At 41.4% G+C, this 230,686-nt stretch carries 240 protein-coding genes, 1 pseudogene and 1 riboswitch (2 of these 242 cut by a window edge); of the genes and pseudogenes, 26 read left to right on the top strand and 215 right to left on the bottom strand.

Annotated features, from left to right (window positions below):
• From NST15_RS08015 to NST15_RS07715, 61 genes and pseudogenes are all read right to left on the bottom strand, one after another.
• Nucleotides 1-1,812, bottom strand: partial view of a chemotaxis protein CheA gene (locus NST15_RS08015; protein WP_007499569.1) — the 5' portion only. 216 nt of this gene lie to the left of the window's left edge; only the first 1,812 of its 2,028 coding nucleotides appear in the window; the start codon lies at nucleotides 1,810-1,812; its stop codon lies off the left edge, out of view.
• A 5-nt stretch (nucleotides 1,813-1,817) separates the two neighbouring features.
• Nucleotides 1,818-2,900 (bottom strand): chemotaxis response regulator protein-glutamate methylesterase, encoded by a 1,083-nt coding sequence (locus NST15_RS08010; protein ID WP_008344775.1) that lies wholly within the window; start codon nucleotides 2,898-2,900, stop codon nucleotides 1,818-1,820.
• Nucleotides 2,897-3,802, bottom strand: coding sequence for a MinD/ParA family protein (locus tag NST15_RS08005; protein WP_035392057.1), 906 nt, complete (start codon nucleotides 3,800-3,802; stop codon nucleotides 2,897-2,899). Before NST15_RS08005 ends, NST15_RS08010 begins: the two co-directional genes overlap by 4 nt.
• Nucleotides 3,799-4,917, bottom strand: a complete 1,119-nt coding sequence (gene flhF, locus NST15_RS08000; protein ID WP_056704725.1) for a flagellar biosynthesis protein FlhF — start codon at nucleotides 4,915-4,917, stop codon at nucleotides 3,799-3,801. Before flhF ends, NST15_RS08005 begins: the two co-directional genes overlap by 4 nt.
• Nucleotides 4,917-6,950: a flagellar biosynthesis protein FlhA gene (gene flhA, locus NST15_RS07995; RefSeq protein ID WP_008344782.1), complete on the bottom strand. Its 2,034-nt coding sequence runs from the start codon at nucleotides 6,948-6,950 to the stop codon at nucleotides 4,917-4,919. Before flhA ends, flhF begins: the two co-directional genes overlap by 1 nt.
• Nucleotides 6,951-6,979: 29 nt before the next feature.
• Nucleotides 6,980-8,068, bottom strand: a complete 1,089-nt coding sequence (gene flhB, locus NST15_RS07990) for a flagellar biosynthesis protein FlhB (protein ID WP_008344784.1) — start codon at nucleotides 8,066-8,068, stop codon at nucleotides 6,980-6,982.
• Nucleotides 8,065-8,844 (bottom strand): flagellar biosynthetic protein FliR, encoded by a 780-nt coding sequence (gene fliR / locus NST15_RS07985; RefSeq protein ID WP_007499578.1) that lies wholly within the window; start codon nucleotides 8,842-8,844, stop codon nucleotides 8,065-8,067. The genes flhB and fliR overlap by 4 nt, the downstream gene beginning before the upstream one ends.
• A gap of 6 nt (nucleotides 8,845-8,850) precedes the next feature.
• On the bottom strand, nucleotides 8,851-9,120 hold the full coding sequence (fliQ, locus tag NST15_RS07980; protein ID WP_003211206.1) for a flagellar biosynthesis protein FliQ: 270 nt from the start codon (nucleotides 9,118-9,120) through the stop codon (nucleotides 8,851-8,853).
• A 16-nt stretch (nucleotides 9,121-9,136) separates the two neighbouring features.
• Nucleotides 9,137-9,802 (bottom strand): flagellar type III secretion system pore protein FliP, encoded by a 666-nt coding sequence (fliP, locus tag NST15_RS07975; RefSeq protein WP_007499580.1) that lies wholly within the window; start codon nucleotides 9,800-9,802, stop codon nucleotides 9,137-9,139.
• Nucleotides 9,795-10,454 (bottom strand): flagella biosynthesis regulatory protein FliZ, encoded by a 660-nt coding sequence (gene fliZ / locus NST15_RS07970; protein WP_024720357.1) that lies wholly within the window; start codon nucleotides 10,452-10,454, stop codon nucleotides 9,795-9,797. The genes fliP and fliZ overlap by 8 nt, the downstream gene beginning before the upstream one ends.
• 18 nt (nucleotides 10,455-10,472) lie before the next feature.
• Nucleotides 10,473-10,835, bottom strand: a complete 363-nt coding sequence (locus tag NST15_RS07965; protein WP_007499584.1) for a response regulator — start codon at nucleotides 10,833-10,835, stop codon at nucleotides 10,473-10,475.
• Between the two features lie 27 nt (nucleotides 10,836-10,862).
• The gene (gene fliY, locus NST15_RS07960) at nucleotides 10,863-11,984 is read right to left on the bottom strand and encodes a flagellar motor switch phosphatase FliY (protein ID WP_007499588.1); all 1,122 of its coding nucleotides are present in this window, start codon (nucleotides 11,982-11,984) and stop codon (nucleotides 10,863-10,865) included.
• Entirely contained in the window at nucleotides 11,974-12,972 is a 999-nt protein-coding gene (gene fliM / locus NST15_RS07955) for a flagellar motor switch protein FliM (RefSeq protein ID WP_008354483.1), read from the bottom strand. Before fliM ends, fliY begins: the two co-directional genes overlap by 11 nt.
• Nucleotides 12,973-13,004: 32 nt before the next feature.
• Complete coding sequence (gene fliL, locus NST15_RS07950) at nucleotides 13,005-13,433, bottom strand: flagellar basal body-associated protein FliL (protein ID WP_178930134.1); 429 nt, start codon at nucleotides 13,431-13,433, stop codon at nucleotides 13,005-13,007.
• Nucleotides 13,430-13,645 (bottom strand): flagellar FlbD family protein, encoded by a 216-nt coding sequence (locus NST15_RS07945; protein ID WP_008344794.1) that lies wholly within the window; start codon nucleotides 13,643-13,645, stop codon nucleotides 13,430-13,432. The genes fliL and NST15_RS07945 overlap by 4 nt, the downstream gene beginning before the upstream one ends.
• Nucleotides 13,646-13,682: 37 nt before the next feature.
• Nucleotides 13,683-14,474: a flagellar basal body rod protein FlgG gene (gene flgG, locus NST15_RS07940; RefSeq protein WP_017359086.1), complete on the bottom strand. Its 792-nt coding sequence runs from the start codon at nucleotides 14,472-14,474 to the stop codon at nucleotides 13,683-13,685.
• A 21-nt stretch (nucleotides 14,475-14,495) separates the two neighbouring features.
• Nucleotides 14,496-14,939 (bottom strand): flagellar hook assembly protein FlgD, encoded by a 444-nt coding sequence (gene flgD, locus NST15_RS07935; protein ID WP_017359087.1) that lies wholly within the window; start codon nucleotides 14,937-14,939, stop codon nucleotides 14,496-14,498.
• Nucleotides 14,939-16,261: a flagellar hook-length control protein FliK gene (locus NST15_RS07930; protein ID WP_041090518.1), complete on the bottom strand. Its 1,323-nt coding sequence runs from the start codon at nucleotides 16,259-16,261 to the stop codon at nucleotides 14,939-14,941. Before NST15_RS07930 ends, flgD begins: the two co-directional genes overlap by 1 nt.
• Nucleotides 16,262-16,948, bottom strand: a complete 687-nt coding sequence (locus NST15_RS07925) for a MotE family protein (protein WP_017359089.1) — start codon at nucleotides 16,946-16,948, stop codon at nucleotides 16,262-16,264. It lies immediately after the preceding gene.
• 12 nt (nucleotides 16,949-16,960) lie between these two features.
• A complete protein-coding gene (fliJ, locus tag NST15_RS07920; RefSeq protein ID WP_024720352.1) occupies nucleotides 16,961-17,404 on the bottom strand; it encodes a flagellar export protein FliJ in 444 nt (147 codons plus the stop codon).
• 8 nt (nucleotides 17,405-17,412) lie between these two features.
• Entirely contained in the window at nucleotides 17,413-18,729 is a 1,317-nt protein-coding gene (fliI, locus tag NST15_RS07915; protein WP_008344803.1) for a flagellar protein export ATPase FliI, read from the bottom strand.
• Nucleotides 18,726-19,490 (bottom strand): flagellar assembly protein FliH, encoded by a 765-nt coding sequence (gene fliH / locus NST15_RS07910; RefSeq protein ID WP_008344806.1) that lies wholly within the window; start codon nucleotides 19,488-19,490, stop codon nucleotides 18,726-18,728. Before fliH ends, fliI begins: the two co-directional genes overlap by 4 nt.
• Nucleotides 19,483-20,499: a flagellar motor switch protein FliG gene (gene fliG, locus NST15_RS07905; protein WP_008344808.1), complete on the bottom strand. Its 1,017-nt coding sequence runs from the start codon at nucleotides 20,497-20,499 to the stop codon at nucleotides 19,483-19,485. Before fliG ends, fliH begins: the two co-directional genes overlap by 8 nt.
• Nucleotides 20,500-20,510: 11 nt before the next feature.
• Nucleotides 20,511-22,103: a flagellar basal-body MS-ring/collar protein FliF gene (gene fliF / locus NST15_RS07900; protein ID WP_024720350.1), complete on the bottom strand. Its 1,593-nt coding sequence runs from the start codon at nucleotides 22,101-22,103 to the stop codon at nucleotides 20,511-20,513.
• 50 nt (nucleotides 22,104-22,153) lie between these two features.
• On the bottom strand, nucleotides 22,154-22,471 hold the full coding sequence (gene fliE / locus NST15_RS07895; protein ID WP_007499609.1) for a flagellar hook-basal body complex protein FliE: 318 nt from the start codon (nucleotides 22,469-22,471) through the stop codon (nucleotides 22,154-22,156).
• A gap of 11 nt (nucleotides 22,472-22,482) precedes the next feature.
• Nucleotides 22,483-22,935, bottom strand: coding sequence for a flagellar basal body rod protein FlgC (flgC, locus tag NST15_RS07890; RefSeq protein WP_007499610.1), 453 nt, complete (start codon nucleotides 22,933-22,935; stop codon nucleotides 22,483-22,485).
• Nucleotides 22,935-23,323, bottom strand: a pseudogene (gene flgB, locus NST15_RS07885) (flagellar basal body rod protein FlgB). The gene flgC and the pseudogene flgB overlap by 1 nt, the downstream one beginning before the upstream one ends.
• Nucleotides 23,324-23,611: 288 nt before the next feature.
• Nucleotides 23,612-24,391, bottom strand: a complete 780-nt coding sequence (codY, locus tag NST15_RS07880) for a GTP-sensing pleiotropic transcriptional regulator CodY (protein ID WP_007499612.1) — start codon at nucleotides 24,389-24,391, stop codon at nucleotides 23,612-23,614.
• Nucleotides 24,392-24,425: 34 nt separating this feature from the next.
• Nucleotides 24,426-25,826 carry an HslU--HslV peptidase ATPase subunit gene (gene hslU, locus NST15_RS07875; protein WP_039166692.1) on the bottom strand — a complete coding sequence of 467 codons (1,401 nt, stop codon included), beginning with the start codon at nucleotides 25,824-25,826 and terminating at the stop codon, nucleotides 24,426-24,428.
• Between the two features lie 16 nt (nucleotides 25,827-25,842).
• A complete protein-coding gene (gene hslV, locus NST15_RS07870) occupies nucleotides 25,843-26,388 on the bottom strand; it encodes an ATP-dependent protease subunit HslV (RefSeq protein WP_007499614.1) in 546 nt (181 codons plus the stop codon).
• Nucleotides 26,389-26,402: 14 nt separating this feature from the next.
• A complete protein-coding gene (gene xerC, locus NST15_RS07865) occupies nucleotides 26,403-27,320 on the bottom strand; it encodes a tyrosine recombinase XerC (RefSeq protein WP_007499616.1) in 918 nt (305 codons plus the stop codon).
• Between the two features lie 62 nt (nucleotides 27,321-27,382).
• Complete coding sequence (gene trmFO, locus NST15_RS07860) at nucleotides 27,383-28,687, bottom strand: FADH(2)-oxidizing methylenetetrahydrofolate--tRNA-(uracil(54)-C(5))-methyltransferase TrmFO (protein WP_007499618.1); 1,305 nt, start codon at nucleotides 28,685-28,687, stop codon at nucleotides 27,383-27,385.
• 70 nt (nucleotides 28,688-28,757) lie between these two features.
• Nucleotides 28,758-30,833 (bottom strand): type I DNA topoisomerase, encoded by a 2,076-nt coding sequence (topA, locus tag NST15_RS07855; protein WP_046526653.1) that lies wholly within the window; start codon nucleotides 30,831-30,833, stop codon nucleotides 28,758-28,760.
• A 194-nt stretch (nucleotides 30,834-31,027) separates the two neighbouring features.
• Complete coding sequence (gene dprA, locus NST15_RS07850; RefSeq protein ID WP_017367240.1) at nucleotides 31,028-31,930, bottom strand: DNA-processing protein DprA; 903 nt, start codon at nucleotides 31,928-31,930, stop codon at nucleotides 31,028-31,030.
• 63 nt (nucleotides 31,931-31,993) lie between these two features.
• Nucleotides 31,994-32,896, bottom strand: a complete 903-nt coding sequence (gene sucD, locus NST15_RS07845; protein WP_007499624.1) for a succinate--CoA ligase subunit alpha — start codon at nucleotides 32,894-32,896, stop codon at nucleotides 31,994-31,996.
• A 22-nt stretch (nucleotides 32,897-32,918) separates the two neighbouring features.
• Nucleotides 32,919-34,079 (bottom strand): ADP-forming succinate--CoA ligase subunit beta, encoded by a 1,161-nt coding sequence (sucC, locus tag NST15_RS07840; RefSeq protein ID WP_008344824.1) that lies wholly within the window; start codon nucleotides 34,077-34,079, stop codon nucleotides 32,919-32,921.
• A 176-nt stretch (nucleotides 34,080-34,255) separates the two neighbouring features.
• Nucleotides 34,256-34,531 (bottom strand): FlhB-like flagellar biosynthesis protein, encoded by a 276-nt coding sequence (locus tag NST15_RS07835; protein ID WP_008344827.1) that lies wholly within the window; start codon nucleotides 34,529-34,531, stop codon nucleotides 34,256-34,258.
• Nucleotides 34,528-36,261: a glycosyltransferase gene (locus tag NST15_RS07830; protein ID WP_216942307.1), complete on the bottom strand. Its 1,734-nt coding sequence runs from the start codon at nucleotides 36,259-36,261 to the stop codon at nucleotides 34,528-34,530. Before NST15_RS07830 ends, NST15_RS07835 begins: the two co-directional genes overlap by 4 nt.
• Before the next feature lie 28 nt (nucleotides 36,262-36,289).
• On the bottom strand, nucleotides 36,290-37,054 hold the full coding sequence (locus NST15_RS07825) for a ribonuclease HII (protein WP_342498990.1): 765 nt from the start codon (nucleotides 37,052-37,054) through the stop codon (nucleotides 36,290-36,292).
• A 76-nt stretch (nucleotides 37,055-37,130) separates the two neighbouring features.
• Nucleotides 37,131-37,979 carry a ribosome biogenesis GTPase YlqF gene (ylqF, locus tag NST15_RS07820; protein WP_007499632.1) on the bottom strand — a complete coding sequence of 283 codons (849 nt, stop codon included), beginning with the start codon at nucleotides 37,977-37,979 and terminating at the stop codon, nucleotides 37,131-37,133.
• 90 nt (nucleotides 37,980-38,069) lie between these two features.
• Nucleotides 38,070-38,417: a 50S ribosomal protein L19 gene (rplS, locus tag NST15_RS07815; protein ID WP_008344834.1), complete on the bottom strand. Its 348-nt coding sequence runs from the start codon at nucleotides 38,415-38,417 to the stop codon at nucleotides 38,070-38,072.
• Nucleotides 38,418-38,554: 137 nt separating this feature from the next.
• Complete coding sequence (gene trmD / locus NST15_RS07810) at nucleotides 38,555-39,289, bottom strand: tRNA (guanosine(37)-N1)-methyltransferase TrmD (RefSeq protein ID WP_007499635.1); 735 nt, start codon at nucleotides 39,287-39,289, stop codon at nucleotides 38,555-38,557.
• Nucleotides 39,286-39,810, bottom strand: coding sequence for a ribosome maturation factor RimM (rimM, locus tag NST15_RS07805; protein ID WP_007499637.1), 525 nt, complete (start codon nucleotides 39,808-39,810; stop codon nucleotides 39,286-39,288). Before rimM ends, trmD begins: the two co-directional genes overlap by 4 nt.
• A gap of 8 nt (nucleotides 39,811-39,818) precedes the next feature.
• The gene (locus tag NST15_RS07800; protein ID WP_008344839.1) at nucleotides 39,819-40,205 is read right to left on the bottom strand and encodes a YlqD family protein; all 387 of its coding nucleotides are present in this window, start codon (nucleotides 40,203-40,205) and stop codon (nucleotides 39,819-39,821) included.
• A gap of 103 nt (nucleotides 40,206-40,308) precedes the next feature.
• Nucleotides 40,309-40,554: a KH domain-containing protein gene (locus NST15_RS07795; protein ID WP_012009937.1), complete on the bottom strand. Its 246-nt coding sequence runs from the start codon at nucleotides 40,552-40,554 to the stop codon at nucleotides 40,309-40,311.
• Entirely contained in the window at nucleotides 40,554-40,826 is a 273-nt protein-coding gene (rpsP, locus tag NST15_RS07790) for a 30S ribosomal protein S16 (RefSeq protein WP_008344841.1), read from the bottom strand. Before rpsP ends, NST15_RS07795 begins: the two co-directional genes overlap by 1 nt.
• 105 nt (nucleotides 40,827-40,931) lie before the next feature.
• Nucleotides 40,932-42,275, bottom strand: a complete 1,344-nt coding sequence (gene ffh / locus NST15_RS07785; protein ID WP_008344842.1) for a signal recognition particle protein — start codon at nucleotides 42,273-42,275, stop codon at nucleotides 40,932-40,934.
• Between the two features lie 13 nt (nucleotides 42,276-42,288).
• Nucleotides 42,289-42,621 (bottom strand): putative DNA-binding protein, encoded by a 333-nt coding sequence (locus NST15_RS07780; protein WP_017367235.1) that lies wholly within the window; start codon nucleotides 42,619-42,621, stop codon nucleotides 42,289-42,291.
• A 342-nt stretch (nucleotides 42,622-42,963) separates the two neighbouring features.
• Nucleotides 42,964-43,950 carry a signal recognition particle-docking protein FtsY gene (ftsY, locus tag NST15_RS07775; protein ID WP_017359097.1) on the bottom strand — a complete coding sequence of 329 codons (987 nt, stop codon included), beginning with the start codon at nucleotides 43,948-43,950 and terminating at the stop codon, nucleotides 42,964-42,966.
• 21 nt (nucleotides 43,951-43,971) lie between these two features.
• Nucleotides 43,972-47,532, bottom strand: coding sequence for a chromosome segregation protein SMC (smc, locus tag NST15_RS07770; RefSeq protein ID WP_342498989.1), 3,561 nt, complete (start codon nucleotides 47,530-47,532; stop codon nucleotides 43,972-43,974).
• A gap of 105 nt (nucleotides 47,533-47,637) precedes the next feature.
• A complete protein-coding gene (gene rnc / locus NST15_RS07765) occupies nucleotides 47,638-48,381 on the bottom strand; it encodes a ribonuclease III (protein WP_017367233.1) in 744 nt (247 codons plus the stop codon).
• A gap of 184 nt (nucleotides 48,382-48,565) precedes the next feature.
• The gene (gene acpP, locus NST15_RS07760; RefSeq protein ID WP_003212028.1) at nucleotides 48,566-48,799 is read right to left on the bottom strand and encodes an acyl carrier protein; all 234 of its coding nucleotides are present in this window, start codon (nucleotides 48,797-48,799) and stop codon (nucleotides 48,566-48,568) included.
• 81 nt (nucleotides 48,800-48,880) lie between these two features.
• The gene (gene fabG, locus NST15_RS07755) at nucleotides 48,881-49,624 is read right to left on the bottom strand and encodes a 3-oxoacyl-[acyl-carrier-protein] reductase (RefSeq protein ID WP_039166716.1); all 744 of its coding nucleotides are present in this window, start codon (nucleotides 49,622-49,624) and stop codon (nucleotides 48,881-48,883) included.
• A complete protein-coding gene (gene fabD, locus NST15_RS07750; RefSeq protein WP_050827258.1) occupies nucleotides 49,624-50,568 on the bottom strand; it encodes an ACP S-malonyltransferase in 945 nt (314 codons plus the stop codon). Before fabD ends, fabG begins: the two co-directional genes overlap by 1 nt.
• Nucleotides 50,569-50,583: 15 nt before the next feature.
• Nucleotides 50,584-51,582, bottom strand: coding sequence for a phosphate acyltransferase PlsX (gene plsX / locus NST15_RS07745; protein ID WP_159159617.1), 999 nt, complete (start codon nucleotides 51,580-51,582; stop codon nucleotides 50,584-50,586).
• A 15-nt stretch (nucleotides 51,583-51,597) separates the two neighbouring features.
• The gene (gene fapR / locus NST15_RS07740) at nucleotides 51,598-52,164 is read right to left on the bottom strand and encodes a transcription factor FapR (protein ID WP_017359102.1); all 567 of its coding nucleotides are present in this window, start codon (nucleotides 52,162-52,164) and stop codon (nucleotides 51,598-51,600) included.
• Between the two features lie 112 nt (nucleotides 52,165-52,276).
• The gene (recG, locus tag NST15_RS07735; RefSeq protein WP_041507316.1) at nucleotides 52,277-54,325 is read right to left on the bottom strand and encodes an ATP-dependent DNA helicase RecG; all 2,049 of its coding nucleotides are present in this window, start codon (nucleotides 54,323-54,325) and stop codon (nucleotides 52,277-52,279) included.
• Nucleotides 54,303-55,205, bottom strand: coding sequence for an L-serine ammonia-lyase, iron-sulfur-dependent, subunit alpha (gene sdaAA / locus NST15_RS07730; protein ID WP_026050092.1), 903 nt, complete (start codon nucleotides 55,203-55,205; stop codon nucleotides 54,303-54,305). Before sdaAA ends, recG begins: the two co-directional genes overlap by 23 nt.
• 20 nt (nucleotides 55,206-55,225) lie before the next feature.
• On the bottom strand, nucleotides 55,226-55,888 hold the full coding sequence (gene sdaAB / locus NST15_RS07725; protein ID WP_008344864.1) for an L-serine ammonia-lyase, iron-sulfur-dependent subunit beta: 663 nt from the start codon (nucleotides 55,886-55,888) through the stop codon (nucleotides 55,226-55,228).
• A 149-nt stretch (nucleotides 55,889-56,037) separates the two neighbouring features.
• Complete coding sequence (locus tag NST15_RS07720) at nucleotides 56,038-57,711, bottom strand: DAK2 domain-containing protein (protein WP_191218862.1); 1,674 nt, start codon at nucleotides 57,709-57,711, stop codon at nucleotides 56,038-56,040.
• Nucleotides 57,712-57,726: 15 nt separating this feature from the next.
• Entirely contained in the window at nucleotides 57,727-58,089 is a 363-nt protein-coding gene (locus NST15_RS07715) for an Asp23/Gls24 family envelope stress response protein (protein WP_008344871.1), read from the bottom strand.
• 271 nt (nucleotides 58,090-58,360) lie between these two features.
• Here NST15_RS07715 and rpmB point away from each other — a divergent pair, with 271 nt between their 5' ends.
• The gene (gene rpmB, locus NST15_RS07710; RefSeq protein WP_003212514.1) at nucleotides 58,361-58,549 is read left to right on the top strand and encodes a 50S ribosomal protein L28; all 189 of its coding nucleotides are present in this window, start codon (nucleotides 58,361-58,363) and stop codon (nucleotides 58,547-58,549) included.
• Nucleotides 58,550-58,618: 69 nt separating this feature from the next.
• Here the strand turns inward: rpmB and spoVM are convergent, their stop codons facing one another.
• The 17 genes from spoVM to NST15_RS07625 all read right to left on the bottom strand — a co-directional run bounded on the left by spoVM (nucleotide 58,619) and on the right by NST15_RS07625 (nucleotide 76,189).
• Nucleotides 58,619-58,699, bottom strand: coding sequence for a stage V sporulation protein SpoVM (gene spoVM, locus NST15_RS07705; RefSeq protein WP_008354550.1), 81 nt, complete (start codon nucleotides 58,697-58,699; stop codon nucleotides 58,619-58,621).
• A gap of 71 nt (nucleotides 58,700-58,770) precedes the next feature.
• Nucleotides 58,771-59,415 carry a thiamine diphosphokinase gene (locus tag NST15_RS07700; RefSeq protein ID WP_342498988.1) on the bottom strand — a complete coding sequence of 215 codons (645 nt, stop codon included), beginning with the start codon at nucleotides 59,413-59,415 and terminating at the stop codon, nucleotides 58,771-58,773.
• A gap of 59 nt (nucleotides 59,416-59,474) precedes the next feature.
• Nucleotides 59,475-60,125 (bottom strand): ribulose-phosphate 3-epimerase, encoded by a 651-nt coding sequence (gene rpe, locus NST15_RS07695; protein WP_050827255.1) that lies wholly within the window; start codon nucleotides 60,123-60,125, stop codon nucleotides 59,475-59,477.
• Between the two features lie 3 nt (nucleotides 60,126-60,128).
• Nucleotides 60,129-61,025 carry a ribosome small subunit-dependent GTPase A gene (rsgA, locus tag NST15_RS07690; RefSeq protein ID WP_136944389.1) on the bottom strand — a complete coding sequence of 299 codons (897 nt, stop codon included), beginning with the start codon at nucleotides 61,023-61,025 and terminating at the stop codon, nucleotides 60,129-60,131.
• Between the two features lie 12 nt (nucleotides 61,026-61,037).
• On the bottom strand, nucleotides 61,038-62,993 hold the full coding sequence (pknB, locus tag NST15_RS07685; protein ID WP_025207318.1) for a Stk1 family PASTA domain-containing Ser/Thr kinase: 1,956 nt from the start codon (nucleotides 62,991-62,993) through the stop codon (nucleotides 61,038-61,040).
• Nucleotides 62,987-63,757, bottom strand: a complete 771-nt coding sequence (locus tag NST15_RS07680; RefSeq protein WP_034647887.1) for a Stp1/IreP family PP2C-type Ser/Thr phosphatase — start codon at nucleotides 63,755-63,757, stop codon at nucleotides 62,987-62,989. The genes pknB and NST15_RS07680 overlap by 7 nt, the downstream gene beginning before the upstream one ends.
• Before the next feature lie 3 nt (nucleotides 63,758-63,760).
• On the bottom strand, nucleotides 63,761-64,849 hold the full coding sequence (gene rlmN / locus NST15_RS07675) for a 23S rRNA (adenine(2503)-C(2))-methyltransferase RlmN (RefSeq protein WP_007499669.1): 1,089 nt from the start codon (nucleotides 64,847-64,849) through the stop codon (nucleotides 63,761-63,763).
• A gap of 3 nt (nucleotides 64,850-64,852) precedes the next feature.
• Nucleotides 64,853-66,196 carry a 16S rRNA (cytosine(967)-C(5))-methyltransferase RsmB gene (gene rsmB / locus NST15_RS07670; protein ID WP_048002837.1) on the bottom strand — a complete coding sequence of 448 codons (1,344 nt, stop codon included), beginning with the start codon at nucleotides 66,194-66,196 and terminating at the stop codon, nucleotides 64,853-64,855.
• On the bottom strand, nucleotides 66,183-67,136 hold the full coding sequence (gene fmt, locus NST15_RS07665) for a methionyl-tRNA formyltransferase (RefSeq protein ID WP_342498987.1): 954 nt from the start codon (nucleotides 67,134-67,136) through the stop codon (nucleotides 66,183-66,185). Before fmt ends, rsmB begins: the two co-directional genes overlap by 14 nt.
• 5 nt (nucleotides 67,137-67,141) lie before the next feature.
• Nucleotides 67,142-67,624: a peptide deformylase gene (gene def / locus NST15_RS07660; protein ID WP_017359337.1), complete on the bottom strand. Its 483-nt coding sequence runs from the start codon at nucleotides 67,622-67,624 to the stop codon at nucleotides 67,142-67,144.
• A 15-nt stretch (nucleotides 67,625-67,639) separates the two neighbouring features.
• Entirely contained in the window at nucleotides 67,640-70,048 is a 2,409-nt protein-coding gene (gene priA / locus NST15_RS07655) for a primosomal protein N' (protein WP_007499677.1), read from the bottom strand.
• Entirely contained in the window at nucleotides 70,045-71,262 is a 1,218-nt protein-coding gene (gene coaBC / locus NST15_RS07650) for a bifunctional phosphopantothenoylcysteine decarboxylase/phosphopantothenate--cysteine ligase CoaBC (RefSeq protein ID WP_008344895.1), read from the bottom strand. Before coaBC ends, priA begins: the two co-directional genes overlap by 4 nt.
• Nucleotides 71,263-71,377: 115 nt before the next feature.
• A complete protein-coding gene (rpoZ, locus tag NST15_RS07645; RefSeq protein ID WP_008344896.1) occupies nucleotides 71,378-71,581 on the bottom strand; it encodes a DNA-directed RNA polymerase subunit omega in 204 nt (67 codons plus the stop codon).
• A 3-nt stretch (nucleotides 71,582-71,584) separates the two neighbouring features.
• Nucleotides 71,585-72,199, bottom strand: a complete 615-nt coding sequence (gene gmk / locus NST15_RS07640) for a guanylate kinase (protein WP_007499680.1) — start codon at nucleotides 72,197-72,199, stop codon at nucleotides 71,585-71,587.
• Between the two features lie 9 nt (nucleotides 72,200-72,208).
• Nucleotides 72,209-72,478, bottom strand: a complete 270-nt coding sequence (remA, locus tag NST15_RS07635) for an extracellular matrix/biofilm regulator RemA (protein ID WP_008344898.1) — start codon at nucleotides 72,476-72,478, stop codon at nucleotides 72,209-72,211.
• 76 nt (nucleotides 72,479-72,554) lie between these two features.
• Nucleotides 72,555-73,430, bottom strand: a complete 876-nt coding sequence (locus NST15_RS07630; RefSeq protein ID WP_007499682.1) for a YicC/YloC family endoribonuclease — start codon at nucleotides 73,428-73,430, stop codon at nucleotides 72,555-72,557.
• Between the two features lie 83 nt (nucleotides 73,431-73,513).
• The gene (locus NST15_RS07625; RefSeq protein WP_342498986.1) at nucleotides 73,514-76,189 is read right to left on the bottom strand and encodes a calcium-translocating P-type ATPase, SERCA-type; all 2,676 of its coding nucleotides are present in this window, start codon (nucleotides 76,187-76,189) and stop codon (nucleotides 73,514-73,516) included.
• 165 nt (nucleotides 76,190-76,354) lie between these two features.
• Here NST15_RS07625 and NST15_RS07620 point away from each other — a divergent pair, with 165 nt between their 5' ends.
• Nucleotides 76,355-78,064 carry an NFACT RNA binding domain-containing protein gene (locus NST15_RS07620; RefSeq protein ID WP_342498985.1) on the top strand — a complete coding sequence of 570 codons (1,710 nt, stop codon included), beginning with the start codon at nucleotides 76,355-76,357 and terminating at the stop codon, nucleotides 78,062-78,064.
• A 31-nt stretch (nucleotides 78,065-78,095) separates the two neighbouring features.
• Here NST15_RS07620 and NST15_RS07615 read toward each other — a convergent pair whose 3' ends face one another.
• The 59 genes from NST15_RS07615 to NST15_RS07325 form a co-directional block, all read right to left on the bottom strand.
• Entirely contained in the window at nucleotides 78,096-78,599 is a 504-nt protein-coding gene (locus NST15_RS07615; RefSeq protein ID WP_025207311.1) for an NAD(P)-dependent oxidoreductase, read from the bottom strand.
• Nucleotides 78,580-79,365, bottom strand: a complete 786-nt coding sequence (locus NST15_RS07610) for a sirohydrochlorin chelatase (RefSeq protein WP_342498984.1) — start codon at nucleotides 79,363-79,365, stop codon at nucleotides 78,580-78,582. The genes NST15_RS07615 and NST15_RS07610 overlap by 20 nt, the downstream gene beginning before the upstream one ends.
• A gap of 83 nt (nucleotides 79,366-79,448) precedes the next feature.
• Complete coding sequence (gene cobA, locus NST15_RS07605; protein ID WP_008344909.1) at nucleotides 79,449-80,204, bottom strand: uroporphyrinogen-III C-methyltransferase; 756 nt, start codon at nucleotides 80,202-80,204, stop codon at nucleotides 79,449-79,451.
• 28 nt (nucleotides 80,205-80,232) lie between these two features.
• Entirely contained in the window at nucleotides 80,233-80,826 is a 594-nt protein-coding gene (gene cysC / locus NST15_RS07600; protein WP_342498983.1) for an adenylyl-sulfate kinase, read from the bottom strand.
• A gap of 13 nt (nucleotides 80,827-80,839) precedes the next feature.
• A complete protein-coding gene (sat, locus tag NST15_RS07595; RefSeq protein ID WP_008344912.1) occupies nucleotides 80,840-81,976 on the bottom strand; it encodes a sulfate adenylyltransferase in 1,137 nt (378 codons plus the stop codon).
• A gap of 57 nt (nucleotides 81,977-82,033) precedes the next feature.
• Nucleotides 82,034-83,098, bottom strand: a complete 1,065-nt coding sequence (locus NST15_RS07590) for an inorganic phosphate transporter (protein WP_008344915.1) — start codon at nucleotides 83,096-83,098, stop codon at nucleotides 82,034-82,036.
• Between the two features lie 13 nt (nucleotides 83,099-83,111).
• On the bottom strand, nucleotides 83,112-83,813 hold the full coding sequence (locus NST15_RS07585; RefSeq protein WP_007499702.1) for a phosphoadenylyl-sulfate reductase: 702 nt from the start codon (nucleotides 83,811-83,813) through the stop codon (nucleotides 83,112-83,114).
• A 45-nt stretch (nucleotides 83,814-83,858) separates the two neighbouring features.
• Nucleotides 83,859-84,005, bottom strand: a complete 147-nt coding sequence (locus NST15_RS07580; protein WP_008344920.1) for a YezD family protein — start codon at nucleotides 84,003-84,005, stop codon at nucleotides 83,859-83,861.
• A 74-nt stretch (nucleotides 84,006-84,079) separates the two neighbouring features.
• Nucleotides 84,080-84,182: riboswitch (SAM riboswitch) on the bottom strand.
• 159 nt (nucleotides 84,183-84,341) lie between these two features.
• Nucleotides 84,342-84,980 carry an orotate phosphoribosyltransferase gene (gene pyrE, locus NST15_RS07575; protein WP_144684321.1) on the bottom strand — a complete coding sequence of 213 codons (639 nt, stop codon included), beginning with the start codon at nucleotides 84,978-84,980 and terminating at the stop codon, nucleotides 84,342-84,344.
• Nucleotides 84,981-84,987: 7 nt separating this feature from the next.
• The gene (pyrF, locus tag NST15_RS07570) at nucleotides 84,988-85,692 is read right to left on the bottom strand and encodes an orotidine-5'-phosphate decarboxylase (protein WP_342498982.1); all 705 of its coding nucleotides are present in this window, start codon (nucleotides 85,690-85,692) and stop codon (nucleotides 84,988-84,990) included.
• On the bottom strand, nucleotides 85,664-86,596 hold the full coding sequence (locus tag NST15_RS07565; RefSeq protein WP_342498981.1) for a dihydroorotate dehydrogenase: 933 nt from the start codon (nucleotides 86,594-86,596) through the stop codon (nucleotides 85,664-85,666). Before NST15_RS07565 ends, pyrF begins: the two co-directional genes overlap by 29 nt.
• On the bottom strand, nucleotides 86,590-87,366 hold the full coding sequence (locus NST15_RS07560; protein WP_007499709.1) for a dihydroorotate dehydrogenase electron transfer subunit: 777 nt from the start codon (nucleotides 87,364-87,366) through the stop codon (nucleotides 86,590-86,592). Before NST15_RS07560 ends, NST15_RS07565 begins: the two co-directional genes overlap by 7 nt.
• Nucleotides 87,363-90,578 (bottom strand): carbamoyl-phosphate synthase (glutamine-hydrolyzing) large subunit, encoded by a 3,216-nt coding sequence (gene carB, locus NST15_RS07555; protein ID WP_116306837.1) that lies wholly within the window; start codon nucleotides 90,576-90,578, stop codon nucleotides 87,363-87,365. The genes NST15_RS07560 and carB overlap by 4 nt, the downstream gene beginning before the upstream one ends.
• A complete protein-coding gene (locus NST15_RS07550; protein ID WP_019743288.1) occupies nucleotides 90,563-91,657 on the bottom strand; it encodes a carbamoyl phosphate synthase small subunit in 1,095 nt (364 codons plus the stop codon). The genes carB and NST15_RS07550 overlap by 16 nt, the downstream gene beginning before the upstream one ends.
• Nucleotides 91,654-92,940, bottom strand: a complete 1,287-nt coding sequence (locus NST15_RS07545) for a dihydroorotase (protein WP_008344934.1) — start codon at nucleotides 92,938-92,940, stop codon at nucleotides 91,654-91,656. Before NST15_RS07545 ends, NST15_RS07550 begins: the two co-directional genes overlap by 4 nt.
• The gene (locus NST15_RS07540) at nucleotides 92,924-93,847 is read right to left on the bottom strand and encodes an aspartate carbamoyltransferase catalytic subunit (protein WP_017367206.1); all 924 of its coding nucleotides are present in this window, start codon (nucleotides 93,845-93,847) and stop codon (nucleotides 92,924-92,926) included. Before NST15_RS07540 ends, NST15_RS07545 begins: the two co-directional genes overlap by 17 nt.
• Before the next feature lie 130 nt (nucleotides 93,848-93,977).
• Nucleotides 93,978-95,306, bottom strand: a complete 1,329-nt coding sequence (locus NST15_RS07535; protein WP_057079574.1) for a solute carrier family 23 protein — start codon at nucleotides 95,304-95,306, stop codon at nucleotides 93,978-93,980.
• A 155-nt stretch (nucleotides 95,307-95,461) separates the two neighbouring features.
• Nucleotides 95,462-96,004, bottom strand: a complete 543-nt coding sequence (gene pyrR, locus NST15_RS07530) for a bifunctional pyr operon transcriptional regulator/uracil phosphoribosyltransferase PyrR (protein WP_007499718.1) — start codon at nucleotides 96,002-96,004, stop codon at nucleotides 95,462-95,464.
• A 170-nt stretch (nucleotides 96,005-96,174) separates the two neighbouring features.
• Nucleotides 96,175-97,089, bottom strand: coding sequence for an RluA family pseudouridine synthase (locus NST15_RS07525; RefSeq protein WP_007499719.1), 915 nt, complete (start codon nucleotides 97,087-97,089; stop codon nucleotides 96,175-96,177).
• On the bottom strand, nucleotides 97,086-97,553 hold the full coding sequence (gene lspA, locus NST15_RS07520; RefSeq protein WP_008344942.1) for a signal peptidase II: 468 nt from the start codon (nucleotides 97,551-97,553) through the stop codon (nucleotides 97,086-97,088). The genes NST15_RS07525 and lspA overlap by 4 nt, the downstream gene beginning before the upstream one ends.
• Nucleotides 97,554-97,647: 94 nt before the next feature.
• Nucleotides 97,648-98,022: a hypothetical protein gene (locus NST15_RS07515; RefSeq protein WP_008344944.1), complete on the bottom strand. Its 375-nt coding sequence runs from the start codon at nucleotides 98,020-98,022 to the stop codon at nucleotides 97,648-97,650.
• 160 nt (nucleotides 98,023-98,182) lie between these two features.
• Nucleotides 98,183-100,948: an isoleucine--tRNA ligase gene (gene ileS / locus NST15_RS07510; protein ID WP_008344945.1), complete on the bottom strand. Its 2,766-nt coding sequence runs from the start codon at nucleotides 100,946-100,948 to the stop codon at nucleotides 98,183-98,185.
• Nucleotides 100,949-101,304: 356 nt separating this feature from the next.
• A complete protein-coding gene (locus tag NST15_RS07505; RefSeq protein WP_008344947.1) occupies nucleotides 101,305-101,799 on the bottom strand; it encodes a DivIVA domain-containing protein in 495 nt (164 codons plus the stop codon).
• 26 nt (nucleotides 101,800-101,825) lie between these two features.
• Nucleotides 101,826-102,602, bottom strand: coding sequence for an RNA-binding protein (locus NST15_RS07500; RefSeq protein WP_008344948.1), 777 nt, complete (start codon nucleotides 102,600-102,602; stop codon nucleotides 101,826-101,828).
• Nucleotides 102,603-102,656: 54 nt separating this feature from the next.
• Nucleotides 102,657-102,941: a YggT family protein gene (locus tag NST15_RS07495; RefSeq protein ID WP_034657633.1), complete on the bottom strand. Its 285-nt coding sequence runs from the start codon at nucleotides 102,939-102,941 to the stop codon at nucleotides 102,657-102,659.
• Between the two features lie 3 nt (nucleotides 102,942-102,944).
• Nucleotides 102,945-103,403 carry a cell division protein SepF gene (gene sepF / locus NST15_RS07490; protein ID WP_008344951.1) on the bottom strand — a complete coding sequence of 153 codons (459 nt, stop codon included), beginning with the start codon at nucleotides 103,401-103,403 and terminating at the stop codon, nucleotides 102,945-102,947.
• 1 nt (nucleotide 103,404) lies between these two features.
• A complete protein-coding gene (locus NST15_RS07485; RefSeq protein ID WP_025207302.1) occupies nucleotides 103,405-104,094 on the bottom strand; it encodes a YggS family pyridoxal phosphate-dependent enzyme in 690 nt (229 codons plus the stop codon).
• A gap of 6 nt (nucleotides 104,095-104,100) precedes the next feature.
• Nucleotides 104,101-104,964: a peptidoglycan editing factor PgeF gene (gene pgeF / locus NST15_RS07480; RefSeq protein ID WP_342498980.1), complete on the bottom strand. Its 864-nt coding sequence runs from the start codon at nucleotides 104,962-104,964 to the stop codon at nucleotides 104,101-104,103.
• Nucleotides 104,965-105,176: 212 nt separating this feature from the next.
• Complete coding sequence (locus tag NST15_RS07475) at nucleotides 105,177-105,413, bottom strand: YlmC/YmxH family sporulation protein (RefSeq protein WP_008344958.1); 237 nt, start codon at nucleotides 105,411-105,413, stop codon at nucleotides 105,177-105,179.
• Between the two features lie 79 nt (nucleotides 105,414-105,492).
• On the bottom strand, nucleotides 105,493-106,269 hold the full coding sequence (locus NST15_RS07470; RefSeq protein ID WP_017367201.1) for an ABC transporter ATP-binding protein: 777 nt from the start codon (nucleotides 106,267-106,269) through the stop codon (nucleotides 105,493-105,495).
• A gap of 128 nt (nucleotides 106,270-106,397) precedes the next feature.
• Nucleotides 106,398-106,754 carry a PTS glucitol/sorbitol transporter subunit IIA gene (locus NST15_RS07465; protein WP_007499733.1) on the bottom strand — a complete coding sequence of 119 codons (357 nt, stop codon included), beginning with the start codon at nucleotides 106,752-106,754 and terminating at the stop codon, nucleotides 106,398-106,400.
• Nucleotides 106,755-106,780: 26 nt separating this feature from the next.
• Nucleotides 106,781-107,791, bottom strand: coding sequence for a PTS glucitol/sorbitol transporter subunit IIB (locus NST15_RS07460; RefSeq protein WP_024720315.1), 1,011 nt, complete (start codon nucleotides 107,789-107,791; stop codon nucleotides 106,781-106,783).
• A gap of 13 nt (nucleotides 107,792-107,804) precedes the next feature.
• Nucleotides 107,805-108,335 (bottom strand): PTS glucitol/sorbitol transporter subunit IIC, encoded by a 531-nt coding sequence (locus NST15_RS07455; RefSeq protein WP_003210918.1) that lies wholly within the window; start codon nucleotides 108,333-108,335, stop codon nucleotides 107,805-107,807.
• Between the two features lie 17 nt (nucleotides 108,336-108,352).
• The gene (locus tag NST15_RS07450) at nucleotides 108,353-108,784 is read right to left on the bottom strand and encodes a transcriptional regulator GutM (protein WP_008354650.1); all 432 of its coding nucleotides are present in this window, start codon (nucleotides 108,782-108,784) and stop codon (nucleotides 108,353-108,355) included.
• Between the two features lie 12 nt (nucleotides 108,785-108,796).
• The gene (locus NST15_RS07445) at nucleotides 108,797-110,041 is read right to left on the bottom strand and encodes an SAF domain-containing protein (protein ID WP_342498979.1); all 1,245 of its coding nucleotides are present in this window, start codon (nucleotides 110,039-110,041) and stop codon (nucleotides 108,797-108,799) included.
• A 243-nt stretch (nucleotides 110,042-110,284) separates the two neighbouring features.
• On the bottom strand, nucleotides 110,285-111,223 hold the full coding sequence (locus NST15_RS07440) for a sugar-binding transcriptional regulator (protein WP_007499742.1): 939 nt from the start codon (nucleotides 111,221-111,223) through the stop codon (nucleotides 110,285-110,287).
• A 150-nt stretch (nucleotides 111,224-111,373) separates the two neighbouring features.
• A complete protein-coding gene (sigG, locus tag NST15_RS07435) occupies nucleotides 111,374-112,153 on the bottom strand; it encodes an RNA polymerase sporulation sigma factor SigG (RefSeq protein WP_003211879.1) in 780 nt (259 codons plus the stop codon).
• 143 nt (nucleotides 112,154-112,296) lie between these two features.
• Nucleotides 112,297-113,016, bottom strand: coding sequence for an RNA polymerase sporulation sigma factor SigE (gene sigE / locus NST15_RS07430; RefSeq protein WP_007499746.1), 720 nt, complete (start codon nucleotides 113,014-113,016; stop codon nucleotides 112,297-112,299).
• Nucleotides 113,017-113,075: 59 nt separating this feature from the next.
• A complete protein-coding gene (spoIIGA, locus tag NST15_RS07425) occupies nucleotides 113,076-114,005 on the bottom strand; it encodes a sigma-E processing peptidase SpoIIGA (RefSeq protein WP_017367198.1) in 930 nt (309 codons plus the stop codon).
• Nucleotides 114,006-114,254: 249 nt separating this feature from the next.
• A complete protein-coding gene (locus tag NST15_RS07420) occupies nucleotides 114,255-118,574 on the bottom strand; it encodes a S8 family serine peptidase (protein ID WP_342498978.1) in 4,320 nt (1,439 codons plus the stop codon).
• 300 nt (nucleotides 118,575-118,874) lie between these two features.
• On the bottom strand, nucleotides 118,875-120,020 hold the full coding sequence (gene ftsZ, locus NST15_RS07415; RefSeq protein WP_007499752.1) for a cell division protein FtsZ: 1,146 nt from the start codon (nucleotides 120,018-120,020) through the stop codon (nucleotides 118,875-118,877).
• 33 nt (nucleotides 120,021-120,053) lie between these two features.
• Nucleotides 120,054-121,376 carry a cell division protein FtsA gene (gene ftsA, locus NST15_RS07410; protein WP_007499754.1) on the bottom strand — a complete coding sequence of 441 codons (1,323 nt, stop codon included), beginning with the start codon at nucleotides 121,374-121,376 and terminating at the stop codon, nucleotides 120,054-120,056.
• A gap of 159 nt (nucleotides 121,377-121,535) precedes the next feature.
• Nucleotides 121,536-121,904: a small basic family protein gene (locus tag NST15_RS07405; protein ID WP_003210988.1), complete on the bottom strand. Its 369-nt coding sequence runs from the start codon at nucleotides 121,902-121,904 to the stop codon at nucleotides 121,536-121,538.
• Nucleotides 121,904-122,629 (bottom strand): DUF881 domain-containing protein, encoded by a 726-nt coding sequence (locus NST15_RS07400; RefSeq protein ID WP_342498977.1) that lies wholly within the window; start codon nucleotides 122,627-122,629, stop codon nucleotides 121,904-121,906. The genes NST15_RS07405 and NST15_RS07400 overlap by 1 nt, the downstream gene beginning before the upstream one ends.
• Before the next feature lie 20 nt (nucleotides 122,630-122,649).
• Entirely contained in the window at nucleotides 122,650-123,339 is a 690-nt protein-coding gene (locus NST15_RS07395; protein WP_046527247.1) for a DUF881 domain-containing protein, read from the bottom strand.
• Nucleotides 123,336-124,115, bottom strand: a complete 780-nt coding sequence (locus NST15_RS07390) for a cell division protein FtsQ/DivIB (RefSeq protein WP_017359362.1) — start codon at nucleotides 124,113-124,115, stop codon at nucleotides 123,336-123,338. Before NST15_RS07390 ends, NST15_RS07395 begins: the two co-directional genes overlap by 4 nt.
• Before the next feature lie 136 nt (nucleotides 124,116-124,251).
• A complete protein-coding gene (gene murB / locus NST15_RS07385; RefSeq protein ID WP_007499764.1) occupies nucleotides 124,252-125,163 on the bottom strand; it encodes a UDP-N-acetylmuramate dehydrogenase in 912 nt (303 codons plus the stop codon).
• Between the two features lie 30 nt (nucleotides 125,164-125,193).
• A complete protein-coding gene (gene murG, locus NST15_RS07380; RefSeq protein WP_024720309.1) occupies nucleotides 125,194-126,288 on the bottom strand; it encodes an undecaprenyldiphospho-muramoylpentapeptide beta-N-acetylglucosaminyltransferase in 1,095 nt (364 codons plus the stop codon).
• 198 nt (nucleotides 126,289-126,486) lie between these two features.
• Nucleotides 126,487-127,587, bottom strand: coding sequence for a stage V sporulation protein E (spoVE, locus tag NST15_RS07375; protein WP_007499768.1), 1,101 nt, complete (start codon nucleotides 127,585-127,587; stop codon nucleotides 126,487-126,489).
• Nucleotides 127,588-127,646: 59 nt separating this feature from the next.
• Complete coding sequence (murD, locus tag NST15_RS07370) at nucleotides 127,647-129,002, bottom strand: UDP-N-acetylmuramoyl-L-alanine--D-glutamate ligase (protein ID WP_048002853.1); 1,356 nt, start codon at nucleotides 129,000-129,002, stop codon at nucleotides 127,647-127,649.
• Nucleotides 129,003-129,977: a phospho-N-acetylmuramoyl-pentapeptide-transferase gene (gene mraY / locus NST15_RS07365; protein ID WP_007499771.1), complete on the bottom strand. Its 975-nt coding sequence runs from the start codon at nucleotides 129,975-129,977 to the stop codon at nucleotides 129,003-129,005. It abuts the gene before it with no gap.
• Between the two features lie 136 nt (nucleotides 129,978-130,113).
• Nucleotides 130,114-131,589: a UDP-N-acetylmuramoyl-L-alanyl-D-glutamate--2,6-diaminopimelate ligase gene (locus tag NST15_RS07360; protein WP_025207293.1), complete on the bottom strand. Its 1,476-nt coding sequence runs from the start codon at nucleotides 131,587-131,589 to the stop codon at nucleotides 130,114-130,116.
• 211 nt (nucleotides 131,590-131,800) lie between these two features.
• Nucleotides 131,801-133,720, bottom strand: coding sequence for a stage V sporulation protein D (locus tag NST15_RS07355; protein ID WP_342498976.1), 1,920 nt, complete (start codon nucleotides 133,718-133,720; stop codon nucleotides 131,801-131,803).
• 125 nt (nucleotides 133,721-133,845) lie between these two features.
• Nucleotides 133,846-135,996, bottom strand: a complete 2,151-nt coding sequence (locus NST15_RS07350; RefSeq protein WP_024720306.1) for a penicillin-binding protein — start codon at nucleotides 135,994-135,996, stop codon at nucleotides 133,846-133,848.
• 7 nt (nucleotides 135,997-136,003) lie between these two features.
• Complete coding sequence (ftsL, locus tag NST15_RS07345; RefSeq protein ID WP_025207292.1) at nucleotides 136,004-136,351, bottom strand: cell division protein FtsL; 348 nt, start codon at nucleotides 136,349-136,351, stop codon at nucleotides 136,004-136,006.
• Between the two features lie 36 nt (nucleotides 136,352-136,387).
• Complete coding sequence (gene rsmH / locus NST15_RS07340; protein ID WP_007499781.1) at nucleotides 136,388-137,320, bottom strand: 16S rRNA (cytosine(1402)-N(4))-methyltransferase RsmH; 933 nt, start codon at nucleotides 137,318-137,320, stop codon at nucleotides 136,388-136,390.
• Nucleotides 137,321-137,386: 66 nt separating this feature from the next.
• A complete protein-coding gene (gene mraZ, locus NST15_RS07335; RefSeq protein WP_035701066.1) occupies nucleotides 137,387-137,818 on the bottom strand; it encodes a division/cell wall cluster transcriptional repressor MraZ in 432 nt (143 codons plus the stop codon).
• Between the two features lie 127 nt (nucleotides 137,819-137,945).
• Nucleotides 137,946-139,565 carry a bacillithiol biosynthesis cysteine-adding enzyme BshC gene (gene bshC, locus NST15_RS07330; RefSeq protein ID WP_342498975.1) on the bottom strand — a complete coding sequence of 540 codons (1,620 nt, stop codon included), beginning with the start codon at nucleotides 139,563-139,565 and terminating at the stop codon, nucleotides 137,946-137,948.
• A gap of 65 nt (nucleotides 139,566-139,630) precedes the next feature.
• Nucleotides 139,631-140,524, bottom strand: a complete 894-nt coding sequence (locus NST15_RS07325) for a 2-dehydropantoate 2-reductase (protein ID WP_048002856.1) — start codon at nucleotides 140,522-140,524, stop codon at nucleotides 139,631-139,633.
• Nucleotides 140,525-140,734: 210 nt separating this feature from the next.
• Between NST15_RS07325 and NST15_RS07320 the strand changes: the two genes are divergently transcribed.
• On the top strand, nucleotides 140,735-141,214 hold the full coding sequence (locus NST15_RS07320; RefSeq protein ID WP_007499784.1) for an N-acetyltransferase: 480 nt from the start codon (nucleotides 140,735-140,737) through the stop codon (nucleotides 141,212-141,214).
• Between the two features lie 53 nt (nucleotides 141,215-141,267).
• Here the strand turns inward: NST15_RS07320 and gerR are convergent, their stop codons facing one another.
• The 3 genes from gerR to NST15_RS07305 form a co-directional block, all read right to left on the bottom strand.
• Nucleotides 141,268-141,807 carry a sporulation-specific transcriptional regulator GerR gene (gene gerR / locus NST15_RS07315; RefSeq protein WP_017359370.1) on the bottom strand — a complete coding sequence of 180 codons (540 nt, stop codon included), beginning with the start codon at nucleotides 141,805-141,807 and terminating at the stop codon, nucleotides 141,268-141,270.
• Between the two features lie 138 nt (nucleotides 141,808-141,945).
• Complete coding sequence (gene rpmF / locus NST15_RS07310) at nucleotides 141,946-142,119, bottom strand: 50S ribosomal protein L32 (RefSeq protein ID WP_008354700.1); 174 nt, start codon at nucleotides 142,117-142,119, stop codon at nucleotides 141,946-141,948.
• A gap of 21 nt (nucleotides 142,120-142,140) precedes the next feature.
• Nucleotides 142,141-142,659, bottom strand: coding sequence for a DUF177 domain-containing protein (locus NST15_RS07305; RefSeq protein ID WP_008345010.1), 519 nt, complete (start codon nucleotides 142,657-142,659; stop codon nucleotides 142,141-142,143).
• Nucleotides 142,660-142,685: 26 nt separating this feature from the next.
• On the opposite strand from NST15_RS07305, the gene NST15_RS07300 reads away from it, so the two are divergent.
• Nucleotides 142,686-144,110 carry a nucleotidyltransferase gene (locus tag NST15_RS07300; protein ID WP_342498974.1) on the top strand — a complete coding sequence of 475 codons (1,425 nt, stop codon included), beginning with the start codon at nucleotides 142,686-142,688 and terminating at the stop codon, nucleotides 144,108-144,110.
• Between the two features lie 36 nt (nucleotides 144,111-144,146).
• On the opposite strand, the gene NST15_RS07295 is transcribed toward NST15_RS07300, so the two are convergent.
• Nucleotides 144,147-145,175 (bottom strand): SepM family pheromone-processing serine protease, encoded by a 1,029-nt coding sequence (locus tag NST15_RS07295; RefSeq protein ID WP_017359372.1) that lies wholly within the window; start codon nucleotides 145,173-145,175, stop codon nucleotides 144,147-144,149.
• A 4-nt stretch (nucleotides 145,176-145,179) separates the two neighbouring features.
• A complete protein-coding gene (locus NST15_RS07290; protein ID WP_017367186.1) occupies nucleotides 145,180-145,959 on the bottom strand; it encodes a patatin-like phospholipase family protein in 780 nt (259 codons plus the stop codon).
• A gap of 156 nt (nucleotides 145,960-146,115) precedes the next feature.
• Between NST15_RS07290 and ylbJ the strand changes: the two genes are divergently transcribed.
• Nucleotides 146,116-147,324: a sporulation integral membrane protein YlbJ gene (gene ylbJ / locus NST15_RS07285; protein WP_342498973.1), complete on the top strand. Its 1,209-nt coding sequence runs from the start codon at nucleotides 146,116-146,118 to the stop codon at nucleotides 147,322-147,324.
• A 13-nt stretch (nucleotides 147,325-147,337) separates the two neighbouring features.
• Here ylbJ and coaD read toward each other — a convergent pair whose 3' ends face one another.
• The 9 genes from coaD to NST15_RS07240 form a co-directional block, all read right to left on the bottom strand.
• Nucleotides 147,338-147,820: a pantetheine-phosphate adenylyltransferase gene (coaD, locus tag NST15_RS07280; protein WP_007499803.1), complete on the bottom strand. Its 483-nt coding sequence runs from the start codon at nucleotides 147,818-147,820 to the stop codon at nucleotides 147,338-147,340.
• 3 nt (nucleotides 147,821-147,823) lie between these two features.
• A complete protein-coding gene (rsmD, locus tag NST15_RS07275; RefSeq protein ID WP_007499805.1) occupies nucleotides 147,824-148,381 on the bottom strand; it encodes a 16S rRNA (guanine(966)-N(2))-methyltransferase RsmD in 558 nt (185 codons plus the stop codon).
• 312 nt (nucleotides 148,382-148,693) lie between these two features.
• Nucleotides 148,694-148,966: a YlbG family protein gene (locus NST15_RS07270; protein WP_008345023.1), complete on the bottom strand. Its 273-nt coding sequence runs from the start codon at nucleotides 148,964-148,966 to the stop codon at nucleotides 148,694-148,696.
• 65 nt (nucleotides 148,967-149,031) lie between these two features.
• On the bottom strand, nucleotides 149,032-149,481 hold the full coding sequence (locus tag NST15_RS07265; protein ID WP_007499807.1) for a YlbF family regulator: 450 nt from the start codon (nucleotides 149,479-149,481) through the stop codon (nucleotides 149,032-149,034).
• Between the two features lie 57 nt (nucleotides 149,482-149,538).
• Complete coding sequence (locus tag NST15_RS07260) at nucleotides 149,539-149,946, bottom strand: hypothetical protein (protein ID WP_342498972.1); 408 nt, start codon at nucleotides 149,944-149,946, stop codon at nucleotides 149,539-149,541.
• A 73-nt stretch (nucleotides 149,947-150,019) separates the two neighbouring features.
• Nucleotides 150,020-150,268 carry a YlbE-like family protein gene (locus NST15_RS07255; RefSeq protein ID WP_017359376.1) on the bottom strand — a complete coding sequence of 83 codons (249 nt, stop codon included), beginning with the start codon at nucleotides 150,266-150,268 and terminating at the stop codon, nucleotides 150,020-150,022.
• A gap of 19 nt (nucleotides 150,269-150,287) precedes the next feature.
• On the bottom strand, nucleotides 150,288-150,701 hold the full coding sequence (locus NST15_RS07250; protein ID WP_017367184.1) for a YlbD family protein: 414 nt from the start codon (nucleotides 150,699-150,701) through the stop codon (nucleotides 150,288-150,290).
• Between the two features lie 109 nt (nucleotides 150,702-150,810).
• On the bottom strand, nucleotides 150,811-151,854 hold the full coding sequence (locus NST15_RS07245) for a CAP-associated domain-containing protein (RefSeq protein WP_342498971.1): 1,044 nt from the start codon (nucleotides 151,852-151,854) through the stop codon (nucleotides 150,811-150,813).
• 122 nt (nucleotides 151,855-151,976) lie between these two features.
• Nucleotides 151,977-152,399 carry a CBS domain-containing protein gene (locus tag NST15_RS07240; RefSeq protein WP_034646433.1) on the bottom strand — a complete coding sequence of 141 codons (423 nt, stop codon included), beginning with the start codon at nucleotides 152,397-152,399 and terminating at the stop codon, nucleotides 151,977-151,979.
• A 161-nt stretch (nucleotides 152,400-152,560) separates the two neighbouring features.
• On the opposite strand from NST15_RS07240, the gene NST15_RS07235 reads away from it, so the two are divergent.
• The gene (locus tag NST15_RS07235) at nucleotides 152,561-152,926 is read left to right on the top strand and encodes a YugN family protein (RefSeq protein WP_342498970.1); all 366 of its coding nucleotides are present in this window, start codon (nucleotides 152,561-152,563) and stop codon (nucleotides 152,924-152,926) included.
• Nucleotides 152,927-153,161: 235 nt separating this feature from the next.
• Here the strand turns inward: NST15_RS07235 and ctaG are convergent, their stop codons facing one another.
• From ctaG to cyoE, 6 genes are all read right to left on the bottom strand, one after another.
• A complete protein-coding gene (gene ctaG / locus NST15_RS07230) occupies nucleotides 153,162-154,040 on the bottom strand; it encodes a cytochrome c oxidase assembly factor CtaG (RefSeq protein ID WP_017359380.1) in 879 nt (292 codons plus the stop codon).
• A gap of 30 nt (nucleotides 154,041-154,070) precedes the next feature.
• A complete protein-coding gene (ctaF, locus tag NST15_RS07225; RefSeq protein ID WP_003211520.1) occupies nucleotides 154,071-154,400 on the bottom strand; it encodes a cytochrome c oxidase subunit IVB in 330 nt (109 codons plus the stop codon).
• Nucleotides 154,401-154,402: 2 nt separating this feature from the next.
• Entirely contained in the window at nucleotides 154,403-155,026 is a 624-nt protein-coding gene (gene ctaE, locus NST15_RS07220) for a cytochrome c oxidase subunit III (protein WP_089374148.1), read from the bottom strand.
• A complete protein-coding gene (gene ctaD, locus NST15_RS07215) occupies nucleotides 155,023-156,894 on the bottom strand; it encodes a cytochrome c oxidase subunit I (protein ID WP_007499823.1) in 1,872 nt (623 codons plus the stop codon). Before ctaD ends, ctaE begins: the two co-directional genes overlap by 4 nt.
• 188 nt (nucleotides 156,895-157,082) lie before the next feature.
• Complete coding sequence (coxB, locus tag NST15_RS07210) at nucleotides 157,083-158,150, bottom strand: cytochrome c oxidase subunit II (RefSeq protein WP_079920206.1); 1,068 nt, start codon at nucleotides 158,148-158,150, stop codon at nucleotides 157,083-157,085.
• Nucleotides 158,151-158,429: 279 nt separating this feature from the next.
• Nucleotides 158,430-159,347 carry a heme o synthase gene (gene cyoE, locus NST15_RS07205; protein WP_007499825.1) on the bottom strand — a complete coding sequence of 306 codons (918 nt, stop codon included), beginning with the start codon at nucleotides 159,345-159,347 and terminating at the stop codon, nucleotides 158,430-158,432.
• A 389-nt stretch (nucleotides 159,348-159,736) separates the two neighbouring features.
• Here cyoE and NST15_RS07200 point away from each other — a divergent pair, with 389 nt between their 5' ends.
• On the top strand, nucleotides 159,737-160,660 hold the full coding sequence (locus NST15_RS07200) for a heme A synthase (RefSeq protein ID WP_008345045.1): 924 nt from the start codon (nucleotides 159,737-159,739) through the stop codon (nucleotides 160,658-160,660).
• A gap of 39 nt (nucleotides 160,661-160,699) precedes the next feature.
• Here the strand turns inward: NST15_RS07200 and NST15_RS07195 are convergent, their stop codons facing one another.
• The 5 genes from NST15_RS07195 to glsA all read right to left on the bottom strand — a co-directional run bounded on the left by NST15_RS07195 (nucleotide 160,700) and on the right by glsA (nucleotide 168,712).
• On the bottom strand, nucleotides 160,700-162,133 hold the full coding sequence (locus tag NST15_RS07195; protein WP_342498969.1) for a deoxyribodipyrimidine photo-lyase: 1,434 nt from the start codon (nucleotides 162,131-162,133) through the stop codon (nucleotides 160,700-160,702).
• Nucleotides 162,134-162,435: 302 nt separating this feature from the next.
• The gene (pyc, locus tag NST15_RS07190; protein ID WP_342498968.1) at nucleotides 162,436-165,882 is read right to left on the bottom strand and encodes a pyruvate carboxylase; all 3,447 of its coding nucleotides are present in this window, start codon (nucleotides 165,880-165,882) and stop codon (nucleotides 162,436-162,438) included.
• A gap of 79 nt (nucleotides 165,883-165,961) precedes the next feature.
• Nucleotides 165,962-167,173: a putative lipid II flippase FtsW gene (gene ftsW / locus NST15_RS07185; protein WP_342498967.1), complete on the bottom strand. Its 1,212-nt coding sequence runs from the start codon at nucleotides 167,171-167,173 to the stop codon at nucleotides 165,962-165,964.
• 205 nt (nucleotides 167,174-167,378) lie between these two features.
• Nucleotides 167,379-167,660: a YlaN family protein gene (locus NST15_RS07180; protein WP_003212509.1), complete on the bottom strand. Its 282-nt coding sequence runs from the start codon at nucleotides 167,658-167,660 to the stop codon at nucleotides 167,379-167,381.
• A gap of 122 nt (nucleotides 167,661-167,782) precedes the next feature.
• Complete coding sequence (gene glsA / locus NST15_RS07175; protein WP_035392166.1) at nucleotides 167,783-168,712, bottom strand: glutaminase A; 930 nt, start codon at nucleotides 168,710-168,712, stop codon at nucleotides 167,783-167,785.
• Between the two features lie 120 nt (nucleotides 168,713-168,832).
• Here glsA and NST15_RS07170 point away from each other — a divergent pair, with 120 nt between their 5' ends.
• Nucleotides 168,833-169,315 carry a hypothetical protein gene (locus tag NST15_RS07170; protein WP_008345056.1) on the top strand — a complete coding sequence of 161 codons (483 nt, stop codon included), beginning with the start codon at nucleotides 168,833-168,835 and terminating at the stop codon, nucleotides 169,313-169,315.
• Between the two features lie 15 nt (nucleotides 169,316-169,330).
• Here the strand turns inward: NST15_RS07170 and NST15_RS07165 are convergent, their stop codons facing one another.
• Nucleotides 169,331-170,653, bottom strand: a complete 1,323-nt coding sequence (locus NST15_RS07165; RefSeq protein WP_025207279.1) for a PhoH family protein — start codon at nucleotides 170,651-170,653, stop codon at nucleotides 169,331-169,333.
• 140 nt (nucleotides 170,654-170,793) lie between these two features.
• On the opposite strand from NST15_RS07165, the gene NST15_RS07160 reads away from it, so the two are divergent.
• Both NST15_RS07160 and NST15_RS07155 read left to right on the top strand, forming a co-directional pair.
• On the top strand, nucleotides 170,794-171,411 hold the full coding sequence (locus NST15_RS07160) for a YhcN/YlaJ family sporulation lipoprotein (protein ID WP_019743435.1): 618 nt from the start codon (nucleotides 170,794-170,796) through the stop codon (nucleotides 171,409-171,411).
• Nucleotides 171,412-171,720: 309 nt separating this feature from the next.
• Nucleotides 171,721-171,951 carry a YlaI family protein gene (locus NST15_RS07155; RefSeq protein WP_008345063.1) on the top strand — a complete coding sequence of 77 codons (231 nt, stop codon included), beginning with the start codon at nucleotides 171,721-171,723 and terminating at the stop codon, nucleotides 171,949-171,951.
• A 29-nt stretch (nucleotides 171,952-171,980) separates the two neighbouring features.
• On the opposite strand, the gene NST15_RS07150 is transcribed toward NST15_RS07155, so the two are convergent.
• Nucleotides 171,981-172,304 (bottom strand): YlaH-like family protein, encoded by a 324-nt coding sequence (locus NST15_RS07150; RefSeq protein WP_007499841.1) that lies wholly within the window; start codon nucleotides 172,302-172,304, stop codon nucleotides 171,981-171,983.
• Nucleotides 172,305-172,358: 54 nt separating this feature from the next.
• Complete coding sequence (gene typA, locus NST15_RS07145; protein ID WP_008345068.1) at nucleotides 172,359-174,197, bottom strand: translational GTPase TypA; 1,839 nt, start codon at nucleotides 174,195-174,197, stop codon at nucleotides 172,359-172,361.
• A gap of 113 nt (nucleotides 174,198-174,310) precedes the next feature.
• Between typA and NST15_RS07140 the strand changes: the two genes are divergently transcribed.
• Nucleotides 174,311-174,490, top strand: coding sequence for a DUF5325 family protein (locus NST15_RS07140; protein WP_008345070.1), 180 nt, complete (start codon nucleotides 174,311-174,313; stop codon nucleotides 174,488-174,490).
• Between the two features lie 273 nt (nucleotides 174,491-174,763).
• A complete protein-coding gene (locus NST15_RS07135; protein ID WP_035700632.1) occupies nucleotides 174,764-175,399 on the top strand; it encodes a hypothetical protein in 636 nt (211 codons plus the stop codon).
• Between the two features lie 44 nt (nucleotides 175,400-175,443).
• Here the strand turns inward: NST15_RS07135 and NST15_RS07130 are convergent, their stop codons facing one another.
• The 6 genes from NST15_RS07130 to NST15_RS07105 form a co-directional block, all read right to left on the bottom strand.
• Entirely contained in the window at nucleotides 175,444-175,737 is a 294-nt protein-coding gene (locus NST15_RS07130; RefSeq protein WP_017359388.1) for a zf-HC2 domain-containing protein, read from the bottom strand.
• The gene (locus NST15_RS07125) at nucleotides 175,734-176,252 is read right to left on the bottom strand and encodes a sigma-70 family RNA polymerase sigma factor (protein ID WP_035701060.1); all 519 of its coding nucleotides are present in this window, start codon (nucleotides 176,250-176,252) and stop codon (nucleotides 175,734-175,736) included. The genes NST15_RS07130 and NST15_RS07125 overlap by 4 nt, the downstream gene beginning before the upstream one ends.
• The gene (locus NST15_RS07120) at nucleotides 176,252-176,515 is read right to left on the bottom strand and encodes a hypothetical protein (RefSeq protein ID WP_017359390.1); all 264 of its coding nucleotides are present in this window, start codon (nucleotides 176,513-176,515) and stop codon (nucleotides 176,252-176,254) included. Before NST15_RS07120 ends, NST15_RS07125 begins: the two co-directional genes overlap by 1 nt.
• Nucleotides 176,505-178,358, bottom strand: a complete 1,854-nt coding sequence (locus NST15_RS07115; RefSeq protein ID WP_342498966.1) for a hypothetical protein — start codon at nucleotides 178,356-178,358, stop codon at nucleotides 176,505-176,507. The genes NST15_RS07120 and NST15_RS07115 overlap by 11 nt, the downstream gene beginning before the upstream one ends.
• 183 nt (nucleotides 178,359-178,541) lie before the next feature.
• Nucleotides 178,542-179,348, bottom strand: a complete 807-nt coding sequence (locus NST15_RS07110) for an inositol monophosphatase family protein (protein WP_046343457.1) — start codon at nucleotides 179,346-179,348, stop codon at nucleotides 178,542-178,544.
• Between the two features lie 133 nt (nucleotides 179,349-179,481).
• A complete protein-coding gene (locus tag NST15_RS07105) occupies nucleotides 179,482-179,670 on the bottom strand; it encodes a hypothetical protein (RefSeq protein WP_008345085.1) in 189 nt (62 codons plus the stop codon).
• Between the two features lie 287 nt (nucleotides 179,671-179,957).
• On the opposite strand from NST15_RS07105, the gene NST15_RS07100 reads away from it, so the two are divergent.
• Nucleotides 179,958-180,593 (top strand): DUF1054 domain-containing protein, encoded by a 636-nt coding sequence (locus tag NST15_RS07100; RefSeq protein WP_035392176.1) that lies wholly within the window; start codon nucleotides 179,958-179,960, stop codon nucleotides 180,591-180,593.
• A 226-nt stretch (nucleotides 180,594-180,819) separates the two neighbouring features.
• Here NST15_RS07100 and NST15_RS07095 read toward each other — a convergent pair whose 3' ends face one another.
• Nucleotides 180,820-181,089, bottom strand: a complete 270-nt coding sequence (locus NST15_RS07095) for a UPF0223 family protein (RefSeq protein ID WP_008345089.1) — start codon at nucleotides 181,087-181,089, stop codon at nucleotides 180,820-180,822.
• Nucleotides 181,090-181,279: 190 nt separating this feature from the next.
• On the opposite strand from NST15_RS07095, the gene NST15_RS07090 reads away from it, so the two are divergent.
• Nucleotides 181,280-182,752, top strand: a complete 1,473-nt coding sequence (locus NST15_RS07090) for an aminotransferase class I/II-fold pyridoxal phosphate-dependent enzyme (protein ID WP_090756397.1) — start codon at nucleotides 181,280-181,282, stop codon at nucleotides 182,750-182,752.
• 43 nt (nucleotides 182,753-182,795) lie between these two features.
• Here the strand turns inward: NST15_RS07090 and NST15_RS07085 are convergent, their stop codons facing one another.
• Complete coding sequence (locus tag NST15_RS07085; protein ID WP_003212464.1) at nucleotides 182,796-182,915, bottom strand: GapA-binding peptide SR1P; 120 nt, start codon at nucleotides 182,913-182,915, stop codon at nucleotides 182,796-182,798.
• Nucleotides 182,916-183,231: 316 nt separating this feature from the next.
• Between NST15_RS07085 and NST15_RS07080 the strand changes: the two genes are divergently transcribed.
• Complete coding sequence (locus tag NST15_RS07080; protein ID WP_342499051.1) at nucleotides 183,232-183,612, top strand: hypothetical protein; 381 nt, start codon at nucleotides 183,232-183,234, stop codon at nucleotides 183,610-183,612.
• 327 nt (nucleotides 183,613-183,939) lie between these two features.
• Here the strand turns inward: NST15_RS07080 and lpdA are convergent, their stop codons facing one another.
• From lpdA to NST15_RS07055, 5 genes are all read right to left on the bottom strand, one after another.
• Nucleotides 183,940-185,352 carry a dihydrolipoyl dehydrogenase gene (gene lpdA, locus NST15_RS07075; protein ID WP_003211097.1) on the bottom strand — a complete coding sequence of 471 codons (1,413 nt, stop codon included), beginning with the start codon at nucleotides 185,350-185,352 and terminating at the stop codon, nucleotides 183,940-183,942.
• Between the two features lie 4 nt (nucleotides 185,353-185,356).
• Nucleotides 185,357-186,700 (bottom strand): dihydrolipoamide acetyltransferase family protein, encoded by a 1,344-nt coding sequence (locus NST15_RS07070; RefSeq protein WP_008345100.1) that lies wholly within the window; start codon nucleotides 186,698-186,700, stop codon nucleotides 185,357-185,359.
• A gap of 108 nt (nucleotides 186,701-186,808) precedes the next feature.
• The gene (gene pdhB, locus NST15_RS07065; protein WP_007498597.1) at nucleotides 186,809-187,786 is read right to left on the bottom strand and encodes a pyruvate dehydrogenase complex E1 component subunit beta; all 978 of its coding nucleotides are present in this window, start codon (nucleotides 187,784-187,786) and stop codon (nucleotides 186,809-186,811) included.
• Between the two features lie 3 nt (nucleotides 187,787-187,789).
• On the bottom strand, nucleotides 187,790-188,905 hold the full coding sequence (pdhA, locus tag NST15_RS07060; RefSeq protein ID WP_007498599.1) for a pyruvate dehydrogenase (acetyl-transferring) E1 component subunit alpha: 1,116 nt from the start codon (nucleotides 188,903-188,905) through the stop codon (nucleotides 187,790-187,792).
• 570 nt (nucleotides 188,906-189,475) lie between these two features.
• Nucleotides 189,476-190,144, bottom strand: coding sequence for a YkyA family protein (locus NST15_RS07055; protein WP_058213804.1), 669 nt, complete (start codon nucleotides 190,142-190,144; stop codon nucleotides 189,476-189,478).
• Nucleotides 190,145-190,379: 235 nt separating this feature from the next.
• Between NST15_RS07055 and NST15_RS07050 the strand changes: the two genes are divergently transcribed.
• Nucleotides 190,380-190,559: a YjcZ family sporulation protein gene (locus tag NST15_RS07050; RefSeq protein WP_026050085.1), complete on the top strand. Its 180-nt coding sequence runs from the start codon at nucleotides 190,380-190,382 to the stop codon at nucleotides 190,557-190,559.
• A 112-nt stretch (nucleotides 190,560-190,671) separates the two neighbouring features.
• Nucleotides 190,672-191,229, top strand: coding sequence for a peptide deformylase (gene def / locus NST15_RS07045; RefSeq protein WP_008345111.1), 558 nt, complete (start codon nucleotides 190,672-190,674; stop codon nucleotides 191,227-191,229).
• A gap of 38 nt (nucleotides 191,230-191,267) precedes the next feature.
• Here the strand turns inward: def (NST15_RS07045) and NST15_RS07040 are convergent, their stop codons facing one another.
• Nucleotides 191,268-192,047, bottom strand: coding sequence for a Cof-type HAD-IIB family hydrolase (locus tag NST15_RS07040; protein ID WP_024719544.1), 780 nt, complete (start codon nucleotides 192,045-192,047; stop codon nucleotides 191,268-191,270).
• Nucleotides 192,048-192,441: 394 nt separating this feature from the next.
• On the opposite strand from NST15_RS07040, the gene NST15_RS07035 reads away from it, so the two are divergent.
• Both NST15_RS07035 and rnjA read left to right on the top strand, forming a co-directional pair.
• Nucleotides 192,442-192,651 carry a DNA-directed RNA polymerase subunit epsilon gene (locus tag NST15_RS07035; RefSeq protein WP_008345114.1) on the top strand — a complete coding sequence of 70 codons (210 nt, stop codon included), beginning with the start codon at nucleotides 192,442-192,444 and terminating at the stop codon, nucleotides 192,649-192,651.
• 5 nt (nucleotides 192,652-192,656) lie between these two features.
• Complete coding sequence (rnjA, locus tag NST15_RS07030) at nucleotides 192,657-194,324, top strand: ribonuclease J1 (protein WP_008345116.1); 1,668 nt, start codon at nucleotides 192,657-192,659, stop codon at nucleotides 194,322-194,324.
• 99 nt (nucleotides 194,325-194,423) lie between these two features.
• On the opposite strand, the gene ade is transcribed toward rnjA, so the two are convergent.
• From ade to NST15_RS07005, 5 genes are all read right to left on the bottom strand, one after another.
• Nucleotides 194,424-196,154, bottom strand: a complete 1,731-nt coding sequence (gene ade / locus NST15_RS07025; RefSeq protein ID WP_342498965.1) for an adenine deaminase — start codon at nucleotides 196,152-196,154, stop codon at nucleotides 194,424-194,426.
• Nucleotides 196,155-196,416: 262 nt separating this feature from the next.
• Nucleotides 196,417-197,085, bottom strand: coding sequence for a TrkA family potassium uptake protein (locus NST15_RS07020; protein ID WP_008345123.1), 669 nt, complete (start codon nucleotides 197,083-197,085; stop codon nucleotides 196,417-196,419).
• A gap of 37 nt (nucleotides 197,086-197,122) precedes the next feature.
• Nucleotides 197,123-197,965, bottom strand: coding sequence for a gamma-glutamylcyclotransferase (locus tag NST15_RS07015; protein ID WP_342498964.1), 843 nt, complete (start codon nucleotides 197,963-197,965; stop codon nucleotides 197,123-197,125).
• A 27-nt stretch (nucleotides 197,966-197,992) separates the two neighbouring features.
• Nucleotides 197,993-199,282, bottom strand: a complete 1,290-nt coding sequence (locus NST15_RS07010) for an ATP-binding protein (protein WP_025207269.1) — start codon at nucleotides 199,280-199,282, stop codon at nucleotides 197,993-197,995.
• Nucleotides 199,283-199,426: 144 nt separating this feature from the next.
• Entirely contained in the window at nucleotides 199,427-199,705 is a 279-nt protein-coding gene (locus tag NST15_RS07005; RefSeq protein WP_017359400.1) for an AbrB/MazE/SpoVT family DNA-binding domain-containing protein, read from the bottom strand.
• Nucleotides 199,706-199,981: 276 nt separating this feature from the next.
• Here NST15_RS07005 and mreBH point away from each other — a divergent pair, with 276 nt between their 5' ends.
• The 3 genes from mreBH to NST15_RS06990 all read left to right on the top strand — a co-directional run bounded on the left by mreBH (nucleotide 199,982) and on the right by NST15_RS06990 (nucleotide 202,534).
• Nucleotides 199,982-200,989: a rod-share determining protein MreBH gene (gene mreBH / locus NST15_RS07000; RefSeq protein WP_017359401.1), complete on the top strand. Its 1,008-nt coding sequence runs from the start codon at nucleotides 199,982-199,984 to the stop codon at nucleotides 200,987-200,989.
• Nucleotides 200,990-201,063: 74 nt separating this feature from the next.
• Entirely contained in the window at nucleotides 201,064-201,195 is a 132-nt protein-coding gene (locus tag NST15_RS06995) for a protein YkpC (RefSeq protein WP_003210922.1), read from the top strand.
• 106 nt (nucleotides 201,196-201,301) lie between these two features.
• On the top strand, nucleotides 201,302-202,534 hold the full coding sequence (locus NST15_RS06990) for an aminopeptidase (protein ID WP_035700613.1): 1,233 nt from the start codon (nucleotides 201,302-201,304) through the stop codon (nucleotides 202,532-202,534).
• A gap of 40 nt (nucleotides 202,535-202,574) precedes the next feature.
• Here NST15_RS06990 and NST15_RS06985 read toward each other — a convergent pair whose 3' ends face one another.
• Nucleotides 202,575-204,194 carry an ATP-binding cassette domain-containing protein gene (locus tag NST15_RS06985; protein WP_046343439.1) on the bottom strand — a complete coding sequence of 540 codons (1,620 nt, stop codon included), beginning with the start codon at nucleotides 204,192-204,194 and terminating at the stop codon, nucleotides 202,575-202,577.
• Nucleotides 204,195-204,338: 144 nt separating this feature from the next.
• On the opposite strand from NST15_RS06985, the gene NST15_RS06980 reads away from it, so the two are divergent.
• Entirely contained in the window at nucleotides 204,339-204,614 is a 276-nt protein-coding gene (locus tag NST15_RS06980; RefSeq protein WP_008345136.1) for a hypothetical protein, read from the top strand.
• A gap of 63 nt (nucleotides 204,615-204,677) precedes the next feature.
• Here the strand turns inward: NST15_RS06980 and lepB are convergent, their stop codons facing one another.
• From lepB to NST15_RS06940, 8 genes are all read right to left on the bottom strand, one after another.
• The gene (lepB, locus tag NST15_RS06975) at nucleotides 204,678-205,250 is read right to left on the bottom strand and encodes a signal peptidase I (protein ID WP_035392647.1); all 573 of its coding nucleotides are present in this window, start codon (nucleotides 205,248-205,250) and stop codon (nucleotides 204,678-204,680) included.
• A 210-nt stretch (nucleotides 205,251-205,460) separates the two neighbouring features.
• Complete coding sequence (locus tag NST15_RS06970) at nucleotides 205,461-207,356, bottom strand: PTS fructose transporter subunit IIABC (protein ID WP_046527028.1); 1,896 nt, start codon at nucleotides 207,354-207,356, stop codon at nucleotides 205,461-205,463.
• Nucleotides 207,357-207,369: 13 nt separating this feature from the next.
• A complete protein-coding gene (gene pfkB, locus NST15_RS06965; protein ID WP_017359406.1) occupies nucleotides 207,370-208,281 on the bottom strand; it encodes a 1-phosphofructokinase in 912 nt (303 codons plus the stop codon).
• Nucleotides 208,278-209,033 (bottom strand): DeoR/GlpR family DNA-binding transcription regulator, encoded by a 756-nt coding sequence (locus tag NST15_RS06960; RefSeq protein ID WP_065460290.1) that lies wholly within the window; start codon nucleotides 209,031-209,033, stop codon nucleotides 208,278-208,280. The genes pfkB and NST15_RS06960 overlap by 4 nt, the downstream gene beginning before the upstream one ends.
• Before the next feature lie 335 nt (nucleotides 209,034-209,368).
• Entirely contained in the window at nucleotides 209,369-210,562 is a 1,194-nt protein-coding gene (locus NST15_RS06955) for an ABC transporter permease (RefSeq protein ID WP_041092427.1), read from the bottom strand.
• Complete coding sequence (locus NST15_RS06950) at nucleotides 210,549-211,250, bottom strand: ABC transporter ATP-binding protein (RefSeq protein WP_007498627.1); 702 nt, start codon at nucleotides 211,248-211,250, stop codon at nucleotides 210,549-210,551. The genes NST15_RS06955 and NST15_RS06950 overlap by 14 nt, the downstream gene beginning before the upstream one ends.
• Complete coding sequence (locus NST15_RS06945; protein ID WP_213406595.1) at nucleotides 211,247-212,353, bottom strand: efflux RND transporter periplasmic adaptor subunit; 1,107 nt, start codon at nucleotides 212,351-212,353, stop codon at nucleotides 211,247-211,249. The genes NST15_RS06950 and NST15_RS06945 overlap by 4 nt, the downstream gene beginning before the upstream one ends.
• A gap of 20 nt (nucleotides 212,354-212,373) precedes the next feature.
• On the bottom strand, nucleotides 212,374-212,994 hold the full coding sequence (locus tag NST15_RS06940; protein ID WP_074042052.1) for a YIP1 family protein: 621 nt from the start codon (nucleotides 212,992-212,994) through the stop codon (nucleotides 212,374-212,376).
• A 518-nt stretch (nucleotides 212,995-213,512) separates the two neighbouring features.
• Between NST15_RS06940 and NST15_RS06935 the strand changes: the two genes are divergently transcribed.
• Nucleotides 213,513-213,890 carry a hypothetical protein gene (locus NST15_RS06935; RefSeq protein WP_008345156.1) on the top strand — a complete coding sequence of 126 codons (378 nt, stop codon included), beginning with the start codon at nucleotides 213,513-213,515 and terminating at the stop codon, nucleotides 213,888-213,890.
• Nucleotides 213,891-213,937: 47 nt separating this feature from the next.
• On the opposite strand, the gene moaD is transcribed toward NST15_RS06935, so the two are convergent.
• Genes moaD through NST15_RS06905 form a run of 6 tightly spaced genes read right to left on the bottom strand, consistent with a single transcriptional unit; the run spans nucleotide 213,938 to nucleotide 218,068 of the window.
• Nucleotides 213,938-214,171 carry a molybdopterin converting factor subunit 1 gene (moaD, locus tag NST15_RS06930; protein ID WP_008345159.1) on the bottom strand — a complete coding sequence of 78 codons (234 nt, stop codon included), beginning with the start codon at nucleotides 214,169-214,171 and terminating at the stop codon, nucleotides 213,938-213,940.
• Nucleotides 214,164-214,655: a molybdenum cofactor biosynthesis protein MoaE gene (locus tag NST15_RS06925; RefSeq protein ID WP_074042053.1), complete on the bottom strand. Its 492-nt coding sequence runs from the start codon at nucleotides 214,653-214,655 to the stop codon at nucleotides 214,164-214,166. The genes moaD and NST15_RS06925 overlap by 8 nt, the downstream gene beginning before the upstream one ends.
• Nucleotides 214,648-215,175 carry a molybdopterin-guanine dinucleotide biosynthesis protein B gene (mobB, locus tag NST15_RS06920; protein ID WP_342498963.1) on the bottom strand — a complete coding sequence of 176 codons (528 nt, stop codon included), beginning with the start codon at nucleotides 215,173-215,175 and terminating at the stop codon, nucleotides 214,648-214,650. Before mobB ends, NST15_RS06925 begins: the two co-directional genes overlap by 8 nt.
• Nucleotides 215,157-216,431, bottom strand: coding sequence for a gephyrin-like molybdotransferase Glp (gene glp / locus NST15_RS06915; protein WP_048001602.1), 1,275 nt, complete (start codon nucleotides 216,429-216,431; stop codon nucleotides 215,157-215,159). The genes mobB and glp overlap by 19 nt, the downstream gene beginning before the upstream one ends.
• Before the next feature lie 9 nt (nucleotides 216,432-216,440).
• Nucleotides 216,441-217,457 (bottom strand): MoeB/ThiF family adenylyltransferase, encoded by a 1,017-nt coding sequence (locus NST15_RS06910; RefSeq protein ID WP_342498962.1) that lies wholly within the window; start codon nucleotides 217,455-217,457, stop codon nucleotides 216,441-216,443.
• A gap of 29 nt (nucleotides 217,458-217,486) precedes the next feature.
• Entirely contained in the window at nucleotides 217,487-218,068 is a 582-nt protein-coding gene (locus tag NST15_RS06905; protein ID WP_019743805.1) for a molybdenum cofactor guanylyltransferase, read from the bottom strand.
• A gap of 83 nt (nucleotides 218,069-218,151) precedes the next feature.
• Here NST15_RS06905 and NST15_RS06900 point away from each other — a divergent pair, with 83 nt between their 5' ends.
• The gene (locus tag NST15_RS06900; RefSeq protein WP_008345172.1) at nucleotides 218,152-219,069 is read left to right on the top strand and encodes a hypothetical protein; all 918 of its coding nucleotides are present in this window, start codon (nucleotides 218,152-218,154) and stop codon (nucleotides 219,067-219,069) included.
• 62 nt (nucleotides 219,070-219,131) lie between these two features.
• Here NST15_RS06900 and NST15_RS06895 read toward each other — a convergent pair whose 3' ends face one another.
• The 3 genes from NST15_RS06895 to ahpA form a co-directional block, all read right to left on the bottom strand.
• Nucleotides 219,132-219,713 carry a hypothetical protein gene (locus NST15_RS06895; RefSeq protein ID WP_007498648.1) on the bottom strand — a complete coding sequence of 194 codons (582 nt, stop codon included), beginning with the start codon at nucleotides 219,711-219,713 and terminating at the stop codon, nucleotides 219,132-219,134.
• 481 nt (nucleotides 219,714-220,194) lie between these two features.
• The gene (locus NST15_RS06890) at nucleotides 220,195-220,653 is read right to left on the bottom strand and encodes a TlpA disulfide reductase family protein (RefSeq protein WP_008345174.1); all 459 of its coding nucleotides are present in this window, start codon (nucleotides 220,651-220,653) and stop codon (nucleotides 220,195-220,197) included.
• A gap of 276 nt (nucleotides 220,654-220,929) precedes the next feature.
• Nucleotides 220,930-221,472, bottom strand: a complete 543-nt coding sequence (ahpA, locus tag NST15_RS06885) for a biofilm-specific peroxidase AhpA (RefSeq protein ID WP_342498961.1) — start codon at nucleotides 221,470-221,472, stop codon at nucleotides 220,930-220,932.
• A gap of 271 nt (nucleotides 221,473-221,743) precedes the next feature.
• On the opposite strand from ahpA, the gene NST15_RS06880 reads away from it, so the two are divergent.
• Complete coding sequence (locus tag NST15_RS06880; protein WP_008347975.1) at nucleotides 221,744-222,553, top strand: mechanosensitive ion channel family protein; 810 nt, start codon at nucleotides 221,744-221,746, stop codon at nucleotides 222,551-222,553.
• A gap of 24 nt (nucleotides 222,554-222,577) precedes the next feature.
• On the opposite strand, the gene NST15_RS06875 is transcribed toward NST15_RS06880, so the two are convergent.
• The 13 genes from NST15_RS06875 to NST15_RS06815 all read right to left on the bottom strand — a co-directional run.
• Nucleotides 222,578-222,820 (bottom strand): YkuS family protein, encoded by a 243-nt coding sequence (locus NST15_RS06875; protein ID WP_003211408.1) that lies wholly within the window; start codon nucleotides 222,818-222,820, stop codon nucleotides 222,578-222,580.
• A gap of 50 nt (nucleotides 222,821-222,870) precedes the next feature.
• Complete coding sequence (locus tag NST15_RS06870; protein WP_060832294.1) at nucleotides 222,871-224,049, bottom strand: N-acetyldiaminopimelate deacetylase; 1,179 nt, start codon at nucleotides 224,047-224,049, stop codon at nucleotides 222,871-222,873.
• Nucleotides 224,050-224,083: 34 nt separating this feature from the next.
• Nucleotides 224,084-224,794 carry a 2,3,4,5-tetrahydropyridine-2,6-dicarboxylate N-acetyltransferase gene (dapD, locus tag NST15_RS06865; RefSeq protein ID WP_008347987.1) on the bottom strand — a complete coding sequence of 237 codons (711 nt, stop codon included), beginning with the start codon at nucleotides 224,792-224,794 and terminating at the stop codon, nucleotides 224,084-224,086.
• A gap of 109 nt (nucleotides 224,795-224,903) precedes the next feature.
• Nucleotides 224,904-225,362, bottom strand: coding sequence for a flavodoxin (locus tag NST15_RS06860; protein ID WP_008347989.1), 459 nt, complete (start codon nucleotides 225,360-225,362; stop codon nucleotides 224,904-224,906).
• Between the two features lie 16 nt (nucleotides 225,363-225,378).
• On the bottom strand, nucleotides 225,379-226,272 hold the full coding sequence (locus NST15_RS06855; RefSeq protein WP_008347991.1) for a hypothetical protein: 894 nt from the start codon (nucleotides 226,270-226,272) through the stop codon (nucleotides 225,379-225,381).
• The gene (locus tag NST15_RS06850; RefSeq protein WP_017367153.1) at nucleotides 226,262-226,738 is read right to left on the bottom strand and encodes a flavodoxin; all 477 of its coding nucleotides are present in this window, start codon (nucleotides 226,736-226,738) and stop codon (nucleotides 226,262-226,264) included. The genes NST15_RS06855 and NST15_RS06850 overlap by 11 nt, the downstream gene beginning before the upstream one ends.
• A 199-nt stretch (nucleotides 226,739-226,937) precedes the next feature.
• A complete protein-coding gene (locus NST15_RS06845) occupies nucleotides 226,938-227,345 on the bottom strand; it encodes a DUF4275 family protein (protein ID WP_060832293.1) in 408 nt (135 codons plus the stop codon).
• 103 nt (nucleotides 227,346-227,448) lie between these two features.
• On the bottom strand, nucleotides 227,449-228,330 hold the full coding sequence (locus NST15_RS06840; protein WP_007498669.1) for a LysR family transcriptional regulator: 882 nt from the start codon (nucleotides 228,328-228,330) through the stop codon (nucleotides 227,449-227,451).
• A 96-nt stretch (nucleotides 228,331-228,426) separates the two neighbouring features.
• Nucleotides 228,427-228,870: a cyclic-di-AMP-binding protein CbpB gene (cbpB, locus tag NST15_RS06835; protein ID WP_007498671.1), complete on the bottom strand. Its 444-nt coding sequence runs from the start codon at nucleotides 228,868-228,870 to the stop codon at nucleotides 228,427-228,429.
• Nucleotides 228,871-229,016: 146 nt separating this feature from the next.
• Complete coding sequence (gene abbA, locus NST15_RS06830; RefSeq protein ID WP_008347999.1) at nucleotides 229,017-229,208, bottom strand: antirepressor AbbA; 192 nt, start codon at nucleotides 229,206-229,208, stop codon at nucleotides 229,017-229,019.
• Between the two features lie 149 nt (nucleotides 229,209-229,357).
• Nucleotides 229,358-229,873: a ribonuclease H-like YkuK family protein gene (locus NST15_RS06825; protein ID WP_008348001.1), complete on the bottom strand. Its 516-nt coding sequence runs from the start codon at nucleotides 229,871-229,873 to the stop codon at nucleotides 229,358-229,360.
• A 139-nt stretch (nucleotides 229,874-230,012) separates the two neighbouring features.
• Nucleotides 230,013-230,255 carry a DUF1797 family protein gene (locus NST15_RS06820; RefSeq protein WP_003212254.1) on the bottom strand — a complete coding sequence of 81 codons (243 nt, stop codon included), beginning with the start codon at nucleotides 230,253-230,255 and terminating at the stop codon, nucleotides 230,013-230,015.
• A gap of 184 nt (nucleotides 230,256-230,439) precedes the next feature.
• Nucleotides 230,440-230,686: the end of a manganese catalase family protein gene (locus tag NST15_RS06815; protein WP_019743902.1), read on the bottom strand. Its footprint extends 650 nt past the window's final position; only the last 247 of its 897 coding nucleotides appear in the window; its start codon lies beyond the right edge, outside the window — the gene reads right to left on this strand; the stop codon is at nucleotides 230,440-230,442.

Genomic DNA, 230,686 nt, shown 5'->3' with positions numbered 1-230,686 from the left:
TGGTACGTTGAACTGTTTCTTCAAGTACACAACCGGTACGATAAATCCACGGAAATCAATGACTTCACGATCATGCGTTTGAAGGATGTCACTCTTCTTAATGACAGCCGTTTCTATAATAGAAGAAATCGGAATAGCAAATGTTTCTTCCTCTAGTTTCACAAGAAGTACGGAAATGATCGATAATGTGAGTGGAAGCTGAATTGAGAACAGTGAGCCTTGACCTTCTGTTGAGTTAATACTCACAGAACCACCTAATGATTCGAGCTTGTTTTTCACAACGTCAAGACCTACACCTCGGCCCGAGATATCAGAAATCGTATCAGCTGTAGAGAACCCTGCTGCAAAGATCAATGAATCAATTTGGTGATCTTCAAGCGTTTCCGCTTCTCTTTCTGTAATAACTCCGCGCTCTAATGCTTTTTCAAGGACCTTTTTACGGTTAATTCCGCCGCCATCATCTTCGACTTCAATGAAGACATGGTTTCCGCTATGATATGCTTTTAAAAGAACAGTTCCTTTTTCTGGTTTGCCTTTTTTCACACGTTCTTCTGGTGATTCAATCCCGTGATCGAGACTGTTTCTAAGTAAGTGTAAGAGCGGATCGCCAATTTCATCGATCACTGTTCGATCAAGCTCTGTCTCAGCACCTTCAATGATCAGTTCAATTTTCTTATTGAGCTCTTTCGTCAATTGACGAATCATACGTGGGAATCTGTTAAACACCGTTTCTACAGGCACCATTCTCATGTTTAAGATGATCGATTGCAGGTCTCCAGAAATACGGGACATTCTTTCCACTGTATCCGTGAGTTCGTTGTTTTCAAGTTCTTTGGCAATCTGTTCTAAACGCCCTCTATCAATGACAAGCTCTTCAAACAGGTTCATAAGTGAATCTAGACGATCGATGTTGACACGGATCGTTTTCGTTCCGCCGGCAGCTGCACCGTTATTGCCATTTGCTTTTGGCGCATCGTTTGCTGGCGCTTTAGCAGCAGGCGCTGCGGCTTCTTCATTTTTCTGCTCAGGTTTCTCTGCTTTTGTTTCAGCCGGAGCCGCTTCTTCAAAGGCAGAGACTTCAGAAATCTCCACTTGTTCAACCTCTGAGATCGCTGTCACGATTTTTTTCACTTCTTCCATCGGCTGTTTCGATAAGTAAGAAATGCTGAATTCAGATTCAAAATCTTCTGATTCTAAAAGTTCTGCATTCGGAACCGTTTTGACAACTTCTCCTGCTTCGTTCAGTCTTTCAAAAATCATATAGACACGAACGGCTTTTAATAAGCATGCGTCACTTAATGTCACGTTCAGCTCATAACATTTAAAGCCTTGTTCTCTCGCTTCATCAAGAACTGTTCGTTCAAATTCGTTATAGTCTAGGTCGCTTGCAGCTGATGATGCTTCAGCAGTCTCAACGGCAGATGCTGTTTCTGCATGGCTTCCTGTCACATCTAGTTTTTTACTAATCTCCGTGACATCACGTTTTCCATCCCCGCCCTCTGCAATCGATTGAACCATTGCTTCAAGGTGATCGAGTGCTTCAAACATCGTATCCATTGATTCAGGAGTGACAATCATTTGTTCGTTTCTGATGGCATCAAACATGTTTTCTAAATGATGTGTTAATTGAGCCATATCATCAAAGCCCATCGTTGCACTCATGCCTTTCAGTGTATGAGCGGCTCTGAATATATCATTCACTAGCTGCAAGTCTGTTGGGTTCTTTTCTAATTCAAGAAGTTTTTCATTACAAGTTTGTAAGTGTTCTCTGCTTTCATCTAAAAAGATATCTAAGTATTGGTTTACATCCAACGTGTTCACGCCCTCTCTTTTTTCATGGAGCTTATAATTGCATGTGCGATGTCATCCACATGCCTTGTTTCATGTGCAAGGCCTGCTTTAATGACTGATTTAGGCATTCCGAAAACAACACATGATTCTTCTTTTTCTGCAATGACTTTTGTATGACCGCTTGCGACCATTTTTTTGACACCTTCTGTGCCGTCACTACCCATTCCTGTCATAATGACAGCGATTTTCTCGTAACCTTTTATGTTGCTGATGGATTCAAATAAATAGTTAACAGAAGGTTTGTGACGGCTGTCAGTGTCTTCTGGGGACAGCCTGATCACTAAAGCTGCCCCTTGTTCATGAAGTGACATATTCAATCCACCAGGAGCTATGTAAGCCACTCCATTTTTAGCGATGTCTCCATCTTGAGCTTCTTTGATCGTAATTTGTGATAAATGATCTAATCTAGTAGCCAGCGATGCCGTAAATCCTGCCGGCATATGCTGCACAATCAAAATCGGCGCCTCTATGTCTTTTGGCAGCTTCGTGACGACTCGTTGAAGCGCCCTAGGCCCTCCCGTAGATGTTCCGATTGAAATAATCTTTCGGAGTGATGAGCCGCTTCTTACTTCTTGCAGGCGGGGAGCGGCCGCTGGAATTGGACTTGGCGGCTTCATGAACGGCTTAGGAGAAACTTGTTTCTCAGTACGTTTTCTGGACAGGCCTGCCGCAAGTACCCGCTCTACAATTTGACCTCTTACTTTGTGTAAATCGAGCGAAATACTTCCTGAAGGCTTTGTCACAAAGTCAAAAGCACCGAGTTCTAAGCAATGGATGGTTAATTCCTTCCCTTGCTTCGTCTGGCTTGACACCATAATCACAGCAAGGTCGTGTTCAGCCAGAATTTGTTTTAATGCTTCTGTTCCATTTAGAACAGGCATTTCCACATCAAGTGTGACAACATCCGGATTCAATTCCTTAATCCGCTTTAAGGCATCTTCTCCATTTCGCGCCGTTCCGACGACTTCAATTTCTTGCTCGGCACTTAGGAAATCACTGATGAGTTTTCTCATAAAAGCCGAGTCATCTACTACAAGCACTCTAATCATGAGTCCACCTTCCTCCTTTTAAAAAAAGAGGACAACTTATCTATAAACGTATGCTGCTCTCTCTGTGCCTCTCTTATCTGCTGATGATAAAGTGTTTCAGCCAGCATTTTAATGGTTTTACTTAGCCTTGAATGAGGCTGCTTCATATAAAATGGCATTTGTTCAGTGACCGCTTTAGGAACAGCAGGATCATCAGGTACCGCACCAGCAAATACAAGCTTTCGGTGTAGAAATGACGTCACCACTCCTGCTAATTTCCGGTACGTTTCAGATCCTTCCGAAGGGGTTTTACACCGGTTGACAATGATTTGAACAGACTGTTCAAACTGATGAATGGCTAAGTGCTTAATTGCGCTGTAGGCATCCATGATGGATGTTGGTTCTGGCGTTGTCACAACAACCACTTCTCCTGCCGATAAAACAAAAGGGAGTTGATCTTTTGACAAGCCTGCACCCATATCAAAGAATATACAATCAAAGTCATTCAATATTTTCTCCATCTCTTCTAAAAAGAACGACCATTGATCTTTGTCTAAAGAAAATAGCTGTTCAAGCCCGCTTCCGCCAGAAATGTAATACAGATTGTCCGTTCCTTTTGTCATAGCCGCTTGGAAGGATTTTTTCCTAACAAGCACGTCTAATATAGAGCTGGTCGATGTTTTCCCTAGTAAAATATCAATATTCCCCATGCCAAAGTCGAGGTCGATGATGAGCACTTGCTTGCCCGTACTTGCGATAGACAGTGCCATATTCAGCGTCAAATTCGATTTACCTACTCCGCCTTTACCGCTCATGACAGCAATGGTTTTCGCTTGTCCATTCGCACGAAGAGAGTTCGGTACAATCAGTTGGTTCTGCTGAACAAGCTTTCTTAAACCTTCGGCTTGGTCAGGCTTCATCATTGTAAGACCATCCTTGTCAAATCAAGGGGGGAACTCTCAAGAATATCCTCAGGCACATTTTGGCCATTTGTTAAAAACCCGAGCCCGATTTGAGATTCTGCAATGATTTGAAAGATCGTTCCCATCGTGTCTGTTTCATCAACTTTTGTGAAAATAAATTGATCGATTGGAACGTGTTCAAAACGTTTGACCATGGCTTTCATATCTTGATATTTCGATGTCGCACTCATGACGAGAAAACTTTGAATGCTTTCATCAAATGGAATGATATCTGTCAGCTCTTTGATGTACGCCTCTTCTTTAAAGTTACGGCCTGCTGTATCGATGAAAATATGATCATAGTCTTTAAAGGTCTGCTGTGCTTTCACAAAGTCCTCTCTTGAATAACAAACCTCAAGCGGTGCATTTAGCAGTTCAGCATATGTTTTTAGTTGTTCAATCGCGGCAATCCGGTACGTATCTGTTGTGATAAAAGCAATTTTCTTTTGCTGCTGAATAGCCGTTTTCGCAGCAAGCTTTGCAATCGTTGTCGTTTTACCAGCACCAGTTGAACCAAACAGCACAATGTATTTCGAACGAATCATCGGCTCATCAGAAGTGTGAGCCGGCAGCATCCCTGTGAGTAGTTTTTCAAGTTCTTTTTCAATCTGCTCTTCTTTCACAGCACCTTTTGTTAAAAGACCCTTTAAGCATTCATCTCGAATCTCATCATCAAGACCTTGATCTTTTAGCTTTTGATCAATCTTCATGAGAGAATCCGGCAAGATCCCGGCATGGCGTTCGTTTCTTGCATATTCTAAAGGCTGAGAATGAGAAGGCGCTGCTTTAACTGCTTGAGTGGCAGCCGGCAGCTCTTGCGTAAGATGTTGAATCTGCTCCTTTTTCGGTAACACCGGGATAGGCGCAGCTGCTGGTTGTAATCCTTTACCGGCTCTTTCTTCAAAATCTTGATCCAGCACTGCAATCACTTCGACCATTTGCTGTTTCTTTAAACCGAACAGCTTTCGTTTGACAACGGTTTTCGAATTTAATATGACGGCATCCTTCCCAAGCTGCTGCCTGATTTGGATCGTTGCCTCCTGCATAGAATTCGCTGTGATTTTTTTCATTTTCATTAGATATCCACCACTCCGATGCTCTGTACTTCCACATTTGCTTCTAGTTCGTTATAAGATAGTACCGGTAAATCTGGGAAATATCTTTCTAACAACTGTTTGACGTACATTCTTATAGGAGGTGAGCATAATAGAACCGGCGTTTCCTGACGAAGCGAAAGCTGTTCAATTTCTCTCGCCACTGATTGAATCACACTTTCAGAGGATTCTGGATCTAACGATAAGTAGTTCCCATGCTCTGTTTGCTGCACGCTGTCTGCAATCACCTTTTCGACTCGGCCTGAGCATGTCACGACTTTCAGTGATTCATTTTCTCTTGCATACTGCGCAGTAATCTGTCTTGCAAGTGCCTGTCTAACATACTCTGTTAGCAAGTCTGTATCAGTCGTTAATTTTCCGTAGTCTGCAAGGGTCTCAAAAATGGTCACAAGGTTTCGAATGGAGACCTTTTCTTTCAGAAGTTTTGCAAGTACTTTTTGGATATCCCCGACTGCTAGTGGATTCGGCGTTACCTCATCTACTAGAACTGGATAACTTTCTTTCAGATGATCGATTAATTGCTTCGTTTCTTGGCGTCCAAGCAGTTCGTGGGTATTTTGTCTAATCTTCTCTGTGATGTGGGTAGACACAACAGATGCTGGATCGACCACTGTATACCCAAGCATTTCAGCCTGATCTTTTTCTGCTTCTGATATCCATTTTGCCGGCAGACCAAAGGATGGTTCGATTGTTTCAATTCCTTCAATCGGATCATCATCAGGCGTTGGGGACATCGCTAAGTAATGATCAAGCAGCAGCTCTCCTTTTGCCACTTCGTTCCCTTTTATTTTGAGCCTGTATTCATTCGGGTTCAGCGCAATGTTGTCTCGAATACGGACAACTGGAATGACAAGACCTAGTTCAAGAGCAAGCTGCCTTCTGATCATGACAATCCGGTCTAGCAGGTCTCCGCCTTGATTGGCATCTGCAAGTGGAATCAACCCGTAGCCAAATTCAAATTCAATGGCATCCATTTGCAGGAGATGAATGACACTTTCTGGACTTTTCATCTCTTCTACCTCTGCCTGTTCTTCCAGTACTTCTTCAATCTCTTCTTGATCCTGTTTGTTTTTCGACATCATGTACGCACCGAGTGCAAGTAAACCTGCGATCGGCCCTGTCAAAAGTACGCCAATTGGCGTAAACAATCCAAGCAGGAAGATCGTACCTGCTGTGACGTAAAGCATGGCAGGGAAGGCAAAGAGCTGACCCGTAATGTCTGAACCAAGGTTTCCGTTAGAAGCCGCTCTCGTGACAACAATCCCTGTCGCTGTTGAGATGAGAAGTGCAGGGATTTGCGACACAATTCCGTCCCCTACTGTTAAAAGAGTAAAGTGGGAAGCTGATTCTTGAATCGACATTCCTTGCTGAATCATCCCAATAATGATGCCAAAAATAATATTGATAATAACGATGATAATACCTGCGATGGCATCCCCTTTAACGAACTTACTTGCACCATCCATCGCACCATAAAAGTCTGCTTCTCTTGCTACTTTTTCACGGCGGTTTCTAGCTTCACTTTCTGTCAGCATTCCTGCATTCAAATCTGCGTCAATACTCATTTGTTTACCTGGCATCGCGTCGAGTGTAAATCTGGCCGCAACCTCTGATACACGCTCCGCCCCTTTGGTGATGACAATAAACTGAATAATGATCAGAATAAGGAAGACAACCAGACCAACGAGTATATTGCCCCCAACAACAAATGATCCAAACGTTTCTACAACCTTACCAGCATCTCCAGTTGATAAAATAGAACGGGTTGTAGAGATGTTAAGCCCTAAACGAAACAGTGTTAAGAGCAAAAGCAAAGACGGAAAAATGGAAAATTGCAGTGGTTCTTGCATGTTCATTGTGGTGAGAAGCACGATAAGCGCAAGAGAAATATTAATAATGATTAAAATACTTAATAGGATGGGCGGAAACGGTATGACCAGCATCGCCACGATTAAAATAACACTGAATAAAACAGATAAATCTCTTGCTGACATGCCTGTTCTCTCCTTTTAAAACCAAAAATTCATAAAATCTTTTGTTTCGTTTTATATACGTAAGCCAAAATTTCTGCGATCGCCTTAAAATACTCTTCCGGCACCGCTTGGTCGATATCCACTTGATCATAGAGGGCGCGGGCGAGTGGCCGGTTCTCTACAGTCATAACATCATGTTCTTTCGCAATTGTTCTAATTTTCAAAGCCAAAATATCCGTTCCCTTTGCCACAACATAGGGCGCGTCCATCTTTTCTTCGTCATATTTCAAGGCAATTGCATAGTGGGTCGGGTTTGTAATGATGACGTCCGCTTTTGGGACTTCCTGCATCATCCGTCTCATGGCCATTTCCCTTTGCCGCTGTTTAATTTTTGATTTTATGAGCGGGTCACCCTCTGATTTTTTATACTCATCTTTGATGTCTTGTTTAGACATCCGTAAGTTTTTTTCATAATCAAATTTCTGATACATGTAGTCAAGCCCGGCTAAGATCAGAAGAGCACCTGCTGCATATAGACCCATAATCAAGGTCATATTTGCCACGAAATGAAGGGTTTCCTCTGCAGTGAGTAGAGGGAGCCGCAAGATTTCGTCAAAGTGCATCCATAGAGCGATAAATGTCGCAAAACCAACAAAACCAATTTTTAAAATGGATTTTAATAGCTCAACGAGTGCTCGAATACTGTATATTCGTTTAAACCCTTTGATTGGATCAAGCTTTTCTAATTTGGGCTTGATCACTTCAGTTGAAAAGAGAAACCCAACTTGTAAATAGTTACTGATGATCCCTGCCAGCATCCCAACACCAAGAATTGGCATGAGGAGGAGACCTGTCTCTTGAAGCAATTCCAAGAATAACTGGTGAATATTAGATGTGCTAACCTTCATTAGCATCGTTGTTGAATAAAAACGTTCAATGAGCGCAATAATACGCTCTTTCATAAAAGGCCCAATAAAAAAGAATGATAAAAAGATTAGTAGAAATGAGATGGCTGTATTGACGTCGGTACTTTTGGCAACCTGCCCTTTTTTACGTGAATCCCGTCTCTTTTTCGGTGTTGCTTTTTCTGTTTTTTCACCTGCGAAAAATTGCAAGTCGAGTCTAAGTCTTGTCGTCATGACGAACCACCGACCAATGCTAAGAAATTCCTCATGGTGAGCACAATCGTTTCAAATGTATTTTGGACGACCCCGAAGATAACACCCATACAAATGATGATCATAATAAAACTCACGCCCATTTTAATGGGAAGTCCAACGACAAATACGTTCATTTGCGGAACTGTACGTGCCACAATTCCTAATGCCAAATCGACTAAAAACAAACTAGCCACAACAGGTGCTGAGATTTGAAAGGCTATGATGAACATTTGGTTGAAACTCTTTGCAATAAAGTAAGCAAAGGATTCACTACCGAAGTTCAGTGCATACTGATCAACTTGAATATATTGAAAACTGTAATAGATTCCATCAAGCAGCAAATGATGTGCATTTGTTGCCAGCATCAGCAGCAAGGTCACCGTATAAAAAAACTGCCCCATCAGCGGCGTTTGCGCCCCTGTTTGTGGATCAATAATATTGGCGATCGCAAAGCCCATTTGAAAATCGATGAATGAGCCGGCAATTTGAACTGCGGACACCATGATATATGCAATCAGTCCAAGAAGAAGTCCGACCATTGCTTCTTTCACGGCAAGCATCATGTAAAGACCGTCGATATCGAGTGCTGGCGGTTCTTTAATGGTGCTAAAACTAATGACAGCCAAAAACAGTGAAAAACCAACTCTGTGAACTGCTGGTATCGTTCGATGCGCTAATAGCGGCACTGTCACAAAAAAAGCGGTGATCCGAATGAAAACGAGAAGAAAGGCAGGAAATAATTCTATGATTGACATCTCTGATTAACCTGCAAATCGATCTAAATTCGAGAACAGCTCTGTTGTAAATGACACAATTGTTGAAAGCATCCACGGACCAAACACAACAAGTCCAATGAGCACTGCAACAATTTTTGGAATGAACGCAAGCGTCTGTTCTTGGATTTGGGTTGTCGCCTGAAACACACTGACAATTAGTCCCACGATTAGTGCGAGCGCAAGAAGCGGCCCGCTGACAAGTAAAACAACATACACTGATCTTTCAGCCATCGTAATGACAAATTCTGAACTCATGTTTTAAGCACCTACTCTAAAAGCTTTGCAGCAAAGATTTAACAATCAAATACCATCCATCAACTAATACAAATAACAATATTTTGAAAGGGAGCGATATCATAACCGGCGGAAGCATCATCATCCCCATCGACATCAGGACACTTGCGACCACCATGTCAATAATTAAAAATGGAATAAAGATCATGAAACCAATTTGAAATGCCGTCTTTAATTCTGAAATTGCAAAAGCTGGTACCATCGCCGTTAAGGGAATATCTTTAATTGATTCAGGGGTATCCATTTTTGCGTAACTAAGAAATAAAGCCAAATCTTTCTGTCTCGTATGTTTACTCATAAACTCTTTAATTGGCACTTCGGCTTTTTCATAGGCCTGATTTAACGTAATATCATCATTTAACAGCGGCGTGAGTGCCTCTTTATTAATCTCTGAGAACGTGGGTGCCATAATAAAAAATGTGAGAAACAAAGCAAGTCCTACAAGCACTTGGTTTGGCGGCATTGAGTTGGTTGCAAGTGATGTTCTAACAAACGAAAGAACAATCACAATCCGTGTAAAACAGGTCATTAAAATCAGAATGCCTGGTGCAACTGAAAATACAGTTAACAATAAAAGAAGACGGACAGATGTGCTAATATTCCCTGCGCCACTGGAATTAAATAAATCGATAAACTCATTCATTTTGTTTCGGGCCTTTCTTTCTGACTTCTGATTGGGTCTTTTTCAATTCGGCTAGCTGCGCCTTTAAATTGGCTGAAAAAGAAGAAGTGGTCGGCTGATCGTGTTTCTTCACTTGCGATGTTAATTTTTGCATCATTTTCGGTAAGTCAGTCTTACTTTCCATCGCTTCTTCGTATTGTTTCACAATCGCTTCGCATTCTTGTTCATCATCGATTTCTTTTAGCAGCTGGATTGAGTCTGCTACGCCGACAACTAATACTCGTTTGCCCACTTTGATCAGCTGAACTGAACGATTTTGACCAACCGTCGTTCCGCCAATATTTTCAACATAGCGAAATGGCTTGAGTAAGCGGTTTTGCTTTCCAACAAATCTCACCAATCCGTAAATGAGCAGGATGACAAAAAGTAAGGCACCAATCATTTTGACAAAATCCATAATGGAGACAGAAGAAGAGGGAACTTCTTCTGCCGGATTCGTTTGATTGTCAGTGGTTTTCTTTTCTGTATCCTTTTTGCTTTCTTTCTCATCTTTGAGCCAGTCATTCACCGTGCCATTTTCAGGATCTTTTGTTTCAGCAAACAGTGAGGCGGGCTGCGCTGTCAAGAAAAGCATAAAACTGATCATTGCTATACATATCAAACGTTTTTTCAACAAGTCTTACACCCTTTTTTAGCCTAACGTTTTATTAATTGCTTCAAGTACACGGTCTGCCTGGAATGGCTTCACGATAAAGTCTTTTGCACCTGCTTGGATGGCATCAATAACCATTGATTGTTGTCCCATCGCTGAGCACATAATGATTTTTGCCGAAGCATCGATTTGTTTAATTTCTTTTAATGCTGTGATCCCGTCCATTTCTGGCATTGTGATATCCATTGTGACTAGATCAGGAGATGTTTCTTTATATTTTTCAACAGCTTGTGCGCCGTTTTCTGCTTCTCCTACTACATCAAATCCATTTTTTACAAGAATATCCTTAATCATCATTCTCATGAATGCTGCATCATCTACGATTAATACCTTAGTAGCCATTTACTTATTCTCTCCCTATATGTTTGTTTATTTTAAATTAGAAAGTCTTTCAGACTGACTTAAAATGTCAGTCACACGTACACCAAAGTTCTCATCAATGACAACAACTTCTCCTTTGGCGACGATTCGTTTGTTGACCAGAATGTCGACTGGCTCACCTGCAAGTTTGTCCAGTTCAATGATACTTCCAGCGGAAAGTTCAAGTACTTCTTTCACACTGCGCTGCGTTCTTCCAAGCTCCACTGTAATGGAAAGTGGAATATCCATCAGCATATCAAGATTACCGAGCTGACTTGTTGTATGCTGAGGCTCACTAAATGCCTCAAATTCAACTGGCGCCACATTGACAGGTTCTGCCGGCTTTGGCTTCGCCTGTCTTTTCGGCGGTGCCGATTGCTGCATAGGAGCAGATTGTGCTTGCGGAGCAGCCTGCTGTGGTTCAGGTGCACTCTGAGGTGCTTCTTGAACCGGCTCTTCTTCCGCTGGGTCTGTTAATTCTGCAATCAAATCTTTCGCAAACGTAATAGGGTAAAGCTGCATAATATTTGAATCTATGAGTTCACCTATCGTTAATCTAAAGGACACTTTGACAAGCATCTCTTCAGCTGGAATGCGGTCTGTGCCTTCTCCTTCTTTCACATCAAGCAGCTCAACGCGAGGCGGAGAAATATCAATCTTTTTATTAAAGACTGTTGACATGGACGTCGCTGCTGAACCCATCATTTGGTTCATCGCTTCTTGTACTGCACTTAAGTGAATTTCACTTAACGACGGGTCAGCATTTGTTCCATCTCCGCCCATCATTAAATCCGCAATGACTGCCGCATCGGTTTGCTGGATGACAAGCAGGTTACTAGCGCTGAAGCCTTCCGTATAATTCACTTCAATTGCGACATACGGATGAGGAAATTCCTCATTCAGCTTGCTTTTTTGAATCACTGTGACAGTTGGAGTTGTAATCTCCACTTTTTGACTTAATAGGGTTGAAAGTGCTGTTGCAGAGCTTCCAAATGATATATTTCCGATTTCCCCAATGGCATCTTGTTCCATTGCAGAAAGGAGTGTATCAGGCTCTATATCGTCATTGCTGCCTCCTTTAAGGAGCGCATCGATTTCATCTTGTGATAATTTACTTCCGTTATTCTCCATCTTCTTCACCTCTTATGTCGTGATCTAGAATTTGAATCGCCTGTTTCCGATTCACGCGGCCGGCCTGTCCCAAGAATTTCGGTTTATTTCCGACCATAACAGTAAGAGGCGCATTTACTGGTTTGTCCAAGGCAATACAATCACCAATTTCCAAATTCAAAAACTCTTCCACCGTCATTTCCGATTGTCCAAGCTCTGCGACTACCGGTATTTTCGCCGTCATAATCCGTTTTTCAATGGCCTTTGTTTCTTCTTGTTTCGGTTCATTTCGTTCCGATTGCATCCAGTAGTGTACAGACAGCTTCGGAATAATAGGCTCTAATACTACGTGAGGAATACAGAGATTAATAACCCCGCTTACCTCACCAATTTGTGTATTAAGAGAAATGACGACAACTGTTTCGTTTGGTGACACCATTTGAACAAACTGGGGATTTACCTCGAAATCTGCCATTTCTGGCTCGATGTCGGTTATGGACTGCCACGCTTCTCTGTAGTTTTCCAAAGCTCCCTCAAACATGTTTGAGATAATCTTTGTTTCGATTTCTGTCAGTGATTCTGTCTTATTATGACTAATGCCAATCCCGCCCATCAGCCTATCCATCATGGCATAGCCAATCGTTGGGTTCACTTCAAGCATGATTCTTCCTTCAAGCGGGCTGACGTAAAATAAGTTTAATAATGTCATATTAGGAATCGAACGAATAAATTCTTCATATGGCACTTGGTCAACCGAGCTGACAGAAATTTGAATATATGATCTTAGCTGCGCTGAAAAGTGTGTGGTAAGCAGTCTAGCGAAGTTATCATGAATTCTTGTTAAACTTCGAATCTGGTCTTTTGAAAAGCGCAGTGCACGTTTAAAGTCATACACTTTCACTTTTTTCGTCGTTTCTTCTTTTTTCAGCTCTTCTGCATCCATTTCGCCTGTTGATATGGCGGATAATAATGCATCGATCTCATTCTGGGAAAGCACTTCTCCTGACATTTCTTCACCTCCATCGTGTCAATTAATCGCCTCTATTGCAGATTAAAGGAGGTTATATAAACTTCTTTCACCTTGCCATCTTGCAAATAGTTATTCACTTTGTTTTTGACCTGTGTTTTAAAATGTTCTCTGCCTTTTTTGCCATCAAGTTCATCTGCATTCGTGTCTGATAAAATGTCGATCACAGCATCTTTCACTTGGAAGTTTCTTTTTTCAAGCTCTTCTTTGGCTTTTTCTGAATCTGTTTCAATATTTAGTACAAGTTTGACCGCATTTCCTTCAGATTTTAAATTGGTCACAATCTCAGGAATTTCAACAGAAGCTTTTACGACTTCATCTGCTGTTGGCTCTTTTTCTGCTTTTGCTTCGTCTGACCCATTCACCAGAAAGAAAATACCTGCTCCAATTCCGACGATAGCAATAATCATGATTAGCATTACTACGACTAATTTCTTCTTCATTCAAACTCCTCTATTCCTTGATTCAATGAAATGACTTGGATTTTTCTATAGAAAGAAATGATTTTCTCCTGAAGCTGCTCTTCATCTTCTTTCACAACGAATTTCTTTCCATTGGCGAGTGTAATGGTCGTGTCTGGAAAGCTTTCGATTTGCTCGATATGGAGAGCGTTGAGCATAAATCCTTTGCCATTTAATCTTGTCACTTCAATCATATTAAGCAGAGAAGCGATAAACCGCTCCTCCTACCTCCTATCGTTTCAGATTCACAAGTTCTTGCAGAATTTCATCAGATGTTGTGATCGTCTTTGCATTCGATTGGAATCCACGCTGTGCGATAATCATTTCTGTAAACTCATCTGTTAAATCAACGTTTGACATTTCAAGTTTACCTGTTTGGACGACGCCCGTTCCTTGTTCACCTGGTACGATTGGATTACTTGGAGCACCTGAGCTTAACGTTTGGCGGTAAAGGTTGTCACCAACTTTGTCTAGCCCTCCTGCGTTACGGAAAGATACGAGTGATATTTGACCAACGGTTCTTGATACATTGTTTTCAACAACCGAAATCGTTCCATCTGGACCAACACTTACACTTGAAACACCGTCTGGAATCGTTATCTTTTGTCCATTCATTCCAAGTAGATAATTTCCATCAGGGGTGACTAAACTTCCCTCTGAATCAGTGTCGAAATTTCCTGTTCTTGTATAAAGAACTTCTCCTTGAACTTCAATACGGAAAAACCCATCTCCATTGATATAGAAGTCGTAAGGTTCATTTGTATTTTGAGAAGATCCCGCTGACATGATTTTATCGATTGAAGATAAAGATGACCCTAAACCAATTTGCTTTGAGTTGATTGAACCAGAGTTGTTCGTTGGCCCACCAGAACTTCCAATGGTTTGGCTGACCATATCTTTAAACGTGATACGGCTTTTTTTGTATCCGTGTGTGTTGACGTTGGCTACGTTGTTGGCTACAACATCTAATTTTGATTGGAAGTTTTTCATTCCACTAATTCCTGAGTAAAGTGAGCGTAACATTTATTTTCCTCCTCGATTTGCTTACGATTTTTCTCCAACAGTTGTAACGTCCCAAGGGCTGATTTTCGTTCCATCTTCTAAATATAGGAAGTATTCATTGTTTATGTTTTTCACAGACTTCACAGTGCCAGATATGTCTTTATCATCTTGTTTACCCGCTACTTCTTTACCAATCCAGCCTACATATGTCGTAAATGGATCTTGGTGTGCAACAAATGTAGACATGATCTGATTCATTTTGGTGATAGATTCGTTCATATTCATTTGCTGTTCTAAAGAAGAAAATGTTGCAAGCTGTGTGACAAACTCACGGTCATCAATCGGGTTTGTCGGATCTTGGTTTTGAAGCTGCGTAAGCAAGATTTTCAAGAACTGATCTCGGCCAAGTGTATCTGTTTTCTTTGCTGCGTTTGAAGAAGTGTCCGCTTGTGCGGCTGTTCTATTCGTCGCATCAACAGTTGCCATTAGATCTCCTCCTCTTCTTCTTCTGATCCAACAAGCGCATCTAGTACATCTTGGAATTCAGCTTCCTGTTCATCAGGCTGCTGGAAACTTTGTCCTTTTGATGGCTGCTGCTTGCCTTCCTCATTAAATTGTCCAAAAGACGGCTGCTCATTTGACTGAAGCGGTATATGGAAACGGTCAACTTGAACCGACATATTCGGTAGCGCCTGCTTGAGCTGAGGCAGATGATGCTCGAGCAGCTCTTTTGCTGCTTGCGTTGAAGCTGTAATTTTACTCGCATACATCCCGTTTTGTTTCGTTAGCTGGATGGTAATAAACCCGAGATTTTCTGGATTTAATCGTACGGTAAACCGTCCGCTTGAATTGCCAAATGGTGTGAACTTCATTTGTTTCCACGTATTTAAAATCTGCTGATCAACCGTGCCTGGCTTTTCGTCAGTTGTTTGCGTCTGCTGCATAGGAGCAGCTGATTGCAGTTGGAAAAACTGTTTATGCCCTGGAAGCAGCGTATGGGTGATTGTTTTTTCAGAAGCAGGTGCCGCAGTGCCTTGACCTTTGATGACTTCTTTCTTCATAAGCCATTCAAGTGAGGCAGCACCTTTTGCTGGAGATGAGAAGGAAGATTCTTGCCTTGGAGCAACCATTTCTTTTAACTCTCCTAAGGAAATTTTCCATTCTTTATCTGACCCTTTCGCATTCGCCATCATATGATCGATTAACTGATTAAAGTGTTTCAGCTCGCTTTGCGACATATTATTCAGCTTAGGTGCCGATCCTTGCGAGAAGAACTGCTCTTTTACTTGTTGAATGAGCTTTTCATCTGCTCCGTTTTTCGTTAGAAACTTGATGAAATCTTCACCTTTTGCTTGAATATCCTGTACAAGTTTTGCATCAAAGCTCACCGGCTGCTGATTCAGTATTTGATATAAGAAAAAGTGGACTTGTATGAGCTGTTCACTATGTTCAGCAACTGGCTTCTCATCCTGATCGCCATAGATAACCGATTCCATCTTTTGAAATAGCTCTTCAAGTGACTTTAAGTCAGCCACTTCAAGCTTTTGACCTTGCAGCGCCTGAAGTGCCGCAAGAAGATCTCCATCTATTCCTTCTTCAGGTGATTGCATCCATTTTTCAATGATTTGCATCGCATCATTCATGGATAGAGTGGTTTCCGCTGGCTGAGAAATAGCTGGACCACTTTGAATACCTGCGCCATTTAACAATTGTTTAAACAGGCCGCGAGCAGATACTGCCCCCTCTCCCTTTAGTCCCGAGAGACCTTGGGAAGATTGCTGTAAGGCTCCAATGTCCAATAGCTTCACTTATTGTCCACCCCCATTTTCACTTTCTTCTTTTTTGGCAAGCTCCTTCGTGAACGTTGCTGCCTTCTGAGGTGTCAGTTTTGCTAATATGTCCGTCAACTTATTTTTACTCAGCTCTTCAAGGATCTTCAAAGCTTCTTTATCACTTAGCTCTGATAAAATTTTGGCAGATTTCCCTGCATCCATGCTTTCATAAATGCTGGCGACCTTTCCTTTTGATTGCTGATTAGAAGATGCTGACGAATCAGAGGAAGATCCTGATGCGTTATTACTTGATGATGTACTGTTTGATGAACTGTCACTTGCTGACGTGTTCTCTTTATCAGATGTTTTTTCAAGTGAATTGATTTTTTGATTCAATCGTTTAATCTCTTCATCACTTGTCTTCAAGTCTTTTTGAGCAATTTCAAGTTCATTCTCTTGTTCTTTAATCGTCTTTTTCAACGCTTTCAACTCTGTATCACGTTGATCGTTATTTGAAGATGACGTTTTTGATGTGTCATCTGATCCAACCAAGCTGCTAATCCCCGGAATGTTTTGGAGCGGTTTCTTTAGATCATAACCCGCCATATAAAGGATTGTGCCCGTCACGATCACAAGCACAACCAATGGGATAATGACAATAAACAAGATCCATTGAAATTTACCGCCGCCACTTGATTCCTTTGTTTTTTCCTTCTTAGGCATTCATCTCGACTCCTAATGTCCTTGAAACATGAATTGGCTGATAGAGATATCATCCATTTCTTTCATTTCAATTGCCTTATGTTCAAGGGAGAACTTTTCAAATTGCTTTTCTTTCATTTTTTCAAACTTTTTAAACTCAATATTTTTTTCAGTTAAATCAGATTGTTTTTCATTCATTTGATGGCGTTTCATGATCACAAGCTGCTGATAATGATGAATGGTGTTATCTAAGTTCGTCACAAATTGCTGATAATGACGCATTTCTTGAACACTCATCCCACTTCTCAGCTTTTCTTCTTTGCTCTTTTCCATTAGCTCTTTTTTACTCATATTTTCATAGAGTTTTTCAGCGGCTTGCTCAAATGCCGAAACGGATTGTTGATACGCTGCGAGTGATTTGTCTTTTTCACTTTCTTTCAATTCTAAGAGCTTTTGAAATTTGTATTGATATCTCACTGTTTTTGTCAATCCTCTCTATTCATCAAACTGAGCAATATCCTCACGCTGTCTTCAATCGATACAGCCTCTTCAACGTCCTGCTTCAAAAATGAAATCAGTTGTGGGTAAGCTTGCATAGCCTCATCAATATCTTTAGAGGAGCCTTTTTTATATGCTCCAATGTTAATGAGATCTTCAGCGTTTTGATATGTGGATAAAAGCTGGCGGAACCGGTTAGCCGCTTCCTTATGATCATGACTTGCGATATTACTCATGACACGACTGATACTTTTCAGAATATTGACAGCTGGAAACTGTCCTTTGTTGGCCAATGCACGATCAAGTACTATGTGGCCATCTAAAATCCCCCGCACTGTATCAGCGATCGGCTCATTCATATCGTCACCATCAACAAGCACTGTGTAAAACGCTGTGATGGAACCAAGTTGATTTGTACCAGTTCGTTCTAGCAATTTTGGCAGTATAGCGAACACTGAAGGCGTATATCCTTTTGTTGTTGGCGGTTCACCGGTTGCAAGTCCTATTTCCCGCTGTGCCATGGCGACCCTTGTGACAGAATCCATCATAAACATGACATTTTTTCCTCTGTCTCTGAAATATTCGGCAATAGCTGTTGCTGTATAGGCTGCTTTTAATCTTGTCAGTGCGGGCTGATCTGAAGTTGCGACAACAACAATCGAACGCTTCAGTCCTTCAGCTCCTAAATCTTTTTCGATAAACTCGCGAACTTCACGTCCACGCTCTCCAACAAGTGCAATGACATTGAGATCCGCTTCTGTCTGCTTGGCAATCATCCCCATCAAGGTACTTTTACCAACACCGCTTCCCGCGAATATGCCAATTCTTTGACCAGTGCCGACTGTGAGCAAGCTGTCGATCACTCTGACACCAACGCCCATTTTTTCACGAATAGGCGGTCTGTCCATCGGGTTTGGAGGAGATTGTTCTGTTGAGACAGGTGCAAGTCCTTTAGGAAGCATGCTGCCGTCCAGTGGATCACCGAAGGCATCAACAACCTGCCCGATTAAACCAGTTCCTACTTTGACCTTTAACGACTCACCTGTTGCTTCAACAAGACTGCCTGGTGAGATGTTAGAGGCTTCTACGTAGGGCATGAGCAAAATGTTTTCATCTTTAAAGCCAACGACTTCTGCTTTGATCGGATGATTCTTGCTCCCTTTTTTGTGAATCAGACATACATCACCGATTGAGCTTTCTGGCCCCTTGGACTCGATCATCAGTCCAACAACTCGATTGACTTTACCAAAACGTTTATAAGGATCGGCAGTTTCAATCGTTTCTTTTAGCACATCTATGTTCATTTGTGATCACCTGAATCAATGACTTCTAATAACTTTTCTTTTAACTGATTCATTTGGGTATCAACACTCGCTTCCACTTTTCCAAAGCTTGTTTCGACGTAACAAGTACCTTTTGGTGCTTTTTCATCCGAGTAAATGGCAAGATGTGTATTCTTTTGAAGGATTCTATTTAATTCATCTTTATATTCCATCACATGTTCGTAATGTGCAGGGTCGACATAGATGGAAATATCGTCATATTCTTTCACTTCTGAAATGACCTGCTTCACTAGCGTTAAAAATTGTTCTTTTGTGTCCTCAGCTGCATTCCATACTCGTTTAGCGAGCTCAAAGGCAAGTTCGACAATTTCTTCAGCAGAGCTTTCGATTTTTGCTTCATAGTCCTGCTTTGCAAGGCTGACAATGTCATTCGCTTGATCAAGAATCGATTGATACTGTAAATTCGCATCTGCTTCGCCCTTTTGAAAACCATCTTGATATCCTGTTTGTTTCGCTTCTTCAATGAGCTGTACTCTTTCTGCTTCAAAATCAGCTCGCCGCTGATTGATTTCAGCCATTGTTTGTTCCAGCTCACGATTTGCTTGTTCTAAAATGCGGCTTGCTTCATCTTGTGCATCACTTAATACAAGTTGAGATGCTTCTGTTTCGTTGACAGGCTCTTCTTCGTGATGTTCTCTTTTGAATTCCACTTGCTGCAAGGGAATGGTTTGACGGCCTTGTTCAGGAATAACAGATGTTTCATGTTTGATAATCCTAGACAATGATATCGTCTCCTCCACCTCGAGCTATGACGATTTCTCCAGCCTCTTCAAGTCGTCTTACGATGCTGACAATACGAGTCTGTGCTTCCTCGACATCTCTAAGCCGAACAGGTCCCATAAACTCCATTTCTTCTTTGAACGTTTCGACCATACGTTGCGACATGTTGCGGAAGACAATTTCTTTGACTTCTTCGCTTGCCACTTTGAGTGCAAGTAGTAAATCGTCATTTTCAACATCTCGAATCACGCGCTGAATGGCTCTGCTATCAAGAGTGACAATGTCTTCAAAGACAAACATACGTTTCTTAATTTCATCAGCAAGCTCAGGATCTTGAATTTCCAGTGTATCTAAAATGGTTTTCTCCGTTGCACGGTCTACACCATTCAGGACTTCAACTACCGCTTCGACTCCGCCCGTTTGGGTATAATCTTGCGTAAAGGTTGAAGAAAGCTTTTGTTCAAGAATACGTTCCACCTCATTGATGATCTCTGGAGATGTGCGGTCCATTAAAGCAATTCTTCTTGCAACCTCGGTTTGTACTTCCTCGCCTAACTCAGATAAAATTTGTCCAGCCTGCACTGGATCTAGGTAGGAAAGAATGAGCGCAATGGTTTGTGGATGCTCATGCTGGATAAAGTTTAAAATTTGCTCTGGGTCAGCCTTTCTAGCAAAATCAAATGGTTTCACTTGAAGTGAGGATGTTAAGCGATTTAAGATGCTGTCCGCTTTGTCCTCACCAAGCGCTTTTTCAAGCACTTGTCTTGCGTACATAAGGCCGCCTTGTGATATGTAGTCCTGCGCGATGGCAATGCTGTGAAATTCTTCGATGATCTCATCTTTTTTAGCAGTATCTACACTTCTTACATTTGAAATTTCTAATGTTAATTTTTCTATTTCGTCTTCAGACAGATGTTTGTATACAGATGCTGACACGTCTAGCCCTAAGGAAATCATTAGGATTGCTGCTTTTTGTCTGCCTGTTAGTCGATTTGGATCTTTTCTCGACATGTGTATTCCTCCTAATCCTCGGACAGCCAGCTGCGTAGCAATTTAGCAAAGTCTTCTGGTTTATCTTTTGCCATTTTTTCAAGCTGATTTTTTCTCACCATTTCTTCTGTTTCTGGCTCAGTATCGATATCAGGAACATGAATTGGTGTACGTTCATCAAACTCAAACTCTTCTTCCTCATCTTTTCTTCGCTTACGTACGAGAAGGATAATGAGAGCGATAATGGCAAGTAGTAGCACACCGCCAACAATATAAACCCAAATCGGAATATTGTTTGAAGGGTTTTCTGCTGCCGTTTGCTGTTTACCGTCTAATTTTGATACAGATAAAACGATTTTGTTATCTAAGTCAGCTTGAGTGAGTGCTTGACCGTTTGTGTATTCTTTATCAATCGATGTACTGATGATGGTTGAAAGAATTTTTTTGATATCATCCTGCCTTTCAGCAGTTAATGAGTTCGGATCGTTTGCAGTAGGCGGTTCAACTAGTGCCTGAATGCCAACGTCTCTGATTTTATAAGGACTTTCTTTGATATCTTTATGAATGCGGTTGACTTCATAATTGATACGATCTTCGCTCTTTTCGTAATCTCCGCTTCCATTCGTTCCATCGGCACCTTGATAATTTGTGACATCATCGTCACCTGTTCCAGCGGTGCCTCCAGCTGCTGCGCCATTACCTGAATAAGTTTCAGCAATCTTTTCAGCGCTGACAGCAATTCCTTGCATGTTTTCTTGATCAACTGGTTCGACAAGATCTTCTTTTCTTTTTTCTTCAGTAAAATCAATGTCTGTAGTGACCGATACGGCAACTTTCTCTTGACCCATCATCGTTCCAAGCAGCTGTTGAATTTTTCGTTGAAGATTCTTTTCAATCTCCTCTTTTTTCTGCTGCTGTGCATCCATTCCACTTGCATAGGAATCTGAGCTGCTGTTTAAGTCATAGTAGTTGGAATCTTGGTCCATAATGACAATGTTTTCTGTTTTTAAATTCGGCACACTTTTTGAAATAAGATGATAAAGGCCTTTTACTTGTTGCTGAGTAAGCGTGTAGCCTGGTTGAACTTGCAGCACAATTGATGCTGATGCATTACTTTGCTCTTCTCCAACAAAAACGGAATCTTTTGGCAGGTTAATCATAACCTTTGAATCTTTAATCCCATCAATCGTGTTGATCAGATTGGATAGTTCTGTCTGAGTTGCGTCTACTTTCAGAACATCAAATTCATTATCTGTTAAACCGAAGCCGGAATTGTTCGCAAAGAAGGAGTAGTCAATATTCCCCGTTTTAGGAAGTCCTTCTGATGCAAGTGTGACTTTTAAAGTGTCTGCTTGCTTTTCTGGAACTAAAATCGTCGTTCCGTTATTTGCAAGTTCCGATTTAACGTTTTTGCCATCCAGTTCCTGTTTGATTTGTCCTGCTTCTGCCTCAGACAAATCTCTAAACAACGGAACCATTTTTTCAGAAGAAGCAAAGATGCTAACAACCGTAATAATGATTGCTAGGGCAGCTACGCCGCCAATCATGAGTATTTTTTGTAATTTTGATCGATTTCGCCAAAACTCAACTGTTTTTGTTCTTAATTGCATTAAAGTACGATTCATCTTAACCCCCGGTCATTCCATTCAGTCTATTTTTTGTCCACCAGCACCTCCTACATCTGCATTCTCATAATCTCTTGGTACGCTTCGACTGCTTTATTCCGAAACTCGGTTGCAGCTGTGAGTGTCACACTCGCTTTTTGTGAAGCAATCATGACTTCATCGAGATTGACATCTTTCCCTTGTGCGAGAGCATTCGTATACTGGTCTGATTTCAGCTGTGATTGATTTAATGCCTCAATGGAATTCTTCAGCACATCAGAGAAATTCGTTTGACTTTTAGGTGCGGCCGCCTGCACAGACGACGCATTCGTCAATTCACTTGCTTGCTGAGCGGTTTGAAGCTGGAAAGGAGATATTGCGTTAACCAATTCTTTTCACCTTACTTTCCTATTTCTAAAGCTTTCATCAGCATGCTTTTATTCGCATTCAGCGCAGTCACGTTTGCTTCATATGACCTTGAGCTGCTGATGAGATCAACCATTTCCTTTAATGGATCAACGTTTGGTGTTTGAACATATCCATTTTCATTGGCATCGGGATTTGTAGGATCATATTGAAGGTTGAATGGAGTTTCGTCTTCAGTAATTTTTGTTACTTTGACGCCGTTTCCTAATTTGCCGCTCGAATTCATGCTTGAGTTCAATATAGATGAAAATGATTCACCTGACGGCTGTAATGTGACGAGCTTGCGTCTATAAGGCTCCCACTTGCCATCAACCTGTTTAGCTCTTGTTGTATCCATATTCGCAAGGTTCGAGGATACAACGTCCATTCTGAGCCTCTGTGCTGTTAATGCTGAGGCCGAAGCGTTAACGCCTGAAAAAATCGACATCACTTACCTCCTGTCAAAACTGTTTTAAGAGAATTGAACTTTCCGCTCATTCTTTCAACCAACGCATTATACTGAATTTGGTTTTTAGCGAGTTCACTCATCTCTTGATCAATATCGACATTATTTCCGTTTTCTTGATAAGAAGTACGGTTACTCGAAACAACTGAATAATTAGACCCTGTTTTAGAAAAATCAATGTGACCTTGGTATGTTTTTTAGCATCTAATTTGATTGACGCATCATTTAGCATGTCGTGGAATGCAACTTTTTTAGACTTGTAGTTCGGTGTGTCTATATTCGCGATATTATTGCTTATGACTTTTTGCTTAACATTCGCTCTGCCCAAGGCATTCTCAAGGTTGCTTATCGTTCCAGAAAATATATCCAAAACCATATACCTCCAATCATATGTATTTCATTCCATTTAATCATGTCGAGATTTGTAAAACCATATGTTCATTGTAAGAAATAATAGGATTAAAGTCTATGATGTAATTGTAAAAAAAACTCGTAATATATATCTATTTTACGAATAGGTATAAAGACCTAGATTCAAAGCACTACAGAATTGTAAGGGGTTTCTTGGAAAAAAGAGTGTCATTTTTCGGACAAATCCTCTTTTTTTATACAAAAAAACCCTTTTCAGCGTTTATTTCGGCCGAAAAGGGTTTTTTGATTAGTGAGATTTTAAATTTTCAAGTTCAATTAAAAATTTGTTGTTTAATACTTTGATGTATGTTCCCTTCATTCCAAGAGAACGAGATTCAATAACGCCTGCACTTTCTAATTTACGAAGTGCGTTTACGATCACTGAACGAGTGATTCCTACACGGTCAGCAATCTTGCTTGCCACAAGCAGCCCTTCGTTTCCATCAAGTTCTTCAAAGATATGCTCAATCGCTTCAAGCTCACTATATGAAAGAGAGCTGATCGCCATTTGAACAACCGCTTTACTTCTTGCTTCTTCTTCAATTTCTTCCGCTTTCTCGCGAAGAATCTCCATTCCAACAACTGTTGCGCCGTATTCAGCAAGAATTAAATCATCATCTGTGAATGTATCTTGCAAACGAGAAAGAATTAACGTCCCTAAGCGGTCTCCGCCTCCGATGATTGGTACAATCGTTGTCAAACCTGATTGGAATAAATCACGGTTCTCAATCGGGAAAGCTGTGTACTCACTGTTGATGTCAAGGTTTGAAGATGTTTCAGGGACATTGAATAAGCTTTTTGTATATTCTTCAGGGAACTGACGATCTTCCAGCATTTTTTTCATACGTGCATTTTCAATCTGCTGGTTAATGGAGTAGCCAAGAAGTTTCCCTCTTCTGCTTAATACGAAAATGTTTGAATCAATGACATCTCTCAATGTTTCTGCCATTTCTTTAAAATTAACCGGCTTCCCCGCTGCATCTTGCAGCATCGAGTTAATAATCCTTGTTTTTTGTAGTAACGCCATAATAATGATCCTCCTAGATTACTTTATTCATTTGTTAAAGTATAAATTGACTTAAGTCTTTATTATTTGCAATCTTTCCTAGCTTCTCTTCTACATACTGAGGGGTAATGGTCACTGTTTCCATTGTAATATCAGGCGCCTCAAATGAGAGCTCTTCTAGCAGCTTCTCAAGTATGGTGTGAAGCCTTCTTGCACCGATGTTATCCGTCTCCTGATTGACGTGATAAGCCACTTCGGCAATCTTATGAATAGCATCGTCAGAAAATTCAAGAGATATACCTTCTGTTTCAAGTAAAGCCTTATATTGCTTTAATAACGCGTTATCTGGTTCCGTTAAGATTTTCACAAAGTCTTCTATACTTAATTTATCTAATTCTACACGGATTGGGAAGCGCCCTTGAAGCTCTGGAATCAAATCCGAGGGTTTCGCCATATGAAAAGCGCCTGCTGCTACAAATAGAACATGATCTGTTTTCACAGCCCCATACTTCGTCATCACAGTGGAACCTTCTACAATCGGTAAAATATCACGTTGAACCCCTTCACGAGAAACATCTGCAGACGATGCACCACCGCTTTTGGCAATTTTATCAATCTCATCGATAAAGATGATTCCTTGCTGCTCTGCTTTTTGCACGGCTTCCTGACCGACTTCATCCATATCAATCAGTTTTGAAGCTTCCTCAGCAGTTAACGCTTTTCTCGCTTCTCTGACGGTCAGCTTTCTGCGTTTTTTCTTTTTAGGCATGAGATTGCTAAGCGCATCCTGCATGTTCATACCCATTTGCTCCATACCCGAGCCTTGAAGCATATCAAACATGGAAGGCTGCTGCTCTTCGACTTCAATCGTGACGTAATGGTCTTCAAGTTCACCCATCGCCAGCTGGTGCGCAATGCGTTTTCTCGTCGACTCAAGCTCTACTTCTTCACTTGAGTGATCTCGATCACTTTCATCAGCATCAGAACTACCAAACAGCATCTCAAAAGGATTTTTCACAGACTGACTTTTTTTCTTTCCAGGAACAAGTAGATGAACAAGCCGTTTGTTTGCTTGTTTTTCCGCTTCTTCTTGAACATCCTTCATTTTCTCTTCTTTGACTAGTCTGATTGCTGTTTCCACTAAATCTCTGACCATTGATTCTACGTCACGTCCGACATATCCAACTTCAGTAAACTTCGTCGCTTCCACTTTAATGAAAGGTGCACCAGAAATCCTTGCAATTCTGCGGGCAATTTCTGTTTTCCCCACACCTGTCGGACCAATCATTAAGATGTTTTTAGGAACGACTTCATCCTTTAGCTTATCATGTAAAAGACTTCTTCTGTAACGGTTTCTTAAAGCCACCGCCACTGCTTTTTTCGCATCAAGCTGACCAATAATGTACTGATCGAGCTTTTCAACTATCTCTCTTGGGGTGAACGGCTTTTTCTCCATACGTCTCATGTCCTTTCTATTCAAGCTCTTCTAAAGTGATTTGATCGTTCGTGTAGACACAGATTTCTCCGGCCGTTTCAAGAGCCGCCTTTGCAATCTCTCGAGCTGAGAGATGGTCACCTGCATGTTTTTTGAGTGCTCTCCCGGCGCTAAGCGCATAGTTACCGCCTGACCCGATAGCCAAAATGCCATCGTCTGGCTCGATGACCTCTCCTGTTCCAGATACGAGCAGGATGCTTTCTTTATTCATGACGATCAGCATGGCCTCAAGCTGTCTGAGCATCTTGTCACTTCGCCATTCTTTCGCCAGTTCTACAGCTGCTCGTTTTAGGTTACCACCGTATTCTTCAAGCTTCGTTTCAAACTTCTCAAAGAGTGTAAATGCATCTGCAACTGAACCAGCAAAACCTGCGAGTACTTTGCCTCCGAAAAGACGGCGCACTTTTTTTGCTGTGTGTTTCATGACGACAGCCTGCCCAAAAGTGACTTGACCGTCTCCAGCCATCGCACTTTTTCCTTTATGTTGAACGGCAAAGATTGTGGTTGCATGAAATGATGACATGAAAAAACCTCCTTTTAGGATCGTTTAAAAGCCCTTGGGTGATGAGACATGTACGTTTTTCTTAAAGAATCTTTTGATACATGTGTGTACACCTGTGTTGATGATAAATTTGAGTGACCGAGAAGTTCTTGAACACTTCTTAAATCCGCTCCCTCGTTTAAAAGATGCGTAGCAAAGGTGTGCCTTAACATGTGAGGATGGATATGTAATGTGCCAGACGCCTTTTTCATTAATTCAGTTAGAATGAATCGAACGCCTCTGTCTGTAAGAGGAGCTCCGCGCTGATTCAAAAACACATGTGAATCAGCACGATCCTTTCCCTTCACTTTCAGCTTCTGCCTTCCATCCTCTAAATATGTGGAGAGCGCTTCATGTGCATAAGAGCCGAAAGGTACATACCGTTGTTTGCTGCCTTTCCCATGAACAAGCACTGTATCCATCGATAAATCAAGATCAGATTCTTTTAATGAACATAACTCACTGACCCTCATACCTGTTGCATAAAGAAGTTCTAATATGGCTTGATTTCTTTGACCAAGCGGTGTATTTACATCAGAAACTGTAAATAGCTCTTTTAGTTCCTCTTCATACAAAAATGAAGGAATTCGCTTATCCTGCTTTGGTAAGCTAACGAGTAAAAAAGGATTTTCTTTCACAAGCTGTTCTCTTAATAAAAATTTATAAAAGCTGCGAAGTGCAGAGACTTTCTTACTAATCGTTCTTCTTGTAAGGCCTTTTTCATAAGCTTCTGTTAAATAAATTCTCGTATCTTGATAGGATACCTCTTCAAAACCGTCTATTCCTTGAATGTTCATAAATCTGACAAACTCTTCAATCGCCTCAGTATAACCTGAGATCGTTAAAGCTGAATAGTTCTTTTCAATCTGCAAATATTCAATGAATAAGTGGACAAGACGCTGTTTATCTGTCATTTTTACACCTCTTTAAGGCTTTTAAATGGTATCACATATCTTGCTTCCCGTGCAATGTTTTACTACAGAGATTTCGAAATAGTTTGAATAGTTTCGATTGCGCGTTTAGCGTACTCTGCATAGCGCTCTTGTTTGTTTTTAATTCGAACGCCAAGATCTTTCAGCAAGCCAAAGTTTGCATTCATCGGCTGGAAGCTTTTCTTGTTTGTTGATGTGATGTAGTAAGCCATACTGCCAATCGCTGTTTCTTCTGGAAGTGTCACAAGCTCTTCTCCTTTAACAAAACGAGCTGCATTGATTCCAGCCACTAATCCTGAAGCCGCAGACTCAACATATCCTTCAACACCAGTCATTTGTCCGGCAAAAAATAAGTCGTCTCTATTTTTAAATTGATACGTCGGTTTTAGAAGGCTTGGCGAGTTAATAAATGTATTACGGTGCATCACACCATAACGAACAATCTCTGCCTCTTCAAGACCTGGGATCAAACGGAATACTTCCTTTTGATCGCCCCATTTTAGATGTGTTTGGAAACCAACAATATTATATAAAGTACCTGCTGCATCATCCTGTCTTAATTGAACAACAGCATAAGGTCTTTTTCCTGTTTTCGGATCTTCAAGTCCAACTGGTTTCATCGGTCCAAAGAGCATGGTTTTTTTCCCTCTTTTGGCCATGACTTCAATGGGCATACAGCCTTCGAAGAAGATTTCTTTTTCAAACTCTTTTAACGGCACAGTTTCAGCCGAAATGAGCGCCTCATAAAAACGATCGAATTCTTCTTCTGTCATCGGACAGTTTAAATAAGCCGCTTCCCCTTTATCATAACGTGATTTCAAGTACACTTTATCCATATCGATGCTGTCTTTCTCGAGGATCGGCGCTGCTGCATCGTAGAAATATAAATACTCTTCACCTGTTAAAGATTTCAATTCTTTTGAAAGTGCTTCTGATGTAAGAGGACCCGTTGCGATAATCGTCGGACCTTCTGGAATGCTTTGCACTTCTTCTTGAAAGACGGTCACATTCGGGTGATTTTTCACACGGTCTGTGACGTTAGCTGCAAATTCATGACGATCTACTGCAAGCGCTCCACCAGCAGGAACCGAGCTTTCATCTGCTGCTGCGATGATTGCTGAATCTAAATGACGCATTTCTTCCTTTAAAACACCGACTGCGTTCGTTAAAGCATTCGCACGCAATGAGTTACTGCATACGAGCTCCGCAAATTTATCAGTGTGGTGAGCTGGTGTTTGTTTGACAGGTCTCATTTCATACAGATGGACTTTAATTCCGCGCTTGGCAATTTGCCATGCCGCTTCACTTCCTGCTAAACCTGCTCCGATCACATTTACAAATTGACTCATTGTACAACTCTCCTATTTCGTAAGTTCTATTTAATGACATAAAAAAGCAGGTGAACAAGGCTGCTCACCGCTATTTTTGTTGTTCCTCTTTATAATCACAGTTCACACATTGAACTTGAATGCCTTTTTTCAGCTTTTTCTCTACAAGCATATTTTCGCATTTTGGACACTTTCTTTCAATTGGTTTGTCCCAAGAGACGAATTCACACTCTGGAAAACGATCGCAACCGTAAAAAATGCGGCGCTTCTTAGATTTCCGTTCAACGATATTTCCTTCGTGACAAGTCGGGCATTTGACACCAATATCTTTGACAATTGGTTTTGTGTTACGGCAGTCAGGGAAATTAGAGCATGCCATGAACTTACCGTATCTCCCCATTTTGTACACCATTGGATGACCACACTCTTCGCAATCAACTCCGGCGTATTCAGGCTCGATCTCAACTTCCTGCATCTCTGCTTCTGCTTTTTCTACCCTTTTTGCAAAATCTTGATAGAAACTGTCGATAATGCGTACCCATTCAATCGTACCTTCTTCAACGCTATCAAGTTCTTTTTCCATTTTCGCAGTAAATTCTACGTTAATGATTTCAGGGAAGAATTCAATAATTAAGTTGAGCACAATCTCTCCAAGCTCTGTTGGAATAAACCGTTTGTTATCAAGTGCCACGTAGCCGCGCTTTTGAATGGTATCTAATGTTGGTGCATACGTCGATGGGCGGCCGATACCTAGCTCTTCAAGGGTTTTGACAAGTCTTGCCTCAGTGTAACGTGGAGGCGGCTGCGTGAAGTGCTGCTCTGGTTCAATATCTTTTGAAAGAACGGTATCCCCCTCTTTCAGATCAGGAAGCATTTTGTCCTTTTCTTCTAACTGGTCGTCCTTCCCTTCAACATATACTTTCATAAATCCAGGGAATTTCACCTTACTTCCATTTGCACGGAAAGTAAGCCCGTTATTTTCAAGATCCACACTCATTGTATCAAGAACAGCTGGTGCCATTTGGCTTGCCACAAAACGTTCCCAAATCAATTTATAAAGACGAAGCTGATCTCTACTTAGCACGTGTTTGACATCTGCTGGTTTTCTTAGCGTAGAAGTCGGACGGATGGCTTCGTGAGCATCCTGTGCATTTTCGTTCTTTTTGGCAGTACGTTTTGTTGTATTCAAGAAATTCTTGCCGTACGTTTGATCAATGAAAGCAGATACTTCTTCAATTGCCGTATTGGAAATACGTGTTGAGTCCGTTCTCATATATGTAATGAGACCTACTGTACCTTCTTTACCAAGATCAATTCCTTCATATAATTGCTGTGCAATCATCATCGTTTTCTTCGCACGGAAGTTTAGTTTTCTCGCTGCCTCTTGTTGTAAGGTAGATGTTGTAAACGGAACAGCTGGGTTGCGTTTACGTTCTTTTTTCGTCACTTTTTCAACAGAAAACTTGCTTCCTTTTAATTTCGCAAGGATTTCTTTTACATCTTCTTTTGTTTTTAGCGGATGTTTTTTGCCATTTACGCCAAAGAAACTCGCTTCAAAACTTTCTTTCCCTTTTAGGAAGGTGCCATCAATTGTCCAGTATTCTTCTGGTTTGAATTCATTAATTTCATTCTCGCGGTCAATAATCAGGCGGAGTGCAACTGATTGAACACGACCGGCGCTTAAACCCTTTTTGACTTTCTTCCATAAAATCGGGCTGATTTTATATCCAACGAGACGATCTAAAATCCGTCTTGCCTGCTGCGCATCAACCAAGTCCATATCGATCATACGTGGATGTTTAAAGGAATCTTTAATTGCATCTTTTGTAATCTCGTTAAAGACAACGCGGCAATCTGAAGAGAGGTCAAGGTCAAGGCTGTGGGCTAAATGCCAAGCAATCGCTTCTCCCTCTCTGTCGGGGTCAGCTGCGAGATATACTTTTTTTGCTTTCTTCGCTGCTGTTTTTAATTCTTTTAAGACTGGACCTTTTCCTCGAATCGTAATATATCTCGGTTCGAAGTCATGCTCAGTGTCAACACCAAGCTGACTTTTCGGTAAATCCCTTACATGCCCCATTGAAGCCTTTACTTTATACTTTTTTCCTAAATAACGCTCAATCGTTTTCGCCTTTGCTGGCGACTCAACGATGACTAAATAATCAGCCATACTCAAAATCCCCCTTAAGAGGTGTTCTCTCTTTATCCATTTCACAAATTTATATTTATGTTAATTGCACCTATCTAACAGGCAATCGTTAAAAATTCTTTATGATGAACATCATTATAAACACGAAAAACAAAGTGTAAACTTAAATCCTCACTATTATTAAATATTCCGATGTCTTTTGTCAAACGATATTTTTATGTGAGTTCAGTATATTGAACACCGCTCAAGGAGAATTCCTCTAAAATATCCTTCGTTGAATGAACAAGCTTGGCACCTTGCTGAATCAGTCTAGCTGGACCTATAGAATTAGAATCAAAGATCGATCCTGCAACAGCAAACACTTCTTTTCCTTGCTCTAATGCCTGATAGGCTGTAATAAGCGATCCGCTCTTTTCTTTGCACTGAACCACGATGGTTCCTCTTGTCAGGGCACTAATTAATCGGTTTCTCATTGGAAAATGCCATTTTTCTGGTTTGATATAAGGCGGATGCTCTGACAACAGTAAATGATGTTCTCCCATATATTGAGCCATTTGCACATGTTCTTTTGGATATACATGTTGAAAGCCGCCAGCTACAACACCAATCGTTTTTCCTTTTTTTCTTATGCACTCTTTGTGTGCAAGTCCATCAATTCCTTTTGCTAAACCACTCACAATCATCCAATCTTCCTCTACAAGTTCTCCAACAATTTTCTTCACGCACGCTTCTCCGTAAGAGGATGGCACACGTGTACCTACTACACCTAAACTTTTTTCTTCATTTAAATAGGTAACGTTTCCTTTTAGGAATAATACTGGGGGAGGATCATAAATGTGTTTTAGTGAGCTGGGATATAAAGGTGATGTGATGGGAATCATGTGAATATTTTGCTTTAAATAGGCTTGAACGATGTGTTGAAAAATGGGGAATTCATTTTCTTCAGCTTGTTGTAAGCGGGTAAAGTCGATCTTTTGTAATGATCGATCCTGTTTGAAATGATGTGTTTCTTCATTTATATATAGCTCAGGATCGACTTTCCACCATTTTGTTAACAAAGAGGGTGAGATGAGGCCTTTTAAGCGGTGAAAAATCATTCTTTCGGACACGTTGTACATACCATTCCTCCAGTTTAAGATAGAAAGAAGAAGACTTGTCAAAGAACAAGTCTTCTTGTGTCATTAATGCGTTTTACAAGCTTCGAAGAGATTCTTCTCTTTTAACACTTTAATTAAGGTTTCTCCCATGACAGATGGTGTCTCTGCCACTTCAATTCCACATTCACGCATTGTTTTTACTTTTTCATCAGCAGTTCCTTTACCACCAGAAATAATGGCACCAGCATGTCCCATACGTTTTCCTGGAGGCGCTGTTTTACCGCCAATAAAGCCAACAACCGGCTTGGTCATATTTGCTTTTACCCATTCAGCTGCTTCTTCTTCAGCAGTACCGCCGATTTCACCAATCATGATCACAGCATGCGTTTCAGGATCTTCATTGAAGGCTTTTAATACATCAATAAAGTTCGTACCATTGACAGGGTCGCCGCCAATTCCTACAGCTGTTGATTGACCAACACCAGCCTCTGAAAGCTGATGTACCGCTTCATATGTAAGCGTTCCAGAACGAGACACAACACCAACATGACCTTTTTTATGAATGTAACCAGGCATGATGCCAATTTTACATTCTTCAGGTGTAATCACGCCAGGACAGTTCGGTCCAACAAGTCTTGTCTTCTTACCTTCCATATAGCGTTTCACTTTAACCATATCCAGAACTGGAATGTGTTCTGTGATACAAATCACTAGATCCACTTCTGCATCAACAGCCTCTAAAATGGCGTCTGCTGCAAATGGTGCTGGTACATAGATAACAGAAGCATTTGCTCCAGTTGTCTGTACTGCTTCAGATACAGTATTAAATACAGGAACTCCCTCTACTTCAGTTCCACCTTTTCCAGGTGTGACACCGCCAACGATATTTGTTCCATACTCAATCATTTGTTTTGTATGGAATAATGCGGTTGAACCGGTAATCCCCTGAACAATTACTCTCGTATTTTTATTAATAAATACACTCATTTAGGTTCCCTGCCTTTCTGCTCTACTTGACTAAAGATACGATCTTTTCTGCCCCGTCAGCCATAGACTCAGCAGAAGTGATATTTAAGCCTGAATCACTCAGGATTTTCTTCCCTAATTCAACGTTTGTTCCTTCAAGACGTACAACGAGTGGTAATGTTAAGCCGACTTGTTTCGTGGCTTCAACAACACCTTCTGCGATGACATCACATTTCATGATGCCGCCAAAAATGTTCACGAAAATCCCTTTGACATTTTGATCAGATAAGATGATTTTAAATGCTTCCGTTACTTTTTCAGCAGTTGCACCACCGCCAACATCAAGGAAGTTTGCAGGGTCCCCGCCGTAATGCTTGATGATATCCATTGTAGACATCGCAAGGCCTGCTCCATTCACCATACAGCCAATATTCCCATCTAGAGAAATGTAGCTTAGGTCATATTTAGATGCTTCAATCTCTTTTGGATCTTCTTCATCAAGGTCACGGTATTCTAATATATCTTTTTGTCTATATAAGGCATTGCTATCAAAGTTTAATTTTGCATCAAGTGCCATGACTTTTCCATCACCTGTTACAACAAGAGGATTTATCTCGGCAATTGAACAATCCTTTTCAATAAACGCATTGTAAAGGCTTGTCATAAACTTAACAGCTTGACCAACTAATTTTGTTGGAATATTAATTTTAAACGCAACTTCTCTCGCCTGATAGGCTTGGAGACCAATCGCTGGGTCGATGACCACTTTCACGATTTTTTCTGGCGTTTTTTCTGCTACTTCTTCAATTTCAGTACCGCCTTCTTCAGAAGCCATCAAAACAATTCTTGATGTCGCTCTATCCAAAACGAGTCCTACATAGTACTCTTTTTGAATATCGCAGCCTTCTTCAATAAGTAAGCGTTTTATTTCGCGCCCTTCAGGCCCTGTTTGATGTGTGACAAGTGTCTTGCCGAGCAATTCCTCTGCAAACCCTTTCACTTCATCTTTTGTTTTAGCAATTTTTACCCCACCTGCTTTACCACGGCCGCCTGCATGAATCTGTGCTTTTACGACATATACAGAGCTTCCTAGCTCTTCTGATGCTTTCACTGCTTCATCAGGTGTAAATGCTACTTTACCATTTGGAACTGAAACCCCATATTTTCTTAGGATTTCTTTTCCTTGGTACTCATGGATATTCATTTCCCATCCTCCCAACATATGTAGAAACAAAAATTATAAAATAGACTGCGCTTTCATTTTAAAGAATAAAAAAGAGAATGTCTAGGGTTCTATGTAAAATCGTAAAATCCTTCTAAACATTCAAACTTTTATTTTATTAAAAATATAAATTTTTCAGTCAAAACACTTATTTTACCTTATTTTTTCATTTTTTGATCCAATCGATAGATAAATGAAAATATTTCTGCTACAGTATCGTATAACGCTTCTGGGATTTCCTCATCGAGCGTTAAGTGGCGCATCAGTTCTACTAAATTACGGTCTTCTTGAATAGGGACCCCAGCTTTTTGAGCTTCTTCAATAATATGATCAGCCACATAGCCACTGCCTGTTGCAACGACTTTTGGCGCTTTTTGTTTTTCTTCATCATAGTGTAGAGCGACCGCTCTTCTAAGCGGTTTTGAATCTTTCATACTCGTAAGTCCAGCCCTTTCTCGCTGATTTTATGAAAGTGTTCATCTAGAAAGTCAGACGGATCAATTGGCTCTTCTCTCTTTTTCGCTGTAATCCCCGTCAAACTATACCCTAGGGCATTTAAATTCTCTCGAACAGCTGGAATCATTGGATTAATGGTCCCTTGCAGTTCGTGAGCCGTCTCGACTGTAATTGACATCACTTTTTGCTGAATCGTACAGTCTATTAACGTTTCTTCTAAGTTTTCCATGTTTAAATAAAACATTAAACGGCACTGAGAAATATCGATAGAGCCATCTTTTTTCTTATGCCCTTTTAGAATAAAGGTTAAATCTTGAACACTATGTTTTGAGAAAAGCGGGTAAGAAACCATCATTTGACTAACTGTTTGGTTTTCCTGATGCACTAGTAACTGCCCATTTAATCTATGGAATAATTGATCCACTTCTTTTTTTACGGGCTCGGGAACATCAGCTTGCCTTGCATCATTTAAAACCATCTTTAATTGGTGAAGCTCTTGGCTTTTGACATCTTGGCTGCCCTTTTCCAGTAATTTCAGCATCCCAATTTCATCTCGTACACCTATCGCTTTTTTCATCGTCATCAGTAAATCGAGTACATCGGTTTTATTGCTTAATGCTGGTTCAGTCTGCTGAATGACCTTTGCCAATGCGTTCGCCTCTGTTTTTGAAAGAAACGGAAATTCCCTTTGAAGCACGGCTGCCTTTGCGTCAGCCTGTGGCCCTGCCTTCTGGACTGCTTGAACCAGTGATGTGAGTTGTTTTACATCAAGCTGCTGCTGTCCGTCTGTACCTTGCTTTGTGATGCTCGTCAGAATGCGTTCTATTTGCTGAAGCGGGAGCTGTTTTGGACTTAATAATTGCTGCACGCTGTTCTGATTCACTGTATCCGCCTGTCGCCCTTGTATAGCGGCGGGCTGGCTCTGCTTTGTTTGCTGAGCCGGATTGACATGAGGCTGCACCAGCTGCAAGCTTTCTCCTTGCTTCGTTTGACCTTCTTTTGCTCCTAGAAGCACCGATAAGAGCTTTTCTGCATGAACGGTTGTCTCAGCATTTACAACCGTACGAACGGCCTGTGTAAGAGCCTGTGTGGCTTCTGATTGCTTCGGAAGCTGTGTTAATCGATCTAGCAGTGCTGTCACATCCTGATGAAGTGCAGAGGGGGATTTCATCGCTAATATTGATTGGAGCACTCCTTGCTGAATCGGCAAATCTTTCTTTAAAGCAAAAAGAAGTGCTTGGAGACCTTTTTTCATATCCGCGCCTTGAAGTTGTTCAATCCATTTTACTGCCGTTTTTAACTCTGCTTCGTTGATGACCGGTTTTTCTTTTAAAAAGGCTGTAGCTGTTAACATTTGTTCAAGTCCATTTTTAAGCGACAGACCTTCTAGTAGTTTAGCTGCGGCATCTTTTAATGTTTTAGGATCTTGGTCAAATTGCTGAACAGGTCTTAATTTACTCAGACTGCCTCCACCTTCTTGTTCTAATTGGAACCAGTAGAATGAATCGGCTTTGAGCTGAGCCGCTAGCTGCGCTTTGATTTTGGTCGAACCTATTTGAACAAGTGCTGTATCATCCCCGAGCATTTTCAGTACTTTGCCGAGAATGAGCCGGTGAATATTTTCCTTTCCTTCCGTGTTAAGCGGAACAGATTCTGCCGTATTCAGCCGACTATTCAGTGCAGTATGTATATCTTCAACTCTTGTCATCACAGGCAGCCTCCTTGTGTCAAAATATTTATAGAATAACAGATTTCACTGGTGCAAATGATAACCGGTGGATAGGTGTGGCGCCATGTGTTTGAATGGCAGCAAGGTGCTCTTTCGTTCCATACCCTTTATGTTTTTCAAATTGATACTCAGGGTACTGGCGTCCATACTCTTCCATCATTTGGTCCCTTGTCACTTTGGCAATACATGCACCAGCTGCGATGGATGCGCTTTTAGCATCTCCTTTGATGATATTCTCCTGTTGAGTAGGAAGCGGGAGCGTCATCGCATCTATGAGTAGATAATCAGGTGTGTGAGTAAGCTGCTTTACAGCCCTCACCATCGCCAGTCTTGATGCTTCGTATATATTGATTTCGTCAATCGTTGCCGCATCAACAATGCCGATGCCGATGTCGAGCGCTTCCTTTTGAATGAGCTCATAATAGGTCATTCTTTTTTTCTCAGATAGCTGTTTTGAATCATTTAAACCGAGTAGGATGGTATCTTCTTTTAATATCACAGCTGCCGCAACAACTGGACCAGCGAGTGGTCCTCTTCCTGCTTCATCTATGCCCGCAATATAAGTGTATCCTTGCGCTCTTGCTTTGGTTTCAAATTGCAGCATTTGCTTCCATGCTGCATGCAGTTCTTGCTGTTTTTCTCTCTCTTTGTTCCATTTGTCCATCAGCTTCTGGACACTTTTTCTTGTATCGTCTTTCAATAGTTCACGAATGTATGACTCGTCGTCAGCATGTTGTTCTATTAATGCTTTTATTTGTTTGACCGTGTACATTGGCTTTTCCGCAGCCTCCTTCTTTATATCGGCAGTTTTTCGCAAAAAATAAAGACCCGCATGAGCTGCGTGTCTTTTAGCTTTCAGGCTTCTCAAAAGTGAGGGGACCAAATTTTTCCGTTCGAATATCCCGAATGATGATTTCGGTCGTTTTGTCGTAATTAATGAATCCTCCACTCATCAGACAGCCGCGTTTTGTGCCAATGGCATCAAACAGCTCAACTGTATCTTCAGGTATTTCTGCTAGATCATAGCGTTTTTTTAATCGCTCTGGATAGTGCTCTTCTAAAAAGCGCAGCGCATACACTGCGACATCCTGCAAGTTGATGATTGAGTCTTTAATCGCTCCGGTGACGGCCAGCCTAAGACCTACTTGTTCATCTTCAAATTTCGGCCAGAGAATTCCGGGGGTATCGAGCAGTTCAAGTTCTTTTCCTACCTTCACCCATTGCTGTGACGTCGTAATACCAGGTCGATCTCCTGTTTTCGCAATATTTTTCTTTGCCAACCGATTGATCAGCGTTGATTTGCCGACATTGGGAATTCCGATAATCAAAGCTCGAATGGCACGCGGCTTAACACCTTTTGCTTTCATTCGATCGAACTTTTCTTTTAAGATTTCTTTTGATGTCGTAATGATTTGATTTAACCCTTGTCCATCGACAGAATTAATGGCAAGCGACCGTACACCTTGCGCTTCAAAGTGTGCCTGCCACTCTTTTGTCATACGAGGATCTGCTTTATCTGCTTTGTTCAAAAGCATAATTTTCGGTTTGTTTTGGAGGATTTCTTCAATCATTGGGTTTCTAGAGGACATCGGAATCCTTGCATCGGTTAATTCAAATACGATGTCGATGAGCTTTAATTTTTCTGTGACTTCCCGTCTTGCTTTTGCCATATGGCCTGGAAACCATTGAATTGTCATATGTGCACCTTCTCTCTTCTAACGGTTGTCTCTATACATTGTACAAAAAAAGAGCCTGTTACAGGTAACAAGCTCTTTCCTTTGATATCATTATCGTCTGATTTCTTTGATACGAGCCGCTTTACCGCGAAGTTCACGTAGGTAGTAAAGTTTCGCACGACGTACCTTACCGTGACGTACAACTTCGATCTTAGCGATTTTTGGTGTGTGTACAGGGAATGTACGCTCAACGCCTACACCGTAAGAGATCTTACGAACTGTGAAAGTTTCGCTGATTCCACCACCACGACGCTTAATTACAACACCTTCAAAGATCTGGATACGCTCACGAGTACCCTCGACAACTTTCACGTGTACACGTAAAGTGTCACCAGGACGGAACGCAGGAAGATCAGTGCGTAATTGTTCTTTTGTGATTTCTTCAATCAATTGTTGCATCGTTTTCAACTCCTTCCAACAGATGCTCATGTCCTCTTTCTTCATTGCAGCGGAACATCGTTTTCAAACTTGAATCGGCAAGCCGTCCAAGTCACAAGTAGTATCATACCACACCTGTATACCTTGTGCAATACAATCTAGTCATTATGAAGCTGCCAAAGCCATCTTTTTTCTTCATCCGTTAATGTTTTGCAAGAATCGATCAAATCTGGCCGTCTTGTATAGGTTCGCTTCAACGATTCTTTACGCCGCCACTCTTCAATTTTGGCATGATTTCCAGAGAGAAGCACATCTGGTACTTTCAATCCTTTATAATCAGCTGGTCTTGTATAGTGCGGATGCTCAAGCAGACCTGTACTAAATGAATCTTCGATATGAGACGCTTCTTTTCCAAGCACATGAGGCAAAAGCCTGACCACACTGTCTGCAATCATCATCGCCGGCAGCTCTCCGCCTGTGAGAACGAAATCTCCGATTGAGATTTCATCTGTGACAAGATGCTCCCTGATGCGCTCATCGTAGCCTTCATAGTGGCCGCAAATGAACATAAGATGCTCTTCTTTTGCAAGCTCTTCTGCTTTCTTTTGTGTATATCTTTCTCCTTGAGGACAGACAAGAATAATGCGGGGCTTCTTGTTTGCTTTTTTCGTTAAATCTTCTACCGCATCAAATACAGGCTGTGCTTTCAGAACCATGCCAGCACCGCCGCCATACGGATAGTCATCCACTGTTTTATGTTTATGATCGGAATACTCCCTAAAATTCACGACATCAAATGAGACCGCATCTTTTTCCTGAGCTTTTTTTAAGATCGATGAGTGAAGCACTCCTTCGAACATTTCAGGAAACAGTGTTAAAAAGTCAATTTTCATTCGTCAATGAGTCCTTCCATCACTTCAATGTGTACTTTCTTGGATGAAATATCAACTGTTTTGACGACAGATGGAATATAAGGGATGAGGGCATCTTTTTTGCCTTTTCTTCCAACCACCCATACATCATTTGCCCCTGGCGTTAAAATTTCTTTGATTTGACCAATCAGTTTGTCCTCTTCATCATATACTTCACAGCCGATGATTTCGTGGAAATAGAATTCCCCTTCATCTAATGAACCAAGATGTTCTTTTTCTACTTTTAAAATCGACTCTTTTAATTGCTCAGCTTCATTTAACGAGCCGACTTCTTCAAATGTCAGTAAATCAAATTGTTTGTGCTGTCTATGTGATGCGACAGTCACTTTTAGCGGTTCTTTTTGATTTTGTTTGAAAATATAAAGGACGCTGCCTTTTTTGTAGCGTTCTTCTGGGAAATCAGTCTTTGACACAACACGTACTTCTCCGCGCACTCCATGTGTATTGACGATCTTTCCGACATTCAACCATTCTAGCTCCATGTTCTCAATCACCCCTGACGTATTTCCACAATGGTGCCGTCTTTCACGACGATGACATTGTCTTGCATTTTGTCATCCCATTTATCACCTATTTTTACTTCAATCAGCGCATCCACTTCTGTTTCTTTCATTTCACTGCCAAGAGGCAAGATATGCAGCTGCTCGACTTGAAAATCAATTTGCCTCATTTTCTCTTGTCTTTTTTCAATGGCTTTTTGAAATTGAGGGATGGCTTCTTGCTGATGTGGTTCTTTTTCATGCTTTTTTAGTTGAAAATATAGTTGATTGCATTCACGTTCTAGTCTTTCTTTTTTCTCCAAAAAAGTCGTTAACAGTTTGTCCTTACTGCTTTCAGTTAATACTTGCATGACGGTGACATGTTGAATGATCTGCATCTTCCTTTTTGTCCCCCTATCCGAAGGCATTTGTCCTCTACAGTATAACGAAAAATAGATTTAAACGTGTAAAAAAAGGGGAGGTCCTAAGCCCTCTCCCTTTTTAGTCAGCAATCTCAAGTTGAACTTTCTTAGAAGACTCTGCACTTGCTGCAAACATGACTGTTCGTATCGCTTTAGCTGTACGTCCCTGCTTTCCGATCACTTTTCCGGTATCTTCAGCATTGACAGACAGTGTGTAAATGACCTGCTCATCTTTTTCTAATGAAGATACGTGAATATCTTCAGGGAAATCAACAAGTGGCTCGACGATGGACACAATCAATTCTTCCAAGGACAGCTCATTCATTATTTGCTGTTTTTCGCATTATGAAATTTTTCAAGAATTCCTTGGCTTGAGAAAAGGTTACGAACTGTATCAGATGGTTTCGCACCATTTTGAAGCCATTTAAGCGCTAATTCTTCGTTGATTTTCACCTCAGCTGGTGATACCACTGGGTTGTAAGTTCCAACTGTTTCGATGAAACGACCGTCACGTGGTGAACGAGAATCTGCTACAACAATACGATAGAAAGGAGATTTTTTTGCTCCCATACGTTTTAAACGAATTTTTACTGCCATTTTACTAGCACCTCCGAAAATATTTCAACAAGATAGTATATTAACAATGATAAAAGGGTTTGTAAAGTGTTTTTTCTTAACAACGGTTTTATCATGTATAACCAATTACATAAATGGTAATTTAAAGCCGCCTTTTTTCTTTCCTTTGGACATGTTGGTCATTTGCTTCATCATCTTTTTCATTTCGTCAAATTGTTTTAAAAGGCGATTGACTTCCTGTACAGATGTTCCGCTTCCTTTTGCAATCCGTTTTCTGCGGCTTGCATTGATGACCTCTGGCTGTTCTTTTTCTTCGGTCGTCATTGATTTAATGATCGCTTCGATGTGATTGAGCTGCTTTTCGTCTACTTGGACGTTTTTGAGCCCTTTCATTTTACCGGCTCCCGGCATCATTTGGATCAGTTCATCAAGTGGACCCATGTTGCGAACCTGCCCAAGCTGCTCGAGGAAATCATCGAGCGTGAAGCTCATTGTCCGCATTTTTTGTTCAAGTTCTTTCGCTTTATCTTGGTCAACGTTTGCTTGTGCTTTTTCAATAAGCGTGAGCACATCTCCCATGCCAAGAATTCTCGATGCCATCCGCTCTGGATGGAATGGTTCAATTGCATCAAGCTTTTCACCTAGTGCGGCGAATTTAATCGGCGTATTTGTGACTGCACGAATTGAAAGTGCTGCCCCGCCTCGTGTATCACCGTCTAGTTTTGTCAGAACGACACCTGTTAAACCAAGCTGTTCATTAAAGCTTTTTGCGACATTGACAGCATCTTGACCAGTCATCGAGTCAACAACGAGGAAAATCTCTTCTGGATTTGCGACTTCTTTTACTTTCTGAAGTTCATCCATTAAGTCTTCATCAATATGAAGACGTCCTGCTGTATCTAAAATGACATAATCATGATGTTCTTCTTTCGCTTTTTCAATTGCCTGTTTGGCAATTTCGACGGGACTAACTTGATCACCTAATGAGAATACGGGCATATCAAGCTGTTTCCCAAGCGTTTGAAGCTGCTGGATCGCTGCTGGTCTGTAAATATCAGCGGCCACCATCATCGGCTTGCGATTATGTTTTTTGCGAAGTAAGTTGGCAAGCTTTCCAGTTGTGGTCGTTTTACCTGCCCCTTGAAGACCAACCATCATAATGACAGTTGGAGATTTTTTCGCTACAGCGATTTTACTCTCTTCCCCGCCCATTAATTCAGTGAGTTCTTCTTTTACAACTTTAATGACCTGTTGTCCTGGGGTAAGACTTTGCATGACCTCTTGTCCAACTGCCCGCTCGCTTACTTTTTTCACAAAGTCTTTGACTACTTTAAAATTGACGTCAGCTTCAAGAAGGGCAAGGCGTACCTCGCGCATCATTTCTTTTACATCTTGCTCTGACACTTTTCCTTTGCCGCGGATTTTTGAAATCGTCTGCTGCAGTCGGTCGGCTAATCCTTCAAATGCCATACTGTGCCGCCTCCTAATCTAATTTCTCAAGCGATTCAATTAAAGCTTCTGCTTCTTCCTTTTGCACGGAATCTGCTACAAGCTCTCTCATTTTTGTGAGAAGTTCTTTACGCTCTTTAAATTTCTTAAACAAGAGCAGCTTTTCTTCATATTGTTCAAGCATCGCTTCAGTCCGTTTAATATTATCATAAACAGCCTGTCTTGATACTTCATATTCATCCGCAATTTCACCGAGGGAAAAATCGTCTAGGTAGTAAAGCGACATGTAGCTCTTTTGTTTTGCGGTCAACAACGATTGATAGAAATCAAACAAGTAGTTCATTCTCGTTGTCTTTTCAAGCGTCATGGGCTCTCTCCCCTTTGTTAAGTTCATTCCCTTTACAACAACTAAGTTTACACGGTTCTGATCTACGTGTCAAGTTTTTATCTTGTCACTTCCTGCGGCGATATTTAAATAAAAAAGCCGGCAGTTTTGCCGGCATCCCCAGATTGTTGACAAAGGGCTAAAATGAACTTGATTTTAGCCCTTTGTCTTCTTTTCAGCGTGATAGAAAACCTTTGAAGTCTAGGAAGGACGAGTACTGGCGCGGAGCGAATTTGACATTCGTGAGCACCAGAGCGCAGGACTGACAAAGAATGCGAGGGTTTGTCTACACGCTGAATGCCGGCAGTTTTGTCGGCATCTTGATTAGTCTTCTTGATCAATCATGTCTGAGAATAATCCGTACACATACGATTCAGCATCGAACTCTTGCAGATCGTCTACTTTTTCACCTAGTCCGACAAGTTTTACAGGTATGTTGAGTTCATTGCGAATGGCAAGAACAATCCCGCCTTTTGCAGTACCGTCAAGCTTTGTTAAAGCGATACCTGTCACGTTTGTCGCTTTAGAAAATTCCTTCGCTTGCGCCATCGCATTTTGACCTGTTGTCGCATCAAGGGCAAGCAGTACTTCGTGCGGTGCATCGGGCACTTCGCGTTCAATGACTCTCTTGACCTTCTCTAGCTCTTTCATCAAGTTGACTTTGTTTTGCAGTCTACCTGCTGTATCACAGATCAAGACATCTGCTTTTTTGGCTTTAGCTGATTGAACGGCATCATAGATGACCGCTGCCGGGTCAGAGCCTGCTGTTTGTTTAACGACAGGAACACCAGAGCGCTCGCCCCATACTTCAAGCTGCTCAATCGCCCCCGCACGGAACGTATCACCTGCTGCTAAAATGACGGATTTCCCTTCATTTTTTAGCTTGTTTGCCAGCTTACCAATGGTGGTGGTTTTACCGACACCGTTCACGCCTACGAATAAAATAATATTTAAACGGCCGTCTTCAATGTTCAGTTCAGAGATTTGTTCCTCACCACTATTGTAAATCTCCACGAGTTTTTCAGAGATGACTGCTTGTACTTCACTTGGGTCTTGAATGTTTCTTAATTTCACTTCTTTTTTCAGCTCATCAATCAGTTCCATCACAGTCGTGAAACCGACATCCGCACCGATTAACACTTCTTCTAGTTCTTCAAAAAAGTCTTCATCCACTTTACGATAGCGAGAAATGAGTTCATTTACTTTTCCCTGAAACGAATTTCTCGTTTTTTCAAGTCCATCTTTAAACTTTTCTGATACTGAATCGGTTTGCTGCGTAAATTTTTCTTTTAATTTCTTAAAAAAGCTCATGGGTTCAAAAACCTCCTTTAATTACTGGACAAGCTCTTTCGTTTCCTCTAGTTTGACAGATACCAGTTTTGAGACACCTGACTCCTGCATCGTGACACCGTACAGAACATCTGCTTCTTCCATGGTTCCTTTTCGGTGTGTAATAACAATAAACTGTGTTTCTTGGCTATATTTCTTTAAATACTGGGCAAAGCGGAACACATTTGCTTCATCAAGCGCTGCTTCTACCTCATCTAGCACACAGAATGGAACTGGTCTCACTTTTAAGATCGAGAATAATAAAGCAATGGCTGTTAATGCTCTTTCTCCGCCTGAAAGCAGGCTTAGATTTTGCAGCTTTTTCCCCGGCGGCTGCGCCACAATATCGACACCTGAGTTTAGTAAATCGTTTGGATCTGTGAGCTTAAGGTCTGCTCTTCCTCCGCCAAATAATGCTTGGAAAACAGATTCAAAATGCCCGCGGATTTGAGAGAATGTCTCAGAGAAACGTTTCGTCATCTCCTGATCCATTTCTTCAATGACTTGGAATAACGTATTTTTCGCTTCTGTCAGATCATTGCGCTGTTCAGTTAAGAAGAGAAAACGTTCATTCACACGTTCATACTCGTCAATACTGCCTAAGTTCACTGTTCCAAGCTCTTCAATGGCTAGTTTGATCAATTTCACGCGTTTTCTTGCTTCATCCGGCGATAGCGTCAGATGATACATTTCTTTTGCTCCTTCAAACGAAAGGGCATACTCTTCGTTTAAATAGGCGATGAGGTTATCAAGTTCAACTTCCATGCGGCCAAGCTTGATTTCTTCATCTTTTAAGCTTGTCGTGAGCTGTTTATACAGGCGTTTTTGCTCTTTCAGTTCACGTTCTGCGAATTCTAATGTTTCAGAAAGAGCCAGGCGCTGTTTGCGTCGCTCTGAGATAAGCGCTGTCGTTTTGTTTTTATGTTCCAGTTTCTCTTTTGCCGCTTCTTCCAGTTGTTCTGCGCCGCTTGAGCTAGATGACATTTCACTTGTTAAGAGGGACAAATCTTCTTTTGTTTCCGTCAGCGTCTTTTCAGCCTCTTCTAATTCAGCCGTTAAGCTCGAAAGTTTTTCTTGTTCATTTGCTAAAGACTGCTCTTTTTTGGCAAGCGAGATTTTCAGCTCTGTTAATTCGGAAGAAATGGTTTCTTTCGTTGAGCTTTGGGTCTGCTTCCGTTTTGTTAACGTGTTGATCTCTTCGTCAAGAGAGGTCAGTTTCTCACCTATAGATGTTTCAAGGGCTGCCTGCTCTTTGTCCTTGCTCGCAAGTTCGCTAGAGCGCTGCTGCAACTCTTCTTTTTCTTGATCATAGAGCTCTAGATGAGCGTTAATATTTTTTTCCGCTACTTGCAGTTCATATAATGTCCCTTTTAACTCTTGCTGCTTTTCTCGAAGCATTTCGCCGCGCTGACGCAGTTCATTTAATTGGACTTCGCTTGCGGCAATCGATTGCTTCGTTTCTTTTGTTTCTTTTTCAAGGATCGTTGTTTTTTCTTCCATTTCAACGAGCTGCTTTGTTAATGTTTCAATCTCTCGGTTTCTGGAGAGGAGGGAATTGTTCTTTTTCTTTACGCCGCCCCCAGTCATTGAACCACCTGGGTTCACCACGTCCCCATCAAGGGTCACGATGCGATAACGATGTCCAAGCATTTTCGCCAGCTCATTGGCACCTTTTAAGTCTTGAACAATCAGGACCGTTCCAAGCAAATTCTGTATGACTTTTTCATACTTTTCATCAAAGGAAACGAGCTGACTCGCTACGCCAATAAACGCGTCATGCTGCTCAGCTGTTTGAATATCTCTGAACTGAATGGTTCGTTCTTTGATGACGTTCATCGGCAGGAAGGTCGCACGCCCAAAGGAATGCTGCTTTAAATATCCAATGGCCTGTCTGGCAGCCGCTTCATTTTCAGTAACGACATGCTGCGTGGCTGCGCCAAGTGCAATTTCAATCGCTGTTTCATGTTGCTGCTCTGTTTGAATTAGCTCTGCAATCGCCCCGTGAATACCACCTAACCGGTCCTTTGCCTTTAAAACCTCTTTCACTCCTTGGAAAAATCCTGAGAAGTCTTCCTGCATGGATTCAAGCATTTCTTTTTTAGATTTTGCCTGCTGTACATATTGATAGGCTTGGTAAAGAGCCGTTTCTTTTTTCTCGTATTGACGTTTCATCTGTTCTAGCTTTTGTTCCGCTTCTCTAAAGCGTTTCACCTGAGCCAAAATGTCTTCTTCTCGTTCTGAAAGTTGCTTCTCGGCTTCTGTTTTCTTTTCCTTCACAGATACCCGTTCTTCGATATGTTTCTGATTATTTTGCGTTAACCGCTCTAGCTGCAAGGCTGCTTGGCGCTGCTGTTCTTCTAGTAATTTACGTTCGTTTCGGATAGAAGCTTGCTCGTTTAATAGGTCAAAATAATCGCTTTTTAGCTGTTCAATTTGCCCTTCCACATCTTCACTATGAAGAGACAGCTGATGCTGTTTTGTTTTCACTTCATCTTTTAGCTGCTGCACTTCTGTTTGCAGGCTGTCACGTGTGACTTTCTGCTGTTCAATCTTTTCCGTTAACAACGCCTGTTTTTCGGTTAAACGCACGAGCGTGTCTTCTAGCTGCCCTTGGTTAGCGGCCGCATTTTTTTTTCGTTCTTTTAGAACTTCTTTTTTCCCTTCAAGCTTTTCTAGTTCTTCACTTGTGAAAAGGAGGACTTCTTGGAGGTCATGAATCGAATCGTCAAGCGCCTGAATACGGTCTCTCGCTTCTTCGATTTTGGCTTCCTTCGCTTGAATGTCTGTGGACTGCTTCATTTCATCTTGTTTGAACCGCTCGACAGCTTCACCAAGTGTTGTCCATTTTTTGTGTAGTGCTTCAATATCATGGACGGTGAGAGCAATTTCTACATTTTCAAGTTCTTCTTTCTTTTGCAGATAGTCTTTTGCAATAGATGCCTGCATTCTTAGTGGTTCTACTTGATCTTCTAGTTCATGCAGAATATCTTCCACCCGGTTTAAGTTGTCCTGCGTTTCAAACAGTTTATTCTCGGCTTTTTTCTTTCTTGTTTTATATTTCAGGACACCAGCTGCTTCTTCAAAGATGCTACGTCTTTCTTCAGCTTTACTCGATAGAATCTCTTCTACCTTACCTTGGCTGATGATCGAAAAAGCTTCTTTTCCAAGACCTGAATCCATGAAAAGATCAATAATATCCTTTAAGCGGACAGATTGATTGTTAATGAGAAATTCACTTTCTCCAGAACGATAGACTCTTCTTGTCACACTGACTTCGTGAAAATCGATCGGCAAAAAGTGATCTTCGTTATCGAGCGTTAATGTCACTTCTGCTAAGTTGACTCGTTTTCTTGAGTCACTTCCTGCAAAAATGATGTCTTCCATTTTTCCTCCGCGGAGGCTTTTTGCTGATTGCTCTCCAAGTACCCAGCGGATCGCATCAGTAATATTACTTTTGCCGCTTCCGTTTGGTCCAACAACAGCTGTAACCCCTTTGACAAAGTCTACAGTCACCCGCTGTGCGAAAGATTTGAATCCTATCACGTCTAAACGTTTGAGGAACATGAGAGTGATCCTCCTTATGTATTTAAAGTACTATTATCTTACCATATGAACTGAAAAAAGATGATGGAAAACAGAGTGAAATCCCCCTGAATCACGAGGGGGATTTTATTGGTTCATATGATGTTTCTGTAATTTAGCAAGTGCTTCCTGTGCAGCATGCTGTTCCGCTTCTTTTTTTGAACGACCATTTCCAATTCCGAGCACTTCTCCTCTAAGGGATACATTGGCTTCAAATTCCCGGTTATGTGCTGGACCTTTTTCATGCAGGATTCGGTATTCAAGTACACCTTTTCCATCTCGCTGAACAAATTCTTGAAGCTGGCTTTTAAAGTCCATGACATGTGAGAATGCCCCGTCATTAATTTTCGGGTATACATAGGCTTCTAGGAATCGTTCAACAGGCTCAAGTCCTTGATCTAAATAAAGCGCTCCGATAAACGCCTCAAATACGTCTGCTAAGAGTGCTGGGCGTTTTCTGCCGCCTGTCATTTCTTCCCCTTTTCCTAAAAGAACAAGGTCTCCAAAGGACAGCTCATGTGCTAATGACACAAGTGATGGCTCACATACGATCGCCGCTCTCAGTTTTGTTAAATCTCCCTCGCTCATGGCTGGGTACTTTGCAAATAAGAACTGTGAGATCGTCAACTCTAAAACAGCGTCCCCTAAAAATTCAAGTCTTTCATTATCCTCATAAGGTTTTTTACGATGCTCATTCACATAAGAGGAATGTGTAAAGGCTTGATAGAGTAGTTTTTCATTTTTAAAGTGTACAGAAATGCGCTGCTGAAATTCTCTGAATTGCTCTAGTTTTTTGCTCTGTTTCTGTTTGTCTTTATAGTGTTTTGGCATAGCAACCTCCAGGTAGGCGTTATCGCCTTTAAGGATACTGATTATATGGAGTCTCTCTTTCTACATGCAAGGAAACCGTGCTCCTTAGCATCTGAAAAAGGCTGACAATTGATCAGCTGAATATGTTGAAACTAACATAAATTTTCAAAGTCCCGCCATGAAAATAGACGGGACTTTGTTACGCTTATTGCTGGCTATTTATGTAGTTCACAGCGTCACCGACTGTTGCAATTTTTTCAGCATCTTCGTCAGAAATTTCCATATCGAACTCATCTTCAAGTTCCATAACTAGCTCAACTACATCAAGGGAATCAGCGCCTAAATCTTCTTTAAATGAAGCCTCCATTTTCACGTCAGCCTCATCAACGCCAAGGCGGTCTACAATAATTTTTGATACACGCTCTAATACGTCTGCCATTGCCTTTCACCTCCCCTCAAAGTATTATAGTTGATTCGTTTTTAAAAAACTAGAGAAAACGTAACGAAATTTTGATATTTCTTAGGACATAACCATTCCGCCATCCACTTGGATGGTTTGGCCTGTAATATAACCTGCTCCTTCTGAAGCTAAAAAGACAACAACGTTGCTTATATCTTCAGGCGCACCAAAGCGTGCGAGCGGGATTTGCTTAAGCATTTCTGTTTGAACATTCTCATCAAGCTTGTCAGTCATATCAGTAGAAATAAAGCCTGGTGCTACGGCATTGACTGTAATATGACGGCTTGCCAGCTCTTTCGCTGTTGTTTTCGTTAAACCGATCACACCAGCTTTTGCTGCAACATAGTTTGCTTGTCCAGGGTTTCCACAAACGCCGACAACAGATGCTACATTGATGATTCTTCCGCTGCGCTGTTTCATCATTTGACGTGTCACAGCTTTTGTACAGTTGAAGACACCTTTTAAGTTTATGTTAATGACATCATCCCATTCATTTTCTTTCATTCTCATGAGCAGGTTGTCCTTTGTAATTCCAGCATTATTCACAAGAATGTCGATTGAACCAAATGTATCAACGGTTTGTTTCATTAATGCCTGTACATCTTCTGCATTTGACACATCCGCTTTGACAGCAAAAGCCTGCTGGCCAAGTGCTTTGATCTCATCGACGACTTCATTTGCTTTTGCTTCGTTGCCTGAATAGTTCACCACAACATTGGCACCTTTTTTCGCCAAATCGATCGCAATCGAACGGCCAATACCGCGTGATGCACCTGTGACAACGGCTGTTTTATTTGTAAGCATCAAGAATCCCCCTTGAGTGTTTGAATGGCTGCTTCAATTGTTTCTTGATCTGATACGGAAATGGTCGTCAGGCGGCGATTGACTTTTTTCACAAGACCTGAGAGCACTTTACCAGGACCAATTTCAATAAATGTTGTCACGCCTAAGTCAATCAGGCGTTCTACACTTTCTTCAAATCGAACAGGAGAATACAATTGTTCAATCAGCTTCGTTTCAATTTCATTACGTGATGTCACGATGTCTGCTGTTACGTTTGAAATCACTGGCGTCGCGGCATCAGAAATGTCTAATTTAGATAATACATCTGTGAATTTTTCAGCTGCTGGTTTCATTAATGCAGAATGGAAAGGTCCACTCACTTCAAGTGGAATTGCACGTTTTGCGCCCTTTTCTTTCGCTTTCTCTGATGCAAGTTCCACACCTTTTGCTGTACCAGAGATGACGATTTGGCCCGGACAGTTTAAGTTCGCAAGTTCTACAAGATGACCGCTTTCTGTCACTTCTCTTGTCACTTCTACAAGCGCCGCTTGGTCTAAGCCAAGAATCGCCGCCATTGCGCCTTCTCCTGCTGGAACGGCTTCATTCATTAATTCGCCACGCTTTCTCACTGCGAAAACGGCATCTTTAAACGAAAGAGCTCCCGCTGCAACAAGGGCTGTATATTCACCCAGACTGTGCCCTGCTGCATAATCTGCTTTGATTCCGCTCTCTTCAAATTTCTTTAAGATCGCGATGCTTGTCGTTAAAAGAGCTGGCTGTGCATTATATGTCAGCGTCAGTTCTTTTGCATCTCCTTCAAAAATCATTGAAGATAAATCAAAATCAAGGGTCTGATCTGCTTCTTCAAACACAGCTTTAGATGCTGCTTCTTGGTCAAATAAATCTTTTCCCATGCCAATTTTTTGAGAGCCTTGGCCTGGGAATAAAAAAGCAATTTTACTCATGCTGCTCTACCTCCATTACGACTCATTCGTGTCTTCTTTTTGAACTTCTTGATGAATGATAGCTGAAACGTCTTTTATAACGATATCGCGCGCCTGACGAATGGCATGAAAAATCGCATTTTCATCAGAGGAACCATGCGCTTTAATAACGGGTGCTTTTAAACCAAATAATGCGGCACCACCATATTCGGAGTAATCCATTTTAGATTTCATCTGCATTAATTTTGGCTTCATCATACCTGCTGCTATTTTAGCTGTGAAGCTGGATGTTAAGGTTTCTTTCAGCATCTTAAAAACAGAAAGGGCTGTGCCTTCGATCGTTTTAAGGGCGATATTCCCCGTGAAACCATCTGTGACAACGACATCAGCTACACCTTCTAATAAGTCACGCGATTCTACATTTCCTACGAAATTCAAATCTGATGCTTTTAATAATTCAAAGGTTTTTTTCGTTAAATCGTTGCCTTTTTTATCTTCTGTCCCGACATTTAAAAGTCCAACGCGTGGATTGCTCTTCGGGAAGACATGCTCTGCGTAAATAGATCCCATCATGGCATATTGCACAAGATGCTCTGGCTTTGCATCAACGTTTGCACCGACATCCAATAATAAGAACCCGCTACCATCAAGTGTTGGCAACGTCGGAGCAAGTGCTGGTCTGTCAATGCCATCAATTCTGCCTACGATAAACAGGCCTGCTGTCATGAGTGCCCCAGTATTTCCAGCTGAAATACAGGCATCTGCTCTTCCTTCTGAAACTTCCTGCGCCATTTTCACCATAGAAGAATCCTTTTTACGTCTCACTGCACGCACTGGTTCATCCGTTGGTTCAATGACTTCTTTTGCATCTAAGATCGTGATGCGTTCATGATTTGTTATGTATGATTTGATCTTGCTTTCATCGCCGACTAGTGTAATCTCGATATCTGAAAATGCTTCTAAGCTTTTTTGCACACCGTCAATAATGGCTTTAGGGGCATGATCTCCCCCCATTGCATCGACTGCAATTCTCATGTTATGTGCCACCTTTTACTTTTGTTTTGAGCGATACATGACGAAATCGCCTGAGAAGACAACTTCCTCACCTACATAGCTGTTTACTTCAACTACGGTTCTGCCTTTTTCTTTATCATGTGAGGCAACTTTGGCTTTTGAGACAACTCTTTCGCCTTGTTTGACCTGCCTTGTAAACTTAATATTTGCTTTTGCTGTCAAAGCCAGTTCATCGTCGATGACGGCTACTGCCAGCGAATTTGCCTGGGCAAAAAGATGATGTCCCCTGGCAATTTGGTTACGACTGAATACATGCTCTTTTCTCACTTCAAAAATGGAAATCGCTTGATCATCAAGCTCTACATCAATCATTTCTCCAATGACTTCATCCAGCGGAAGAGACTTCACTTCATCCTCTAATGTCTTTTCGGCCACGTGCTTAATTCGTTCGCGTAATTCAGGGATTGACAGCTCCAAACGGTCAAGTCTAACTGTTTGAATGCTTACACCGAATTTACTTGCCAATTCTTCATCAGTAATGAACGGAGTCGAGCTGATCGTTTGCTGGAGAAGCTTTTGTCGTTCTTTTTTATTTAGTTTCATATGCAGACACCATCCGTACATTTATGACTAGGTACTAATAGTAGTATATAATCTCATAGATGATAAATCAATCCTTGTTTCAAAAAGACAAGAAAATTCCTCCAGCACTTAATCAGCTCAATTTATCTCCGCCAAGCACACCGCTGTCTACAAGTGTTTGCCTAAGTTCTTTATATTCAGGGTCTGTCCAAAAGGCTTCAGACTGCACGAGCTCTGCCGCATCTTTTCTAGCGGTTTCAAGCGCTCTATAGTCATGAACCATGTCTGCCACTTTAAATTCAGGCATACCGCTTTGTTTCTTGCCAAAGAAGTCGCCAGGGCCTCTTAGTTCTAAGTCCTTTTCAGACAGTTCAAAGCCATCCGTTGTTTCAGACATGATCCGCATGCGCTCTTTACCGGTCTCTGATTTAGGGTCCGCCATTAAAATACAAAAAGATTGATGCTCTCCGCGTCCGACCCGGCCTCTTAACTGATGAAGCTGTGACAGTCCAAAGCGGTCCGCATCATAAATGACCATGATGGTCGCATTTGGCACGTTGACTCCAACTTCAACAACTGTCGTTGACACAAGGATTTGCACTTCATTGGAAGTGAAATCTCTCATCACTTGATCTTTTTCATCACTTGCGAGTTTCCCATGCATTAAGCCGATCGACCATTTTCCGCGATACGCCTCTGTCAGCATGCTGTGAACATCAATCGCATTTTGGACATCCAGTTTGTCTGATTCTTCTATAAGTGGACAAATAATATACGCTTGTCTGCCTTTTCTCAGCTCTTTATCAACAAAAGCAAGAATCCGTTCAAGCATGTCATGCTTCACCCAATACGTTTCAATCTGCTTTCGGCCGGCTGGCAGCTCATCAATGACAGAGACGTCCATTTCTCCAAATACTGTGATGGCAAGCGTTCTTGGAATCGGCGTTGCGGTCATAAACAAAACATCTGGGTCCTGCCCTTTGCTTCGCAGTTTTTTCCGCTGTTCCACGCCGAACCTGTGCTGTTCATCTGTAATAACAAGACCAAGCTGCTGAAATTCCACTTCGTCCTGGATAAGGGCATGCGTGCCGACTAAAATATCAATATCTCCCTCTTTCAGACGTTCAAGCAGTTCTCTGCGGCGCTTTCCTTTCACTGAACTCGTCAAAAGAGCAATATTTAGCCCCCATTTTTCAAATAGCTGATACAGTGAATCGGCATGCTGTTCTGCCAAAATTTCAGTTGGCACCATCAGCGCACCTTGAAAGCCGGATAAATGAGCGGCATAAAGGGCAATTGCCGCTACAGCTGTTTTCCCCGATCCAACATCACCTTGAAGAAGCCGGTTCATCCGGTACGGGGATGCCATATCTGACATAATTTCATCCAGCACTCTTGATTGTGCTTTTGTCAGCGGGAACGGCAGGCTATGAACAAACTCAAAGACCGCCTCTTTTGAAAACGGATGCTGGATGCCTGATGTTTTTTCTCGTTCTTTTTTTCTGATCGCCTGCATCTTCAGCTGAAAGATGAGAAATTCCTCGTACACGAAGCGTCGTCTTGCTTGCTTGAGCGAGTCTCTCGTTTCAGGGAGATGAATGGTTTTTAGTGCTTCTTGATAAGACATGAGTTTATAAGCAGCTACAAGTTGCTTTGGCAGTGGATCTTCTGCATGGTCTACATAGAGTGACAACGCTTGTTTCACAAATCGTCTCATCATCTTCACGGTTACATTTTCTTTGACCGAATAAACAGGTTCTATACTGCCATCTTGTTCGTGTGTTCCTTTTTTAAATTCCTGCACCATAATGGATTGCCGGTTTTTATCCCACTTCCCTGTGACGGATACCGTATCGCCTAAAACAAGACTTCGTTTTAAATAAGGGCGATTGAAGCATATGGCTGTAATCAAAAAACGACCGACAAGCAGCCTGAATGTCAGCCTGCTTCGTTTTTTTCCATAATAGGTGAGAACGGGCTCACTGTGCACTTTTCCTTCAACTGTGACACGTTCGTCATGTCTGACTTCTTCTAAGTTGCGAAGCTCATAGTCGTCATATCGATAAGGAAAGTAGCCGAGTAAATCGGCTACTGTGTAGATTCCAAGTTCATTTAGTGTTTTTTCTGTTTCTTCTCCAATCCCTTTGAGGGCAGAGATCTTATCTTGCAGTTTCTGTATCACGAGATGAGGTCACACCTCCGAAAATCTTCTTTTCAAGCTCCCTTGCTGTCGGTGTTGCAGCAAGTCCGCCTTGTGCAGTCTCACGAAGAGCTGTTGGCATCGTTTGACCAATTTTGTACATCGCATCAATGACTTCATCACAAGGGATGCGGCTTGTAATGCCGGCAAGTGCCATATCTGCTGCAATCATCGCATTAGAAGCGCCCATTGCGTTTCGTTTCACACATGGCACTTCCACAAGTCCTGCGACTGGATCGCAAACAAGACCCAGCATATTTTTTAAGGTGATGGCCATGGCTTCAGCGGATTGCTGCGGCGTACCGCCTGCCATTTCTACAATGGCTGCTGCTGCCATACCTGATGCAGATCCTACTTCTGCCTGACAGCCGCCTGCTGCACCAGAGATACTTGCGTTATTGGCGACAACAAAACCAAATGCACCAGATGTAAATAGGAATCTGACCATTTGTTCCTTTGTTGGCTTTAATGTTTCTTTCACCGCAAAGAGCGTTCCTGGCACAACACCTGCTGAGCCAGCTGTAGGCGTTGCACAGATCGTTCCCATTGCTGCATTCACTTCATTTGTTGCCACTGCCTTACTCACGGCATCTAAAATGGTATGACCAGACAATGTTTTGCCTGATGCGATATATGCTTGAAGTTTCACCGCATCCCCGCCTGTTAAACCAGATAATGATTTCACACCTTTCAGTCCGTTTTCAACGGCCTGTTCCATCACTTCTAGGTTGCGGTACATCTGCGAGAAAATGTCTTCACGTGACTTCCCTGTCACTTCCATTTCTTGAGTAATCATAATGTCTGAAATGGAGGTATTCCGTTCTTCTGTTAGCTGCACGAGTTCTTTGACGTTTTTAAACATCATACATAACCTCCTTGTTGTTACTCTGCAATTTGTGTGACTTGAATAATGTTTGGCAGCGTCTCAAGCTCTGTTAAAACCGCTGGATCAATATTCTGATCCACTTCAATCGTCATGAGTGCTTCTTGCCCGACCTCTTTACGTGCCACTTCCATATGACCAATGTTGATGGCGAATTTCGCTAACACATTGGCAACTGCTGCAATCGTCCCGTAGCGGTCGTTATGAACCACAAGAATGGCCGGGTGATTCCCTGAGAGTCTCAGTTCAAAGCCATTTAATTCTGTGATTTCTATTTTACCTCCGCCAATGGAAATCCCGATTAATTCAAGGCTTCCATTCGCATCTGAAATTTCTACTTTTGCTGTATTTGGATGCGCTGGCACCGCATCTTCTTCTTTAAACTCAATGTCGATTTCTTTGCTTTTTGCAATATCAATCGCTGTTTTGATTCGTTCATCAAATGTATCAAAGTCAAGAACACCACCGATAATGGCTACATCTGTCCCGTGTCCTTTATACGTATCTTTAAAAGAGCCATAAAACGACACAACAATTCGTTTCGGTTCCCTTCCGAACAAGCTGCGAGCCACTCTTCCAATACGAGCCGCACCCGCCGTGTGCGAACTTGATGGACCAATCATGACGGGTCCAATAATATCAAACACACTTCTAAATTTCATAGGTCTTCCCCTCTCATCACCAATCACAGATTGGTTTGTTACTCCCTTTAGACTAATGGATTCATTCGATTCCCGCAACTCATTTCACCGATGAACACATAGTAAAAAAATGCAAAAGAAGAAGAAGGGCTTCATATGCCCTTCTTTCTTTATTCAACAGCCAAAATATATGAATAAAGCGGCTGTTTTCCATCGTGGACTTCAACTTCTACATCTTCAAATGTGTCTTCAATATATGCTTCTAAAGCTTCCATCTCATCAGATGATGCATCTTCCCCTTTGATGATTGTGACAATCTCATCATCTTCTGTCACCATTTGGGTCAAAAGCTCTTTTGCTGCATCTAATTGATTTTTAGCTGTTAAGGTGATTTTCCCATTGTATAGGCCCATATAGTCGCCTTTGGCAATGTCGATCCCATCAATTTGGGTATCTCTCACTGCAAAGGTAATTTGGCCGCTTTTCACATGATCAATCGCTTCTAACATCGCTGCTTCATTGTCTTCATTTGAAGCTGCTTCATTGAGAGAAAGAAGTGCCGACATTCCTTGAGGAACGGTCTTTGTCGGAATAACAATGACCTCACGACTTGAGACAGTTGCCGCCTGTTTAGCTGCCATGACAATATTAGAATTATTAGGTAAGATAAAGACGGTTTCGGCATGAATGCTATCAATTGCTTTGACAATGTCTTCTGTGCTCGGATTCATCGTCTGTCCGCCTTCAATGACGACGGATGCTCCGATACTTTTAAACAAGTCAGCAATCCCTTCTCCCATTGCGACACTCACTACTCCAAAACGCTGTTTTTCAGCAGCTGTTGCTTTTGGTGTAGCAGGCGAGTGATCTTTTTCTTCATTGACGATCGAGCTATGCTGCTCTCTCATGTTTTCAATTTTCATATTAATTAAGCTGCCATAGCGCTGTGCATATGATAAGACATCTCCTGGCTGCTCTGCATGAATATGAACTTTTGCAAGCGTATCATCAGATACCACAAGAAGTGAATCTCCGAATTCGCTTAATTCTTCTCTGAAGGCATTTTCGTCAAAGGACTGTTTGTCTTCTTCGAATTTCACCATAAATTCTGTACAATAGCCAAATTCAATATCTTCTGTGTTCATATGGCTTTGTGCACTTTTATGATGCTCTGCACTCACTAATTCTTTTAATGTTGGCAAAGAGGCCGTTTTAGGAGGAAGCTCTTCTCCTCTTAATGAAGCAAGGAAACCTTCATATACACAAAGAAGTCCTTTACCGCCGCTATCTACAACACCGACTTCTTTTAAAACAGGAAGGAGATCTGGCGTGCGGTCAAGTGATGCTCTTGCTTCCTCAATCGTTAATTCAAGTACACGATCGATTTGGTCTTCTGTTGTTGAAACAGCAACCGCTTTCTTTGCTGCGTCCTTTGCAACCGTTAAGATGGTTCCTTCAATCGGTTTCATGACGGCTTTATATGCTGTATCAACACCGGCCTGCAAGGCAAGCGCAAATTCTTTTGCGTCAATTGTTTCTTTTTGTTCTATATTTTTGCTGAAACCTCTGAAGAGCTGAGACAGGATCACACCTGAGTTTCCTCTTGCCCCCATTAACAGCCCTTTCGACAGAGCCACCCCGACCTTACCAATGTGATCGGTATTTGTTTCTTCAACTGCTTTTGCCCCTGAAGTCATTGACAAATTCATATTTGTCCCCGTGTCTCCGTCTGGCACTGGAAAAACATTTAACGCATCAACAATTTGTGCGTTTTGAGAAAGATGGTGAGCACCTGCAAGAATCATTTTTGCAAATGAGCGGCCACCCAGATTTCTAATAGACAATATATTTCCTCCTTACTACGGGTTCGTAACTTTTACTCCTTGTACATAAATGTTGACTGAGTCAACTGAAAGTCCAATCGTGTGATGAATCGTATATTTGACTTTCGTTTGAACATTATGTGCGACTTCTGATATTTTTGTACCGTAGCTGACGATGATGTACATATCAATATGAATGCGATCTTCTTTTTGACGCACAAGAACACCCCGGCTGAAGTTCTCTTTGCGGAGAATATCCGTCAAGCCGTCCTTTATTTGATTTTTGGACGCCATGCCAACAATACCATAGCAATCGATCGCAGCGCCTCCTGCCACCATTGCAATGACTTCATTTGATATATCAATTTGTCCGTATTTCGTTCTAAGTTCAATGGACACATTGGTTCCCCCTTTTTGAGAAATTGCCCTGAGTTATCACTATTTTACTATAAGACCCTTCTTTTTAAAAGAAATCATTCAATCCGACCCAATCCTACTTATACTATAGCCTTGATTTTTTATCAAGATGTCAAGGTATTTTTCTTGAAAGAGGAGCAAACAATCCTTGCAAACCCCTTGAAGCTGTGGTAAATTATTAAAGTATCTTGAGGCATCTCTAAGTACGTATATGAAGAATATGATGATGTTTTCGCAGTTAGGAGGGAAACAAATGGCACGTAAATGCGTTATTACAGGCAGAAAAACAAAAGCTGGGAACAACCGTTCTCACGCAATGAACTCTACAAAACGTACATGGGGCGCGAACCTTCAAAAAGTTCGTATTCTAGTGGACGGTAAGCCTAAAAGAGTATATGTATCAGCTCGAGCTTTGAAATCTGGTAAAGTTGAGCGTGTATAAGCAAGAGTAAACGCCTGCTACAGTTAAATGTAGCAGGCGTTTTTATGTGGAAATAAAGGAGATTACTCATTAATCTTTCTTAAATGAACCAAGCATCGCACGGACAATGCCGCCAAGAAATCTAGGCAGTTTGATTGTATAAAATTTCATTTTGTCCCCCTCCTAAAAGTACCGCTTGCAGCACAATTGAGCTTAATCAGCCATCCACATTGATAGGTTGGTCAATCTTTGCTTCTTACCATTATTAATATGCCTTCATGAAAAGAAAAAGTACCATTTGAGTGGATGAGTTCGTTACTAATACATAGTGTGGAACCAGGCTCAATATGACAATTTTTCAGAGGATATTTGAAACCTTTTAATGTCAGCTTTTCAACCGATGTACCGAAGGGCAAAAACGACACATATTTTTTATCCGGGTCTTGTTTGATGTCGTATGTACCAGGTCCAAACATTTGAATGATATTTTGCTTATCTACAAGGGTCATGCTCTGTTTGTGCTGAATGCCTTTATAAAGGAGATGAATATTCCCAAGAAAATGATCTGCTCTTCCGCCTGTGATGCCGTAAATTTGAATATGTGCTGGATTCTGACGCAAAGACCAGTTCAGCGCAAGTTCTAAATCCGTTTCATCTTTCTCTGCCTGAAATAGATTGAGTGCAGGCAATTTCTTTTTCAGTTCATGAAGCTCCTCTTCTGTCACACTATCAAAATCACCAAATGCTCTGTCAGGTACAATGCCATGCTCTAGTAAGAAAAGGGTTCCCCGGTCTACGCCGATCCAGAGAATGTCCTCCTCAGATGCTTCATGATCAAGCGGCGGGATGTACACAAAAGGACCGCCGGCCACGATATGTATGTGCATGATTACGCTCCTCTCCATTGAAAAAGAACCAAAGATCACAATGACTTTGGTTCTTTTTGTTATGCTTCTCGAATGGCCTGAATGGCCGCCGTGCGGTCTTCTTTCCCATATACCGCTGAGCCGGCAACAAGTAGATTAGCGCCTGCTTCTTTGCAGCTCTTTGCTGTCTCTACATTGACACCGCCATCTATTTCAATGAGTAAATCAGTTAAGCCTTTTTGTTCACTAAGTGTCTTTACTTCTTTTACCTTTGAGAGAACAGCAGGAATAAACGCCTGTCCGCCAAAACCAGGGTTCACCGTCATGAATAAGACGAGGTCAACATCCTCTAATACATGCGCGATTTGAGAAACGGGTGTGTGCGGGTTTAAAACAACCCCTGCTTTGACACCTTGTTCTTTTATATGCTGAATCGTGCGATGTAAGTGTGGACACGCCTCGACATGAACAGAAATAATATCAGCACCCGCTTTTGCAAATGCAGGGATATACTGGTCTGGCTGCTCAATCATTAAGTGAACATCGAGCGGCAGCTTTGTATGCGGCCTGATCGCCTCCACTACATTTGGTCCAAATGTCATATTCGGTACAAAATGACCGTCCATCACATCAATATGAATATAATCCGCTCCACCTTGTTCCACATCACGGATATCTTTCGCAAGATTGGCAAAATCGGCTGATAAAATGGATGGGGCAATATAAACCATGATTTAGTACCTCGGCTTTCTGTCTTTAATTTCAGTTAAAAACTCTAAATAATGCTGATAGCGATACTCTCTGATGCGATCGTGTTCTACTGCCTCTTTTACTGCACATCCAGGCTCTTTTACGTGCAAACAGCCCCTGAATTTACATTCTGCACTCTTCTCTCTGATTTCTAAGAAATAGAGCCCTAAATCTTCCGCTTCGATACCTGTAAATTCAAGCGAGCTAAATCCTGGTGTATCGGCAATGAGCCCTTCAGCCGTTCGAATGAGTTCCACATGTCTTGTTGTATGTTTCCCCCTGCCAAGATGGGAGGAAATATCATTTGTTTTCAGTGCTAAATCAGGACTCATCGCATTTAAGAGGGAAGACTTCCCTACACCCGATTGACCTGCAAAAACAGTAATCTTGTGATGGAAATACGGGGTCAGCTTTTCAATTCCATCCCCTTCGATCGTCGATGTTAAATGAACGTCGTATCCAATTTGGCGATAGTCTTCTGCATAGGCTTGAATCGTTTCTCGCTCTTGGTCTGTTTTCAGCAAGTCCATTTTTGTGATGCAGATAATCGGTTCAATCTGGCTCTCTTCAACAAGCACCAGGAATCTGTCTAACAGCGATGTACTAAAGGTCGGCTCTGCTGCTGAGAAAACGAGCACTGCTTGATCAACGTTGCTAATAGGCGGCCGAATCAGCTCATTGGTCCGCTCTTTTACTTCCAGCAAATAGCCTTCCTTATCGTTATCTGCTTGATAGACGACATAATCTCCAACAAGAGGGGTTATTTTGTTTTTACGAAAAATCCCTCTTGCTCTACACTGAATTACTTTGCCACTTTCTAAAGACTCATCCAGCACATAATAAAATCCGCTTAATGCTTTAATAATTTTGCCCTCAGGCATAAAGTCCCTCCTTTATTCATCATCAGGGTATTCAATCGTTTTGGAGCTTACTACTTTATCATCCACAGTCACCTGATAGTATCCTTTTTGACCAGGTTCTATCTTAAATTTAATCGTTCGCTCAGTGGGCGCAGTGATTTTAAAGGTTTCATATAAATCAGAAATGCTATGTTCTGCATCGTCAATGGATATTTGAACATTCATTTCTTGTCCTTCTGTTTCTGGTTCATATGGGATCGCAATCTTTTCAGTCACTGTTTTGGCTGGTTTCTCTTTTGGTCCAAGGGAGAACGTAATTTTAACCGTATCACCAGGTTTAACAGCTGTCCCCGCTCCCGGTTCCTGCTTCATGACCTCACCTTTTGGCACATCGTCAGAATATGCTTCTTTTTCATCTAGCTTTAGTCCATTATCCTCTAAATAATTTGATGCGGCCTGTTTACTATACGTCGTTAAATCCCGTAAGGTAATATCGGCAGGGCCTATACTGACGGTCAATGTGACTTCTTCATCTGCTGCGACAAGTTCTGTATTCGCGGAAGGTTTCTGTTCCATGACAATGCCTGATTCTGTGTCATTATCATTCACTTCCTCTACAACAACCTGTTTAAACCCTTTTTTCTCTAATAGTTCTTTTGCTTTCTCGACCTTTTCACCTGTTACATCAGGTAATTCGGTTTTTTCTTTACCTGTACTTTGATAAAGCTGAATTTCTGTCCCTTCTTTTACCTTAGTTCCGATTTTCGGGTCTGTTTTAACAACCAGCCCTTTTTCAATCTTCTCGTCGGCAATATCAATGGGTTCAGAAGCGACGGTAAATCCAGCTTTCTTTAAGGTGTCTTCCGCTTTTTCAACCGTCATGCCAGAAACATCGGTCACCTCTACATCCTTTGGAAAGAGTAATCCTGGGAAGACCGTGATCGCTAAAATGGTCGCAGCCGTCAAAACAAATAAGATCGACGCTACAATCCACGGCCATTTTTTCCGTTTTTTCTTCGGTTTTTGTTTCTCTTTTTTCTTTGGTTTTTGAACCGGGTGGACGGCTGTTTTTTCATTGTCTTGATCGACTTGATGATCTTTTATAATAGGAATGGCTTTTGTTGCTTCATGATCTTCTTCAATGACAAAGCGCTTTTCTTTTAGTCTTGCAGGGTCAAAAGCCGTTTTTAAGTCTTTTTGCATTTCAGATGCATCTTCGTATCGATAGAATGGATCTTTGGCCATTGCTTTTAAAATGATGTTCTCCACGCTTTGTGGTACAGAAGGATTCCACCTTCTCACAGATGGCGGCTCTGATTGCAAATGCTTCAGTGCGACACTGACAGCGGATTCTCCTTCAAATGGCATGCGTCCTGAAATCAGCTCATAAAGAACAATACCAAGTGAATAAATATCTGACTTTTTCGTTGCAAGACCGCCGCGCGCTTGCTCTGGGGACAAATAATGCACGGAGCCAAGAACAGAATTCGTATGGGTAATGGTCGCTGAGCTAAGTGCCATGGCAATGCCAAAATCAGTGACTTTGATATTCCCCAAGTTGTCTATTAATATATTGTGAGGCTTAATGTCTCGATGGACGAGCTGTTTCGCATGGGCTTCTTCCATCGCCGCAACGACTTGCTCCATAATGCGAACGGCTTCTTTTGGATGAAGTGGTCCATTGGCGTGTATGTATTCTTTCAGCGTCATCCCCTCGACATATTCCATGACAATATAATAAATGTCATCTTCTTCCCCTACATCGTAGATACTGACAATATTCGGATGATCTAAGCTGGCTGCTGATTGCGCTTCTCTCCGGAACCGTCTAATAAAATCATCATCGCTTGCAAAGTCAAACCGTAAAATTTTAATCGCCACTTCGCGATCTAAAATCATATCCTCCGCCAAATAAACGTTGGCCATTCCGCCTCCGCCTATTGCGCGAAGAATTTGATAACGGCCGCTGATCCTTTTTCCGATCAACACTTGCTGTCACCCTCCTCTGTTTGGGAGGAGATTTCTAACAGTACTGCTGTAATGTTATCTTCACCGCCGTTGTCATTCGCTGTTTGAACTAACTCTGTTACTTTTTCATCTGGTGCGGTTGTTTGCGATAAAATCTGAATCAAATGCTCTTCTTCTACTTTATTCGATAATCCGTCTGAGCAAAGCAAAATTTGATCTCCTGGGTCCACTTCAAAAGTTCGTGCATCAATTTGAACGTGTTTATCCGTTCCTAACGCTTTGGTCAGCACATTTTTTCTTGGATGATATTCTGCATCCGCTTTTGAAATCTCTCCTGTTTTCACTAACTCATTCACTAGTGAGTGATCATCTGTTAATTGGGTCAGTGCTCCTTCTCTTAGCAAATAGCAGCGGCTGTCACCAATATGGGCAATTGTGACCGTTTGCAAATGAACGAGCGCACAAACGATGGTCGTCCCCATTCCTTGGCACTCCTCATTGTTTTTCGCATGTTCGTATACTTGGTCATTAATATCGCTAATTTTTGAGATTAACCAATTTTCTTGATCGGCTGGTTTATTTGGAATTGAAGATGTTTCCTGCCAGTATTCTTTTAAAGAAGAAACTGCCATCTTGCTGGCTACATCACCAGCAAGATGACCTCCCATTCCATCTGCTACAACAGCTAGAAGTGTGTCTTCTTTTGCTTCAAAAATACCTGCATCATCTTCATTATGCTGACGGACTTTTCCTGTATCGGTTTGAAAGGCTGCCCTTATCAACATTCGTCACCTCGTCTCTTCCTGACGCTCCTTCGCTCTTAGCTGACCGCAAGCAGCATCAATATCATGGCCTTGCTCTCGTCTAATCGTTACGTTTACGCCTCGTTCTTTCAGCGTTTTTTCAAATAGGAAGATTTGTTCTCTTGGTGTTCTCACGTAATCTCTTTCTGGTACATAGTTCACCGGGATGAGGTTTACATGGCATTTGATTCCTTTTAATAAATCAGCAAGTTCTTCTGCATGATGGACTTGATCATTGACTCCGCCAAACAGACCGTATTCAAAGCTCACGCGTCTGCCTGTTTTTTGAATGTAATATTCAATAGCTTCCATTAATTTTGGCAGCTTGTATGCCTTATTGATTGGCATGAGGCGGCTTCGAATGTCAGTATTTGGTGCGTGTAGGGAGACAGCAAAGTTGATTTGCATTTGCTCATCCGCAAATTGATAAATCTTTGGAATGATCCCGCTCGTCGAAACGGTAATATGACGTGCACCAATATTTAAACCGTTGTCATGGTTAATGATTTTAAGGAATGCAAGCATTTCATCAAAGTTATCAAACGGTTCGCCAATTCCCATGATAACAACTGAGCTGACGCGTTCATCTGTTTCATCAAGCGCCTGTTGTACTTTCAATACTTGGGCCACAATTTCTCCCGCCTCAAGGTTACGTTTCAAACCGCCAAGTGTAGATGCACAGAATGTACAACCAATCCGGCAGCCAACCTGTGTTGTGACGCAGACAGAGTTGCCATATTCGTGGCGCATCAGCACGGTTTCAATGGTATAGCCATCGTGTAATTCAAATAAGAACTTGATCGTTCCATCTTGAGAAGTTTGTTTGATCACTGTTTTTAAAGTCGTGATGGCGAATTGATCTTTTAATTTTTCTCTTAATTCCTTTGAAAGGTTAGACATTTCATCAAAGGACGTGACGCGTTTTTCATAAAGCCACTCAAAAATTTGTGTTGCACGGAAAGGCTTCTCGCCTTGTTCCTTTAACCAGTCTTTGATTTCATTTAGCTCAAACGAGTAGATCGACGGCATGTCTGTTTTCAGTTCTTTTCTTACTTTTTGTTTTTGTTCTGTCATTTTTTATCCCTTCTTTCTCATGCTGCAAATAAAGAAACCATCTGTTCCGAAATAATGAGGAAGAATTTGTACACTTCCGTTTTGAACAAACGGAGCAACCTGCTCAGGCAGCCGTTCATTAAGAGATAGATCGGGTTCGAAGTCTTGGTGTTCTTGTAAAAACGCATGAATCACTTGTTGATTTTCTGTTGGATCCATTGTACATGTACTGTATACAAGGGTTCCGCCTGGCTTTAGCAGCTGGGCTGTTTCATGCAAGATCGATTGCTGAATTGTCGCAAGTCTTGCTGAGTCTTCCGAGGACTTTGTATATTTCATATCTGGTTTTCGTCTGATGACGCCAAAACCTGAACATGGTGCATCAATGAGAATACGGTCAAACGAAGCATCATCATAATGGTCGGATGCTTTTCTTGCATCAAGCGCTTTTGCCTCAATATGCGTTAAGTTTAGACGCTTTGCTGCCTGTTTGATCAGTTTTACTTTGTGCTCATGTAAATCAAGAGACACAATCTTCCCCTCATCGTTCATTCGCTCTGCGATATGTGTTGATTTACCACCAGGAGCGGCACAGGCATCAAGCACCATTTCTCCCGGCTGAGGATCCAGCGCTCTTGCGACAAGCATGGAGCTTTCATCTTGAATCGTGACAAAGCCCTCTTGAAAGAAAGGAGTAGATACGATAGAGCCTTTCATGAGTTTGAGTGCATCCTCAGATAGGTCGCCGAGCTCTGTCTCAATTCCTGCATCCATGAGTTCTTGCTGCAGTGCAGTGCGGTTTTTTTTCATTTGATTGACACGCAATGTCTGCTTTGGCGGGACTAAATGAATACGGCACATGCTTTCTGCTGCTTCAAAACCGTACGCCTCCACCCATTCTTGTACGAGCCACAATGGATGGCTTGTCTCTATTGAGAGCCTTTTTACCGGATCTTTGATCGCATCAAATGATGGCACGCCTTCTCTTTGCACAGAACGAAGAACGCCGTTGACTAGTGAAGAAATGCCTTTATGTCCGCGCTTTTTCGTTAGCTCCACTGCTTCATGGATGGCTGCACGATCTGGAATTTTTTCAAGGTAAACCATCTGATAAAGAGACATCCGCAAAAGCTGCATCACCCATGGAGCCACTTTTTGCGGTTTTTTCACAAAGGGTGTGAGCATATAATCAAGTGCCAGCTTGTTTTGCAGTGTACCGTATACAAGTTCTGTTAATAGCGGTTTGTCTTGATCGGAAAGTTCTTTCTCTTTCATCACTGACTGCAAAAGCAAGTTACTGTAGGCTTGATTTTGTTCGAGTTTGATTAAAGCGTCCAGCGCTATTTCTCTCACATTACTTTTCTTCATTGATTAACCCTAATTTCTGTCCAATTTCGATATTTGCGCCTCTTAAGAAGTCTTCACCGCTCATTTTTTTCTTTCCAGCGGGCTGTACACTCGTTAATAAAAGGCCTTGCTGATTTCCTGTTCCAACGACTGGTCCTTCTTTTTGAAGCTCAATCACTTTCCCAGGTTCTTCTGGTGCTTGAAGCGGAACTTTTTTCGCTTCCCATACTTTTAAGTTAGCACCGCTCCATTCAGTATAGGCAACTGGCCATGGATTTAAGCCGCGAACTTGGTTGTAAAGCTCTTCTCCTGGCTTGTTCCAGTCTAATCTTTCCTGCTCCCGCTTAATATTTGGTGCATACGTTGCTGCCTCTTCATTTTGCGGAATTGGCGAGATAGACCTGCTTAACACATTTGGAACTGTGTCTTTTAATAAGGCCGCACCAGCCACACTTAATTTATCATGCAGTGTTCCGACGTTGTCTAATTCATCAATTTCTACTTCTACTTTGCTAATCATGTCACCTGCATCAAGCTTTTCTACCATATACATGATCGTCACGCCTGTTTTCTTTTTGCCTTGCAGGATCGCATAATGGATCGGTGCACCGCCTCTTAATTCTGGCAGCAGTGAGGCATGAACGTTGATACAGCCAAATTCAGGTTCATCAAGTAATCTTTTTGGCAAAATTTGTCCGAACGCTGCTGTTACGATCAAATCTGGCTTTAAGGCAAGCACTTTATCAATTTCTTCATCAAGACGTACCTTTTCAGGCTGTAAAACTGGAATGCTGTGTTTTAAGGCTTCTACTTTTACAGGAGGCGGCGTCAGTACTCGTTTTCTGCCTTTCGGGCGATCTGGCTGTGTGACGACCCCGACAACTTCATATCCTTCTGTGATAAGTGTTTGCAGCACAGGTACTGAGAAATCAGGGGTTCCCATAAATACGATACGTGCCATTTTCTTCACCCTTCCATTTCCGCAAGTTCTTTTTCTGTATAGGTTTGAATGATTTTCGACGTGAATAATACACCGTCTAAGTGATCAATTTCATGCAATAAAGCTCTTGCTAAAAATCCTTCTGCTTCTATTGTAAATGGTTTGCCTTTCTTATCAAAGGCTTTCACCTTCACATAATTTGGTCTTTCAACCGTTCCGTACAAAGATGGAAAGCTCAGGCAGCCTTCAATGTCTGTCTGGCTCCCTTCCACTTCAAGAATCTCAGGATTTACCAAGTCAATCCTCCCAGAATCTTCGCCGATATCGACCACGGCGATTCTTTTTGAGATGCCGATTTGTGGTGCGGCTAGGCCGACTCCATCTAGTTCAAGCATTGTATCATACATATCATCCAGCAGTTTTTTCAGTTTTTTATCGAATGTATCAACAAGCTCTGTTTGTTGTTCAAGCACGTCTGCAGGATGTAAGACGATCGGTTTGATTGCCACGAAAAGACCTCCGTTTTACATCATCATATATGGATTCATATCGATTGATATCATCAACTGTTTTTGTTCCATTTCTTTTTGATAATGATCTTGTATTTTTCGTAATAAACTTGCCAGTTCATTTTCCCTTTTGTATTTTATCACGCATTGATATCGATATCTATCTTTGATCTTAGCGATCGGAGAAGCAGCAGGACCGAGAATCCTTGTATTCGGTGCACAATTCATTTTCAAGAACTGAACAATTTTGTCTGTGACATGCGCTGCCTTCGTCACTTCTTCATGTGATACAGTCACCATCGCCAAAAAATAAAATGGCGGATAGGACTGATGACGACGGTGCAACATCTCTTGCTCATAAAAGGCTTCATAATCATGCTGTTTGGTTAATTCAATACTATAATGCGAAGGTGTATATGATTGAATAATGACTGACCCCGCTTTTTCATGACGTCCCGCACGTCCGCTTACTTGCGTGAGAAGCTGAAACGTTTTTTCACTTGAACGAAAATCAGGGATGTGAAGAGACGTATCCGCACTAAGGACACCGACAAGTGTAACATCTGGGAAGTCTAAGCCTTTTGCAATCATTTGCGTCCCAAGCAGTATATCCGCTTCTTTGTTACCAAAGGACGTGAGAAGCTTTTCGTGCGCGCCTTTCCGAGAGGTTGTATCTACATCCATTCGGATGACCCTTGCTTCTGGCAATACCTTCGTCAGCTCTTCTTCCACACGCTGCGTGCCTGTACCAAAATAGCGAATATGCTCACTATGGCATTCTGGACATTCTGCAGGTACAGGAGCTTCGTGACCGCAGTAATGGCACTTCAGCCGTTTTTGAAAGCGGTGATAAGTGAGAGAGATCTCACAATGAGGACATTGTTCCACATATCCGCAATCACGGCACATCACAAAGGATGAATAGCCTCTTTTATTGAGAAATAAAACCGCCTGCTCTTTCCTTTCAAGTACTTCTTTTAACCTGAGCATTAATTCTTCTGAGAACATGGAGCGGTTGCCGTTTCTTAATTCTTCTCTCATATCAATTAACGAAACGTGCGGCAGCTGCTGCTGATTGACGCGCCGTTTGAGCGTCAGCAGTGTATACACACCCTTTTTCGCACGCGCATATGACTCAAGTGAAGGCGTTGCACTGCCCAATACAACCGGACATTGGTGCCGCCCTGCTCGTTCAATGGCCACATCTTTCGCATGATACCGAGGCATTTCTTCTTGTTTATATGACGATTCGTGTTCTTCATCTATAATGATCATTCCTAGATTTTCAAACGGGGCGAAAACAGCCGATCTTGCGCCAACGACAAGCTTGACTTCCTTGCGGTGGATTTTCCGCCATTCATCGTATTTTTCCCCAGTCGATAAGCCGCTATGAAGAACAGCCACATTGGACCCGAAGCGCTCTTTAAAACGCTGGACCATTTGAGGCGTTAATGAAATTTCAGGAACTAGGACGATCGCTTCTTTTCCTTTTTGGAGGACATGATCAATCGTCTGTAAATAAATTTCGGTTTTACCGCTTCCTGTGACTCCGTGCAGTAAAAACGTTTCATGTTTGTCATCGCTCACTGCTTGATGAATGGGTTTTGCCGCTTCTGCTTGCTCTTTTGTGAGATCAAGAGGAGTAGACGGTGTAAACTCCCTATCCCGATAAGGATCTCGATAAATCTCTTCATAGCTTTCTGTTAACAGACCTTCTTGAATCAAGGCTTTTATCGTTTGAGAACTAGCACCTGTTTGTTGCTGCAAATCTTTTGCTAAAAACGTCGTTTCATTCGCTTGAAATAAAAAGGTAAGCAGCGCCTTCTGTTTCACCGCATTTTTCTTTAACTGCTTCTGTTTTTCTTCAAGTTTTTCTTTCGTAACTGCTATCTGAAGTGTCCGCACCTTTTTCTTTCCGGATTTTTGTGAGACGTGATATCTGACTTCTAGATGGCCTTTTTGGACATGCTTTTGAATAGGCTTCAGCTGTTCAGGCGGAATGTCAGCGTAAAGGATGCTCTCTTGCTGACCGAAAAGCTCTTTCAATGACTGCGGAAGTTCCTCAGCTGATAACACCTGAATTTCTTTTTCATATTTGGCTTTCATCGCTGCTGGGAGCATCGATTGAAGCGCCGTAATATGATAGGACAATGTTTTTTCCGTCAGCCAGTGGGAAAGCTCCAATAGCTCATCTGTCAGAACAGGAGATAAATCAAATAAATCGACAATGTCCTTGATGTTTCCTGACTGTACGTCTGTTTCTTCTTTGATTTTTGTCACAAACCCTTGAATCTTCCTTGGGCCAAAAGGAACCACTACCCTCATACCAGCCTTGACAAGGCCTTTAAAGCGGTCTGGCACACGATAGTCAAATGGCCTGTCAATGGCTTTCGTTGTGACATCGACGATCACTTCAGCAATCATGCTCGATCACGCTCTTTTGGCAGCAGCTGCTTTGCCTCCTGTAAGATTTCAAAGGCAAGGTCTTTTTTGCTCATCATTGGCAGCTCTTTTTTTGTTCCGTCTGCTTTGATCAATGCTGCGACATTTGTATCTGTGCCAAAGCCTGCGCCCTCTGCTGCAACATTGTTCGCGACAATCATATCTAAATGCTTGGATTCGATTTTCTTTTTCGCATAATATTCTACATCCTGCGTCTCAGCTGCAAAGCCGACTAGCACCTGATGTTCTTTTCTTTTCCCAAGCTCTTTTAAAATATCTTTCGTCCGCTTAAATTCAACCGCTAGTTCACCGTCTTGTTTTTTCATTTTATGAGAATACGTCGTGACAGGCGTATAATCGGCAACGGCTGCTGATTTAATCACTATATCTGCTTTCTCGTACACCTCTAACGCTGCTTGATACATCTCCTCAGCCGATTCCACTTGCACCACATCCACATGCTCAGGCGCAGTTAACGAAACAGGTCCTGAAATGAGCGTGACATCAGCCCCCATTTGCTCGGCAGCTTCTGCAATGGCATAGCCCATTTTCCCAGAAGATCGATTTGAAAGGAAACGAACAGGGTCGATCACTTCTCGTGTAGGGCCAGCTGTGACCACGACTTTTTTACCTGAAAGCGGCAAGCTGGCTGGCTCATCAAAAAACGCACGGATGTGTTCAACAATTTTTTCAGGCTCCTCTAAGCGTCCTTTTCCAATGTAGCCACATGCTAAATAGCCTTCACTTGGCTCTATAAACCGGTAGCCGTCTTCATATAAAGTGCGGATGTTCCGTTTGACAGCTGGATGGTCATACATGTGCACATTCATAGCCGGTGCAACCCATACAGGAGCTGTTGAAGCAAGCAAGGTGGTTGTGAGCATATCATCAGCAAGTCCTGCGGCCATTTTACCAATGGTATGTGCTGTTGCAGGGGCAACAAGAATGAGATCGGCCCAGTCAGCTACATCAATATGCGCAATGACTTTTGGATTGTTTTCTTTAAATGTATCCACATACACCTCATGCCGAGATAGGGCTTGGAAGGTGAGCGGAGACACAAACTCACGGGCAGATTCTGTCATAATCACTCTTACGTTTGCGCCTGCCTGTACGAGTTTACTAGTGAGTGCAGCTGCTTTATATACGGCGATTCCTCCGCTGACGCCGAGTAAAATATTTTTCGACTGTAACATTTGTTTGTCCCCCTTAACGGCCTTTTTCACAAATTCGTCTACAATTCAAAAAAGTCAAAACCAATCATAGTTTTGACTTTTTTGAACGTATCGTATCTGCATAGCAGAAGCGATGTTATTCTTGCTCTTCTTTTTCAAATGTCAAAAGACCAGCATCGATTTCTTCAAGAGCTTTCCCTACAAATTTATAGGATTTTGTGTTTTCGATTTGTTGATCTTGATGGATTTGCATTTCACGTGCACGGCGTGCAGACACTGTGACAAGTGTATATTTTGAGTCAAGTTTGTTCATCAATGAGTCAATTGAAGGATCTAACATGGTTTATTCTACCCCCAGCATTTTTTTATATCTTGGTGCGACTCTGTCTCTTCGCAGGTGCTCTGCAAGGACGATCGCTTTAATTCTTTCACATGCAAGCTCGACATCGTCGTTTTCAACGACATAGTCATAAGCATCCATCATTTCAATTTCTTCTTTTGCAGCAGCCATTCGGTTACGGATGAGATCCTCAGATTCTGTCCCGCGTGTAATAATGCGGTTTTGAAGTTCTGAAAGACTTGGCGGTGCAAGGAAAATAAAGAGACCTTCTGGGAATGCTTCTCTTACTTGAAGTGCACCTTGCACTTCGATTTCAAGGAAAACATCTTTTCCTTCGCTCAATGTTTGTTCTACATAGTCAACAGGCGTGCCGTAGTAATTCCCAACATACTCTGCCCATTCTAACAGCTTTTTGTTTTCAATCATATGTTCAAATTCTTCCCTGGTTTTAAAGAAATAATCAACACCATTTCTCTCACCTTCACGCGGTTTGCGGGTTGTCACAGAAATAGAGTATTCAAATTTCGTATCTTCCTGGGAGAAAATGGCTTGTCTGACCGTTCCTTTTCCAACTCCCGAAGGTCCAGAGAGAACGATTAAAAGTCCTCTTTCTTTCATAATGGCGTATTACCCCTGCCCTTCATCTATGATTTCTTCTTTTACAGAAAGTCTTTGCGCGACAGTCTCAGGCTGAACGGCAGATAAGATGACATGGTCACTGTCCATAATGACAACAGCACGGGTTCTTCTTCCGTATGTCGCATCAATGAGCATGCCTCGATCTCTTGCGTCTTGTATCATTCGTTTAATCGGTGCTGATTCCGGACTGACGATTGAAATCATCCGATTCGCTGAAATGATGTTTCCAAATCCGATATTGATCAACTTTATGGTCATCTTCTTTCGTCCCCCTGTAATATAAACGTCTCTAGTCTCGCCGAAAGAGACGCACTGTAAACAGCATACACAATGACTATTCTATATTTTGCACTTGTTCTTTTATTTTTTCAATAGCGCTTTTCATTTCAACCACCAGCTTTGTTAAATGGTGATGGTTTGCTTTTGATCCAATCGTGTTCACTTCACGGTTGAGCTCCTGTACAAGAAAGTCAAGCTTTCGTCCGGCAGCGCCACCTTGCGTCAAAATTTGCTGGAACTGCTGAAAATGACTTTTCAGCCTGGTAATCTCTTCTGTAATGTCACAGCGATCAGCAAAAATGGCCGCCTCTGTGGTCAGTCTGCTCTCTTCAAGCGCCTCTCCGATCCATTCTTGCAATCTTTGATTCAATCGTTCTTTGTACTGACTCACAACCTCTGGTGCAAACACTTTGATTTCTTCTGTAAATGCCTCGAGTTCAGACAGCCTGAGTTCACAGTCTTTTTGAAGTGATGTTCCCTCCTGCTCTCTCATGAAGCAAAGCTCCTTGACAGCTTCTTCACAAGTGTCTATCAGCAAATGCTCCAGCTGCTCATTTCGGCTGACTGACTCTTCCACCTGAACAGCCTGTTCCAGCTTCAGTAAGTCATGTGCATGCTGAATACCTGAAATATGATAGCGGTCCTCAAGGTCTTTTGCGGCTTTCATATATTCATCAAGCAGCGGCCAGTCAATCTGTAAAGACCGGCTTGCAAGTTTACCGCCTTCAATCGTAACAAACAGCTCAATTCGACCGCGCTGCACGTGACGAAGAATGATTTTTTTTAATGTATCTTCGAAATATAAAAGCGGCCTCGGCAAACGGGCATGAACCTCTTTAAAACGGTGATTGACCGATTTTAGCTCAACTGACACTGTCAGTTCACCATCCGTTTTACTCGCTTGGCCGAATCCCGTCATACTGCGTATCATGTGAAAACACCCAATTCTTTCATATTAATAAAATGAAAAAGGTAATAGCAGACACTATTACCTCAAAATTATACCATAACCAATTATTTTTTTCTTGTCAAAAGTGATCCTGCCAGTAAAAAAGTTGGCAATGCAGACATACCGATGATCAGAAGCCAATCGACTGGTGCGACTGCCACCGTTTTGAAAATCGGCTGAAGCGGCGGATAATAAATGACCACAAGCATCAGCAGAAGGGAAGACACAACGGCGCCGATCAAGTACATATTCCCGAATGGATTGCGTTCAAAAATAGACCGTTCACTGCGGCAGTCAAACACATGAATGAGCTGCGCCAAAACGAGTGTGCTGAATGCAACCGTCTGCGCATATTGAAGATTGTTCGGATCACGGTGATACACAAACATAAAGGCTAACAAAGTGGCAATCCCGATCAGAAACCCTCTTGATATGACCTTCCAACCAAGTCCTCTTGCAAAAATCCCCTCTTTCATGTTTCGCGGCTTTCTCTTCATGACATCGCCTTCTGGTTTATCCATTCCAAGTGCCATAGCCGGCAAGCCGTCTGTGACAAGGTTTACCCACAAAATTTGAATTGGAACGAGAGGCAATGGAAGCGCAAGAAGCATTGCAAACAGCATAACCAAAATCTCTCCCACATTCGATGCCAGCAAATAGCGGACAAATTTGCGAATGTTTTCATAAATATTCCGGCCCTCTTTAATAGCGGATTTAATGGTCGCAAAGTTGTCATCAAGCAAAATAAGAGAAGAAGCTTCTTTGGCAACGTCTGTTCCGGTAATCCCCATGGATATGCCGATATCCGCCTGTTTAATCGCTGGCGCATCATTCACACCATCACCTGTCATCGCGACAATATGGCCATTTTTTTGATAGGCCTTCACAATTCTCAGTTTATGCTCAGGTGATACACGGGCAAAGACGTACACATCTTCTGCTGTTTGCTCCAGCTCTTTGTCGCTTAGCTGATCCAGAGCTTTTCCATCAAGCACCTTTCCTTGCTTCGGTAAGAGACTTAAATCTTTAGCGATCGCTTTAGCCGTTTCTACGTGATCGCCTGTAATCATCACTGTTTTAATGCCAGCATCCCGGCATTCTTTAATCGCTCGTCTCACTTCAGGACGAGGTGGATCAATCATGCCCTCTAGACCGATAAATGTGAGGCCAGTTTCTGCCTGCTGAACAGAGGTGATTTTTTCTGTCAGGCTTACTTTTTTATATGCAATCGCAATGGTTCTAAGCGCTTGTCTTGCTAAACCTTGAATCGCAGCTTCTGTTTCTTGCCGGTGAGCCTTTGAAAATGAGGCGGTGCGTCCGCCGTGCATCATATGACTTGAACGGTTCATCAGCACATCTGGCGCCCCTTTGGCAATGACATACCGCTCCTTCTGATTCGTTTCCACGACGACTGACATCATTTTTCTTTCAGAGTCAAAAGGGAATTCCTCCACCACACGAAATCCCGCTTCGATGAATTGCTCTGTAAAACCCGCTTTACGCGCAGCGGTTAGAAGTGCTCCTTCTGTCGGATCACCATCAAGTCTCATCTCACCGTCTTTTTCAACGATGTTCGATGTATTACAAAGTGCTCCGTATAATAGCACCTTTTGCAGGCTTGGATGTTTGTCTACATGGACAAGTTCTCCGTTTAAGGTAAAATCACCTGACGGCTCGTACCCAGTGCCAGAAATATTCCACGTTTTCCCCTCTGCCCATACATGTGTCACTGTCATTTTATTTTGTGTCATTGTGCCTGTTTTATCTGAGCAAATAATCGAGGCGCAGCCGAGTGTTTCCACAGCCGGCAGCTTTCTGACAATGGATTTTTGTTTAATCATCCGCTGCACACCTAGGGAAAGTGCGACAGTGACGATCGCCGGCAGTCCTTCTGGAATCGCAGCAACAGCGAGAGATACACCCGCTAAGAACATATGATACAAATCATGACCTTGCACCACACCAAGAACAACCACAAGCACAGTTAAAAATAATGCAGCCACAATTAAAATTTTCCCCAGCTGCTCAAGGCGTCTTTGCAGCGGTGTTTCCATATTACCTGCTGAATCCAGCATACCCGCAATTTGTCCCATCGCCGTATTCATCCCTGTACCAATGACAACCCCTACACCGCTTCCTCTTGTGACAAGCGTCCCCATAAAGGCCATGTTCGTCAAATCTCCAAGTGAGACATGATCTCGCGAGAGCGGACTCGCATGTTTGACCGCTGGGATGGACTCTCCAGTGAGGGCAGATTCTTCGATTTCCAAACTCTTTGTTTCTAGTAATCTGATATCTGCCCCAATTCGATCCCCACTTGAAAACTTCACAATATCTCCCGGCACGAGGTGCTTCGACGGGATCTTGACCCATTCATTGTTTCTCCTTGCATAGACATGAGGCGTTGATAATTCCTTTAGTGCTTGGAGGGACTTTTCCGCACGGCGTTCCTGATAAAAGCCAAGCACACCATTTATCAGCACAATCGCCACAATCGCCACAGCATCAATGTATTCACCTAAAAAGGCAGAAATAATCGTTGCCGCAAGCAGGATTAACACCATAAAGTCTTTAAATTGCGCTAAAAAAATAACGAACGCCGACGCCTTTTTCCCTTCCTGCAATTCATTTGGCCCATGCTTTTCAAGCCGCTTTTGCACATCTTTTTCTGACAGTCCGTCACCTATCGATGTATTCATTGTTTTTAATAAATCGGTTTGGTTCAGTTCATGCCAATTCATTTGACCTCGTCCACTCCTCTTTTGTTCTCTCTCTTATGCAGTGTTCTATAAGCCAGTTTATTCAGACTCGTCCTAAATCATGCTATAATAATAAGACTGCCTAAAGAACGAGAAAACGTAAGGTTCTTTCAGTAGATTTGTGTGAAAGAAGAGGGTGTATCCAACATGTCATTTGACGGCATTTTTACATACGGTATGACAAATGAATTGCAAGAAACATTAACTGGCGGAAGAATTTCGAAAATACATCAGCCATACAAGCATGAGCTGATTTTTCATATCCGGTCAAAGGGGAAGAATCATAAGCTGCTTTTATCCGCTCACCCGAGCTATGCAAGGGTACAGCTCACTGAGCACCATGATGATAATCCGAGCGAACCGCCAATGTTTTGTATGCTCCTCAGAAAACATCTTGAGGGTGGGTTCATTGAACGTTTTGAACAAATTGGGTTAGATCGGGTGATCGTGCTGCACGTGCGAAGCCGAAATGAAATTGGCGATGAACAAACCCGTAAGCTGTATATTGAAATTATGGGCAGGCACAGCAACTTAATTCTCGTGGAGGACGAAACGGAACAGATCATTGACGGACTGAAACACCTTTCTCCATCTGTGAACAGCTATCGAACGGTGCTGCCAGGACATCAATATCTTCTGCCGCCGGCACAGCAAAAGCTGAATCCTTTTGACGTGACGAAGGAAGCTATTTTAAAGCATTTACGTTTTCAAGAAGGGAAAATTGCCAATCAAATTGTCGATACATTCTCCGGGGTTTCTCCGCTGTTTGCTAAGGAAGCTGTCCACAGGGCCGGTCTTGCCAATCAGGAAACGATTCCAAGTACATTGCTCGAGATGTTCCAGCTCATTCAGGCGCATTCTTTTACCCCTCAGCTCACGAGAAAAGACGGGAAAGAGTATTTTTATTTATTAGAACTTCAGCACGTCGATGGTGACATGAAGACGTTTGATTCTCTAAGCGAGCTACTTGACCGCTTTTATTTCGGAAAAGCTGAAAGAGACAGAGTCAAACAGCAGGCGGCTGATCTTGAACGTTTTGTTGCGAATGAAAAAAAGAAAAATGAAAACAAGCTAAAAAAACTAACAAGAACGCTTGAAGAATCTCAAAATGCGCATAAGTATCAGCTTTATGGTGAATTGCTTACTGCCAATATATATGCGATTAAAAAAGGGGATAAAGAAGCGACTGTCATCAATTATTATGATGAAGAAGGCGGAGAGATCACGATCCCGCTCAAAACAAACAAAACCCCTTCTGAAAATGCACAAGCGTATTTTACAAAATACCAAAAGGCAAAAAATGCAGTAGAGGCCGTAAATGAACAAATTGAGCGAACACATGAAGAAATTGTTTATTTTGACGAGCTGATCCAGCAGCTGTCCTCTGCCTCACCAAAAGATTTAGAGGAAATAAGAGAAGAACTGGTGGAAGGAAAATATTTGCGTCCCAAACAAAAACGCAACGCCAAAAAGAAGAAACCATCGGCCATTCAACTGGAAACGTATGAATCTTCTCAAGGTGTTCCGATTCTCGTTGGAAAAAACAACAAGCAAAACGAATATTTGACCACAAAGGCGGCAGCTCGTGATGACATTTGGCTTCACACAAAGGATATTCCTGGATCACATGTTGTCATTCGTCACAAAGCGCCTGATGAACAAACCTTGCTTGAAGCGGCACAAATTGCTGCCTACTTCTCGAAGGCAAAAGAATCAAGCTCCGTCCCTGTCGATTATACGAAAATCCGGCATGTGAAAAAACCAAACGGAGCAAAACCGGGCTTTGTCACGTATGATCAGCAGCAAACATTATTTGTGACGCCTGATGAGGATGTTGTCCTAAAGCTGAGAAAATAAAAAAGAGCCGATTAAATCTTTAGATGAGATTTTATCGGCTTTTTCTTTGTCTTTTTTTTCTTTCTATATAGAGCTCATCCAGTGCATCTACATCCTCTTGTTCAAGCAAGGTCTCAATGGCCGCAGCCAGCTGTTTAGTGCGGGCTGGGCTTGCACCACTCGTAGATATGGAGATTGTTACTTTTCCTGCCCTTACAACCTTTGGCACAATCACATTGCCTAGCTCTGACTGGCTCACACAGTTGACGAGCTGATGAGGAAGCGCTGATTGCGTCATCCACTCGTTTACTGAAGCATCGTCTGTAGCAGCGACAATTAAAAATGCATCCTTTACATCTTCCGCATCAACTTTCTTTTTCTTCCAAGTCAGCTGATATGTCTCAATGAGATTCGCCATTTCATCACAAATGTCAGGGCTCACAATGGTTATGCTGCATGGCTCCATGCATAGCGCACTCGTCCTTCTAGCCGCAACCCTTCCTCCGCCGGCAATTAGCACGTGTTTATTGGTTAGATCAAGATGAACTGGAAGCATGGCTTTCTCCTTGAAAACGAAACGCATCCTCTTTGTTTAAGATCGTTTCCTGCACACGTTCAATATAAGCTGCTTTTACATGGGGATGAAACCCAATGTATCGGCAGACACGGACATCTCGCAGCCGCTCTCTCGCCTGATTCGCTTCACTCTCAATCTCTTTCATTAAAATGCCGGTAAATAAAAGATAAGGCACGAGATAGACAGGCGTATCGTCATCTACTGTTAACTGTGCTAAGACGTCACGATAATTCGGTTCACACGCTGTAATAAAACACGAAAAAACCTCTGCACAAGGCAACATGCTACGGACATCATCTGCAATGCCAAACACATCCCGCTTTACATCTGGATCAGAGCTTCCGCGGCCAATTAAGAGAATTTTTGCGTGCTCTCCCTTGTATCCTGCTTCTTCAATCCTTGCGATAACCGCTTTCGTGACTTCTTGGTTCACGCCTATAGGTCTTCCATATGTCACCTTCACTTGTGGGAAACGTTTTTGTACTTTCACAATCTCATCTGGAATATCTGATTTGGCATGCATGGCAGTTAAAAGGAGGAGCGGGACGATCGCAATGTGGGTTGCTCCTTTTTGTACACAAGTCTCAAACCCTTCTTCGATTGAAGGGTCTGTCAACTCTAAAAAACAAATTTCTTGGATATCTGCTTCCACTAACGGCATACAGCTTTTCATAAAAGAAATGGCTTTATCCTGTGCTTCTTTTACCCTGCTTCCATGCCCGACATAAAGGACTGCTTGTTTCATTTGACTTTTGACTCCTCCTTGCAACCTTAGTTTTATTCAGACGAAAAGACACGATGTCTACACGTGTCTTTTCACCTTTGTTCTCATTTCTCAATCAGTGCTGGTTCAAACCAGTTCAACTTTTGATGAAAGTGAACGACATCTCCTACCACGATTAAACTTGGGTGCTCGATCCCTTCTTTTTCAACCGTTTCAGATAGTGTCGCCACCGTGCAGCAAGTCGTCTTTTGCCTTGTGGTCGTTCCCCAGTGAATAAACGCAGCTGGGGTTTCAGGATTCCGCCCATTTTTCAAAAGCAGCCGCTGAACTCTTTCCACGTTTTTGACGCCCATGTAAATGACAAGGGTATCAATCCCCGTCGCGAGCGCTTCCCACTTTTCTTCAAAATGTTCATCCTTTTGATAATGCCCTGTTACAAACGCAACATTTGAGCTGAATTCTCGGTGCGTGACTGGAATGCCTGCATAAGCAGCGGCTGCAATGCCAGAAGTAATCCCTGGGACAACTTCATATGGAATACCATGCTCAGCTAAGCATTCGATTTCTTCACCGCCACGGCCAAATACAAAGGGATCACCGCCTTTTAGACGAACGACTATGTTCCCTTCCTTCGCATAAGCAACAAGCGCTTCATTAATCGCTTCCTGTCTCATCGTATGATGATTCGGCAGTTTGCCGCAATAGATCAACTCCGCCTCCGGTTTGGCATGGGCAAGAATCTCTTGATTGACAAGACGATCATATAAAATGACATCTGCCTGCTGTATTGCCTTATGGGCCTTTAGCGTAATTAAGTCTGGATCACCCGGTCCGGCACCAACAATGTATACTTTCCCCATCTTGCTTTCTCCCCCTGCCATCAGGCGATTATTTCGTTTTATTCTTTACATAATCAACAAGGCGCTGTTTTGACTCCTCGCGTGATAATCCACCTGTATCTAGAACAAGCTCAGGCGCAGCTGGCTCTTCGTATGGTGAATCGATTCCCGTGAAAAATGGAATTTCGCCGTTTCTTGCTTTTTTATATAATCCCTTTGGATCACGCTCTTCACACACGTTCAGATCACATTTCACAAACACTTCGTGAAATTCTCCGTCTTCGACTAACTGTCTTACGATTTGGCGGTCTTCTTGAAATGGTGAAATAAAAGCAGTAATGACAATCGTTCCTTGCTCAACAAATAATTTCGCCACTTCACCGATGCGCCGAATGTTCTCTTTTCTGTCGTCATCTGAAAAGCCTAAGTCTTTATTGAGTCCATGGCGTACGTTATCGCCGTCAAGGACTGTCACTTGGTACCCCTGTTCAAACAGCTCTCGAGCTGTTGCGTTGGCGATGGTCGATTTACCTGAACCGCTTAGACCTGTCAGCCAAATGATCCCGCTTGTATGGTTGTTTTTCTGTTGATATTCTTTTTTAGTAATAGATGAATCATGCCACACGATATGTTCGTTGCTCATGTCATATCCTCCTTTAAGATACCGTCGTTTTTAATCCTTCGATTAATGTTTCAATGACTTCTTTTCGGCTGAACGTGCTCGGTGGTAATTCACCATTTCTCAGCATCGTTCTAACCTTTGTACCTGAAAGAATGACATGTTCGCTTTTATCATGTGGGCATGTTTTTGGTGTTGCCATGGCTTCACATGTATTGCAGTAAAAGCTGTGTTCAAATTTTAATGGTGTGATCCCAATTTCTTCGCTTGTAAATTGTTCGAATAGCTCCTGCGCTTCGTATGTGCCGTAATAATCACCAACACCTGCATGATCTCTGCCGACAATAAAATGTGTACAGCCATAATTTTTACGCACAAGCGCATGAAAAATCGCTTCCTTTGGTCCAGCATAACGCATGGCAGCAGGAAAAACACCTAAAAAGACGCGGTCTTTCGGGTAATAACCGTTCAGTAACACTTGATAGCTTTTCATTCTTACATCTGCTGGAATATCATCAGATTTTGTTTCACCAACAAGTGGATTTAGAAATAGACCATCCACTGTTTCCAGTGCTGTCTTTTGAATGTATTCATGCGCACGATGGACTGGGTTTCTCGTTTGGAAACCGACAATGGTTTTCCAGCCGTTTTCTTTAAAATGTTTTCTTGTTTCTTCTGGCTCATACGTAAATTGCGGGAAAGGTTTTTCGCTACGTTTTGTCAGTGTAATTTTACCACCAATATACGTGTCACCGCGTTCAAATAATTTTTTCACGCCTGGGTGATTGCGGTCATCTGTTTTATACACATTCACTGCTTCTTTTTCCTTATCAGGTGTGTATTGATCTTCCACCTCAATGACCCCGTATACTGTTCCATTATACGATAGACGAACAATGTCACCTTGATTGATCTCCGCTGCTTTTTCCTTTGTGACAGGCAAAGTAATCGGAAGAGACCAAACGACACCACTTGCTAGTCGCATACTGCTGACAACTGCTTCATAATCAGCTTTCGTTAAAAACCCTTCAATTGGACTATACCCGCCAATTGCGATGAGTTCAAGGTCTGCAAAAGAGATGGCATCCAGCTCAATTTCTTTCGCAGCTGTGCTTAGATCAAATTCTTCATTTACTCGATTAATTAATACGCCACCATGTGGTGTTAAACTCATTTGTTCATCTTCCTCTCAATGTTCATATTTATTAGATGTTAATAGTCGGATTTATATTTAAATCCCGCCGCCCTGTTCATGAATCGAGCTGCTCTCATTTTTAACTGCCTTCATAAGACTCAGTGCACCTAGTGAAGCAAGCAGTACACTCATCATGATAAAGATAGAGTAATAGTCTCCTTTTAAGAAAAGGCTTACCAGCAAATAAGATAGACTAAGTGATAAGAAAGGTGACACAACCCATACCTTCAGCATTTTTTTCACAACATGTTTATGAAAAATGTTCGGTCCACCCTTTGCCATACCTAGCCCAATAATGGACGAGGAGGTAATTTGAGTAAGGGGAACAGGGAGTCCGAATATAGAGCTGACGATGACAAGTCCTGCACCGGTGCTCGATAATAGAATGCCTTCACCCGTTTGATAGCGTGTAATTTTCTTTCCGTTTGTTTCTAGTACCCTTCTTCCTAGAAGCAGCGCCCCAATGGCCACAAAGATTCCGCCGTAAAGGGTTCCTTGCCCGACTGATAAAACACCTGACGCGACAAGCGGGCCGACCGCATTGGCGACATTGTTCATGCCGGCTGAAAATGCTTCTAAAAACCCACTGATAATCAAAACAACAGATAAGATCAATGTACCTTTTTTGGATAATGTTCGTTTAGGGAACAATCTGATGATTTTGACAACAGCAAAGGTAAAAACAAAGGCAACAATCGGAATAATCACCCAAAAAGAGACAATGACTAAGATCGATTTCACATACAGCACTTTATATGCGGCTGCCACACCGACCACAGCTCCTACTGTGACCTCACTTGTGGATAAAGGAATGGCCAAGAGATTCGCTATGAAAAGTGATAATGCGGCCGAGCCAATGATGATACACACAATTTCAAGTGTGATGACAGATTCCGGCATAATCCCGGAGCTGATCGTTTTGACGACCTCACCGCCGCCAATCACTGAACCTGCTAATATTCCAACCGCACAAACGCTGAGCGCGTATATTGGCTTTTTGATCGCACCTGAACCATATGCGATGCCCATCGAAGCGGCTGCTCCGCTTGCGCCAATATTTAAAGCAAAGAATAAGCTAAATAAAATTGCGGCGATTTCCATACATTATGCTCCCTTACTCATGTAATCCGCACTCAGTCTTTGCTGTCCCTGACCATCTTCCAGAACGCAAATCATCAGCAGTAAATGCCGGCTGTGTACAAGGTGCACACCCGATGCTTGGATATCCTTGGTCATGCAGCGGATTATAAGTAAGATCCTCTCTAGACGCATATCTCCATATGTCCTTCCACGTCCAGTGAATGAGCGGACATACTTTGACTGATTGGAATTTTTCATCCTTATTTAAGAAGTTCGTACCTGCTCGTTTAGGCGACTGCTCTCTTCTTAAACCAGACAGCCATGCCGGATAGCCAGATAGTGCCTCTTGCAATGGAATGACCTTTCTCATATGGCAGCAGCTTTGAGGATTCGTTTCCCATAATTTATCACCATGCTGCTCATTCTGCTCTTCCACCGTCAGCTCAGGTGTTTTCAGCACGATGTCTAACCCGGGATATCTTTCCCTAACTGCATCAATGGTGTCGTATGTTTCCTTGAAATGCAGACCTGTATCTAAAAAGACAATTCTTGCATCTTTTTTTACTTTCGCAATAAGATCGATCAGGACAATGCCCTCAATGCCAAAACTGCATGCATAAACGAGCTGATCACCATAGTGGCCGTACGCCCATTTCAGCACAGATAGGGCCCCTTTATACAAATCATCCTCTTGAAATGTAATGGACGGCTCTTGCCAATTTTCATAAGTTAACATTGTTTCTCCCCTTCCGGAGTACTGCTTCTATTGCTATTCTCCGCACTACTTTAATCTGATTTTTTCATTTTTTTCCACTTGAATCACTTGACCGTCCTGAACGATCAACGTAATTGAACCGAATTTCATATCCCCAATCAGCTCTTGCATATGCTTCACTAAGTCCTCATCCTGGTTTTGTTTCAGTTCCATCTCCTCTTCCTCCTCACCGTTAAAATAAAAAAACTTTCTTTCAGTCCGAAAGAAAGATGAGGAAGCTCACGATTTCCTTATCTTTCAAAATAGAATCATTTTGCAGGAAGTAGCACCTTGCAAATCGCAGGTTGCCGGGCTTCATCGGGCCAGTCCCTCCACCTCTCTGGATAAGAGTTTTAATTTGTATTAAATATTAACACAATTCAAACAAAAGTCAACCCGACTTTATTGATAGGATTAGTTTTTATTTAAATTTGAGTCTATTTTACTATTTTTAACCAAATAAAAAACTGTGCAGCGCAGCACAGCTTTTTTTAAAACAAAACAAGCTTTTTAGACCGTTTCTTCCATCCAAGATTCAGACGAAGGATCCTGTCTCCAGCGTTTTAGTTTATTCATAGCAGAAGACTCGATTGCTTTTAGCTCAAGTGCCACTTCTGTCAGTGTGTCATAGTCTGTCAGCGTGACATAGGGAATGTTTTTCTCTTGAAAAGCTGCAGTTGCTTTTGGCAGTCCATAAGTGAAGATCGCAACAACTCCGAGTACGTCACAGCCTTCTTCTTCTAGAGCAGCCACAACTTCAAGAACGCTGCCTCCAGTTGAGATGAGGTCTTCTACGACAACCACCTTTTGTCCAGGTGATATAGCTCCTTCAATTTGATTTCCTTTTCCGTGTGCTTTTGGTTTACTTCTTACATAACACATCGGTACGTTCAGACGATCAGCTGCTAATGCCGCATGAGGAATGCCAGCTGTAGCTGTACCTGCGACAACTTCCGCTCCTTCAAAATGAGTGAGAATCAAGTCTTTTAAACCTTCCGCAATGTCCCCTCTGACCTCAGGATAAGACAAGGTGAGGCGATTGTCACAGTAAATCGGTGATTTGATACCGCTCGCCCATGTAAATGGTTCGTCTGGTTTTAAAGAGACAGCTTTGATTTGTAATAAATGCTTCGCGATTTTCGTTTTCATCCGGCAGTCACTCCCACTCTTTCAAAATTTGTTGATAAGCTTCCACTGGGTTTGTGGCTTTTGTGATCGATCTTCCCACAACAATCTGTGAAACCCCCTGCTCTTTGGCAAAAGCAGGTGTCGCCACACGCTTTTGGTCATCCGTTTGATCATTTGGTAAGCGAATTCCTGGTGTGACAGTGAGAAAGGAGGGAGAGATTTGTTCATGAAGCTGTTTTGATTCATGAACAGAGCACACCACACCATCAAGCCCACTTTCATATGCCAATTGTCCATAATGAAGCACAGCCTCTTGCAATGGGCGGTCAATTAGCAATTCTTTTTTCATCATATCTTCTGACGTGCTTGTCAGCTGGGTCACTGCAATAATGCCTGGGCGATTTTGCCCGGCAGGGGTTCCGCTTTCAAGCCCCTCTACGGCCGCCTGCATCATCCTTTTCCCGCCGGCAGCATGCACATTCACCAAATCAACACCAAGTCCAGCAAGCCGGTTCATCGCTTTTTGCACGGTTGTTGGAATGTCATGAAGCTTCAGATCAAGGAAAATACGGCAATTTTTTTCTTTCAGTGCGTCAATAATGGCAGGACCTTCTTGGTAAAACAGCTCCATGCCAACCTTTACGAATAATGGAGTGCCTTCAAAACGATCTAAAAAGGCGTGCGCCTCCTGTCCTGATGGAAAATCAAGCGCGATGATGGGCAAGTGCTTCATGTTTCCAGCTCCTTCCGATGCATTCCTCTACAGATGAATACCCATAAGCCGCTAACACATTCGGCAGTTCATCAATGATTTCCGGGCAAATAAATGGGTTCACAAAATTGGCTGTCCCAACAGCTACCGCACTTGCGCCAGCTAGTAAAAATTCAAGTACATCTTCAGCGCTTTGCACCCCGCCCATCCCAATAATCGGAATAGTAACGGCTTGACTGACCTCATGCACCATTCGGATGGCAACAGGTTTTACGGCAGGACCTGATAATCCGCCTGTTTTATTGGCAAGAATGGGTTTGCCTGTTTTTAAATCTAAACGCATCCCAATCAAAGTATTGATCATGGTGAGTCCATCCGCTCCAGCCGATTCAATCGTTTTAGCAATCTCAACGATATTGGCTACATTAGGTGACAGCTTCACATAAACAGGAACGGAAGAAACTTCCTTAACGGCTTTTGTCAATGTAGCCGCCATTTCTGGATCGGTCCCAAAGGCAATTCCGCCTGTTTTCACATTCGGACACGAGATATTCAGTTCAAGGGCGTGAACATTGCTTGCTTGACTAATTTGCTTTGCTACTTCAACATAATCATCAACTTGTGATCCAGCAACATTGGCAATAATAGGGGTATCGAACTGCTCAAGCCAAGGTAATTCATGTTCAAGCACGCCTTTTAGACCTGGATTTTGTAGACCAATCGCATTCAGCATACCGGCTCCTGTCTCAGCTACCCTAGGTGTCGGGTTGCCAAATCTCGTTTCAAGGGTCGTGGCTTTAATCATGATGCCGCCCAGCAAGGAAAGGTCATATAATGATGCGAATTCTTTTCCAAATCCAAAACAGCCTGATGCAGGAATGATTGGATTTTTTAAAGATAAGCCGGGTAATTCGATGTTTAGCATGATAGCGCCACCTCCTCCGCTTTAAAAACAGGTCCATCCAGACAAACTTTAACGTACGGTTTCTCGTGCTGATCGGTATGACAGACACAAGCAAAGCATGCACCGATTCCGCAGCCCATTCGTTCTTCCATTGAAATATAGACAGGCTTATCGGGATAAGAGTCTTTTAGTGCTTTTAACATAGGTGTCGGTCCGCAAGAAAGCAAGACATCAAAGTCCAGCTCATTCTCTTCAATGACATTTGTCACGAAACCTTTCGAGCCATATGTTCCATCAACGGTTGCGATAAATGTATCTCCGAGCGCTTGAAACTTCTCCTCATAAAATACATCCTTTTTCGATTGAAAACCGAGAACATGTTTTACGATGACGCCTTTTTTCGTTAACCGCTTAGACAGTTCATATAGCGGAGGCACACCGATTCCTCCACCGACTAATAATGCGGTCTGTCCGGCCTGAACGACTGAAGGGTCATAGCCGTTTCCAAGCGGTCCTAACACATCGACTGACTCTCCCGCCCGCTTTTGGGAAAGGAGCTTTGTGCCCTCTCCCTCTGCGCGGTAAATGATGGTTGCTTCTTGCTTTTCGGCATGAATGTTGGCAATACTGATCGGTCTTCTCAGCAGCGGTGTCATGGATTCACTGACCTTTATATGAAGAAACTGTCCAGCTGTTTGAAAGGATTCAACAAGATCACCTTTTAATGTCATTTCGTAAATATGATCAGCGATCTCTCGGTTTGAGACGACCGTCAAGTATGCTTTTTTCATATCGTTACTGTCACCTCAGCATTCGTTTTCACTTCTGGCATTTCATCTGCTCTAAATGTCATGCTCTCTAGCACTCTTAAAATCGCTTCCGCTGTATCTAGTGACGTTAAGCAAGCGACACCATTTTCAACAGATTCACGTCTAATTCTAAAGCCGTCTCTTGCCGGCTGTTTTCCTTTTGTTAAGGTGTTGATGACAAATTGGGCTTCACCATTTCGAATGACATCCAGCAGATTCTTTCCTTCTTCTCCTATTTTGCCGACAACACTTGATGGAATAGAGGCTTGTTTTAAGTAATTCGCTGTTCCTTCTGTTGCTAAAATATGATAGCCGATGGAATGGAATCTTCTTGCAATCTCAAGTCCTTCTTCTTTATCTTTATCAGCCACTGTCAGGAGCACCGTTCCGTCTTTTGGAATTTGAATGCCTGATGCAATCAACCCTTTGTAGAGGGCTTTTTCGATTGTGACATCTTTCCCCATGACTTCACCTGTTGATTTCATTTCAGGCCCTAGTGTAATATCTACTCTTCTTAGTTTTGCAAAAGAGAAGACTGGAACTTTCACATATACGCCTTCTTGCTCAACATGAAGCCCTTCTTGGTAGCCATAGTTTTTCAGTTTTTCTCCTAAAATAACCTTTGTAGCTAAGTTCGCCATTGGAATGCCTGTAATTTTACTTAAGAATGGGACAGTCCGGCTTGAGCGCGGATTCACTTCAAGTACGTACACTTCTCCTTTTGATAGAACAAATTGAATGTTCAAAAGCCCAATGATGTTAAGGCCTTTTGCCAGTTTAATCGTGTATTCTGCAATTTTCGCTTTGATGTCCTCTGACAAAGTTTGCGGCGGGTAGACCGCAATGGAGTCTCCAGAGTGAACTCCGGCTCTTTCAATGTGTTCCATAATGCCTGGTATGACAACCGTTTCTCCGTCAGACACAGCATCTACTTCAATTTCTTTTCCTGTCAAATACTTGTCAATGAGCACTGGGTGCTGCGGATTGACTTTCACCGCATTCTCCATGTAGTGAAGGAGCTCAGCTTCTTGATACACAATTTCCATTGCACGGCCGCCTAATACATAGGAAGGACGGACAAGCACGGGGTAACCGATTTGATTCGCAATCGCTACTGCCTCTGGCACAGACGTTGCTGTCTTACCTTTTGGCTGCGGCACGCCGAGAGTTTCTAATGTTTGTTCAAACTTGTCACGGTTTTCCGCGCGGTCAAGGTCTTCAAGCGATGTTCCAAGTATCTTAACCCCTCTATTTGATAATTCATCTGCTAAGTTAATCGCTGTTTGTCCGCCAAACTGAACAACGACACCTTCTGGTTGTTCAAGGTCGATGATGTGCATCACATCTTCTACAGTGAGTGGTTCAAAGTAGAGCTTATCTGAAATACTAAAGTCTGTTGAGACGGTTTCAGGGTTGTTGTTAATAATAATGGCTTCATAGCCTGCTTGTTTGATTGCCCACACTGAATGAACGGTCGCATAATCAAATTCAACCCCTTGTCCGATTCTGATTGGACCTGAGCCTAGCACGATGACACTTTTCTTATCTGTTCGTTCGGATTCATTTTCATCTTCATATGTGCTGTAGAAATACGGTGTTTCTGATTCAAATTCTGCCGCACATGTGTCCACCATCTTATACACAGGAACGATGCCTGCTTCTGTTCTTAGGTTGTAGACATCTGCCTCGTTCATATTCCATTCGCGGCTAATATAAATATCTGAGAAACCTTTTTCTTTCGCTTCTTTTAAAACGTCTACATTGCCTTTATTTTCTTTTAGTGTCTTTTCAAATGTGATGATGCCTTCCAGTTTATGAAGGAAGAAATAATCAATTTTCGAGAATTCATGAATCTGTTCGACGGTATAGCCTCTTCTTAGTGCCTCAGCGATATAAAACAGACGTTCATCTCCTGCTTTGATAATCCGCTTTTCGAGCACTTCGTTCGTAATGTCCGCTTCGTCTTTTAATTCAATGTGATGCACATCCGCTTCAAGTGAACGAACAGCCTTTAAAAGAGACTCTTCTAATGTGCGGCCGATCGCCATGACCTCACCCGTTGCTTTCATTTGTGTTCCAAGTCGTCTGTTGGCAGATTCAAATTTATCGAACGGCCAGCGCGGGATTTTGGAAACGATATAGTCGAGTGCTGGTTCGAACGCTGCATATGTTTTACCTGTGACTGGGTTCATCATTTCATCAAGCGTTAGGCCGACTGCGATTTTCGCTGCAAGTTTTGCAATTGGATATCCTGTTGCTTTAGACGCAAGAGCAGAAGAACGGCTCACGCGCGGGTTTACTTCGATAATATAGTATTGGAAGCTGTCTGGATCAATCGCCAGCTGTACGTTACATCCGCCTTCAATGCCAAGTGCACGGATCAGCTTGAGTGACACATTACGAAGCAGCTGATATTCACGATCACTTAGCGTTTGACTTGGTGCCACAACGATACTGTCACCTGTGTGGATGCCGACAGGATCAAAGTTTTCCATGTTACAAACCACAATGGCATGATCTCCGCTGTCACGCATGACCTCATATTCAATTTCTTTAAAGCCTGCGATACTTTTTTCAAGCAAACATTGTGTCACCGGACTTAACTTCAGTCCATTCTCGACGATTTCTTTTAATTCTTGCTCATTTGTACAAATTCCGCCGCCTGTTCCGCCTAGTGTATAGGCTGGTCTAACAATGACCGGGAAACCGATTTGATCTGTGAATGCCATCGCTTCTTCAAGGTTATGGATGATTTCACTTTCTGGTACAGGTTCATTTAATTCATTCATTAGATTACGGAATAAATCTCTGTCCTCTGCTTTTTGAATAGCTGACAGCTTGGTGCCTAGTACTTCAACACCGCATTCAGCGAGTACACCAAGATCTGATAACTCAACAGCAAGGTTCAATCCAGTTTGTCCGCCAAGTGTTGGCAGAATCGCATCAGGACGTTCTTTTCGAATGATTCGTGTTAAAAATTCTGGTGTCAGTGGTTCGATGTATACCTTATCGGCCATTTCTGTATCTGTCATGATCGTCGCAGGGTTAGAGTTCACAAGAACGACTTCATAGCCCTCTTCTTTTAGCGCTAAGCAAGCCTGTGTGCCTGCATAGTCAAACTCCGCTGCCTGACCGATGATGATTGGACCTGAACCGATCACTAAAATCTTTTTGATATCTACGCGTTTTGGCATACTTCTTCCCCTTCTTTCTCAGTTGTATGAATCATGTCCATGAACTCGTCGAATAAGTAGTTCGCATCTTCTGGACCCGGTGATGCTTCTGGGTGATACTGGACAGTGAATGCTGGTGCTTCTTTATGTTTTAATCCTTCAATGGTATTGTCATTTAGCGCAATATGTGTGACTTCAAGCACGTCTTCATTAATGGCGCTAACCGTGTAGCCATGGTTTTGAGACGTCAAGGTTACCTTGCCAGTTGCTAGTTCTTTGACTGGATGATTGGATCCTCTATGCCCAAATTTCATTTTTTCTGTACTTGCGCCGCACGCAAGCGCGAATAACTGGTGTCCCAGGCAGATACCAAAGAGTGGTACCTTTCCAATCAGCTGCTGAATCATTTCAACCGCTTCTGGCACATCGACTGGATCCCCAGGTCCGTTTGAAAGCATGATGCCGTCTGGTTTTAACTGTAATACTTCATCTGCCGTGATATTGTATGGCACCACAATGACATCACAATCTCGCTTATTGAGTTCGCGCAAAATGCCATGCTTCATGCCGAAATCGACAAGCACAATTCTTTTTCCTCTTCCTGGGCTTGGATACGCATTTTTCACAGATACTTGGCTTACTTGATCTGTTGGTAGCTGCATCGTTTGAAGGCGGCTTACAACGTCTTCTACTTGTTCATCCGGTCCTGCAAAAGCTCCTCTTAATGTACCTGCACTTCGGATCATGCGCGTGAGCTTGCGTGTATCAATGCCGCTAAGACCCGGGATATTTTTCATTTTTAAATACTCATCAAGTGAGTATGAAGAGCGCCAGTTTGAAGGCTTTTCACAAAGCTCTTTCACGATCAGCCCTTTCACAAACGGTGTGATCGATTCAAAATCATCACGGTTAATGCCATAGTTGCCGATCAGCGGGTAAGTGAGTGTGACAATTTGTCCGCAGTACGACGGGTCAGACAAAATCTCTTGATAGCCTGTCATCCCTGTGTTAAAGACGACTTCTCCGACTGACGGTTCTAAGCTGCCAAAGCCTGTTCCTTCGAATACTGTTCCGTTTTCTAGCACTAAGCGTCTCTTCATTTTACTAGTCTCCCCTCTTCATAAACGACTTTCCCAGATGCAAGTGTCATGACCGGCCATCCTGATACAGTCAATTTGTCAAACGGTGTATTTTGTCCTTTAGATAAGAAGCTTTTTTTGTCAATTGCCATTTCTTTGTTTAAATCAATCAGTGTGATATCAGCGATTTGACCTTCTTCCAGCTTTCCGTATGGAAGAGCAAAGGCTTCTGCTGGTTTGATGGTCATATAATCAACAAGTTCTTTTAATGTCCATTCCCCTGTTTTCACAAAACGTGTGTACAGAAGCGGGAACGCTGTTTCAAGTCCAACAATCCCAAAAGGTGCCCTCTGCATCGTTTCGTTCTTTTCTTCTTCTGTATGCGGTGCATGGTCTGTGGCGATAAAATCAATCGTGCCATCTAAAAGCCCCTCGATCAGTGCCTCGCGATCTTCTGCTCCTCTGAGCGGCGGATTCATTTTATAGTTTGTGTCAAGACCTGGAATGTCTGCATCACATAAGAGAAGGTGATGTGGCGAGACCTCAGCTGTCACACGAATGCCTGCTTTTTTTGCATCGCGTACCACTCGGACTGATTCCTTTGTGCTGATATGGCATACATGATAATGACAATTCGCTGCTTCTGCTAAGAGGACATCTCTTGCAATATGCACCGATTCACAAATTGACGGTATCCCGTTTAACCCATTTGCTTTTGAAAAGTCTCCTTCATGAACGCATCCTCCATAAATGAGTGAGTTATCTTCACAGTGCGCCACTATGGCTTGATCAAGGCTTGCTGCCTTTTTCATTGCTTCGTACATCATGCCTGCTGTTTGAATACCAACACCGTCATCCGTAAAGGCAAAAGCGCCCGCTTCTTTTAACGCTGCAAAGTCCGTCATCTCTTCGCCAATTTGTCTCGTCGTGATGGAAGCGTATGGCAGTACTCTTACAGATGAGGTCTCTTTGATTCGATTCATCAGCCATTCCATTTGTTCTTTTGTATCTGGAACTGGTCGTGTATTCGGCATCGCTGCAATGGTCGTATACCCGCCTCTTGCTGCTGCCTTAGATCCTGTTTCAATGGTTTCTTTTTTCTCGCCGCCTGGCTCTCTTAAATGCACATGCAGATCAATCAAACCTGGTGATACAAATAGCCCTGCTGCATCAATGACTTCTTCTCCGTCTTCTCTTTCTAAGTGACCCATTGCTTGAATCACTTTTCCTTCTACCCTAATATCCTGCTGCACTCTTTCCCCTGTGCTTGATAAGATAAAACCGTTTTTAATGAGATATGACATAGACAGAATCTCTCCCTTTTTGATGTAGTCTGCTATTTTGAAAAGCCCTTTTTAACACAGCCATTCGGATATACACACCATTTTCCATTTGTTTAAAAATCCTTGACTGTTTTGACTCTACTAATGAATCATCTATTTCAACACCTCTATTTACTGGTGCTGGATGCATAATAATCGCTCTTTCTTTCATTTTGCTTGCCCTGTCTACTGTTAATCCATAAGTCGATAAGTAACCCTCATTGCCCATCTTTTCTGAGTGCCTTTCATGCTGAATTCTCAGCAGCATCACCACGTCAGACCGCTTCATGGCTTCGTCCACTTCGACATACGTTCCATGAGGATTTTGTTCATCTTGGAAGGAAGCTGGTCCTGAAAAGAGCACTGTCGCTCCTAGTCTTGCGAGGACTTCAGCATTGGACCTTGCCACCCTGCTATGTTTGATATCACCATGAATCGAGATCGTTAAGCCTTCAAAGCCGCCAAACTCTTCGAAGATCGTCATCAAATCCAGCAATGATTGTGTAGGGTGCTGTCCGCAGCCATCTCCCGCATTAATGATTGGAATCCCGACCTTCCCAATCAGCTCTTTGTAATATTCGTCGGTACTGTCTCTGATGACACATGCCTTGACTCCGATGGATTCAAGTGTTTTCACTGTATCGTAAAGGGTCTCTCCCTTTTGAACAGAGGTACTTGCTGCGTCTAGGTTCAGCACATTCATTCCAAGTTTCTTCTCTGCCACCTCAAAGCTAAAACGCGTTCTTGTACTTGGTTCAAAGAAGAGGTTCGCTACAAATTCACCTGCTAAACCATGTTCCTGTTTCCCTTTTTTCAATGCACATGCTTCTTCAATCAGCTGTAAAATCTCTTCCTTTGATAAGCTGCTCATTGTCGATAAATCATTCATTTTTTCTGCCCCCTCTAGTTTTTCATCACTTTCAGGTTCAAAAAAACCCTAAGCCTCGGCAGCTTAGGGTTCTCCAAAAGAAGCAGGGGTGCTTTCGCACGTTCTGCTCCGTTTAGAACCCTTGTCAGCCTCACTGGACTTCTTTTAAAAGGTTTTCGGTATTCGATTCATTTGACTCATCATCTTCTGCCTTCTGATGCGGCAGAATCATGTTTAACAGGACGCCAGTAATTGCAGCGAGTGCCATTCCTGACAGCTTCAGATTGATTTGTTTCACCTCAATAAATGCCCCGCCAATTCCAATGACTAAGATAACTGATGCGATAATGAGATTGCGCTTTTCTTCAAAATTCACTTTATGATCAATCAGTATTCGCAGTCCGCTTGAAGCAATGATTCCAAAGAGCAGGAACGAAACGCCTCCCATAACCGCGGACGGTACTGTACTGATTAATGCTGAAATTTTCCCAACAAAGCCGAAGCAGATTGCAAACACCGCTGCTCCGCCGATGACGAAAATACTGAACACTTTTGTGATGGCAAGGACGCCAATGTTTTCTCCATAAGTCGTTGTTGGAGGTCCACCAATGAGTGACGCAAAGATCGTCGCCGCACTGTCTCCTAAAATGGAGCGGTGAAGACCTGGTTTTTTAATAAAATCCTGCCCGACCACCTTGCTTAACACAACTTGATGGCCGATGTGCTCAGACATGGTCACAAAGGCAACCGGCACCATCACTGTGAGAATGCTTAAGGTCACAGCGGGTGTATAGTCGACAAATGGTACAACAAAGTCTGGAACAGCAAACCATTTTGCAGCAATGACCGGCTGGAAGTTCACAATGCCTTGTGTTAAGGCAAAGAGGTAGCCGCTAATAATGCCGATTAAGACTGGAATCAAGCTAAGGAATCCTCTTAGGAAGATCATACTAATAATGGTGACAGCGAGCGTGAAGCCTGCAACCATTAAATGCTTCAGGCTGTAAACAAGCTCCTTTGCATTTGGATCGACGTACATCGCCATGTTAACAGCTGTTCCAGCGAGTCCGAGTCCGATAACCATAATGACGGGTCCTACAACGACAGGAGGCAGAAGCTTCATTAGCCAGCCTGTGCCGAGCCATTTGATAAATAATGCGATGAGTGCATAAGCCACACCCGCCATAAAGGCACCTACCATTGCAGCTCCAGGGCCGCCAGTGGCTTTTACATTCACTATGGGGGCGATAAAAGCAAAGGACGATCCAAGATACGCCGGAATCTGCCCTCTTGTGATGATTAAATACACAATGGTTCCAACCCCGCTTGATATGAGCGCGACGGCTGGGCTCATATCAATGATCTTTGGTACAAGAATGGTTGCACCAAACATCGCAAACAAGTGCTGCAGGCTGAGTGACAGCCATGTGAACGGTTTTGGGATATCTCGAATGCCTAAATTGGCTTTTTGCTGACTCATGATTTTCCTCCTAGATGTGTCCTTTTTCATTAAAAAGCCTCTTTGCGAGTATGCGCAAAGAGGCCTAGAAAAACCGTACACGTCACTTTAGCCGTGTGCTCGGTGTCTCTTGTTAATGCCCTCTTTGCAAACTCTCTGGAATGCATTTAAAAAGGTTATTTTTCATATATAGCGACAAGGTCGTTTTGATCTACTTCATTGAGCTGAACCATGACTGTCTCTGCTTTTGATGTCGGGATGTTTTTCCCGATATAATCCGCTCGAATCGGCAGCTCCCGGTGTCCCCGGTCGACTAGAACAGCTAGCTGAATGGAAGATGGTCTTCCTACATCCACAAGCGCATCCATAGCCGCTCTGACGGTTCTACCTGTGAACAAAACATCATCTACGACAATCAGTGTTTTGTCATTAATGTCAGCTGGGATGTCTGCACCCTTGACAAGCGGGTCTTGGTTCTCTGTCTTTTTTGTCAGGTCATCACGGTATAGCGTAATATCAAGTTCACCCACAGTCACTGGGTTTCCTTCAATTTGCTCGATGCGCTCTGCAAGGCGCTTTGCAAGATGAATGCCTCTTGTCTTGATCCCGGCTAGGATGACATCCTTCATCCCTTTGTTGCGCTCAATCATTTCATGTGCAATACGGGTAAGCGCTCGTCTTATCGCTTGTTCATCAAGAATGACTGCTTTTTGTTCCATCTTTTACACCTCTTTTTGACAAATAAAAAGCCCCTTCTGCAAAGGGCAGAGAGGGGCGCTCATTTGTGCATACTCGTGCACAAATTGATCCGTTATCCTTCTCAGCCTCTCTGGACTGTTTTAAAGAATCTCAATTTCTTCGTTTATTATTTCAAAAAAAGAACGGCCTGTCAATCGTTATTTCTTAATGAATCTATAAAGCCCCGCATATCAGCTGGAATTGGAGCTGTAAACTCCATATATTCTCCTGTTCTAGGGTGATCAAATCCTAACACGCCTGCATGCAGCAGTTGTCCATTGAAATCAACGGTTTTTCTCGGGCCATATTTTGGATCTCCTGCAAGCGGATAGCCAATGTATTTCATATGAACACGAATTTGGTGGGTTCTTCCCGTTTCAAGGCGGCATTCTACAACGGTAAAGTCTTTAAAGCGCTCCATCACATCAAAATGAGTGACTGCCTGCTTTGCATTTTCTTTTGTGACCGTCATGCTTTGGCGATCTTTTTTGTCTCGACCAATTGGTGCATCAATCGTTCCAGTATCATGCTGAATGATGCCATGAACAACGGCTGTGTATTTTCTAGTGACCGTTTTCGCCACCAGCTGATTGACGAGTGATTCATGCGCCATATCATTTTTTGCGACCATTAAAAGCCCTGACGTATCTTTATCAATCCGGTGGACAATTCCTGGTCTCATCACACCATTAATGCCTGACAAATCATTGCAATGAGCCATGAGGCCATTGACAAGAGTACCTGTCACATGTCCTGGTGCTGGATGAACGACCATTCCTCTTGGTTTATTGACCACTAGTACATCTTCATCCTCATAATAAATATCAAGATCCATTGATTCCGCTTCTACATCTAGTGCTTCTGGATCTGGAATCTCTACTTTGATTTGATCTCCAGCTTGTACTTTATAATTGGCCTTCACTTGTTTTCCATTTACTTCGATGAGCCCATCTTTCACCCACTGCTGGACTTGGGTTCTTGACCATTCTGGTTCAGTTGTGCTTAAAAATTTATCAAGCCGTTCACTCGTTTGTTCTTCTGAAACGGCAATGTTTACTTGATTCATGTAGTTGACTCCTTATTTTTCTTTCCATCTAAAAGCATTTGAATAAAGAGCAGAATGACCCCCACACATAGAGAGGAATCTGCGATATTAAAGATTGGATAATGATAATCCCCAAATACGAAATGAGCAAAATCAACCACTTCTTGACGGAAAATACGGTCAATAAAGTTTCCAATCGCTCCGCCAAGCATTAAGGCAAGCGCTACGCCAAGTAGCTTGTCCTTTTGTCCATGTTTTTGCAAATAATAAACAATTCCTGCAATAACAACGAGTGTGATCACATAGAAAAACCACATTTGTCCTTGGAGAATCCCCCATGCGGCTCCTGAATTTCGGTGGGATGTGATGTAAAAGAAGCCATCAATCACAGGAATAGAATCACCGAGCATCATATGTTTGACAATGAGCCATTTTGTTAATTGATCTAAACAAATTATCACGAATGCGATTATGTAATAGAACACACACGTTCCTCCATCTTCATACTTTGGTCTTTATGCATTTTATCAAGAAAACAGGATGGAGTAAAGAAACTTTAGTTGACAGACAAAAACCTCCCTACATGTGGAAGGCTTCAAAATGAGAATCGTTTGATTCATAAGGATAAGGGGTGAATGCTTTTTTCTCGTATTGCTTATGATATAAAAAGTCGTCAGTCGTACGAGCTGTCGGAAGAATACTCATTTGTTCAATGGGCATTGTATGCCCTGTCGCCTCACATATGCCATAAGTTCCTTGTTCAATTTTTGCAATCGCGAGCGAAACATCTTGCAATTCTTCTTTGATGTGATAAAGAAGCGTGGTCGTTTTTGCTTGATCGAAAGTGACATGTTCAGCGGGTGAACGCAATGATGCATATTCAAACAGTTTCGATTGCAGTTCTTCTCTCATTTGAAGGAGTTCCATGTAAATCGTCTCTAGATCGCCATTCATGTCGCTGTTTCAACTCCTGCCCTGTCGTGATAATCATATTGTTGCCCCGCCTGTTCACTTTAAAGCCATAAGATTTTTCCTTTCGTTCTAAACGCTGTCATTTTCTCTATATCAAAAACGCCCCGCTATATGCGGGGCGCTAGTTGGTGATATCACGCTGTTAATTCTGGTAATATTTCTCCACGATTTCAGCATTTTTGAGCGACAATGTTGGGTATTTTGGATTTGCGCCAACATCTTTTGAAATAATGCGGGAACGTTCGCACAGTTCGCCTTCTGCTTTTTGAACAACAATACGTCCTGATGTGTATTCAGGCGCTGATGCGTCTGCATGCTTCTCATCTTCTACTGTTAACTCAGAAATGATAAAGAGCTGCTTCACATCTTCTTTAATGGATGCAAGAAGGTTTTTCACTTCCTCTGTTGCATAAAGGGTCACACTCGCTTCAAGTGAACGTCCGATGACTTTCTCATTACGCGCAATTTCCAGCGCTTTTAGCACATCGTCGCGTACTTCCATAAAGCGGTCAAACTTCACTTCTGTCGCTTCTGCTTGAGGAACAGCTACACCTTCTGGCATATCTGTTAACTGAACACTTGGCTCTTCAACAAAGCTTAAGTGGCTCCATAGTTCATCTGCTGTATGCGGAAGAATTGGTGCTGTCAGCTTCACTAACGCCATTAATGTTTCATAGAAAACCGTTTGCATGCTGCGTCGGTCTGGATGATCCGCATGCTCAATGTATACCACATCTTTTGCAAAATCGAGATAGAAAGAGCTAAGCTCAATCGTACAGAAGTTGTGGATGGCATGATAGACAACCGCAAATTCGTAATCATCATAAGCTTTTTTCACTTTATCAATCAATTTGTTTAATTTGATTAAGATATATTGATCCACTTCGCGAAGCTCTTCGACCGGTACTGCATTGACTGCTGGATCAAAGTCAAACAGGTTACCATGCAAGAAGCGGAACGTGTTACGGATTTTACGATAAACTTCTGCGACTTGTTTTAAAATGTCGTCAGACACTGGATGATCGGCTTGATAGTTGACAGAAGATACCCAAAGTCTAAGAATCTCCGCACCAAGCTGCTTCGCCACTTTCGTCGGATCGATCGTATTGCCTAATGATTTACTCATCTTGCGTCCTTCTTTATCAAGCGTAAAGCCATGGCTGAGAACACCTTTATATGGCGCTTTTCCTGTGACAGCAACCGCTGTAGATAAAGATGAGTTAAACCAGCCGCGATATTGATCAGAACCTTCAAGATAAAGGTCTGCTGGACGAACAAGGTCATCTCGTTCTTCTAATACCGCTTGGTGAGAAGAACCAGAATCAAACCATACATCCATGATATCTTGCTCTTTTGTAAATTCACCATTCGGGCTGCCTGGATGTGTAAAGCCTTCAGGCAATAATTCTTTTGCTTCTTTTTCAAACCAAATATTCGAGCCATGTTCTCTAAATAATTGAGAGACGTGCTGAATCGTTTCATCTGTGATGATTGGCTCACCATTTTCAGCATAGAAGACTGGGATTGGAACGCCCCATACACGCTGTCTTGAAATGCACCAGTCACCTCTGTCACGCACCATATTGAACAGGCGCGTTTCGCCCCAAGCTGGAACCCATTTCGTTTCTTTAATATTATCTAATAGTGCTTCTCTGAAATCTTTAATGGAAGCAAACCACTGAGCAGTTGCACGATAAATCGTTGGTTTTTTCGTTCTCCAGTCATGCGGATAGGAGTGCGTGATAAAGTCGAGTTTTTTCAATGCGCCTTTTGCTTCAAGCTGTTCTGTGATGGCTTTATTGGCATCCTCGTAGAATAGTCCTTCAAAACCAGGTGCTTCTTCTGTCATCACACCTTTTTCATCTACTGGACATAGCACATCAAGACCGTACTTCATACTTACGATAAAGTCATCTTCCCCGTGACCTGGCGCTGTGTGAACACAGCCTGTTCCTGCATCTGTTGTGACGTGATCGCCAAGCATCACAAGAGAATCTCTATCGTAAATTGGATGTGCTGCAACGACCTTATCTAATTCTTTACCTTTTAAGGTTTTCACAACTTCGTACTCTTCAAAGCCAAGTGTTTTTGCCACTTGTTCAACTAGCTCAGATGCGATGACATATCGCTCAGCACCCACTTGAAGCACACTGTACTCTAGGTTTGGATGAACACAAATGCCAAGGTTTGCAGGAAGTGTCCAAGGTGTTGTTGTCCAGATGATGAACTGCTCGCCGTTTTCAAGTACGCCTTTGCCATCTTTCACTTTAAATGATACGTAAATCGATGGTGAACGTTTGTCCTTGTATTCAATTTCTGCTTCAGCAAGTGCTGATTCACTTGATGGAGACCAGTTAACAGGCTTAAGGCCTTTGTAAATATAGCCTCTTTTCGCCATTTCACCAAAGACAAGAATTTGCTGCGCTTCGTATTCAGGCTTTAATGTCACATATGGATTGTCCCAGTCTGCTCTTACGCCCAAACGCTTAAACTGATTGCGCTGACCTTCGATTTGTTTCCAAGCATACTCCTCACATAGTTTACGGAATTCTGCTGTCGACATTTCTTTGCGTTTGACTTTTTTATTTTTCGTAAGGGCTGTTTCAATCGGTAAGCCATGTGTATCCCAGCCCGGTACGTACGGTGCATGGAATCCATTCATTGATTTAAAACGGACAATAAAATCTTTGAGGATTTTATTGAGTGCGTGCCCCATATGAATGTCACCATTCGCATATGGAGGTCCATCATGCAAAATAAAGGTTGGGCGTCCTTTTGTCCGCTCTAAAACCATTTGATAGATGTCTTTTTCTGCCCACTCCTCTTGGATTTCAGGCTCTTTGTTCGGCAAGTTTCCTCTCATCGGGAATTCTGTTTTTGGCATTAATAAGGTGTCTTTGTAGTTCATACCTATTCCTCCACATGCAAATTCGTATTAAAAAACAATAAAAAAAGCCCTCTCATCCCATAAGGGACGAGAAGGCTTGTCTCGCGGTACCACCCTTTTAGACAAGCGCTTTGAAACTGCCGCTTATCCACTCTAAAATCGTAACGTGATCAGACGCCTTTTCTTACTCATTCATTTCAGAAAAGGAACTAAAGGGGTGATCTCATTGCAGCGTCCCGTAATGTCAGGCTTCCACCGTCCCTGATTCGCTTAATTACGCATGTGACAACTGCGAGTGTCCCTTTCAAACGTTTATCTCTTGTTAATTTATGATGGTATTATATGCAACATGAGCACGTCATGTCAAGATGATCCGCTTATTCTTTTTCGTCAAAGACAGCGTCAACTTCATATTCCAGCAAATGATCCCAATCATCATTTTTCAGAAGATCAAGCTGAGCTTCGATGAGCATTTGGAAACGAGTTCTAAAGACTTTCGACTGTTTCTTGAGCTCTTCGATTTCCATTGCAATCTTTCTTGATTTTGATAACGCTTCGTTGATAATACGGTCTGCATTTTTCTCAGCTTCACGAATGATCAATTTCGCTTCTTTATCAGAATGACGCTTCACGTCTTCTGCTGCTTCTTGCGCCACAAGAATGGATTTGTTTAATGTTTCTTCAATTGTTGCAAAATGGCCTAGTCTTTCATCAAGCTCGTTGACTTTGTCTTCAAGCTCGTTCTTTTTGCGAAGTACGATCTCGTAATCTTTACGTACTTGGCTTAAAAACTCATTTACTTCATCTTCGTCATAGCCGCGAAAACTTTTTGTGAACGTTTTATTATGAATATCATTAGGTGTTAATGGCAATCTTGCCACCTCCAGATTCAAATTCGTTATGTCAGAAGCTCAAATGTTACTTTGAATTTATCTTTTTTTGTCTTCCCATCAATTGTTTTTAAGCTAAAGCGGCCAAATCCCCTGACAGAGAGCTGATCACCTTCACCAATTGTAAAGGAAGGGTCTTCAGTGACTTTCCAGTTTACTTTGACAAGACCATTTTTGACCAAAAGCTGTGCTTTTTGCCGAGATTGACGGCTGACAGCAGCACATACAGCGTCAAGCCGCAGTGAAGAAATCGTATCTTCTTTGATATCGGTTTTGCTGATGACTGGCTGTATATCTGCCTTGCTAATTTCCTCTAATGAAACAGACGCTCTGCCGACATGCGTCAGCTGAGCCCGGACAAAATCGGCGACATCGCTTGTACAAATAAATTGCACATTGTCCTCTGAAAATAACAAATCACCAAATTTTTGACGCTTCAGGCCTGTCCCAATGAGCGAACCGAGAAGATTTGGGTGTTCTATCGAAATAAACTTTTTCGCATAGTTCACCTGAAAATAAGTCAGCTCGAAATCCTGTATAGACGGTGCTAAATAATCAGGATAGATCAAAGCCCTTTTTCGCTCTGCTTCCTCATACCCGCCAAAAAACATGAGACCAAGTTCATCAGAATGCTGAATCACGGACTGGGTAATGAACTGCTCACGCGGATCAAGAAAGTCTGTTAATTTCATTCGATATTGATCGAGTGCGATGTTTTTCCAGCCTAATACTTGGTCGACAAATGGCTGTTCGTCTTTTCTAAAATGTTGATAAATATCGCTCATTTTGTTCCCCTTTTATGTAAAAGAGCCTGGCAGATGCCAAGCCCGGCAGCCTGTTTACATGAATCGTACAATCATATTATAAAGACCAGTTAGTCCATACGATGATGCGAAACGAATCACAAGCAATGCCACAATCGGCGAGATGTCAATCATGCCAATTGGCGGAATAATTTTACGGAATGGTTCTAAATACGGTTCGCAAATGTTTGTCAAGAAGCGGCCAATCGATGTTTCTCTTGCAGATGGCACCCATGACATAAAGATGTAAATAATGATCGCGAATGAGTAAATCGTTAATACCGTACCCAAAATATTAAAAATGAAATTTAGAATAACTATGATTTACCACCTCTGAGGTTCTTCCTCTGTCAATAGTTCTGATATTGTGCCAGATACATCCACATTATCAGGTGTGCAGAGGAATATATTCGAGCCAATACGCTGAATGTCTCCACCGATTGCATAAACCGTTCCGCTTAAGAAGTCGATGATTCGCTTTGCTTGATCGTGCTGAATGCGCTGCAAATTGACGACGACTGCACGCCGATTTTTAATATGGTCTGCAATCTCCTGAGCCTCTGCATAAACACGCGGCTCACTTAACACCACTTTAGAGGATTTTTGCACGCTTTGCAAGCTGACGACATTTTGTTTTCCTGCCTGAGGACGCTCTTGAAATGCCGCTTTATCTTTTGTGTGTTTTTCTTCTTGTGCTGGTTCTCTTTCTTCATCAATATATTCGTACTCATACTCTTCATCATCGAGTGTGAAGAAGCTTTTAAACTTATTTTTTATGCTCATGTCACGCACCTCCTGTTTCATTTCCAACAAGTGAAGAGCCAATCCGAACAAATGTCGCACCTTCTTCAATTGCGATTTCAAAATCGTTTGACATACCCATCGATAAATGCTGACAAGGTGCATTTACTTGGTTCAGTTGTTTTACCTCTTGTTGAAGGCTTTTTAATGTTTTAAAACAGTTTCGTATCACAGTATGATCATCTGTAAATGGAGCCATCGTCATGAGTCCAGCAATTTCAATATGTTTGAAATCAGCCAGCTGTTTGACAAATGGAATCACGTCTTCGCTTTGTAAGCCATGTTTTGACTCCTCAAGTGATGTGTTCACCTGTACAAAACAGCGAACCGTGTGATCCGCTCTTTTTTCAATTTCATTCGCAAGGGACATTCTGTCGAGCGAATGTAAGTAATCAATGGTCTGAATGACAGATTTCACTTTTCGCGTCTGTAAACTGCCGATGAAGTGCCAGTTAATGTTTTCATCGGTTATGGCTGCCTGTTTTTCAAGTAACCCTTGGTCACGATTTTCACCAAAGTGCAAAATTCCGGCATCCTTGGCTTCTAATGCTCGTTCAATCGAGACATATTTTGTGACAGCGACAACCGATACATCGTCTGGATGTCTACCTGCTCTTTTACATGCTTCGTTGATTTGTTCATTTATTTGTCTGAGATTCTCTCGTACATTCAATTGCACTTATGCCTCCTTAAACCCGACAAAAGACATCATACGTCCTGTTTTCCCTTGATCACGCCGGTGTGAGAAGAAATGCTGCTCATTGCAACTTGTGCACATCGAACTGACATGTATGTTTTCTTCTTTTAATCCTGCATGAAGTAATACGTTTTTGTTTAATGTTTTTAAGTCAATTTTGTATTGTCCTTGTGAAATCTCGGAATACACATCCTCTGTTGTAAAAGGAAGCTGTTTCACTTGATCTATGACAACATCATCTACTATGTAGCAGCAGCTGCCAATGGATGGTCCAATGACGACTTGTATATGATCGGCATCAGCGCCTTCTTGGCGAACCCATGCATCAACCATGTTGACGCCAATTTGCTTAACGGTTCCTTTCCAGCCGGCATGAGCCGTTCCAATCAGCCCAGATTGCGGCGCTAGAAAATAAAGCGGAACACAGTCAGCGAAACAAAGAGCGAGCATGATGTTTGGTTCAGAGGTGTATAAACCATCTGTTCTAGAGAGCGCTTCATCATACTGAAGACTTCCTCTTCCCTTTTGTTCCTTCGTGACTTTCATGATGCGATCCTCGTGTGTTTGGTCAGCAAACACCCAATTAGAGAGCGGCACAGCAGTAGCATCTGCAATGACTTGACGATTCATTTGGACACTAGAAGCATCATCTCCTACATGGAGTCCAGTGTTCATTGATTGATATGGAGAAAGACTAAAGCCGCCATTTTTTGTCGTAAAACCGGCCAATATCTCTTTTCCAGAACATGTCATGTTCGTCCAATCATGAATCATCATTGCATAAGGTGATTTCTGCTGAAAGGGGTCATATTTGTCTATCAAAGCTGCCTCCCACCTTTCATTCATCTCTCTTTATATCGCTCCTATTTTACCACAAGACGTGCAAAGACAGTTAGTGGGATTCATTAAATATTACACTCAAATGTGCCCTTTCTACAGGTTTTTTTTCAAATTGATATGAAAACGTAATCTTTTTACCCGAAAAAGACATTATCTGCTGAGAATGGAGAGCTTGTTTTAAGGAAAATTTGATCTATTGATTGAGGAGTTTACACGAATTAAGAAGACAAACGGACAAGTATCACATCTTCGCCAATTTTTACTATATTTCGCCACGGGACAATCATTTCCTCTTCTTTTCCGAAAAATCCCATCATTTTACCTGTACCGCCTATGATAATCGCTTGTATTTTACCGCTCGTGACATTGATATCGATGTCTCCAATGGTACCTAATTTTTTTCCGCTGGACACATCGACGACATCTTTGATTTGGAATTCAGAAATACTGATCATCTGTCCTTCCCCGCCTTTCGTTTTCTACTATAATATGTATGATGGAAAAGCAGGGAAGCAGACCAATAGTTTCTCTTATCTACAATTTACTTAAGTGAGGACGGCCGTTTTGCCACATGACTTCAACTGGACATTCAAAAAAGGAAGAAAGCAAGTCACTTGTCATCATCTGCTTTGTTTCCCCTTTATGAAAAACAGTACCTTCTTTTAATAATAAGGTGTGCTGAAAAATCGGGAGAATCTCTTCTGCGTGGTGGGTCGTATAGAGCAATGTGGGCGCATCTGGTTTTGATGCAATCAATGAGATCGTCTCCAGCACTTGTTCTCTTGCTAAGAAATCAAGACCCGTCACAGGTTCATCTAATATTAGAAGCTTCGGATCATTCATTAAAGCTCTTGCGATCAGCACTTTTTGTTTCTCCCCTTGCGAGAGGGTTTCATACGTGCGATTGGCATATTGAAACGAGCCAAATGTTTTTAATAAATCAATCGCCTTCTCTCTTATCTCATCTGTCGGTGTTTCATAAAGTCCGATGGAAGCAAATGCCCCGCTCAAAACAATTTCAAATGCATTGTCATCTCTGTGCAGCTTCTTTTCAAGACCAGCAGAGATGAGACCAATTTTCTTCCTTAGTTTTTCACCAAGCGCTTCCTTGCCAAACACATGGCCTAACACCGTCATCTCACCTGACGTTGGAAAATAATATGAGCAAAGCATATTTAATAAAGCCGTTTTCCCAGCACCATTTAAACCATAAAGCACCCAGTGTTCCTGGTCTTTCACCTGCCAGTCAATAGAACGAAGCAGCCATTTTCCATTTCGTTTTAAAGAAACATCCTTCAAGTCAAGCGACACGATCTTTTCCCCCTGAATAAAAATTCTGAATATACAAATAATAACGTCTACAGCATATCGCAAATGTTTCAATCAGTAAACCTAACGCAAAAAAGCTGCTCCCTAAAAGGAACAGCTTTTTTGCATGGTTACGAAATTTCAATTCGCACGCCTTCTTTAATATCAGGAAACGTATGCGGGGATGCAAAGACAGCTCCCGGTAATACATCATCAAACGGCTCTTGGAAGTAGATCGAAATATGGCCGAGTTCCTTAAAGTTGTCATTTGCTTTATTGCCTAAAGCAGTAATGGTATACGTTTGGTCGCCCACTTGAATCGTTCCGCCTAATTTCAGCGGCTCTTCTTCTAAGTGTTCAAACTCATGAATGACAGACATATCTCTTAATTCCTGCGGCGCTGCTGGTCCAAATAAAACAATCAGCTTATCTTCTTTAAACTGCGGGACTAAGATCCCAATTTCTTTTACGACAGATTGTGTTACCATGTATCTCGATTCCTCCTTTAATACGTTTAATACATACCGAAGCTGGCAACGTATGCGATCACAACAGATAGAACGCCTGTAATGAGACGGCTATACAAAACAGCTGGTACCCCATATTGTACCGTTTCCGGCTTTGCTTCACCAAGTGATAGCCCAACCGGGATAAAGTCACACCCTACTTGACCGTTGATCGCAAACAGTGCTGGAAGAGCAAATTGAGGCGGAATGTTTCCTAGTGCAATTTGACTACCAATCAGTACACCGATGACTTGTGCGATGACTGCCCCAGGTCCTAAGACAGGCGATAGGAACGGTAAGGTACAGACAACAACGAGCAGTAAGAGCCCCCATAAAGATCCTGCCAAAGGTGAAAGGAAATGGGCAATCAGATCACCGATTTTTGTATAATTGATAATTCCAATTAACATACTGACAAAGGCCATGAATGGAATAATGTTTTTAAGGAGCATATCAACAGAATCACGACCAGCTTGATAGAATGTGCCGGTTACTTTTCCGATTCCTCTTGAGAATCTCATGAGGAAATTCCCTTTTTCTTGACGTTCGATATTTTCCTCTTTCAATTTTGAATAGGTTTCTTTGAAATTTTCTTTGTCAATTGGGCCGCTGCTTTCTTGACCTTCTACATTCCCTTCACTATCAGATGCTTCCGCAAAGGAAATATCTTTTTCTGTGACACCTGATACGAAGATATCCTCTGTAATGTGTTTTGCAAGCGGTCCAGAAGGAGAGGATGCCAGCACATCGACAGTTGGAATGCGTTTCATTGGATAAAGTCCGATTCGCGCTGTTCCTCCGCAGTCAATGACAACACACATCATTTCATCTTCTGGTATAGAATTTTTAAAGCCATCACATGCTTCTGTCCCTGTCATTTCTGCAATTTTACGTGCAACTGGGTGAATGCCTCCTCCTGTAATGGAAACGACCTTTCTTCTTTTACCGGTTGGTTCAAGCTCTAATCCTTTTCCCCATCCGCCAGCACCTTTTGCAACAAATACTTTGTGGTTTGTCATGTCTAACCCTCCCCTATTGTGAATTCGCTTTCATTTTTCCTGCTAAGTACTTTGTGATCCATTCCGTAATGATTCCGCGAAGTAAAATGACAACGATCCCGACTAAGAAGTAACGAACAGCCAGCTCTGACATAGAGTATCCAGCTTCTTTAATCCCGTTCGCAATTCCTAAGTAGACAAACAGCTCTCCTGCGTTGGCATACGGGAACAGTGATGTTACCGGATGAACAAATGAAACAGCTGAATCATAGAATGCTGGTTTTTGTTTTTCAGGTAAGAAGCGGCCAAACGTATAAGCCATTGGGTTTGTCAAAATAAGAACGGATAAGATCGGCATTAACGTATAACGCAAAATGGTATATTTCGCTGCAAACTGAATCGCTCTATTCACTCGCTCTTCTCCAATAAACTTCATGACAGCATAAGTGAAAGTAAGTAACACAACAAGCGTTGGAACGATACCTGTAACAAGACCCATGAACTGCTTTCCGCCGGCTTCAAACATCCCGATAAAGTGCTCTCCAAACCATTGAATCCATTCCATGTTTCATCTCCCCTTTCTTAGTTCACATTTGTTATATTTTTTTTAGAAATCGAGACAAGCGCCTGCTCCGCTGCCATGGAAAGTGCTTGCATGACAGCTGGTCCCCTTTTGCGCTTTTTCAATGTTTGTTTCATCATGTGATGCTCATCAAGCACAGCCCCCACATGTTTTCCTTCATAGGAAGGCAGTTCCTTAAATTTAGACAAAATCGAGACGCCGCCCAGCACATGACACTTTTGAATGATGTATGATTCATCGACAATGATGAGCGCAATGGCTCCAGGACCAAATTTGCGCCGCTCCATTCCTGAAAACAAGTGATAGCCTTGTTTCCCTTTATAGTCGTCAATCAGTGAATCCATGCTTTTGCGGTAGTACTTGATTTGAATAAACGATAAACCATATTGCACAATCAGAATGATACAAAGTACGATTGCTAATTTTTCCATAGCCTCACGTCCTTATGATTGAAATAAGTGATCTTGTAATGAACGCAGCTTCCAGACCGTTGTGTTTGCATCAAGTTCTACATCATCATGAGATAGGAATTGCCCCAATTTGATATCTTTTTTCGCTACCACTTTTCCGCTGATTAAGCCAATTGGGATGTGGCCGTTCGCTTTCATGTCTTGATGTGTTTCAAGTACACCTCTTACGGAGTATCCGCCAATACCATCAAGTGTTTCTCCTGCTTTAATATCTCTTTTCGCCACAGCGACAGTTTCTGATACTGGTACACCAATTGGATGGATTGAAGAATCGTGTTGTAAGACTGCTTTTGCGATCGTCACTGGTGTTTCAAGGCTTGCTAAGTGGAAAGGACGATACAGTGTGTAGTGAGGACCTTTTCCAACTTTTAAGTAACGAAGCTCTTCATCTACTGGCTCAAGATCACTCTTGACGATGACAAAGACACCTGGTGCCAGTCCGTTTACATATTCAACGACTCCGAAGTTATCCAGTACGCCGCCTTGCTGTTTTTGATTTAATTTATCTGCTACATTTTCTAAATTCGCTTCTACTCCGTGCATGCCGACTTTATCAGGCAAAAGTCCTGTTGCATTACTTAATAGGTTCATTTCTGCCATCGTTTTTGTTCCGTCTTGGAATGCTGCCAGCATGTGGGCACTCATATGTTTACTATCTGCTTCAGCTTTACACGTATCTGGGTTTGCTTCTGGGAAGAATGGGTTGTTCTTACCTTTCCCAGCAACCAATACTTCAAGCCCCATTGTTTTTGCAAATTCATATAGTTCTAGCGTTGCTGCTGGTTCATCTCCAGCTGATCCAGAGTAAACAAGACCTGCATTCGTGAATAATTTATGCATGACCAAACCGATCGTAATATCGACTTCTACATTTAAAAGAACTAGATGTTTTTTTGAATTAAGCGCTTCCAAAGAAATGTTTGCTCCGACCTCTGGAACACCTGTTGCATCCACAACGACTTCCACGGAATCTGATTGAATCACTTTTCTGTAATCATTTGTGACGACCATTTGATGTGGTTTCGCATGTTGCTTGTAAAAATTCGCTGCTTTCTCAGCTGCACTAAGATGAATATCACAAACACCTGCGACAATCATGCCTGGAATTTTAGAAATTTGTGAAATGAGTCCAAACCCCATTTGGCCTGCCCCGATAATCCCAACTTTGATTGGATCTCCGCTGCGTTCTCGTGCTAACAATTGTTGATAAATTGACATCTAAATCATCCTTTCAGGTTTTCTTGCTTCACAATAGATTGCTAGAAAAATAATCTGAAACTTTTAACAAATGTTATAAAAATTAACAAAAATCTGTTTCTTGTAACATTTGTTATTTTATTTATCATTTGTTATGAACTTAGTTTATATGATGTGTCAACTTTGTGTCAAGATAAAATCGATAAAATTTTCAATCTTTTTGAGTCTAAAGACTCAAAAAAACTACCTAATCGGCTTAGGTAGTTACTTTAATAGGGCATCTCCGGTTTGTTCATCTGTAATTAACACATGAATTAATCCACCTTCTAACGCCGCCCTGATCGCTTCAATTTTTTCTTCTCCTCCAGCGACACCAATCACAAGCGGGATCTCTTTCAGTTTTTGAGGACTGATCCCCATTACCCGGTCGTTCCACGGATGCGGATACACTTCACCTTTATGATCAATAAAGTTATAACAAATGTCACCCGCGACATCTTTCGCTTGCAGGATATCTTCCTCACCACTTGTCATATAGGATTTCACCATCGTTGAATGTTGCGGAACCCCGCCTATTCCTACGACCGCGATATTTGATGATTCTCCTAATTCAATGACTTTTTTGATCGACGGCTGTCTAATGAGTACATCTTTCGCTTCTTTCGTATCAAGCATGACAGGCACATGTAAAAACTCACATTTGGATTTGAGTGCTTCTGAGCATCTTCCAATAATATAGTTGGCATGAATATCAACATCTTCATTTCCGACGCCTCCGACTAGCGGAACAAATGTCACAGACGGAAAATGCTGAACAGACGTAAGCGCTTTCGCCATTTCATGCAAGGTTGTCCCTGATGAAAAACCGATGACTTGTCCATCCTTCATGACTTTTAATAAAAAGCCCGCAGCCGCAGCTCCTATTCGACTTTTTGTTGTTTCTTGACTGAGAGATTCCACACACACGACTTCTCGCAGCCCGTATTTCCGCTCTATTTTTCTTTCTAACGAACCATATTGTTGATTCACTTCATCATGAATAATGATTTCCACGATTCCTGCTTCACGTGCTTTTGCCAAATATTTCGATATGAGCGAACGGCTAACCCCAACAGCTTCTGCAATTTTAGATTGAGTGGCGCCTTCTTCATAGTACATATGCGCAACCTTAATGAGCAGCCTTCTTTCATCATGGAATGTCATAATAACCCTTCTTTCCGCTTCTCTATTCCCTCACAAATGATATTTCAAATAACATTTGTTAAAAACAGATTAAATGAAAAAAATAACAGAGTCAATACTAGAGATGGGTTCTCTAAAAAGAATGAAAAAAGCCGCACATTAGCGGCGGCTTTAAAAAATATTTTTATTCATTTGTTTGATTGCTGCTTTTTCAAGCCTTGATACTTGTGCTTGAGAAATACCGATTTCTTCTGCCACTTCCATTTGTGTTTTGCCTTGGAAGAAGCGTTTACGAAGGATCATTTTTTCTCGATCATTCAATCTGCGCATTCCCTCTTTTAAGGCCAATTCTTCTACCCATTGTGTATCTTTGTTCCGTTCATCACTAATTTGATCCATCACATAAATCGGATCTCCTCCGTCATTATAAATCGGTTCAAACAAAGAAACAGGATCTTGAATGGCATCTAGGGCAAAAACAATTTCCTCATGAGGGACTTCTAACACTTTGGCAATGTCTTCTGCCGTTGGTTCCTTGCTTGTCTCACTAATCAGTCTCTCACGGACTTGAAGCGCCTTATAGGCAATATCTCTTAGTGAACGAGACACCCGGATAGGGTTGTTATCGCGCAAGTATCGACGGATTTCTCCTATGATCATAGGGACCGCATAAGTTGAAAATCTGACATTGTGGCTTAAATCAAAATTATCAATTGATTTCATTAATCCGATACAGCCTACTTGGAAGAGATCATCAACATACTCGCCTCTGTTGTTAAAACGCTGAATCACACTTAAAACCAACCGCAAATTGCCATTGACTAGCTTTTCTCTTGCTGTATCGTCACCTTCATCTTGCAGCTGTCTGAATAATTTTCTCATCTCGTCGTTTTTCAGAACAGGCAGTTTGGAGGTGTCGACTCCGCAGATTTCCACTTTATTTCTGGACACTTTTTTCCCTCCCTACAGGAGCTGTTGTACAAAGTTCAGTATCTCCGTGGGATGGAAAAATATGCACGGTCTATAACGAGAGAGATGTGAAAAAATGGTGATCCCTTTGACAGTACAGGGATAAAGCTTTCAAAAAAATTTTTTTAGACCATCTTATTAAATTCTTTTTGCAATCGTTTAATAATTCTTTTTTCGAGCCTTGAAATATAGGACTGAGAAATACCAAGCATGTCGGCAACATCTTTTTGGGTCTTTTCTTCACCACCAACTAAACCGAATCGTAGTTCCATAATCTGTTTTTCACGATCGTTTAATTGTTCTAACGCTTTTTTCAGTAATTTTTTATCGACATTTGCTTCAATATCCCGGGTGATAATATCATCATCTGTCCCAAGTACATCTGATAAAAGCAATTCATTGCCGTCCCAGTCAATGTTAAGCGGCTCATCAAACGATACTTCTGAACGGATTTTATTATTTCGACGCAAATACATCAAAATCTCATTTTCAATACATCTAGACGCATATGTGGCCAGTTTGATCTTTTTTTCTGGATTAAACGTATTTACTGCCTTTATGAGGCCTATCGTTCCGATACTAATCAAATCCTCAATGTTAATGCCTGTGTTTTCAAATTTTCTTGCGATATAAACGACCAATCGCAAGTTTCTTTCAATCAAAATGGCTCGTGCTGTTTGATCACCTTTTGGTAATTTAACGAGCAATTCTTGTTCTTCATCCTTTGATAATGGCGGAGGCAGTGCCTCACTTCCACCAATATAATAAATCTCATCACTCTTTAGCCCTAGCTTCATGAGGAGTTTATACCAGTAGTAAGTGAGTTTAAATTTTAATTTTTTCATCTTCTTCTCCCTTCTAAATATCCAGTTGACTTCGTAAGATAAAAGACATCACAAAAAAACTACGATACCCCTTGTATCATTTTTCCGTCTAACATCTCTGGATGAATGATGGATTGAAATTCCTGATCTGCTGATAATCCACTTAGACTCATCCCAACAAAACACTTCGCTGGCTGGATCATATGCGTTTTTGTATAAAGGACGACCGTATCTGGTTTAAAGCATAGTAGAAACCCGTGATCATGACCGACTGCGCGATATGGAACGAGTCTTAAACGATCAAGCAGCGGAAAATGGTCATCAAGCTTTTGCATCACTTCAACAGGATGAAACTGTTTCATTTTTTCTATAAATGGCTCTCCGAAAATAGATGTGAGCTGATCGAGCTGGACGATCATGACAGGTGTTTTCGTCAATGGATCATACAGCTGATTTCCAGAATCGACCAGACCATTTAAGCGGATCGTTTCTCCTTGAATGTGTATCTCCACAAGTACTTGTTCGTCATATTGTCTTTTTTTCGCACCAACCTCTCCTAATCGTTTCTTTGAAAACAGCCAAATGGCCGGAAAGCCAGTGAGAACAAAAAGCCAGCTAATGGGATCACCAAATCCATCATTTTGTGAAATAAGCAGTCCATCTTGAATGACTGTATTTGTCTGCAAAAACGAATGAACCCCGATCATGCCCCCTCCCATCAAAAATGTGACAAAGTAAAAAGCAAACAGGTTTTGAAAAAAGGAACGAAATCTTTGAAAGCCAAAGGTTCCAAGCACGATCAAGACAGAAAAAAGCAGTTTGCCTAAAGGGTGCGACACAATCATTGCAAATGGCGTAAAGAGCAAGAGAACAATGCTCGATCCAATGAGAGCTCCTAACATATATCGCCTTTTTTTCACTTGTCGTTTGAGAATAAATGCCGTGAGTAAGAGCAGCAATAGATCAAAACAAAAGTTTAACAGCCAAATGACATCTAAATAAATGACCACCTTCTGCTCCTTTCATCTGAAACAAAGAATCAAAAGCAGTACTTGCACTTGTTTGTACCAGTATAAAACAGTCATCGGATGGAAGTCTGTCAATTCTTGTAGGGGATGATAGAGAACTTTTGGTGGATTGTTATCGTTTTTGTCGAGGTATGAAACAGAAAGAACATCGGAATGATTTGTTGGACAAGTGTCTCCTCTATCAATTGCACAAAAAAAGACACGCTCCGAAGAGTCGTGTCTTTTTCGCTGTCATTCTTTCTCATTGATGGTGAGTGTTCCTTCTGCCTTCTGTCTTGTGACATTTCCATAATCATCTTTGACAATGACTTCAATCACTGCACCTTTTGCTTTTGCAATAGATGTCGCCGTCCAATAGCCTTCATACGTTCCCGGTGCTACTTCACGAATCGGCAGTTCAGTTGTGTTTTGAAGTTTTGATCTAGCATTTGTCAGCGGCATATGAAGAACAAAGGTGGCATCTAGCTTTTCCCTGCTTTTAAATGAAATCTTAACCGATTCACCTGATGATAGATTCATATTCTCTTTTGGCGTTAATTCAGAAATGACAGGTGCATCATATTGTACATCGATGTCGACCTTTTTAGTCGTTTTGTTTCCAGCCGCATCTTTTGCTGTCACTTTGATTGTATTTTTCCCATTTTCAAGTAGCACCCTTGCAGAATATGCCCCATCCTTTACGGTCGCTTTTTTTCCATTGACTGTGACTTGGTCTAGATAATCATCCGCTACTTTCCCTTCCACCGTGAGTGATTCTCTATTAGACTTGTCACCTTTTTTCGGTGTATCAATGGTCAACGTCGGTGCTGTTTGATCGATGATCACCTTGACTGGCTTGGAATGTTTTGTTGAGCCTTTATCCGTTACAGTCGCCGCCGTGAAGACATGCTCTCCACTTGGAACAGATACATTTTCTTTGAAAGTACCCGACTCATCTGATTTGACTTTGGCCACCTCTTCATCATTTTGATAAATGGCCACATCGAGACCCGGAGAGGCCGTGCCTTCAATCGTCAATTCACCTTGATTTGTAATGGTTCCTGCCTTTGGAGAAGTGATTTCTGGTACATCTGCTTCATAGTTTACGAGCGCACGAATCATATAATTCCCCTCTTCTTTCGGAGAAGGAGAAAAAGCACCGCTCGTCAGCTGCCAGCTTCTTTCAGCATTAGGGCCATCTTCATCTGTGGCAAGTCCCGGAGATTCGGTATTCTTTTTCGTTTGAATATAAACAAGATAGAAATCGCCATCCACTGTAATGGCTTGATCTTCTAAATCTACTTTTGTCCATTCACCATTACGCAGTGCATTTGCTTTTAAAGGTCCTGCGATTTTCTCACCTGGTGCGCCACCCTTCCCAGAAGCATCATATACTTCAACAGCAAATTCATCGCCTCCAGGAGCTGGCCATTCTGATGTCCAAAACCGGAAAAGGCCACCTGTGACTTGTGCTTGTTTCTTTCCTTTTTCTAATGAAAACTTCACAGCCCAACCATTGCCAGGATCGTAGAAAGCCCGTGCATTTTCAGCCGTTCCATCATCATAGCCAATCTCTCCCGGAAAACCGATAAAAGGCTCAAGTTTCACTGACTTTTCAAGCGGCTTTTCCGTCACATCCGCTGTAAACGTATAGCCTTTAAACCCTTTTGCAAAAATTTTGACTGTATAGACACCGCTTAATGCCTCTAGAGAAAATTCACCGGATTCATCTGTTTTCACCGGCTCAATTTTTGCGTCCTCCACAAGATAAACAGTTGCATTCTTCACCTTTTCACCAGTTGTTTCATTGACGACCGTGCCGGAGATCGTTCGTTTCTCTAGCGGCTGTAAGGAGAAATTCGCTTCTGCTGTTTCTTTTGATGCCACTTTGACTTTTTGGGACCGTGATTCAAAGCCGTAAGCTTCCGCTTTCACTGTCCATTCTCCTGCTCCTTGAGACAGCTGATATTTCCCTGTCGCTTCATCGGTGGAAGTTGATTTTCCGCTTTCTAGAACACTGATTTGCGCTCTCATTGGAAGAGCTTGAATAGACGGAGCATCATGACTGTTTTGCTTTTGAATTTGTACATGTTTATTTTTTACTTTAGCAGGCTTTGCCTTTTTTGGATCAACTGATTTTTTATTCTGGCTTGTGGATTTTTCTTTTTTGATCACACCCAGCTGGTTCTTGGCTTGTTGAGACAAAGCCTCATCTGTGATTTTCACATCATCTAAATAAAAGCCATCTTTTGTGACACTGCCATCTGTTCTTATCTGAAACAGGACTCTCACTTTTTGACCTTTATAAGCAGATAAATCAACTTCGCCTGCTGTCCACGCATTTGTTTTTCCCGTATAAGCTGTCGCTTGAACGGCGTCTTCACCCTCTGGCTGTACATAGACATGCACATAATCATAATTGGCTTCGAGATCATGCCAGTATTGATATTGCAGGTAGGAAGAACCTGAATCTGGTACAGCAATGAGCGGCATAGACAAATTGGCGTCCGTTTTATTTTCATAAGGACTGTCTAAATTGGTGGCGTAGACATGTTCCCCGCTAAATGCTTGTTTTGGACCAGTGGACGGTATTCCCCACTGCCACGGATCTTTTGTTCCACCACTGAACCATCCACTTGGCCATGCTTCAAAATCTTGTGAGTAGCCAGTGGTGATGGATGTTTTAATTGGAAGTGTATAAGGATCTGATGCCGCTTCATTTTCTCCAAAATCTTTCACAATCCATCGGTACGTCACGTTTTCCCCCTCGAGTTCAGGGAGCTGCACCGTATAGGTTCCTTTTAAATGATTTCCATCCGTGCGGTTGGCTTTCAGCGTCTCCCATTCACCTTGATCTACTCGATAAGTCAAGGAAACATTTGTCACTGCTATCCCATCTTCTGCAGTGATGGTCAATGGGGTTGGCGTTGCAGTAAAAATTTCATTCGGACCTTTATGTGAAAAAACAGGTGGTTCTGTATCTTCTCCCTCTTTTGTCACTTGGCCTTCAATCGTACCGATTCCATTGGTTAAAGCAGTAATCGCCTCTCTTGCATCAACTAACCCTGCCCCATAGCCGTTGTTAGGGGATTCAGGAAATTGCTGATCTGTCAGTGGTTTCGCTGTCTCAATGAGAATTTGCTGAATTTCATCAACAGAAAGGTCTGATTGCACTTGGCGGAGAAGAAGAGCAACAGCCGAGACATGCGGACCTGCCATCGATGTACCATTCCACCCATCCTCATATCCTTTTCCCGGGATCGAAGAGCGAATGTTTACTCCTGGAGCCGCAATATCTGGTTTCATTACGCCATATGGAGAAGGACCCTGAAGGGAGAAAGACCCTAACTTGTTGTCCTGATCTGTTGCGCCTGTAGCAAAGGCTTCTTGATAGTTAGCGGGATTTGCAATCGAACCCGCGCCGCCTGGATTGAATAAATCGGTATTACCCGCTGAAAATTCTGGAAAGATGTCTGCTGCTCTCCAAGCATTCACTACATCTTTATACCAATCATCAAGACCTGGCCCGCCGCCCCACGAATTATTCACAACATCAGGTGCCTTTTCTGGGTGAGGATTTCCGTTTTTATCTTTCGGTGCTAAAATCCACTCACCGGCATCTAACAGATCAGCATCTGTACCGCCATCTTCTGAAAAAGCTTTCACTGCAATCCATTCTGCTCCCGGTGCGACCCCAATTTGATTCTTTCCATCTGGCTCAGAACCAACCATTGTGCCTGTCACATGGGTCCCATGCTCCAAGTCATCATAAGGGACTTCAGATCCTGTCGTGGCATCATACCAATTCAGTTCATGAGATGGTTCGTTCGGACGAGCAGGGTCAAACCCGCGGTATTTTTCTTTTAGCGCAGGATGATCCCATTCGACACCTGTATCAATACTTGCTACAACGGTTCCAGTCCCGTCATAGCCTAAATCCCACGCTTCTGGTGCATGCACCTGAGCAATATTCCATTCAACTCCATCTACTGCTTTGATTTGTTTGTTTGGCTTAGAATGCTTCAAATCAACAGGACGATGAAGTTGACGTGTTTCATTCGGTAGCACTTGAGCTACTTCTGGAAAAGAAGCAACCTTTTCCATCACTTCTTTTGTTGCCGTCACAGCTAGACCATTCACAATATAGTAGGAATGAATATCTTTCACTTGCTTATTCTTTTTTTCCTTTTGTAAATACGCTAGGAGCGCTTGCTGCGTTTCATCAGATGTTGCTCTCAGCTCAGATACAACGGCTGATCTTTTTGTGTACTGCGTTTTAGCCGCGGTTAATTTTTGTTTTTTTGCTTTTGATACAGCTTCTTTTGCTACTTTTTGTACATTCGTTTGTTCCTTCATTTTGACTAAGAAGGTCACCTTATCTTCCTTTTGAAACTGCTTCTTTAATCTCGAAGAAATCTTGGCTTTTGTTGTCTTAGAGGAAACGGCTTCCTCCTGATATGAGGTAGAAGTCGATTTTGCTTGAACCATCCCAAAGCTTGTCATCGTTAAAGTACCAATCACCAAAAGACTCATGAAACGATAGACGGCGGTTTTGCGAAACTTCACTTTCAATAAAATCCCTCCTCCTCAAATGGTCAAACAGTGTGTACCCTGCCCCTCCCCCTTCTTTTTGATCATGACAAGATTCATGGTGTTCTCATTAATGTAGTCAAATAAAGTTCAACATTTTGTCGTTTTTTGTAAAGGGAATTAAAAATGATTCTTTTGACTTAAAAAACTCAAGCCAAAACACATACGATAGATCCAAATAACACGCAGAAACAAGACTTTTATATCAATCAGACTCAGGATCTTTTCACCATGCAGACATAAAAAAACCCCTTCCAAAGGAAGGGGATGAATCGTGCTTGCTTATCGTTTGTTGCGGTTACGTAAGAACGTTGGGATATCCAATGTATCATCACTTGACTGTGTATTTTGTCTTGGTTGTGATGATGTTTGTTGATGTTCCTCACGTTTTACTTCACGCTTTTGTGGAATAGATTGATTCTGCTTTAATCCTTGTCCTAATGGATTTCTTTGAGGTTTTGTCACTTCCGGCTCTTGCTCAATAAAACCGGTTGCGATGACTGTGACCACAATTTCATCCTTCAAGTTATCATTAATGACAGATCCAAAGATCATGTTGACATCTTCATCAGAGGCTGATGCAACAATATCCGCTGCTTCTTGTACCTCATAAAGACTAAGGTTCGTACCACCAGTAATATTCATGATAACACCTTGTGCTCCATCAATCGCTGTTTCAAGAAGTGGTGAAGAAATGGCTTTTTTCGCTGCTTCAGCAGCACGGTTTTCGCCTGTTGCGACACCAATTCCCATAAGAGCTGAACCTTTGTTAGACATGATCGTTTTCACGTCAGCAAAGTCAAGATTAATTAAACCTGGTGTTGCAATGAGATCTGAGATCCCTTGAACACCTTGTCTTAACACGTTATCTGCTGCACGGAATGCTTCAAGCATTGGCGTGTTTTTATCGACAATTTCAAGCAGGCGATCGTTTGGAATCACGATTAACGTATCAACTGCTTCTTTCATAGAAGCAATCCCTTCAACTGCTTGAAGCTGACGCTTTCTTCCTTCAAATGTGAAAGGACGAGTCACAACTCCAACTGTCAAGGCTCCTGAATCTTTTGCGATTTTCGCAATGACAGGTGCAGCACCCGTACCAGTTCCACCGCCCATACCGGCTGTCACAAAGACCATGTCAGCGCCTTTTAGGACTTCTTCAATTTGTTCTTTGCTTTCTTCAGCAGCTTTTTTACCGACTTCAGGATTCGCACCTGCTCCAAGCCCTCTTGTCAGCTTAGCACCGATTTGCATTTTTGTTTCTGCTTTTGATAAGTTTAACGCCTGTGCATCTGTATTCACTGCAATAAAATCGACACCCTGTACGTCATTTTCAATCATTCGGTTGACTGCGTTATTTCCGCCGCCACCTACACCGATTACTTTAATTGATGCTAGGCCGTCTATATTTGTTTCAAACTCCAACATGCTGAATCCTCCTAATCCGTCGAAAATCTAGTTCTATTCCCAGAACATATTAAATAGTTTTTTCATTTTGCCCGGTTTTTTATTTGTCTCTTGTTGCGCTTTTTGTTTCACTTTCGGTCTTGGCTGAGCTTCTTTTACTTGTGGTGTAGAAGAAACCGGCTCCATGGACGCGCCTACTTCATGAAATGCTTCATCCGGCATTTGGAATCCAACCTGTCTGCCCTGAATCTTTGCATTGCGATAAGCAAAATGGATCAAGCCCACTCCTGTCATATATTGAGGTTCCCTGACCCCAATATAATTAGGACTTGCGATTCTTACATTGTTTTGTAGGACCGTTTGTGCCAGAGAAAGGATACCTGGTATAGCTGCCTGTCCACCTGTTAGAACGAATCCGCCAGGCAAATCATGGACACCCATATTGCGTAATTCCTCTGCCACAAAAAGCAGAATCTCTTCCAATCGCGCTTCGATGATATTGGCTGCTTCAAGTTGTGTATACGTCTGTTTTTGGTCCGTACCGATGACGGAAACTTCAAATGTCTCCTCAGACGATGCCTCATCATAGAATGCATGCCCAAATTGCTTTTTGATTCGTTCAGCTTCTTCAGTGGAAGTTCTAAGTCCTATAGACAAATCTTTTGTAATGTTCTCTCCGCCCAATGGGATACTGTGAGTAGAATAGAGATGCCCGTTTTCAAATACGGATATCGTAGTAGAGCCGCCCCCAATATCGACAAGAGCTACCCCTAGATTTTTTTCATCTTTCGATAACGCTGCTGAACCCGATGCAAGTGGTTGCAAGCAAATATCCATAATTTCAATACCAGCCCGCTCTACACATCGGAGCCAGTTATGTAGAATCGTTTTAGAACCAGTGATTAACGATCCATCCACTTCTAGCCGTACACCTAGCATTTTTTTCGGATCTGTGATCTCATCTCTTCCGTCGACGATAAATTGTCTCGGAATGACGTCTACTACGAGATGTTCTTGCGGAATAGATACTACCTGTGCAGCATCCAAGACACGTCTCACATCTTCAGCATGTATTTCTTTATTTTCACTAGACACTGCGACAACGCCGCTCGTATTCTGAATATGAATGTGGTTTCCGTTAATTCCGACTATCGCCTTTTGTAAAGGGAAACCTACCATTCTCTCAGCCTGTTCAAATGCTTGTCTAATAGAATGAACTGTTTCATCTATATCAACAATCGATCCTTTTTTTAACCCCTCTGAAGGGACATTTCCAACACCTATAATGTTAAGCGAATCATCCGCCATTTCTCCGACGATGACTTTTATATTGGATGTACCGATGTCAAGGCTGACGTAAATTTCATTGTTGTTCATTCTATGGCACCTCCTCACATATCAATACTTTCTATTCTATTATTTGCTGAACAACAATACAATGAATGTGTTTTTACAAGTGTGTAACAAAACTTAAAAAATCAACATTTTTTATTAGGATTACTGAAAATATTCGTTACATCATATGTATATCCTTTTTTATGACTCACTTTTTTTCTTTTTTTCTCTAGAAATTGTCCATTTTGTTAGTAGAATTCTTCGAATAACGGCGATATTTTGAAACAATCTAACACCGAATGCAAACATTCCGACTAAATACAAGTCTACACCAAGATGGACGCCCAGAAAAGCTAAACTTATTGCGAGTATAATATTAAAGAAGAAACCTGATACAAACACTAGTTCATCGTATGCCCCTTGCAGATGTGCTCTGATTCCACCAATCAATGTATCAAGCGCAGCAAGTACAGCGAGGGAAAGATAGTTAGAATACTCATTCGGTATCGTAAAATTCGTTAAGAAACCGATCGCAACTCCTATGATTAAACCAAGTACAGGAAGCCACATTAAGATTTTCCCTCCTTTACATCGTCAAGAGGCTTCAATTCATTTAATTGAATTGTACCGTCAAATGCTTTTAAATGAATTTTTTTCTTCGGCGGTCTAATACTCAAACTGAAATTTTCCTGAGCAAACAAATCACCAATATCTGATACATTTAAACGGCTGTATAATTTATCGGCCTGCTCGCTGACCATCTTAATCGTGACTGTATCACCATCTATGCTGTAACCATCCATTTTCGTCGTACCATTAATATCTCGAATAACACTGGTGTTAATCACCCGGTGTTCATTAATGGAAATATGTTTTGCCCCAAACATATTGGCTTCGTTGATTAATTTTTTCAGAAGATCAGGTGGTATATTTTTGACTTCTTCTCCGGTAAGTTCCTTAGAAAAAAGCTGAGTAATTTCTATTTCAACTCCTTCACCCGTTACCTCTGTAAAACCAGCCTTTTCTTTCAAATCCTTCAACGTTTTTGTTAATTGTGCTTCTTTGGATTGATCTTCTTGGTTGCCATACTTTTTTAGCATTTCATCATATTTATCAATTTCTTTCAACAAATCCAGTTCCTTACTTTGAGATGCAGATAAATCCTCTCTTAATTCCCAAACGTCTCGAGTATCGCGAACTTTAGGCTTTTGTAGAGAGTTAAACTGGATCGAGACCATGATGCCAAATATGACCATCAGGACTGTCAAACTAAGTAATGGCTTCTTTTTCCTCAACACCACTCACCTTTTCACATTTAATCTTTGTTTCTTAGAAGAGGATTCATACGAATATCCTTCTTTTCAATCGTCATGGAAATATGATCACTTGTCAGCTGATCAACCACCCCGCCTGCAATGTTTAATGCAGGAATCAAAACAGCTGGATCTCCAATAGCAGAAATGACAAATGGTGCTGGATGTTGAACACCATCAACCGTGACGACTGGACCGTTACAATGTATGTATGATTGGTGTGTGATTCTTTGTCCGTTTATAGCTACAGCAGATGCCCCTGATATAAATAGTTCGTTTATCACATGGAAAATGTGGCTCTCATGCACAATGTAATTATTGACATTTTGTCCACTCGGGATATAAGATGCATCTTCAAGAGATACTTTTACCCCTTTCCCTTTTACACCTATTTCTCCTGTAAACATTCTGTATTTCTCAACATCTTCCAAAACATTAAAATACTGCTCTTTTTCATTTTTCAAACCAAACTCTGTTGCTTGAACCTTTGATTGAAGACGATAAAGTTCTTTTTCAAGTTTTTGATTCGCCTTTTCTTGCTTTGTTAGCTGACTTTTCAAAGAATATTCTTTTTTCCATTGTTCTGTTCGATTGACATCTGCTCGATGCTGCTTCGTATATTGGTATGAAAAAGAAATCAGAAATCCAAGAACAAGCATTACAATTGAGAATATGACGGTTTTGCCTCTCAACGTTCATCTTCCTTTTTCTTAGATTTAAAAGCTTCAAAATACGTAGCTACTTCCATATGAATCGTACCTTTCTCAGAGGACGAAAGCTCTTTGACAATGGCAGGGTACGTTGTCATTTTATCTGCGAATGTTTTAATTGATGCAATAACGGTGTTTCCATCATTCATATAAAATTTAACGAGCCATTGATTGGAGCTAGTCGGTACGTAATATACTTCTGAGATTAGTTCCTGAATAGAAGCCGGCAGTTGATTCAGAGCTCTCACTGTTTGCTTCAATTTCTCTTTATTGTCCCAATCGACAAAAATAGGTCCTGCGTGACTTGGCGTTACTTCATCTGGCAAAGCCGTCCCGTTTTCAAGAAGCTCATAATAAAAATGTCCCTTTTGCAGATACGCAATATTTGCATACTCTTTGACAGCAATACTGACCTTATTAGGGAAATGTTTTTTAATACTGACACTTTTAATCAATTTATTTTGCTTTATATGGTCTGCTGTCATATCTTTATTTAAATTCCAAAACTCTGTCTCGCCTTCTTTAATTTGCGAAAGTTTAACGAGCTGTTTTGTTGGTACATGTTCATTACCGGTAATGGTTAAAGAAGAAATTTTACTGATTGGTGTTTGCAAATAGACAATAATTAAAACCATGATAAAAAACAGCAAAATAAAAGAGATTAATCTCCGATTCGCTTTCTGCTTCCTTTGTTCTTTAATTTTAGGGATTCGCTCTTCTATATTGACGATCTTTTCATTTTCATGATCAGGCCGCATATATACTCTTCACCTCATTCAAAGCTGCTTGTCCGCACCTTTGGATCATTCTTTATCTCATATTGATTAGAAAACAAACGGCATGAAAAAATGCCGTTTGTTTTCCTGTGATACCATCATTCATAAGTAGTAGCCTTTAATTTGCTTCACCAATAATTTCTACTTCTGTATGCATCTCTACATTGTAGTCATCTTTGATTTTCTTTTGAATGTACTGAATTAAGTCGAGCACATCTTGAGCCTTCGCCCCACCAGCGTTGACAATAAAGTTTCCGTGCATATCAGAAATTCTAGCCCCGCCAATCTGATATCCTTTTAAATTCGCCTTTTCTACAAGCTGTCCTGCATATTCAGGTAATGGATTTCGAAAAATACTGCCGGCGCATGGTTTATTATACGGTTGTGTTTCCTTACGATAATCTTTATTTTGCTGCATTTTCTTTGTGATTTTCTCACGTTCGTCCTGTTTAAGCTTGAACACTGCTTCGAGAACAATTCCAGGGCGTTCCTTTTGAAGCACAGAAGTTCGATAGCTAAAGTTCATTTGCTCATTAGTTAACCACTCGATCGTTCCATCTTCAAATAAGACTCTCGCTTTCACAAGAATCTTGCTGATGTCAGATCCATGTGCCCCTGCGTTCATATAAACAGCGCCACCAATAGAACCTGGAATACCAGCTGCGAATTCCAATCCTGACAACCCCTGCTTACTAAGAGACGTAGCAAGTCTTACAACTGAATAGCCTCCGCCAACTGTAATCTCTTCATCATTGACAGTTAAGTGATCAAGCCCAGCACCCAGCTTTAAAACGACGCCGCGAATTCCTTTATCAAGAACAAGTAAATTGGACCCTCTCCCAATGACCGTCCATTGAGTATCATGTTTTTTCACCTGATCCATAATTGTTTTGACAGCATCGACATCTTTAGGGATGACTAATAGATCGGCCGGTCCGCCTATTTTCATTGTCGTATGATTTGCAAGCGGTTCGTTTTCAAGTACTTTACCAACTTGCGCTTCTAATAATTCATTCTTCAAGTTCTCCATATTACCCTCCGCCTTACCTCATATCATTCATCATGAAGTCGTAATTTCTTTTAACACATTATATAAACGTGTGGCCGCATCTGGTACTCCGAGTTCTTTTGTTAAACGGCTCATTTGATGTAGTTTCTCGTCATTACCAGCAATTTCATCAATTGCATGAAGCAAGCGATCTCCTGAAAGCTCTGATTCTCTTAAAACGATCGCAGCATCATGTTTTTCAAGTGATCTTGCGTTAATTTCCTGATGATTTGCGGTCACGTATGGACTTGGAATGAAGATGGTCGGAATTCCAAGTGCCGTCACTTCAGCAATCGTTGTGGCTCCCGCTCTTGCAACAATGACATCAATTGATTTTAAATACTCCGGCATTTGATGCAAGAAAGGCTTTGTGATCATATTCGGTGCTTCACCTTTTTCTTTTAATTCGTTCAGCACTTTTTCATAATGAACCTCACCTGTAATATATAAAAGCTGATAGTTCTTTGCCTTTAATTCATCTTGCATGTCAATCACTGCTCGATTGATTGGAGCTGCACCTCTGCTCCCGCCAAAAATGAGAACCGTTTTTTTCTTCTCATCCAGCCCGAACTCTTTAAGAGATTTTCCCTCTTTAATAGAGACGACTTCAGAGGCTCTTGGGTTTCCCGTAAAAACAACCTTTTCTGAAGGAAAGTGTTCCTTTGCTTCTTCAAAACAGATGGCTACTTTATTCACATATCGTGCCAGAAACTTATTTGTGATGCCTGGCAGGCTATTTTGTTCGTGAATGATCGTTGGGATTTTTAGCTTAGACGCAGCATAAACAACTGGACCACACACATAACCACCTGTTCCAATAACAGCATCCGGCTTAAATTCTTTTAAATAAGATTTACTTTTTTGGACGCCCTTTAGAAACCTCATCACTGTTTTTACATTATCAAAGGAAAGCTTTCTTTTAAAACCTGAAATTTCAATTGATTTAAAAGGGATATTTTCTCTTTCTACAATTTTCTTTTCAAGCCCATTCTCAGTGCCAATATATAAAAATTCCACATCAGGATGCAGTCTTTTCACTTCTTTAATAAAAGCTAGAGCAGGATAAATATGCCCGCCTGTTCCGCCTCCACTAATAACTATACGCATTATACCATTTCCCCTCAATTTTTTTCTGCTCTGAACAAAGTATAAACCCTGTTTTAAACAACAGGGCTCCGTCAAAACCTGTAAAGAAGAGTCAATCATCATGTTTTCGAAACAGAAACTGCCATTTTCACTCTTCAAATCATTTTTTCATACTTTTGCAAAATAAAAGTCTATATGGTTTCATGAACTATCAGCACATTAATATCTAGCATACCTGCTTACATTCAAAAGTACGCCAATTGCCATCAGCATTAATGTCAGTGATGAACCGCCATAACTTAAGAATGGCAGTGTGATGCCCGTCACAGGGATGAGACCAGTGACAACTGCGATATTAATCATTACTTGAATGGCAACCATTGAGATGATACCCACTGCCAAGAAACTTCCATATAAATCTGGTGCCCCGAGGGCTATTCTAATGCCTCTCCACAATAGAACACTAAAGAGCAGCAAAATGAGTGATCCACCTATAAATCCAAGTTCTTCAGACAATATAGCAAAGATAAAGTCTGTTTGAGGCTCAGGCAAATAGAAGAATTTTTGTCTACTCTGACCTAGCCCCATTCCAAACAGACCGCCTGGACCGACAGCGTATAAGGATTGAATAATTTGAAACCCGCTGCCAAGTGGATCCTCCCAAGGATTTAAATAAGATGTAATTCGTTTTATTCGATAGGGTGCTGATAAGACAAGTGCGGCAAATCCGCTAAGCCCTAAAAGACCGAGAAAGATAAAGTGAGCGATTCTCGCACCTGAAACAAATATCATAATAATACAGGTTCCAACCATAACCGTTCCTGTACCTAGGTCCGGCTGCAGCATAATGATGGCAAATGCAGAAAACACAATGCCTAGTGCTGGGGCGAAACCTTTACGAAAGGATGTGATATTCTTTTGTTTTTCAGATAAGAATTTTGCAAGAAACGCAATCATCGCAAGCTTCATAAATTCAGAGGGCTGAATACTAAACGCACCGACACCAATCCAGCTTCTTGAACCATTTCTCTCCATACCGATACCAGGAATCAAGACAAGCACGAGGAGGAGAAAACACACTGCAATCAGTATCTTTGACCAAGTCCGCCACGTCCAATAATCGACCCGCATAATGAAAAACATTGCGATAACTCCGATTCCGGCAAACAAAAGCTGTCTTTTTGCAAAATAAAACGAATCATCAAATTTATACGATGCCCACACAGCACTTGCGCTGTACACCATAATTAAACCAATCGTCAATAAAAGTAACGTAATGACAACAAGCAAAAAATCCGGAGAAGTTTTCTTATTCGTCAAGAGACCGACACCCCAAGCATAATTTCATTTGGGCTGTCAGTCATATGAGAGACAAGCCCTTATTTAAGCATATGCACGGCGTTTACAAACATGTCTCCACGTTCTTCAAATGTTTTATGCTGATCCCAACTTGCACAAGCCGGAGACAATAAAATCACGTCTTCTTCTTCAGATATGCTAAACGCCGCAGGTACTGCTTGTTCAACATTATCGACATGTTTTACGTGATGTATTCCCAGCTCTTCACCAAGCTTCACAAACTTAGGCGCAGTCTCACCAAATGTAATCATTCCTTTTACATTCTTCATAAAAGGTTTTAATTCATCAAATTCATTGCCACGATCCAGTCCACCTGCTAGTAAAATGGTCGGCTGCTTGAAGGCAGACAAAGCTTTACTTGTTGCCAGTATATTGGTCGCTTTACTGTCATTATAAAATTTTCTATTTTGAATCGTCTCCACAAATTGCAAACGATGCTTCACTCCACTAAATGTAGTAAGAACTTGTGCAATCGCTTCGTTTGAGCAGCCTGCATTTTTTACAACACAAATAGCTGCTAGAATATTTTCTTGGTTATGCTCACCAGGAAGAACAACATCCTTTAGGTCAATGACATGTTCATTCATATAGTAGATGGCACCATCTTTAATAAACGCTCCATGTGCTACCGGCTCTTTAACTGAGAAAAACACTTTTTGCGCTTTCGAATCTTCTGCTAGTTTGACAACAGATGGATCATCTAGGTTAACCACAGCTATGTCATCTTCCAGTTGATGTGCATACACTTTCTGTTTTGCTTTTTCGTATTCTTCACGCGTGTGATGATAGTCTAAATGTGCGTCAAAAATATTTAATATTAAGCTGATTTTAGGTCTGAATTCAACGGTTCCCATTAACTGAAATGAAGAGAGCTCAGTTACGATCCATTCATCGCCCGCTGCACGCGCGGCAACTTCACTTGCGACCGTTCCGATATTACCTGCTACCAATGTTTTTTGGCTGTCTTTTTTCAACATTTCATAAATCAAAGTAGTCGTGGTCGTTTTTCCATTTGATCCGGTAATCCCAATAAAAGGAGATGAGGTCAAATGATACGCCAATTCTATTTCAGTCCAAACTGGAATTTTTCGGCGAAGCGCCTCTTGGACCATCACATTCTCATAAGGAATTCCAGGGTTCTTAATTAAAATCGTAATTTCTTTATCGTCGAACACACGAAGAGGATGACTGCCACAAATGACATCAATCCCCTTTTCAGAAAGTAACTGAGCAGGCTCGTTTTCTTCAAAAGCTTTTTGGTCATTGACCGTCACGTTTATTCCGTGCTCGTGAAGAATTGAGGCTGCCGCATATCCGCTTTTTGCAAGGCCTAGTACTAGTACATGTTCGTCTTTTAACATTTGCATCCTATTCAATTATAACCACACCTCGATGTAAATTCCTAAAACAGCAAGCAATAAACCAGCTGTCCAGAAGGTGACAACTACTCTCCACTCAGACCAGCCAACTAACTCATAGTGGTGGTGAAGCGGGCTCATCTTAAAGATTCTTTTTCCAGTTGTTTTGAAGGAGATGACTTGAAGGATAACGGATAACGTTTCAACAACAAATACTCCTCCAATAATGACGAGTAAAATCTCAAGTTTCGTTAAAATGGCAATGGCCACTATGGCACCGCCTAAAGCAAGCGATCCCGTATCACCCATAAATACTTTTGCAGGATGCGCATTAAAGACAAGGAACCCAAGGACAGCGCCTGCTACTGCTACCGAAAAGATCGCAACATCATACTGAGATTGATTCCAAGCCAATATAGCAAAAGCTCCGAATGCAATAGCAGCTGTTCCAGATAATAAACCATCAAGTCCATCTGTAAGGTTTACCGCATTAGAACCACCGACAAGCATGAAAACGACGAGGATAAAGTATGCCCATCCTAAGTCAAAGCTGACATCTGTTCCTGGAATGCGAATAGTCGTTGCAAACTCATAATAATGGAAGACTGCATAGAAAATCACAGCAATCACAATTTGCCCGATCAGTTTTTGTTTCGATGTTAAGCCAAGATTTCGCTTCATCGCTACTTTAATATAATCATCTAAAAATCCTAATAATCCGTAGCCAAGGGTGACAAATAACAATAAAAACATTTCTGGACTAATCTCAGAGAATTTGTTAATCATCACGATCGTTGTAATTGTAATAGAAAAGATAATCATAATTCCACCCATTGTTGGGGTACCAGATTTCTTTTGGTGAGACTGAGGTCCTTCTTCTCTAATACTTTGACCAAATTTAAGTCTTCTTAAAAACGGAATAAAAATCGGGGATAAAAGAACACTGATTAAAAATCCCATTATGATTGTAAACAATATCACCTGTTCAAGCATTGTTCTTTACTCCTTCCGAATTTCCAAAGCCGTTTTCCATTAGAAAATAGCATTCATTATTATGATATTCATTCGTGTCTTTCGTATGTTGTTTTTGTACAAAATGCTTCATTTCATTACACTCTTTTCATCATTTTTAAGATTTGTTTAGATCTAAAATAGCGTCCGCTGCCACCTTGGCATCATCAAAGTCATAGACTTGATCACCAATGATTTGGTACGTCTCATGCCCTTTTCCAGCTATTAAGACTGTATCGCCCTTTTTTGCATTGGCAATGGCAAAAAAGATGGCCTGTTTCCGGTTCACAAAGCTGTGATAATAGGCGTTTGGCACGCCATTTTCCATGTCTTTCAAAATGGCTGATGGATCTTCACTTCTTGGATTATCTGATGTAAAAACAGGCTCATCTGCATATTTCACAGCGATTTGGGCCATCTGAGGGCGCTTGGTTTTATCACGGTCGCCCCCGCAGCCAACTACACAGAAAATTCTACCTTCTGTTAATTCTCTGCACGTAGTCAGTACATTTTCTAAACTGTCAGGTGTGTGTGCATAATCAACGATGACTGGGAAGTCTTGATCAAAATTCACAAGTTCGAATCTTCCTTTGACTCCCTCAAGTTCTTCAATGGCACTAACGATCGTTTCAAACGTTAAGCCTGATACAATTCCTACTGATACAGCTGCTAGAATGTTATACACATTGAATTTTCCAATAAGGGCAACCGTCACGTTTTTTGTGCCGATTGGGGTAATCAAATCAAATTGTGTTCCCTTTGGTTTGATTTGAATGTTCTTTGCCATTACATCTGCTTCTTGCTCTAAGCCATACGTCATAATTTCAGCAGCTGTGACTTTTTCAAAATAACTAGACGCTTCATCATCTGCATTTAAAATGGCATGCTTCGGCTTATCGTGCTGAAAGGCACTTCCGAGCTGGGAAAAGAGCAAGCTTTTTGCATGTTTATATTCTTCCATTGTGTTGTGGTAGTCCAAATGATCTTGGGTAAGATTTGTAAAGACGGCAATATCATAATCACATCCATGAACACGCCCAAGATGCAAAGCATGTGATGATACTTCCATAATGGCCGTATCTACGTCTTGATCAAGCATCTGCTTAAAGGTCTTCTGAAGGGTGACACTCTCAGGTGTTGTGTTTTTCACTTCGAGAATTTCATCGTTTACCTTCATATACATCGTACCGATTAAACCTGTTTTTTTATCGGCTTTTCTCATGATTTGCTCAATCATGTGTGTTGTGGACGTTTTCCCGTTCGTTCCTGTAATACCAATTAGATTGAGTTGATGAGTTGGCTGTTCGTAAAAAGCATCTGCTATTCTTGCAAGTGCTCTTTGAGAGTGTTTTACAATAATGACTGGTACATCTGTTATGTGAAGTGGGTGTTCTGCTACAATCGCTGCAGCCCCGCTTTTCACTGCTTTTTCAGCGTAATCATGTCCATCTACTGTATAGCCTTTTATACAGACAAAAAGACTCCCTTTTTTCACTTCTCTTGAATCCATTTCAATGGAAGTAATCTCCGGATTTTCGTTTATCAGTTCACTGTTTTCACTTTTAAAGTATGTAAGGAGTTCTTGTAATTTCATTTCATATCAAACCTCTCAAATTCGTTCACGTGCATGTCTTGTGAAAAAAACACACAGTCTATATTTTATCGTAAAAAAAAGGATACATCCAGCGTATTCCTTAAGTTTCTCTTGGAAAAAACACACTTTATGCTCTTTTTTTAAAACGACCCTTCTCTTTCAACAAAAAGAGGCAGCCGAATGAGTGCGGCTACCCTCTGTTCATTCTTTATTATTCATCATTTAAGTATAATCGGATCGTGGAACCTTCTTTGACCTTTGTGCCGGCAGCAGGCGATTGCTTCACCACTTTACTGCCAGTTCCTGAAGCATCAATCTTTAAATTAATCAAGAGTGATTCAAGGTCAGAAACAGACCCTCCTACAAGATTCGGTACCTCAATGGTTTTTGTGTCCAGCCATTGGTACTTCTTTTCAATTTGTCCTTTTCTTTTTTTCACGCCCATTTCAGGCAGACTGTCTCGCATAATATGGCCCACAATAGGTGCTGCTACTGTCCCACCAAATTGAATCGTGCCTTTTGGGTTATCTACTGCTACATATACAACAATGCTTGGATCATCCGCAGGCGCAAAACCGATAAATGACACAATGTGGTTATTTTCCATGTACTTTCCGTCTTTTACTTTCTGTGCTGTTCCTGTTTTTCCGCCCACCCGATATCCTTCAACGAATGCATTCCGGCCAGTTCCTTGAGCGACTACACTTTCAAGGGCATACCTGATTTCTTTAGACGTCTCCGCTGAAATGACTTTCTTCTTGGCAATTGGTGATTGCTTTTTAACCACCTCTTTTGTAATTGGATCGATCCATTCTTTTGCAATATACGGCGTGTAAAGCGTTCCTCCATTTACTGCGGCTGCCACTGCAGCTACTTGTTGAATCGGCGTAACAGATACACCTTGACCAAAGGCTGTTGTTGCCTGTTCTACAGGACCAACACGATCAAGCGGGAACAAAATTCCTCTACCTTCTCCTTGAAGGTCGATTCCTGTCTTTTGGCCAAAGCCGAAATTCTTAATATAAGAAAATAATTTATCTTTTCCAAGACGGTCGCCTAGCTCGACGAATCCTGGGTTACAAGAGTTTTGTACCACTTCTAGAAACGACTGTGATCCATGTCCTCCCTTTTTCCAGCATCTGAGCCTTGCACCATTCACTGTCACAGATCCGCTGTCAAAAAATTGATCACGTTTTAAATTTACTTTATTTTCTTCCAGGGCAGCTGCCAGTGTAATGATTTTAAACGTCGATCCCGGCTCATATGTGCTCCACACCGGTAAGTTTCGGTTAAATACTTTTGGATCAACTGATTGATAGTCAGCCGGATCAAAGTCAGGTCTGCTCGACATTCCCAGCACCTCACCATTTTTCGGATTCATGGCAATGGCAATCATGCCATCTGGGTTATATTTTGCCTGAGCATTGTCTAGTTCTCGTTCGATGATGGTTTGCACTTTTGAATCAACTGTTAATTTCATATCAAGCCCATCTTTAGGCGGTGTATAATCATCTGCTTCATCTGGCATTTTCTGCCCTTTTGCATCAGAATAAAATTTCACAGAGCCTTTTTCACCTTTTAGGTCATCATCATAGTACGCTTCTAGCCCAAGTAAGCCCTGATTATCAATTCCAGCAAAACCTAATACATGAGATAAGAAACTTCCAAACGGGTAATGTCTGATGCTGTCCTCTGCTACATAGACTCCATCTAAATCAAGTTCTCTGACTTCTTTTGCTTTTTCATGAGATACTTTTCTCCCCTCTGGGGAAATTCGTTCTATAGACGTTTTCTTGGTGACATGCTTGTACGCTTTCTCCTCAGACATATTCAGCACTGCTGCTAATTTCTTGCTTGTTTCTGCTGGGTCTTTCACCTGCCGCGGCACGACTAAAATAGAGGGAGCACTTTTGTTCGTCGCAAGCTCCACTCCATTTCGATCCAAAATATCTCCTCGTTCTGGTTCAAATGGGAGGTTACGGCTCCATGAATCTTTCGCTAAACTTGTCAGCTTCTCGCCCATAATAAACTGCACATATCCTAATCTAGTATCTATGATGAAAAAAATGATCACCCCAAACAGCAGCACGAAAAGCAATCGTTTTCTCACTGTTACACTTGACACTCGCACGCCCGGTTCACTCCTTACATATGGCTTGTTTTCATCATATGCAGGCTCGTCTTTTTATAGAACGATCTCGTCCATCGCTCAAGCAAAAGAAAAAAACCTAGCAAATGATTTGCTAGGTTTTCAAGTTAATTTGGACTTTTGAAGGTCACTGTGACGACTTTATCTGAAATCTCCGCTCCACTTTTCACGCTTTGTTTGACAGCATATCCTTGTCCATTTGTTTCAATATGCACACCTGAAATAGACGCATATTGAAGAACTTCCCTTCTGGACCAGCCTGTCATATCAGGCATTTTAATGGTTTTCCCTGCTGTTTTCAAAAAGACTTTCTGGCTTTCAGAGAATTCAGAGCCCGCATTTGGCCATTGGCGTTTAATGGATAGACCGTCACCAATGACAACAGGTGATAACTTTTTGTTTTTTGCTTCTGTTTCTGCCTGTTTCACTTCTAAATCTAGGAATGACGGCATTGTTTCTTGTTTTATTTTCTGTTTGCCAGATTTTTTATCGTCTGTTTTTGTTGGTGCGATATTTAAATAGAGCAAACTATTTTTCATCACAGGGTTAAAGATTTCTGAAACAGGGGCAGAGCCTGTTTGTGTTTCAGATAGCTGAGGCTGTTGGACAGCGACATAAACGAGTAGCTTCGGATCATCTTTTGGTGCCATTCCCATGAATGAAAAGACGTAATCGTTTCTCCCTTGAAGGTAGCCGCCAGCACCGCCAATTTGTCCTGTACCTGTTTTCCCAGCGACATCAAAACCTTTGATTTGATATGGCTGTCCTGTGCCAATTTTTGAGGAAACGACCTCACCTAAAATGTCACGGACTTGCTTCGCTGTATCAGAAGAAATTGGTTTTCCTGCCACGGTTGGTTCGTGCTGTAAAATTGTTTTGTTTGTGTTCGGGTCTGTAATATGATCAATTACATATGGCTTCATCATCGTTCCACCGTTGGCAATGGCTGTCGCCGCTTCAATTTGCTGAATTGGGGTAATCGCGGACGCCTGACCATACGCAGTCGATGCTTTGTCATATTCGTATCTGAAATTAATTTTACTAGACGCTTCGTTCGGCAAGTCTATGCCTGTTTTGTCATAGAAATGGAATTTTTGTAAGTATTGTTCGTAGCGTGTGAAACCTAATTTTTCTTTTGCCAATTTCGCAAAAGCTACGTTTGATGAACGTAGAACACCTTCATGAAAATCAATTTTTCCCCAGCCATTTCCGTTGTTATGGTCTCTAACAAGACCGCCGCCTACTTTATAAGTACCAGACTGATACTTGTCACTGCCTTGGTACACTCCTTCTTGGATAGCAGCAGCGAGTGTAAAAATTTTCATCGTTGAACCTGGTTCAAATGCGTAAGAAATGACATCGTTGTTATAATTCGTAATGTCGAGTTCATTTAAATTAAAGCTTGGCCGCTGTCCCATTGCAAGAACTCTTCCAGTTTTCGGATCAACGACTGTCGCAATGATTTTCTTCGGCTTATATTTTTTAGCGACCTGCGTCATACTTTCTTCAAGAAATGCTTGAATTTTTTGGTCGATGGTCAGTGTGACGTTTTTCCCGTCTTTCGGGGCAACGATGTCTTCTTTACTATTCGGAAGTGCCCATCCGCTTCTGTCGCTGTTATACGTTACATAGCCATCTTTTTCTTTTAAATATTTATTCAGAGCCTTTTCTAGACCCATTGCGCCTGACATGTCCTTCGTTGCTTCATCTAATCTAGCATAACCGATTAAGTTCGAAGCAAACATGCCGTTTGGATAATACCTCTTTGTATCTTTTTCAAAGGCGATCCCAGGAAGTTTTAGCTTTTCAATTTTTTCCTTAGTTGAAAAACTAATATCCTTTCCGGCTTTACCAAACTCGACTTGGAACGCATCCTTTGTATTCAGACGCTTTAAAATTTCACTCTCACTCATATCAATGACCTTTGACAGCTCTTTTGCTGTCTTTTCTTTGTCAACGACATGCATCGGATGCTTTGGATCAACCGTCATTTTCTTGCTCATGATCGCAATCAGCTTATACACAGATGTATCTTCCGCAATCACATTTCCGTTTCTGTCTAAAATGGACCCTCTTTTGGCTTCAAGTGTTTTTTTCGATTGATATTGTTCATTGGCTTTTGCAGCTAACACTTGTCCATCGACAGTTCCCGTAATCTGAATATAAATAAAACGTGCAAGGATGATAAAGAAAAACAGGGCGAAGCAAATACTCGCAATTGCCGCGCCTCTGTTCATCATTTTATTCTTTTTAGGCATCGCCATGTTAATCGACCTTCTTAACATCTTTCGACATGCTTAAGCCTGCTTTTTTAGCGGCTTCAATGATTCTCTCTGGTTCACTTAGTAAATCTTTTTGCTTTTGCAGTTCAGTGATCTTTTTCGATTCTAAAGACACTTGCTGTTCTAGCTTCTGCACTTCGATATTTGCGTGATAAACAGCAAAGGCTTTCGAAATGATGAGGATCGAGCTGCACATGAGAGCCATGACAAACATGACAAGTAAGATTTTTTCACCAAGTGTAATAGAACCTCTTCTTCTAATAACAACCGATTGACCTTGCTGCTCGGTTTGATGTTGCTTTACTTCTCTTTGGTAAGCCAAATTACTCATAAGAAACCTCCTTTTTATCATCATCTATGGTGTCGTTTACTTTTTTTCTGCAATTCGGAGCTTCGCTGAACGGGCACGGTTGTTATATTCCAGCTCTTGTTCTGATGCAACGATTGGTTTTCTCGTGATCAGCTTCAGTTTTGGTTCAAGTCCTTCTGGAATCACTGGTAGTCCATGCGGAAGTTCTGGAAGAGAAGACATTTCTTTAAATGTACTTTTACAAATCCGATCTTCAAGTGAATGGAATGTAATGACAGAAATTCTCCCCTTCGGATTGAGTAACTCTATTGCTTGTTCTAGCGCTTCTTCAAATACTTTCAATTCGTCATTTACGGCAATTCGGATCGCTTGAAACACTCTTTTCGCTGGATGTCCGCCTTTTCGTCTTGCAGGTGCGGGAATTCCTTCTTTAATAATGTCGACAAGCTCACCTGTTGTTTCAATTGGCGCTTTTTTTCTAGCTTCTTCAATTTTGCGTGCGATTTGCTTGCTGAATTTTTCTTCCCCATATTTGTAGAAAATCCGAACTAGATCTTCAAATGGCCATTCATTCACCACTTGTTTTGCCGACAAAGCAGCGGTTTGATCCATTCGCATGTCAAGAGGTGCATCATGGTGATAACTAAAGCCTCTCTCTGGTGTGTCAAGCTGAGGTGATGAAACCCCAAGATCAAAAATCACACCGTCTACGCTTGTAATTCCTTGTTCATTCAGACGTTCTTTTAAATATCGGAAGTTGCTTTTTATGAAAAGAATGTTTGCTTTAACATGTGCGAGCTTCTCTCGTGCATGATCCAGTGCAGCATCGTCTTGGTCAAACCCAATCAATGTACCTTTTTCTGATAATTGAGATAGTAAATATGAGCTATGACCTGCGCCGCCTAGCGTGCAGTCCACATATGTACCGTCTTCTTTGACGTTTAAACCGTCAACTGTTTCTTTTAATAATACTGTCTCATGTTGAAACATGATGATATGGTCCCACCTTTTTCAAATAGAAATGAATGTGTAGAAAGCTTGCTGCACAAGGGATTATTATATATCAAATCCAATCATGTTTTCAGCAATTTCAGCAAAAGAATCTTCTTGCTCTTCTGTATATTGTTCCCAGATCGACTTACTCCACAACTCAATTCGATTTGAAACGCCGATGACCACACATTCTTTTTCGAGTTTTGCATATTGGAGTAGGTTGGATGCGATGTTAATGCGCCCCTGCTTGTCCAGATCACATTCAACTGCGCCGGAGAAGAAGAACCGGGTAAACGCACGTGCATCTTTTTTCGTTAGCGGCAGTGCTTTGAGTTTCTCTTCAATTAGTTTCCACTCACTCATAGGGTAGCCAAATAAACATTGATCAAGCCCTCTCGTCAGCACAAACTGTTCTCCGAGATCGTCTCTAAATTTAGCAGGGATGATCATGCGCCCTTTTGTATCAATCGTATGTTGGTATTCACCCATGAACATGATATCAGAGCCCCACTTTCTCACCCATACTCTCCACTATCCACCACTTCTCTCCACAAAACTTATTTTACACTGTTTCCACATAAAAAAAAACCCTGAACTAGTCAGGGTTCATTAAAACTTTATTTCAAAGTTTGACAATTTGTTGCTTGTTTTGAAATGAAAATGGCAGATTTTTGAACGTTTTGAAGAATTCTGGACCATATTTGTTTAAAAAGTACATGATATTCCAAATTCTTTCTTGTGGTGCTTCGAGTGGTTTTAAACTATTTTCAATCCGTTCAAAATCTCGAAGGATGTATCCTTCCTTCTCTTCCACACGCTTTGCAACCTTTTGATAAACAAATTGAAGCTGGTCTTCTATAAATTTGGCATTTTTATCTAATAGCTGTTCAAAGCTTGGTTCGATCTCTAGCACTTCTTGTCTCATTGCCTCATGAACATTCGCTAATTCACGTTTGGCATGTTGAACCGATTGAACAAAGCTGTCTGGAAGACTTTGCTGAAAGTGCGCATCCTTCTTTTCTTTCACGCCTTTTGTCAGCACCTCTTCAACCGACAATTCTCTTATTGGCAGCTTCTTATCAATATGCCTTTCAAGAATGGTGACGTGCAGTCTTGGAAGAACGGGTGCCATTTTGACATCGAAGTACTCGAAGATGCCTTTCAGCTCACCCCAATAGTTCACTTCACCGTGTCCAGCCATAAAAGCAAGCGTTGGAAGAAGGGCTTCCTGCATCAATGGACGGGTCACCACATTATTGCTAAACCGCTCTGGGTGCTCCTCGACTTCCTGCAAAAGCTCATCTTTTGTCCAAGTAAGCCCCACTTCAGATATAGAAAATTGGCCATTCTCTTGTTCAATGAGGAAACGTTCATCATCATATTCGTAAAACAAGTTGGCTTGATGGTCACCAGCTTCAATAATCGGCTGATACCCCGCTTGTTTCATGGCAGCCTGCGTGTTATTTAAGCGAGCCACGATCGCATCACTCGACTCCACAATTTGCTTGAATAACGTACGTTCAAGTGGCTTCACGCCGAAGTCTCCTGAATTCAATAACAGGAGTCCATCTTCTTCAAATAGATCGCAAACAATCCACTCAAAGAAATCAGTAAACGTTTCTGATTTGCGTAAACATCGAAGAAGCTGATCAAACAAGTCATTGGTGTAAGCAGATTCCTCATAGGTTGAAAATACATCACGAAGCCATCTCTCTGTTTTCTCTTGGTGGAGGGGTGTTCTTTTCGCAGCTGTTTTTTTCACATGATGTAATGGAAGCTTTTGTTTGACTGGGCCTTTTTCGCCAGACGTGTACACAAAGTTAATTTCGTCTACGTCGTGATCTTCACCCGCTACCCAAAAGACCGGAATAACAGGAACGCCAAGCTCTGATTCTTTTTCTTTGGCAAACTGAATAATGGAAATGATTTTATGTATGGTATAAAGCGGACCTGCCAGTAAGCCTGCCTGCTGTCCTCCAACCACCATGACGCTCCGTTCATCACGGATCTTCTCAATATTCTCACGCATCGCAGCCGAATCAAATTTTGCATGATATGCGCTCATATAATCCGCTAAAGCCTCGCGCGGGAAGCTCCTTTCCATGAGATCGTCGTATCTCTTTTTCCATGTGTGCTCAGAATGTATATCATAATCAAAAAAAGCAGTCATCTCTTTTTTTTCTTCTATATAATCACGTATGAATAAATTCTGACTTCGGATGGAAAGTTCAGTCAATTGCATGTTTAGAACTTCCTTTCTTCAATAAATAGTTAGTTTCCCGAAAAAAGTATAGCATGTAAATGAGCTCACTCAAAAGATTTTGTTTGCTTTTTTTCCAATACTTCCAAGCTTCTATTCAAGAAAGTGAGGAATGGCGGCGTCATCCCTTGACCTTGAGCTTTTTTTAAAAGGTAGCCAATGATTGCTTTTCTTTCAGTTTGGCGGCCTTTGACGATATCTTGCAGCATCGACGATTGATTGGCAGCCGTTTGATGGCAAATTGATTCCACATGAGCCCATAGACGATCTTTCTCAGGCAACCCTAGAATGGAAACCGCTTCTTCAAATGCACATGTCATCATATGTTCATATGACGGGTTCGATACCAATTCCCCATTATTCACATGTAATAAAGCCGTCAACGGATTAATACACACATTGACGAGCAGTTTTTCCTCCAGTACTTTCTTCCATTCATCTGTATAAACCATTTGAAAATCGCCCGTTGACAGTTCACTACTCATAGGTCCTTTTTCCTCATGCAGAAATGCTCCCCACTTGATGACACCCATTCCTGTATGGTTTACTGCGCGATCAGACACCTTCATTGCGCCATGCTCTACTACACCAATATATAACTGATGTGCCGTTTTCCAGTTCTTTAAATCGAATAAGTGGGCCATTCCGTTCTGCAAAAATAAGATTCGCTGACGAGGCAGTCCTGATAATTCACTTAGAACATCTTGCAGGTGATGATACTTCACTGTCACAATCAGCAAATCAAATATTCCTTTGACTCCCGTATCGGCCCCAACAGCTGATTGAATGGTTTCCCCTCTTACCATTCGTTCGATTCCTAATGCTCGAATTTCTTCTGCCTGCTGTTTTCTTCTTGTAAAGACGGTAATGTCATGATGCTCTGATAAATAACTAGCACAAAGCAGACCAATCGCACCACCGCCAATGATTCCAATTTTCAATTGCCGCACTTCCCTTTTTCTGTTTACTTCATGTTATCAACTATTTTACCAGTTTCGTGCTACGATGCAAAAAGCAGATAACGCGCTATGATTGAATTTTTTTAATTAAAAAACTATAATAATAAGTGTAAAAACTTTTTTAGGCGGATGGGATGAAAACGCCTTCAATGACATCACTGTCGACATTATGTGTGTAAGGGGGAAGATCACATGACACAAGTAAAACGTCTTCTGATTAACTACAAAACATTAGAGGAATTTAAACAATTTAAGGAATATGGCATACAAGAACTTTCCATGCTTGAAGACCTAGAAAGTAATATGATTGAAAATGACAGCAACTCTCCATTTTATGGGATTTACTTTGGAGATAAGCTTGTGGCACGTATGAGCCTCTATCAAGTAGATGGCTCGACGACGACGTATTTTGACCATAATCATGATTATCTAGAGCTGTGGAAGCTAGAAGTGCTGCCAGGATATCAGCGTAAAGGATACGGCGAAGCACTTGTTGATTTCGCAAAATCTTTCGGCCTTCCAATTCGAACGAATCCACGCGTCAAATCTGCCGGTTTTTGGGATAAAATGGGCTTTGAAGCGGTGAAATATGATATGGAACGCGATAAAGGAGAAAACCCACTCATTTGGGAGCCTGCACATATTCAAAAGAACACAGGTGAGTCCGCTTAATCATTTTAATCAATAAGAAAACGCCCCTCTTTCCATCTGTGAGGGGCGTTTTCTTATTTTGCGTAATCTTTTAAGCTGATATTCTGTTTGACTCTTTCAACAATACCAATAAGTGCCCGGTAATCTTCTTCTGTCATTTTTAATTGACGTTTCAGCTGTTCATTTTCTTCGGTGAGTGATTTTAATTGATGCTGTGCATCTTTCAGCTCCTCCCGTAAATAAGCTGGACCAGATGGTTCTTTCTCAAGCTGCTCTAGAAACCGAATTACTTCTCGAAGCGTCAGTTCAGTCTGATCAGAAGATGCCTTCTCCTCTATGGTGAACGCATGCTGCGGTAAACCCGAAGAATGGATACCAATTTTTTTACGCAGTTCTTTTCGCTGTTTTTTGGCAAGCTCAATGCCCGCCTGGTACTGCTTTCTGACGTAAGAATTCCACCTGAATCCACATGCTGCTGCTGTTCTTGACAATGCTTTTCCAACCTCTTCAAATGCTGAAAGCTGGGTACCGCCATCTCGGATATGCCTTAAGACAACTTCTGCTAAAAGTAAATCTTCATCTTGTGTCCATGCGTCCTGCCGTGTAATCGTCAACTCATCATCCCCCCTGAATCTGAATACCACATCATATGCGCTTACTAGAGTAGATAGACTATTTGCAGGAGAGAAACCTAAAAAATAGATCAATAAAAAAACGCAAGGGAAGATTCCCTCACGTTTTTTTATCAAGCATTAGTTGCTTTTTACGTCTTTGCCTTTGTATGTTCCGCAAGATTTGCAGACACGATGAGAAATTTTCATTTCACCGCATTCTGGGCAAGCTACCATACCAGGTACTTGTAGTTTGAAATGCGTACGACGCAATCTTTTTTTCATTTTAGAAGTTCTTCTAAAAGGTACAGCCATTATTCCCACCTCCTTAAAGAGTTAAGATTCATTATTTTCTTCTAAGAGCTTCTTCAAGCCTTCCAGACGAGGATCAATTCGGTTTTGATGTGCATCTTCCGAAATGACCGCCCAGTCATTCCCTTCCTGTGGTGCAGCACCTTTTACGTCAGCTTGGTCGCAAAAGATTTGCATGGGCACTTCAAGAAGAATTTCTTCCTTGACTATAGGCGTTAAGTCGATGATATCGTCTTCTACAACAGATACGTCTTCATCTTCTATATCGTCTGTCTTATGAAGTACAAATAGTTCTTTTGTTGAAATCGCAAATGGATAATTTACATCAACAAGCGTTCTTGAACAAGGCAATGTCATTTCACCTGTGATGGTTAAATCAAATGCGACTTGCTTTGATTCGATCACTCCAGTCCCTTTCACCTCTACTGGTGAAATACGACGTATATCTGAATGAAGGCTAGTAAGTTCATTTAAGTCAACCGTCTCATGAAAATCGAAGCTGTTTTTAGCTTTTTGATGTAACTGATAAACTGTCCATTTCAATTGTATCACCTCTAAGAGCAACAAACATGATTATAGCTTTCATCATGCTATTTGTCAATATTTTTTCTTTACAGTCCTTCATGACGTCAAAGGGCTGTTTGACATCAGTTCTCGGAATGCCTACACTGAAAAAAATGGTCTTCATTTTTCCCTTATGCTACTGTAGCACAGACCATTTAACCATAGCAAGAAAGGCGGAACATCTATTGAAAGCAGTGGGAGTCGTTGTCGAGTACAATCCATTTCATTATGGGCATGCCTATCATGTGAATCAGGCGAAAAAACAAACCTCCTCAGATGTTGCCATTGCCGTCATGAGCGGTTCTTTCCTCCAGCGCGGGGAGCCTGCCATCGTCTCAAAATGGGCACGCACAAAAATGGCACTGCAAAACGGCGTAGACATTGTGTGTGAGCTTCCATACATATATGCCGTACAAAAGGCAGAAACCTTCGCCAATGGCGCTGTGTCCATCCTTGATGCATTAAAATGCCATTCTCTTTTTTTCGGCAGTGAGGATGGAGAGATCAACGCATTTGAGCGCACAGCACACGCTTGGTATGAAAAAAAGGCAGAGATTGACCTTTTCACAAAAGAAAAGGTGAAAGAAGGTCTTAGTTATCCCGCAGCAGCAGCAGGTGCGTTTCAAGAAGTCATTCATTCTGAACACTTACTGGATTTGTCCAAACCAAATAACATTTTAGGCTTTCATTATGTTAAAGCCATCTTAGAGAGAGCTCCTCACATGCAGCCTTTTACGTCTCAAAGAATTGCATCTGATTATCATGATGAAGAACTACCTGACAACCAAAAAATCGCAAGCGCCACAAGTATCCGAAAAGCTTTAAAAGAACAGAGCTCATTTCAAGCAGTCACGCCCTACCTCCCGGACGCTACTTTAAAGCAATTACACGACTATCATTCTTCATATGGTCTTTTACATACGCAAGAAGCCTATTTTCGCTTTCTGAAACATGTCTTTCATACAATGGATACGAGTGAACTAGAGGGCATCTATGAAATTGAAGAAGGCATTGAACACCGCATGCAAAAAGCCATGACACATGCGTCTTCCTACGAGGAGTATCTATCACTTGTCAAAACAAAACGATATACGTGGACAAGGTTACAGCGGATGAATACGCATCTATTAATGAACGTGAAGAAAAAGACGATGCACGAGCTGCTTGAAGAGAAAAAAGCGCCCTATATTCGTTTACTTGGAATGACAAGGAAAGGACAACAGTACCTGTCTCTTGTAAAAAAAGAGTTGGATGTACCACTTGTGAGTAAACTGTCTTCCTTTTCACATCCCGCCCTTGATCTTGATATTCGCGCTTCAAGGGTGTTCAGCCTTCCCATCTGTGAACCCATGCAAACAGAATTAACGAAAGCAGAGTTTAAAACATCACCGATTCGATATGATGAAGAGAGCGGACTCTTTTCATCTTGATAGAAAAAAGCAGCCTGATTTGCAGGCTGCTCTTTTTTATGATGCTTTCTCTTTTAATTTGTTTAAATAGTTTAGTGCGTCCTGCATGGTATCCACAGGAACGATTTTCATATCACTTTTAATATCTTTTGCTGTTTTGACTGCATTTTTGTAGTCAGAGTTTGGGTCACCTTTATCATTCGGTGCAAAGAAGATGTCTTTCCCTGCTTTGTCTGCTGCAACAACCTTTTGATCAATTCCGCCAATCGGTCCGACTGTACCATCTGCATCAATCGTTCCAGTTCCTGCGATCGCATAGCCATGTGTTTCATCTTCTTTTGTCAGCTGATTGTAAATTTCAAGTGACATCATTAAACCAGCCGATGGACCGCCGATGTTTTCAATATCCACTTTCACAGAAGGAGACACTTTCACATGACGGTCTGTAAATAGTGATACGCCAATTCCCACTCGTTTTGGCTCTTCTTTAAATGGTTTTAACGTCACGTTCTGCGTGATTTCTTTGCCATTACGTTCAAGTACAAAACGGACAGTCGTGCCTGCTTTTTTACTGCTGATATACGAAACCATTTTATCTGCTGACTCGTATGTATGGCCGTCGACACTTTTGATCTTATCACCAACTTCAATCTTCCCATATGCAGGCATTCCTTTCATCACATAGCTCGCATATACCCCATTAAACGTATAATCTACTTTTTTTCCCGCTTTTGTATAAGCGGCAATCATCGCATTTTCTTGAGAACTTTTCATGAGCTGCAGCTGCCGTTTCATATAATCCTCATCAGACTCTCCGTCCGCTTTAATATTTTCTTCTGGAACGATTTCGTCATACTTGTTCATTTTTGCAAGCAAATACGTATATGGATTGGCTGGACCTACTTTAATGGTCATAAGAGAAAAGCTGCCCTTCTCGCCATATCCTCCGTCTACTTGAATGTGTGGCGCAATTTCTGTGGCATCACCTGGCTTTGTGACGTAATAGGGCAGTTTCACAAAAGTTAAGCCAAATAAGACTAGAACAACAGCAAAAAAGCTGAGCCAGCGAATATTTAATTTTTTCATTCGATTAACACTCCCATTTATCAATGACATCTTTCAGTTTTCCTTTTAGTTGGTCGGCGGCGAGTTCACCTGCTTCAATCATTTCTTGAACCTGTGTAAACGCACTAGAGCTAAAGGTCTCGAGCTTCGGCCGAATCATGAGATCTGCATGAATGGTTTGGTGACGAACCAATTCATTTTGAAGGATGTCCAAACTTTGCATAATGACATCCGATAATCTCGTTGCCTTTTCTGTTTTTTTCACCCTTGATACATCAGAGGCGATAATGAGATCTGCCCCCATTTCTTTGAGAACAGAGACAGGAATGCGGTCCACTACCGCTCCATCCACCAATTGCCTGCCGCCTATTTCATGCGGAACAAACACACCCGGAATGCTAATGCTTGCCCTGACTGCTTGTGAGACAGACCCTTCTTTGAACACAACCTTCTCCCCTGTCTGAAGGTCACAGGCGACAATCGCAAGAGGCACGCGCATTTCTTCAATATTCTTCCCATATGTAAACGTGTGAATCAGCTGCAAAATTCGATTTCCTTTTAACAGACCGATTTTTGGCAGTGTATAGTCAGCATAATACTTTCTTCTGAAGACAAGTGCAAGTTTTTTCATTTTTTCTACGTCTTGTCCTGCCGCATAAAAGCTCCCCACAAGAGCACCAATACTGCTTCCTGCGATCATATCCACCTGAATTCCTTGTTTCTCAAGACTAGATAAAACCCCGATATGCGCCATCCCTCTGGCACCCCCGGAGCCCAGCGCAAGCCCGATAATCGGTCGTTTCATGAATCCACCCTCCTCTTTCTATGCATATATACGAATCTATAGGTCTAAACATGCCCCTTCTCATCGTATAGTAATAGAAGACAGGCTCGGCTAGCATCTCTTTTTCTTTAATCACGAGCTCGCCAATAGATTATAACGGCAAGGGGCGACATCTCCATGAAAAAATGGAACACTCTGTTCATCGCTGCTTTTTTTATCTTTTTAACAGCCACTGTGATAACACATCCACAAGCCTCTTTGCAAGCATCGAAAAATGGACTTGCAATGTGGTGGGAAGTGGTTTTTCCATCGCTGCTACCTTTTTTTATTTTGTCCGAGCTATTAATCAGTTTCGGGATTGTCAGATTTGTCGGCGTATTATTAGAGCCATTTATGCGGCCTATCTTTCGGGTGCCTGGTGTCGGCGGTTTTGTATTAGCGATGGGAATGGCCTCTGGTTTTCCTTCTGGCGCTAAATTGACGACAAGACTTCGGCAGGAAGGACAGCTGACAAGAATTGAAGCAGAACGCCTTGTGTCATTTACCAATTCTTCAAACCCTTTGTTCATTTTTGGAGCAGTGGCTGTAGGATTTTTTCATCACCCAGCTTTAGGCATTGTGTTAGCCTGTGCACATTATTTAGGAAATCTCGCGGTTGGGGTGACGATGCGCGGATATAAAGCACGTCATGATGCGCACCTCAGAAGCCGAAAAGGATTTTTATTGCCTCCAATTCGAGAAGCATTCAGCGCTCTTCATACGGCAAGACTCGCAGAAAAAAGACCACTTGGCCAAATATTAAGTGACGCTGTCATGTCATCTGTTCAAACGCTCTTTATGATTGGCGGCTTTATCATTTTATTTTCTGTCTTTAGTAAAATGCTCGCTGTCGTTCATGTAACAGATCTTCTCTCTATCGGGATCGGCTCTATACTGAAAACGATGCACCTTCCGCCAGAATTAGATCTAGCCATGATTGCGGGTCTATTTGAAATCACATTAGGAAGTCAGCTTACAGGATCACAAGAGGTTTCCCTGCTCGCTAAAACAATTGTGGTCAGCTTTATTTTAGGATTTAGCGGATTCTCCGTTCAAGCTCAGGTAGCCGGCATTTTGGCAGCAACCGATATACGCTTTAAACCGTTTTTCTTCGCCCGTTTGCTTCACGGTATTTACGCAGCCGTCTTTGCCTTTCTGTTATTCAAGCCCCTTTATGTCTCTAAAGCAGACATGGCGCTTCCAGCAGGGGCATTTGAAACAAGCGAGCAAGTCGTGATGTTTAGCAGCGTGTTATGGAATCAGCTTGTATCTGCTGGTCCTCTCATCACCTTGTTCAGTCTGATCGTGTATATTGCGCTCTATTTTCAGAAATTAAAAAATGGATGAGTGCACAATGCACTCATCCATTAAATTTTTCTTTCAGCGCAGCTTCGACCTCTTGCGGTACAAGCTCTTTGACTGATCCATGATACTTCGCTACTTCTTTAACAATGCTTGAACTTAAGAAAGAGTATTGATTATTCGTCATCATAAAGAACGTTTCAATGTCATCATTCAACACTTTGTTCATTGATGTCCCTTGCATCTCGTATTCAAAGTCCGTCACCGCTCTAAGTCCGCGTAAAATGACTTTCGCCTCTTTTTGTTTCGCATAATCAACGAGCAGTCCATGAAAGGATTCCACTTTGATATTCGGCAGCTCCTTTGTTGCTTGACGAATGAGTTCACACCGCTCTTCAACAGTAAACAACGGCTTTTTTGATGAGTTATTGAGGACGCACACATATACTTCATCAAAAATTTTTGCCCCTCTTTTGATAATATCCAAATGGCCCAATGTGACTGGATCGAAGCTACCCGGACAAACGGCTATATTCCCCATGCTTTAATTTCCCCGCTTTCTATAGATCGTAATGCCAGTCATTCCGTACATTTCCTGCCTTGAGATATGTAGCTGTCCTGCTTCCTCTGGCAGTGTCACATCTTTATCGTGCTCACACACAATGACGCCATCATCTGCTAATAAAGAATGCTCATCAATCGTATCAAGAAGTGCTTTCAACTTTTGATCTTTATACGGCGGATCAAGGAAGATGGCTTGAAAAGATTCTTCTCGCTTCACTACAGCAGCGAGTGCACGGTTTGCATCATTTCGAAACACTTCACTTTGATCCATCAGCGACAATTGATTCAAGTTGCCTTTAATCGTCTGAATCGCCTTCATATCTCGATCCACAAATATACAATGATCGAACCCTCTAGAAAGCGCTTCAATACCTAAACCACCACTTCCAGCAAATAAATCAAGGGCCCATCCCCCATCAAAATACGGTCCAATCATATTAAAAATGGATTCTTTTACTTTATCTGTTGTTGGTCTTGTTGATTGGCCGGGTACGGCTTTCAGCGTGCGGCCTTTTTTTGTTCCAGAAATCACTCTCATTTTTCCACCACTTTTTCTGCTTGCATCTATTGAATATTGTTTGATGACAAAAAATTCAACATTATCTTACCATATCCACTCCACATGGGACAATGCACTGAATTCCATTCATTTTCTATGTATAGATCACAAAAGAGAGGGTCATACTACTGTTAACAGCATCTGATGTGGTGCTGTTGCCAACCGCGGAGAAGACTTACGTTTCCCCATAAGTTCTTCCTCCGGTTTCTCCTCTCCCTTTGCCTTCTCCTTAATGAATCATTAAGAATAGAAGGACCCCGCGGGTGATGCCGCGGGGGTTTTTTTGTGTCTTTAAAAGCCCACCTTATAGTCATACTCTTTTGCTTTGTCCAATTTCGATTCGTACTCTAATTTAATAAAAGGTTTATAGGAAGGCTCAACACGTTTCACAAATGGCAATGAACTGAGCTTTGCCATGTGGCGCTCAAGATCATTCATATCACAATAAATCACTGCATATTTCATTTTCCTTGAAATATAGTGAACATTTCCAAATTTCCTTAGCGCTTTTGACTGCTTTAACGAATGCAGCCAAACGACCATCCCTTGACGTTTGGTATCCATCTTTTCACCTGCCGCTTTTCAATTCTTTCCGTTCATTATGTAAAAGACGAGACGTTCAAGTCTCGTCAAGATACTTTACAGCCACAGCTGCCTCCTGATCCACAGCCACCGCCGCATGATGATAGACCATCAAAATATGGGTTCCCTGTTGGAACTTTAATATATGCTGATACAGCTTGACCGATTTCAATACTAATCTCATCTAAGATGGATTGAATCGCTGTTTCTGCTTTTTTGAAATCAACCACTGTATCGTGAAGATCTAGCTTTCTTTTGACCTCACGCATTTCTTTTGAGATCGTTCTATAGTCCGGATGGTATTTGCCGAACCGCTGCACATCTTCATATTGCTCTTTTACTTTTGTAAAATGGGCAATAATTTGTTGGGCTTCTTCGTCTTGCTGGAGACGCTTAAAGCAGTTGCGGTAATGTTCAGCCTCCTCCGACTGAAGAATCATGGCAGCCAATTGATTTGCTTCCTCTTGGAGCTCCACAGATTCGATTGTCGCATACATAAATGTTGCACCTCCAATTCATAGTTTACCACGAAACCTATGGATCAGAAAATGCTTTTACGTGACAAATACATCCCACGTCTCTCTTTTCTGCTTATATTCAGGGTGACGAGAATTTAGCACAACGGTCATTTTATGCTTTCCTTTTGAAAGGTGCTTGACCACAAACGCCGCAGTATACTCATTGCCTGCCCGTTTCCCGTCTACATATACAGTAAAATACCCCGCCTTCTTATCCTTTTTCAGGGGTGAAGGTTCAAGGTGAAAATCTTGAAGTGTACTTTCTATATACAAAACAGATCCCTGCACTTTGTATTTTAAAAAGCCTTGCTGCTTCATTTCACTTTGCGTCTTCTGCATGACTGGTACTGCTGGTTCTTGCCTAGTTACTTGCTCTTGATCATGTTGACTTTGACATCCGGTGAGAAGAAAAAGCAATGCGCATATTGACAGCATCCATTTCATGTTCTGATTCTCCTTTCGTCTACTTTCATAGGATGCTCATGAAATAGACATCTTAATCAACTCAAAAAAAGCCTCACCCGGCTCCATTTTGATTGCGCATTGCTTGGAACATCTGGATCATCATTTCAGCCATTTGGACACTATTGCTCAACTGGCTCACACGATGAGGAATGGTTTTTTCGTAAAAGTTCATTTTATCTAATTCAAACGAAGTGACATTTTCAGGATGCCGCGTTAACTGTCTATACCAGAGTGGGCGCTGCCTGATGAATTTGATTCGATCCTCTTCCGCCATGACAAACTCTTGTACTTCTCTCCGCACCAAAAGCATCCCCTTTCAATTAATCTTTCCTGAAGGAGAATGGGTGCTGGCTGCCTCCAGATGAACCCTTCTTTGAGCCATTTGATGAAAATTGACCGAGTAAGCTTTGTAAAGAGGAAATAGACTGGCTCATTTTATTAATTTGTTCATTCATTTGATCAGCGTCCATTTTTTTCACTGCAGAAACCATTTTAGACATAAAATCTGCTTTTCCCGGTTCACTTTGCTTAGCGGCTTTTTCTTCTTTTGCTTCTTCCTTTTGTGTTTGCCGGTAAGGAGACCACATATCATCTTCCTCACCAAACATGACCCAATTCTCGTATAAACTTTGCCAGCTTTTTTCTTGCGTCTGCACTTCTTGGATTAATTTCGGATGGCGTCTGACGAACTGTTTAAATTCATCAATGGATGTTTGCTTTTGCTTATTTGTCATATCCTCCCCCCCCATACAAATGCCTACTATACTATATACATCTGGGTCTATTTTGGTGAGCCCTTTTCATAAAAAAACAGCCGCCATCTGTGCGCAGCTGTTTAGAGGATTAAGACGTTTTCTTAATGAAGTTTTGTGTATAGTACTTTTCTTTCACACCAACGCCAAGGTGCGTGTAATCTTGATTTAACAATGCCTTCCGGTGACCTTCGCTATTCAGCCAGCCTTCTACAGCTGCAGGGCCATCAACATAATTATACGCAATGTTTTCCCCCGCAAGCTGAAATGTGACCTCTCCTCTTTCTAACCGGTCTTTCAGCGTGCCGTATTTTTTAGATTCATGGGAGAAATAATGATGATCTTTCATGTCCTCACTATGCATGAATGCCACTTCAGAGGTTTCATCGTCCCACTTTAAGGTCGGTAGTTTGTACTTATGGCGGATAATATTGGTCATATCAAAAATTTGTTTTTGACTCGACGCTTCAATATCCTTCCATTTTTCGCCTGATATCGCCTCAGGTTCAATTAATTGACCTCGATAAACGACTTCATACGGCTTTTGTTTGACAAATGTATCTGCGTTAAAAGCTCTAATGCTCGAAAGAGTGCTTTCAAACTTATCCATGTAGAGCTGGACATACACATCATCTCCCACTTTCACCGTCGGCCTGGTATTCATATCATCTTCTGAGAATTCAAAGCGATATGAATTTCCCTCGTCCTCTACATGAATGTAAGGAGCGATTTGTGTTTTTTTAAATACTTCACTTGTGGCTTGACCGATTTTAAACGGCTCAACATTCAGCCCATCCCCTGTCGCAAACAAGGTCACCACTTTACTGTCCTTTACCCCTACTTGAATATAGTGTTTCTTCGATTGATTGTATATCCACCAGTCATAATCATATGCGGAAGGATCAATGCGATCTGGTTCCCCTAGCTGTTTAAGCACTTCGTTTGAAGACTTCCCCATAAAGGACATGAGCCCTTTTTTCGGAATGTTGATCGGCTTATCGCTAGATGTTTCTTCATTAGACACCTTCGGCTCATTGCTGTTTTCTTTTTCTGGTGAAGATCCATATTGAATAAACAGAACGTACGTTCCAGATATAATCAGGAGGATGAAGAGTGTTTTCAGCACAGTTTTCAAATAAACACCTCCGTTAAATTGGCAAGGTACAAAAAGTACCTTCTATTGTCATTTAAACAAAACTTGCTCCATTTATCAACGACAATACAGCCTATTTAACACGAATTTAAAATATGCCCCTCCTAATGAAGAAATCCTTGGCCATGATCCTGGTCTTGTTGAGAGATTTCCGTCAGAGCATCACCTGCACGATCGTTTGATAAATCTTCAACTGATAAATCCCCAAGGGCTACGATTCCTGTGAGTGCCCCGTTTTTGACAACCGGGATACGGCGGAGCTGATGTTCTGACATCAACCGGACAATTTCTTCTAGGGTTGCATCTTCTTCAGCTGTCAATACTTCCTTCGTCATGATGGCACCAACCTCTTGTGAGTTCGGCTTTTTCTCAGCAATACCTCTAAGTACAAGGTCGCGGTCTGTGACAATACCAACAAGCTGATCCCCATCGACTACTGGGATGGCACCAATGTCAGCATCTTTCATTTTGACTGCCGCTTCATACGCATTGTCGTCCTTTTGCAACGTCACTACTTTTTTCGTCATGATATCTTTGATTTTTTTCGTTTTCACGTTGATTCCTCCATCCGTTATTTTCTTTATTACTGTAACCAGCTTATAAAAGAACATACCTTTCACAGTTGAAAGTTTAACGCTTTCATACTATGATTGTCAGTAAAGGGAATTTTTATAAGGAGGGGTTTTGGGTGAAGTTTGAAGGTACGGGGATTGAAAAGGTATCAGCTGACTTAAATAAATTGGATTTCATTATGGAAAGTGAAGGATTTGTACGAGCCGATCAATGGGATTATGAGCGTGTGACGTACGACAGGAAGTATAACATGGTAGAGGGGACGTTTTACTTACGGATCTCTGGCTACGCCACTGAGGGAGATGTCGGCTCCAAAAAAGCCTACATCCAGCTGCTGACACCTTTACTTGGAAAACACTATTATCCACATGGTGTTGAATATGGAGAAGGCGAAGATTTCCCTAAATCTCTTATTCAATCCAGCAAAAAAACGCTGAACCTATTGAAAGAAAAACTAGAAGCGATAACTGCTGAAGCATAAAAGAAGCACAGCCCCTACGGCTGTGCTTTCAGCGTGTAGACAAACCCTCGCATTCGTTGTCAGTCCTGTGCGCTGGTGCTCACGAATGCCAAATTCGATCCGCTCCAGTGCTCGTCCTTCCTAGACTGCAAAGGTTTTCTATCACGCTGAAAAGAAGACAAAGGGCTAAAATAAAGTTCATTTTAGCCCTTTGCCAACAATCTGGAAGCACAGCCCCTGCGGCTGTGTTTTTCATTTATTCATATTTCGGAATGAGCGCATCTGGTACGGCATCTTTCGCTCTTTCTTTTCTTGCCCAGTCAAAGAAGACAACAGCAAGAATCGATCCGTATACAATCTCTTGAATGATTTTCATCAAAATAGCACCTAGTTGCTGATCTTCTAGCAGCGGCAATGTATGAAACATGTCAGGTCCCGTAAGCGCAAGACCAGCAAGCATATCACTCGGTACGCATAGGTGCAGTGCTTGTATCCATGCGCCGGCATCTGAATAAGTGGCATAGATAGGCGCTTCACTAAACATAATGAGTGCGCAGGCAGGTGTCATTAAAATCCCATCTGCCATAATATATCCAAGCTTTAAAATGCCCGTAATCTGCGGCTGACTTTGCACTTTATGGACAAGCGGCCACCACATGAAAAAGGCAGCGATAAAAATGACAACCGTCATCAATGCGTGATAAAACGGATCTGTTTTGACAAAATCGAACACAAGCGGAATATGATACAGCGAAAACAACCCGTTAAATCCGAGCAAGGCAATCAACGGCTTAGAAAACAAGCGGAAAATCGGCTGAATACCCCGTGTTTGAATGATCCGCTCCCAAATCGCCGCAGGTAAACCTGTAATAAGAAGCGGCGGGATGACCAAATAGAGCACTGCCATTTGCGCCATATGCGCACTGAACATAATATGCCCCATTAAATCAATCGGGCTCCCCTTCACTGCATAAAGCAACACAAGCCCCGTGAGAAACAGCGTTTTCTCTTTCACCGTCGCACGGTGCTTTCCCTTCGTCACGAGAAGCAGATAAAAAGTGGCTGCTACTACAATACATGTCAAATAGTAAGGACTCCATAATGCACGAAATCCAAATATCTCTAAGTTTTCCATTGCTGCGCCTCCTTCAAGGGCAAAGCGAGCTTACCACCAAATAATGGTCAAAAAGGCTAAAACGGTAATAAACGCGACAAACACACCTGAGTAAAGAAACAACGCGGGTGTTTCATGCCCTTTTTGGTTCATGTGCATAAAATAATAAAGCTGAAAAGCCACCTGAATCACTGCAAGCAGTAAAATAAAAGGGACAGCGAACCAATTTCCGACGTCTTCAGAGGCGATTGTTAAAAAGGCAACAAACGTTAAACCAATCATCAAGCCGAAAGAAATGAGCTGATGCTTCATTTCTTCGGCATTTTTCTTTTTCCGATAGACAAGATCGACTTTGGACTGATTTGTGTTTTTATTTCCCATTCTTATCCCACCATTCCCATTAAATATACAACGGTAAAGATGAAGACCCACACAACATCAATGAAATGCCAATAAAGGCTCGCCACATAATATTTTGGTGCATTGTATAAATCTAGACCGCGTCTCATATTCCGAATCATCAGAGCGGTGATCCAGCAAAGTCCAAATGCGACGTGAGCCCCGTGTGTTCCAACAAGCGTATAGAAGGAAGAGCCAAGTGCAGAGCTCGTAATTGTAAATTCATACGCATGTACATAATGATAAAACTCATAAATTTCTACCCCTAAAAATCCAGCACCTAAAAGAACGGTTACACCTAGCCAAAGCTGCATTTTTTTAAAGGCAAAGTTTTTCATATGATACATAGCATACACACTCGTTAAACTGCTCGTTAACAGAAGCATTGTGGCAATAAAGACAAGTGTGAGGTCAAACATTTCAGTTGTTGTTGCGCCGCCTGCATTTGAATTTTTCAGCGCCAAATAAGTGGCAAACAAAGATGCAAACAGGACCGTTTCTCCCCCAAGAAACAACCAGAACCCGACGAACTTATTCTTTCCTTCTAACGTGGCTTTCTCAGGAGAAGCCGGAAAGGTTTCCGCTGTCATTTTTTGTGGTTCCATTATGCTTTCACCCCTTTGTCATCGTCATCCGTCAAATCTTCTTTGTGAATATGGTATCCATGATCATCTTTAAGAGAGCGAACGAGCATGGTCGCAAACGTGATGCCAAGACCAATGAAGATCACCGGTAGACCCCAGCTGTGTTCTTGACGATACATAAAACCAAACGCTGACACAAATAGACCGAATGAGATAATGATAGGCAAGATGGAATTATTCGGCATGTGAATATCATCGAGCGGTTCAGATGCTGTCATTCCTTTTTTACCATCCATTTTCTCAATCCATAATGGATCAAGTCCCCGTACAAGAGGCAGCTGCTTAAAGTTATATTCTGGCGGAGGTGAAGATACTGCCCATTCAAGCGTTCTTCCATCTCCCCAAGGATCGCCCGATACACGCTCCCCTTTTGCTGTCGTCCAGATGATATTAATCAGCATGATGACAACTGCTACAAACATGAACAGTGCCCCAATCGTACTGACCAAGTTCCCAAGGTCTAGACCCTGACCTGGCAAGAATGTAAAGACTCGGCGCGGCATGCCCCAAAGACCGAGAAAATGCTGGATAAAGAACGTTAAATGGAAACCGACGAAAAACAGCACAAAGCCAATTTTCCCAAGCTTCTCATTCAGTATTTTCCCAAACATCTTCGGCCACCAATAATGCACACCTGCTAAAATACCGAAGACCACACCACCGATAATGACATAGTGGAAATGCGCCACAACGAAGTACGTGTCATGGAACTGATAATCCGCTGCTGCTGCTGCAAGCATGACGCCGGTTACACCGCCAAGTAAGAATGACGGAATGAACGCAACTGAATATAGCATCGGCGTTGTAAACTTCACATTACCGCCCCATATGGTGAGCAGCCAGTTAAATACTTTAATTCCTGTAGGCACCGCAATCGCCATCGTGGCTACAGCAAAGATCGCATTGGCAATCGGACCAAGTCCTGTTGTGAACATGTGATGCGCCCACACCATGAATCCAAGGAAACCAATTAATACAGTCGCAAACACCATGGACGAATAACCAAACAATCTTTTTCTTGCAAACACCGGAATGATTTCAGAGAAAATCCCAAATGCCGGCAAAATCAAGATATACACTTCTGGGTGTCCAAAAATCCAGAACAAATGCTCCCAGATGATTGTATTTCCTCCGAGCTCTGGATTAAAAAAGCTCGTATCAAACATTCGATCAAGCATCAGCATCGCAAGCCCTGCTGTCAGCGGCGGGAATGCGAATAAAATTAGTGCAGATGCCACAAACGTCGTCCAGGTAAAGAGCGGCATTCTCATATACGTCATACCTGGCGCTCTCATATTAATAATCGTTGCAAGAAAGTTGATTCCGGCAATTAGCGTACCAATACCAGCTATCTGCAACCCTAAAATATAGAAATCCATGCCGTGCCCTTCTGAATTCAGCGTGAGCGACGCATAGGCAGTCCAGCCTGCATCAGGTGCTCCACCCATAAACCATCCAAGGTTTAAGAAAATGCCTCCGAAAAAGAACAGCCAAAAACCAAGTGAATTCACAAATGGAAACGCTACGTCACGTGCACCAATTTGAATGGGTACAACCGCATTCATTAATGCAAATAAAAGCGGCATTGCTGCAAGGAAAATCATCGTTGTTCCATGCATCGTCATGACTTCATTGTAAAACCCTGCACTCACAAAATCATTTTCAGGGATGGCTAGCTGAATACGGATAATCATCGCTTCCAGGCCACCAATTAAAAAGAAAAATCCCCCTGCCACTAAATATAGTATGGCAATTTTTTTGTGGTCAACCGTCGTTAAGTAATCCCATAAGACAGCGCCAAACCCCCGCTTTTTAGCTATTGTACTCACCATGAAATCCCCCTCTTATCTCCCATTTGCCCCTTTTCATATCAATGTCTATCTTCACGTTCTAAAAACAGACTATATCTGACAGATGACTTATTCTTGGATGTAGAGACTTATTCGGGAGCTCTTAACAAAAACTTCACATAGATCGTATACCCTTTTGAATGTGCGCAACTTTAAGCTGCTCAAGGTATTTACTGTATTTTAAGACCTTTTAAATACTCGTAGAGTGCATCTGCTTCTGAGTCATTTAGTTTAGGGTACGTCCCTGTCATCTTATTACCTGGTTTAAAGCTCTCTGGATCTTTCAGCCATGCTTTGACATTTTCTTTGTTCATGTCTTTAATTCCAGCTACTTTTGTCCGCTCTCCGAAGGTTGCAAGGTTTGGTGCAGTCCTTGCCGCCTCTGGCCGTTCATCTCCAGGCTCTACCGCATGACAGCTTAAACAGTTTTTCTCTTTAAAGAGTTTTTCACCCTCAAGGGCTAGATCTGACGTAGATGCAGGCTTCTTATAATCTGTCATCTTTTTCGTCCAGCCTAAAAACTCATCTTGAGAAAGCGTTTTAACTTTAAAGTCCATTAAAGCATGTGAGGGACCGCAAAGCTCTGCACATTTCCCATAGAAATATTCTCCAGCATCTTTCGTTCGTTTTGAGTCAAATGTTAAATAAAACTTGTTCTCGTTGTCTGTATTTGTATCAATTTTACCCCCAGCTGATGGAATCCAGAATGAGTGTTTCACATCAGATGCTTTCAGCTTAAAATAAACCTTTTGATCAGTTGGAACAATCAATTCTTGACTTGTCACAATCCCATAATCAGGGTATTCAAACTCCCACCAATATAAGCTGGCTCTTACATTCACTACAAGTGTCTTTTCAGGATCTCGTTTTTTCTTATCCATGGCGCTTGTATCCCCTAGCTCAAGCGTGTATGCCACAACAGGTACAACGAGAATAATGAGTAGAAGTATCGGAATCGCTGTCCACGTAATTTCGAGGTTACGGTTCCCTTCTACCTGTTTAGGAATCGTATCTTCTCCCACTTTAGAACGTTTGAATTTAATGATGACGTAAAAGAAAATGATCGATACAACAATAACGACAAGAACCATAATAAGTGTACTCAGTACCGTTAGGAAAAACTGTTTATCTGCTACTTCCCCAACTGGCCTCAGTGTTGATAAGTATGGTTCACCGCAGCCCGCCAAAACGAGCGTCAGTAAGAGAAACAGTGAATAAACACGCCATTTTCTTATCATAATTTGTCCCAACCCCTTTTGCTTGATCTCCTTTGCCTTTCGCTTTTTACCTCTTATTTATAAAATCACCTTTCACCCATCCATAACCCCCGCCTCTTATAAAAGCACTTACATTTCCTCTTTTCATAAAAAAATGATGTTTTTACTCAAAATACCATCTATGTATAAACAGAAAGCCGCCTAAATAGAACTGAATATCAGGCGGCTTTCATAGTTGTAAGAAAATGTTGTGTTATAAGATATAGCCATTGTTTTGATGTGATCAAAGTGTATTTCACTCTAGAATAGTGTAATAATAATCATCGCAACGAAAAAGATCGTTAAGTAGTTTAATGAATAAACGAACATGAGTGTTGACCACTTCATGATATCTTTCATTTTAAAGCCCATAAGACCAATGACGAGCCATCCAATGTTCAGCAATGTGCCAAGTGCGACAATCGGCCATCCTAATCCACCTAAGAAAAATGGAAGCGGAAGAAGACATGCTGTCCAAATGATGATTTGGCGTTTTGTGACTTCAAAGCCGTAAACAACTGGCAGCATTGGAATACCTGCTTTGCGGTAATCTTCCGTTTTCTTAATCGCAAGTGATAAGAAATGTGGAATTTGCCAGATGAACATAATCATAAACAGGACCCAAGCCGTTGTATCGATGGTGCCTGTAACAGCTGTCCAGCCAATTAATGGCGGAACCGCACCAGATACACTACCAATGACTGTATTAATGGTGTAATGGCGTTTAGACCACATCGTGTATAGAACTGCATAAGTAAAGACACCGATAAATCCAATCACTGCTGATGTAACAGTTGTCATCAGAAGCATAATCAGTCCAAGTACAACAAGCAGAATACCAAATGCATACGCTTGACCCGGCTGAACTTTACCTGTCACCGTCGGTCTTGTTTTTGTTCTTTCCATTAGTATATCAATATCACGGTCAAACGCATTATTAATGGCGCATGAACCGGCAATAATAAGAGAAGAACCAATCATTGTTAACAGCACAATATCAAGATTCCCAAGGAAACTCATATCTGTAAAATAAAAAGCAAGCCACATTCCAGTAAAAGTTGTAATGAAATTGGAATTGACGATGCCCATTTTAATAAGAGCAAGAAAATCTTTTAAAGCGGTTGTTTCTTCTATTTGTCCATGAATAGCTGCTTCCGCGGCTGTTTTGGAATTTGCCAATGTGTATAACCTCCCTTGCCCAAACCTTCAAACGAACGAATAAAACGTAAAATCGTTACAACTCTATCATACAAGATAAAGAGCTGTAAAAAAACATCCTATTAAATAATAAACGACAAACTTGAAGTTATTTGTGAACTTTTCGTGAATTTATTAGGATGTGCGTTTCAGAAGGCGGTGCAAAATGAAATATTCTCTCCTCTATTTCTATCAGACTGTCAAAGAAAGATCAAGCACTCTAAATCTGTAAACTTTGTGAACTAACATATCATTTTTTTGTGAACTTTGGTCATTATGAATTGCAACAGAACACGCATTTGGCTTAAACTTGAGAGCATGTGAGGTTTTCATTTAGATCAGAAGTTATTTAGAGAAGGTGAAATCATTTGATGAAATTTGCTTTAAGGTTATTGAGCGTTGTCACAACATTTGTGATGCTGATCGTTCTGATTGGCGGTGCGCTTGTGACGAAAACTGGCTCCGGTCTTGGCTGCGGCAGACAGTGGCCCCTTTGCCACGGTCGTTTCTTTCCAGAAATGAACCCTGCTTCCATTATCGAATGGAGCCACCGCATGTCAACAGGAGTTTCCACCATTCTTGTATTGGCACTGGCGGTCTTATGCTGGAAAAAAATCAGTCCAGTATTCCGTGAAACCAAATTTTTGGTCATCATGTCCATTATATTTTTACTGCTTCAAGCACTGTTAGGGGCACTCGCCGTTGTGTTTGGTTCTAACGCACTTGTCATGGCACTGCACTTCGGTATTTCACTGATTTCTTTTGCTTCCATTTTACTACTGGCACTGCTTGTGTTTGAAGCCACCAGATCTGAAACAAAGCTTGTGAAGCCGCTTCATATCGGCAAAAGAATGCAGTTCCATATTTATGGGTTGATCACATATACGTATATTGTGGTGTATACGGGCGCCTATGTGAGACATACAAAATCAAGTCTTGCATGCTCTGTCTTCCCATTTTGTTCAAAAGACGGCGCACTTCCAGCGTATTTTAATCAATGGGTTCAAATGTCTCACCGAGCAGCAGCCCTTCTTTTATTCGTTTGGATATTTGTTGCGATGTTCCATGCCCTTAAACATTATAAAGAACAAAAGCAGCTGTATTATGGATGGATCATTTCAGCCATTCTGATTACACTTCAAGCGATTTCTGGTGTCATGTCTGTTTATTCTCAGCTCGCACTCGGTTATGCGCTTGCTCATTCATTCTTTATTTCTTGTTTGTTTGGGGTACTATGCTACTTCTGCTTACTCATTGCCCGGTTTAAATATGAAAATAGAGAGCCTTTCAGATAAACATACAATCCCCCTTTCATCCGAAAAGGGGGATTTCTTTTATGTTTGTTTCGCTTCTTCAAATAGCGAAATGGCTTTTTTCCGTCTTTCTTGATGATCGACTGTAGGCAGAGGATATGTATCCCCTAGCACACATCCCGATTTCATTTGCTCATCTATCGACATTTTACTCGGTTCATGAATCCATTTTTCATTCACATGCTTAAGTTCTGGCACATACCTTCTAATATATTCTCCGCTTGGGTCAAATCGTTTCGACTGGGTCGTTGGGTTAAAAATACGGAAGTAAGGAACAGCATCCGTTCCGACAGAGGCCGCCCACTGAAATCCCCCAATATTCGAAGCCTCATCATAGTCGACAAGTTTTCTCGCAAAATACGCTTCGCCCTTTCTCCAATCGATGAAATAATCTTTTGTCAGGAATGAAGCCGTCACCATTCTCAAACGGTTATGCATCCAGCCTTCTTCATTTAACTGTCTCATCCCTGCGTCAACGAGTGGGAAGCCTGTTTGTCCTTTACACCAAGCTTCAAAAAGTGTCTCATCATCATTCCATTTTATATGTTGAAAGGAGGAGTTGATTTCTTTTTCTTTCATCTCTGGATAATGCGCAAAGATCATATGATAAAAATCACGCCATGCCAGCTCTTTGATAAATGTTTCCTTGCCCTCATTTTCAAAAAGTTCTTCCTCATTGACAGCATGAAAGATCGTGCGAATAGAAATGGTCCCGGTTTTTAAGAACCGAGACAGCTTGCTCGTCCCAAAAACAGACGGAATATCTCGTTTCTCGTGATAACGCGTCAATCTTTCTTGAATAAAGCCGTCTAGCGTGCTTCTCGCTTTGTCTGACCCAATCTGATCGAATTTCCTTGTACATTTCTTGATGATGTCCCTTAGTTTCTCATCTCCCTTTTCAGAAAGTGACTCATCACAAATCGTGTGCTCACTGCTCAGAAATGATTTGTCAACTTTTATCACAGACTGCTTCTCCTGCTTCCGCCACGCTTGATAGTATGGAGTAAACACTTGATAATGAGACCCATCCGCTTTTAAAATATCTCTCGCCCCATGCAGATGCGTATCTTGCCACTTTGACACATGAATGCCCTTTTCTTCTAAGAAACGGGTCACTTGCTCATCACGTGTTCGACCATTTCCTACTTCGTCCTCATTAAAAAAGACCGCATTGATGTCATAAGCATTCATGAGCTTTTGAAAAGCGGACAAAATATCATCATGAATGAGATGAACATACATGTGAGATTCTCTCGCTTCCTTGACGAAATTGGCCAAGTTTTGAAAGAAATGTTCGTTGTTCAAATCCAGTTCCATTTCTGTAAAAAACGGATCTAGATGATAAAAAGCAAATAATCGGTACTGATGTTTTTTTGCATATGTGATCGCTTTTGATAAGGCGATATGATCATCCAATCGCATATCTCGGCGAAACCAAATCACGACAATTTCCACTCTTTCTTCACCTCATTCTATAGTGTAATCACTCTAGCGGGCGGCTGCACATTTTAATGCGCTCAAAAAAAAGACACATCACAGTGGATGTGTCTTGGATTGTTGACAAAGGGCTAAAATGCTCTTTATTTTAGCCCTTTGTTTTCTTTTCAGCGTGATAGAAAGCCCTTGAAGTCTAGGAAAAGAACGAGTACTGGAGCGGAGCGAATTTGACATTCGTGAGCACCAGCACGCAGGACTGACAAAGAATGCAAGGGTTTGTCTACACGCTGAGACACATCGCAGTGGATGTGTCTCACTCATTATTCAGGCTTTAAGACAATCAACAGATCTCCAGTTTGAATCCCTTCTCCATTCGTGACATGAATTTCATCCACGACTGCTGAGAACGGTGCTTGTACCGTCGTTTCCATTTTCATCGCTTCATTGATCATCAAATGCTCACCTTGGGAAATTTTCTGTCCTTTTTCAACAAGTACTTTGATGACAGTGCCTGGCATTGATGCCGCAATGTGATTTGGATTTGAGCGATCTGCCTTCATTTTTTCTTGAACGGAGGATTTGATGCTTTCATCCTTAATGACCACTTCACGCGGCTGTCCATTCAGTTCAAAGTAAAGCACTCTTGTAGCGTCCGGATTCGGTTCTCCAATGGACACGAGTTTGACAATGAGGGTTTTCCCTTTCTCAATTTCTACCTCAATTTCTTCACCAAGTCTCATGCCGTAGAAGAAGGTAGGTGTGTCAAGAACAGAGATATCTCCATAGCTTTCTGCTGTTTGAACAAATTCAGAAAAGACTTTCGGGTATAAAGCATATGCAATGGCATCTTGTTCTGTTAACGTCAAGTCATGTGATTCTTTGAACTGCTTTTTGATTTCTTCAAAGTCCACTGGTTTCAGTTTCTCACCTGGTCTGACAGTAAGCGGCTCCTCCCCTTTTAAAATCAGCTTTTGCAATTTTTCTGGGAATCCGCCATGAGGCTGTCCTAAATAGCCTTTAAACAATTCAACAACCGAATCTGGGAAATCCAGTGTTGCTCCTTTTTCATAAACATCCTCTTCTGTCAGATCGTTTTGCACCATATAAAGTGCCATATCTCCGACCACTTTAGAAGACGGTGTCACTTTCACAATGTCACCAAACATGTCATTTACACGTCTGTACATTTCTTTTACTTCATTCCAGCGGTCGCCAAGGCCGACCCCTTTCGCCTGCTGTTGCAGGTTACTATACTGGCCACCAGGCATTTCATGCTCATAAATTTCTGTATGCGGTGAATTCATTCCGCTTTCAAACTCATGGTAATATTTTCTGACGGAATCCCAATATTGAGAAAGACGTTCAACCGCTTGAACATTCATTTCGGGCTTTCTTTCATGTCCGTCTAAAGCATAATATAATGAGCTCGCACTTGGTTGTGATGTGAGCCCCGCCATAGAGCTGACAGCAACATCAACAATATCAACACCTGCATCAATCGCTCTTGCATAGGTGAAGAGTCCATTTCCACTCGTATCGTGTGTATGAAGATGGATTGGAATCGTGAGCTCGTCTTTTAGAGCCGATACAAGTTCATAAGCCGCCTGCGGTTTTAATAATCCCGCCATATCTTTAATGCCTAAAATATGAGCGCCTGCGGATTCAAGCTCCTTCGCAAGAGAGACATAATATTTCAAATCATATTTCGGACGTGATGGATCAAGAATATCACCTGTATAACAAATCGCTGCCTCTGCCACTTTGCCGGATTCACGAACAGAATCAATGGCAAGCGTCATACCTTTGACCCAGTTTAGACTGTCAAAAATACGGAAGACGTCAATGCCTGCCTCTGCCGATTCCTTTACAAATGCTTTAATCACATTATCCGCATAGTTTGTATATCCGACAGCGTTTGATGATCTTAATAGCATTTGGAACAAAGTGTTTGGCACTTCTTGACGAAGCTCTTTCAATCTTTCCCAAGGATCTTCTTTCAAGAAACGATATGCCACATCAAAGGTAGCACCGCCCCACATTTCCATACTGAATAACTCTGGCCATAAGCCTGCTGTTGGCTGCGCAACTTTCTTTAAGTCGTGTGTTCTAAAGCGTGTTGCAAGCAGAGATTGATGTGCGTCTCTAAAGGTTGTATCCGTTAAGAGTACACCGCTTTGCTCTTTCACCCAATTGGCGAGCCCCTCAGGTCCATGCTTGTCTAACAATTGTTTTGTTCCAGAAGGAATCGTTTCATGGACAGCAAGTTTCGGCACATTTGGTTGATCAAAATGAGGCTTCTTATTTTCCGAAATACCAGGGAACCCATTAATGGTAACGTTACCAATATAAGTAAGCATTTTCGTTCCGCGGTCTTTTTGCTTAGGAAAGTTAAATAGCTCTGGTGTCGAATCAATAAACGATGTATCATATTCCCCTCTTAGAAACTTCTCGTGCTTTGCAACGTTTTCAAGAAACGGGATATTTGTTTTAATGCCACGAATCCTGAATTCTTGTAAGTTTCGGACCATTTTAGCCGCAGCTTGATCAAATGTAAGTGCCCAAGTAGACAGCTTGACCAACAGTGAATCGTAATAAGGTGTAATCACCGCACCTTGGAAGCTGTTCCCTGTATCAAGACGTACACCAAAACCACCGCCTGAACGGTAAGCCATGATTTTTCCTGTATCTGGCATAAAATCATTCAAAGGATCTTCTGTTGTGACCCTTGATTGAATGGCAAATCCATGTGTAAAGATATCTTCTTGTTTTGGTATCCCGACTTCTTTGCTGTGGAGGTCATGTCCTTTTGCGACAAGAATTTGGGTTTGGACGATATCGACACCTGTGATCATTTCTGTGATCGTGTGTTCCACTTGAACCCTAGGATTGACTTCAATAAAATAAAACTCGCCATTTGCCACTAGGAATTCTACAGTCCCTGCATTGATATACGATACATTCTGCGCCAGCTGAACAGCCGCTTCACAGATGTCTTCACGCAATTGATTAGAAAGAGACACACTTGGTGCAACCTCAATGACTTTTTGATGACGCCTTTGAACAGAGCAGTCACGCTCATATAAATGAATGATATTGCCGTGATTGTCTCCAATCACCTGCACTTCAATATGTTTCGGATTTTCAATCAGCTTTTCAACGTATACTTCGTCATTTCCAAAAGCCGCTTTCGCCTCTGACTTTGCACGGTCGTAGGCTTCGTTCAGCTCCTCTTTTGATCTGACAATCCGCATACCTCGGCCGCCGCCTCCAAGTGAAGCTTTAATAATAAACGGGTAACCGTATTCTTCACCGAATTTTTCGACTTCTTTGACCGAATCAACTGGCCCGTCACTTCCTGGAATGACTGGAATTCCAGCTTTTTTCGCTTCATCTCTCGCTTTTACTTTATCTCCAAACATATCTAAATGTTGAGAAGTTGGGCCGATGAATTGGATGCCTTCCTCTTCGCATCGTCTTGCAAAATGAATGTTTTCAGATAAAAATCCGTATCCTGGATGAATCGCATCCACGTCATTTCGTTTTGCAATTTCGATGATCCCCTCGATATCAAGGTAGGCATCAATCGGCTTTTTCCCTTCTCCAACTAGATATGCTTCATCGGCTTTATAGCGATGATAAGAGCCCGAGTCTTCTTTGGAGTAAATGGCCACTGTACGTAAGTTGAGCTCCGTACAGGCCCTAAAGACTCTGATAGCGATTTCCCCTCTGTTTGCAACTAGAACCTTTTGAATTGTTCTATGTGACATTCTCACTCCTCCATATCCCTTAAAATTTTATATGTACTCTATAATAAAGGAAGAAATGAAAACTGTACACTTTTGTTTTCTAAAGATTCAAAGTTTTCTGCAATCCATTTTTTTGAATCGATGGTTTGCTGATTGATTTTTTCTTTTTATAACGCTCTTTATATTCAGTGAACATGCTGATATTCAGCAATATTCCCATACATCCACTCAGTAAAATGATAGACGATCCCCCGTAGCTGATAAACGGAAGTGTGACCCCAGTGATCGGAATGAGACCTGAAACACCACCCAAATTAATAGACGTTTGGATGGCAATCATTGAAGAAATTCCTATTGCAAGCAAACTTCCAAACGGATCTTCACACTTTCTCGCAATGTAAAAACCTTTCACGACAATAAAGCCAAGGAGAGCAAGGACAAAAAATACACCGAAAAAACCAAGCTCTTCCGAGATAATTGCCATGATAAAATCTGTATGCGGTTCTGGAAGGTATCCATACTTTTGTACACTCTCTCCAAGACCAAGCCCAAAAAAGCCGCCTGACCCAATCGCATAATATGAATTAATCAATTGATGCCCAGAAGCGCCTGCGTCTTTAAATGGATCTTGGAAACTCTCAAAACGTCCAAGACGATTCTGCGTGAAAATTTTATCCCAAAAAAGAATAATAAACGGTGTCACAACAACCATCACCGCACTAAATAAAGCGAGCAGCTTGGCCAGCGTTTTGCCGCTAAACCCTGAGCATAAAATCATCGCAAGGGCAATCATACCAATGATAAAAGCTGTCCCATAGTCTGGCTGTAAAATAATAAATCCGCATAGGATGGAGACAACCACAATTGGAGGTGTCACCCCTCTTAAAATATGGTCAATATAATGCTGCTTCTTTGCATAGACAGCAGCAAGATAAATGATGACAACGATCTTCACGAATTCCGCTGGCTGAAGACTAAAAGGTCCAAATTTGATCCAGCTTCTAGCATTCCCTGCAATGTGACCGCCAAAGTACACATAAATGAGAGAAAACACAGATAACAAAAGCATCACAATTTGGAATCTTTTATTTAAGAGCAGCTGATACGGAATGAGGGCTGTAAAAATCAAGATGACCGCCCCGACAATCATAAATAAAAGCTGTTTCTTGAAAAAATTATCTGGCGCAGCATCATATCTGATCACAGATGTAATCATACTTGAGCTATACACCATCACCAAGCCGAATGCGCTAATTAATATAATGGCGAACAATAATGAGTAGTCATACGATTTTAGCATTCTCTTTAACATATAATCCTCTTCCTAACGTCTATTTCTACTGCTTGACATTCTCTTCTCTTAGCTGTTCTTATTCTACTACATTTTCTCCGTTTGATCCCGTTTTACCTCTTTATATTGTTCGTCTTTCATGAGACAATCAAGTCCGTTTGGCATCAAATAAAAAGGCGGACAAAAAAACTCAAACTTATGTTGTGGAAGTTTGAGTTTTCAATCATTATTTTTTTGTGAACGCATCATGAAGTGCGGATAATTCTCTCTCAAGTTTATCGAGTAGTTTTTTGCCTTCATGTTGATCAACTAATCCAAGCCGGACAGCGAAATCAATTTCTCTCGATAATCCGAACATTTGAGTATCTAAAACCTCTTCATAAAGAGGACATTGCGGCATCGTTAAGTTGTCCATTTGCACTTGGATCAATTTTAAAATTTTATCTGCATCCAATTTTAATAAAGCCAGTGCTTTTTGCCGATGATCGACTAAAATTTCTGACGCCAAAAGTATCCCTCCGTTCCCCAGGCGAGTACCTAATTCTTCTATTTATCATAAAGCGAAACGCCCAAAATTGCAAGCAGATTTGTACAGTTCGCTCTGTAAAAATAAAAAGAAGCCATTCGTCATTAAAAGATACTCATCTCATATTTTTCACTCATGAGCTCAAGCAGCTTAATACCCGCAATACTATTCCCTTTTTCATCCAAAGCAGGCCCGAATATACCTATCCCAAAGTCGTATGGCGCCGCCCCCATAATTCCGCCTGAAACACCACTTTTAGCAGGGATTCCGATATTGATCGCAAATTCCCCGCTCGCATTGTACATACCGCATGTGACCATAAACGTTTTACAAATTCTAGCAACATCTTTCGAAAGGATTTGCTTTCCTGTCTCTGGATGCCTGCCATCTAATGAAAAAACACACGCGATCTTCGCCAAATCCAGGCTATTCATCATGACGGCGCACTGCTTCGTATAGACATCCATCACCTCTTCTACATTCCCTTTAATGATATGATATTGCTTCATATAATAGCACATTGCGCGGTTAATCATTGATGTTTCAAATTCAGATGCAGCGGTTTCTTTGCAATATGTAATGGTGGTGTCATTGGCAAGCTCTCTAATAAAACCAAGCAGCCGGTTCAGCTGATCTTGCGGCGTTGCCCCTCTTATTAAACTTGTAACGGCAAGCGCTCCTGCATTAATCATTGGGTTCAGCGGCTTATTGGGGCTTGCTGTCTCTAGTTTAATCATCGAATTAAACGGATCGCCAGTCGGTTCTTGTCCAACATATTGAAACACTTTTTTCGGTCCTTCTTCTGAGAGCACGAGCGCCAGTGCTAATACTTTTGAAATACTTTGCAGGGTGAATCGTTTATCAACATTTCCCGCTGAGTGGCACGTATTACTCACATGATAAACAGCGACAGATAAATCCGATTGATCCGCTTTACCGAGTGCCGGAATATAGGATGCTACCTTTCCATTTTTGGCCACCTTTTTTGCCTCTTCTACAAATCGCTGAAGCTCTTCATTGTCACGACATGCCATGCCCAAAATCCTCCCTATTTTTCGTCTAATCGTAGTGTGTACAAGGAAGTGCATGTTTATGAAAGTGACAAAGCGGGCGAAAACTTCTATAATTTATGTTGGAAAGGGGTTGTCTTGAACATGAGCATTATTCAAATCAAGGGGAACGTACAATACAAGATCACCATTGATCCGAGTGTATGGATTTTTGATGACCGTAAATTTTTAATGGATTCATTTTTTGAGAAAAGTGCAGCAAACGAAGAGCAGCAGCTAGATCAGGAGCTTGATCAAGAGCGGGTCATAAGAGAAGGTCAAACACTTCCACCCACATTAAAAACAGAAAAAAAGTACGAAAAAGAAAGACTTGTCACAGGCAGCTTCGGGATGAAACTTGGCGACATGATAAAAAATGCAGAACCGCTCGAACAAGCGGAGACGTGTGAATTTGTCACAGAAACAGAAACAATTGCTGTTCCGCTCTCTAAGGCGATGGATAGCATTGCCCATTTCAGCCAAAATGGAAAACCTATAACAGAAGAAGGACCAATCCACGTTTATTTCGAGGATCAGTCCAACATCACTCAGCCGATTAAAGGCGTCAAAGAGTTAATCATTACATAAGATGGCGGGTCTGGACTATAATAAATCAGCTGCAAGCTGTGCAAGTCCAGACCTTTCTCCTTTGACAAGCTTGACATGTCCAGATATTTGCTGCCCTTTGAAACGCTCAATGACATATGTGAGCCCATTATTTAAGCTGTCTAAATAAGGGTGATCAATCTGCTCTGGGTCTCCCATCAGCACAATTTTACTTCCCTCACCAACCCGCGTTAATAATGTTTTTACTTCGTGTTTTGTTAAATTTTGCGCCTCATCGATAATGATAAATTGATCAGGGATACTTCTCCCGCGAATATACGTTAAAGCTTCCACTTGAATTGAACCGATGCCCGCTAGTATCGCATCGAGTTCACCAGGTTTTTTTGTGTTAAATAAAAATTCTAGGTTGTCATAGATCGGCTGCATCCACGGTCTGAGCTTCTCTTCTTTTTCGCCTGGCAAATACCCTAAGTCCTTACCGACAGGAACAATAGAGCGGGCCACGATGAGCTTTTTAAACATGCCGAGGTCCTCTGTCTGCATTAATCCAGCAGCAAGTGCAAGCAGTGTCTTTCCTGTTCCCGCTTTTCCGATAAGTGTCACAAGCGGAATATCGCGGCGTAAAAGTAACTCAAGCGCCATCGTTTGCTGGACATTTTTTGGGCGAATTCCCCAAATATGTTCTTGGTCATAAATAAGCCGTTTCACATGCTCTGCTTTTTGATCAAGCATCCCCAAAGCAGAACCACCCTCATTTCCCTTCATAATAACAAATTGATGAGGGTTTAATGGCGTTTGGGTGACGTCTTTTATTGGTAACTGATTTTGCTTATAAAATGTATTCAGCTGCTCAGTCGGAATATAGAGCTCATGATAGCCGTTATCAATGTCTTCATTTTGCAGCACACGATCGCTTAAGAAATCCTCTGCTTGCAGACCAATGGCATCCGCCTTTACTCGCACCAGGACATCTTTGCTGACCAAAATAACAGGCCGGCCATCCGGTTTTGTTTCTTCCTCTAAGCTCAAATTCTTGGCAACAGCCAAAATCCGGTTATCGTTTGTTTTTTCGATGAAAATTTCTTGAAGTTCATGGAAAGAGCGATGATTCAGCTCAATACGAAGTGTTCCTTTTGACTCCAGCGTAATTTTTTCATGCAGTTTGCCTTTCGATCTCAAGCCGTCGATTAAACGTGAGACACGTCGTGCGTTTTGCCCAACCTCGTCCATATATCTTTTTTTCGAGTCTACTTCTTCTAACACTACGGCCGGAATCACGACCTCGTTGTCTTCAAATGAAAAGATTGAATTCGGATCCTGTAATAACACATTTGTGTCTAATACATAAATTTTACTCAGGTCCTTCGCCTCCTGATCGGGGTTTCATTCATCCTTGTCTTTCCAAAAACGATTGTTAAAATATATGTTTTCATGAATAAAGTTAGAAGGTTAATTCAACAATAAAATAAATCATGCAGTTTGTGAAGGAGGGAATACACATGCGACTATTTTTGACGTTATTCATGGTTCAAACCATTCTTTTATTAGGCGCTTGCCAACATCAAGAGAAGCCTTTGGCACAAGAACATCAAGACGGAAACAAGCATTTAGTAAGAGTATCAGACTCATCCAAGAAAAACACTGACAAAGCCCGCCCATCAACAGATGTGGCGCAGCACCTAGTGAATGTAACTGAGCATGTAGCAGATGTAAATGACGCAACAGCGATCGTCATCGGCAAGTATGCTGTCGTCGGCATTGATGTAAAAGATGATTTAGATAGAAGCAAAGTTGAAACCATTAAATATTCAGTCGCCAAAGCACTGAAAAATGACCCAGAAGGTGCGAATGCTGTTGTCGTCGCTGATCCAGATACAGTGAGCCGTTTAAAGGAAATGGGCAAAGAAATACAAGCTGGCAGACCAGTAAGCGGAATTATGGACGAACTAGCAGCCATTGTGGGCCGTGTTATGCCAGAAATGCCTCGAAATGAAATCGACCGTAACGAAACAGATCCGACGAATGATCCGAATCATCAGCTCAAACAACAAGATCAAAAGCAATTAGAAAAAAACCAAAACGATCAATCAAACCATCATATGAATCAGAAGAAATAATGAGAACGGCTTCTATCTATTGTGATATAAGCCTCAGATTGTTGACAAAGGGCTAAAATGAACTTTATTTTGGCTCTTTGTCTTCTTTTCAGCGTGATAGAAAACCTTTGCAGCCCTAGGAAGGACGAGCATCGGCGCGGAGCGAATTTGACATTCGTGAGCACCGAAGCGCAGGACTGACACCGAATGCGAGGGTTTGTCTACACGCTGCGGCTTATATCTCTTGTGATATAAGCCTTTTTTATGCTGATTTTAAGTGGCTCAAAAAACATGCTATAATGAAGGCATGACCAAAGTGAGGTGAAAATGATGAGAGTGAAGTGCTCATTATGTGAAAAGCTTGAAACCATTAATGATGATACACTTGTTGCTAAACGGTTAAGAAATCGACCGATTCATACATATATGTGCGATGACTGCCAAGAAAGAATTAAAGTAAAGACAGAGGCACGCATCAAAACTGGCAGATTCTCTCTTTATCAAGATCCTGCGACGAAAGAGAAAAAGAAGAAAAAAGGAAAAAAAGAACAGAAGACATAAAAAAGACCTGACACAAGTTCAGGTCTTTTTTACGTACTCACTGTTCCTTCTTTTTTCGCACGATGCAGCCGTATTTTATAAATAATCAAAATGACAGCTGCCACAACCAGGCCTTCTGCTACTGGCAAGAAGATTCCTAGAAATGTGAGAAACGTGCAGCCAAAAATCAAAAACAAATAAATGACAAGTGCTTTTAAAATCGGTAAACGTCTAGCAAAGCCGAGTTTAAAAACAATAATCGCTAAAACAAGGATGGTGCCATATAGGAGCCACATCCCTGTTTGCGGATTTTCATCGACACGAAACAGCATCGCGAAAAAGGATAGATTCTCACTTACTTCCTGATCATTCAAAAAGATTCCCTCCCCTTACCTTTCAGGGTTCTATCTTTTTAATTCTTCATGGAATTAAGATAATCCTGCTAGCTTTTTCTTCTTCGCAGCTTTCTCACGTTCGTTTTTATCTAAAATTTTCTTTCTTAAACGGATCGATTCCGGTGTAACCTCACAGTATTCGTCTTCATTTAAGTACTCAAGAGATTCCTCAAGTGACATAATACGTGGTTTTTTCATACTAACCGTTTGATCTTTTGTCGCTGAACGTACGTTTGTTTGTTGTTTCATACGGCTCACGTTGACAACAAGATCGTTTTCACGGTTATGCTCACCAACAATCATTCCTTGGTATACTTCAACACCCGGCTCAACGAAAATTACACCGCGCTCTTCAACGCCTTGGATTCCGTAAGCAGTTGCTTTACCTGTTTCCATTGAAACAAGTACACCTTGACGGCGTCCGCCAACTTGACCAGACTGCATCGGCTGGTAGCTGTCAAATGTATGGTTCAAAATACCAAAACCACGAGTTAATGAAAGAAATTCAGTTGTATATCCGATTAAACCACGTGATGGAACTGTAAAGATCAGGCGAACTTGACCGTTACCATTATTGATCATGTCAATCATTTCACCTTTTCTTGCACCCATTGATTCCATAACAGAGCCAGTATGCTCTTCAGGTACATCAATTTGAACACGCTCTACAGGCTCACATCGAACACCATCTACTTCTTTTACAATAACTTCTGGCTTCGATACTTGCAGTTCAAATCCTTCACGTCTCATATTCTCAATCAGAATTGATAAATGAAGCTCACCGCGTCCTGATACGACCCAAGCATCAGGTGAATCCGTTGGATCTACACGAAGACTTACGTCTGTTTGAAGCTGCTGTTCTAAACGCTCTTCAATTTTACGTGATGTCACGTACTTTCCTTCACGGCCTGCAAATGGGCTGTTATTGACAACAAATGTCATTTGAAGTGTCGGCTCATCAATACGAAGGATCGGCAAAGCCTCTTGGTGTTCTACCGGGCAGACTGTTTCTCCTACGTTGATGTCTTCCATACCAGATACTGCGACAAGATCTCCAGCTTTCGCTTCATTGATTTCCACTCGTTTTAACCCTTGGAAACCAAAAATCTTCGTCACGCGGAATTGTTTTACACTGCCATCCACTTTCATTAGAGCAACTTGCTGTCCTACTTGCATCGTTCCTCTAAATACACGGCCAATTCCAATTCTTCCAACATAATCATTGTAATCAAGTAGCGCCACTTGGAATTGAAGCGGTTCTTCATGGTTGTCGACTGGGCATGGGATATGGTTGACAATCGCTTCAAACAACGATTCCATGTTTTCATCTTGCTTACTAGCATCGTTACTTGCTGTACCATTGATTGCTGATGCATATACAACTGGGAATTCAAGCTGTTCTTCTGTTGCATCCAATTCAATGAACAAGTCAATGACTTCATCGACTACTTCAGCTGGACGAGCAAAGTCACGGTCAATTTTATTGACAACAACAATTGGTGTTAAGTTTTGCTCAAGTGCTTTTTTTAGCACGAATCGTGTTTGAGGCATACAACCTTCATATGCATCCACAACGAGAAGTACACCATCTACCATTTTCATGATACGCTCAACTTCACCACCGAAATCGGCGTGTCCTGGTGTATCTAAAATATTAATGCGTGTATCTTTATAATGGATCGCAGTATTTTTAGCTAAGATCGTAATACCGCGCTCTCGCTCTAAATCATTTGAATCCATGGCTCTCTCAGCGATATTTTCATTCGCACGGAAAGTACCAGCTTGATGGAGCAATTGGTCAACAAGCGTCGTTTTACCATGGTCAACGTGGGCAATAATTGCGATGTTGCGAAGGTCTTTTCGAAGTTTCACATTTTCATCTCCTAAAATAATTAGATAACTTTCATATTATATCACAATCCCCTTTAAATGCCGATCGTTTTTCTGTAAACTTATATTAACTCTAAAAAAAGGGATGGAGACAAATGAAACAAATCAAATGGCTTCTATTATTATGTGCATTACTTGCCGTCGTCAGTATGGCGTTTATTGGAGTGTCTGTTGCAGAAAAAAGCATACTGGGAACATGCTTAAGTATTGTGTTCGCCATGATTTTCATGGGTACAGGATTTACATTAAAACGAAAATTAAACGTACAATCATAAAATTTATGAAAAGCCTTTTACATTTTACATGTAGAAGGCTTTTATTTTGGGTAAAAACAAGACTAACCACCTATGTAACCCTAGTGATTCAACTAAAAACTTCATATAGAGTTGGCAAATATAAGCAATCTGAACTCTTCCATTTTTCGACAAGAACTTTTATAGTTCTCCAAAAACAAACACAAAGTTACATTTTTCCTATTCTTCCACAAAGTTTCTCATGGTATGCTGTTCTTGCAACAAAATTTAACAGAAAAGGGAGAGAAAAGAAGCATGAAGAAGTTTTTGAGCAAATCGCTCAGCTCTGTTGTATTTTTCGCTTTAGCTATCATTTTTACTTTCACAACAGTAGCTCCTGGGCAAGCAAGTGCTGCAACTTTCAAAGGGATTCCTTTTGAGCAGCAACAAATTATTAAAGATTTATTGGAGAAAAACGAGCGTGTTATCAGCATTCTCATCAATTCATTTGTTGAGGAAGACAACAACTACACATTTGATGTGAAAAAAGCTGTTGAGCTCGGTCTTACTGAAGAAGAAGCGGCGACTGCTGAGAAATTCTTAGATCGCGCAGCTGTTCTTACAATCGTTTTCAGTGAAAGCATCACTAAAAACGAAAAAGGAAAATTAGTTTTTGATGCAGAAAAAGCTGTTGAACTTGGTCTTACTAAAGAAGAAGCAACTAAATTCGAAAAGCTTTTCAAATCAGTGATCAGAATTGTTGATCTTGCTGGTGATGCACTTGTTCTAGACAAAAAAGGAAACGTTGTAATTGATTCTAAAATCGCTAAAGGTCTTGGATTCAGCTCTACTGAATTACTTGTTTTCAACCAATTGCTTAAGAAAATTCCTCAAGAGCAATTAAAAACGTTCTATGATGCAGTTCAAATTGCTAAAGAAAAATTGAACTAAGCTCAAAAAACCCCCATCCGGTTCATCCAGATGGGGGTTCTTTCTTATATCCAATAGATCAAGAGCATGATGAGATAGACGATACTAAAAACGATACTTGCCCGTAATAACAGTTTTCCATAGTAGCGCCTTTCAAACTTTCTTTTTTCTTCTTTTTCATCTATGAACGGTATGAAATCTGTTGACTTTGCAATAGAGACTGGTTCTTTCATTTCTTCATATAGATAACGGCATTTTTTGCATGAACGTAAATGCTCATCCACTAATTGATTTGTTTCTTCACTCGTGTCCCCTTCTATATAAAGTGGTAATAGTTCTTCAATCAAATAACAGCTCATTTGTTGAACTCCTCACAATGTAGCTTTCGTTTCAGCTCTAATCTAGCTCGATGAAGGGTTGTCTTTACTTTAGATAAGGTCCAATTCAAAATTTCCGCTACTTCTTCATACGATAATTCCTGAATATCTCTTAAAATGAGGACTTCTCGGTAAGAATCCTTCAATTGATTGATCTGGCTCCACAGCCTTTGAATATCAGCTTGAGTTTCTAAATGGTCTTCAGGTGTCATGAATATCTGCTGCTCTAAAAAATCAGCTTTTTCTACATCCGTAAAAGTTCGTTTTACTTTTCGGCGATAGTCGTTGACAAACGTATGATAAGCAATGGTGTAAAGCCATGTTTTAATGCTTGAATGTCCTTTAAAAGAGGATAATCCATGCAGTGCCTTGATAAATACATCCTGCGCAAGGTCCTTGGCTGTTTCGACATTTCCCGTTCTGCGATATAAATATTTGGTGATTTCCTGAAAATATTCTTCATATATTTTTTCAATTTGATTGGTCGGTCTAGACATCAAAAATAAAACCACACAGTCATCCAAATTGATAATACGATAAAAAAGAAGTATAACGAAGAAATAAACCACTTCATGCGTTTTAATTCGAGATAATCACTCTGATCCTCAGTGTGGGCAGGAGCAAACTCGTTTCCCTTAAAAGAATGCTGAAACTGCTTTTCATGCGTCTTCATCCAGTTAGAAGCCTCTTCTCCAAGCTCCCCTTCCTGATACAATTCATATAAGTCTTGAAAGATGGCTTGTTTTTCTTTATCTGTCAAAACGTTGCACCTCTTTTGTTCGTCCGTTTACTTCATATATTTTCCGCTCATTCGATCCGAAGGTTTGAATGATCACAAACCACGAAATGCTCATTTTTCCCTCTTTGTCGATCATTCTCACCGGCTTGATTTGTTTTTTATAGATGGCATAAGGTTCATACTTTTTGAGGATTTGCTGATAGACTTCATCACGTTCTTGATTCGATACCGTATGCGGTAAAGAAGAGTCTGATTGCCAATTCAACGCAATTCCATCGGCATCTCTCGTCACATGAAGTAAATGGGATGACCCGTGAAAAGTATATTGTTTGTGTTCACGAGATCCTGTTTCTGTCTTCACGTCTTTTGACTGTTTCCCTATCATTTCCAACAAATCTTCGTCACTGATATTTCCTTTTTTCTGTTGAAGAATCGCTTTTGATAGCTGTATTTTCAGCAATTCTTTCGTTGAACCATTAAACACAAATGTAGATTGATCGGCTGTCTTTACCTCCACTTCATGCTGCCACTGAAAATAAAAGCCATCAACGTCTGTAATCTGATAATCTGTTGGCTGTAAATTTAGCTTTTTATAAATACGATTTATTTTCGTTTTCATTTCTTTGTTTGATAAATTGATCCCGTCTATATCCTTTAATTGAAAGATGGCGTTCCCATATTGCGCTTGTCGAAGCGTCTCTTTTTTCCATGTGGCAAACGCTAGGCTCTCATCTTTATTCTGAGACATTTTTGGCAAAAGAAGAACGCTTGTCTCCCCGTCTTCTTTTTCAATCACTACATGAATGCGGTCTAGATCAACGGATCGGCCGCTTCTTTCAAAAAATTCAATGGTTTTTTCCCTATATTCTTTATCGGTCAAATGCTGACCCTTTGCGCGACCATTATAAAAATAGCTGTTTAATTCACCTGTAAACGCAGAAACATTCACTTCATATTGATCGGCTGCAAACACGTAGTTATCAGAGATCGGCTGTTTACTAGTCGTTGAATATAATGTAGTGTCCGATGGTACAAACTTTGAAGCGAATGCTTTTGCACTTGCTTCAGATAAAGGGCGATATTCTTCTGAGAAAGTATCTGTCAGTTCCGTTTTAGTAAATTGAAACATGATATGTGGGAGATTTAGGATCGGGTTCAGCATTAGCGTAAAAAAGACGACAATTCCCCAAGCACCCCACTGTCTCAACTTCCCCTTGTTTTGTAGTAACACACATAACAAATGTAATGTCATAAAGCTTCCTGCAGCCGCTGCTAAAATCACAATGGATTTAAACGAAGATTGTAGCTCATACTTCGAGATAGAAGGATAAAAAATATACAGCAGCGCAGCGAAAATCAGGCCATAGAAAAACAGCAATTCTTTCCACTTCTGATGCCAAAACAAACGAAAGAATAGGTGAAGTACCAAAGCGGCAAAGCCAATCATAAGCAAAATGATGATCAAATCTCTCCATATCAGCTCCGCATCACCGCTGAGAAAGAACTTTTTGCTCTCAACTAACACAATAAATACCGTTTGACATAAAGGCAGAAGTAACACAGATAAATCAAATGCAAAAAACATGCCCCTATTTTTTAAATAAGGAAGAGAAATCACATAGAAAAGTGATGCAAGCAAGACATATCCATAGATGAGAAATTGCATGAAATCTGTCAGCACTTCAAATGTTTCGATCGTATACTGTCTAGCTAGAACTTGGTGAATCATCTCAAGTGTCATACTCCCTAGCAGAACTACTCTTAATACGATTCCAGCATAAAATACATAACGACTCTTCTTTTCTTTCCATATGGGAAGTGTAATGAAAAGGACAAATAGTCCAAGCACACACCATTGAATCATGTGGATACTGTACTCATTTAAAATAAAAAACCTTTCAAAATGGAGGGATAAATCACTAAACAAATCAAACATTGCTACACAATCCTTTACATCAAATTAAGGCCTCATTCGTTTAGACATCTGCCTTACCAAAAAGTTTCAGGAAAAACAAAAAATCACTTCATTCTCATGAAGTGATGTTGTTTATTTTTTATTTCCGCTTCCTTTTATGTAATCATGCAAGATTTTCTCACAGACGGATCGATTTCCGGCAACAATGCTATTTTTCTCTAGAAACGTTAAGCGTTCTCCGTGAATATTCGAGTAAACAGCGCCTACCTCATCAAGCAACACACATCCAGCAGCATAATCCCATGGCGCTAGCCTTAACGTGACATATGCGTCGCTTCTTCCGCTTGCAATATAAGCCAGTTCAAGTGCAGCTGATCCAATCGTTCTTGTTCCTCTCACATCGCGTACGAGACGGGCAAACGGCTTAGCGTCAAAATGGGGGCTTTCAATCGCCCATGTTGGGTTAATGCCGACAATGGCTTTTTCAATGGCGACATCTTTTAAAGGCGGGAGTAAGGTATCGTTCATATACGCCCCTTCTCCTTTGACTGCATGATAGAGCTCGTCATGAATGACGTCATAAATAAGACCGATTTTCCCCACACCATGTTCAAATATCCCAATTGAAATGGCAAAATTTCGTTTTTGATGGACAAAGTTCATGGTGCCATCAATTGGATCAATGATCCATACTATCCCGTCAAGAGAGGTCACTTCTTCCCCTTGGCCCTCTTCTCCTAAAATATGATGATCTGAAAATGTCGACTGTATCTTTTCAATGAAGAAACGTTCTGTTTCTTTATCGATGTTTGTGACAAGATCATTTGGATTTGATTTTGTTTCAATTGATAGACCTTCCTGCATGGATTCTTTAATGCGGCTACCCGCTTCTTTTACCCAAAGCTTTGCAAGTCGGTCAATTTCCACCCAGTTTGTCATCGGACTGTAAACCTCTTTTCTATGTAGTACCTATTTGTATTAGCATACTGATATTATGTACGTAAAAGCAAGAAAAAAGCAGCTTCATACAAAAACGAACCGATGAATTGGTTCGTTTTTACCTCACCTTGTTTTACCCTTGAAGCTGCTCCCATTCTTTTCTTAGGCGCTCAAGCTTTCGTTTGCTGCGTTCTACTTGGATATCGTCTTTTTGCTCGATGGCTTCATGAAGCGTAGAAAGCTCATAATCAACCTCTAATCTCCACACAGCGATGCGATTCTTCTTCTCTTGTCTATACCCATGCTTCACGATTTGCTTCATTGGTCAACGCCCCTTCCAGAGAATGATTCATTCCTTGTCAGTTTTCATTGATAAAAAATACAATCGATAAGAGAAATGGTTCTTGCTTATATCGTATGAAGCGATCGCATAACCGCAACGACATTCTGAAAATTGTGTTTTTACCTATTTGTTATGTACCACAAAATCGATGTTTTTAAACGCCGAACCAAGATCCCTGCTATCTTTCTCTTTAAAGTGCATCTTTTTTTGAGCTTGACCCAAGCTATGATAAAATATGATCAGCGAAAAGATACAGGAGGCATAACATGAGTGAAATGCGTTTTAGAGATGAAGATTTTGAAACATTCACAGTAGACGGTTTAGATGAACGTATGGCCGTATTAAAAGAGAGAGTCCGTCCAAAGCTTGAAGCACTTGGTGAACATTTTGCACCGCTTCTTTCTTCTATTACAGGAGACGAAATGTTTGTCCACGTGGCAAAACATGCAAGAAGATCAGTCAACCCGCCAAATGACACTTGGGTGGCTTTCGCTAACAGTAAGCGTGGGTATAAAAAGCTCCCTCATTTTCAAATTGGGCTTTGGAAAACTCATGTATTTGTATGGTTTGCGCTCATTTATGAATCTCCAGTAAAAGGTGAATATGGGCAATTATTTGAAAAAGAGCTGGACACGATCCAAAAGAAAATACCGCAAGACTTTGTTTGGTCTAAGGATCATATGAAACCGGACGTCCTCCGCCACAGCGAACTTGATGCTGAACAGCTGAGAACACTATTTGAACGTGTTCAAACAGTCAAAAAGGCCGAACTCCTTTGCGGCATCCAGCTTCCTAGAGAAGAAGTTGTTCAAATGAATAATGAAGAATTCTTATCAAAAATTGAAGATGCCTTCCGCACAGTAACTTATCTATACCGCTTTACACAAAAAGAATCTGTATAAAAAAACGAGCCTATGTTGGCTCGTTTCAGATTGTTGACAAAGGGCTAAAATGAACTTTATTTTAGCCCTTTGTCTTCTTTTCAGCGTGATAGAAAACCTTTGCAGTCTAGGAAGGACGAGCACTGGCGCGGAGCGAATTTGGCATTCGTGAGCACCAGCGCGCAGGACTGACAACGAATGCGAGGGTTTGTCTACACGCTGAAACGAGCCTATATTGGCTCGTTTTTTACATCCGTATCATAGCTGTTTCTTCAGCCTCTCTTGCGCTTTTTACTGTGCGATAAGGGGAATACCCACTTCCCTTTTCAAACGCCGCACAATGCGTCTTTTCTTCTGCTTTTGATGGTACAACTTCTTTAAATCGTTTATAAGCCTCTAGTAACGCTTGTTTCGCAATTCCTGTTTCATAGGCTTTTTCAACGGCTTGAAAAAATGAAATGACCGCCATCTTTTCTTCAGTTGTCCAGTCGACGTCCATTGGATATTGATATTCCATTTACTTGTCCCTCACTTTAATCCACATTTCTTATTTGAACTTTTATTATAGCATCTGTTTGATCAGAATCCGATTGATTTTATGCTTTACATTCCGATCAGTTCATAATATAATTCTTTTGTTTTATGCAATGAAATCTGCTGTTATTGGGATAATAATAGCAGGTATTTCGATGAAGGTGGGAAAGCAATTGTCACAACATGATACACCCTTATACACTGGACTAAAAAAACACGCTTCAACTAATCCAGTCCAATTTCACATTCCAGGCCATAAAAAAGGAGCCGGAATGGACCCTGAATTTAGAGCATTCATTGGAGACAATGCATTAAGCATTGACCTTATTAATATAGAACCTCTTGATGATTTACATTCGCCTCGAGGAATGATCAAAGAAGCACAGGAGCTTGCAGCAGAAGCATTTGGTGCCGACCATACGTTTTTCTCTATACAAGGAACAAGCGGCGCGATCATGACAATGGTGATGACCGTCTGTGGCCCTGGAGACAAAATTATTGTTCCACGTAATGTCCATAAGTCGATTATGTCTGCTATTGTATTTTCTGGTGCAGTACCTGTTTTTATTCACCCGGAAATTGACAAAGAGCTTGGCATCTCTCATGGCATCACGCCAGAGTCAGCTAAAAAAGCGCTGACTAAACACCCAGATGCGAAAGGGCTGCTTGTGATTAACCCAACGTATTTTGGCATTTCAGCTGATTTAAAAACCATTGTAGAGATTGCTCATTCGTATGACGTACCTGTTCTTGTAGATGAGGCACATGGTGTGCATATTCATTTTCACGATGAGCTTCCATTGTCTGCGATGCAGGCGGGAGCTGATATGGCAGCAACAAGTGTGCATAAACTTGGCGGCTCTCTCACCCAAAGCTCGATTTTAAATATAAAAGAAGGGCTTGTTTCAAAGGATCGAGTACAATCTATTTTAAGCATGCTGACAACTACGTCTACTTCTTATTTGCTTTTAGCCTCCCTGGATGTCGCTAGAAAGCGATTAGCGACTGAAGGAAAGGCGCTTGCAGATGAAGCCATTCGATTAGCTGAATCAGCAAGAACTCGTTTAAACGAAATTGAAGGTATTACTTGTATTGGTCAAGAAATTCTCGGTTCACCTTCTACTTACGATTATGACCCAACAAAATTAATCATCTCCATTAAAGACCTTGGACTGAATGGCCATGATGTGGAGAAATGGCTGAGAGAAAGCTACCGAATTGAAGTAGAGCTCTCTGACCTATACAACATTTTATGTATCGTGACGCCTGGCGATTGTGATGAGACGATTGATACGCTTGTAACGGCTATGAAGGAAATTGCGGCCACCTCTGCACGTCAAGGCGGCAAACAAGCCGTGACAGAAGTGTTACTGCCTGAGATCCCTTCGCTTGCGATGACGCCGCGTGACGCTTTTTACGCAACAACGGAAGTCATTCCATTTAAAGAAGCGGCTGGCCGTATCATTGCAGAATTTGTCATGGTTTATCCGCCTGGTATTCCTATTTTTATACCAGGAGAAATCATCACAGAAGAAAATATCTCCTATATCTTTAAAAATATCGAAATCGGTCTTCCTGTTCAAGGACCAGAAGATTCCACACTAGATATGATTCGTGTCATTAAAGAACAAAAAGCCATTTTATAAAAAAGAAACATGCAGCCCCAATTGGAGCTGCATGCTTTTTTATTTATTCAGAGGCTTCATCACAGCAATGACAGTGACCACATGTTCCATAAAGTGTTGTCACTTTTTCATTTTCAAATTGATCAATGGTTTCATTGCAATCTTGACAAATAATTGTACCCACGTACATTCCCCTTTTCTTTACTCAAAGTTTGAAAGCGTTTAATCTATTTCATACCTCTATAATATGATGTCACATTTAAGTTGTCAACGGTTAATTGTATGACACATTTAATTATTTTTTATAAATATATGCTTTTTTCTCATCATATTGAGGAAACGTTTCAAATGTATTTTCCTTCATATCAATTCTGTAACAATTGAGTAACAATCGAAAATTGTCAAAAAGGACGTGATACACTAGAGTGACTAACAGGGAACTAGCTCCTAAAAATGTTGGTACAACCCCAAAGGATTTTGAGGTGAATAGATTGAATTTTATGAGGACCCTTCTCATTATATTCCCTATGCTCTTTGTACTTAGTTCATGCTCATTTGCGTATATCATACCGAATCAGACAGACCAGGTCAGTCATATTCAAAAGCCGAGAATTCTCTTTTTTACTGATGCAGAAAATCTTGATAAAGAAAGTCCTTATTATGACGCAGTGCTCGATTTAAAAAATGAATATCCGAAGGAAATGTCCAAGATGATTGTCAAAGAAGATCGTAAAGGCTGGAAAAATGAAGTAGACGAACTGCCGGCTATTTTACTTGTCAATAATGAAAAAGTCATTGTGAAGGTGGAAGGTAATGTCCGAGGTAAAGAGGATATCTTATCACCCATATGCCAAGCATTAGATCGAGTGAATACAAATTAACGGTTCGACTTTGCACTTATATATCCATATGAAAAAAGCCCTCATCTCATGAGGGTTTTTCTTTTTCAGCGACGTTTCACATACATAAAAAACCCCTCTCCGTGTGGAGAGGGCTTCAGCGGGTAGACAAACCCTCGCATTCTTTGTCAGTCCTGCGTGCTGGTGCTCACGAATGTCAAATTCGCTCCGCGCCAGTACTCGTCCTTCCTAGACTGCAAAGGTTTTCTATCACGCTGAAAAAGAAGACAAAGGGCTAAAATCAAGTTCATTTTAGCCCTTTGTCAACAATCTGAAACCCTCTCCGTGTGGAGAGGGTTTCAACGTTCATTATTTTACGATATGGATTGGGCTTCCGATTGCTACTTCAGCCGTTTCCATTGTGATTTCACCTAAAGTTGGGTGAGCGTGAATTGTCATTGCGATATCTTCAGCTGTCACACCAGCTTCAATTGCAAGGCTAAGCTCTGAAATCATATCAGAAGCACCAACACCTGCGATTTGTGCACCGATCACTAGACCATCCTCTTTACGAGTGATCATTTTCATGAAGCCATCAGTTGCATCAAGAGAAAGTGCACGTCCGTTTGCTGCGAATGGGAATTTCGCTGCAACGATGTCGATTCCTTCTTCTTTTGCTTCTGCTTCAGTGTATCCAACAGTTGCAAGTTCTGGCTCAGAGAATACAACAGCAGGAATACCAAGGTAATCAATTTCAGCTGGCTCTCCAGCGATTGCTTCAGCAGCAATTTTACCTTCGTAAGAAGCTTTGTGTGCAAGTGGTGGTCCATCAACGATGTCACCAATTGCATAGATGTTTGAAACGCTTGTACGGCATTGTTTGTCAGTTTTGACAACTCCGCGGTCTGTCAATTCAACACCAACTTGCTCAAGACCAAGCTCATCTGTGTTTGGACGACGACCAACAGTCACAAGTACGTAGTCAGCATCGACAGTTTTTTCTTCACCTTTTACTTCGAAAGTAACAGTGACACCGTCAGATTTTTCTTCAACGCCTTTTGCAAGAGCGTTTGTGTGAATTTCAACGTTTCCTTTTTTCTTCAGGTTACGTTTCACTAATGAGCTCATTTGCTTTTCAAAACCTGGAAGGATTTCGTCTCCACCTTCAAGGATGACAACTTCTGTTCCAAAGTTCGCATAAGCAGTACCAAGCTCAGTACCGATGTATCCACCACCGATGACAACTAACTTTTTAGGTACTTCTTTAAGCGCTAAAGCACCAGTTGAGTTAATCACGCGGTCTGTGTATTTAAATGTAGGCAATTCGATTGGACGAGATCCAGTTGCAAGAATTGCATTTTTAAATGTATAAGTCTGCGCTGAATTTTCATCCATGACACGTACAGAGTTGCTGTCTACGAAATAAGCTTCACCTTTGACGATGTCTACTTTATTTCCTTTTAGAAGACCTTGAACTCCACCTGTTAATTTGTTGACAACAGAAGCTTTCCACTCTTGAACTTTTGTGAAATCAACTGTTACGTTTTCAGCTTTGATACCCATGTCTTCAGAATGCTTTGCATTCTCGAAACGATGTCCAGCATTGATCAATGCTTTTGAAGGGATACAGCCGACGTTTAGACATACGCCGCCAAGTGTTCCTTTTTCAACGATTGTTACTTTTTGTCCTAGCTGTGCAGCACGAATAGCAGCTACATATCCACCAGGACCTGCACCGATGACAAGAGTATCTGTTTCGATTGGGAAATCTCCTACTACCATGAATTTACGCCTCCATTAAAATTAATTGTGGATCATTCAATAAACGCTTGATGTGGTTAAGGGCATTTTGCGCAGTAGCTCCATCAATCATACGGTGGTCAAAGCTTAGGGAAAGAGCTAAGACTGGAGCTGCAACGATTTCGCCATCACGAACAACCGCTTTTTCAGCGATACGGCCAATACCAAGGATCGCTACTTCTGGGTGGTTGATGACTGGAGTAAACCATTGTCCACCAGCAGAACCGATGTTTGTGATTGTGCAAGATGCACCCTTCATTTCAGCTGGAGCCAATTTACCATCACGTGCTTTTGTTGCAAGCTCGTTGATTTCATTAGATACTTCGAAAATCGCTTTGCGATCTGCATTTTTCACAACTGGAACGAGCAAGCCTTTTTCAGTATCAGCTGCAATTCCGATGTTGTAGTAATGCTTTTGAACAACTTCATCTGTTTTATCATCGATAGAAGTGTTAAGTACTGGGTACTTTTTCAAAGCAGAAGTTAGAGCTTTTACAACGTAAGGCAAGTAAGTTAACTTGATTCCTTGATCAGCTGCAACTTGTTTGAATTGTTTACGATGTGCAACAAGGTTTGTTACATCAACTTCATCCATTAATGTTACGTGAGGAGCTGTGTGCTTAGAGTTCACCATTGCTTTTGCGATCGCTTTGCGGATTCCGCTCATTTTCTCGCGAGTTTCTGGGAATTCTCCTTCTAGAACTGGAGCTGCTGCCGCTTTTGGAGCTGCTTCTTCTTTCGCACTTTCAGCTGCTTGAGGTGCTGCTTCTTGAGTTGCTGCAGAACCGCCATTAAGGAAGCTGTCGATATCTTCTTTTAGCACGCGGCCATTTTTACCAGTACCTGCAACTTTGTAAATTTCAACGCCTTTTTCACGCGCATATTTACGTACAGATGGCATAGCAATAACGCGTTTGTTAGGATCAGCATCTACTTGCTCTTGTGCGCCAGCACCAGTTGCTGCTGCCGCTTCTTCTTGAGCAACTTCTTTCTTTTCAGGCTCGTTACCAGCTTCAGCAGTACCTTGTACTTGAGCTTCAGTTTTCGCTTCGCCTTCTTCTTCGCTGCCTTTAAATTGAAGATTTTCGTAACCAGGTGCATCAAACGTAATGATTGTTTGTCCTACAGTTGCAACTGTTCCCTCTTCAACTTTTAATTCTAATACTTTTCCTTTAACAGGTGAAGGAATTTCTACAACTGCTTTATCATTTTGTACCTCTGCTAAAACGTCATCTTCATTGATTTCGTCGTTTGGTTTTACAAACCACTTAACGATCTCACCTTCGTGGATACCTTCTCCGATGTCCGGAAGTTTAAATTCAAATGCCACTGTTTTTCGCCTCCTAGATTATGTTAAACCATTGTTCTGTCAACATTACACGGTCATGTAATTGATAAAGGGGAAGAGAAATAAATTCTTTTCCCCTCTGTCATTTAATTAAAATTCAAGAACTTTCTTAGCTGTTTCAAGCACGTCTTTATGGTTTGGAAGCCATACGCTCTCAGCTTGAGAGAAAGCAAATACAGTATCAGGTGCAGCTACACGAAGTACTGGTGCTTCTAGGCTAAGGATTGCTCTATCATTGATTTCAGCTACTACGTTTGCTGCAATACCAGCTTGTTTTTGTGCTTCTTGAACAACGATCGCGCGGCCTGTTTTTTCAACAGAAGCGATGATTGTTTCAATATCAAGTGGGCTCACTGTACGAAGGTCGACGACCTCAGCAGAAACGCCTTCTTTTTCAAGTTCTTCAGCAGCTTTAAGTGATTCGTGAACCATTGCACCGTAAGTGATGATTGAAAGGTCAGAACCTTCACGTTTCACGTCAGCTTTACCGATTTCAATTGTGTACTCTTCTTCAGGAACTTCCTGACGGAAAGAACGATAAAGTTTCATATGCTCAAGGAATACAACCGGATCGTTGTCACGGATTGCAGAAATTAATAGTCCTTTTGCATCGTAAGGTGTTGAAGGAATAACAACCTTGATACCAGGCTGTTGTGCAATAAGACCTTCTAAGCTGTCAGCGTGAAGCTCAGGTGTGTGAACTCCTCCACCAAATGGAGAACGGATTGTCACTGGAGAATGCCAGCGTCCACCAGAACGGTAACGCATACGAGCCATTTGTCCAGAAACAGAATCTAATACTTCGTAAACGAATCCGAAGAATTGAATTTCCATTACTGGGCGGAATTCTTGTAGTCCAAGGCCAATTGCAAGACCGCCAATACCAGATTCAGCAAGTGGAGTATCGAATACACGATCCTCACCAAACTCTTTTTGCAATCCTTCAGTCGCACGGAATACGCCGCCGTTTTTACCAACGTCTTCTCCGAAAACGAGAACGTTTTCGTCATTTTTCAGTTCTGTGCGTAACGCATCAGTGATCGCTTGAATCAATGTCATTTGCGCCATGGCTTACTTCGACTCCTTCTGTTTGTAGATTTCAAGCTGTTCAACCAAGTTAAATGGTTTCACATCGTACATGTTTTCAATCAAATCAGTGACTTTCTGCTTAGGCTGTTCGTCAGCTTCTTTGATTGCTTGTTTGATTTGTTCTTTTGCATCTTCGATGACTTTATTCTCTTCTTCTTCAGACCAAAGGCCTTTGTTTTCCAAGAATTTGCGGTAGCGTACCAATGGATCTTTTTGCTCCCACTCATTTTCATCTTCTTTTGTACGATATCTTGTTGGATCGTCACCAGCCATTGTATGTGGGCCGTAACGGAATGTAAGAGTTTCAATTAATGTTGGACCTTCACCATTTACAGCACGCTCACGAGCTTCAGCAGTCGCTGCGTATACAGCTAATGCATCCATACCGTCAACTTGTACGCCTACGATACCAGCTGCAGCTGCTTTTTGTGCAATCGTTTGTGCAGCAGATTGCTTTTCAACAGGTGTAGAGATCGCATATCTGTTGTTTTGGACAACAAAAATCGCTGGCGCTTTGTAAGCCCCTGCAAAGTTAATACCTTCGTAGAAATCACCTTGTGAAGCTCCACCATCACCAGTGTAAGTGATTGCAACAGCATTTTTACCGCGCTTTTTCAAACCAAGAGCTACACCAGCAGCTTGAATGATTTGTGCACCGATAATGATTTGCGGAGAAAGTGCATTCACATCTTCAGGCATTTGGTTCCCAACAAAGTGTCCACGAGAGAACAAGAATGCTTTTGTTAGTGGAAGACCATGCCAGATTAATTGTGGTACATCACGATATCCTGGAAGAATGAAATCTTCTTTCTCAAGTGCAAAGTGAGTTGCAAGCTGAGAAGCTTCTTGTCCAGCTGTTGGCGCATAGAAGCCAAGACGTCCTTGACGGTTCAATGAAATTGAACGTTGATCTAATACACGTGTAAACACCATACGGCGCATTAATTCTTTTAATTGGTCATCTGAAAGATCTGGCATTGCCGCTTCGTTTACGACTTCGCCTTTTTCGTTTAAAATTTGGAACGTTTCAAACTGCTTTTTGATGGCATCGAATTGCTTTTTGCTATCAACAATTGCTTTTTTTGTTTTTGCAGCCATTCTAAAGTCACCTCTTCCTTTCTTTTAACAGTCAATTTGTCGTGAATCCATTTATACATACAGATATAGGATAACCCAAAATGCTCATATGACTCCTGTATATAATAGCCACAAAGATCGTTGTCGAAACATTGGATGATCGCTTGCTTTTGAGTTTTTCTAACTGTATTAACGATAGTTCACAAAAAACTAATACAACTTCTGTTAACAAGGAATAGTTTACAACAAGAAAAATAGTCCGTCAATTGATTTAACGGCTTTATTTAAATAAATGTATTCGCTTTACTTTTTATGGTGACCTGTATCAATCTGTTTAATCAACAGCATAAACTGTACTAGTATAGAGTGGGTCGCTGTACTACAATAGCACATGTTTGTTTTTGTCGAAAAATAAAAAAAGAGCTATTTTTAGCTCTTTTGATCATGATGGACAAAGGGCTAAAATGAACTTCATTTTAACCCTTTCTCTTCTTTTCAGTCTGACACCTTCGAAAAAAGAGTAACGCCACGCAGGCACTTTGTGAGTAGCAGCGATAAACAGAACTAGTAGCAAATATGCAAGTACTGTTTTTAACTGTTTTGTGATTCTTTCTGAGCTGTTTTGTATAAAGCTTGTTTATATTCGTTCAATTGATCTGTATATTGATTGAACTTCTTGCTTTCTTTTCTCACTTTACTATAGGAACGATTGACTGTTTTCAGTTTGGATTTCAGTTCAGCGTATCCTAAGTCTTTTCTTTTTAAAGATTCATACAAGTGCTTGTCTTGTTTCAGCGCCTTTTGATACTCACGGTAAAGCTGATCATACGATGCATATCTTTTTTCAATTGATTTGACTGTTTGTTCTGCTTTGTCTTTTACTTCCGTATCTTTTATCTGTCCAGCGAATTCTTTTACAGATTGAAATTCTTTTTTCGATTGATCCATGCTGTCTTTTTCTGTTTTTAAATGTTCTTCACGCTTTTCTGCCGATGCTAATGCTTGATCAGACAAGTTTGAGACTGTTTTTGTGTGGTCTTTTGTTGTTTGAATCATTTTTTTATACAACTGCTGCTCTTTTTTCTCATAGCTTTGCAGTGCACCTTGTTCTTTTTCAAAGGATGCTTCTTTTTCGCTCATTTTCGTCATGGCATCTTGCATCTCATAAAGCGGATTTTGACCTCCGCAGCCCGCAAGCAAGAGGGTACATATCCCCGCTAAAGCTGCACCTGCTTTTATTCTTCTTTTCATCTGTTTCAATTACAAGGTCCCCCTTTACATCTCCACATACCACTATAATTTTTCAGGGCGGTTGTGACAAGGAAAGAGGCTGGTTTTTTGAGGGGAAAGAAGATTTTTTTCATGCTCTAGGCTCATGACTATACAAATAGTGCATTCATACATAGTTTATATTACACGCTTCGCCTTCACTTATGAGAGGCCGAGTGTATTTCCAAAGGAGGTCAAAAGTATGTCTAATTATAGTCATGGAAGTATGTATGGTGGATACGGCGGTTACGGTTATGGATACGGCGGCGGTTGTTGCTATCCAAGTTATGGTGGTGGATACGGTTGCGGTTACGGTGGTGGACGTACATTCGCTTTAATCGTCGTCCTATTCATTCTATTGATCATTGTTGGCGCAGCATTCTTAGGTGGCGGTGGCTGCTGCTAATGGCTGAATAAGCCTCTGACCGGTCTCATACGACCGGTCTTCTTTATTTCATTGCATATGTCGTGTATCATTTTATATACTTTACATACAAAGGAAATAGGAGTGAAGTTTTGTGATTACCATGGATGATATCGTACGAGACGGGCATCCCGTCTTAAGACAAACAGCTGAAGCGGTCGAACTCCCGCCAACAGAAGAAGAAAAACAGCAATTAGCTGACATGATTGAATTTGTCAAAAACAGTCAGGATGCAGACATTGCTGAAAAATATGAACTCAGACCCGGTGTTGGCCTAGCAGCTCCTCAAATCAATATCAGTAAACGAATGATCGCTGTTCACTGTGAAGACGAGGGCGGAGAACTTTACAGCTATGCATTATTCAATCCTCGCATTGTTAGCCATTCAGTCAAAAGAGCTTATTTAGCTACTGGTGAAGGCTGTTTATCTGTTGATGAAGCCATCCCTGGATTCGTCCCGCGCTATGAAAAAATCAGGGTGAAAGGTACAACGCTTGAAGGTGAAGACATTGATATTCGCCTCAAAGGGTTTCCGGCCATCGTTTTTCAGCATGAAATTGACCACTTAAATGGCATTATGTTTTATGATCATATTCAAAAAGATCATCCATTCGCCGAGCCAGACAACGCGGTTGCGATCGGTAGATCATAACATAAAAACAAGACCCGTCCATCAGCGGGTCTTGTTTTTTATTCATCAATAAGGCCTAATTCAGTCACAGCGTGGAATATGCCATCCTCATCTACAGGTTTGGTGACAAAGTCAGCTAATGTTTTTAATTCATTGACTGCATTCCCCATCGCAACGCCTGTTCCAACAAAAGAAATCATTTCTCGATCGTTCAGCCCGTCACCGAAGGCAATTGTGTCCTTTTGATCGTACGGGAGTCTTTCAATGACTCGTTTAATTCCTTCAGCCTTTGATCCACCTTTTGGCAGGACATCCGTAGACAGCTCATGCCACCTGACGAGATCAATTTCTTCACGGAACGCTTCATATAGATGTTCCTCTTCTGCTTTACAAAATAACAGCATTTGATAAATGACGTTTTCTTTAAAGAATGACAAATCATGCTCGGGATGCTCTGTTTTTAAAGTGCCGATCCCTTCATGGATAAATGGATGGTTCGGCACAGACGCCTTCATCGTCTTCTCTCCCATGAAAACAAGCGGATGATCATGTTGATCCGCTGTTTCATAAATTTTATCCATCAGCTCTTGCTTAAGCGGATTGCCATAAATGACTTCTCCTTCGTACATGACATACTGACCGTTATAAGCAATAAATGAGTCAAGCCCTATTTCTTCTAAAATAGGCTGGATAAGAAAAGGCGAACGGCCAGATGCAATGAAGAGATGATGCCCTTTTTCTTTTAATAAACGAACAGCTCGCTTCGTTGATTCAGGTATTTTTTTATCATGGTCATATAAAGTACCGTCGATATCAAAGAAGATGACTTTTTTATTCATATCTCGTCTCCTGTCTCTTGTTATGTATACCCTCTCCCCTTCATCATACAGAAAGATCTTCACTGACGAAACCACTTCCTCTTAAAACGCCCATTTCCCACATATAACCATGTAACATTAAGTGGAAACATCATATAATACAAGTATATAGAGAGAACGGAACAAATGGCTGAATGAGACTCATACCGAAAGGAGGCGATCCGCGATGCTTCGTCGTCTGCGCAAGAAAATTCGAAGACAATGGAAGGACATGCTTCGTAAAAAATCGATTGCTTAAAAGGATCTTCCGCACATTTGCTGAAGGTCCTTTTTTCTCTGAGACTTTTCTTATGCGCGTTTTTTTAATATAATAGAATAAGCGAGTGTAACATACGGTATTTAAGGAGAGATTTGGATGATATATAAGGTATTTTTTCAGGCAAGTACGACTGAGGTACCTGTGAGAGAACACACAGATTCACTATACGTTGAAGCGGTTTCTGAAAGAGACGTACGCGATAAGTTGAAAAAACATAACTACAATATTGAATTCATTCAGCCTGTAGACGGTGCTTTTTTAGACTATGAACGAGAAAGTGAAAATTTTAAAGTATTGGAGCTATGAGAGGAATGAAATTTGTAAAAAACGATCAGGCGGCAGTTTTTGCGCTCGGCGGATTAGGCGAGATCGGTAAAAACACGTATGGCGTTCAATTTCAAGATGAAATCATTTTGATTGATGCTGGTATTAAGTTCCCTGAAGATGAACTTCTAGGAATTGATTACGTCATCCCTGACTATACGTATTTAGTTAAAAACGAAGATAAAATCAAAGGTCTTTTTATTACTCATGGACATGAAGACCACATCGGCGGTATCCCTTATCTTCTCAAGCAAGTGAATATTCCAGTTTACGGAGGCAAACTCGCAATCGGCCTACTTCGTAACAAATTGGAAGAGCATGGTCTATTAAGACAGACCAAACTTCACATCTTTGAAGAAGAAGATACGATCAAATTTAGAAAAACAGCTGTGTCTTTCTTTAGAACGACGCACAGTATCCCAGATTCTTATGGAATTGTCGTGAAGACACCTCCTGGTAACATCGTACATACAGGCGATTTCAAGTTTGACTTTACTCCTGTCGGCGAGCCTGCCAATTTAACGAAAATGGCTGAGATCGGGAAAGAAGGCGTTCTTTGTCTTCTATCTGACAGTACAAATAGTGAAATTCCAGAATTTACGATGTCCGAAAGACGTGTAGGTGAAAGCATTGATGACATCTTCAGAAAAGTCGATGGACGTATTATCTTTGCTACATTTGCATCTAACATTCACAGACTTCAGCAAGTGATCGAGTCAGCTGTTGCCAACGGCCGAAAAGTCGCTGTGTTTGGGCGCAGCATGGAGTCTGCCATTGATATTGGACAAGAGCTCGGATATATCAAATGTCCAAAAAACACATTCATTGAACACAATGAAATCAACCGCCTTCCAGCAAACAAAGTAACCATTCTTTGTACTGGTAGTCAGGGTGAACCGATGGCCGCTCTTTCTCGTATTGCCAACGGTACGCACCGCCAGATTTCAATTAACCCTGGAGACACTGTTGTCTTCTCGTCTTCACCGATCCCAGGTAACAATATTAGCGTAAGCCGTACTATTAACCAGCTGTATCGTGCTGGTGCTGAAGTCATTCATGGCTCACTCAATAATATTCATACCTCTGGACACGGCGGGCAGGAAGAACAAAAGCTGATGCTCCGTTTAATCAAACCAAAATTCTTCATGCCGATTCACGGTGAGTACCGCATGCAAAAAACGCATATTAAACTTGCGAATGATTGCGGAATCCCTGAGGAAAACTGCTTTATCATGGATAACGGTGAAGTTCTTGCACTGAAAGGTGACGAAGCAAGTGTCGCTGGCAAAATTCCATCAGGCAACGTGTATATCGACGGTAGCGGTATTGGTGATATCGGCAACATCGTGTTAAGAGACCGCCGCATTCTTTCAGAAGAAGGTCTTGTCATTGTTGTTGTCAGCATGGATATGAAAGAATTCAAAATTTCTGCAGGTCCTGATTTAATCTCAAGAGGTTTTGTCTACATGAGAGAATCTGGAGACCTCATTAATGACGCGCAAGATCTCATTTCAAAGCATCTTGAAAAAGTAATGGAACGTAAGACGACTCAATGGTCAGAAATTAAGAACGAGATTACTGACACTCTTGCTCCTTTCCTTTATGAAAAAACAAGACGCCGCCCAATGATCTTACCGATTATTATGGAAGTGTAAGGACGTACAGGGAGACACAGCCAATTGGCTGTGTCTCTTTTTTATGCGCAATAAAAAAACCCGCATATCTGTACGATACGTGCGGGTTCAGTCATTGTTTTACGATTGAATCGGGAGATGCTGAAAACTTCTCACATCAAACAATCCTTGTGTTGTCATTTTCACATCAGGAATGACTGGCAGTGCTAAGAAGGATAATGTCAAAAACGGATTAAAGTCTAAGACAAAGCCTGTTTCCTTTAACGCTTCATGAAGTGCATGAAGGCTTTCATTGACCTTATGTGCAGGTTGATCTGATAATAAACCGGAAATCGGTAATGGAAGCGTATGAAGAACTTCTCCGTCTTTTACAACGGTCAAACCGCCCCCTGCTTCTTTTAACGTCTCAATGGCTTTGATCATATCAGCATCATTTGTTCCAACGGCAATTAAGTTATGCGAGTCATGGGCAACTGTTGTTGCAATTGCCCCCTCTTTTAAGCCGAATCCGCTGACAACCCCTATCCCAATTTCAGATAGACCTTTGTGGCGTTCGACAAGTACTATTTTTAATACATCTCGATCAATATCACTCGTAAATTGTCCATCGCTTCCAGATGGAGATATTTGTTCTAATTTCGTTTCAAGCTGATTCGGTATAATGCGAATGACATTCATCTTTTGATGATCTGTTATAGGCAGCGTTAAATCTTTCTCTTGAACGTCCACTGCATGTACCGATTGCATGAGCGAAGAACTTGGCGTGATCTTGTCGACACTTGGCAAATATTCTCCATGTTCAGAGACCAATTCTCCTGCGATAAAGACGCTTGTAATTCCTACCTCATGTAAGTCAGAAATGAGCATAAAGTCCGCGTCAAAGCCTGGTGCAATCGCTCCCTTTGTTTTGAGACCGAAGCACTCCGCTGCGTTTAAACTTCCCATTTGATATGCTAAAAAGGGGTCCAATCCTTCTTGTATCGACATCCGTACTTGTTCATCAATACTTCCTTGAGCCATTAAATCATCTAAATGTTTATCATCCGTACAAAAGAAAAAGCGTCTCGCATTCTTCTCATTGACAGCAGGTAATACGTTTTTCACGTTTTTAGCAACAGAGCCTTCTCTGAGCATGACATACATGCCTCTTTTGACACGTTCAAGGGCCTCTTGAGCTGTTGTCACCTCATGATCCGTTTGGACATTAGCTGTTCGGTACACATTAATTAATCGGTCCGTTAATCCTGCTAGATGGCCATCAATGAGTTTATGTTCATGTTGAGCATCAAGCAGTTTTTGAAGCATATCTTCTTCCGCTTGTTCAACCGCGACATAATCCATCACTTCGGCAAGACCAAGCACTTCTTTCTCCTGATAAAGAGGCTTTAAATCTTTTGCTTTTAGTGTAGCACCTGATCGTTCAAAGCTGACTGCCGGTACACAGGATGGCAGCATGAAATATATATTTAGAGCAGCTTTTCTCGCTTCTTCGAGCATAAAACGGATACCTGCAACACCGGATACATTGGCAATTTCATGCGGGTCTGTTACAACAGTTGTCACGCCGTGAGGAACGACAGCTTTGGAAAATTCAGCAGGAGTCACCATCGAGGATTCGATATGAACGTGGCCGTCAACGAAACCGGGAACAAGCATTTGACCTGTTGCATCCAGCTCCTGTTCTCCCTCATACTCCCCAATTCCTACTATTTTTCCATTTTCAACAGCGACATCAGCGTCTATCCATTCCTGGTTAAACACGTCCATAACCTTCGCATGTTTAATCACTAGGGCTGCTTTTTTTCTCTTTGCAGCTACCTCAATTTGATGTCTGAAAAGCTCCTTATCCAACGACACTGCCTCCTCCGAGTAAACAATATAATGTTTCTTATCGTAAACGAATCTGTTTGTCCAGTCAATGACATTTAGAGAAAATCAACCATATCAAAAGATTGATTTTTATTTCTGAATAGTGATAATTGGCTGAAAAATAACCATGTTCTATTTTGCTGTTCTTTTAGAAAGTAAACGGCTCTTTTCCACTTTGTTCTCTCCCACAATGTCCGCCCCATATGTACACTTCTAAAGCAAAAAACACCCCTTCTCGGAGTGTTTAATAGTCGTTCTGCATTTCCCGTTTTTCAAAGCGCCCGATATCTGCCACTGCCCCAATGACAATGAGGATATCTTCTTTTTGAATCATTTCATCTGCGAGCGGTGAAACGATCACTTCTTTCCCGCGCTTAATTGCCACGATATTGATCCCGTACCTTGCACGAATGTCGAGATCTAACAAAGAGTGCCCGGCGAGTCTGCTGTTGGCGACGATTTCAATAAGGCTGTACTCATCTGACAGCTCTAAATAATCAAGCACGTTGTTAGAAATAATTTTATGTGCAATCCGTCTGCCCATGTCTCGTTCAGGATGGACAATACGGTCCGCACCAATTTTATTCAAAACCTTTTCATGGTAGTCATTTTGAGCTTTCACTGTGACCATTTTGACACCCAGCTCTTTCAGCATAATCGTTGTTAAAATACTCGCCTGAATGTTTTCACCTATCGCCACGATCACATGATCAAAATTGCGGATGCCTAGGTTTTTTAGGACAGATTCGTCCGTCGAATCACCAATCACGGCATGTGATGCAATTTTAGCATATTCGTTCACACGATCTTCATTCATATCCATGGCCATGACTTCAAGTCCTTCTTCGCTTAGCGCCTTGCAGATACTTCCGCCGAAGCGTCCAAGACCAATGACTGCATATTCCTTTTTCATGTTCAGACTCCTTTTATATCACTTACCATGCATTTTACTACGGTTTCATTAATGAATCCATATGCGACCGTATTTTTTTGCGGAACGCTTCACTTAAGTAAAGCTCTGCTCCTTTTTCGATTTCACTGCGATAATGACCAGGAGGCGCAATTTCTTCGCTCTTTTTTAAAACGAGAAACGTTAAGCAGTCCTCATACACTTGATCACCTACTGTGACATCGACAAATGCTGGACGATAAGTCCCTTCATTTACACCTTCTCGTTTGTACAAATAACGAATGGCATCAAAAGGTACTTCATATAGAACACCCTCTGTTTCTCCGCCGTCTTCTACCATATCTGCTCTTGATCCATCAGGACGCACCAATGTAAACCTTGTGGTAAAACGATCAAGTGTGCCGCCGCCGATGATTTGTTTGAAATAATGATCCACTTTCGCAAGCTTAAACCTTGCATCATCCATGCAGGACCCATAGGCAAAATAATAGAAGGAAGACGGTTTGCGCTCCCATAGTTGATATGACTTCCAGCAGCCGCTTTCAATCTCCTTCAGGCTCGATGCCTTCTGCTTACATATTGTATAAGCAACGGCTGATCTTGGCCCCTGGTCTGTCATAACCTCTATTTCCTGCTGGTCATACCCTTCCTCTAGCTCATCTATCTTATGCAGCGTTTCATCACTGACCTCATACAATTCTCCATATACTGTGTTTTGTTCCGAGACAACACACACAGGGTAACCCTCATCTGTATCGTACAGTCTCCCTTTTATCCAAGCAGATGCTGCTAATGGACTGCTTTCTTTCATCAATGTCTCGTGATACTTTTCGTGCTTTAAAAGTGTCCCATACACAAATAACGTCTTTGTCTCTTTCGTCATCACACATCACATCCTCTCACCTTGCTACTATCTGCTTTTTTGATACACAGGTAAGTAAATATCAAAAGCCGTCCCTCTGCTGAGCTCGCTCTTTACATCCATTCTTCCATGGTGATCTTTTAAGATCGTCGCACAGATCGTTAAACCAAGTCCTGTACCTTCTTTTTTAGTCGAAAAGAAAGGATCATATATTTTCAGAATGTCCTCTTCGGACATTCCTTTTCCTTCATCTTGAATCGTGATTTTCCATTCATTCATCACTTTTTCTGTTGATATGTATATATTGCCGCCTTCAGGCATCGCCTCGATCGCATTTTTGATTAAGTTAATGAACAGCTGCTTCATTTGATTGGCGTCTGCTAATATCGTGCCAGCATCCTGCTTTTTAAATGGCTGTTTGAGATCAATATTTGAAAGAACGGCATTGGTCTTTAATAAGGTAATCACCTGCTCTAGCAAATCATGGAGCTGTACTTCTTGAAATTGAACCGATTGAGGTTTTGCTAAGACAAGCAGTTCACTTAAAACAAAATCAATGCGTTTAATTTCAGAAAAGATGATATCAAAATAATCGGTTCTTTCAGGATATTGCGTTTTCATCAGCTGCAAAAATCCATTGACTGAGGTGAGCGGATTTCTGACTTCATGGGCAATGCCAGCAGCTATTTGTCCTGCAACAGCCAGCTTTTGTGCCTGCATTTGTAATTGCTGATTTGATCTTTCAAGTTCAAGCTTTGCCTGCTTTTGTTTCGTGATATCTGCAACCGTTCCAATACCTCCAGTAAACTGGTGCTGTTCATCGAAATAAAGCTTATAATGCACATCTCCCCATACCTTTTTTCCTTCTTTATGGAGAAGCTGCAGCTCCACCCGCCCCTCATCCTTATGCTCTTTGATCACAGACAACAAATGCTGAACGACATGCTCTTCTTGATCAAAGTACTGATTGTACATCGTACCTAGACACTCCTCTATGTCGTAACCCGTCATTTGTTTCCATGCTTGATTTAAAAAAATGATTTCACCTTTTTCATTGGTTTCAAAGACGATTTCTTGCAAGTTATCTGTTATTCGATTCAGCCGCTCTGTCAGTTCGTGTGCTTCTTTTTCTCGTTTATTTAAATCTGATACAAGCAAATTCAACCGGTCCACATAGCCTGAGATGGTCCAAATACCGGTCAAAACAACGACTGTAAAGGCTAGATCGAGCGGCCAATTAATGTGATAGCCGCTAAGATAATAAAAGAAATCCCAGCTCAAAATTAATATAAATGCAAGAACGGATAACAGGATCCGTACTTGATATGTTTTGTTCAAATAATTCCACCTGCCGCCCTGAGATTCTTTGTCAATTGTACCATTTTCCACTTATTTTTTGAGGAAGATGTGGCATTTTTAAGGAACTTTTTTAGAAAAAAAAGCCTGCTCTCAGCACAATGGGAGAGAACAGGCTATTTTTATTTACTGCTGAAGGGCTTCTTGAAGCTCTTTTAGCAGTAGTTCTGCGCCTTCAGCGCTTAATGTAATTTGACCATTTCCATACTCGTGGTTCTCAGAAGTAATCTCACCAGTCATCAGGCAGACGCCCTCTGGCTGATATTTTTTCAAGACGATTTTATCTCCATCTATAAAAAATTCCATACTGTCTTTAATAGCGATATCAAGTGCTCTTCTCAATTCGATTGGCATCACAATACGCCCTAGTTCATCTACTTTTCTTACAACTCCGATAGATTTCAATTTCGTTCCCTCTTTCTTTCATTAGCTCAAGATCAATCTGTTTTTCACCAATTGATATATCGTAGACGTAAGAGATTCTTAAAAGGTTTCTCCTGCATAAAAATTTTTTTCAAAATCGAAAAACCAAAGGGAAAATTTATTGTGAATGTCAAAATGAGACTTGAATTTTACAGATTCATTTCAAGGTGATCACAAACCCCCACAAATGACCTCAACCCTCTGAACTTTTAAATGTAAAATTGTTTAAAACAGCAAAAATAGAGATTGGGTGAAAACATGTTTCAAAATGCCGAAATTGGAATTGATTTAGGAACAGCTAACATATTGGTTTACAGTAAAAATAAAGGAATTATTCTCAATGAACCATCCGTTGTGGCAGTAGATACGGAAACAAAAACTGTCCTTGCAGTGGGGTCAGAAGCAAAAGAGATGATTGGGAAAACACCTGGAAAAATTGTAGCGATCCGTCCGATGAAAGATGGTGTCATCGCTGATTACGATATGACAACCGATTTACTCAAACAAATTATGAAAAAAGCAGGAAAAAATATTGGGTTTACCTTTAGAAAGCCGACTGTGGTTGTTTGTACACCTTCAGGTTCAACAGCTGTCGAACGCCGCGCGATCAGCGATGCTGTCAAAAATTGCGGGGCAAAGCATGTGCATTTAATTGAAGAACCCGTCGCAGCTGCAATCGGTGCTGATCTCCCGGTGGACGAGCCTGTTGCCAACGTCGTTGTAGATATTGGCGGAGGAACGACAGAGGTAGCGATCATTTCATTTGGCGGGGTTGTCTCTTGCCATTCGATCCGAATTGGCGGAGATCAACTGGATGAAGATATCATTACTTTTGTGAGAAAGAAATACAATTTACTGATCGGTGAACGGACAGCTGAACAAGTAAAAATGGAAATTGGTTATGGACTCATTGAACACGAACCTGAGTCATTAGAAGTACGTGGACGCGACCTTGTCACAGGTCTTCCAAAAACAATTACACTTGAATCAACAGAAATTCAAGGTGCTATGCGTGAATCACTTCTTCATATTTTAGAGGCGATTCGGGCTACATTAGAAGACAGCCCTCCAGAACTGAGTGGTGATATCGTAGATCGCGGCGTCATTCTAACTGGCGGTGGTGCACTATTAAACGGCATTCAAGAATGGCTCTCTCAAGAAATTGTCGTCCCAGTTCATATCGCAGCAAATCCTCTTGAATCTGTCGCAATTGGAACAGGTCGTTCATTAGAAGTCATCGACAAATTGCAAAAAACATTAAAATAATCTTCATGTTCTACTTCTTTTTTCATCATTTCGATCATATCGTGATGAATGGATAAACGTGAAGGAGGAAGAACATGTTGCTTGATTTAGGTAAACGGGTCGTTGTCACAGTCATTTTAACCGGTATTATTTTAGGAGGAATGAGCCTGTCGTTTTCACATATGCCCCCTTCTAATGCACAGCCTGTGAAACAACTGAACCGCTAAAAAAGCCGCACGAAAGCGGCTTTTTTATTTTGCTTCGGGACGGCTCCCTATTTTCCTTTTCGGTCTTAAATCTGATATGATGAACATGACTAAAGGAGGGTTTTTTATGAGTTCATTCGAAAAACAACTAGATCAATATGCAAAAACCATCGTTGAAGTAGGTGTAAATGTTCAAAGTGGTCAAGAAGTGGTCGTATCTGCGTTCACTGAATCTGTAGATCTTGTCCGCCTTGTGGCAAAACACGCATATGAGCGCGGAGCGAAAAACGTACATATCCGCTGGAGTGATGGTGTTCTTACCCGTTTAAAATATGAACATGCCCCACAAGATGTGTTTGAGCAATTTCCAGAATGGGAAGCACAGATGATGGAAACCATCGCAAAACGTGGCGGTGCTTTTATTACGATCTTGTCAGAAAGCCCTGATCTTCTAAGTGGCATTGACTCGAAAAAAATTGCTTCACAGCAAAAAGCTGCAGGTTCAGCACTTCATACATATCGTCAATACGTTCAATCTGACAAAGTCGCATGGACAGTCGTCGGTGCTGCATCAAAAGATTGGGCGAAAAAGATTTTCCCTAAGCATGCCGATGAAGAAGCTGTTTCATTATTATGGGACCAAATCTTTAAAGTCGCCCGCGCTGATCAGCCAGATCCTGTTGAAGCGTGGAAAAAGCATGATGAATCACTAAATGAAAAAGTAAAAGTATTAAATGAACGTCATTACCACAAGCTGCACTATGAAGCACCAGGTACAGATTTAACGATTGAACTTCCAGAGCAGCATATTTGGGTAGGTGCTGGCAGCGTGAGTGAACGCGGCGTATCATTCATGGCCAATATGCCGACAGAAGAGGTCTTTACCGTACCTAAAAAAGATGGTGTAAACGGGACTGTCTCTAGCACAAAGCCACTTAGTTATGCAGGAAACATTATCGATGAATTTACGTTAACCTTTGAAAATGGGCGTATTGTAGATGTGAAAGCAAAAGAGGGCGAAGACATTTTAACCTCTCTCGTTGAAACAGATGAAGGCTCACATTATCTAGGTGAGGTTGCCCTTGTACCAGATGATTCACCAATTTCTAATTCAAATATCCTCTATTACAATACACTTTACGATGAAAATGCATCCAATCACCTTGCCATTGGCAGCGGTTATGCATTTAATATCGAAGGCGGTAAAGAGATGAAACGTGAGGAATTAGACGCAGCGGGTGTGAACAGCAGTATTACACACGTCGATTTCATGATTGGTTCAAAGGAAATGAATATTGATGGGATCACAAAAGATGGTAAACGTGAACCGATTTTCCGTAATGGAAATTGGGCTTTTTAAAGAAAAAAGACATCCTCATGTGGATGTCTTTTCTTTATGTTTATGCATACAGCTCTTGTAGCCTTTTTTGGATGTCTTGATCTGATAAGAACTCATCATAAGTTGTTTGTTTATCAACGATGCCGTTTGGCGTCACTTCGATAATCCGGTTTGCAACTGTTTCAACAAACTGATGGTCATGAGATGAGAAGAGCATAGCCCCTTTAAAGCTCATTAGACCGTTATTCAGCGCTGTGATGGACTCTAGGTCTAAATGGTTCGTCGGCTCGTCTAACAGCAAAATATTCGCTCCAGACAGCATCATTTTTGATAACATACAACGAACCTTTTCTCCACCTGATAAGACGCTTGCTTTTTTCTTCACTTCTTCCCCAGAGAAAAGCATACGGCCTAAGAAACCACGCAGGAAGCTTTCACTTTGATCATTCGGAGAATATTGACGAAGCCAATCCACTAGATCGACATCATTTCCTTCAAAGTATTCGCTATTGTCTTTAGGGAAAAAGGCTTGAGATGTTGTCACGCCCCATTTAAACGTCCCGCTGTCTGGCTCCATTTCACCAGCAAGGATTTTAAATAAAGTAGAGACAGCAAGTTCATTACGACTTAAGAACGCAATTTTATCCTCACGATTCATAATAAAGCTGACGTTATCCAGTACTTTTACACCGTCAATCGTTTTTGATAGACCTTCTACTTGAAGGACATCATTTCCGATTTCACGCTCTGGCGCAAAATGAACATAAGGATATTTACGAGAAGATGGTTTAATGTCATCTAGCGAAATCTTATCAAGCAATTTCTTTCTTGATGTCGCTTGCTTCGATTTAGATGCGTTCGCACTGAACCGAGCAACGAATTCTTGAAGCTGCTTAATTTGTTCTTCTTTTTTCTTGTTGGCATCCTGGCTGAGTTTTAATGCCAGCTGGCTTGATTCATACCAGAAATCATAGTTTCCGACATACACTTGAATTTTTCCAAAGTCAAGGTCTGCAATATGCGTACATACTTTGTTTAAGAAATGACGATCATGCGATACGACGATGACGGTATTTTCAAAGTTAATGAGGAACTCTTCTAACCACTGAATGGCTTGTAAGTCCAAGTGGTTCGTTGGCTCATCGAGAAGTAGAACGTCAGGCTTACCGAATAAAGCTTGTGCTAAAAGCACTTTTACCTTTTCAGATCCGCCAAGCTCAGACATTTTCTTCGATTGCAGGCTCTCTGGAATGCCAAGACCTTTTAATAGGATCGCAGCTTCACTTTCCGCTTCCCATCCGTTTAACTCAGCAAACTCACCTTCAAGCTCTGCTGCACGAATCCCGTCTTCATCTGAGAAATCAGGTTTCATATAAATCGCATCTTTTTCCTGCATCACATCATATAGACGTTTGTGACCCATGATGACGACTTTTAACACTTCAAACTCTTCGTATTCAAAGTGGTTCTGTTTTAAAATCGCTAAACGTTCACCTGGACTCATATGAACATCGCCCGTTTGAGCTTCAATTTCTCCAGAAAGAATCTTTAAGAACGTTGATTTACCAGCTCCATTGGCACCAATTAGTCCGTAGCAGTTGCCAGGAGTGAACTTAATATTTACTTCTTCAAATAATTTACGATCAGCAAATCGCAAACTAACATTATTCACTGCAATCATTTATTAATCCTCCATCACTCATTCATCAATATGAAGTATAACATGAATAACGATTGATAGAAACGTCTCTCGCTAAGAACAAAGGCTTTTTGTCCAATATGGTATAATAAGTGGGAATGTTTTTATTGAAGGAGTTCGGGCGATTTGAGATTACTCACACTCATGGAATACTGTTTGTTGATTTTCTTTATGGGCATTTATTTATCGGCGACTGGCTTTAATGCAAGAGACTTTGGCCTTTATATTGGGCTTGTCCTCATTTACACACTGGTCCACATCTTTTCAAAACGCTTTTTACAAAAGCGCGGAAAAGACAATGTGAAAATTGGATTATTCCGTTCTGTTTTGGCGATTACTGGGTCCGTTTTCGCTTCTGTTTTGGCCATTGTCATCATTGTCACGATGCTCACACCAAATTAAAAACGACCCTACATGAAGGGTCGTCCATTCAAGCACCTTTCTTACGCATTGAGAAAGGTGTATTTATTGTGTTTGTCGAATATCGCCAAATGGGAAGAAAACAAATTCTGATGTGCCGACAATCCGATCCTTTTCAATGAGTCCGAGTCCATTTCGACTGTCCATAGAATTCAGTCTGTTGTCACCCATAACAAAGTAATCGTTTTTCGGTACTTTCACTGGACCAAAATCTCCTGTTAAATGTACCTCATACTCTTTGGCATGTGCCTTGTTCTCTTTTAAATAAGGCTCATCTACTTTTTTACCATTAATGTAAAGCGTATCATCCTTCATTTCAATCGTGTCGCCTGGAAGACCGATCAATCGTTTGACATAATGAATTTTCTGACCGTCCTTTCCATTAATAATCACGATGTCACCACGTTTGACTCCACCGAGATAGTTGATGGTTTTGTTAACAAACAGCTTTTCTCCATCATGAAGGGTTGGTTCCATTGACTCTCCTTCCACCACATACGGCTCAAAAATAAACGTACGGATGATGAGGACGAGGGCAAGTGCAATTAAAATAGCTTTGATCCATTCAAACAGAGAACTTTTCTTCTCTTTTTTGGCTTGTTTCTCATCAGATTGAATGTCATTTTCGTTTTGTTTGTTTTCTTCGTTCAAAATACTGCTTCCTCCTAAGACTTTCTGCTAAAAGACTTGAAACGCGAATTGAATAACTTTACTTTATCACATGTCATTTAAAAATTCACAAGACAACCATTCAATTAGATATTTTTTCCTAATTTGCTGATGATTAAACAAAAAGAAGCACCGCTCTTCACGATGCTTCTTTTCAAATTAAGCTTCTTGTCGGACTGGTTTTTTTAGAATTCCGAGAAGTAGCGCTGTAACAATGGCACCGATTAAGATGCTGATGATGTAAAGAACTGGATGGTTTGTTACCCAGAAAACGAATAGTCCGCCGTGCGGTGCAGGAAGCGTCACTCTAAAGAATTCTGTTAATCCACCTGCAACTGCTGCACCAATCACAGCTGAAGGAATGACGCGCAGAGGATCTGCCGCTGCAAACGGGATCGCCCCTTCCGTAATGAACGCAGCTCCCATGAAGTAACATGTAATACCTGCTTCACGGTCACGTTTAGAGAATTTGTTTCTAAAGATCGTTGTCGCTAGGGCAATTCCTAGCGGCGGCACCATTCCACCTGCCATAATCGCAGCATGCGGTGCATAGTTGCCAGCAGCAATCATCGCAAGACCAAATGTGTAGGCCGCTTTGTTAATCGGACCACCCATATCTATGGCCATCATACCAGCTAAAATAATCCCCATTAAAACAAGGTTTCCAGTACCAAGTGATTCAAGCCAGTGTGTTAATCCGTCCATCACCATTTTAACAGGCGTGTTGACGATGTAATGCATGATAATCCCTGTAAAGAAAATACCGAACAATGGATAGAGCAGAACTGGTTTAATACCATCGAGCGACTGTGGTACAAAGGTGAATACTTTTTTGAGCAGCACCACAATGTAACCAGCAAGGAAACCAGCAATCAATCCGCCTAAGAATCCAGCTCCTGCTGCTGAGGCCATGAATCCGCCAACCATACCTGGTGCGAAACCTGGACGGTCTGCAATACTCATTGCGATAAATCCAGCTAGTACAGCAACGATTAAAGCAAGAGCATTATCTCCGCCAATCCCTTTTAATACAGCTGCAAATGAATTGAAAGAAGGATCTTTAGGGTCAGCTGAGTTAATTCCCCAGAAGAATGAAATCGCAACGAGGATACCGCCCCCAACAACAAACGGAAGCATGTTGCTTACACCGCTCATTAAGTGCTTATAGAATCCACTTCTTCCCTTACCTGACGATTCATTTTCATCTTTTGAAGAACTGCCGCCTGAACCTTTATAAATCGGCGCATCTTGATTGATGGCTTTTTCGATCAATTCTTGCGGACGGCGAATTCCAGCTGTCACAGGTACTTCAATGACATGTTTGCCTTTAAAGCGTTCCATTTCAACTTGTTTATCAGCTGCCACAATAATAGCTGGCGCTTCTTCAATTTCTTTTGCTGTCAGGGCATGTTTAATTCCACTAGAGCCGTTTGTCTCAACTTTAATGTCAACGCCCATTTCTTTTGCTTTTTCTTTCAAAGCATCTGCGGCCATAAATGTATGCGCGATGCCTGTTGGACAAGCTGTCACCGCTAAAATTTTAGCAGGTTTTCCCGGTGCAGCCGGTTCCTCTTTGACTTCCTCTTCTTCTTCTTCATCGTCTTTATCATGTGTATTGATAATTTCAATGATTTCATCTTCAGTAGCCGCTTCAAGAAGCTGCTTTCGGATCTCTTCACGCATGAGAAGTGTGGATAAACGAGAAAGTGCTTCTAAATGCGTGTTGTTTGCGCCTTCAGTTGCTGCAATCATAAAGACAAGATGACTTGGCTGTCCGTCTAATGATTCATAATCTACACCAGCTGTTGAACGACCAAATGCAATGGCAGGTTCTTTCACACTTGCTGTTTTCGCATGAGGAATCGCAATTCCTTCTCCGATTCCCGTAGAGCTTTGTTTTTCACGATTAACAACAGCTGCTTTGTAGCCTTCTTTATCATTTAATTTACCAGCTGTATCTAATACAGTGACCAGTTCTTCAATAACGGCTTCTTTTTGCTGGCTGTCTAATTGAAGCTTAATCGTATGCTTCGTGAGTAGTTCTGTAATTTTCATGATGACTCCTCCTTTAAATGCGTGTGACTTTTACTTGTGGCAATAATGTATCGACAAGCTCTTTTGTTCCAAGTTCCTCAGAAAATGCTGTAGCACTTCCTGATGTGACGCCAAGCTTAAATGATTCTTCTATGGAAAGGCCTTTAGAAACGCCAGCTAAGAATCCTGCAACGACTGAATCCCCTGCACCAACTGAGTTGATCAGCTTGCCTTTTGGAACATTAGATTGAAAGATCCCTTCCTTACTGAATAAGAGAGCGCCGTCTCCAGCCATAGATACAATGACATGTTCAGCACCTTGTTCCAACAGTTTTTTCCCATAAGGAATGGCTTCTTCTGCAGATGAAATACTGGTTTCAAACATTTCACCTAACTCATGATGGTTTGGTTTCATTAAGAATGGTTTCAGATCTGCTGCTTTTTTTAAGGCTTCTCCAGAAATATCAAGTACTACTCTTACCCCTTGCTTCGCACATACCTCAGCAATGCGCTCATATGTGTTATGAGGCAGTGAAGAAGGAATGCTACCCGCTAATACAACGACATCGCCTTCTGTTAATGAAGTGAATTGGGATAAAAACGAATCGAACTGTGCTTCAGTAATACTTGGACCGAGCCCGTTGATTTCTGTTTCTTCGCCTGTTTTTAGTTTCACATTGATACGTGTATCTTCTGACACCTCATGAAAGGCTGTTTGTAATTGTTCGTTTTGTAAAAAGTCTTGAATATATTTGCCTGTAAAACCGCCAATGAATCCAAGTGCTTTTGATTCAACACCGTGCCGTTTTAAAAGCCTTGAGACATTGATTCCTTTACCACCTGGATATTTTTTGTCATAGGTTGAACGATTTAAACCGCCGACCGCAAAATCCTCCACGTGTACGATGTAATCAACTGATGGGTTTAAAGTAACTGTATAAATCATGTTTTCACTACCTTTATAACCGTTTTTTCATGGTAATTATCGAATGAATCCTCTTTTGCGTCGTTTGTGATAATGGTGGCTTCCTGTAAACTAGCAAAGGCTGAAAACGATATTTCGCCAAACTTTGAGGCATCTGTTAAGATGTAGGTTTTTTTCGCCTGCTTCATAGCTCTTTTTTTAATGAGTGCTTCTTCTGGATCAGGTGTTGTAAACCCTGCCTCGGGATGAATGCCGTTCGTCCCAACAAAGCTTTTGTCAAAACGGTAATTTTCCATAGCTGTCAAAGCTGCGGCTCCCACCATGGCTCCTGTTCGATGTTTCACTGATCCGCCTATCAGGTAAAAAGAAATGCCTTTTCTCATGAGTGCTTCAATGTGCATGACACCATTTGTCACCACCACGATATCTTGATCTGGATCGATAAAGTCAATCATTTGCTGTGTTGTCGTACCAGCATCTAAGTAAATACAATCGCCTTGTTTTAAAATTGATGCAGCTGCCTCTGCAATCAATGACTTTTCATGAAGGTTTTTGGCAGATTTCTCAAACACATCTGGTTCAAGACGAATACTAGATATTTTAGCAGCTCCTCCGTGAACTCTTTTAAGAAAGCCTTTTTCTTCGAGGGCTGATAAATCTCTTCTAATTGTAGATTCAGACGCATCCGTCATAATCGTTAAGTCCTGTATTTTGATGACATCGTTTTCTTCTAAATAGTCGATAATGAGTTGATGTCTTTCTGGTGTGAGCATTGAAAACACCCCCTTTTGAAAACGTATTCATTTTGCGCGCACCTTTATTGTAATCGCTTTTTTCAACATTATCAATACAAAACAATCAAATACATTCAATAACTATCAAAATCTTTCACAATGGTCATCTTACCTTTATATGTACCATTTGTAAACTGAAAAATATGTGACATTGAGAAGAAAGTCATGATATTAGCATTTCTATCATTTTTCATTTCATTCAATTGAACGAAAAAAAGCCTTTATGCGTTTTGCATAAAAGCTTCAGGTGTGGAGCAGCAGGCAATATATCTCGTTCTACCTTCTTGTCAGCACTTTGAAAGTTAACTTTAGGATTATTCATATCTAAGTGATTCAATCGGATCGAGCCTCGCTGCTTTATTGGCAGGAATCAGTCCAAAAATAATACCAATGAGCATACTAAATAGGACGCCTCCACATACGATTTGCCACGATACAAGAGAAGGCCACCCTGCAAACAGTGACACAAGTGAAGCACCTCCGAAGCCAAGCGCAATTCCAAGTAACCCACCGATCAGTGTAAGGACGACAGACTCAATTAAAAACTGAACGAGTATTTGAGCCCTAGTTGCCCCAAGTGCCTTTCGAATTCCGATTTCTCTTGTTCTTTCTGTGACAGATACGAGCATAATATTCATGACACCAATGCCGCCAACAAGTAATGAGATTCCAGCAATTGAGCCAATGATTGTTGTCATGACAGACGTAATTTGACCAATGCCTGCTGCAATCTCTTCCAGATTGATCATTTCGTAAGCATCGTCTGTATGGTGATTTTCATTTAAGCGTGCAGCCGCACTCTTTCCCACTTCTTTCATTTGATCAGCATGTGCGACTTGAATAGACAACTTATCATATTCTTTCACACCAAATGCAGTTGTCAGCATTGCAAAAGGGACATATATTTCATTCATATCAAATGAGAACAGACCTTCCTGTTTTGCTAAAACTCCGATCACCTCAACCGGCTGTCCATTCATCCAAATCAACTCGCCTACTGCCTTCTCTCCATTAAACAATTCTTTTTGTATCCCTTCTGAAATAACAGCTGCCCTTCTTCCGCTCCTAAAATCGATTTCACGTAAGTCCTGTCCTTCTGCTATATGTAAAGAATGTACATTCGTGTAGCCTTCATTAATCCCATTGACCGTTGCATCTATTGTTGTATCTTGGAATCTTAATTGCATGCCTTGTGCAGTGGAGGAGGCAACCTGTTTAACCCCATTCAATGCTTGAACACTTTGAATGTCTTCTTCAGTAAATGTGGCTTCAAATAACGCATTAGGATTCGCATTTAACTCCTCATCAGAGGGTGTATAGGTCATATCAATGGTATTGTTTGGCCCTGAAATTGATTCTTTCAGCATTTGCTCTCCGCCTTGACCGATGGCAACGACTGCAATCACTGATCCAACCCCAATAATAATGCCAAGCATTGTTAAAATAGACCGCAATTTATGAGCTAGGACAGAATTCAGCGCTATTTTGATATTTTCAAAGAGTTTCATTCATTGCGTCTCCTTGTATCAATCTATCTTGAACGAGGCGTCCATCTCTTACAACGACTATCCGGTTTGTATACGCAGCTATTTCTTCTTCATGAGTAACGAGCACAACCGTTGTTCCTTCCTCATTGAGCTTTGTAAACTGTTCCATAATCGAGCCGCTCGTTTTTGAATCAAGAGCGCCTGTTGGTTCATCTGCCAAGATGAGCTTCGGCTCATTGACAATCGCTCGTGCGATGGCTACTCTTTGCTTTTGACCCCCTGACAACTCGTTTGGCATATGCTTCATTCGATCTGCCAAACCAACCTTTTCAAGTGCCATTTCCGCACGTTCTTTTCTTTCCTTTTGACTGATACCAGCGTAAATCATCGGAAGTTCAACATTTCGCCTCGCATTTAATCTAGGCAGTAAATAAAATTGTTGAAAAACAAAACCAATGGATCGATTTCGAATCACTGCGAGTTCTTGATCCTTTGCTGCCGACAGCTCCATACCTTGAAAATGGTACTGTCCGGAGGTCGGGTGGTCCAAACAGCCAATGATATTCATTAACGTTGATTTTCCAGAACCGGACGGGCCCATAATGGACATATACTCGCCTTTACCAATGACGAGGTTCACATCACTTAATACATCAAATGTCTCCTCAGCGACTTCGTAGCTTTTTGTCACGTTTGAAAGCTGAATCATTCAGCATTCACTTCCATTCCGTCATACATATCATCTGATGGCTCTGCAATGATTTGATCTTCTTTTGTTAAACCTTTCGTCACTTCAAGATCTTGACCTGACGTTTCACCTAATGTCACTTTTACTTTCTTCAGTGCATTCTTTTCAACAACATAAACGTATGATCCATCTTTCTCTTTTTTCACGGCTGTTTCAGGAATTGTGAGCACTTGACGCTTGTCCGTTTCAATTTCCATGATCATTTTAAAGCCTGGTTTTGCATCCGGCTTTTTCCCTTTTATTTCAATTTCGACTGGATATTGTACGGTTTGATCACTAGCAGCTGTTTCTGCTGTTGACTGGGCAGGCACAGTGCCCACTTTTTTCACCACTCCTTGCCAGCTCTTTCCGCGAATGACATCAGACGTTACCTTTACTTTTTGTTTCTTTTTGACTTTCATAGCGTCATACTCAGTGATTAAGCCTCGTACGATCATTTTTTTCTCATTGCCAATATGGATCACCGGCTGCCTCTCTTCTAGCTTCCCTGCGCCAGCATCTTGCTCGATGGAGATGACTGTTCCTTCAATTTTGCTATGTATCGTTAAATTTTCTATTTGTGCCTTTACTTTTTCTTGGTTAAGCTCCGCTTGTTTTTGCTCTAATTCAGCAGCTTTGAGTTCGAGTTCAAGCTGATCTCGCTCGTTTTTCGAATCAGAGCCCGCCTTTTTCCCCTGATTTTCATCTAATGTATTGAGTCTACTTTGTAATTGTTCAAGCTTTAATGTACTTGATTCAGCCGCAAGTGCTTGCTGCTGTTCTTCAAGCTCCAGTTCCTTATTTTCATATGTAAGGAGCGGTGTTCCAACTTTCACCTTTTCTCCTTCTTTCACAGCGATATGATTCAGGCTTCCCTTCTCCTCTTCTGTATAAATGAATTGCTCCTCCGAGAATGAAAGTGTTCCAGGCGTCATCACCGTAGAAGTTATTTCTTTTGATGCAAGTTGAATTGTTTTAAATGATGCCGTAGAGGCAGGCTTTGATTGGTTTTTTGCAATATTAAATCCAATGAATAGACCAATCACAATAATGATAATGGATCCGATAATGATTTTCTTTCTCATAAAAACATTCTACCCCCAGCTTACTGCATGTTGATGGTGATCGTAGTTCCTACATATTGAAAAATTAAAGATAATACAAAAAAGACACTCACAATAATCCAAGATATTCTTGGCGAAATGCGGCCGACTTTGATCAATAAAAAGCCTGTTAAAACAAGATTCCAGATCACAAAAAGATCGATATTGGCTAACACGGCATGCCATGGACCAGACATTCGAATGAATGCGTTTAATGAGGTAACCGTGATATCTTTTGGCACATGAAAAAAAATGATCGCCAAATGAGAAATAATCGTACCAATGATCGTAATAGGTGTGATATACAGTACACCTGAAAACAGCTGATGAAATGTTGCATCACCTTTTGCTAAAAAGACGATGAACTTGTATACGGCAGTATTAATGACAATCCCAATGACCAGACCAATGAGCGTGATCACATAAACGAAAGGGATTGGTAAAATTAAATCTGCCCACAATCCTTCATTCACTAGCTGAGACAAATAAGTGACAACAACTGTTAATACAAGCACACATGATAAAGGCCACCAAACGAATGGCTGCTCCCACACTCTTTTTAAATGCTCTGATGGTCTTGTGCTTACGCCTATTATTGTGGGTTTTTGCGTTGTTTCTTTCATCAAATGTCATCCTCTCCATGTGCTGTAAGTATGGAATCGTTTTTTCATACTCTTGTTGTTTCTATTTTATCAAAAGATTGCCAATAAGTGATAGATCATTTGATTTTCTTATTTTCATAGTGATAGGATTGAATCTATTATTCTATTTTCATGAACGACATCCTTCAAATGATACCTTGATCCGACCATATTCATATGAAAAAATCATGATTTTACTGACTGAAAAACAGTTTATGAAGTAAACAACATGTCTTTCGGAATAAATATCCTTTTCCTTTGGATTCAGATGGTCTCATTTAGACACAACAATTTTTTGTTAAAATATTCCTAGTAATTTCAATGAATCCCGGCTTTATAGGACTATGTTTAGCGCCTTTTATAGAACAGATAAGCCTTTAGTATCAATACTTTCATATTAAAAAAATAAAAATAAAAGGATTTTACTTGATCAAATGTTATTTTTTCATATAATGTAAAATAGAGGTAGGTTAAATGATAGTGGAAATGGAGTCAAGTGAATGTTAAGAGAAAAATTGAAAATGCAATTGATTTTACTTTATGAAAAGGAACAAGAAGCATGGCAATACTTTCGAAAGGAAAGAGAACTGATTTATCATGAGCTTAAATTACTTGATATGAAAGAGAGCAGACCTTCTAATGACAAAATATACTACGCAGCAAGGTGTGTAGATATTATTAAAGAAAAAAAGGGAAGCATCGTGAGCACAAAAGAACTAAAAGAACAGCTTCAAGCTCAAACAGATTTCAATGTGAGACGAATCAGCGAATTGTATGATCTCATTCAACAGCTCGATCCTCACATTTCTAAAGCACGCCGGGGATGTTTTATTTACGAAGATCATACCCAAGTACCTCTACAATCTTTTCACACATAAAAAAATTGGTTACAGCCGCTGGCCATAACCAAATCCTCTAATATCTATTATCCACCACTTACAGGAGGAATGAGTGCAACAGTGTCCCCGCTACGCACTTCAGCATTTCCCCTCGTATATATTTCGTTGACTGCAACCATCACGTTTTGTGCAGTATCAACACCATATACCTCCTGTAATTCTATTTTAATCTCATCAACCGTTGTTTGATCTTTTTGAATGATGATTTGTTGTTTACCGGCCTTCTCAGCAAGGCCGGCGAACAATAATACGCTAATCATGCCGCTTCCCTTCTTTCTCGTTAAGTTGGAGAGTACTAGGTTTTCCTTCAGGGTAAGAAACGGTTTCAAGCTGATCACCTATCCAAGCCTCTCCATCTTCCCAGTATTCCTTTTTCCAAATAGGAACTATTTCCTTTATTCGTTCAATCGCATATTCATTGGCTTCGTATGCAGCTTTCCGATGAGGTGATGAAACAGCTATTGCCACTGCAATGTCACATATCTCAAGAATGCCAATACGATGCACAATGGCAGCTTCTGTATCAGGCCAGCGTTTTTTAATTTCTTGTCCAATTTGACTCAACATATTTTCCGCCATTGGTATGTATGCTTCATATGTTAAACGCAGCGTTTTTTTGCCATTTGTCCATTCTCTTACCGTGCCTATGAATGTCGTAATGGCTCCCGCTTTGCGTCTTGTGACATGCTGAATCAATTCATTCACATCAATTGGCTCTTTTGTGATCTTAAAAAGTTCATTCATAAGACGCTTCCCCCTTCAATAAATTAAAAGCAAATGTGATCCCGCGCTTGTCAAATGCTGAAAACACAGGAAACGGGTATTTCTCAGAGAATTGTATTTCTTTATTGAAATAAATGGCTGCTTGTATATGAGAAAGCGTCGAAAGATCAATGAGTTCCTGTTCGTCTTTGACACACAGGATTTTGCGGTAAGGCGCCTGTTTGTATCCTTCGATCAAGACGGCATCTAAAGGAAGATGCTGACACATGTTGATTAGTTGTGTGAATGTCATGTGCCGTATGAAAAAGTGACATTCACCTTCTCCCTCCACACCTGCGGCAAATGCACCCGCTTGAACATATCGATCCGTATCTTTTTGTTTGGACAGACGGTCTGGTTTTCCGCCATGTCCATGATGTTTAAAGCAGCCTAGCTGCATTTCTTCTTCATCCGCCAGCTGACATAATTTTTCGATCAGCGTCGTTTTACCACTATTTTGATAGCCCACGACTTGTAGAATGTTTAATTTGTCATCCAACATGGAGCACCGCCTTCGTGGTGAAATAGCAGAACGCTGACCTGGTCACCTGCACTAAACCCTCTTGTTCCTCCAGGCAAAACAATGAAACAATCAGCATGAGCAATAGATGTCACCGCACTAGATTTATCAAGACCGGTTGGCGTCACACTCAGCTGGCTGCCAGCGAAATCAAGTGATGCTCTAACAAATCGTGTGAATGGATTGGCTTTTGGAAAATCATGTGTCAGCTTCGCCTCAGCAAAAACGGGAAATGGATTTTCTTTCAAACACCATTTATAAATGATCGGTTTGACAAATAGTTCAAAGCCAACAAAACAGGCAGCCGGATTTCCTGACAGCCCATAAAGCAATTGACCATTTGACAACGCAGCAACGGTCGTCACACTTCCAGGTCTCATGGCGACTTTATTAAACAACACCTCTGCACCTAGTTTTTCATAAATAGCAGGTAAAAAGTCAAAATCACCTACCGATACACCACCTGTTGTGATGAGCATATCAACTTTGCTTAAGGCTGCTTTTACGGCTTCATAGCTTTGATCAAAATCATCGGATACACCGCCTAAATCAAGCGGTTCTCCTCCAGCTTCAAGAACCTGAGCGTATACCATGCTTAGGTTACTATTTCTAATTTTACCGTCCACCATGGCATCACTTACTTGTAGGAGCTCGGTACCTGTTGAGATGATACCGATCACCGGTTTTTTGACGACTGGCACAACCGCATACCCGAACGTTGCCAATATCGCCGTCACGCCTGGGGTAACTTTTGAGCCTTTTTTGATCATGACGTTCCCTTTGAGGGTCTCTTCTCCTTGCCGAGAAATATTGTCCCCCTTTTTCAGCCGTCTTTTAAGTGACATCATTGATTTACCGTCTTTTTCAAACGTTTTCGTCAATTCGAGCATGATCACAACATTTGCTCCTTTTGGAATCTTCGCTCCTGTCATGATGCGAATCGCTTGAAAAGGACCGATCGTTTTTGCAGAAACAATACCTGCCCCTATATGATCAATGACCTCAAATTCAATCGGATGCTCGCTCGATGCTTCCTTTGTATCTTCTGCTCGAAGTGCAAAACCATCATACGGAGAACGATCAAAGGCAGGAACATCGTGATCTGCTAAAATATCCTCTGCAATCCATCTTCCAAGGCTGTTCTTTAAAGGAACCCATTCGACTTGTCCATGTTTTTGAAATTGGTGGACTTTCTTTACTGCCTCTTCTACTGGAATTGGCTGTCGTCTTTCCATCACTTCTCACTCCTATATGCCTAGCAGTCTTGCTAGTAATGAATTGGCTACTCTTTCATCATTTGTCCCATGGATTAATACACGTCCTCCTTTAAAACAAACGATACGGTGTCTTTCATAGCGTATATGAATTAAAAAATCGTTCACTTCCACCTCACAAATAGAGGACAGACGCTCTTTTACATGCTGAAATGAAAGGTTTTCTAAATCCTTCGATATGATCTGAATGGTGTCACGCCCGCAAAGAACCGCTGTTTTTTTGCGCTGTTCCTGTAAATATGGATACGTTCTATTTGTGCCGCAAGATGGACAGCTTTCCTGCTTCGTACGAGATACATCCATTTTAAACAAAGACGACTGCCACAAATCAAACGTGACAAACTTTCGCTCCATTTGCTCTTCATGCCCTGTTAAATATTTTAATGCCTCTGTTTGCTGATAAGCCGACACCATTTGGACAGCAGGAGAAATAATACCAGCTGTATCACATGTCAAACCCCCAACAGGCACTGAGGTAAACACACATGATAAGCAAGGTGTTTTGCCCGGCAAAATGGTCATATACATTCCCTGACTGCTCACACAGGCACCGTAAATCCAAGGCGTATTTGTTTCTAAGGATAAGTCATTCATCACCATTCTTGTCTCAAAATTATCAGTCGCATCAATGACGATATTTGCTTTTCGGAATAAAGGTCTTAACAGCTCTACTCCTGCATCTTCAATAATGGCGTGTATGGTCACTTCATGGTTGATCTCTTGGAGACGTTTTTTCGCCGCTGCCGCTTTTGGCACATGCATCTTTGCATCGTGTTCAGTGTACAGCTGCTGCCGCTGTAAATTTGAGAATTCGACATAATCACGATCTACAATCGTCAAAGTACCAATTCCAGATCGGACAAGCCCTTCAGCAGATGCTGTTCCAAGTGCACCAGCTCCAACAATAAGGACATGACTTTCGGCAAGCGCAGACTGCCCTTTTTCGCCTACCGGAGGGAACAAGATTTGCCTTGAATATCGCTCGTTCAATATTGTTCTCTCCTTCTCGTTTTTATGTATCATATCATACCGTTTTCAGGTAAATCGCTTCTTTTATTGATATTGTGAAATTCATTTGGTGCCACGTTCAGTTCGTCGGCTGGAACAACCTGGACGTGAAGTTTTTGTAATAAATCTTTGATAGCTAATTGATTCTCTTTTAAGCACGCAGAAATAAACGGAAGACTGCGGCGGTGATAAAGCGCAAATAACGGCTGTAATCTTTCCTGCACCATCGGGACCACAGCATCTACATGCTCATGGCAATAAGAAGATAAAGCGACGGCTGTCTCTTTTCGTATGAATGGCATATCACATGCCGTCACTAAATACCACTCTGCTTCTTGCTTTTGCATAGCGGTATATATGCCTGCAAGCGGGCCATACCCACGCACCTGTTCATCATCTAACCAAACAGCTTGTTCCCCTCTTGCTTTGAAAAAAGGCAGAAGCTTCGGGTGACTGATGATGATGGTTTCCCCTTTCAAAAGTTGCTCTTTCACATGTTCATATAGTGGTTTCCCCTGATAGACATGACTTGCCTTTGGCTCTCCAAAACGCCTAGAAGCACCTCCGGCTAGTATCACATTCACTATTCTCATCATCTCATCCCCTTTGATATGGTTGTTCTAATCGCACTCATTTCGCATACTTTATTGATAACATGAATAAGGAGGGTCTACCTATGAACCGGCGCCATGCTTCTCCCCTATTCCATGATCTGTCTCAAGAAAATCTATTTTTAAAAGCTGAAACGGCCAAATATCAACAGATGATTTCAGATTTACAGTCCACGTATACCTATGCTAAAAACAAGAAGCTATCTCAAGAATATCATGAGATGAAAAAGGATTTCACTCAATTAAAACAACAATTGGATGAAATGACCATTGACCAAGACGAAGCATCATCTAAAATACAAGATCTCTCTTATAGCAAATCGGAATTATTACATAAAATCGTCCTTCTTCATGAAATGCTGCAAAAGGAAACCTATCATAGACGAAAAGAAACAGAGGAAAAGCACCGATTGCATTTGAAGGTTGTAAAATATAAGGAAATGTCTCAGCAACTACAGGAGCGATTACTAGACCAAGATAAACAGCTTGCAAAAGAGGAGAAAAAAGGAAATACTTTATCCGCTGTGATTGAAAAACTGCAGCAAACTCTAGGCGATAAAAACGCAGAGCTTCATTTATTACAAGAAGGCGTCCGGCATCTACAGGAGCGTTTTTATGAAACACAAGAAAAATTACTGCAAATCGAAAAAGCAAAAGAAGCCATTTTTTATGAAACGCTCACGAGCTACCAAAAACAGTTGGCCGAAAGCGAGGAATGGATCGCTTCTCATTTTGCTGATATCGACCAGTCAGCCCAAACAAATGCCGAGCCGTTCTCACAAGACCCTATTTTACAAACAACCGAAGAAATAGGACCGATTTTGAAGAAACTAAACGAACAAGTAGAAACGCTCCAGGCAAAAGTTGATGCGGTGCAGCGGAGTGGAGAGGTCATGACAGTGAAGATCGATGGATTTAAAAAACAGCGCGACAACATGCCCAAAGAACGAAAGATTGTCTATACAGTTGATCAAAAAAAGTGATTCATTCATCACGTACGCAAGAAAAAACTGCTGGCATTTACGCCCAGCAGTTTCTTTTTTATTTATTCGTCTTCTGTTTGAATGTCGCCTTCTAAAATATACTGTCCGCGATAAGGTTTCTTCACTTCTGGGTACATTTTAATTAAGCTTTGCATAAACGTTGTCATATTTGGAATTTCAAGACCGCTCTCTTTTTCAATCTCTTTTTGAAGTTCAGAGCTTTTAATCGCCGCATTATGACGCTTTAATGTTTTGATTGCAGCTTCACGAAGCTTAGCTGCCTTTGATCCAGGTCTAGCTGTGCCTCTTCTGCGTCTTGTAGATCCTTCAGGAATACCTACAGGTGCACCATTTAGCTGACCTGTTCCTAAAGATGATGTAACGTTTGACTGCGTTTGCGCAGGCTGATTGTAGCTTCTCATTTCTTGTGCAGCCAGCTCAGCTAATACAGGCAGTGAATCTGTTTTTCTCTCTGTACGTACTTCTTTTTTTGTATCTGTGACGAGACCTGTACCTTGACGGTCTAATTCTCTTAGTTTTGCGTAAATCGCATCTCGTTCAATTTGATATTCACGGATGACCTTTACTTCTGCTTCATTTAATTGTTCCAATCGTAAACGTAACGCTTCCCTCTCATTAAACAATGGATTTCCCCCTCATCATATAAAAAATATTCTATAGTAAATATTAGATTAGAAAACTAATTTTATCAACTATTTTTTTATCATTTTACAGTTTGCTATCAGATAGGTATTTCCAACTAAAATTTTGCCAAAGAAGAAAAATCGGCACCCATTTCATTGCCACTATAGGCTTTTGACCACCTTTAAAATATTGTAAAAATTTTGAATAAATGCTTATACTACTTGATTTATATAGTTATTTACCAAACTGAAATTTCTTTTGTGCAAAAACGTTCTGAATAGTAAAAAGTTAAAATCTTTACATTTTCATTTCAAAATAAAAATGTAAATAGGTCATAATACCTTTTTATTTTAGGAAATTTTTTTAATGAAATCCCTCATTTTCTCTTTTCTTAGGCATTCCACCTACAATCATATTCATCCAGTGCAATATGTCTCCTATTTTTCCCCATGAAAAAACCCCCATTCATGGGGGGAAAGCCTATTCTGCAGCCTTTTCAGACTCAGAAAGAACTCGATTGACACGTTTTTCAAGCATTTTCATACCGCTTCCGCCAGCTTGGAAGTGGCGTAAAGCACCTGTTTTATCGAATACATAGTAAGCTGGTACATATTCGTTCTCAAATGCTTCTGTTAATTTATGGTCGCTGTCTACAAAGATTGGCTGAGTGATTTCATGCTCATTTGCAACCTCTTTGATTTTTTCTAGATCAAGGTCATCCTCTGAACGTGGCATGTGAACTGCGATCACGTTTAGTTGATCTTTGTATTCATCACGGAATTGGTTCACTTGCGGCATCGCCTCTTTACAAAGGTGACAGCTAACTGACCAGAAGTGGATCAATGTTGGTTTATCACCAATTAATTCTTCTCTTGTTACTTCTCCATTTAACCATTCTTTTGCACCAGTTAGTTCTGGCATTGGTTGACGTAATTTCATTTTGAAGCGCCTCCATCCATTGTATGTCTCGAAACAAAAAAGTCTAACATCAGTTAGACCCCAGCATGTAGACAAACCCTCGCATTCTTTTTCGGTCCTGCGTGCTGGTGCTCACGGAATGTCACATTCGCTTCGCGCCAGTACTCGTTCTTCCTAGACTTCAAAGGTTTTTTATCACGCTGAAAAGAAGACAAAGGGCTAAAATCAAGTTCATTTTAGCCCTTTGTCAACAATCTGAAGGTCTAACACCCGTTAGACTGTTTCTTCAACTATCAATTAAAGTGTTTTTTGACCAGGTTTCCAGTTCGCTGGGCAAAGTCCACCAGTTTGTAATGCTTGAAGAACACGTAGTGTCTCATCTACATCACGACCGATATTGTTGTGGAATACTGTTTGATATTGAAGTTCGCCTTCTGGATTAATGATGAATAGACCACGAAGTGCAATTCCTTCTTCTTCAATTAAAACACCGTATTCTCTAGATACTGTGTGGTTTGTGTCAGCAGCTAGTGGATATTTTAATTCACCAAGACCATTGTCTTTACGATCTGTGTTGATCCAAGCAAGATGCGTATGGATTGTATCAGTAGATACACCAATGATTTCTGCATCTAAATCTTCAAACTCATCATAACGATCGCTCATTGCTGTAATTTCAGTTGGACAAACAAAAGTGAAATCCATTGGATAGAAGAAAAGAACTGTCCATTTGTCATTCTTGATGTTTTCCTCTAAACTCACTTTACCAAATTCCTTATTAGCAAATACTGCTTCCATTTCAAAACGTGGAGCTTGTTTTCCTACAAAACGCTCTGCCATATGTAAATCCCTCCAAAAATAATATCTTTATACAGACTTCTTAGCTGTATATAAAATGAGAATCAACAGGTTGAATTCTCATTTAGTTAATAACTTCACAAATATAATTATAATACTTAAGCGATTTTTAGTCAATATTAATTAATAATAAATTTAATTAACGATTTGTCACAATCTCTCGCTCCAACTATTAAAAGTTTAACATGACTTGCTTAAGGGAACAAATGATTAGCTTCTCATTTCGCACATACATAGAAAGGTTTTGAAGATCATGAAAGCACTTGAACAAGTAGATTGGGTTTCCATCATCATGAATATCAGTATGATTTTGCTAAAACTCATTGCTATTTTTGTGATTTATTTTATCATCAGAGCGATTGGAAATAAGATGATTAAGCGTGCCTATTCAGCATTCTCTGAGAAGCACGATGTCTCTTTATCACGAGCTCAAACGCTGCAAAGTCTTACCTTAAATATTTTCGCCTACTTGCTGATTTTTATTCTAGTTGTGATGATCCTCGACTTATTTCATTATAACCCAACCGCCTTGCTGGCTGGCGCAGGTGTTGTAGGACTTGCCATTGGATTTGGCGCTCAGGGATTGGTGAGTGATATTGTGACAGGCTTCTTCATACTGCTGGAAAAACAATTTGATGTCGGCGAGTATATAACGGTTGCTGGTTTCGATGGGATCGTTGAACAAATTGGACTGAGAACAACACAGCTTCGAAGCTTTGATGGCACTCTTCATTTCATTCCGAACCGAAGTATACTGAATGTAAGCAATCATTCACGAGGGACGATGCAGGCACTCGTTGATATCGAATTATCCCCAGATGAAAATGTGGATCAGATGATCACCACTTTGCAAGCAGCCTGTGATGAAGTTCGTGAGAGCATGCCGCAAATCATTGAAGGTCCTCAAGTCGTTGGAGTGGAATCATTTGGCTCCTCATCCCTCGTCCTTCGTATCATTGCAAAAACTGAAACGATGGAGCAGTGGCGTGTCGAACGAATTCTACGCAAAAAAATGAAAGAAGCACTCGATCTAGCCAAAGAGCAAAAAGAACCAGGATCATAATATCCTGGTTCTTTTTTGTTAGTTTTATTGAACACGCTGTTCTACTTCTTGACAAATTTCATCAGCCGTCATACCTGACGCTGTAATGACAGATGCCTTTGTCGTTGTGTCTGAAATGCCAAGAACATTTGAATCTAGTCCTGTGACCACATAGCAGTCACACTGATCCATTTGCTGTTCATTTTGAATACGTACGACATCATACCCTTTTTGCTTCAAAAGCTCTTCTACATCGGATAAAGATGGTTCTACACCAATTCTTGTCATAATCAAGAACACCTCCTGTTCATAAGGTGTACAGGAGACCATTTGATTATTCATTCACCTGCTTGCTTTTTAAAATAAGCCGTCATGACGTTCACAGCTGTTTCAATCGCATTTTCGTCAGGCGTGAGTTTTGCATGGTGCAGACCATATTCTGAATCTACCCCTAGCCAAAACATGAACCCAGGGTATTTTTTCAGCATGTAGCCGAAATCTTCTCCTGTCATCGCTTCTCTGCATTCAATGACGTTCGCAAGACCTTCTTCAGCTACATATGACATAAATTCTTCTGTCAAATCCTTTGAATTGTCCACTTCGTAATAAGATGAAGGGTATCGAACTGTCACCTTGCATTCATAGCCAATTTCAATTCCCTTTGCAAGTGCTTCAATTCGTTTTCTCACCTTTTCCATAGACTCTGGCGAGAGCGTGCGAATGGTTCCATCAAGCTTTGCATGCTGCGCAATGATATTTTGAGCAGTGCCACCTGTAATCGTGCCAACTGTAATGACGGCACTATCAAGAGGGTCCACATTTCGTGAAATCACCGATTGCAGCTGCCCTACTAGTGCACTTGCAGCCACCACCATATCATTTGCTAAATGAGGGTATGCGGCATGCCCGCCTTTTCCTTCAAGATCGATCACAAGCTCACTCGTATTAGCAAATAATAGGCCCGGCTTTGTTGCAATCGTGCCGACTGGATATTCAGGTGCAATATGCAGCGCTGTAATAAAGTCTGGCGTCCACTTTTTTAGAACATCACTTGTAAGCATTGGTTCAGCTCCGCCTGGCCCTTCTTCTGCCGGTTGGAAAATAAATAGCAGATCTTCTTTGATTGGCTGATGCACGAAATGATCAATGATACCAAGAGCAATGGTCATATGAAGATCATGTCCACATGCATGCATGTAGCCTTCATGTACCGATTGAAATGGGTAGCCCGTTTCTTCAGGGATAGATAATCCGTCCATATCTGCACGATACGCAAAGACACGCGCAGGATTTGTCCCTTTTACTTTCACAAAAAGTCCAGTCCGCCATGTTTCCATCTCGATTCGATCTGTTGGGTACGATTCGAGATGCTTGATGAGGTAAGCTTGTGTTTTAAATTCCTTAAAACCAAGCTCAGGAATTTGGTGCAAATCTCTTCGAATGGATATTAGTTGCTCACGATTTAACAAGTGAACTCGCTTCCTTTCCTCTATACGAATAAGACGTGGATATATCATCCACGTCTATGTCTTCAGCTGCGAATTGTGTCAATTAAAGCTGACGCAGTTCTTGTTTGATTTCAGTTTTACCTTTTGTTTTTTCATCAATGTCTTTAATTTTCTTTGCAGGTGTACCTGCTACAACCGTGTAAGGCTCGACATCGTTCACAACGATCGCTCCAGCTGCTACAACCGCACCTTTCCCAATTGTCACACCTTCTAAAACAACAGCGTTTGCACCAATGACAACATCATCTTCTACTACAACTGGCTTAGCAGAAGGCGGCTCAATGACACCTGCAAGAACAGATCCCGCACCGATATGACAGTTCTTACCTACTGTCGCACGGCCGCCAAGAACAACGTTCATATCAATCATCGTACCTTCACCGATGACTGAACCGATATTAATAGAAGCACCCATCATGATGACTGCATTATCGCCAATTTCCACTTGATCACGAATGATTGCACCTGGCTCAATACGTGCTTTGATGTTTTTCAAATCCAACATAGGAATCGCAGAGTTACGACGGTCATTTTCCACGACAACATCTTCAATTTTGTCTTTGTTTGATGCTAGAGCTTCTTGAATTTCGCTCCACTCACCGAAGACAACACCAGTGTTACCTGTGATAAATGTTTTTGCATGTTCACCAAATTCAATACCTTCTAAGTCCCCTTTAATGTAGACTTTCACAGGTGTTGATTTTGTACTATTTTGAATAAATGAAATAATTTCATTAGCGTCCATTTGTTTCATGTATGTATGTCCTCCTCTTAATTTATACTTCATTACTGTACCAAAGGAGAGTTTTAATGACAAGTGAAAGAATCGTCTGCGCCTTGGCAAATAAAACAAGCGGGCCTCTTTATCCCGCTTCTTGCTGGTGAAGATGAACAAATTGTCTACCAAAAGAAATCAATTCCTCTTCCTCGTTTCCTTCTGGATTCAGCTCAATTTTGATGGATGGCAGGACGATATCACCGCCCAGCTCCTTCACTTTTTCTTCAATTAAATCCACAGCTCCACAAAAATGTTCATAAGATGTATCTCCAGAACCGAATACAGCAAATGCTTTACCCGTCAAATCAAGCTCTTCCATTTCCTCATATAGATCAATAAAATCATCTGGAAGATCACCATCTCCCCAAGTATATGCACCTAACAGAATGTGCGAGTAATCATGAAGAAGTTCAGCATCAATATCCATCGCTTCATGCCGGTCCACGCTAGCCCCAGCTTCCTTTAACCCTTTTTCGATTAAATCAGCCATTGCTTCTGTATTTCCTGACATTGTGGCATACACCAATAAAACTTTTTTCGTCACTTTTTCTTCCTCCTTATTAATGAATCAGTGCAGGTTCCTCATAAGGCCTGACAAACTTACTTTCATATAAACCCGCACAGAAAAAATTCTCCTTTTGATTGGCGACACGAAAACCATGCCCTTTGATCGTATCAAACCACTTGAGCTCTTTTTGCTCTATATCAAGCTGATACACCTTAGAAAATCCATGCTCGTCCTGTGAGGTGGTCACGTACACAATGCCGTTATCCTCTGACACATCCAAAAATGATTCCTCTCGCGCAAAAGCTTGTGATTGAATATCATGCAGCATATTTGTATGTAAGTCTAAAATTTGAACAGATCCTCTTTTCCCTTTTTTAGAGCCCATCGCACAGACAAGGAGGTGTTCCCCGCAAAGCAACATAGAAGCAGTCATTCGGTGCTCTTCTCTGTTTAGGAGAAAAATCTGTTCACTTTGCAAGTCATACACCCATATTCCTCCATGCACCTCATGAATCTGTGTTCCAATATAAAGATAATCACCGGCTACACATAATGAGCGAATCACAGGGGGCTGATTTACATGAGCAAATGGCTTCATAATTTCCCAGGAAATTCCGAAATCGGTTGACACATAAATACTATGCTTTCCATGTGCGCATACAAACCCATCTTTGCGTCCTGTAATAGACCAAACAACTGCATTTGTCGGAAAAGATGATAGCGCCCACGTGTGGCCCTCATCTCCTGATCGTATGACAGTTCCATTTTCACCAACACCGAACAAATACGGACCAATATAACTGATAGCGTGGATTTTATGCTTAAGCTTAAAAAGCTGCTGCCATCCGCCCTCCACACTGTAATGAAAAATACCTTCTCGTTTGACAGCAACAAAGTAGCCGCCACTTTTAGACGCAGCAACAGCTGTCGCACCTTTATGAAACATGATTTTCAACTCTTTTCTCAGACAATGATGCCCACGTTAAAAAGCTCGTTGCAAACTCCTCACAGCACGCCACATCTTCATCTGTATCTGGCGCAAGTTCCATTTTCAATGTTTCAGGAAATACGGATGCACCTGTCGATTTCAGCATGTCATGAAAGGTATGAACAGCCTCGCAAAACTTCGGATAACTGTAATCGCCTGATCCAAATACCGCCGCTTTGATGTGAGAAAGTTCAAGGGATGAGACCTCTTCATAAAAATCTTCAGCTTCATAAGGTAAATCACCGTCACCCCATGTGTAAGAGCCGATCATGACATAATCGTATGAAGAAAGATCTTCTGCACTTGTGTCGTCAAATTCCATCATCTCTGTCTCTATCCCTTTTCCTTCAAGCGTTTGTTTTAAGATCGCTGCCATATCTTCCGTATTGCCAGACATACTCGCAAATGCAATTAGTGCTTTCATCTATTGGTCACCTCATCTAAATGATAATCATTTTCAATTATTATATGTACACTTTAAATGATAATGATTTTCATTGTCAAATGTTTTATGAAAAGGTGCTGTTCAAAATACACATGACGTACATCAAAAAACCGCTCATTCCAATTGGAAGGCGGCTTTAATTGATCATCACTCTATCTCTTTGTGATGTACTCTTTTTTTATTTCTGAATAAAATATGGACCGCAATCGGTTTCGTGCGTCATCACAAATGTCCAATTTTCTTCCCAATCCATGACATACAGATCGCTATAGTCCATGTGTCCGTCTGTATATGGCAATTCCTTCACTGACAGGTCAGCGGCGTTTTCAAACAGATACGCTTCTTGAGTAAATTGATAAAAAAGAGTACATGTATGCTTTGATTGCTGATGAAAGGCGTTTATCGCTGCCTCTTTTTCAAGGCATTCAACTTTTCCCCAGCTACATAAGTGCCATAGGAAACCATCCATCCCAATCTCTTTTTGTTCTTCTAAAGAAAGATGACTTGCAAAACGTCCACGCCATCTCTCGCGTAAATAAGTTCCCCATTTCGGTATATCCATCTTCTTTTTTCGTTGATTTCTCATCATTTCTTCCAGCTTTCTTCTTTTTCAGTATGAAACAAGTAAATCTATTAGAAACCTAATCAAACTACTTATCCTAAAAAAGCACCTCCTCTTCCAGAAGTACTTACACTGCCTCACTTTCAAGCATTTCTTTCACCACACCAACAAATGCTTGAACTTGTTTTAACTGAAAAGAGGCTTCATATCCTAACAGCCACGTGTCACGTCCGATTTGCTCTCCATTTGCGTCTACGAGCGGGGTTTTGTGTACGCTTTTCTCATGATCATATAGGGTGACCGAAGGCAAAATGGCGTAGCCGATACCGTGATAGGCCATTTGTTTACATGTCTCAATCTGGTCCACAAGAATCGTCTGTTTTGGCGACACTTTAAACTTTTGATGCCACCAGTGCTGAATTTCTTGATAATAGGTGCTATCACTTTTAAATTGAATAAACGGGCGTTCTGTCTCAATTAACTCATCCACGTCCTTGATGACAGAATCGACTAAATATAAATGATCGGTCATTAAGTATTCCTTTGTGCCCTTCCAATCAGGATTCCCGCGAATGATGCCGATGTGGACATGGTCTTCATACAGACTTTTAAGCATCTCACTGCTCCAGCCTGTCACAAGAGATACTTTGGCATTTGGGTATTTCTCGACATACCGCTTCAACACCTTTGGCAGCCAGTGCTGACCAATAATGGACGCAACTGCAAGCTTGAGTGTACCGTGAATGTCTCCTTCAAGCTCGTCAATTCTCTCTCGCACTCGATCCTGCTCAGTCGTGACCTCTTTGGCGAATTGAATAATCTGTTCGCCAGCTGAAGTGACTGTCAAGCCTTTTTGTGAACGAAAAAAGATTTTGGTTCCCCACTCTTTTTCAATCGTTTGCAGCCTTTGAGATAAGGCAGGCTGAGAGACAAAGAGCCGCTCTGAAGCCTTTCTCATATTCAATTCCTCACTAAGTACAACAAGCATATGTAACTCTTGAAGCTGCATGGGCGCCCTCCTTCTCTCGATAAGTTTTTCTTATTTTATATAGTCATTATATAAATAATAGCTAATGAAGGCAAAAAAAATAAGCTGGGCTGCAGCTCATTTTTTTGCGGAATGAATGACTTCATTTAAGCGCTTTAATACAACACGCCGAGTGAAAATCCCTTCGAATACTTGCTCTTCATTTTCCACACAAACAAATCCATTATTCGTCACAGCGTGAACGCCTTTTAAAACAGGATCGGTCGTTTTCAGTCTTGGAATATCTGATAGCATGACCTCTTCTACCTTCAATTGGTCGAGCTTTTCAAATTCAATTCGTTCTAAGCCAAAGATTTTATCCATAATCATATTTGTTCCAATTAACCCATGAAGGTGATAAGAAGCATCCAGAACAGGTATGGCTGTATATCCTGTTTTTGTCAGGACCAATAGGGCGTGTTCAAGATTATTTCCAATTTGAACGTGTGCCACTTTATCTGCATCAATCATATGCTCAGCTACTGTTGACTCAAGTAATTGAGCCGGTTCTATCTCTATCATGTTTCTTCGACCCCTTTTCTCTCAATCATCAATCATACATTCCCCTTTAACATTAAGCATAAACTAAAACGAATTTTGTCGAAAGATTTTTTTCTGCATAAAAAAGATACTCAGCGTAGAGTATCTAATAGAATGTTCAATCGATATTAATTCTCAAACCTTACTCTGTCATACAATGTGATCAATTTCTTATACGTATTGTCGTCGACATTTTTTGTTCCACATTCTATATCATTGATCTCACTGCTTAGTAATTCGACAGCATATTCCTGATTCAGTAATACGTTTAATAATAGCTTTTTCTCTTCTTCATTAAAACGATTTTCGATGACGCTCATTCAACATCAGGCCCCCTGTTTCATATATGCTTTTATATTGATTAGCAGGCGTTTGAATGTCTGCTTCCTCTCTATACAGCTAGAATAAGGAACTAGAATCGAATCGTCAACCGCACGTTTCGACAACGTTTGGAGAAAAATGACGGAATTTATTTTGTGTATCGATTGGCGTAGCAAAATGCTGCGTATGAGTCGGGTTTTATTTTTGCTTCAATTCCCATGGCTGTGATCATTCCGGTCATTTCCTGGATCAGCTCTTTTGTACTTCCTTTTTTGCCAATATCTAGATGGACTTCAAAACGAAGGTCTGCCCCTTCCTCAGCAAACGGAAGAAGCAAATCCATCAGTTCTGTTAAAGGTCCCTCAAGGATGTCTGCACATACCTTTTGGCTAAACGCTGTCTCTAATGAAATTTTTTCTCTAAGACTTTGTACAGGCCGATTCAACACTTGTTGCGTGAGACAGCCCCAAGCTCCTTTGCCGATCCGGTGAAGATGAATGGCAGTCATAAATGTTGTGACATTCTGATTGACCTGAGAGTCCGTACCAATTGATAGTACATAAACAGATCTCGGGTCTTTTTGAATAAAGTCTTTCATTCTCATGACAACATCAGAAAACGCTAAATGCTCTTCAGAGAGATTAAAGAAAAAAGAATCACTCACAGAAAGGAACTCCTTTTTAATGGTCTCTTATCCGAATATTGCACTGAATGATCATCTTCCATTTGTTCATCACTTATGAAGTGTATGCTTCCGCAATCAACGAAGGAATTCTTAGAAAAAACATTTCATACGATTCAGCTTAGGATTGTAGAAGCTCAAAAATCTCAATCGAAATCATATCAATGTTGTCAAATGGGAAAGTGTTTGGCTTATCCCCTTGTTGAAAAACAGTCAATTCAAACGTTTGATTCTTTTCGAAATACTTAACACTACAGATTTTCTCACCGTTCACTTCGAAATAACGCTGTGCCGGCTCGTTTGCAGCTTCTGCTGTCTCTTGAAGACTTTGCAGCCTTGTAATGATACCCATTAATTGTGACATTCTAAAAAAAGACTCCTTTCAAAAAAACAACTCAAGATGAACCCGTATTGATTATACACAAGTCCTACAAAGCATCATACCATAAAGTGTTCTCAGATGATATTTTTCCTCTTGAATTCAAAAAAAGAAAAAGAATCTGTTTTTTTATTTTGAGTCTTTTTTCTTATCTCATGCATCTTGTTTTTTATAAACCGGCCGATCTCATCAGGCGTTTCGCAATTTCGTCAAAATCTTCTTTTGAAATACCTGGAGCAAACTCTTCCGGCAAATCTCTATAATCTGGCACGGGTGCACCTTTTGGCGTGCCCTCAATAACTGTCAGCGGCTTTCCATCAATCGGATGGTTTCCTTTCCAAATTTGATTGATATCCTTATAATCCGTATCACTAAATGTATACAGTTTTGTATGAATATTCTGATCTTCAAACTTT

The sequence above is a fragment of the Bacillus sp. FSL R5-0820 genome, assembly GCF_038593385.1.
Classification (GTDB): domain Bacteria; phylum Bacillota; class Bacilli; order Bacillales; family Bacillaceae; genus Bacillus; species Bacillus altitudinis.
The sequence above is the reverse complement of the archived record's forward strand: the minus strand, read 5'-3'. Positions and strand labels throughout refer to the sequence as shown.

Coding starts and splice junctions, on each gene's coding strand:
- trmD (WP_007499635.1), bottom strand. CDS start 39,289: ATGAAAATTGACTTTTTAACACTGTTTCCTGAAATGTTCGAAGGAGTG.
- NST15_RS07835 (WP_008344827.1), bottom strand. CDS start 34,531: ATGAAAGATTCAAAACCGCTTAGAAGAGCGGTCGCTCTACACTATGAT.
- NST15_RS06900 (WP_008345172.1), top strand. CDS start 218,152: ATGAACCGGCGCCATGCTTCTCCCCTATTCCATGATCTGTCTCAAGAA.
- bshC (WP_342498975.1), bottom strand. CDS start 139,565: ATGCAATTGACTGAACTTTCCATCCGAAGTCAGAATTTATTCATACGT.
- pgeF (WP_342498980.1), bottom strand. CDS start 104,964: ATGAATGAAAGGTGGGAGGCAGCTTTGATAGACAAATATGACCCCTTT.
- rnjA (WP_008345116.1), top strand. CDS start 192,657: ATGAAATTTGTAAAAAACGATCAGGCGGCAGTTTTTGCGCTCGGCGGA.
- NST15_RS07450 (WP_008354650.1), bottom strand. CDS start 108,784: ATGGAAAAATTAGCAATCGTACTTTGTATCATTCTGATTGTGCAATAT.
- pyrF (WP_342498982.1), bottom strand. CDS start 85,692: ATGAAGCACTTGCCCATCATCGCGCTTGATTTTCCATCAGGACAGGAG.
- ylbJ (WP_342498973.1), top strand. CDS start 146,116: ATGAAAAAATGGAACACTCTGTTCATCGCTGCTTTTTTTATCTTTTTA.
- NST15_RS07460 (WP_024720315.1), bottom strand. CDS start 107,791: ATGACAAACCACAAAGTATTTGTTGCAAAAGGTGCTGGCGGATGGGGA.
- NST15_RS07105 (WP_008345085.1), bottom strand. CDS start 179,670: ATGAAGCAAATCGTGAAGCATGGGTATAGACAAGAGAAGAAGAATCGC.
- NST15_RS07405 (WP_003210988.1), bottom strand. CDS start 121,904: ATGTGGCTTCCTGTACTTGGTTTAATCATAGGAGTTGCGATCGGTTTC.
- NST15_RS07110 (WP_046343457.1), bottom strand. CDS start 179,348: ATGACAAACTGGGTGGAAATTGACCGACTTGCAAAGCTTTGGGTAAAA.
- codY (WP_007499612.1), bottom strand. CDS start 24,391: ATGGCGTTACTACAAAAAACAAGGATTATTAACTCGATGCTGCAAGAT.
- NST15_RS07320 (WP_007499784.1), top strand. CDS start 140,735: ATGACACAAGTAAAACGTCTTCTGATTAACTACAAAACATTAGAGGAA.
- sepF (WP_008344951.1), bottom strand. CDS start 103,403: ATGAGCATAAAAAATAAGTTTAAAAGCTTCTTCACACTCGATGATGAA.
- pyrR (WP_007499718.1), bottom strand. CDS start 96,004: ATGGAACAAAAAGCAGTCATTCTTGATGAACAAGCGATAAGACGAGCG.
- NST15_RS07350 (WP_024720306.1), bottom strand. CDS start 135,996: ATGCCTAAAAAGAATAAAATGATGAACAGAGGCGCGGCAATTGCGAGT.
- NST15_RS07500 (WP_008344948.1), bottom strand. CDS start 102,602: ATGAGCGATATTTATCAACATTTTAGAAAAGACGAACAGCCATTTGTC.
- moaD (WP_008345159.1), bottom strand. CDS start 214,171: ATGATTAGCGTATTATTGTTCGCCGGCCTTGCTGAGAAGGCCGGTAAA.
- rsmD (WP_007499805.1), bottom strand. CDS start 148,381: ATGAGAGTGATTTCTGGAACAAAAAAAGGCCGCACGCTGAAAGCCGTA.
- NST15_RS07295 (WP_017359372.1), bottom strand. CDS start 145,175: ATGAAAAAATTAAATATTCGCTGGCTCAGCTTTTTTGCTGTTGTTCTA.
- NST15_RS07780 (WP_017367235.1), bottom strand. CDS start 42,621: ATGACGCTTGAAAAGACAACGAGAATGAACTACTTGTTTGATTTCTAT.
- NST15_RS07475 (WP_008344958.1), bottom strand. CDS start 105,413: ATGATCAGTATTTCTGAATTCCAAATCAAAGATGTCGTCGATGTGTCC.
- NST15_RS07680 (WP_034647887.1), bottom strand. CDS start 63,757: ATGTTGATAAGGGCAGCCTTTCAAACCGATACAGGAAAAGTCCGTCAG.
- glsA (WP_035392166.1), bottom strand. CDS start 168,712: ATGGCATGTCGTGACAATGAAGAGCTTCAGCGATTTGTAGAAGAGGCA.
- NST15_RS07965 (WP_007499584.1), bottom strand. CDS start 10,835: ATGGCTACTAAGGTATTAATCGTAGATGATGCAGCATTCATGAGAATG.
- NST15_RS07115 (WP_342498966.1), bottom strand. CDS start 178,358: ATGATTCAATGGTGTGTGCTTGGACTATTTGTCCTTTTCATTACACTT.
- ftsW (WP_342498967.1), bottom strand. CDS start 167,173: ATGTTAAAGAGAATGCTAAAATCGTATGACTACTCATTATTGTTCGCC.
- NST15_RS07130 (WP_017359388.1), bottom strand. CDS start 175,737: ATGAGCTGTTATTTGATTGAAGAACTATTACCACTTTATATAGAAGGG.
- NST15_RS07560 (WP_007499709.1), bottom strand. CDS start 87,366: ATGAAAAAAGCATACTTGACGGTCGTCTCAAACCGAGAGATCGCTGAT.
- NST15_RS07095 (WP_008345089.1), bottom strand. CDS start 181,089: ATGGAATATCAATATCCAATGGACGTCGACTGGACAACTGAAGAAAAG.
- NST15_RS07625 (WP_342498986.1), bottom strand. CDS start 76,189: ATGAATTGGCATGAACTGAACCAAACCGATTTATTAAAAACAATGAAT.
- NST15_RS07825 (WP_342498990.1), bottom strand. CDS start 37,054: ATGTACACGGTCAAACAAATAAAAGCATTAATAGAACAACATGCTGAC.
- ftsL (WP_025207292.1), bottom strand. CDS start 136,351: ATGAGTAATTTGGCTTACCAAAGAGAAGTAAAGCAACATCAAACCGAG.
- NST15_RS07700 (WP_342498988.1), bottom strand. CDS start 59,415: ATGCACATACATATCGTGGCCGGCGGTCCTTTTGTGTACATCCCGCCG.
- NST15_RS06945 (WP_213406595.1), bottom strand. CDS start 212,353: ATGAGAAAGAAAATCATTATCGGATCCATTATCATTATTGTGATTGGT.
- NST15_RS07160 (WP_019743435.1), top strand. CDS start 170,794: ATGCGACTATTTTTGACGTTATTCATGGTTCAAACCATTCTTTTATTA.
- rsmH (WP_007499781.1), bottom strand. CDS start 137,320: ATGTTTCAACATGAGACAGTATTATTAAAAGAAACAGTTGACGGTTTA.
- mreBH (WP_017359401.1), top strand. CDS start 199,982: ATGTTTCAAAATGCCGAAATTGGAATTGATTTAGGAACAGCTAACATA.
- ileS (WP_008344945.1), bottom strand. CDS start 100,948: ATGAACTACAAAGACACCTTATTAATGCCAAAAACAGAATTCCCGATG.
- rsmB (WP_048002837.1), bottom strand. CDS start 66,196: ATGAAGAAAAGTAATGTGAGAGAAATAGCGCTGGACGCTTTAATCAAA.
- NST15_RS07360 (WP_025207293.1), bottom strand. CDS start 131,589: ATGAAATTACAAGAACTCCTTACATACTTTAAAAGTGAAAACAGTGAA.
- hslU (WP_039166692.1), bottom strand. CDS start 25,826: ATGGAGAAAAAGCCGTTCACCCCAAGAGAGATAGTTGAAAAGCTCGAT.
- smc (WP_342498989.1), bottom strand. CDS start 47,532: ATGTTCCTCAAACGTTTAGACGTGATAGGATTCAAATCTTTCGCACAG.
- NST15_RS07445 (WP_342498979.1), bottom strand. CDS start 110,041: ATGTCAATTTATCAACAATTGTTAGCACGAGAACGCAGCGGAGATCCA.
- NST15_RS07455 (WP_003210918.1), bottom strand. CDS start 108,335: ATGGAATGGATTCAATGGTTTGGAGAGCACTTTATCGGGATGTTTGAA.
- NST15_RS06820 (WP_003212254.1), bottom strand. CDS start 230,255: ATGTCACAATTAATGGGTATCATTACAAGGCTGCAAAGTCTTCAAGAG.
- NST15_RS07100 (WP_035392176.1), top strand. CDS start 179,958: ATGAGTGAAATGCGTTTTAGAGATGAAGATTTTGAAACATTCACAGTA.
- NST15_RS07140 (WP_008345070.1), top strand. CDS start 174,311: ATGAAACAAATCAAATGGCTTCTATTATTATGTGCATTACTTGCCGTC.
- mraY (WP_007499771.1), bottom strand. CDS start 129,977: ATGCTTGAACAGGTGATATTGTTTACAATCATAATGGGATTTTTAATC.
- mobB (WP_342498963.1), bottom strand. CDS start 215,175: ATGTTGGATGACAAATTAAACATTCTACAAGTCGTGGGCTATCAAAAT.
- NST15_RS07290 (WP_017367186.1), bottom strand. CDS start 145,959: ATGAAACGACCGATTATCGGGCTTGCGCTGGGCTCCGGGGGTGCCAGA.
- NST15_RS07270 (WP_008345023.1), bottom strand. CDS start 148,966: ATGGATACCAAACGTCAAGGGATGGTCGTTTGGCTGCATTCGTTAAAG.
- ahpA (WP_342498961.1), bottom strand. CDS start 221,472: ATGGCAGAGCGTTTTGTAGGAAAACAAGCTCCACGTTTTGAAATGGAA.
- NST15_RS06925 (WP_074042053.1), bottom strand. CDS start 214,655: ATGAATGAACTTTTTAAGATCACAAAAGAGCCAATTGATGTGAATGAA.
- sucC (WP_008344824.1), bottom strand. CDS start 34,079: ATGAATATCCATGAGTACCAAGGAAAAGAAATCCTAAGAAAATATGGG.
- NST15_RS07565 (WP_342498981.1), bottom strand. CDS start 86,596: ATGCTAAACATCGAATTACCCGGCTTATCTTTAAAAAATCCAATCATT.
- NST15_RS07515 (WP_008344944.1), bottom strand. CDS start 98,022: ATGAATGGCGATCTAGAGACGATTTACATGGAACTCCTTCAAATGAGA.
- fapR (WP_017359102.1), bottom strand. CDS start 52,164: ATGAAACTAAATAAAAAAGAACGACAAAAGCTTCTCCAGCAAACGATC.
- NST15_RS06870 (WP_060832294.1), bottom strand. CDS start 224,049: ATGATATATCCACGTCTTATTCGTATAGAGGAAAGGAAGCGAGTTCAC.
- ctaF (WP_003211520.1), bottom strand. CDS start 154,400: ATGGGAAATAAAAACACAAATCAGTCCAAAGTCGATCTTGTCTATCGG.
- acpP (WP_003212028.1), bottom strand. CDS start 48,799: ATGGCAGACGTATTAGAGCGTGTATCAAAAATTATTGTAGACCGCCTT.
- flgG (WP_017359086.1), bottom strand. CDS start 14,474: ATGTTACGCTCACTTTACTCAGGAATTAGTGGAATGAAAAACTTCCAA.
- topA (WP_046526653.1), bottom strand. CDS start 30,833: ATGGCTGATTATTTAGTCATCGTTGAGTCGCCAGCAAAGGCGAAAACG.
- spoVM (WP_008354550.1), bottom strand. CDS start 58,699: ATGAAATTTTATACAATCAAACTGCCTAGATTTCTTGGCGGCATTGTC.
- xerC (WP_007499616.1), bottom strand. CDS start 27,320: ATGACAGATAAACAGCGTCTTGTCCACTTATTCATTGAATATTTGCAG.
- pyc (WP_342498968.1), bottom strand. CDS start 165,882: ATGTCACATAGAACAATTCAAAAGGTTCTAGTTGCAAACAGAGGGGAA.
- ftsA (WP_007499754.1), bottom strand. CDS start 121,376: ATGAACAACAATGAAATTTACGTCAGCCTTGACATCGGTACATCCAAT.
- NST15_RS07135 (WP_035700632.1), top strand. CDS start 174,764: ATGAAGAAGTTTTTGAGCAAATCGCTCAGCTCTGTTGTATTTTTCGCT.
- rsgA (WP_136944389.1), bottom strand. CDS start 61,025: ATGCCTGAGGGCAAAATTATTAAAGCATTAAGCGGATTTTATTATGTG.
- NST15_RS08010 (WP_008344775.1), bottom strand. CDS start 2,900: ATGATTAGAGTGCTTGTAGTAGATGACTCGGCTTTTATGAGAAAACTC.
- flhA (WP_008344782.1), bottom strand. CDS start 6,950: ATGTCAGCAAGAGATTTATCTGTTTTATTCAGTGTTATTTTAATCGTG.
- NST15_RS06995 (WP_003210922.1), top strand. CDS start 201,064: ATGTTGCTTGATTTAGGTAAACGGGTCGTTGTCACAGTCATTTTAACC.
- NST15_RS07535 (WP_057079574.1), bottom strand. CDS start 95,306: ATGAGTCAGCAAAAAGCCAATTTAGGCATTCGAGATATCCCAAAACCG.
- ctaG (WP_017359380.1), bottom strand. CDS start 154,040: ATGGAAAACTTAGAGATATTTGGATTTCGTGCATTATGGAGTCCTTAC.
- NST15_RS06880 (WP_008347975.1), top strand. CDS start 221,744: ATGAAAGCACTTGAACAAGTAGATTGGGTTTCCATCATCATGAATATC.
- abbA (WP_008347999.1), bottom strand. CDS start 229,208: ATGAGCGTCATCGAAAATCGTTTTAATGAAGAAGAGAAAAAGCTATTA.
- NST15_RS07020 (WP_008345123.1), bottom strand. CDS start 197,085: ATGAAAAAGGAATATGCAGTCATTGGTCTTGGACGCTTCGGCGGAAGT.
- fliG (WP_008344808.1), bottom strand. CDS start 20,499: ATGTCGAGAAAAGATCCAAATCGACTAACAGGCAGACAAAAAGCAGCA.
- NST15_RS06950 (WP_007498627.1), bottom strand. CDS start 211,250: ATGATTCAGCTTTCAAACGTGACAAAAAGCTACGAAGTCGCTGAGGAG.
- murG (WP_024720309.1), bottom strand. CDS start 126,288: ATGCGTATAGTTATTAGTGGAGGCGGAACAGGCGGGCATATTTATCCT.
- pdhB (WP_007498597.1), bottom strand. CDS start 187,786: ATGGCGCAAATGACATTGATTCAAGCGATCACTGATGCGTTACGCACA.
- NST15_RS07250 (WP_017367184.1), bottom strand. CDS start 150,701: ATGACAAATAAGCAAAAGCAAACATCCATTGATGAATTTAAACAGTTC.
- sdaAA (WP_026050092.1), bottom strand. CDS start 55,205: ATGTTTAAAAACGTCAAAGAACTCGTGCAGCTAACAGAAGAACGGAAT.
- NST15_RS07125 (WP_035701060.1), bottom strand. CDS start 176,252: ATGTCTAGACCGACCAATCAAATTGAAAAAATATATGAAGAATATTTT.
- lpdA (WP_003211097.1), bottom strand. CDS start 185,352: ATGGTAGTAGGAGATTTCCCAATCGAAACAGATACTCTTGTCATCGGT.
- NST15_RS07040 (WP_024719544.1), bottom strand. CDS start 192,047: ATGAATAAAAAAGTCATCTTCTTTGATATCGACGGTACTTTATATGAC.
- NST15_RS07155 (WP_008345063.1), top strand. CDS start 171,721: ATGAGAGTGAAGTGCTCATTATGTGAAAAGCTTGAAACCATTAATGAT.
- flgC (WP_007499610.1), bottom strand. CDS start 22,935: ATGTCGATTTTTTCAGGCGTTAACGCTTCGGCCTCAGCATTAACAGCA.
- coaBC (WP_008344895.1), bottom strand. CDS start 71,262: ATGTTACAGTCGAAAAATATTTTACTCGGCGTCAGCGGAGGAATCGCC.
- NST15_RS07615 (WP_025207311.1), bottom strand. CDS start 78,599: ATGCTTCCAGTTCATCTTGATCTAACCAATAAACACGTGCTAATTGCC.
- fliM (WP_008354483.1), bottom strand. CDS start 12,972: ATGTCAGGAGAAGTGCTTTCCCAGAATGAGATCGATGCATTATTATCC.
- ctaD (WP_007499823.1), bottom strand. CDS start 156,894: ATGGTGAGTACAATAGCTAAAAAGCGGGGGTTTGGCGCTGTCTTATGG.
- NST15_RS07390 (WP_017359362.1), bottom strand. CDS start 124,115: ATGCGGCCTGATCATGAAAATGAAAAGATCGTCAATATAGAAGAGCGA.
- fliP (WP_007499580.1), bottom strand. CDS start 9,802: ATGAATGAGTTTATCGATTTATTTAATTCCAGTGGCGCAGGGAATATT.
- NST15_RS07015 (WP_342498964.1), bottom strand. CDS start 197,965: ATGACGAAAGAGACAAAGACGTTATTTGTGTATGGGACACTTTTAAAG.
- cbpB (WP_007498671.1), bottom strand. CDS start 228,870: ATGATAGAGATAGAACCGGCTCAATTACTTGAGTCAACAGTAGCTGAG.
- ylqF (WP_007499632.1), bottom strand. CDS start 37,979: ATGACAATTCAATGGTTTCCAGGCCATATGGCAAAAGCAAGACGGGAA.
- fliQ (WP_003211206.1), bottom strand. CDS start 9,120: ATGAGTTCAGAATTTGTCATTACGATGGCTGAAAGATCAGTGTATGTT.
- NST15_RS08005 (WP_035392057.1), bottom strand. CDS start 3,802: ATGATGAAGCCTGACCAAGCCGAAGGTTTAAGAAAGCTTGTTCAGCAG.
- pyrE (WP_144684321.1), bottom strand. CDS start 84,980: ATGAAAACGAAAATCGCGAAGCATTTATTACAAATCAAAGCTGTCTCT.
- rpoZ (WP_008344896.1), bottom strand. CDS start 71,581: ATGTTAGATCCTTCAATTGACTCATTGATGAACAAACTTGACTCAAAA.
- NST15_RS06985 (WP_046343439.1), bottom strand. CDS start 204,194: ATGATTGCAGTGAATAATGTTAGTTTGCGATTTGCTGATCGTAAATTA.
- gmk (WP_007499680.1), bottom strand. CDS start 72,199: ATGAAAGAAAGAGGACTTTTAATCGTTCTCTCTGGACCTTCGGGAGTT.
- NST15_RS07610 (WP_342498984.1), bottom strand. CDS start 79,365: ATGAAACAAGCAGTCCTTTATGTCGGGCATGGAAGCAGGGTAAAAGAA.
- priA (WP_007499677.1), bottom strand. CDS start 70,048: ATGATTGCTGAAGTGATCGTCGATGTCACAACGAAAGCCATTGACAGG.
- flhF (WP_056704725.1), bottom strand. CDS start 4,917: ATGAAAATGAAAAAAATCACAGCGAATTCTATGCAGGAGGCAACGATC.
- NST15_RS07035 (WP_008345114.1), top strand. CDS start 192,442: ATGATATATAAGGTATTTTTTCAGGCAAGTACGACTGAGGTACCTGTG.
- sat (WP_008344912.1), bottom strand. CDS start 81,976: ATGAGTTTAACACCACATGGTGGCGTATTAATTAATCGAGTAAATGAA.
- NST15_RS07800 (WP_008344839.1), bottom strand. CDS start 40,205: ATGCAGATCATTCAACATGTCACCGTCATGCAAGTATTAACTGAAAGC.
- NST15_RS06990 (WP_035700613.1), top strand. CDS start 201,302: ATGAGTTCATTCGAAAAACAACTAGATCAATATGCAAAAACCATCGTT.
- NST15_RS06840 (WP_007498669.1), bottom strand. CDS start 228,330: ATGCAGCTTCAAGAGTTACATATGCTTGTTGTACTTAGTGAGGAATTG.
- rlmN (WP_007499669.1), bottom strand. CDS start 64,849: ATGACAGAACAAAAACAAAAAGTAAGAAAAGAACTGAAAACAGACATG.
- fliI (WP_008344803.1), bottom strand. CDS start 18,729: ATGAACATAGATGTGCTAAAAGAAACGATTGAAACTGCCGATCCTTAT.
- NST15_RS07260 (WP_342498972.1), bottom strand. CDS start 149,946: ATGAAATGGATGCTGTCAATATGCGCATTGCTTTTTCTTCTCACCGGA.
- fliF (WP_024720350.1), bottom strand. CDS start 22,103: ATGAATCGTACTTTAATGCAATTAAGAACAAAAACAGTTGAGTTTTGG.
- NST15_RS07545 (WP_008344934.1), bottom strand. CDS start 92,940: ATGTCATATCTCATTAAAAACGGTTTTATCTTATCAAGCACAGGGGAA.
- coaD (WP_007499803.1), bottom strand. CDS start 147,820: ATGGGGAATATAGCCGTTTGTCCGGGTAGCTTCGATCCAGTCACATTG.
- pfkB (WP_017359406.1), bottom strand. CDS start 208,281: ATGATTTATACAGTTACTTTAAACCCATCAGTTGATTACATCGTACAC.
- NST15_RS07620 (WP_342498985.1), top strand. CDS start 76,355: ATGTCATTTGACGGCATTTTTACATACGGTATGACAAATGAATTGCAA.
- NST15_RS06970 (WP_046527028.1), bottom strand. CDS start 207,356: ATGAAAATTACAGAACTACTCACGAAGCATACGATTAAGCTTCAATTA.
- NST15_RS07525 (WP_007499719.1), bottom strand. CDS start 97,089: ATGAATCAAGTAAACATTGCCGTTTCAGAAGAACAAACGAGTGAACGG.
- NST15_RS06955 (WP_041092427.1), bottom strand. CDS start 210,562: ATGAAACTCTTTGAAAATATCAAAATAGCGCTGAATTCTGTCCTAGCT.
- ftsZ (WP_007499752.1), bottom strand. CDS start 120,020: ATGTTGGAGTTTGAAACAAATATAGACGGCCTAGCATCAATTAAAGTA.
- fmt (WP_342498987.1), bottom strand. CDS start 67,136: ATGGCACGTATCGTATTTATGGGAACCCCTGATTTCTCAGTACCTGTG.
- NST15_RS06935 (WP_008345156.1), top strand. CDS start 213,513: ATGTTAAGAGAAAAATTGAAAATGCAATTGATTTTACTTTATGAAAAG.
- NST15_RS07590 (WP_008344915.1), bottom strand. CDS start 83,098: ATGGAAATCGCCGCAATTTTATTTAGCTTATTCTTTGCTTTAAATATT.
- NST15_RS07945 (WP_008344794.1), bottom strand. CDS start 13,645: ATGATTGAAGTGACAAGATTAAATGGCAAAGGATTTATGCTCAACGCT.
- NST15_RS07200 (WP_008345045.1), top strand. CDS start 159,737: ATGAAATTTGCTTTAAGGTTATTGAGCGTTGTCACAACATTTGTGATG.
- coxB (WP_079920206.1), bottom strand. CDS start 158,150: ATGATAAGAAAATGGCGTGTTTATTCACTGTTTCTCTTACTGACGCTC.
- rpmB (WP_003212514.1), top strand. CDS start 58,361: ATGGCACGTAAATGCGTTATTACAGGCAGAAAAACAAAAGCTGGGAAC.
- ffh (WP_008344842.1), bottom strand. CDS start 42,275: ATGGCATTTGAAGGATTAGCCGACCGACTGCAGCAGACGATTTCAAAA.
- NST15_RS07630 (WP_007499682.1), bottom strand. CDS start 73,430: ATGATACGCAGTATGACGGGATTCGGCCAAGCGAGTAAAACGGATGGT.
- NST15_RS07830 (WP_216942307.1), bottom strand. CDS start 36,261: ATGACAAGAGTTGAAGATATACATACTGCACTGAATAGTCGGCTGAAT.
- trmFO (WP_007499618.1), bottom strand. CDS start 28,687: ATGAGTCAATTTGTAAATGTGATCGGAGCAGGTTTAGCAGGAAGTGAA.
- NST15_RS07240 (WP_034646433.1), bottom strand. CDS start 152,399: ATGACGAAAAAAGTAGTGACGTTGCAAAAGGACGACAATGCGTATGAA.
- rpmF (WP_008354700.1), bottom strand. CDS start 142,119: ATGGCTGTACCTTTTAGAAGAACTTCTAAAATGAAAAAAAGATTGCGT.
- NST15_RS07580 (WP_008344920.1), bottom strand. CDS start 84,005: ATGGAACTGAAACAAAACCAGGATGAGGACTTAGTGAAGCATATGCAA.
- rpsP (WP_008344841.1), bottom strand. CDS start 40,826: ATGGCAGTAAAAATTCGTTTAAAACGTATGGGAGCAAAAAAATCTCCT.
- pdhA (WP_007498599.1), bottom strand. CDS start 188,905: ATGGCTGCAAAAACAAAAAAAGCAATTGTTGATAGCAAAAAGCAATTC.
- fliL (WP_178930134.1), bottom strand. CDS start 13,433: ATGAAGAAGAAATTAGTCGTAGTAATGCTAATCATGATTATTGCTATC.
- NST15_RS07795 (WP_012009937.1), bottom strand. CDS start 40,554: ATGAATGAGCTGTCCTTGGAAGAATTGATTGTGTCCATCGTCGAGCCA.
- NST15_RS07440 (WP_007499742.1), bottom strand. CDS start 111,223: ATGACATTCCATGATGAAAGAAGGCTGCTCATTAAGGTTGCGCATATG.
- NST15_RS06890 (WP_008345174.1), bottom strand. CDS start 220,653: ATGAAATTACGTCAACCAATGCCAGAACTAACTGGTGCAAAAGAATGG.
- NST15_RS07550 (WP_019743288.1), bottom strand. CDS start 91,657: ATGAAGAGACGCTTAGTGCTAGAAAACGGAACAGTATTCGAAGGAACA.
- NST15_RS06905 (WP_019743805.1), bottom strand. CDS start 218,068: ATGAGAATAGTGAATGTGATACTAGCCGGAGGTGCTTCTAGGCGTTTT.
- NST15_RS06875 (WP_003211408.1), bottom strand. CDS start 222,820: ATGACAAGAATTGGTGTAGAACCATCTTTATCCGATGTAGAAGAGCTT.
- NST15_RS06960 (WP_065460290.1), bottom strand. CDS start 209,033: ATGCTCACACCAGAAAGACATCAACTCATTATCGACTATTTAGAAGAA.
- fabD (WP_050827258.1), bottom strand. CDS start 50,568: ATGAGTAAAATTGCTTTTTTATTCCCAGGCCAAGGCTCTCAAAAAATT.
- NST15_RS07925 (WP_017359089.1), bottom strand. CDS start 16,948: ATGCCTAAGAAGGAAAAAACAAAGGAATCAAGTGGCGGCGGTAAATTT.
- NST15_RS06940 (WP_074042052.1), bottom strand. CDS start 212,994: ATGAAAGAAACAACGCAAAAACCCACAATAATAGGCGTAAGCACAAGA.
- mraZ (WP_035701066.1), bottom strand. CDS start 137,818: ATGTTCATGGGTGAATACCAACATACGATTGATACAAAAGGGCGCATG.
- sucD (WP_007499624.1), bottom strand. CDS start 32,896: ATGAGTGTATTTATTAATAAAAATACGAGAGTAATTGTTCAGGGGATT.
- sigE (WP_007499746.1), bottom strand. CDS start 113,016: ATGAAAAAATTAAAATTTAAACTCACTTACTACTGGTATAAACTCCTC.
- rpe (WP_050827255.1), bottom strand. CDS start 60,125: ATGGTTTATATTGCCCCATCCATTTTATCAGCCGATTTTGCCAATCTT.
- dprA (WP_017367240.1), bottom strand. CDS start 31,930: ATGTACAACGTGTCCGAAAGAATGATTTTTCACCGCTTAAAAGGCCTC.
- NST15_RS07540 (WP_017367206.1), bottom strand. CDS start 93,847: ATGAATGATTTATCGACAATGAGCAGCTTATCAAAGGAAGAGATTTTA.
- fabG (WP_039166716.1), bottom strand. CDS start 49,624: ATGCTTACAAATAAAACAGCCGTTGTCACAGGTGCATCACGCGGTATT.
- NST15_RS06845 (WP_060832293.1), bottom strand. CDS start 227,345: ATGAGAAATCAACGAAAAAAGAAGATGGATATACCGAAATGGGGAACT.
- fliY (WP_007499588.1), bottom strand. CDS start 11,984: ATGGAGAATAACGGAAGTAAATTATCACAAGATGAAATCGATGCGCTC.
- rplS (WP_008344834.1), bottom strand. CDS start 38,417: ATGCAACAATTGATTGAAGAAATCACAAAAGAACAATTACGCACTGAT.
- hslV (WP_007499614.1), bottom strand. CDS start 26,388: ATGTCATCATTTCATGCAACCACAATCTTTGCCGTTCAACATAAAGGA.
- rimM (WP_007499637.1), bottom strand. CDS start 39,810: ATGGAGCTAGAATGGTTGAATGTCGGAAAGATCGTCAATACACATGGA.
- flhB (WP_008344784.1), bottom strand. CDS start 8,068: ATGACGACAAGACTTAGACTCGACTTGCAATTTTTCGCAGGTGAAAAA.
- murB (WP_007499764.1), bottom strand. CDS start 125,163: ATGGAGAACTTGAAGAATGAATTATTAGAAGCGCAAGTTGGTAAAGTA.
- fliR (WP_007499578.1), bottom strand. CDS start 8,844: ATGTCAATCATAGAATTATTTCCTGCCTTTCTTCTCGTTTTCATTCGG.
- NST15_RS07170 (WP_008345056.1), top strand. CDS start 168,833: ATGAGCATTATTCAAATCAAGGGGAACGTACAATACAAGATCACCATT.
- NST15_RS07585 (WP_007499702.1), bottom strand. CDS start 83,813: ATGTTAACTTATGAAAATTGGCAAGAGCCGTCCATTACATTTCAAGAG.
- NST15_RS07080 (WP_342499051.1), top strand. CDS start 183,232: ATGAGGACCCTTCTCATTATATTCCCTATGCTCTTTGTACTTAGTTCA.
- NST15_RS07265 (WP_007499807.1), bottom strand. CDS start 149,481: ATGTATGCGACAATCGAATCTGTGGAGCTCCAAGAGGAAGCAAATCAA.
- cobA (WP_008344909.1), bottom strand. CDS start 80,204: ATGGGGAAAGTATACATTGTTGGTGCCGGACCGGGTGATCCAGACTTA.
- remA (WP_008344898.1), bottom strand. CDS start 72,478: ATGACCATAAAGTTGATCAATATCGGATTTGGAAACATCATTTCAGCG.
- NST15_RS07050 (WP_026050085.1), top strand. CDS start 190,380: ATGTATGGTGGATACGGCGGTTACGGTTATGGATACGGCGGCGGTTGT.
- dapD (WP_008347987.1), bottom strand. CDS start 224,794: ATGAAACAAATGGACGCTAATGAAATTATTTCATTTATTCAAAATAGT.
- rnc (WP_017367233.1), bottom strand. CDS start 48,381: ATGCCAAAACACTATAAAGACAAACAGAAACAGAGCAAAAAACTAGAG.
- NST15_RS07300 (WP_342498974.1), top strand. CDS start 142,686: ATGATTATAGCTTTCATCATGCTATTTGTCAATATTTTTTCTTTACAG.
- ftsY (WP_017359097.1), bottom strand. CDS start 43,950: ATGAGCTTTTTTAAGAAATTAAAAGAAAAATTTACGCAGCAAACCGAT.
- plsX (WP_159159617.1), bottom strand. CDS start 51,582: ATGAGAATTGCAGTCGATGCAATGGGGGGAGATCATGCCCCTAAAGCC.
- carB (WP_116306837.1), bottom strand. CDS start 90,578: ATGCCAAAACGCGTAGATATCAAAAAGATTTTAGTGATCGGTTCAGGT.
- sdaAB (WP_008344864.1), bottom strand. CDS start 55,888: ATGAAATTTAGAAGTGTGTTTGATATTATTGGACCCGTCATGATTGGT.
- NST15_RS06850 (WP_017367153.1), bottom strand. CDS start 226,738: ATGAAAGCACTAATTGCATTTGCGAGTATGTCTGGCAATACGGAAGAT.
- NST15_RS07465 (WP_007499733.1), bottom strand. CDS start 106,754: ATGGTAACACAATCTGTCGTAAAAGAAATTGGGATCTTAGTCCCGCAG.
- NST15_RS06855 (WP_008347991.1), bottom strand. CDS start 226,272: ATGTTTCATAAAGGTGCGACAGCTGTTGCTGCGTCTAAAAGTGGCGGC.
- flgD (WP_017359087.1), bottom strand. CDS start 14,939: ATGGCAACTGTTGATGCGACGAATAGAACAGCCGCACAAGCGGACACT.
- cysC (WP_342498983.1), bottom strand. CDS start 80,826: ATGAGCAACGAACATATCGTGTGGCATGATTCATCTATTACTAAAAAA.